209 protein-coding genes, 2 tRNA genes and 6 pseudogenes (2 of these 217 cut by a window edge) are annotated in these 228,541 nt (G+C 59.5%); 98 read left to right on the top strand and 119 right to left on the bottom strand.

What is annotated here, in order from left to right; genetic code table 11:
- The 5 genes from ACA047_RS28375 to ACA047_RS28355 all read left to right on the top strand — a co-directional run.
- Window positions 1–327: the 3' portion of an alpha/beta hydrolase gene (locus ACA047_RS28375; RefSeq protein ID WP_497355122.1), read on the top strand. The gene continues 255 nt to the left of window position 1, outside the view; only the last 327 of its 582 coding nucleotides appear in the window; its start codon lies beyond the left edge, outside the window; the stop codon is at window positions 325–327.
- A 59-nt stretch (window positions 328–386) separates the two neighbouring features.
- On the top strand, window positions 387–1,310 hold the full coding sequence (locus ACA047_RS28370) for a sigma 54-interacting transcriptional regulator (protein ID WP_497355120.1): 924 nt from the start codon (window positions 387–389) through the stop codon (window positions 1,308–1,310).
- A 260-nt stretch (window positions 1,311–1,570) separates the two neighbouring features.
- A complete protein-coding gene (locus ACA047_RS28365) occupies window positions 1,571–2,515 on the top strand; it encodes a hypothetical protein (RefSeq protein WP_497355118.1) in 945 nt (314 codons plus the stop codon).
- A 33-nt stretch (window positions 2,516–2,548) separates the two neighbouring features.
- A complete protein-coding gene (locus ACA047_RS28360) occupies window positions 2,549–7,279 on the top strand; it encodes an RHS repeat domain-containing protein (protein WP_497355116.1) in 4,731 nt (1,576 codons plus the stop codon).
- 181 nt (window positions 7,280–7,460) lie between these two features.
- Window positions 7,461–8,243, top strand: a complete 783-nt coding sequence (locus ACA047_RS28355) for a MetQ/NlpA family ABC transporter substrate-binding protein (RefSeq protein WP_497355114.1) — start codon at window positions 7,461–7,463, stop codon at window positions 8,241–8,243.
- A gap of 334 nt (window positions 8,244–8,577) precedes the next feature.
- On the opposite strand, the gene ACA047_RS28350 is transcribed toward ACA047_RS28355, so the two are convergent.
- Window positions 8,578–9,738, bottom strand: a complete 1,161-nt coding sequence (locus ACA047_RS28350; RefSeq protein WP_497355112.1) for an AAA family ATPase — start codon at window positions 9,736–9,738, stop codon at window positions 8,578–8,580.
- 141 nt (window positions 9,739–9,879) lie between these two features.
- Here ACA047_RS28350 and ACA047_RS28345 point away from each other — a divergent pair, with 141 nt between their 5' ends.
- From ACA047_RS28345 to ACA047_RS28335, 3 genes are read left to right on the top strand one after another with little or no spacing between them, the layout of a single operon-like run.
- Complete coding sequence (locus ACA047_RS28345) at window positions 9,880–10,983, top strand: efflux RND transporter periplasmic adaptor subunit (RefSeq protein WP_497355110.1); 1,104 nt, start codon at window positions 9,880–9,882, stop codon at window positions 10,981–10,983.
- Window positions 10,980–12,044 carry an efflux RND transporter periplasmic adaptor subunit gene (locus ACA047_RS28340; RefSeq protein ID WP_497355108.1) on the top strand — a complete coding sequence of 355 codons (1,065 nt, stop codon included), beginning with the start codon at window positions 10,980–10,982 and terminating at the stop codon, window positions 12,042–12,044. Before ACA047_RS28345 ends, ACA047_RS28340 begins: the two co-directional genes overlap by 4 nt.
- Window positions 12,041–15,088, top strand: coding sequence for an efflux RND transporter permease subunit (locus ACA047_RS28335; RefSeq protein ID WP_497355106.1), 3,048 nt, complete (start codon window positions 12,041–12,043; stop codon window positions 15,086–15,088). The genes ACA047_RS28340 and ACA047_RS28335 overlap by 4 nt, the downstream gene beginning before the upstream one ends.
- Window positions 15,089–15,240: 152 nt before the next feature.
- Here the strand turns inward: ACA047_RS28335 and ACA047_RS28330 are convergent, their stop codons facing one another.
- A complete protein-coding gene (locus tag ACA047_RS28330; RefSeq protein WP_497355104.1) occupies window positions 15,241–17,460 on the bottom strand; it encodes a heavy metal translocating P-type ATPase in 2,220 nt (739 codons plus the stop codon).
- A gap of 85 nt (window positions 17,461–17,545) precedes the next feature.
- Here ACA047_RS28330 and cadR point away from each other — a divergent pair, with 85 nt between their 5' ends.
- Complete coding sequence (gene cadR / locus ACA047_RS28325; RefSeq protein WP_497355102.1) at window positions 17,546–17,992, top strand: Cd(II)/Pb(II)-responsive transcriptional regulator; 447 nt, start codon at window positions 17,546–17,548, stop codon at window positions 17,990–17,992.
- A gap of 148 nt (window positions 17,993–18,140) precedes the next feature.
- On the opposite strand, the gene ACA047_RS28320 is transcribed toward cadR, so the two are convergent.
- The 3 genes from ACA047_RS28320 to ACA047_RS28310 form a co-directional block, all read right to left on the bottom strand.
- Entirely contained in the window at window positions 18,141–19,112 is a 972-nt protein-coding gene (locus ACA047_RS28320) for a thymidylate synthase (RefSeq protein WP_497355100.1), read from the bottom strand.
- 48 nt (window positions 19,113–19,160) lie between these two features.
- A complete protein-coding gene (gene lgt, locus ACA047_RS28315; protein ID WP_497355098.1) occupies window positions 19,161–19,970 on the bottom strand; it encodes a prolipoprotein diacylglyceryl transferase in 810 nt (269 codons plus the stop codon).
- Window positions 19,971–20,038: 68 nt separating this feature from the next.
- Window positions 20,039–20,821 (bottom strand): sulfite exporter TauE/SafE family protein, encoded by a 783-nt coding sequence (locus tag ACA047_RS28310; RefSeq protein WP_497355096.1) that lies wholly within the window; start codon window positions 20,819–20,821, stop codon window positions 20,039–20,041.
- A gap of 184 nt (window positions 20,822–21,005) precedes the next feature.
- Between ACA047_RS28310 and ACA047_RS28305 the strand changes: the two genes are divergently transcribed.
- Window positions 21,006–21,752 (top strand): NRDE family protein, encoded by a 747-nt coding sequence (locus tag ACA047_RS28305; protein WP_497355094.1) that lies wholly within the window; start codon window positions 21,006–21,008, stop codon window positions 21,750–21,752.
- Window positions 21,753–21,905: 153 nt separating this feature from the next.
- On the opposite strand, the gene ptsP is transcribed toward ACA047_RS28305, so the two are convergent.
- Window positions 21,906–24,185: a phosphoenolpyruvate--protein phosphotransferase gene (ptsP, locus tag ACA047_RS28300; protein WP_497355092.1), complete on the bottom strand. Its 2,280-nt coding sequence runs from the start codon at window positions 24,183–24,185 to the stop codon at window positions 21,906–21,908.
- Between the two features lie 22 nt (window positions 24,186–24,207).
- Window positions 24,208–24,687, bottom strand: coding sequence for an RNA pyrophosphohydrolase (locus tag ACA047_RS28295; protein WP_003186867.1), 480 nt, complete (start codon window positions 24,685–24,687; stop codon window positions 24,208–24,210).
- A gap of 143 nt (window positions 24,688–24,830) precedes the next feature.
- Between ACA047_RS28295 and ACA047_RS28290 the strand changes: the two genes are divergently transcribed.
- Window positions 24,831–25,487, top strand: a complete 657-nt coding sequence (locus ACA047_RS28290; RefSeq protein WP_497355090.1) for a histidinol-phosphatase — start codon at window positions 24,831–24,833, stop codon at window positions 25,485–25,487.
- Between the two features lie 114 nt (window positions 25,488–25,601).
- Here the strand turns inward: ACA047_RS28290 and ACA047_RS28285 are convergent, their stop codons facing one another.
- Both ACA047_RS28285 and ilvA read right to left on the bottom strand, forming a co-directional pair.
- Window positions 25,602–26,030 carry a DUF2269 family protein gene (locus ACA047_RS28285; RefSeq protein ID WP_497355088.1) on the bottom strand — a complete coding sequence of 143 codons (429 nt, stop codon included), beginning with the start codon at window positions 26,028–26,030 and terminating at the stop codon, window positions 25,602–25,604.
- Window positions 26,031–26,082: 52 nt separating this feature from the next.
- On the bottom strand, window positions 26,083–27,597 hold the full coding sequence (gene ilvA, locus ACA047_RS28280) for a threonine ammonia-lyase, biosynthetic (RefSeq protein ID WP_497355086.1): 1,515 nt from the start codon (window positions 27,595–27,597) through the stop codon (window positions 26,083–26,085).
- A gap of 137 nt (window positions 27,598–27,734) precedes the next feature.
- On the opposite strand from ilvA, the gene rpiA reads away from it, so the two are divergent.
- Window positions 27,735–28,409, top strand: a complete 675-nt coding sequence (gene rpiA, locus ACA047_RS28275; protein WP_497355084.1) for a ribose-5-phosphate isomerase RpiA — start codon at window positions 27,735–27,737, stop codon at window positions 28,407–28,409.
- Window positions 28,410–28,540: 131 nt separating this feature from the next.
- Here rpiA and ACA047_RS28270 read toward each other — a convergent pair whose 3' ends face one another.
- The 4 genes from ACA047_RS28270 to ACA047_RS28255 form a co-directional block, all read right to left on the bottom strand.
- Window positions 28,541–29,455 (bottom strand): SdiA-regulated domain-containing protein, encoded by a 915-nt coding sequence (locus ACA047_RS28270; RefSeq protein ID WP_497355082.1) that lies wholly within the window; start codon window positions 29,453–29,455, stop codon window positions 28,541–28,543.
- A gap of 119 nt (window positions 29,456–29,574) precedes the next feature.
- Window positions 29,575–30,507, bottom strand: a complete 933-nt coding sequence (locus ACA047_RS28265; RefSeq protein ID WP_497355080.1) for an SdiA-regulated domain-containing protein — start codon at window positions 30,505–30,507, stop codon at window positions 29,575–29,577.
- A gap of 76 nt (window positions 30,508–30,583) precedes the next feature.
- Window positions 30,584–31,249 (bottom strand): fumarylacetoacetate hydrolase family protein, encoded by a 666-nt coding sequence (locus tag ACA047_RS28260; protein WP_497355078.1) that lies wholly within the window; start codon window positions 31,247–31,249, stop codon window positions 30,584–30,586.
- 41 nt (window positions 31,250–31,290) lie between these two features.
- Window positions 31,291–32,685 carry a D-2-hydroxyglutarate dehydrogenase gene (locus ACA047_RS28255; RefSeq protein ID WP_497355076.1) on the bottom strand — a complete coding sequence of 465 codons (1,395 nt, stop codon included), beginning with the start codon at window positions 32,683–32,685 and terminating at the stop codon, window positions 31,291–31,293.
- Between the two features lie 205 nt (window positions 32,686–32,890).
- Here ACA047_RS28255 and serA point away from each other — a divergent pair, with 205 nt between their 5' ends.
- On the top strand, window positions 32,891–34,120 hold the full coding sequence (serA, locus tag ACA047_RS28250; RefSeq protein ID WP_497355074.1) for a phosphoglycerate dehydrogenase: 1,230 nt from the start codon (window positions 32,891–32,893) through the stop codon (window positions 34,118–34,120).
- A gap of 126 nt (window positions 34,121–34,246) precedes the next feature.
- Here the strand turns inward: serA and ACA047_RS28245 are convergent, their stop codons facing one another.
- On the bottom strand, window positions 34,247–34,672 hold the full coding sequence (locus ACA047_RS28245; RefSeq protein WP_497355072.1) for a DUF4399 domain-containing protein: 426 nt from the start codon (window positions 34,670–34,672) through the stop codon (window positions 34,247–34,249).
- A 133-nt stretch (window positions 34,673–34,805) separates the two neighbouring features.
- On the opposite strand from ACA047_RS28245, the gene ACA047_RS28240 reads away from it, so the two are divergent.
- A complete protein-coding gene (locus ACA047_RS28240; protein WP_497355070.1) occupies window positions 34,806–35,372 on the top strand; it encodes a transporter substrate-binding domain-containing protein in 567 nt (188 codons plus the stop codon).
- 110 nt (window positions 35,373–35,482) lie between these two features.
- On the opposite strand, the gene ACA047_RS28235 is transcribed toward ACA047_RS28240, so the two are convergent.
- The 12 genes from ACA047_RS28235 to ACA047_RS28180 all read right to left on the bottom strand — a co-directional run bounded on the left by ACA047_RS28235 (window position 35,483) and on the right by ACA047_RS28180 (window position 47,745).
- Window positions 35,483–36,109 carry a class I SAM-dependent methyltransferase gene (locus ACA047_RS28235; protein WP_497355068.1) on the bottom strand — a complete coding sequence of 209 codons (627 nt, stop codon included), beginning with the start codon at window positions 36,107–36,109 and terminating at the stop codon, window positions 35,483–35,485.
- Between the two features lie 87 nt (window positions 36,110–36,196).
- On the bottom strand, window positions 36,197–36,841 hold the full coding sequence (locus ACA047_RS28230; RefSeq protein ID WP_497355066.1) for a methionine ABC transporter permease: 645 nt from the start codon (window positions 36,839–36,841) through the stop codon (window positions 36,197–36,199).
- The gene (locus tag ACA047_RS28225) at window positions 36,831–37,955 is read right to left on the bottom strand and encodes a methionine ABC transporter ATP-binding protein (protein ID WP_497355064.1); all 1,125 of its coding nucleotides are present in this window, start codon (window positions 37,953–37,955) and stop codon (window positions 36,831–36,833) included. Before ACA047_RS28225 ends, ACA047_RS28230 begins: the two co-directional genes overlap by 11 nt.
- Before the next feature lie 2 nt (window positions 37,956–37,957).
- Complete coding sequence (locus ACA047_RS28220) at window positions 37,958–38,761, bottom strand: MetQ/NlpA family ABC transporter substrate-binding protein (RefSeq protein WP_497355062.1); 804 nt, start codon at window positions 38,759–38,761, stop codon at window positions 37,958–37,960.
- A gap of 171 nt (window positions 38,762–38,932) precedes the next feature.
- The gene (locus ACA047_RS28215) at window positions 38,933–40,291 is read right to left on the bottom strand and encodes an LLM class flavin-dependent oxidoreductase (protein ID WP_497355060.1); all 1,359 of its coding nucleotides are present in this window, start codon (window positions 40,289–40,291) and stop codon (window positions 38,933–38,935) included.
- On the bottom strand, window positions 40,291–41,484 hold the full coding sequence (locus ACA047_RS28210) for an SfnB family sulfur acquisition oxidoreductase (protein WP_497355058.1): 1,194 nt from the start codon (window positions 41,482–41,484) through the stop codon (window positions 40,291–40,293). The genes ACA047_RS28215 and ACA047_RS28210 overlap by 1 nt, the downstream gene beginning before the upstream one ends.
- Window positions 41,485–41,507: 23 nt before the next feature.
- A complete protein-coding gene (locus ACA047_RS28205) occupies window positions 41,508–42,749 on the bottom strand; it encodes an SfnB family sulfur acquisition oxidoreductase (RefSeq protein ID WP_497355056.1) in 1,242 nt (413 codons plus the stop codon).
- Window positions 42,750–43,035: 286 nt separating this feature from the next.
- Window positions 43,036–43,803: a hypothetical protein gene (locus tag ACA047_RS28200; RefSeq protein ID WP_497355054.1), complete on the bottom strand. Its 768-nt coding sequence runs from the start codon at window positions 43,801–43,803 to the stop codon at window positions 43,036–43,038.
- Window positions 43,804–44,303: 500 nt separating this feature from the next.
- The gene (gene tcyN / locus ACA047_RS28195; RefSeq protein WP_497355052.1) at window positions 44,304–45,065 is read right to left on the bottom strand and encodes an L-cystine ABC transporter ATP-binding protein TcyN; all 762 of its coding nucleotides are present in this window, start codon (window positions 45,063–45,065) and stop codon (window positions 44,304–44,306) included.
- Window positions 45,066–45,068: 3 nt separating this feature from the next.
- Window positions 45,069–45,734: a cystine ABC transporter permease gene (gene tcyL, locus ACA047_RS28190; RefSeq protein WP_497355050.1), complete on the bottom strand. Its 666-nt coding sequence runs from the start codon at window positions 45,732–45,734 to the stop codon at window positions 45,069–45,071.
- The gene (gene tcyJ, locus ACA047_RS28185) at window positions 45,734–46,534 is read right to left on the bottom strand and encodes a cystine ABC transporter substrate-binding protein (protein WP_497355048.1); all 801 of its coding nucleotides are present in this window, start codon (window positions 46,532–46,534) and stop codon (window positions 45,734–45,736) included. Before tcyJ ends, tcyL begins: the two co-directional genes overlap by 1 nt.
- Window positions 46,535–46,746: 212 nt before the next feature.
- Complete coding sequence (locus ACA047_RS28180) at window positions 46,747–47,745, bottom strand: D-cysteine desulfhydrase (protein WP_497355046.1); 999 nt, start codon at window positions 47,743–47,745, stop codon at window positions 46,747–46,749.
- Window positions 47,746–48,190: 445 nt separating this feature from the next.
- On the opposite strand from ACA047_RS28180, the gene betT reads away from it, so the two are divergent.
- Window positions 48,191–50,152 (top strand): choline transporter BetT, encoded by a 1,962-nt coding sequence (gene betT / locus ACA047_RS28175; RefSeq protein WP_497360576.1) that lies wholly within the window; start codon window positions 48,191–48,193, stop codon window positions 50,150–50,152.
- A gap of 12 nt (window positions 50,153–50,164) precedes the next feature.
- Here betT and ACA047_RS28170 read toward each other — a convergent pair whose 3' ends face one another.
- Window positions 50,165–50,905 carry an SDR family oxidoreductase gene (locus ACA047_RS28170; protein ID WP_497355044.1) on the bottom strand — a complete coding sequence of 247 codons (741 nt, stop codon included), beginning with the start codon at window positions 50,903–50,905 and terminating at the stop codon, window positions 50,165–50,167.
- 213 nt (window positions 50,906–51,118) lie between these two features.
- On the opposite strand from ACA047_RS28170, the gene mgrA reads away from it, so the two are divergent.
- Entirely contained in the window at window positions 51,119–52,156 is a 1,038-nt protein-coding gene (mgrA, locus tag ACA047_RS28165) for an L-glyceraldehyde 3-phosphate reductase (protein ID WP_497355042.1), read from the top strand.
- A 76-nt stretch (window positions 52,157–52,232) separates the two neighbouring features.
- Here mgrA and gshA read toward each other — a convergent pair whose 3' ends face one another.
- The 3 genes from gshA to ACA047_RS28150 form a co-directional block, all read right to left on the bottom strand.
- Window positions 52,233–53,816, bottom strand: coding sequence for a glutamate--cysteine ligase (gshA, locus tag ACA047_RS28160; protein ID WP_497355040.1), 1,584 nt, complete (start codon window positions 53,814–53,816; stop codon window positions 52,233–52,235).
- A 271-nt stretch (window positions 53,817–54,087) separates the two neighbouring features.
- A complete protein-coding gene (locus tag ACA047_RS28155) occupies window positions 54,088–54,471 on the bottom strand; it encodes a PaaI family thioesterase (protein ID WP_497355038.1) in 384 nt (127 codons plus the stop codon).
- Window positions 54,471–56,795: a Tex family protein gene (locus tag ACA047_RS28150; RefSeq protein WP_497355036.1), complete on the bottom strand. Its 2,325-nt coding sequence runs from the start codon at window positions 56,793–56,795 to the stop codon at window positions 54,471–54,473. Before ACA047_RS28150 ends, ACA047_RS28155 begins: the two co-directional genes overlap by 1 nt.
- Window positions 56,796–57,152: 357 nt before the next feature.
- Here ACA047_RS28150 and ompR point away from each other — a divergent pair, with 357 nt between their 5' ends.
- Both ompR and ACA047_RS28140 read left to right on the top strand, forming a co-directional pair.
- Window positions 57,153–57,893 carry an osmolarity response regulator transcription factor OmpR gene (gene ompR / locus ACA047_RS28145; protein ID WP_003186825.1) on the top strand — a complete coding sequence of 247 codons (741 nt, stop codon included), beginning with the start codon at window positions 57,153–57,155 and terminating at the stop codon, window positions 57,891–57,893.
- A 113-nt stretch (window positions 57,894–58,006) separates the two neighbouring features.
- On the top strand, window positions 58,007–59,320 hold the full coding sequence (locus ACA047_RS28140; RefSeq protein WP_497355033.1) for an ATP-binding protein: 1,314 nt from the start codon (window positions 58,007–58,009) through the stop codon (window positions 59,318–59,320).
- Between the two features lie 84 nt (window positions 59,321–59,404).
- Here ACA047_RS28140 and rimK read toward each other — a convergent pair whose 3' ends face one another.
- Together rimK and rimB are read right to left on the bottom strand one after the other, a co-directional pair.
- Entirely contained in the window at window positions 59,405–60,310 is a 906-nt protein-coding gene (rimK, locus tag ACA047_RS28135; protein WP_497355031.1) for a 30S ribosomal protein S6--L-glutamate ligase, read from the bottom strand.
- Window positions 60,307–60,789, bottom strand: coding sequence for a retropepsin-like aspartic endopeptidase RimB (gene rimB / locus ACA047_RS28130; RefSeq protein WP_497355029.1), 483 nt, complete (start codon window positions 60,787–60,789; stop codon window positions 60,307–60,309). Before rimB ends, rimK begins: the two co-directional genes overlap by 4 nt.
- Window positions 60,790–61,031: 242 nt before the next feature.
- On the opposite strand from rimB, the gene ACA047_RS28125 reads away from it, so the two are divergent.
- The 3 genes from ACA047_RS28125 to ACA047_RS28115 all read left to right on the top strand — a co-directional run bounded on the left by ACA047_RS28125 (window position 61,032) and on the right by ACA047_RS28115 (window position 64,229).
- Window positions 61,032–61,436, top strand: a complete 405-nt coding sequence (locus ACA047_RS28125; RefSeq protein ID WP_497355027.1) for an RNA-binding S4 domain-containing protein — start codon at window positions 61,032–61,034, stop codon at window positions 61,434–61,436.
- 167 nt (window positions 61,437–61,603) lie between these two features.
- The gene (gene hslO, locus ACA047_RS28120) at window positions 61,604–62,506 is read left to right on the top strand and encodes an Hsp33 family molecular chaperone HslO (RefSeq protein WP_497355025.1); all 903 of its coding nucleotides are present in this window, start codon (window positions 61,604–61,606) and stop codon (window positions 62,504–62,506) included.
- A 178-nt stretch (window positions 62,507–62,684) separates the two neighbouring features.
- Complete coding sequence (locus tag ACA047_RS28115) at window positions 62,685–64,229, top strand: phosphoenolpyruvate carboxykinase (protein WP_497355023.1); 1,545 nt, start codon at window positions 62,685–62,687, stop codon at window positions 64,227–64,229.
- 56 nt (window positions 64,230–64,285) lie between these two features.
- Here the strand turns inward: ACA047_RS28115 and ACA047_RS28110 are convergent.
- From ACA047_RS28110 to ACA047_RS28100, 3 genes and pseudogenes are all read right to left on the bottom strand, one after another.
- Window positions 64,286–65,557: pseudogene (locus ACA047_RS28110) on the bottom strand (type II toxin-antitoxin system HipA family toxin).
- Window positions 65,554–66,051 (bottom strand): helix-turn-helix domain-containing protein, encoded by a 498-nt coding sequence (locus ACA047_RS28105; RefSeq protein WP_497355021.1) that lies wholly within the window; start codon window positions 66,049–66,051, stop codon window positions 65,554–65,556. Before ACA047_RS28105 ends, ACA047_RS28110 begins: the two are co-directional and overlap by 4 nt.
- Window positions 66,052–66,248: 197 nt before the next feature.
- Entirely contained in the window at window positions 66,249–66,602 is a 354-nt protein-coding gene (locus tag ACA047_RS28100; protein ID WP_497355019.1) for a DUF1493 family protein, read from the bottom strand.
- 187 nt (window positions 66,603–66,789) lie between these two features.
- Here ACA047_RS28100 and ACA047_RS28095 point away from each other — a divergent pair, with 187 nt between their 5' ends.
- The 5 genes and pseudogenes from ACA047_RS28095 (at window position 66,790) to ACA047_RS28075 (ending at window position 69,115) form a co-directional block, all read left to right on the top strand.
- Window positions 66,790–68,034 (top strand): colicin E3/pyocin S6 family cytotoxin, encoded by a 1,245-nt coding sequence (locus ACA047_RS28095; protein WP_497355017.1) that lies wholly within the window; start codon window positions 66,790–66,792, stop codon window positions 68,032–68,034.
- Window positions 68,035–68,041: 7 nt separating this feature from the next.
- Window positions 68,042–68,296, top strand: a complete 255-nt coding sequence (locus ACA047_RS28090) for a colicin E3-like toxin immunity protein (protein WP_497355015.1) — start codon at window positions 68,042–68,044, stop codon at window positions 68,294–68,296.
- A gap of 22 nt (window positions 68,297–68,318) precedes the next feature.
- A pseudogene (locus ACA047_RS28085) lies at window positions 68,319–68,591 on the top strand (colicin E3/pyocin S6 family cytotoxin); the annotation flags it as partial.
- Window positions 68,592–68,607: 16 nt separating this feature from the next.
- Window positions 68,608–68,847 (top strand): pyocin S6 family toxin immunity protein, encoded by a 240-nt coding sequence (locus tag ACA047_RS28080; protein ID WP_497355013.1) that lies wholly within the window; start codon window positions 68,608–68,610, stop codon window positions 68,845–68,847.
- 1 nt (window position 68,848) lies between these two features.
- Entirely contained in the window at window positions 68,849–69,115 is a 267-nt protein-coding gene (locus ACA047_RS28075) for a DUF7683 domain-containing protein (protein WP_497355011.1), read from the top strand.
- A gap of 16 nt (window positions 69,116–69,131) precedes the next feature.
- Here the strand turns inward: ACA047_RS28075 and ACA047_RS28070 are convergent, their stop codons facing one another.
- Together ACA047_RS28070 and ACA047_RS28065 are read right to left on the bottom strand one after the other, a co-directional pair.
- Window positions 69,132–69,398: a hypothetical protein gene (locus ACA047_RS28070; protein WP_497355009.1), complete on the bottom strand. Its 267-nt coding sequence runs from the start codon at window positions 69,396–69,398 to the stop codon at window positions 69,132–69,134.
- Window positions 69,399–69,707: 309 nt separating this feature from the next.
- Entirely contained in the window at window positions 69,708–69,851 is a 144-nt protein-coding gene (locus ACA047_RS28065) for a hypothetical protein (RefSeq protein WP_497355007.1), read from the bottom strand.
- A 254-nt stretch (window positions 69,852–70,105) separates the two neighbouring features.
- On the opposite strand from ACA047_RS28065, the gene ACA047_RS28060 reads away from it, so the two are divergent.
- Both ACA047_RS28060 and ACA047_RS28055 read left to right on the top strand, forming a co-directional pair.
- Window positions 70,106–72,034 (top strand): RecQ family ATP-dependent DNA helicase, encoded by a 1,929-nt coding sequence (locus tag ACA047_RS28060; RefSeq protein ID WP_497355005.1) that lies wholly within the window; start codon window positions 70,106–70,108, stop codon window positions 72,032–72,034.
- Window positions 72,035–72,118: 84 nt separating this feature from the next.
- Entirely contained in the window at window positions 72,119–72,538 is a 420-nt protein-coding gene (locus tag ACA047_RS28055; protein ID WP_497355003.1) for an acyl-CoA thioesterase, read from the top strand.
- 65 nt (window positions 72,539–72,603) lie between these two features.
- Here the strand turns inward: ACA047_RS28055 and ACA047_RS28050 are convergent, their stop codons facing one another.
- The 4 genes from ACA047_RS28050 to ACA047_RS28035 all read right to left on the bottom strand — a co-directional run bounded on the left by ACA047_RS28050 (window position 72,604) and on the right by ACA047_RS28035 (window position 77,478).
- A complete protein-coding gene (locus ACA047_RS28050; protein WP_497355001.1) occupies window positions 72,604–73,083 on the bottom strand; it encodes a glycine zipper domain-containing protein in 480 nt (159 codons plus the stop codon).
- Between the two features lie 230 nt (window positions 73,084–73,313).
- A complete protein-coding gene (locus ACA047_RS28045) occupies window positions 73,314–75,662 on the bottom strand; it encodes an FdhF/YdeP family oxidoreductase (protein WP_497354999.1) in 2,349 nt (782 codons plus the stop codon).
- Complete coding sequence (fdhD, locus tag ACA047_RS28040; protein ID WP_497354997.1) at window positions 75,659–76,498, bottom strand: formate dehydrogenase accessory sulfurtransferase FdhD; 840 nt, start codon at window positions 76,496–76,498, stop codon at window positions 75,659–75,661. Before fdhD ends, ACA047_RS28045 begins: the two co-directional genes overlap by 4 nt.
- 92 nt (window positions 76,499–76,590) lie before the next feature.
- Window positions 76,591–77,478, bottom strand: coding sequence for a LysR family transcriptional regulator (locus ACA047_RS28035; RefSeq protein ID WP_497354995.1), 888 nt, complete (start codon window positions 77,476–77,478; stop codon window positions 76,591–76,593).
- A 136-nt stretch (window positions 77,479–77,614) separates the two neighbouring features.
- Between ACA047_RS28035 and lysM the strand changes: the two genes are divergently transcribed.
- A complete protein-coding gene (gene lysM, locus ACA047_RS28030) occupies window positions 77,615–78,064 on the top strand; it encodes a peptidoglycan-binding protein LysM (RefSeq protein ID WP_497354993.1) in 450 nt (149 codons plus the stop codon).
- A 49-nt stretch (window positions 78,065–78,113) separates the two neighbouring features.
- On the opposite strand, the gene yrfG is transcribed toward lysM, so the two are convergent.
- Window positions 78,114–78,776 carry a GMP/IMP nucleotidase gene (gene yrfG, locus ACA047_RS28025; RefSeq protein WP_497354991.1) on the bottom strand — a complete coding sequence of 221 codons (663 nt, stop codon included), beginning with the start codon at window positions 78,774–78,776 and terminating at the stop codon, window positions 78,114–78,116.
- Between the two features lie 88 nt (window positions 78,777–78,864).
- Here yrfG and nudE point away from each other — a divergent pair, with 88 nt between their 5' ends.
- Complete coding sequence (nudE, locus tag ACA047_RS28020) at window positions 78,865–79,431, top strand: ADP compounds hydrolase NudE (protein ID WP_497354989.1); 567 nt, start codon at window positions 78,865–78,867, stop codon at window positions 79,429–79,431.
- A complete protein-coding gene (gene cysQ, locus ACA047_RS28015) occupies window positions 79,428–80,255 on the top strand; it encodes a 3'(2'),5'-bisphosphate nucleotidase CysQ (protein ID WP_497354987.1) in 828 nt (275 codons plus the stop codon). Before nudE ends, cysQ begins: the two co-directional genes overlap by 4 nt.
- Window positions 80,256–80,299: 44 nt before the next feature.
- On the opposite strand, the gene ACA047_RS28010 is transcribed toward cysQ, so the two are convergent.
- The 6 genes from ACA047_RS28010 to ACA047_RS27985 are packed head-to-tail and all read right to left on the bottom strand — an operon-like array spanning window position 80,300 to window position 85,216.
- A complete protein-coding gene (locus ACA047_RS28010) occupies window positions 80,300–80,755 on the bottom strand; it encodes a YiiD C-terminal domain-containing protein (RefSeq protein ID WP_497354985.1) in 456 nt (151 codons plus the stop codon).
- A gap of 37 nt (window positions 80,756–80,792) precedes the next feature.
- Entirely contained in the window at window positions 80,793–82,184 is a 1,392-nt protein-coding gene (locus tag ACA047_RS28005) for a sigma-54-dependent transcriptional regulator (RefSeq protein ID WP_497354983.1), read from the bottom strand.
- Complete coding sequence (locus tag ACA047_RS28000; RefSeq protein ID WP_497354981.1) at window positions 82,181–83,989, bottom strand: sensor histidine kinase; 1,809 nt, start codon at window positions 83,987–83,989, stop codon at window positions 82,181–82,183. Before ACA047_RS28000 ends, ACA047_RS28005 begins: the two co-directional genes overlap by 4 nt.
- A gap of 36 nt (window positions 83,990–84,025) precedes the next feature.
- Complete coding sequence (gene rfbD, locus ACA047_RS27995; RefSeq protein WP_497354979.1) at window positions 84,026–84,907, bottom strand: dTDP-4-dehydrorhamnose reductase; 882 nt, start codon at window positions 84,905–84,907, stop codon at window positions 84,026–84,028.
- The gene (locus ACA047_RS27990) at window positions 84,904–85,047 is read right to left on the bottom strand and encodes a hypothetical protein (protein ID WP_497354977.1); all 144 of its coding nucleotides are present in this window, start codon (window positions 85,045–85,047) and stop codon (window positions 84,904–84,906) included. Before ACA047_RS27990 ends, rfbD begins: the two co-directional genes overlap by 4 nt.
- A gap of 40 nt (window positions 85,048–85,087) precedes the next feature.
- On the bottom strand, window positions 85,088–85,216 hold the full coding sequence (locus tag ACA047_RS27985; RefSeq protein WP_497354975.1) for a hypothetical protein: 129 nt from the start codon (window positions 85,214–85,216) through the stop codon (window positions 85,088–85,090).
- A 225-nt stretch (window positions 85,217–85,441) separates the two neighbouring features.
- On the opposite strand from ACA047_RS27985, the gene ACA047_RS27980 reads away from it, so the two are divergent.
- The 9 genes from ACA047_RS27980 (at window position 85,442) to ACA047_RS27940 (ending at window position 95,089) form a co-directional block, all read left to right on the top strand.
- The gene (locus ACA047_RS27980; protein ID WP_497354973.1) at window positions 85,442–88,354 is read left to right on the top strand and encodes an aminotransferase; all 2,913 of its coding nucleotides are present in this window, start codon (window positions 85,442–85,444) and stop codon (window positions 88,352–88,354) included.
- Between the two features lie 227 nt (window positions 88,355–88,581).
- A complete protein-coding gene (gene aguA / locus ACA047_RS27975; RefSeq protein WP_497354971.1) occupies window positions 88,582–89,688 on the top strand; it encodes an agmatine deiminase in 1,107 nt (368 codons plus the stop codon).
- A gap of 243 nt (window positions 89,689–89,931) precedes the next feature.
- Window positions 89,932–90,132 (top strand): hypothetical protein, encoded by a 201-nt coding sequence (locus ACA047_RS27970; protein WP_497354969.1) that lies wholly within the window; start codon window positions 89,932–89,934, stop codon window positions 90,130–90,132.
- Window positions 90,133–90,438: 306 nt separating this feature from the next.
- Window positions 90,439–91,113 carry a DsbA family protein gene (locus ACA047_RS27965; RefSeq protein WP_497354967.1) on the top strand — a complete coding sequence of 225 codons (675 nt, stop codon included), beginning with the start codon at window positions 90,439–90,441 and terminating at the stop codon, window positions 91,111–91,113.
- Between the two features lie 249 nt (window positions 91,114–91,362).
- A complete protein-coding gene (locus ACA047_RS27960; protein ID WP_497354965.1) occupies window positions 91,363–92,649 on the top strand; it encodes an OprD family porin in 1,287 nt (428 codons plus the stop codon).
- A gap of 236 nt (window positions 92,650–92,885) precedes the next feature.
- Window positions 92,886–93,632 carry a 2OG-Fe dioxygenase family protein gene (locus ACA047_RS27955; RefSeq protein ID WP_497354963.1) on the top strand — a complete coding sequence of 249 codons (747 nt, stop codon included), beginning with the start codon at window positions 92,886–92,888 and terminating at the stop codon, window positions 93,630–93,632.
- Window positions 93,633–93,645: 13 nt separating this feature from the next.
- Window positions 93,646–94,083: a GNAT family N-acetyltransferase gene (locus tag ACA047_RS27950; protein WP_497354961.1), complete on the top strand. Its 438-nt coding sequence runs from the start codon at window positions 93,646–93,648 to the stop codon at window positions 94,081–94,083.
- Window positions 94,080–94,793, top strand: coding sequence for an AzlC family ABC transporter permease (locus ACA047_RS27945; RefSeq protein WP_497354959.1), 714 nt, complete (start codon window positions 94,080–94,082; stop codon window positions 94,791–94,793). The genes ACA047_RS27950 and ACA047_RS27945 overlap by 4 nt, the downstream gene beginning before the upstream one ends.
- On the top strand, window positions 94,772–95,089 hold the full coding sequence (locus ACA047_RS27940) for an AzlD domain-containing protein (RefSeq protein ID WP_497354957.1): 318 nt from the start codon (window positions 94,772–94,774) through the stop codon (window positions 95,087–95,089). Before ACA047_RS27945 ends, ACA047_RS27940 begins: the two co-directional genes overlap by 22 nt.
- Here ACA047_RS27940 and ACA047_RS27935 read toward each other — a convergent pair.
- Complete coding sequence (locus tag ACA047_RS27935; RefSeq protein ID WP_497354955.1) at window positions 95,006–95,932, bottom strand: LysR family transcriptional regulator; 927 nt, start codon at window positions 95,930–95,932, stop codon at window positions 95,006–95,008. The genes ACA047_RS27940 and ACA047_RS27935 overlap by 84 nt on opposite strands.
- A gap of 280 nt (window positions 95,933–96,212) precedes the next feature.
- On the opposite strand from ACA047_RS27935, the gene ACA047_RS27930 reads away from it, so the two are divergent.
- Complete coding sequence (locus tag ACA047_RS27930) at window positions 96,213–96,623, top strand: MbcA/ParS/Xre antitoxin family protein (protein ID WP_497354953.1); 411 nt, start codon at window positions 96,213–96,215, stop codon at window positions 96,621–96,623.
- Window positions 96,623–97,300, top strand: a complete 678-nt coding sequence (locus ACA047_RS27925; protein WP_497354951.1) for an RES family NAD+ phosphorylase — start codon at window positions 96,623–96,625, stop codon at window positions 97,298–97,300. The genes ACA047_RS27930 and ACA047_RS27925 overlap by 1 nt, the downstream gene beginning before the upstream one ends.
- Before the next feature lie 123 nt (window positions 97,301–97,423).
- Here the strand turns inward: ACA047_RS27925 and ACA047_RS27920 are convergent, their stop codons facing one another.
- Complete coding sequence (locus tag ACA047_RS27920) at window positions 97,424–99,031, bottom strand: methyl-accepting chemotaxis protein (RefSeq protein WP_497354949.1); 1,608 nt, start codon at window positions 99,029–99,031, stop codon at window positions 97,424–97,426.
- Between the two features lie 251 nt (window positions 99,032–99,282).
- Between ACA047_RS27920 and ACA047_RS27915 the strand changes: the two are divergent.
- Together ACA047_RS27915 and ACA047_RS27910 are read left to right on the top strand one after the other, a co-directional pair.
- Window positions 99,283–99,599: pseudogene (locus ACA047_RS27915) on the top strand (transcriptional regulator).
- A complete protein-coding gene (locus ACA047_RS27910) occupies window positions 99,589–99,873 on the top strand; it encodes a helix-turn-helix domain-containing protein (RefSeq protein WP_497354947.1) in 285 nt (94 codons plus the stop codon). The pseudogene ACA047_RS27915 and the gene ACA047_RS27910 overlap by 11 nt, the downstream one beginning before the upstream one ends.
- A gap of 72 nt (window positions 99,874–99,945) precedes the next feature.
- Here ACA047_RS27910 and ACA047_RS27905 read toward each other — a convergent pair whose 3' ends face one another.
- The 21 genes from ACA047_RS27905 to ACA047_RS27805 all read right to left on the bottom strand — a co-directional run bounded on the left by ACA047_RS27905 (window position 99,946) and on the right by ACA047_RS27805 (window position 118,075).
- Window positions 99,946–100,224: a DUF3077 domain-containing protein gene (locus tag ACA047_RS27905; protein WP_497354945.1), complete on the bottom strand. Its 279-nt coding sequence runs from the start codon at window positions 100,222–100,224 to the stop codon at window positions 99,946–99,948.
- A 614-nt stretch (window positions 100,225–100,838) separates the two neighbouring features.
- The gene (locus tag ACA047_RS27900) at window positions 100,839–101,282 is read right to left on the bottom strand and encodes an HIT family protein (RefSeq protein ID WP_497354943.1); all 444 of its coding nucleotides are present in this window, start codon (window positions 101,280–101,282) and stop codon (window positions 100,839–100,841) included.
- Between the two features lie 2 nt (window positions 101,283–101,284).
- Window positions 101,285–102,079 (bottom strand): SDR family NAD(P)-dependent oxidoreductase, encoded by a 795-nt coding sequence (locus ACA047_RS27895; RefSeq protein WP_497354941.1) that lies wholly within the window; start codon window positions 102,077–102,079, stop codon window positions 101,285–101,287.
- Between the two features lie 3 nt (window positions 102,080–102,082).
- Complete coding sequence (locus tag ACA047_RS27890) at window positions 102,083–102,904, bottom strand: sugar phosphate isomerase/epimerase family protein (RefSeq protein ID WP_497354939.1); 822 nt, start codon at window positions 102,902–102,904, stop codon at window positions 102,083–102,085.
- Window positions 102,905–102,907: 3 nt separating this feature from the next.
- Window positions 102,908–103,834, bottom strand: a complete 927-nt coding sequence (locus ACA047_RS27885; protein WP_497354937.1) for a transketolase family protein — start codon at window positions 103,832–103,834, stop codon at window positions 102,908–102,910.
- 26 nt (window positions 103,835–103,860) lie between these two features.
- A complete protein-coding gene (locus ACA047_RS27880) occupies window positions 103,861–104,640 on the bottom strand; it encodes a thiamine pyrophosphate-binding protein (RefSeq protein WP_497354936.1) in 780 nt (259 codons plus the stop codon).
- Window positions 104,641–104,660: 20 nt separating this feature from the next.
- Complete coding sequence (locus ACA047_RS27875; RefSeq protein WP_497354935.1) at window positions 104,661–105,671, bottom strand: zinc-dependent alcohol dehydrogenase; 1,011 nt, start codon at window positions 105,669–105,671, stop codon at window positions 104,661–104,663.
- Complete coding sequence (locus ACA047_RS27870) at window positions 105,652–106,695, bottom strand: Gfo/Idh/MocA family protein (protein WP_497354934.1); 1,044 nt, start codon at window positions 106,693–106,695, stop codon at window positions 105,652–105,654. Before ACA047_RS27870 ends, ACA047_RS27875 begins: the two co-directional genes overlap by 20 nt.
- A 23-nt stretch (window positions 106,696–106,718) precedes the next feature.
- A complete protein-coding gene (locus tag ACA047_RS27865) occupies window positions 106,719–107,432 on the bottom strand; it encodes an SDR family NAD(P)-dependent oxidoreductase (RefSeq protein ID WP_424083799.1) in 714 nt (237 codons plus the stop codon).
- 26 nt (window positions 107,433–107,458) lie between these two features.
- The gene (locus tag ACA047_RS27860) at window positions 107,459–108,187 is read right to left on the bottom strand and encodes an SDR family NAD(P)-dependent oxidoreductase (RefSeq protein ID WP_497354933.1); all 729 of its coding nucleotides are present in this window, start codon (window positions 108,185–108,187) and stop codon (window positions 107,459–107,461) included.
- Between the two features lie 345 nt (window positions 108,188–108,532).
- Window positions 108,533–108,841: a hypothetical protein gene (locus ACA047_RS27855; RefSeq protein WP_497354932.1), complete on the bottom strand. Its 309-nt coding sequence runs from the start codon at window positions 108,839–108,841 to the stop codon at window positions 108,533–108,535.
- Window positions 108,838–109,818: an integrase domain-containing protein gene (locus tag ACA047_RS27850; RefSeq protein ID WP_497354931.1), complete on the bottom strand. Its 981-nt coding sequence runs from the start codon at window positions 109,816–109,818 to the stop codon at window positions 108,838–108,840. The genes ACA047_RS27855 and ACA047_RS27850 overlap by 4 nt, the downstream gene beginning before the upstream one ends.
- A gap of 897 nt (window positions 109,819–110,715) precedes the next feature.
- Window positions 110,716–111,045, bottom strand: a complete 330-nt coding sequence (locus ACA047_RS27845; protein ID WP_497354930.1) for a hypothetical protein — start codon at window positions 111,043–111,045, stop codon at window positions 110,716–110,718.
- 1 nt (window position 111,046) lies between these two features.
- Complete coding sequence (locus ACA047_RS27840; RefSeq protein ID WP_497354929.1) at window positions 111,047–112,381, bottom strand: tyrosine-type recombinase/integrase; 1,335 nt, start codon at window positions 112,379–112,381, stop codon at window positions 111,047–111,049.
- A gap of 171 nt (window positions 112,382–112,552) precedes the next feature.
- A tRNA-Thr gene (locus tag ACA047_RS27835) sits at window positions 112,553–112,628 on the bottom strand.
- A gap of 75 nt (window positions 112,629–112,703) precedes the next feature.
- Window positions 112,704–113,528 (bottom strand): FkbM family methyltransferase, encoded by an 825-nt coding sequence (locus ACA047_RS27830; RefSeq protein ID WP_497354928.1) that lies wholly within the window; start codon window positions 113,526–113,528, stop codon window positions 112,704–112,706.
- 334 nt (window positions 113,529–113,862) lie between these two features.
- Window positions 113,863–115,092, bottom strand: coding sequence for a methyltransferase (locus tag ACA047_RS27825; protein WP_497354927.1), 1,230 nt, complete (start codon window positions 115,090–115,092; stop codon window positions 113,863–113,865).
- A complete protein-coding gene (locus ACA047_RS27820) occupies window positions 115,073–115,762 on the bottom strand; it encodes an ABC transporter permease (protein ID WP_497354926.1) in 690 nt (229 codons plus the stop codon). The genes ACA047_RS27825 and ACA047_RS27820 overlap by 20 nt, the downstream gene beginning before the upstream one ends.
- Window positions 115,759–116,454, bottom strand: coding sequence for an ABC transporter permease (locus ACA047_RS27815; RefSeq protein WP_497354925.1), 696 nt, complete (start codon window positions 116,452–116,454; stop codon window positions 115,759–115,761). The genes ACA047_RS27820 and ACA047_RS27815 overlap by 4 nt, the downstream gene beginning before the upstream one ends.
- 78 nt (window positions 116,455–116,532) lie before the next feature.
- The gene (locus ACA047_RS27810; protein WP_497354924.1) at window positions 116,533–117,288 is read right to left on the bottom strand and encodes an ABC transporter substrate-binding protein; all 756 of its coding nucleotides are present in this window, start codon (window positions 117,286–117,288) and stop codon (window positions 116,533–116,535) included.
- A gap of 13 nt (window positions 117,289–117,301) precedes the next feature.
- A complete protein-coding gene (locus ACA047_RS27805; protein ID WP_497354923.1) occupies window positions 117,302–118,075 on the bottom strand; it encodes an ABC transporter ATP-binding protein in 774 nt (257 codons plus the stop codon).
- 391 nt (window positions 118,076–118,466) lie between these two features.
- On the opposite strand from ACA047_RS27805, the gene ACA047_RS27800 reads away from it, so the two are divergent.
- Window positions 118,467–118,916, top strand: a complete 450-nt coding sequence (locus tag ACA047_RS27800; RefSeq protein ID WP_497354922.1) for a carboxypeptidase regulatory-like domain-containing protein — start codon at window positions 118,467–118,469, stop codon at window positions 118,914–118,916.
- Between the two features lie 9 nt (window positions 118,917–118,925).
- On the opposite strand, the gene ACA047_RS27795 is transcribed toward ACA047_RS27800, so the two are convergent.
- The gene (locus ACA047_RS27795; protein ID WP_497354921.1) at window positions 118,926–119,372 is read right to left on the bottom strand and encodes a hypothetical protein; all 447 of its coding nucleotides are present in this window, start codon (window positions 119,370–119,372) and stop codon (window positions 118,926–118,928) included.
- A gap of 40 nt (window positions 119,373–119,412) precedes the next feature.
- Window positions 119,413–119,562 (bottom strand): annotated as a pseudogene (locus ACA047_RS27790) (ATP-binding protein); the annotation flags it as partial.
- Here ACA047_RS27790 and ACA047_RS27785 point away from each other — a divergent pair.
- The gene (locus ACA047_RS27785) at window positions 119,501–119,626 is read left to right on the top strand and encodes a hypothetical protein (protein WP_497354920.1); all 126 of its coding nucleotides are present in this window, start codon (window positions 119,501–119,503) and stop codon (window positions 119,624–119,626) included. The pseudogene ACA047_RS27790 and the gene ACA047_RS27785 overlap by 62 nt on opposite strands.
- A gap of 168 nt (window positions 119,627–119,794) precedes the next feature.
- Here the strand turns inward: ACA047_RS27785 and ACA047_RS27780 are convergent, their stop codons facing one another.
- Both ACA047_RS27780 and ACA047_RS27775 read right to left on the bottom strand, forming a co-directional pair.
- Window positions 119,795–120,202, bottom strand: a complete 408-nt coding sequence (locus tag ACA047_RS27780) for a hypothetical protein (protein WP_497354919.1) — start codon at window positions 120,200–120,202, stop codon at window positions 119,795–119,797.
- A 66-nt stretch (window positions 120,203–120,268) separates the two neighbouring features.
- Complete coding sequence (locus ACA047_RS27775; RefSeq protein WP_497354917.1) at window positions 120,269–120,598, bottom strand: DHCW motif cupin fold protein; 330 nt, start codon at window positions 120,596–120,598, stop codon at window positions 120,269–120,271.
- Window positions 120,599–121,125: 527 nt separating this feature from the next.
- Between ACA047_RS27775 and ACA047_RS27770 the strand changes: the two genes are divergently transcribed.
- The 3 genes from ACA047_RS27770 (at window position 121,126) to ACA047_RS27760 (ending at window position 124,503) form a co-directional block, all read left to right on the top strand.
- On the top strand, window positions 121,126–122,100 hold the full coding sequence (locus ACA047_RS27770) for an aKG-HExxH-type peptide beta-hydroxylase (RefSeq protein WP_497354915.1): 975 nt from the start codon (window positions 121,126–121,128) through the stop codon (window positions 122,098–122,100).
- Between the two features lie 3 nt (window positions 122,101–122,103).
- A complete protein-coding gene (locus tag ACA047_RS27765; protein WP_497354913.1) occupies window positions 122,104–122,997 on the top strand; it encodes a DMT family transporter in 894 nt (297 codons plus the stop codon).
- Window positions 122,998–123,330: 333 nt separating this feature from the next.
- A complete protein-coding gene (locus ACA047_RS27760; protein WP_497354911.1) occupies window positions 123,331–124,503 on the top strand; it encodes an MFS transporter in 1,173 nt (390 codons plus the stop codon).
- 266 nt (window positions 124,504–124,769) lie between these two features.
- Here ACA047_RS27760 and ACA047_RS27755 read toward each other — a convergent pair.
- The 5 genes from ACA047_RS27755 to panM form a co-directional block, all read right to left on the bottom strand.
- Window positions 124,770–124,845 (bottom strand) — tRNA-Phe (locus ACA047_RS27755).
- Between the two features lie 103 nt (window positions 124,846–124,948).
- A complete protein-coding gene (locus ACA047_RS27750; RefSeq protein ID WP_497354909.1) occupies window positions 124,949–125,221 on the bottom strand; it encodes an oxidative damage protection protein in 273 nt (90 codons plus the stop codon).
- Window positions 125,218–126,285, bottom strand: a complete 1,068-nt coding sequence (gene mutY / locus ACA047_RS27745; protein WP_497354907.1) for an A/G-specific adenine glycosylase — start codon at window positions 126,283–126,285, stop codon at window positions 125,218–125,220. The genes ACA047_RS27750 and mutY overlap by 4 nt, the downstream gene beginning before the upstream one ends.
- The gene (locus ACA047_RS27740) at window positions 126,282–128,507 is read right to left on the bottom strand and encodes an AsmA family protein (RefSeq protein WP_497354905.1); all 2,226 of its coding nucleotides are present in this window, start codon (window positions 128,505–128,507) and stop codon (window positions 126,282–126,284) included. Before ACA047_RS27740 ends, mutY begins: the two co-directional genes overlap by 4 nt.
- A gap of 126 nt (window positions 128,508–128,633) precedes the next feature.
- Entirely contained in the window at window positions 128,634–129,032 is a 399-nt protein-coding gene (panM, locus tag ACA047_RS27735; protein WP_497354903.1) for an aspartate 1-decarboxylase autocleavage activator PanM, read from the bottom strand.
- A 260-nt stretch (window positions 129,033–129,292) separates the two neighbouring features.
- Here panM and ACA047_RS27730 point away from each other — a divergent pair, with 260 nt between their 5' ends.
- From ACA047_RS27730 to hisF, 6 genes are all read left to right on the top strand, one after another.
- Window positions 129,293–130,954 carry an OFA family MFS transporter gene (locus tag ACA047_RS27730; protein ID WP_497354901.1) on the top strand — a complete coding sequence of 554 codons (1,662 nt, stop codon included), beginning with the start codon at window positions 129,293–129,295 and terminating at the stop codon, window positions 130,952–130,954.
- Between the two features lie 289 nt (window positions 130,955–131,243).
- Complete coding sequence (gene hisB / locus ACA047_RS27725) at window positions 131,244–131,837, top strand: imidazoleglycerol-phosphate dehydratase HisB (protein ID WP_003186751.1); 594 nt, start codon at window positions 131,244–131,246, stop codon at window positions 131,835–131,837.
- Window positions 131,837–132,475, top strand: a complete 639-nt coding sequence (gene hisH, locus ACA047_RS27720) for an imidazole glycerol phosphate synthase subunit HisH (RefSeq protein WP_497354899.1) — start codon at window positions 131,837–131,839, stop codon at window positions 132,473–132,475. Before hisB ends, hisH begins: the two co-directional genes overlap by 1 nt.
- The gene (locus ACA047_RS27715) at window positions 132,475–132,729 is read left to right on the top strand and encodes a DUF2164 domain-containing protein (protein ID WP_018606317.1); all 255 of its coding nucleotides are present in this window, start codon (window positions 132,475–132,477) and stop codon (window positions 132,727–132,729) included. The genes hisH and ACA047_RS27715 overlap by 1 nt, the downstream gene beginning before the upstream one ends.
- Before the next feature lie 42 nt (window positions 132,730–132,771).
- Window positions 132,772–133,509, top strand: coding sequence for a 1-(5-phosphoribosyl)-5-[(5-phosphoribosylamino)methylideneamino]imidazole-4-carboxamide isomerase (hisA, locus tag ACA047_RS27710; protein WP_497354896.1), 738 nt, complete (start codon window positions 132,772–132,774; stop codon window positions 133,507–133,509).
- A 9-nt stretch (window positions 133,510–133,518) separates the two neighbouring features.
- Window positions 133,519–134,289, top strand: a complete 771-nt coding sequence (hisF, locus tag ACA047_RS27705) for an imidazole glycerol phosphate synthase subunit HisF (protein ID WP_497354894.1) — start codon at window positions 133,519–133,521, stop codon at window positions 134,287–134,289.
- 37 nt (window positions 134,290–134,326) lie between these two features.
- Here hisF and ACA047_RS27700 read toward each other — a convergent pair whose 3' ends face one another.
- The gene (locus tag ACA047_RS27700) at window positions 134,327–135,835 is read right to left on the bottom strand and encodes a trypsin-like serine peptidase (protein ID WP_497354892.1); all 1,509 of its coding nucleotides are present in this window, start codon (window positions 135,833–135,835) and stop codon (window positions 134,327–134,329) included.
- Window positions 135,836–136,052: 217 nt separating this feature from the next.
- Between ACA047_RS27700 and ACA047_RS27695 the strand changes: the two genes are divergently transcribed.
- On the top strand, window positions 136,053–136,808 hold the full coding sequence (locus tag ACA047_RS27695; protein WP_497354890.1) for a substrate-binding periplasmic protein: 756 nt from the start codon (window positions 136,053–136,055) through the stop codon (window positions 136,806–136,808).
- A 93-nt stretch (window positions 136,809–136,901) separates the two neighbouring features.
- Here the strand turns inward: ACA047_RS27695 and ACA047_RS27690 are convergent, their stop codons facing one another.
- The 4 genes from ACA047_RS27690 to gpmI form a co-directional block, all read right to left on the bottom strand.
- The gene (locus ACA047_RS27690; protein WP_497354888.1) at window positions 136,902–137,684 is read right to left on the bottom strand and encodes a divergent polysaccharide deacetylase family protein; all 783 of its coding nucleotides are present in this window, start codon (window positions 137,682–137,684) and stop codon (window positions 136,902–136,904) included.
- A 1-nt stretch (window position 137,685) separates the two neighbouring features.
- Entirely contained in the window at window positions 137,686–139,002 is a 1,317-nt protein-coding gene (locus ACA047_RS27685; RefSeq protein WP_497354886.1) for a S41 family peptidase, read from the bottom strand.
- Window positions 139,003–139,034: 32 nt separating this feature from the next.
- The gene (locus ACA047_RS27680) at window positions 139,035–140,327 is read right to left on the bottom strand and encodes a murein hydrolase activator EnvC family protein (RefSeq protein WP_497354884.1); all 1,293 of its coding nucleotides are present in this window, start codon (window positions 140,325–140,327) and stop codon (window positions 139,035–139,037) included.
- Window positions 140,328–140,543: 216 nt separating this feature from the next.
- Window positions 140,544–142,073: a 2,3-bisphosphoglycerate-independent phosphoglycerate mutase gene (gene gpmI, locus ACA047_RS27675; protein WP_497354882.1), complete on the bottom strand. Its 1,530-nt coding sequence runs from the start codon at window positions 142,071–142,073 to the stop codon at window positions 140,544–140,546.
- A 152-nt stretch (window positions 142,074–142,225) separates the two neighbouring features.
- Between gpmI and ACA047_RS27670 the strand changes: the two genes are divergently transcribed.
- From ACA047_RS27670 to secB, 3 genes are read left to right on the top strand one after another with little or no spacing between them, the layout of a single operon-like run.
- A complete protein-coding gene (locus tag ACA047_RS27670) occupies window positions 142,226–142,639 on the top strand; it encodes a rhodanese-like domain-containing protein (RefSeq protein WP_497354880.1) in 414 nt (137 codons plus the stop codon).
- Window position 142,640: 1 nt separating this feature from the next.
- On the top strand, window positions 142,641–142,895 hold the full coding sequence (grxC, locus tag ACA047_RS27665; RefSeq protein ID WP_497354878.1) for a glutaredoxin 3: 255 nt from the start codon (window positions 142,641–142,643) through the stop codon (window positions 142,893–142,895).
- A gap of 39 nt (window positions 142,896–142,934) precedes the next feature.
- Window positions 142,935–143,417, top strand: coding sequence for a protein-export chaperone SecB (secB, locus tag ACA047_RS27660; RefSeq protein WP_497354876.1), 483 nt, complete (start codon window positions 142,935–142,937; stop codon window positions 143,415–143,417).
- Window positions 143,418–143,548: 131 nt separating this feature from the next.
- On the opposite strand, the gene trmL is transcribed toward secB, so the two are convergent.
- The gene (trmL, locus tag ACA047_RS27655; protein WP_192307537.1) at window positions 143,549–144,004 is read right to left on the bottom strand and encodes a tRNA (uridine(34)/cytosine(34)/5-carboxymethylaminomethyluridine(34)-2'-O)-methyltransferase TrmL; all 456 of its coding nucleotides are present in this window, start codon (window positions 144,002–144,004) and stop codon (window positions 143,549–143,551) included.
- On the opposite strand from trmL, the gene ACA047_RS27650 reads away from it, so the two are divergent.
- The gene (locus ACA047_RS27650; protein ID WP_497354874.1) at window positions 144,003–144,443 is read left to right on the top strand and encodes a hypothetical protein; all 441 of its coding nucleotides are present in this window, start codon (window positions 144,003–144,005) and stop codon (window positions 144,441–144,443) included. The genes trmL and ACA047_RS27650 overlap by 2 nt on opposite strands.
- A 558-nt stretch (window positions 144,444–145,001) precedes the next feature.
- Here ACA047_RS27650 and ntrC read toward each other — a convergent pair.
- The 6 genes from ntrC to glnA all read right to left on the bottom strand — a co-directional run bounded on the left by ntrC (window position 145,002) and on the right by glnA (window position 151,202).
- Window positions 145,002–146,438: a nitrogen regulation protein NR(I) gene (gene ntrC / locus ACA047_RS27645; RefSeq protein ID WP_497354872.1), complete on the bottom strand. Its 1,437-nt coding sequence runs from the start codon at window positions 146,436–146,438 to the stop codon at window positions 145,002–145,004.
- The gene (gene glnL, locus ACA047_RS27640) at window positions 146,435–147,520 is read right to left on the bottom strand and encodes a nitrogen regulation protein NR(II) (RefSeq protein WP_497354870.1); all 1,086 of its coding nucleotides are present in this window, start codon (window positions 147,518–147,520) and stop codon (window positions 146,435–146,437) included. Before glnL ends, ntrC begins: the two co-directional genes overlap by 4 nt.
- Before the next feature lie 230 nt (window positions 147,521–147,750).
- Complete coding sequence (locus tag ACA047_RS27635) at window positions 147,751–148,374, bottom strand: DUF4124 domain-containing protein (protein ID WP_497354868.1); 624 nt, start codon at window positions 148,372–148,374, stop codon at window positions 147,751–147,753.
- Window positions 148,371–148,889, bottom strand: coding sequence for a DUF4124 domain-containing protein (locus tag ACA047_RS27630; RefSeq protein ID WP_497354866.1), 519 nt, complete (start codon window positions 148,887–148,889; stop codon window positions 148,371–148,373). The genes ACA047_RS27635 and ACA047_RS27630 overlap by 4 nt, the downstream gene beginning before the upstream one ends.
- Window positions 148,890–149,111: 222 nt before the next feature.
- Window positions 149,112–149,675, bottom strand: a complete 564-nt coding sequence (locus ACA047_RS27625; protein ID WP_497354864.1) for a chorismate mutase — start codon at window positions 149,673–149,675, stop codon at window positions 149,112–149,114.
- Between the two features lie 120 nt (window positions 149,676–149,795).
- On the bottom strand, window positions 149,796–151,202 hold the full coding sequence (gene glnA, locus ACA047_RS27620; protein ID WP_497354862.1) for a type I glutamate--ammonia ligase: 1,407 nt from the start codon (window positions 151,200–151,202) through the stop codon (window positions 149,796–149,798).
- A gap of 328 nt (window positions 151,203–151,530) precedes the next feature.
- Between glnA and thiI the strand changes: the two genes are divergently transcribed.
- Window positions 151,531–152,985: a tRNA uracil 4-sulfurtransferase ThiI gene (gene thiI, locus ACA047_RS27615; protein WP_497354860.1), complete on the top strand. Its 1,455-nt coding sequence runs from the start codon at window positions 151,531–151,533 to the stop codon at window positions 152,983–152,985.
- A gap of 138 nt (window positions 152,986–153,123) precedes the next feature.
- The gene (gene typA, locus ACA047_RS27610) at window positions 153,124–154,944 is read left to right on the top strand and encodes a translational GTPase TypA (RefSeq protein ID WP_497354858.1); all 1,821 of its coding nucleotides are present in this window, start codon (window positions 153,124–153,126) and stop codon (window positions 154,942–154,944) included.
- Window positions 154,945–155,169: 225 nt separating this feature from the next.
- On the opposite strand, the gene ACA047_RS27605 is transcribed toward typA, so the two are convergent.
- The gene (locus ACA047_RS27605; RefSeq protein WP_003196865.1) at window positions 155,170–155,607 is read right to left on the bottom strand and encodes a YkgJ family cysteine cluster protein; all 438 of its coding nucleotides are present in this window, start codon (window positions 155,605–155,607) and stop codon (window positions 155,170–155,172) included.
- A gap of 253 nt (window positions 155,608–155,860) precedes the next feature.
- On the opposite strand from ACA047_RS27605, the gene ACA047_RS27600 reads away from it, so the two are divergent.
- From ACA047_RS27600 to ACA047_RS27580, 5 genes are all read left to right on the top strand, one after another.
- The gene (locus tag ACA047_RS27600) at window positions 155,861–158,311 is read left to right on the top strand and encodes a glycogen/starch/alpha-glucan phosphorylase (protein WP_497354856.1); all 2,451 of its coding nucleotides are present in this window, start codon (window positions 155,861–155,863) and stop codon (window positions 158,309–158,311) included.
- A gap of 277 nt (window positions 158,312–158,588) precedes the next feature.
- On the top strand, window positions 158,589–162,203 hold the full coding sequence (locus ACA047_RS27595; RefSeq protein WP_497354854.1) for a DUF2339 domain-containing protein: 3,615 nt from the start codon (window positions 158,589–158,591) through the stop codon (window positions 162,201–162,203).
- On the top strand, window positions 162,200–163,576 hold the full coding sequence (locus tag ACA047_RS27590; RefSeq protein WP_497354852.1) for a DUF3999 domain-containing protein: 1,377 nt from the start codon (window positions 162,200–162,202) through the stop codon (window positions 163,574–163,576). The genes ACA047_RS27595 and ACA047_RS27590 overlap by 4 nt, the downstream gene beginning before the upstream one ends.
- A 248-nt stretch (window positions 163,577–163,824) precedes the next feature.
- On the top strand, window positions 163,825–164,835 hold the full coding sequence (locus ACA047_RS27585; RefSeq protein WP_497354850.1) for a class 1 fructose-bisphosphatase: 1,011 nt from the start codon (window positions 163,825–163,827) through the stop codon (window positions 164,833–164,835).
- A gap of 3 nt (window positions 164,836–164,838) precedes the next feature.
- Window positions 164,839–165,435 (top strand): DUF924 family protein, encoded by a 597-nt coding sequence (locus ACA047_RS27580; protein ID WP_497354848.1) that lies wholly within the window; start codon window positions 164,839–164,841, stop codon window positions 165,433–165,435.
- 111 nt (window positions 165,436–165,546) lie between these two features.
- Here the strand turns inward: ACA047_RS27580 and ACA047_RS27575 are convergent, their stop codons facing one another.
- Window positions 165,547–167,439, bottom strand: coding sequence for a methyl-accepting chemotaxis protein (locus ACA047_RS27575; protein ID WP_497354846.1), 1,893 nt, complete (start codon window positions 167,437–167,439; stop codon window positions 165,547–165,549).
- Between the two features lie 280 nt (window positions 167,440–167,719).
- Here ACA047_RS27575 and ACA047_RS27570 point away from each other — a divergent pair, with 280 nt between their 5' ends.
- Both ACA047_RS27570 and ACA047_RS27565 read left to right on the top strand, forming a co-directional pair.
- A complete protein-coding gene (locus ACA047_RS27570) occupies window positions 167,720–167,974 on the top strand; it encodes a hypothetical protein (RefSeq protein WP_025211369.1) in 255 nt (84 codons plus the stop codon).
- Window positions 167,975–168,005: 31 nt separating this feature from the next.
- A complete protein-coding gene (locus ACA047_RS27565; RefSeq protein ID WP_497354843.1) occupies window positions 168,006–168,575 on the top strand; it encodes a lipocalin family protein in 570 nt (189 codons plus the stop codon).
- A 121-nt stretch (window positions 168,576–168,696) separates the two neighbouring features.
- Here ACA047_RS27565 and ACA047_RS27560 read toward each other — a convergent pair whose 3' ends face one another.
- Window positions 168,697–170,061, bottom strand: coding sequence for a formimidoylglutamate deiminase (locus ACA047_RS27560; RefSeq protein ID WP_497354841.1), 1,365 nt, complete (start codon window positions 170,059–170,061; stop codon window positions 168,697–168,699).
- 144 nt (window positions 170,062–170,205) lie between these two features.
- On the opposite strand from ACA047_RS27560, the gene hutC reads away from it, so the two are divergent.
- The 17 genes from hutC (at window position 170,206) to mdoH (ending at window position 191,902) form a co-directional block, all read left to right on the top strand.
- The gene (gene hutC / locus ACA047_RS27555) at window positions 170,206–170,916 is read left to right on the top strand and encodes a histidine utilization transcriptional repressor HutC (protein WP_497360574.1); all 711 of its coding nucleotides are present in this window, start codon (window positions 170,206–170,208) and stop codon (window positions 170,914–170,916) included.
- Between the two features lie 10 nt (window positions 170,917–170,926).
- Entirely contained in the window at window positions 170,927–171,496 is a 570-nt protein-coding gene (locus ACA047_RS27550) for a HutD/Ves family protein (RefSeq protein WP_497354839.1), read from the top strand.
- Between the two features lie 334 nt (window positions 171,497–171,830).
- Window positions 171,831–173,519, top strand: coding sequence for a urocanate hydratase (gene hutU / locus ACA047_RS27545; protein ID WP_497354837.1), 1,689 nt, complete (start codon window positions 171,831–171,833; stop codon window positions 173,517–173,519).
- A gap of 147 nt (window positions 173,520–173,666) precedes the next feature.
- Entirely contained in the window at window positions 173,667–175,139 is a 1,473-nt protein-coding gene (locus ACA047_RS27540) for a purine-cytosine permease family protein (protein ID WP_497354835.1), read from the top strand.
- A 69-nt stretch (window positions 175,140–175,208) separates the two neighbouring features.
- A complete protein-coding gene (locus tag ACA047_RS27535) occupies window positions 175,209–176,177 on the top strand; it encodes an ABC transporter substrate-binding protein (RefSeq protein WP_497354833.1) in 969 nt (322 codons plus the stop codon).
- A 70-nt stretch (window positions 176,178–176,247) separates the two neighbouring features.
- On the top strand, window positions 176,248–177,099 hold the full coding sequence (locus ACA047_RS27530; RefSeq protein ID WP_497354831.1) for an ABC transporter permease: 852 nt from the start codon (window positions 176,248–176,250) through the stop codon (window positions 177,097–177,099).
- On the top strand, window positions 177,096–177,926 hold the full coding sequence (locus ACA047_RS27525) for a quaternary amine ABC transporter ATP-binding protein (protein ID WP_497354829.1): 831 nt from the start codon (window positions 177,096–177,098) through the stop codon (window positions 177,924–177,926). Before ACA047_RS27530 ends, ACA047_RS27525 begins: the two co-directional genes overlap by 4 nt.
- Before the next feature lie 157 nt (window positions 177,927–178,083).
- Entirely contained in the window at window positions 178,084–179,607 is a 1,524-nt protein-coding gene (gene hutH / locus ACA047_RS27520) for a histidine ammonia-lyase (RefSeq protein WP_497354827.1), read from the top strand.
- A gap of 130 nt (window positions 179,608–179,737) precedes the next feature.
- On the top strand, window positions 179,738–181,270 hold the full coding sequence (hutH, locus tag ACA047_RS27515) for a histidine ammonia-lyase (RefSeq protein WP_497354825.1): 1,533 nt from the start codon (window positions 179,738–179,740) through the stop codon (window positions 181,268–181,270).
- A 166-nt stretch (window positions 181,271–181,436) separates the two neighbouring features.
- On the top strand, window positions 181,437–182,639 hold the full coding sequence (gene hutI, locus ACA047_RS27510; protein ID WP_497354823.1) for an imidazolonepropionase: 1,203 nt from the start codon (window positions 181,437–181,439) through the stop codon (window positions 182,637–182,639).
- 11 nt (window positions 182,640–182,650) lie between these two features.
- Window positions 182,651–183,454 carry an N-formylglutamate deformylase gene (gene hutG, locus ACA047_RS27505; RefSeq protein ID WP_497354821.1) on the top strand — a complete coding sequence of 268 codons (804 nt, stop codon included), beginning with the start codon at window positions 182,651–182,653 and terminating at the stop codon, window positions 183,452–183,454.
- A 300-nt stretch (window positions 183,455–183,754) separates the two neighbouring features.
- Complete coding sequence (locus tag ACA047_RS27500) at window positions 183,755–184,702, top strand: choline ABC transporter substrate-binding protein (protein ID WP_497354819.1); 948 nt, start codon at window positions 183,755–183,757, stop codon at window positions 184,700–184,702.
- 114 nt (window positions 184,703–184,816) lie between these two features.
- Entirely contained in the window at window positions 184,817–185,731 is a 915-nt protein-coding gene (locus tag ACA047_RS27495; protein ID WP_497354817.1) for an alpha/beta hydrolase, read from the top strand.
- A gap of 105 nt (window positions 185,732–185,836) precedes the next feature.
- Window positions 185,837–186,808, top strand: a complete 972-nt coding sequence (gene pip, locus ACA047_RS27490; protein WP_497354815.1) for a prolyl aminopeptidase — start codon at window positions 185,837–185,839, stop codon at window positions 186,806–186,808.
- Window positions 186,805–187,242, top strand: coding sequence for a D-aminoacyl-tRNA deacylase (gene dtd / locus ACA047_RS27485; protein WP_497354813.1), 438 nt, complete (start codon window positions 186,805–186,807; stop codon window positions 187,240–187,242). Before pip ends, dtd begins: the two co-directional genes overlap by 4 nt.
- A 351-nt stretch (window positions 187,243–187,593) precedes the next feature.
- Window positions 187,594–189,339 carry a glucan biosynthesis protein G gene (locus ACA047_RS27480; RefSeq protein WP_497354811.1) on the top strand — a complete coding sequence of 582 codons (1,746 nt, stop codon included), beginning with the start codon at window positions 187,594–187,596 and terminating at the stop codon, window positions 189,337–189,339.
- The gene (mdoH, locus tag ACA047_RS27475) at window positions 189,332–191,902 is read left to right on the top strand and encodes a glucans biosynthesis glucosyltransferase MdoH (RefSeq protein WP_497354809.1); all 2,571 of its coding nucleotides are present in this window, start codon (window positions 189,332–189,334) and stop codon (window positions 191,900–191,902) included. Before ACA047_RS27480 ends, mdoH begins: the two co-directional genes overlap by 8 nt.
- A gap of 83 nt (window positions 191,903–191,985) precedes the next feature.
- Here mdoH and ACA047_RS27470 read toward each other — a convergent pair whose 3' ends face one another.
- The 13 genes and pseudogenes from ACA047_RS27470 to ubiE form a co-directional block, all read right to left on the bottom strand.
- Entirely contained in the window at window positions 191,986–192,327 is a 342-nt protein-coding gene (locus ACA047_RS27470) for a DUF6124 family protein (RefSeq protein WP_497354807.1), read from the bottom strand.
- Between the two features lie 411 nt (window positions 192,328–192,738).
- Window positions 192,739–194,643, bottom strand: coding sequence for a methyl-accepting chemotaxis protein (locus ACA047_RS27465; protein ID WP_497354805.1), 1,905 nt, complete (start codon window positions 194,641–194,643; stop codon window positions 192,739–192,741).
- A gap of 193 nt (window positions 194,644–194,836) precedes the next feature.
- A complete protein-coding gene (locus ACA047_RS27460; RefSeq protein WP_497360572.1) occupies window positions 194,837–195,700 on the bottom strand; it encodes a methyl-accepting chemotaxis protein in 864 nt (287 codons plus the stop codon).
- A pseudogene (locus tag ACA047_RS27455) lies at window positions 195,692–196,672 on the bottom strand (methyl-accepting chemotaxis protein); the annotation flags it as partial. The gene ACA047_RS27460 and the pseudogene ACA047_RS27455, both read right to left, overlap by 9 nt.
- Before the next feature lie 189 nt (window positions 196,673–196,861).
- Complete coding sequence (locus tag ACA047_RS27450; protein ID WP_497354803.1) at window positions 196,862–197,569, bottom strand: 16S rRNA (uracil(1498)-N(3))-methyltransferase; 708 nt, start codon at window positions 197,567–197,569, stop codon at window positions 196,862–196,864.
- Window positions 197,566–198,360: a twin-arginine translocase subunit TatC gene (gene tatC / locus ACA047_RS27445; RefSeq protein ID WP_497354801.1), complete on the bottom strand. Its 795-nt coding sequence runs from the start codon at window positions 198,358–198,360 to the stop codon at window positions 197,566–197,568. Before tatC ends, ACA047_RS27450 begins: the two co-directional genes overlap by 4 nt.
- Complete coding sequence (gene tatB / locus ACA047_RS27440) at window positions 198,357–198,776, bottom strand: Sec-independent protein translocase protein TatB (RefSeq protein ID WP_497354799.1); 420 nt, start codon at window positions 198,774–198,776, stop codon at window positions 198,357–198,359. Before tatB ends, tatC begins: the two co-directional genes overlap by 4 nt.
- Before the next feature lie 10 nt (window positions 198,777–198,786).
- Window positions 198,787–199,074, bottom strand: coding sequence for a twin-arginine translocase TatA/TatE family subunit (locus tag ACA047_RS27435; RefSeq protein WP_497354797.1), 288 nt, complete (start codon window positions 199,072–199,074; stop codon window positions 198,787–198,789).
- Window positions 199,075–199,098: 24 nt separating this feature from the next.
- Window positions 199,099–199,431, bottom strand: coding sequence for a phosphoribosyl-ATP diphosphatase (locus ACA047_RS27430; RefSeq protein WP_497354795.1), 333 nt, complete (start codon window positions 199,429–199,431; stop codon window positions 199,099–199,101).
- A complete protein-coding gene (hisI, locus tag ACA047_RS27425; RefSeq protein ID WP_497354793.1) occupies window positions 199,424–199,822 on the bottom strand; it encodes a phosphoribosyl-AMP cyclohydrolase in 399 nt (132 codons plus the stop codon). Before hisI ends, ACA047_RS27430 begins: the two co-directional genes overlap by 8 nt.
- 81 nt (window positions 199,823–199,903) lie before the next feature.
- The gene (ubiB, locus tag ACA047_RS27420; RefSeq protein ID WP_497354791.1) at window positions 199,904–201,508 is read right to left on the bottom strand and encodes a ubiquinone biosynthesis regulatory protein kinase UbiB; all 1,605 of its coding nucleotides are present in this window, start codon (window positions 201,506–201,508) and stop codon (window positions 199,904–199,906) included.
- Window positions 201,505–202,129, bottom strand: a pseudogene (locus ACA047_RS27415) (ubiquinone biosynthesis accessory factor UbiJ). The gene ubiB and the pseudogene ACA047_RS27415 overlap by 4 nt, the downstream one beginning before the upstream one ends.
- Entirely contained in the window at window positions 202,129–202,899 is a 771-nt protein-coding gene (ubiE, locus tag ACA047_RS27410) for a bifunctional demethylmenaquinone methyltransferase/2-methoxy-6-polyprenyl-1,4-benzoquinol methylase UbiE (protein ID WP_003196937.1), read from the bottom strand. Before ubiE ends, ACA047_RS27415 begins: the two are co-directional and overlap by 1 nt.
- 155 nt (window positions 202,900–203,054) lie before the next feature.
- Here ubiE and ACA047_RS27405 point away from each other — a divergent pair, with 155 nt between their 5' ends.
- The 3 genes from ACA047_RS27405 to ACA047_RS27395 all read left to right on the top strand — a co-directional run bounded on the left by ACA047_RS27405 (window position 203,055) and on the right by ACA047_RS27395 (window position 204,805).
- Window positions 203,055–203,330, top strand: coding sequence for a polyhydroxyalkanoic acid system family protein (locus ACA047_RS27405; protein ID WP_497354789.1), 276 nt, complete (start codon window positions 203,055–203,057; stop codon window positions 203,328–203,330).
- A gap of 199 nt (window positions 203,331–203,529) precedes the next feature.
- Window positions 203,530–203,952, top strand: a complete 423-nt coding sequence (locus ACA047_RS27400) for a phasin family protein (RefSeq protein ID WP_497354787.1) — start codon at window positions 203,530–203,532, stop codon at window positions 203,950–203,952.
- A gap of 10 nt (window positions 203,953–203,962) precedes the next feature.
- Window positions 203,963–204,805, top strand: a complete 843-nt coding sequence (locus ACA047_RS27395; RefSeq protein WP_497354785.1) for a phasin family protein — start codon at window positions 203,963–203,965, stop codon at window positions 204,803–204,805.
- A 187-nt stretch (window positions 204,806–204,992) separates the two neighbouring features.
- Here ACA047_RS27395 and ACA047_RS27390 read toward each other — a convergent pair whose 3' ends face one another.
- The 10 genes from ACA047_RS27390 to ACA047_RS27345 form a co-directional block, all read right to left on the bottom strand.
- Window positions 204,993–205,613: a TetR/AcrR family transcriptional regulator gene (locus ACA047_RS27390; protein WP_497354783.1), complete on the bottom strand. Its 621-nt coding sequence runs from the start codon at window positions 205,611–205,613 to the stop codon at window positions 204,993–204,995.
- A gap of 60 nt (window positions 205,614–205,673) precedes the next feature.
- On the bottom strand, window positions 205,674–207,356 hold the full coding sequence (gene phaC, locus ACA047_RS27385) for a class II poly(R)-hydroxyalkanoic acid synthase (protein ID WP_497354781.1): 1,683 nt from the start codon (window positions 207,354–207,356) through the stop codon (window positions 205,674–205,676).
- 112 nt (window positions 207,357–207,468) lie between these two features.
- On the bottom strand, window positions 207,469–208,323 hold the full coding sequence (phaZ, locus tag ACA047_RS27380; protein ID WP_497354779.1) for a poly(3-hydroxyalkanoate) depolymerase: 855 nt from the start codon (window positions 208,321–208,323) through the stop codon (window positions 207,469–207,471).
- 258 nt (window positions 208,324–208,581) lie between these two features.
- On the bottom strand, window positions 208,582–210,261 hold the full coding sequence (phaC, locus tag ACA047_RS27375; RefSeq protein ID WP_497354777.1) for a class II poly(R)-hydroxyalkanoic acid synthase: 1,680 nt from the start codon (window positions 210,259–210,261) through the stop codon (window positions 208,582–208,584).
- Window positions 210,262–210,535: 274 nt separating this feature from the next.
- Window positions 210,536–210,913 (bottom strand): gamma-butyrobetaine hydroxylase family protein, encoded by a 378-nt coding sequence (locus ACA047_RS27370; RefSeq protein WP_497354775.1) that lies wholly within the window; start codon window positions 210,911–210,913, stop codon window positions 210,536–210,538.
- A gap of 80 nt (window positions 210,914–210,993) precedes the next feature.
- Window positions 210,994–212,331 carry an ATP-dependent protease ATPase subunit HslU gene (hslU, locus tag ACA047_RS27365; protein ID WP_497354773.1) on the bottom strand — a complete coding sequence of 446 codons (1,338 nt, stop codon included), beginning with the start codon at window positions 212,329–212,331 and terminating at the stop codon, window positions 210,994–210,996.
- A gap of 37 nt (window positions 212,332–212,368) precedes the next feature.
- Window positions 212,369–212,899: an ATP-dependent protease subunit HslV gene (hslV, locus tag ACA047_RS27360; RefSeq protein WP_003186641.1), complete on the bottom strand. Its 531-nt coding sequence runs from the start codon at window positions 212,897–212,899 to the stop codon at window positions 212,369–212,371.
- Window positions 212,900–213,180: 281 nt separating this feature from the next.
- A complete protein-coding gene (locus tag ACA047_RS27355; protein WP_003196959.1) occupies window positions 213,181–213,876 on the bottom strand; it encodes an SPOR domain-containing protein in 696 nt (231 codons plus the stop codon).
- Between the two features lies 1 nt (window position 213,877).
- Entirely contained in the window at window positions 213,878–215,614 is a 1,737-nt protein-coding gene (argS, locus tag ACA047_RS27350; protein ID WP_497360570.1) for an arginine--tRNA ligase, read from the bottom strand.
- Window positions 215,615–215,904: 290 nt separating this feature from the next.
- On the bottom strand, window positions 215,905–218,124 hold the full coding sequence (locus ACA047_RS27345) for a primosomal protein N' (protein WP_497354770.1): 2,220 nt from the start codon (window positions 218,122–218,124) through the stop codon (window positions 215,905–215,907).
- 169 nt (window positions 218,125–218,293) lie between these two features.
- Here ACA047_RS27345 and rpmE point away from each other — a divergent pair, with 169 nt between their 5' ends.
- From rpmE to ACA047_RS27330, 3 genes are all read left to right on the top strand, one after another.
- The gene (rpmE, locus tag ACA047_RS27340; protein WP_497354768.1) at window positions 218,294–218,518 is read left to right on the top strand and encodes a 50S ribosomal protein L31; all 225 of its coding nucleotides are present in this window, start codon (window positions 218,294–218,296) and stop codon (window positions 218,516–218,518) included.
- A gap of 41 nt (window positions 218,519–218,559) precedes the next feature.
- A complete protein-coding gene (locus ACA047_RS27335; RefSeq protein WP_497354766.1) occupies window positions 218,560–219,345 on the top strand; it encodes a thermonuclease family protein in 786 nt (261 codons plus the stop codon).
- 181 nt (window positions 219,346–219,526) lie between these two features.
- Complete coding sequence (locus ACA047_RS27330; protein ID WP_497354764.1) at window positions 219,527–220,795, top strand: malic enzyme-like NAD(P)-binding protein; 1,269 nt, start codon at window positions 219,527–219,529, stop codon at window positions 220,793–220,795.
- 190 nt (window positions 220,796–220,985) lie between these two features.
- On the opposite strand, the gene ACA047_RS27325 is transcribed toward ACA047_RS27330, so the two are convergent.
- On the bottom strand, window positions 220,986–223,430 hold the full coding sequence (locus ACA047_RS27325; protein ID WP_497360568.1) for a penicillin-binding protein 1A: 2,445 nt from the start codon (window positions 223,428–223,430) through the stop codon (window positions 220,986–220,988).
- A 208-nt stretch (window positions 223,431–223,638) separates the two neighbouring features.
- Here ACA047_RS27325 and ACA047_RS27320 point away from each other — a divergent pair, with 208 nt between their 5' ends.
- The 6 genes in view from ACA047_RS27320 to aroK are tightly spaced (at most 13 nt apart) and all read left to right on the top strand, a layout consistent with a single transcriptional unit that may run on beyond the window.
- Window positions 223,639–224,703, top strand: a complete 1,065-nt coding sequence (locus ACA047_RS27320) for a pilus assembly protein PilM (RefSeq protein ID WP_497354762.1) — start codon at window positions 223,639–223,641, stop codon at window positions 224,701–224,703.
- Window positions 224,703–225,269: a PilN domain-containing protein gene (locus ACA047_RS27315; RefSeq protein ID WP_497354760.1), complete on the top strand. Its 567-nt coding sequence runs from the start codon at window positions 224,703–224,705 to the stop codon at window positions 225,267–225,269. Before ACA047_RS27320 ends, ACA047_RS27315 begins: the two co-directional genes overlap by 1 nt.
- Complete coding sequence (pilO, locus tag ACA047_RS27310; RefSeq protein WP_497354758.1) at window positions 225,266–225,889, top strand: type 4a pilus biogenesis protein PilO; 624 nt, start codon at window positions 225,266–225,268, stop codon at window positions 225,887–225,889. The genes ACA047_RS27315 and pilO overlap by 4 nt, the downstream gene beginning before the upstream one ends.
- Window positions 225,886–226,413, top strand: coding sequence for a pilus assembly protein PilP (locus ACA047_RS27305; RefSeq protein WP_497354756.1), 528 nt, complete (start codon window positions 225,886–225,888; stop codon window positions 226,411–226,413). Before pilO ends, ACA047_RS27305 begins: the two co-directional genes overlap by 4 nt.
- A gap of 13 nt (window positions 226,414–226,426) precedes the next feature.
- The gene (locus ACA047_RS27300) at window positions 226,427–228,496 is read left to right on the top strand and encodes a type IV pilus secretin PilQ (protein WP_497354754.1); all 2,070 of its coding nucleotides are present in this window, start codon (window positions 226,427–226,429) and stop codon (window positions 228,494–228,496) included.
- 4 nt (window positions 228,497–228,500) lie between these two features.
- Window positions 228,501–228,541, top strand: partial view of a shikimate kinase AroK gene (gene aroK / locus ACA047_RS27295; protein ID WP_497354752.1) — the 5' end (the start) only. It continues 478 nt past the right edge of the window; the window shows 41 of its 519 coding nt (coding positions 1–41); the start codon lies at window positions 228,501–228,503; the stop codon falls past the right edge of the window.

Below are 228,541 nucleotides of genomic sequence, written 5' to 3'. Positions count from 1 at the left end.
CAGTTTCTGCGGCAGGTTCGCGGGGCGCTACTGGTGGCGCCGGCGGATGTCGAACGGCCGGCCTGCGTCCCGGCGCTGCGTAATTTCGCGCCGATTCCCAACGATCTGTTGCCGTTCCCAAGCCAGGTGGTCAGCTCCGACAACGACGCCGCCGTGAGTGCTCCGCGTGCCCTGGAGTTGGCGCGCAACTGGGGAGCCGAGGCCGGGATTCTGGCCGGGGCGGGGCATATCAATGTGAAGTCCGGCCACCAGCGCTGGGAGCAGGGTTTCGCTTATCTCTATCGTTTGCAAAACCGCATGGAGCACAACGCCCTGCGTCGCGCCTGAATACGCCCCTGGATAATAGTGCCCTTCCGTCTGCCGGCGGTGCAGGGCGGGAGTCTGCCATGAGCTTGCATGAAACGTTCGGTCAGCCGTTGCTGACCTTTCCCGACGCGGAAAAAAGCCCCCTGAGCATCCGCGCCAAGGCGCTGGTATTCGTCGATCCGCGTTCGCGGCAATTGCGCCAAGAGCTGGAGCAACTGGCGCCGCGCTCGATCTCGGTGCTGATACGTGGCGAAACCGGTAGCGGTAAGGAGTTGCTTGCCCGGTACATCCATCGCGAAAGTGATCGCGGTGGGCTGTTTGTATCGGTCAATTGCGGCGCCATCAGCCCGACCTACGCCGACGCCGAACTGTTCGGTTATGCCGCCGGCAGCTACAGCGGTTCGGCCAGCAGTCGGGCCGGCTGGTTCGGCTCGGCCAATGGCGGCACCCTTTACCTGGATGAGATCGGCGACTTGCCGCTGCCGATCCAGATCAAATTGCTGGCGGCCCTGGAAAACCACGAAGTCACCCGCGTTGGCGCCCACCAGCCCAGCCCCGTGGATGTGCGGTTGGTAGCAGCCACCAGCATCGACCTGGCGCAAGCGGTGGCCGCCGGGAAATTTCACGAACGGCTCTACCACTACCTCAGCGAAGGGCGACTCGAGTTGCCGGCGTTGCGTGAGCGGGTGGGCGATATTCTGTCCCTGGCTGAATACTTCCTGGGCATCTACAGCCAGCGCCTCGGCCTGAGCGTGCCGCTGATCAGCGAAGCGGCGCAGCACGCGCTGGAACGGCACAGTTGGCCCGGCAACACCCGCGAGCTGGAAAACGTCATTCATTTCGCGTTGCTGGTAAGTAATGGCGATTACATATTGCCGGAGCATCTCAATTTGCCACATCTAACGGAGCCTTCGGAAACAATCAAGCACCTGGTGCTAACGTTGATCGGGCAGGGCAAGCGCCAGCAACTTGAACAATTAAAGCAGTGGTTCGCTGGCCTCTGATTCGTACATAAAACTCGCCGAATTACTTAACCCTGATGGTCTCTATGTCGTCGGGGTTTTTGTTATGTGAATATTAAGTGTGTTCTCGTGAGGCGTGCGAATCTTCATAAGGCTTGTAAGTTGTTTCTGCAAATAATTTGTGTGGCTTTCGAACTTGATTGCCAGCTCGGTAATGGTCATTAATTGAATGGCAAAAGCAATGTGATCAAGCGAACAGGAAGACGGTCACAACTCATTTAATAAATACCGAGGATTAGAAAATGGACGACAAAAATAACAAACCTGTCATGGCGCGCGAATCGACATGGACTGGTTTAAAGCATTTTGGAATTGTTTCCGTAACGGGGGGTAATCAACTATACAGGAACGGCTATCAACAATTGCTGGTAAAAGTATTCGTCGAGGTGGAGAACTGGTGGAGCAGTGTCCCTCTGATCCAGTCTGAATTTGATTCTATTGTGTTGATTGATGGAATTACGGGAGCGGCGTTAACTAAAGACAGGCATCAGGGTGACGTCGGTTTTTGGAAATACACTGAACAGGAAGACCGCCGTTTTCGCCAACTTCCTCCTAATGGTCCTGTCCAAGGCCCAGTGCCGTCGGGGGAGTTTGTCTACACAAAGGATTTTTATGTCACGTCCAGCTCCGACAGGCCGATTGACTTGCAGTTACGTATAACGCGAGCAGACGGCGTAACGTTTCAACCCGATATGAAGCAAGACTTTAGTTCTCTCACATTGGTTCCACTTCCTCCGGCGACTTATCGACCTGAGCAGTATTCGGTTCGTCGCACCCCGGCCCCCTATACCAGCCGCGGTGATATCGAGAAGGTCGAGGTTTTCAATCTGGAGTTGATAATTGATCAGCAGCGAATGGAGTTCGTAACGGATTTCAGCATGGGGGCTCATCTTCGGATAGGAAGTTCGGACAGCCGATACACAGGTTACTACGTTGTCGGGTATGGGAATGGCGGATCCATGCGAACGGGAATGCCGGTGTATTGGGATTTGCCGGATGCGCTGGGAAGGGACCGGAGCGGGAACCGGCGTGTTGCATGGGTGCTCGCCTATGGGAAACACGGTGGACGCGTGTGGGTCCGAGAGTCTGTGAGCAAAACCTCTTTCGAATTGCGCGATATGTATGGGAATTTTCATGAGTTGCACATGGAGCTAACCGAGAACCCGCTGACGGTTCGGGTCTATTGATAAAACAAAAACAATTTTTCAAGGAAGAACCTCATGACTCTCTCGTCTTCTCTCGCCGGGCAGTTAACTTCGGCTGCCTTCAAGTTTGACAGTTTCGTCCGCTCGGGCGTGGATCCCCGTACCGGTAGCTACAGTTGCAGCGTGGCGTTGGACGCGGCGCCGGCTGACGCAGCCGGTGGGCCGAAGGTCTCAATGACCCTTTCATACGACTCCTTTAATGATCAGGATCTTGGCCTGGGAGCCGGTTGGTCCCTTCGCACCTGCAGCTACGATCAGCGCCGACGGAAATTGACGCTGACAAACGGTGAGACTTATCAACTTTTCATCAGTGGAAGTCAGGTTGCTTTCCAGGATAAGAAACTCGAGAACTTGAGCGTCACGGTGCAAGGTGACGAACTTGCCATTGAACATATCGATGGGAGAACCGAGATTCTGTCACGTCCGAGTACGGCTTATAACGAGTGGCTGTTGGCGCGTGAGTATTGCCCCGACGGCAAGGAAACACGTTATGAATATCGACTTTTATCCGGACGACGACAGCTGGTGGCCGTCTATCATCAGCATCGCCGTGTCATGCATATCGACTACGCCCAGAACAGACCGACGCCACCAACGATTACCGTGTGGCCGGATATTCCTTCCAAGAAGCGCCAGTACCTGTTTGCACTCCAGAACGGAGTGCTCGCACAAATCAGGCTGGTCACCGCGGAAGATAGTGCATCGGTCTGGTCCTTTGGTTATGAGCGAAGTAGTGGTTATTTGGTGATGAACGAAGTTCGTCAGCCCAACGGTGCTCAGGAAAGGCTTACCTACAAAGCTCAGGGCCATAAGCTCCCCACTGGGGCGCCGGCAACCTACTTGCCCGTTGTCGTCCAATCGGTTCTGTCTCCTGGCGGGGGGCAGCCGGCGGTTATTAACGTTTACGAGTATTCCGGCAGCAACTTCCTTGGGTATGGTTCAGGGTTTCGTTGGTCCGCTGAGCGCGATGTGCTTTATGACGTGAGCGGCAACTATGAATACTCCTGTACTCAAATCCAGATGGTCCCCGGCACAAGCGGCGCACGTCAGGCCTCTCGAATCATTCGCACCTACAATCGCTTCCATTCGATGATTTCGCAAAGGACCATCCGCGGCAGCACGATGCACCTGCGGGAAATCGAATATTACGATGAGCCCAATCTGGCTTTCCGTTATCAGCCCCCACGGTTCCAGTTGCCGCGCGTCGTGCGTGACAGTTTTTTTGACACCCGCGAGGCTGAGGGGGCGGGCCGCAGCAATACCAGAAGTGAGGTTACCCGCACTTCTTATGATGAATATGGGAATCTGCTGGAAAAAACCAGCCCGTGCGGGGCGCGGGAGGTCTATGAATATTTCCCGGCACAAGGGAGTGCGGATTGTCCTGCCAGCCCCATAGGCGTGCCGTGTTTTCTCAGACAGAAGTCGATCATCGCCTCCCCTGATTTCGCCGTCGCGCCTACGACGGTGGTTCGTTATACCTATACGCAACTGCCCTCATTGCGTCCCGGTGGTGGCCGCTGTATCCGGCTCGCCAGCGAAACGCTGTACGAAGACGGGGTCAGCGAGCCACGGGTGGATTGTCGTTTACGGTACGTCAACAACAGCAAGGATTTCTTTCATGGACGGCTGCAAAGCAAGGTTGAAACCGTAGGCGGCGTGCGCAGTGAACACCGTTATGCGTACCAGCGTGAAAACGATAACGTTCGCACCGATCTGACCTTTAGCGCTCAGGGGCTGAGCCATCTGCGGCAGGAATGGCATGACGAATGCGGCTGGCTGATCAGAACCTGTGAATCTGGCGGCAGTACCGTCAGCATCGAATACGATTCTCTGGGGCAACTGACCCGTGAAACGGTGATGCCCGACACTGACAGCTCAGCGTCCCGTCAATTCACCTATCGGGCAGCCACGTCCAGCGATCCGTTTGTCACCGTCACCGTCAAGGATGCCCGTGGCGGACTGACAGCTACCCACAGCGACGGACTTGGTCGCACCATAAGGCTCGAGAAACAGGACGTCGATGAGCCCGGCGCGCCCATGCGCGTGATCTATGAGGCCCAATACGACGGGCTCGCTCGCCTGCAGTCGGATAAACACACCGATTGGTTCAACGGCAAGCCGAAAACACTGGAGAGCCTGTATGAGTACGATCAGTGGGGGCACCAGAACCGGACCATTCGCCGTGGGCAAGTGACCGTTCATGATGAGATTGATCCTGTAGCACGCACCCGTACCGAGTGGGTGGAGGGCGGCAGCAAGACTCGTACATTCATTAATGCTTTGGAGAAACCGTCGCGCGTCGAACGTGTGGACCTGTCAGGCGTTGTGCGAGAGGTTACCGCCTACGAATACGATGGTCTGGGACGGTGTATCAGGCAAACGGCTTCCGATGGGGCGGTTACCTGCTACGCATACGACTTGGCCGGTCGCGTGCTGAGTACGATTTTGCCCGACGGCACCGTGATCGGAAAAAGGTACGCGGCACAGAGCCAGGGTGACTATCCCACGCAAATCAGCGCAAACGGCTATGTAGTGGGTAGTCGCACCTACGATGGACTGATGCGTATTACTGGCAACCAGTCAGGTGGTCGCACCGAACGGATGGTCTATGAAGGTTCCAGCAGGAGCGCTTCGCAGAAGATCACACCGGCCGGCAAAGTCCTGCGGTTCACCCTTGATCCCATGCTTGATGATTGCGTCACTGAGCGCTCAGGCAGCCAGGCGTCCGTTTTGACCAGGCACCGATTCGATCCGCACACCGGCCTGCTCCAGGAGTCGGCCAACTCGCTGGTTCAGCGACGCATGAAGTATTGTGCTTCCGGCCGGCTCAGCCGGGAGTCATGGATAACCGCACTCGACCGGTTCGAAAGTTTGCAAACCTATTCCATGATGGGGAAGCCGATCGGTCATACGGACGTCAACGGCACGGACCGCACCTGCCTTTATGACGAGACGGGACGGTTGTCGGGAATCACTCAAGGCCCAGTCGCTGTCACCTACTCGTACGACTCTCAAGGGCAGGTCAGTTGTATTGCCGTCGCCGACTCTCAAACGGGCCTTTCGATGGTCACCGATCTGGCGTACGACGAATTTGGTCGCGAGACTCTTCGCCGTTCTTCCTCTCGGGGAAATGACGTCATCGAGGTGGCCCAGTCGTTCGGCCCTGGCGATAAGCTCAGTCGGCGCACGCTCACATCCAACAATGAGGTTCTGCGTCTTGAGTCGTTCATCTATGACTTACGGGGCCGCTTGACGCGTTACGCCTGTGACGGCAAGCAGGCGCCCGTGGATACCCAGGGCAAAGTCATTGTTTCCCAGGACTACACCTACGATTATCTCGACAACATTTGTCAGGTGGTGACACGCTTCGTAGGCGGCGAAAACATTGCAAACTATCGATATGACCTGCCTGACAAAACCCAACTGAGTGCTGTCATCCACAGTCATCCCGACTACGTGGCTGCCAACTTGACCTTCAATTACGACGTCGACGGCAATATGCTCACTGATTCACAAGGGCGCGGGTTTTTTTACGACGAACTGGGTCGCCTGGAAAGCGTGACGTCGACAGACTCGAGGTCGACGTTGGCCTGCTATCGATATGATGCCTCGGACCGGCTCCATGCCTTTGAGTTGATGAATGAAAAGCCGTGTCGGCGCTTCTACCGTGAAGAGCAGTTGTGCGGCGAGGTTACAGGTGATGAGAACCGCAGCGTCGTGCGCGAGGGGCAGCAGTTGTTGGCGTTGCTACAAGGTCCGCAGACGGCACTATTCAGCACCGATGCCTATGGCAATGTCTTGCAGGTACTGTCTGGCGGCGACAACACCAGGCATGCCTATTCGCCCTATGGGCAGCGCCCGGTGTCGGATGGATTGGGAAGCCTGTTCGGCTTCAGCGGCGAACCGCTTGACCCTGCCACCGGTTGTTACCTGCTTGGCAACGGCTATCGGGCCTACGATCCGGTATTGATGAGATTCCACCGGCCCGACAGTTGGAGCCCTTTCGATGGCGGCGGCCTCAATCCTTATGCCTACTGCCTCGGGGACCCGATCAATCTGAGCGATCCGACCGGCCATATTTCTGCCTGGGGCTGGGTCAAGATAGGGCTCACCGCGGCTTTCGCGATTGCTTCTGTTGCATTCACCATTGCAACCCTTGGCGCATCCGCGCCCTTGGTCGGGATGTCGTTTTCGGCCGCAACGGCGTTGACGCTGGAGGTGGTGTCAGGTGCGGTATCCATTGCATCGATGGTGTTAGAGGAAACTGCTCCGGACGCCGTGGCCACTCAGATCCTGAGTTACGCCAGCATTGCCTTGGGGGTTGCGTCCGGTGGGGCTTCCCTCGCGGGCAAAGTGCTAGGTAAAGGCACCTCTGTCGCGCTGCAGAAAACCGTCGATGCGCTCGGTGATGTCGTGACAGTGAGTCGCCACAATGCCTTGCGCGCGACACGCATCGGAGGACATGCCAGGGCGGCGGGCCCTTTGATTCGTGGAGGCGGGCAGCGCAACCTCATCGCGCTTCAAAAAGAGCTGGGAAATGTGCTGACAGCCAAGGATGTGGTCGGCTATGTCAAGTACCCGGTCGACGGCCTCAGGTATACGATCGATAGGGATCGGTACATCGAAAAAGCCAAAGGGTATTTCCAGCAGGAGGACGAATGGTCCAGTAAGGATAGGAGCGGCCAGGCGTTCGACGACATCTATGGCGACGTCAGGGAGCGAGGCTCGGACATTCGATTTGCATGATGACGGGCAGGTGCACCTTTCTCTTCTATATAAGTTATCGATCTAACCATCTTAATAAAAGATATTTTTAAGGCATAAAAAATATCGGTATGGTCCGCATCACGCCAGCGATAGCACTTCGCTGGCACCCCACTGGTTGACCGTTGCCCATGGCGACAGCGATTTTCGATAAGGACACTGCATGAAAAAGGTTCTGTTATTCACCGCATTGGCGGCAGCCCTGACCTCGGGTTTGGCCCAAGCGGCGGAGAAACTGGTGGTGGCGGCCACCCCGGTGCCTCACGCTGAAATCCTTGAGCTGATCAAGCCGGCCCTGGCCAAAGAAGGCGTGGACCTGGAAATCAAGGTGTTCACTGACTACGTTCAGCCCAACGTACAGGTTGATCAGAAGCGTCTGGACGCGAACTACTTCCAGACCCTGCCATACCTCAAGAACTTCAACGAAGGCAAAGGCACCCACCTTGTGACCGTGATCGGCGTGCACATCGAACCGTTCGGTGGCTACTCGAAGAAAGTCAAAAGCCTGGCCGAGCTCAAGGACGGCGCGACCATCGCCATCCCCAACGAGGGCAGCAACAGTGGTCGTGCTCTGATCCTGCTGCAGAAGGCTGGCCTGATCGAACTCAAGGACCCGAAAAACGCCTTGGCAACGCCAAAAGACATCGCCAAGAACCCACACAACTTCAAGTTCAAGGAACTGGAATCGGCCATGCTGCCGCGTGTGCTCGATCAGGTCGACCTGGACATGATCAACACCAACTACGCCCTGGAAGCGGGTCTTAACCCGGCCAAAGATGCGCTGGTGATCGAAGGTTCGGATTCGCCTTACGTGAACTTCCTGGTGGCTCGTCCAGACAACAAGGACAGCCCGGCCATCCAGAAACTGGCCAAGGCCCTGACCAGCCCGGAAGTGAAGGCGTTCATCGAGAAGAAATACAACGGCGCGGTGCTGCCAGCGTTCTGATCGAACAGTACAGGCTTGAAGTTACAACGCCGACGGCTTTGCCAGCGTCGGCGTTTTTTTGTGCAGGCAACATAAGGCCAGGTGCACCTGAGCGGCGTGGCTACGCAGGTTGCTTTTTCAATGCGCGGCGCAGGGCCACGAGCAGCTTGACGATATCTTGCGGGTCGAGAGGTTGCGGGGCTTTCACGTCAGCCATTTTTATCGTCCTTGTGATGGAGGGCCGTGGAGTCTGGCCATGAGCTGCGGTTCCTTGGAGAGGTCCATGGAAAAACAGATCCGTCCTACAGCGTAAGGAAAAATAGCCTTCTTACAGTGCCTCTGCAAATACCGTCGATCAATCCGGCCAGTTCCACGCCGGCGCATCCAGCATTCCCTGGCCCACTATTCCAGTCTGCCCCAGCTCTTTTTCCAGCACGATGCAATTGCAGTCGTCGTCTTGCTGCAAGGCTGCGATCAGGCGCGTGGCATGGGACACCACCCAGACCTGACAATTGACTGAAGCCCGGATGATCAACCGCGCCAAGGCCGGCAACAGATCCGGGTGCAGGCTGGTTTCCGGTTCGTTGAGCACCATCAGCGAGGGCGGTCGCGGGGTGAGCAAGGCGGCCACCAGCAACAGATAGCGCAGGGTCCCGTCCGACAGTTCGGCGGCGGACAGCGGACGCAGCAAGCCATGCTGCTGAAACGCGATGGCGAAACGTCCGCCTTGCAGTTTCTCGATGTGCAGGTGGGCCCCCGGGAACGCATCGCCGATGGCGGTATGCAACGCTTCGTGGTCACCGATTTCAAGGATGGTTTGCAGGGCTGCGGCCAGGTCACGCCCGTCGTGGTGCAGGACCTGCGTGCGGGTGCCCAGTTGCGGCTGGCGCACCGGGGCGTCGGCGTCGCTGCGAAAATGATCATAGAAGCGCCAGCGACGGATGAATTCGCGCATCTGCAGCACCTCCGGCGAAGTGCGCAGGCTGCCAACCTGGTCGAACAGGCTGTCGAAGGTGGGTGTGTGCTGGGCCAAAACATCCCATGAACGGCCTTCGCGGGCACGGATCATCGCCCCGTTGCGGTCCACCAGCAGGCTGGCAGGACGAAAGACCGGGCCGGCCCAGATGCATTCGTGCTTGATTTCAGGGTCCAGTGAAAACGCTGAGCGACTAGGCTCCGGCAGACCGAGGGCGATGCAATAGCTGAAATCTTCACCGGCGAATCCCAGGCGCAGGCGTTTGGTACCCTGACGCACAATACCCTGGACAGGCACCTCGCCGTTGCGCATACGCCGGCTGATTTTTTCCGGTCCGGCCCAGAAGGTCGAGTCCAGTCCGCCTTCACGGGCCAGGGCGTTGACCACACCGCCCTGGGCCGTCTCCGCCAGCAGGCGCAGGGCACGATACAGATTGGACTTGCCGCTGCCGTTGGGGCCGGTGATCAGGTTCAGCCGGCCCAGGGGAATCACCAGTTTGTTGATGGAGCGATAATTGGCCACCGCGAGGGTTTTGAGCATGAGCGTTTTCCTGCGCCTACCGCAAAGGCGTTAGTCTGCCTGATTGCTGCATACATTGTGGTTATATGCATCCGTTGAACCCTGTTCTAAGCTCACAGTCGTATCGTCACCGACACGTCCTTACAACGCCAAGGAGTCTGCATGGCTGGTCCCCGAATCAAACTGGTTGTTGGCCTGGGCCTGTGTGCGTTGTTGATGGGATGTGGTGATAAAAAGCCCGAGGAAAAAGCCCTTCCGCGGGTTTTCGTGCAGCAAGCGATGCCTAGCGAATACGCGGCTTCGGTGACCCTCACCGGTGATGTCCAGGCACGGGTGCAGACCGATCTGTCGTTTCGCGTAGGCGGCAAGATCATCGAGCGCAAAGTCAATGTCGGTGACCGGGTCTCGGCCCGGCAAGTGCTGGCTCGCCTCGACCCCCGGGACTTGCAGACCAACGTCGACTCCGCCGAGGCCCAGGTGGTCGCCGAACAGGCGCGGGTCAAGCAGAGTGCGGCGGCCTTCGTGCGCCAGCAGAAACTCTTGCCCAAGGGTTACACCAGCCAGAGCGAATACGACGCGGCCCAGGCGCAACTGCGCGGCAGCCAGAGTGCGCTGAGCGCCGCCCAGGCCCAATTGGCCAGCGCCCGCGAACAACTGAGCTATACCTCGCTGATCGCCGAGGCGCCGGGCATCATCACGGCGCGCCAGGCTGAGGTTGGCCAAGTGGTGCAGGCCACGGTGCCGATCTTCAGCCTGGCGCGGGACGGCGAGCGCGATGCGGTGTTCAACATCTACGAGTCCCTGTTGCACGAACCGCCGTCGGACCCAGCGATCGTCATCAGCCTGCTGGACAACCCGGCCATCAAGACCACTGGCACGGTGCGCGAGATTACCCCGGCGGTGTCTGCCCAGACCGGCACCGTGCAAGTCAAGGTCACCCTCAACGATTTGCCTGAAGGCATGCGCCTGGGTTCGGTGGTCAGCGCCACCGCCAAGTCGGCGGGCAAGGCTGCCGTCGAGCTGCCATGGTCGGCGCTGACCAAGAACCTCAGTGACCCGGCCGTGTGGCTGGTGGACGACGAAGGCAAGGCGCAATTGCATACTGTCACCGTCGGCCGGTACCTGACGGGCAAGGTCATCATCAGTGACGGGCTCAAGGGCGGCGAGAAAGTCATCACGGCGGGTGGGCAACTGCTGCACCCCGGCGTGCGTGTCGAGATCGCTGAAAACACCCACGATAAATCCCCGGCAGGAGCCCAGCCATGAAGCGTTTGTGGATGGTCTCGGCCGGCCTGCTACTGGCCGCCTGTTCGAAGGAAGAGGCTCCCCCGGCGCCGGTGAGACCGGTGTTGTCCGTTGAAGTCCAGGCGCTGGATCAACAGGCTCTTGGACGGTTCGCCGGGAATATCCAGGCGCGTTACGAGAGCAACGTGGGTTTTCGTGTGCCAGGGCGGATCGCCAGCCGCAACGTCGACGTCGGCGCCGAGGTGAAGAAGGGCGATTTGCTCGCCACCCTCGATCCCACCAATCAGCAGAACCAGGTGCGCGCTGTCCAGGGCGATCTGGCGCGGATCGAGGCGCAGTACATCAACGCCCAGGCCAATGCCCGTCGCCAGCAGCAATTGTTCGACCGTGGCGTCGGTGCCCAGGCGCAGTTGGACATCGCCCAGACCGACCTGAAAACCACCGGTGCTTCCCTCGAGCAAGCCCGCGCCTCGGTGGCGCAAGCCCGCGACCAGCTCAACTACAGTGAACTGCGCACCGACCATGACGCGGTCGTCACGGCCTGGAATGCCGAAGCCGGGCAGGTGGTCACCGCCGGCCAGCAAGTGGTGACCCTGGCCCGCCCGGACATCAAGGAGGCGGTGATCGACCTGCCGGCCGGGCTGGCCGAGCGCTTGCCCGCAGACGTGGTGTTTGACGTTGCCGCGCAACTGGATCCGGCCATCCACACCACCGCCACCGTGCGCGAGATCGAACCCCAGGCCCAGAGTGCCACCCGCACTCGTCGCGCGCGCCTGACGCTGGTCGATACGCCGCCAGGCTTTCGCCTGGGCACGGCCATCGGCGTGACCCTGAGTTCGACCATCGAGCCCCGCATCGAGCTGCCGCTCAGTGCGCTGCAAGAGGTCGATGGCAAGGCGCGCATCTGGCTCATCGACCCGCAGACGCAGACCGTCTCCCCCCGCGAAGTGCGGATTCTCGAGCGTTCGGCAGACTCGGTGCTGGTGGCCAACGGCATCAAGGCCGGCGACCGCGTGGTCAGCGCCGGTGTGAACAGCCTCCAGCCGGGGCAGAAAGTAAAACTGGATGAGGACGTACGATGAAAGGGCCTTTCAACCTCTCCGAATGGGCTCTGCGACATCAGTCGTTCGTCTGGTACCTGATGTTTGTGGCGTTGCTGATGGGCGTGTTTTCGTACATGAACCTGGGGCGTGAAGAAGACCCTTCGTTCACCATTAAGACCATGATCATCCAGACCCGCTGGCCCGGCGCGACCCAGGAAGAAACCCTCAGGCAGGTCACTGACCGCATCGAGAAAAAACTCGAAGAGCTCGATTCCCTCGACTACGTCAAAAGCTACACCCGACCGGGGGAATCGACGGTATTCGTGTACTTGCGCGATACCACCGGGGCCAAGGAAATCCCCGAGATCTGGTACCAGGTGCGCAAGAAGATCAACGACATTCGCGGCGATTTCCCTGACGGCCTGCAAGGCCCGGGGTTCAACGACGAGTTCGGCGATGTGTACGGTTCGATCTATGCGTTCACCGGGGATGGCTTGTCGATGCGCCAGCTGCGCGACTACGTGGAGCAGGTACGCGCCGAGATCCGCGACGTGCCCGGCCTGGGCAAGGTGGAAATGATCGGCGAGCAGGACGAAGTGCTGTACCTGAACTTTTCCACGCGCAAACTCGCCGCCTTGGGCATCGACCAGCGTCAGGTGGTGCAGAGCCTGCAAACCCAGAACGCCGTCACCCCGGCCGGGGTGATCGACGCCGGGCCGGAGCGGATTTCCGTGCGAACCTCCGGGCAGTTCCAGTCGGAAAAGGACCTGGCCAACGTCAACCTGCGGCTCAATGATCGTTTTTATCGACTGGCCGACATCGCGGACATCAGCCGCGGTTATGTCGACCCCGCCACACCGATGTTCCGCTTCAACGGCACGCCCGCCATCGGCCTTGCCATCGCCATGAAGAAGGGCGGCAACATCCAGGACTTCGGCAAGGCGCTGCATGCCCGCATGAGCGAACTGACTGCCGACCTGCCGGTGGGGGTTGGCGTTCACACCGTATCGGATCAGGCCGAAGTGGTGGAGGAGGCGGTCGGCGGCTTCACCAGTGCCTTGTTCGAGGCGGTGATTATCGTGCTGGTCGTGAGCTTCATCAGCCTTGGCATACGGGCCGGGCTGGTGGTGGCCTTTTCGATTCCGCTGGTGTTGGCGATGGTCTTTGTGTTCATGGAATACAGCGGCATCACCATGCAGCGGATCTCCCTCGGTGCGCTGATCATCGCCCTCGGCCTGCTGGTGGACGACGCAATGATCACCGTGGAGATGATGGTCACGCGCCTGGAAAAAGGCGAAACCAAGGAGCAGGCCGCGACCTTCGCCTACACCTCGACGGCGTTCCCGATGCTCACCGGGACCCTCGTCACCGTGGCCGGTTTCGTGCCCATTGGCCTGAACGCCAGTTCCGCCGGTGAGTACACCTTTACCCTGTTTGCGGTGATTGCCGTGGCGATGCTGGTGTCATGGATCGTCGCGGTGCTGTTCGCCCCGGTCATTGGCGTGCACATCCTCAGCACCAACGTGAAACCTCATAGCGCCGAGCCCGGGCGGATCGGTCGGGTGTTCAACGGTGGCCTGCTCTGGGCGATGCGCAATCGCTGGTGGGCCATCGGCATCACCGTGTTGCTGTTTGTGCTGTCGGTGTTTTGCATGGGTTTTGTGCAGAACCAGTTCTTCCCGTCTTCGGACCGGCCGGAGATCCTGGTAGACCTCAACCTGCCGCAGAACGCCTCCATGGACGAGACGCGAAAAGCCGTCGACCGCCTGGAAGCGACCCTCAAGGACGACCCGGACATCGAGCGCTGGAGCACTTACATCGGCGAAGGCGCGATTCGTTTCTACCTGCCGCTGGACCAGCAACTGCAGAACCCTTACTACGCGCAACTGGTGATCGTCAGCAAAGACCTGGAGTCGCGCACGGCCCTCACCGAGCGCCTGCAAAAGCGTTTGCGCGAGGACTTCGTCGGCATTGGCAGCTACGTGCAGGCCCTGGAAATGGGCCCGCCGGTAGGCCGGCCGATCCAGTACCGGGTCAGCGGCAAGGACGTCGACCAGGTGCGCAAGCACGCCATAGAACTGGCCACCGAGCTGGACAAGAACTCGCACATCGGCGAAATCATTTACGACTGGAACGAGCCGGGCAAGGTGTTGCGCATCGATATTGCCCAAGACAAGGCGCGGCAACTGGGGCTGTCTTCCGACGACGTGGCCAAGCTGATGAACGGTATCGTCAGCGGTTCGCCGGTGACTCAGGTCAACGACGATATTTACCTGATTGACGTGATCGGCCGTGCCGAAGACGTCGAGCGCGGTTCGCCGGAAACCCTGCAGAACCTGCAGATTGTCACACCGGGCGGCACTTCGATTCCGCTGCTGGCGTTTGCCACGGTGCGTTATGAACTGGAGCAGCCGCTGGTATGGCGTCGCGACCGTAAGCCGACCATCACCATCAAGGCTGCGGTGCGCGATGAAATCCAACCCACGGACCTTGTGAGGCAACTGCAACCGGACATCGACAAATTCGCCGCCAGCCTGCCGGCGGGCTACAAGGTCGCCACCGGCGGTACGGTGGAAGAGAGCAGCAAGGCCCAAGGGCCTATCGCCAGCGTCGTGCCGCTGATGCTGTTTTTGATGGCGACCTTCCTGATGATCCAGCTGCACAGCGTGCAGAAACTGTTCCTGGTGGCCAGCGTCGCGCCCCTGGGGCTGATTGGCGTGGTGCTGGCGCTGGTGCCGTCGGGCACGCCCATGGGCTTCGTGGCGATCCTCGGGATCCTCGCGTTGATCGGCATCATCATCCGCAACTCGGTGATCCTGGTAACCCAGATCGATGAATATGAACGTGACGGGTACGAGCCTTGGGATGCGGTGGTGCAAGCCACCGAACACCGGCGTCGGCCGATCTTGCTCACGGCGGCTGCGGCGAGCCTGGGGATGATCCCGATTGCCCGGGAAGTGTTCTGGGGGCCGATGGCCTACGCGATGATCGGCGGGATCATCATTGCGACACTGCTGACGTTGCTATTCCTACCGGCGCTGTATGTGGCCTGGTACAAGATTCGCGAGCCCAAACGTGATTGAATGGGCGGTAAATCATTAGGGCTGCTGCGCAGCCCATCGCGAGCAAGCTTTGCTCCCACAGCAGATCTGCGGTGAATTCAAATTCTGTATTCACAAAGATCCAACTGTGGGAGTAAAGCTTGCTCGCGAAGCGTCCTTTCACCCTAAACTCTTCATTTACGCAACAACCGCAACCCATTGAACACCACCAACAAGCTCACCCCCATGTCGGCAAACACCGCCATCCACATGGTGGCGAACCCGGCAAAGGTCACCCCAAGAAAGATCGCCTTGATGACCAGCGCCAGGGCGATGTTCTGTTTCAGGATGCTTGAGGTCTGGCGCGACAGGCGAATAAATGCCGGAATCTTGCGCAGATCATCGTCCATCAGGGCGACATCGGCGGTCTCAATGGCCGTGTCGGTACCGGCCGCCGCCATGGCGAAGCCGATTTCCGATCGGGCCAGGGCAGGGGCGTCGTTGATGCCGTCGCCGACCATGCCGACCCGGTGCCCTTGGGCGTACAACGCTTCGATGGCTTGCAGCTTGTCGTTTGGCAACAGGTCGCCCCGGGCCTGATCCATGCCTACCTGCGCAGCAATCGCTTCGGCGGTGTGTGCGTTGTCGCCGGTGAGCATCAGGGTCTTGATGCCCAGCTCGTGCAGTTGCCGAATAGCTTCGCGGCTGGAGTCCTTCACAGTGTCGGCCACGGCAAATAGCGCCAAGGGCCCCTTGCCATCGAGCAACAACACCACGGATTTACCCTGTTTCTCCAGGGCGAAGAGTTTCGCTTCCAGCTCGGGAGAGCACAGGCCCAAGTCTTCCACCAGACGATGATTGCCCAGGTGATAGGTTTGGCCGTTGATATCGCCGCGTACCCCGCGCCCCGGGAGAGCTTCGAAGTTATCCACAACCTGCGCGGCCAGGTGCTTATCCACAGCGGCATTGGCGATTGCCTGGGACACCGGGTGGTCGGAGCGCGCCGCGAGGCTGGCGGCCAGGGTCGGGGCGGTCGTTGCCACTGTTGGGTCCAGCACCACATAGTCGGTTTGCACCGGTTTGCCGTGGGTGATCGTGCCGGTCTTGTCCAGGGCCAGGTAGTCGAGCTTGTAGCCGCCCTCCAGGTACACGCCGCCCTTGACCAGAATACCTTTGCGCGCCGCCGCGGCGAGGCCGCTGACGATGGTCACCGGGGTGGAAATCACCAGTGCACAAGGGCAGGCCACCACCAGTAGCACCAGCGCCCGGTAAATCCAGTCGAACCACGCCGCACCCATGAGCAGCGGTGGGATGACGGCCACCGCCAGCGCCAGGACGAACACCGCCGGTGTGTAGATTGTGGAAAATTGATCAACGAAGCGCTGTGTCGGTGCGCGAGAACCCTGGGCTTGCTCCACCGCGTGGATGATCCGCGCCAGGGTGGATTGGTCGGCTGGCGCGGTCACGGTGTATTGCAGCTCGCCGGCCTGGTTGATGGTGCCGGCAAAGACCTTGTCACCCACGGTTTTTTCCACCGGCAGGCTTTCACCCGTGATCGGCGCCTGGTCAATGGTCGAACGGCCGGCGACCACGTCACCGTCCAGGCCAACCCGCTCGCCGGGGCGAACCCGCACCCGTGCACCGAGGGCGATGGCTTTGACCGCCTGCACCTGCCAAGTGCCATCGGCCTGTTGCACGGTGGCCTGTTCCGGGGCCATTTGCATCAGACCGCTGATGGCGTTGCGCGCCCGGTCCAGGGATTTGGCTTCGATCAATTCGGCCACGGTGAACAGGAACATCACCATCGCCGCTTCCGGCCATTGGCCGATCAACACCGCGCCGGTCACGGCAATGCTCATCAGCGCATTGATGTTCAGGTTGCGGTTTTTCAGGGCGATCCAGCCCTTTTTGTACGTACCGAGGCCACCGCTGAGGATCGACACCAGCGCCACCAGGGCGACCACCCAGTTTGGCGCGGCGCTGGTGAAGTGGATCACCTCGGCACCCAGGGCGGTGACACCGGACAGCGCCAACGGCCACCAAGGCTTGGCCGGGGTGGGCAGGTTGTTGGTTTCTTGCTCCTGGCCCGGCGTCAACGGTTCGGCCTGCATGCCCAGGGACTGGATCGCATCGATGATCGGTGTGTCGTTGGGCAAGTCGTGGGTCACGCCGAGCACGCGGTTGATCAGGTTGAATTCCAGTTGCTGCACGCCTTTGAGCTTGCCGAGCTTGTTCTGGATCAGCGTCTGCTCGGTGGGGCAGTCCATGGCCTCGATGCGAAAGCTGCTCAGCCGTGCACCGTCCGTCGGCGCCTTGCCGAGGTTGACCACCGACGGTGCGGCTTTCGAAGAGCAGCAGGAGTGCCCGTGATCGTGGCCGTGGTCGGGCTTGTGGATGTGGATCGAATCGCTCATCGGGTTACGTCCGTGAAAAGTGCCTGTTGCACAGTAAAGACCCTGTAGCCACTATAGGGTCAAGCACCTATTGGGAGGCAACACCGTGAAGATCGGAGAACTGGCGAAAATCACCGACTGCCAAGTCGAAACTATCCGCTATTACGAGCGCGAAGGCCTGTTGCCGGAACCGGCCCGCAGCGACGGCAATTATCGCGTCTACACCCAGGCCCACGCCGAACGGCTGACATTCATCCGCAACTGCCGCACCCTGGACATGACCCTGGAGGAAATCCGCAGCCTCCTGGCCCTGCGCGACAGCCCCCAGGACCAATGCGAAAGCGTCAACGCGCTGATCGACGAACACATCCACCACGTCAAGGCGCGCATCGACGGCCTGCTGGCTTTGCAGGCGCAACTGATCGACCTGCGCCATCGCTGCAGCGAAGGACCGGACCTGGATCAGTGCGGGATCTTGCAACGCCTGGAAGTGAGTGGCGCGGTGGCGCCGGAGGTGGAGCATTCACATGTGGGGAGGAGTCATGGGCATTGAGGGCCCTTGCCGCCGATCTTGTAGGTTGTGGAGGTCATCTGTGGGAGCGGGCTTGCTCGCGAAAGCAGTGTGTCAGACATAGTGATGCTGCCTGACACTCCCTCTTCGCGAGCAAGCCCGCTCCCACAGGAACGATGACCGGTGTGCCTCAGACCGCCATCGGCGCGGTCATCGGCGCGTGGTGCTGGTAGCCCTCGAGGGAGAAGTCGCCCGGTTCGACCAGCTCCAGCCATTCAGGCTGGTACACACCGGTCTTGGCAAACGCCGGCACGCGCTCGGAAATCACCAGTTTGGGCATTGGGAACGGCTCGCGCTTGAGCTGCTCCTTGAGCATGTCCAAGTGGTTCTCGTAGACGTGGGCATCACCGATGAAATAGGTGAACCAGCGCGGCGTGTACCCGGTCAGGCGGCCGATCAGGCTCAGCAGCGCGGCGCCTTCGGTCAGGTTGAACGGTGTGCCCAGGCCCAGGTCGTTGGAGCGGATATAGAGGGTCAGGGAGATTTCCTTCGTCTCGACATTCGGGTGGAACTGGTAGAGCAAATGGCACGGCGGCAGGGCCATTTCATCGAGCTGGGCGCAGTTCCAGCCGTGGAACAGGATACGGCGGCTGCCCGGGTCCTTGATGATGGTGTCGACGCACTGGCGCACCTGGTCGATGGCTTTGTACAGCACCACGTAGGCCTGGCCGTTTTCCTCGCCTTCGGCGATCTGCCGATAGCCCTGGGCCAGGGTCTGCTCGATGGCCGCCGGGTTGCTCAGGAGGATCTGCTTGTAGGCCGGCCACTTGCGCCATTGCACGCCGTAGATCTCGCCCAGGTCGTCTTCGCCCTGGCGGAACGGATTGGCCAGCCACTGGGCATTCTCGTTGGCGTTCTGGTCCCAGACCTTGCAGCCCAGGGCGCGGAATTCGGCGGCGTTGTTGACCCCACGCAGAAAACCGCACATCTCGCCGATGGCCGATTTGAAGGCCATTTTGCGGGTGGTGATGGCCGGGAAGCCATCCTTGAGGTCATAGCGCAGCATGGCGCCGGGAAAACTGATGGTGTTCACGCCGGTGCGGTTGGCTTGCTTGGTGCCGTGCTTGATGACGTGGGCCACCAGATCGAGGTATTGCTTCATGGGTTACCTGTGTCCTTGAACCCGAGGCCAGCGCCCCGGGGTTCGAATTTAAACCTTGGCCGCCGCAGCCGGCGCACGATGATAAGCCAGCCAGAGCAGCGCCAGACCACCGACGATCATCGGCAGGCACAACACCTGGCCCATGGTCAGCCAGTTCCACGCCAGATAACCGAGCTGGGCATCCGGTACGCGGACGAATTCAACGATGAAGCGGAAGATCCCGTAGAACAGCGCGAACATGCCTGACACCGCCATGGTTGGCCGCGGCTTGCGCGAGAACAGCCAGAGGATCAGGAAGAGTGCCACGCCTTCAAGGGCGAACTGGTACAGCTGCGACGGGTGGCGCGGCAATTGCGCCGGGTCGCTGAACGGCGGGAAGATCATCGCCCACGGCACGTCGGTCGGCTTGCCCCACAACTCGGCGTTGATGAAGTTGCCGATGCGCCCGGCGCCCAGGCCGATCGGCACCATTGGCGCGACGAAGTCCATCAGCTCGAAAAACGACTTGTTGTTGCGCTTGCCGAACCACAGTGCTGCCAGCATCACGCCGATGAACCCACCGTGGAACGACATGCCGCCCTTCCAGACCTCGAAGATCAGCGTCGGGTTGGCCAGGTAGGCGCTCAGGTCGTAGAACAGCACATAGCCCAGGCGTCCGCCGACGATTACGCCCATGGACAGCCAGAACACCAGGTCGGAGAGTTTTTCCTTGTTCCAGGTCGGATCGAAACGGTTGAGCCGGCGCGATGCCAGCAGCCAGGCACCGCCGATGCCGATCAGGTACATAAGGCCGTACCAGTGGATTTTCAGCGGGCCGATGGCCAGGGCTACCGGATCGATCTGCGGGTAAGGCAGCATTGATATTCCTCGTAAACGTCAAAAATACCCGGGCGACGCTGCCACCTCGGGATTAAGCCAGGATTGCGTCAGAACAGAAAACTTAAGCCAACGCAGAACAGCAAAGCGGCGAACAGCCGTTTGAGCAAGCGCGGTGACAAGCGATGGGCCAGCCGCGCACCGAAGCGGGCGAAGACCATGCTGGTCAGGGCGATGCCCAGCAACGCCGGCAAATAAACAAAACCGAGACTATGGGTCGGCAACAGCGGATCGTGCCAGCCCAGAATCATGAAACTTAACGCACCGGCCAGGGCGATCGGCAAACCGCAGGCCGACGAGGTTGCCACCGCTTGCTGCATTGGTACGCTGCGCCAGGTCAGGAACGGCACGGTCAGCGAACCTCCGCCGATGCCAAAGATCGCCGAGGCCCAGCCGATCACGGTGCCCGTCAAGGTCAACCCCACCTTGCCCGGTACCGTACGGCTGGCCTTGGGCTTGAAGTCCAGGGCCAGTTGCGCGGCGACGATCATGGCGAACACGCCGATGATCCTTTGCAGGTGCGGGCCGGAAATCGCTTCGGCGGTGATTGCGCCGAAACCGGCACCGATCAGGATCCCGACGGTCATCCAGGCGAAAATCGGCCAACGCACCGCGCCTCTGCGATGATGCTCGCGCACGGCATTGACCGAGGTAAAGATGATCGACGCCAGGGACGTGCCAACGGCCAGGTGCGTCAACACCTGCGGGTCGAAACCCTGCAAGGTGAAACTGAACACCAGCACCGGGACGATGATCATCCCGCCACCCACACCGAACAACCCGGCCAGCACGCCGGCGCAGGCGCCGAGTAGCAGATAGAGCACAAATTCCACCAGCGTCCCCCGACCCTTCCCCGAAACAAGAGCGGCATGGTACCGGATCCTGGGTCCCGGGCTCCACTGAAGGTGATGGATGCGAGTGCGATGTGTGGGTAGAGTGATCGAGAATTGCCAAACCGCCACAGAGCAGTGGTCGGCTTTATTTTTAACTGACTGGCATTGTTAACGGGACTACCTGATGTGCCTGATCGTATTTGCCTGGCGCCCCGGCCACGCCCAGCCGCTGATCGTGGCGGCCAACCGTGACGAGTTCTACGCGCGCCCGACCTTGCCCCTGACCCAGTGGCCTGACGCGCCCCACGTCTACGCCGGTCGGGATCTGGAGGCCGGTGGCACCTGGCTCGGCATCGGCGCCGACGGTCGCTTTGCCGCCCTGACGAACATCCGCGCCCCGGGCCAGCTACCGGCGTTCAAGTCGCGAGGCGAACTGGTGGCGCGGTTTCTGAGCGCGAATCTGCCGATTGCCGAGTACTTGAGCGAAGTTGTCCCCCGGGCCAGCGAGTACGGTGGGTTCAACCTGCTGCTTGGCGATGGCACGGAGCTGTGGCACTTCAACGCCCGCGATGCCCAGCCACAGCGGCTGGCTGAAGGCGTGTATGGCTTGTCGAACGCAGGGCTGAATACGCCTTGGCCGAAATTGCTCAAGGCCCGGGCAGCGCTGGGGGAGGTGCTGGAGGATCCGCAACCCCAGGCACTGTTGGCGCTACTGAACGACCCGCAACCCGCCCCGGTGGCCGAACTGCCGGACACTGGCGTGGGGCTGGCGACCGAGACGCTGTTGTCGAGTGTATTCATTGCCAGCCCGGCTTATGGGACGCGGGCGAGTACAGCGCTGGTTGTCCATGCCGATGGGACACGGCATATGGTCGAGCGCAGTTTCGGGCCGCATGGGGGGCATTTGGGGGAGGTGGAGCTACACATTTGAATGCCAGCGATGACTCGTGGCGAGGGAGCTTGCTCCCGCTCGGCTGCGAAGCAGTCGCAAACCTGCTGACGCAGTCCTATGGAAGACTGCAACGGGAGTGCTTCGCACTCCAGCGGGAGCAAGCTCCCTCGCCACAGATGCTCGTTGGACAGTCTAGAGGGTCTTGTTCGACGCCGGATTGATCATCCGCGCCAATCCAAGGTTCTTCAGCGCCAGTTGCAAGGAGCTGTGGATCACTTGCGGGTTGTCGATGGTCATCACTTCCGCCAGCAACTCCTGGGCCCTGCTGAGGTTGATCTGTCGCAGCATCCACTTCACTTTCGGCAGGTTGGTGGCGTTCATCGACAGGCTGTCAAAGCCCATTGCCATGAGCAGCACCGCCGCTGCCGGGTCGCCGGCCATTTCACCGCAGATGCTCACCGGCTTGCCTTCGGCATGGGCGTCACGCACCACGTTCTGCAGGGCTTGCAGCACGGCGGGGTGCAGGTAATCGTACAGATCGGCCACTCGCGGGTTGTTGCGGTCCACGGCCAGCAGGTACTGGGTCAGGTCGTTGGAGCCGACCGACAGGAAGTCCACCTGCCGCGCCAATTCCTTGGTCTGGTACACCGCTGCCGGAATCTCGATCATCACGCCTATGGGTGGCATCGGCACGTCGGTGCCTTCGTCGCGCACTTCGCCCCAGGCCCGGTGGATCAGGTGCAGGGCTTCCTCCAGTTCATGGGTGCCAGAGATCATCGGCAACAGGATGCGCAGGTTATTCAGGCCTTCGCTGGCCTTGAGCATGGCACGGGCCTGGACCAGGAAAATTTCCGGGTGGTCGAGCGTCACGCGAATCCCGCGCCAGCCGAGGAACGGGTTGTCTTCCTTGATCGGGAAGTAGGACAGGGATTTATCGCCGCCGATGTCCAGGCTGCGCATGGTGACCGGTTGCGGATGGAACGCGGCCAGTTGTTCGCGGTAGATCGCCAGCTGTTCCTTCTCACTGGGGAAGCGCTGGTTGATCATGAACGGTACTTCGGTGCGATACAGGCCCACACCCTCGGCGCCACGCTTCTGCGCCCGGGCAACGTCGGCCAGCAGGCCGGTGTTGACCCACAGCGGCATGCGGTGGCCGTCGAGCGTCACGCAAGGCAAGTCCCGCAGCGCATCGAGCCCCAAAGACAGCTGCTTCTCTTCCTCCACCACATCGGCAAACTGCTTGCGCAGTACGTCGCTGGGGTTGGTGTAGACCTCGCCGTGGTAGCCATCGACGATCATCTGGATGCCGTCGACCTTGGAATACGGCAGGTCCACCAGGCCCATCACTGTCGGGATGCCCATGGCCCGGGCCAGGATCGCCACGTGGGAGTTGCCCGAACCCAATACCGAGACCAGACCCGCCAGCTTGCCTTCGGGGACCTCGCCGAGCATGGCCGGCGTCAGTTCTTCGCTGACCAGGATGGTGTTGTCGGGGTAGACCAGGGTCTGTTGACGCTCCTGCTGCAAGTAGGCCAGCAGACGGCGGCCGAGGTCCTTGACGTCGGAGGCGCGCTCGCGCAGGTAGGCGTCGTCCATCAGTTCGAAACGGTTGACGTGGTCGGTCACCACTTGGCGCAACGCGCCCTGGGCCCACTGGCCGGTCTTGATGACCGTGGTCACTTCGCTGCCCAGGGAGGCGTCGTCGAGCATCATCAGGTAGACGTCGAACAGCGCGCGCTCTTCAGGGCGCAGTTGTGTCGCCAGCTTGGCCGACAGGGCGCGCATGTCAGCCCGTACGCCTTCGATGGCCGTCTTGAACAGCCCCAGCTCGGCGTCGATGTCGGCGACGGCCTTGTCCGGTACCACGTCGAGGTCGGCGGGCGGCAACATGACCACCGCCGTACCCACTGCCGCACCCGGTGAGCCTGGCACGCCGACGAACTTGGCTTCCTGGATGCCCTTGCCCTGGCGGCCCAGGCCGCTGATCGAGCCAGTGGCCTCGGCGTGGGCGATAACCCCGGCCAGTTGCGCGCTCATCGTCACGAGGAAGGCTTCTTCACCCTCGTCGAACTGGCGGCGCTCTTTTTGCTGGATGACCAGTACGCCGACGACGCGGCGGTGGTGGATGATCGGCGCCCCGAGGAACGAGGCGTAGCGTTCTTCGCCCGTTTCGGCAAAGTAGCGGTAGCGCGGGTGATCCGCGGCGTTCTCAAGGTTCAGGGGTTCTTCGCGCGTGCCGACCAGGCCGACCAGACCTTCATTGGGCGCCATGCTGACCTTGCCGATCGAACGCTTGTTCAAGCCCTCGGTGGCCATCAGCACGAAACGGTTGGTCTCGGGGTCCAGCAGGTAGACCGAGCAGACCTGGCTGCCCATGGCCTCTTTGACGCGCAGTACAATAATCCCCAACGCCGCCTTGAGATCCTTGGCGGAGTTAACTTCCTGGACGATCTTGCGCAGCGTATTGAGCATGGCTCGGGGTCGAACTCCGTCGTCAGTCGCGCGTCAGCAGGCGCGGGGCAAGCTCTTTGAGAGCGCGTCGATACACCTCGCGCTTGAATGTCACCACCTGGCCCAACGGATACCAATAGCTGACCCAGCGCCAGCCATCGAACTCCGGTTTACCGGTCAAATCCATCCGCACCCGCTGCTCGTTGGAGATCAGGCGCAGGAGAAACCATTTCTGCTTCTGGCCGATGCACAGCGGTTGGCTGTGCGTTCTGACCAGGCGTTGCGGCAAACGATAGCGCAACCAGCCTCGGGTGCAGGCGAGTATTTCGACATCCTCTCGCTCAAGCCCCACTTCTTCATTTAACTCGCGGTACAAGGCCTCTTCCGGCGTCTCCTGGGGGTTGATCCCGCCTTGAGGAAACTGCCAGGCGTCTTGATTGATACGGCGAGCCCATAGCACCTGCCCTGCATCATTCGTAAGAATGATCCCCACATTGGGGCGGAAACCATCGGGATCGATCACGGCAACAACCTCGCAAACGCATGTCGCCGCATTGTTCCACAAAGGTTGTGAAAGCAGCAACGAGCCTTCCTACCTTATGTGCACTCTTGTGAAAAGTCCGTATTCTGGACGCCTTTCTTCAGAATTTTCAGCGAGTAACTGCAATGCGGCTGGCTTTATTCGACTTGGACAACACACTGCTGGGCGGCGACAGCGATCACGCCTGGGGCGATTACCTGTGTGAGCGCGGTTTCCTGGATGCCGTCACGTACAAAGCGCGCAACGACGAGTTCTATCAAGATTACCTGGCCGGCAAGCTCGACAACGCCGAGTACCTGAATTTTTGCCTGGAAATTCTCGGCCGCACCGAGATGCAGGTACTGACCCAATGGCACCTGGACTATATGCGCGACTGCATCGAGCCGATTGTACTGCCCCAGGCCATCGAACTGCTGAAGAAACACCGTGACGCCGGCGACAAGCTGGTGATCATCACCGCCACCAACCGTTTCGTCACCGCGCCGATTGCCGAGCGCCTGGGTGTTGAAACCCTGATCGCCACCGAATGTGAAATGATCGACGGGCGCTACAGCGGGCGCAGCACCGATATTCCGTGTTTTCGCGAAGGCAAGGTAACCCGGCTGAACCGTTGGCTGGAAGAGACCGGGCATTCGCTGGACGGCAGCTATTTCTACAGTGATTCGATGAATGACCTGTCGCTGCTGGAAGTGGTGACGCATCCGGTGGCCGTGGACCCTGATCCGAATCTGCGGGCCGAGGCCCTGAAGCGTGGGTGGCCGGTGATCAGTCTGCGCGGCTGAAATCGTCATCGTGAGCAGGCTCGCTCCCACATTGGATCTCTATGTGTTCACAAAATAGGTGTCCACTGAAGATCTACTGTGGGAGCGAGCCTGCTCGCGATGGGGGCGACTCGGTTAAACCGGCTTGGCGCCCATCAGCCCCGCAATAGCGATAAAGCAGACAAAGCTGAACAGCGCTAAAGCCAACGTAAACTTCCCATTTCCCCCGGTCGGCGCTTTACGCAACCGATTGAGCCGCACCAACAGCCAGAACCCTGCCAGCGCCGCCAAGGTGTACAGCACGCTAGAGGCCAGCAACCAAGTTTGCCCCAGCGGCCAGCCGACCTGATGCACCATCCACCAGCCCGTAAATGGCAGGGTCACCAGCGCAAGGGTCATCAGCAGCCAGACAAACACCCGCGGACGTTGCAAGGTGCGGCCGGCGGCCGTGGCATCACCGTTGCGGCGTGTCCGCCAGACCCAGATCGCCAGCCCCAGGGCGCCCGCCAACAGCAACACAGTGGCTACGACGTGAGCGATTTTCAGCGCGGTTAACGTTTCCATCGTTCGATTTCCTTAAGTCTTGCTCAATAGCCTAGCTCTGATCCGGGCTTTATTAACCCAAGAACAGCTGATACGCCGGGTTATCGCTTTCATCCCAGTACGGGTAGCCGATTTCTTCCAGGGCCGCCGGTACCAGGTGACGTTCATCGTGAGGCACTTGCAACCCCGCGACCACACGGCCATCTGCCGCGCCGTGGTTGCGGTAGTGAAACATCGAGATATTCCAGCGCCCGCCCAGTTTCTTGAGGAAATTGAACAGTGCCCCCGGGCGCTCCGGGAATTCGAAACGCAGCACCACTTCATCGATGACGTGAGCCGCATGCCCGCCGACCATGTGGCGAATGTGCAACTTGGCCAGTTCGTTGTCGGTCAGGTCCAGCACCGGGAAGCCTTGCTTGATCAGGCTGGCAATCAGCGCGCTGCGCGGGTCGTTTTCCGGATGCGTCTGCACGCCAACGAAGATGTGCGCCTCGCTGCCGGTGTTGTAGCGATAGTTGAATTCAGTGATCTGGCGCTTGCCGATGGCCTCGCAGAACGCCTTGAAGCTACCCGGTTTCTCGGGAATGGTCACCGCGATGATCGCTTCGCGACCCTCGCCCAGTTCGGCGCGCTCGGCCACGTGGCGCAAGCGGTCGAAGTTGACGTTGGCACCGGAGTCGATGGCCACCAGGGTCTGCCCGCTGACACCGCGTGATTCGACGTATTTCTTGATCCCGGCCACGCCCAGGGCGCCGGCAGGTTCGGTGATCGAGCGGGTATCGTCGTAGATATCCTTGATGGCGGCGCAGATCTCGTCGGTGCTGACGGTGATCACTTCATCCACGTAGTGCTTGCAGATTTCAAAAGTATGCTGGCCGATTTGCGCCACGGCGACGCCGTCGGCAAACAGTCCCACGGTCGGCAGCACCACTCGCTCACCAGCGGCCATGGCGGCTTGCAGGCAGTTGGAATCGTCCGGCTCGACGCCAATGACCTTGATGTCTGGGCGCAGGTATTTCACGTAGGCTGCGATCCCGGCGATCAACCCGCCGCCGCCCACCGGGACGAAAATCGCATCCAGGCGCCCCGGGTGCTGACGCAGAATTTCCATCGCCACCGTGCCCTGCCCGGCAATGGTGTGGGGATCGTCATAGGGGTGAATGTAGACGTAGCCTTTTTCGTCGACCAGTTTCAGCGAGTAGGCCAGGGCTTCAGGGAACGAATCGCCATGCAGCACCACTTTGCCGCCACGGGAACGTACGCCTTCGACCTTGATTTCCGGGGTGGTCTTGGGCATCACGATGGTGGCTTTCACACCCAGCACTTTGGCCGCCAGGGCCAGGCCCTGGGCATGGTTGCCCGCTGAAGCCGTGACCACACCGCGTGCGCGCTCTTCGTCGCTGAGCTGGGTCAGTTTGTTGTAGGCCCCGCGAATCTTGAACGAGAACACCGGCTGCAAGTCTTCGCGCTTGAGCCAGATGTTGTTGCCCAGCCGCTCGGAAAGCTGGCGAGCGGTCTGTAGCGGAGTTTCTATGGCAACGTCGTAAACGCGCGAGGTGAGGATCTTTTTGACGTACTGTTCAAGCATCGGAAAGCATCACTGAGCGGGTTGGGCAGGGCCAGGGAGTCTAACCCGGCTTTTGGCTGGGCGACCACACGAATCCCAAGGTTTTGTTGGGTTATACTCGCAGCCCTCTTTACTCCCTGCCCGCTTTCGGAGCCCGCATGACCCAGGATCAACTCAAACAGGCCGTGGCCCAGGCCGCTGTCGACCTCATCCTTGCGAAACTGGATGACAAGAGCGTCGTCGGGGTCGGCACCGGCTCTACGGCCAACTGCTTCATCGACGCGCTGGCACAACACAAGGGTGCGTTCGATGGCGCGGTCGCCAGCTCCGAAGCCACTGCCGCGCGCCTGAAAGGCCACGGGATCCCGGTGTATGAGCTCAACACCGTGAGCGACCTGGAGTTCTACATCGATGGTGCTGACGAAAGCGATGCGCACCTGAACCTGATCAAGGGCGGTGGCGCGGCCCTGACTCGCGAGAAGATCGTCGCGGCCGTGGCCAAGACCTTCATCTGCATTGCCGACGCCAGCAAACTGGTGCCAGTGCTCGGTGCGTTCCCGTTGCCGGTGGAAGTCATCCCGATGGCCCGCAGCCACGTTGCCCGCCAACTGGTAAAACTGGGCGGCGACCCGGTGTATCGCGAAGGCGTACTGACCGATAACGGCAACATCATTCTGGATGTTCACAACCTGCAGATCACCAACCCGGTGGAGCTGGAAAGCCAGATCAACGCCATTGTTGGCGTGGTCACCAATGGCCTGTTCGCGGCTCGTCCGGCGGATGTACTGTTGCTGGGGACCGCTGAAGGGGTGAAGACCCTGCGCGCTGAGTAAGCACGTAATCCTGTGGGAGCGAGCCTGCTCGCGAAAGCGGTAGGCCAGCTTGTGAAAATGTTGAATGTGCCGCCGTCATCGCGAGCAGGCTCGCTCCCACATTGGCTCTGCGCCGGGTTGTGATCAGTGGTTCAGGGCTGCGGTTTCTTGAACACGTAGAACAGATTCGGCTCGCTCACCACATAGAGGTTGCCGTCGTCGTCCATGGCGAGGCCTTCGGCCTGGGGCACGGTTTTCTGCAAGCCCTGGCGGCCCTTGCTCAACGACAGCGTGCTCAGGGGTCGGCCGTCGATATCCAGCTCGATAACCAGTCGAGACTCATCGGACAGGGCCAGTAAGTGGCCGCTGCGCTCGTCATATTGCAGGCTCGAGAGGTCACGCACGAACAGCCCGGCATCGCGTTTTGGGTTGTTGATTACATGGACAGCGTAGGACTTTTCCGGGTTGTGATGGGGAAACCCATGCACTTCATAAATCAGCATCGGGTCGCGCTCTTTGGCCACGAACAGCCGCTTGCCCACCGAATCGTAAGCCAGCCCTTCGAATCCCTTATTGCCGCTCATGTGCACGCCGAGGGTCATTTGCTCGGCGTCGGCGGCATCCAGGAATTGTGTGTCGTGTTCCAGGCGAATCTTGATCAGCCGCTGTTGGCGCTCATCAGTGATGACGTAAATGTCTTCGCTGATAAATTCCACCGCCTCCGGGTCACCGAAGCCGAGCAGGGCGATACGCCGCAGGATCTTGCCGTCGAGCGACAACTCGATCAGCTCGGCATTCTTGTTGGTGACGGTGAACAGGCTCTTGCGGATTGGATCGTACGTCAGTGCTGAAACGTCGTCGTCCAGGCCTTCGATCACCTGCGCCTCCACCGTGACGCGGTATTGGTCCAAGGCAATGGCCTGCTCGCGGGTGGGTTGCCAGAGGGTGTTGAGATTGAACCAGGCGCGCTCGAACAGGCGCAGGTGCTGACCCGCTGCGATCAAAACGATCAGCGCGAGGGTTAACAGCATCAGAATCAAGGGTTTGGGGCGGGCGAGTCGACGCATGCGGGTGGGCTCGGATAAGAACAGGTGGTTGGAAATACCACGGCTGCCTGAACTGAAACTTAATGGCCGGATGCCACACCCTACAACGAAGGAGGAATGACCTTACAGAGTTAGCGCTATCAGTGGTGTTTTTCGAGACGATAGAACAGATTCGGTTCGCTGACTATGTATAGGTTGCCAGCCTCATCGACGGTCACGCCTTCGGCTCGGGGGATGGTGTCTTTCAGGCCGTTGAAACCGCCCAGCAACGTCATGAAGCTGACCTGCTCGCCTTTTTCGTCCAGCTCCAGCAACAGATGGGAGTCGGCCGAAAGCACCAGCATGTGTCCGGTACGAGGGTCGATGGCCAGGGCTGAAAGGTTGCGCAGGTCCAGCTCACTGCTGGCATGGATCTGCTTGTCGCCCTTGAGCAGTTGGCTGCCATCGCTTTTCCAGGTGAACAGCGCCGGCGGACGTTCTTCCCCGAGCACCAGTTGCTGGTTGCGCGGGTCCCAGACGATGGCTTCGAACCCCTTGTTCTGGTTCTTTGACGCGCCAAGCTCGTAGTGGGGGAAGTCCTTGCTGTTCAGTTCGCGGGTATTGGCATCGACCTGAACGATCGACAGCGTGTGGCTTCGCTCATCGGTAATGGCCAGCAAGCCATTCTCCATAAAGGCCACGCCTTCGGGATTGCTCCAGCCTACCAATGGCATCTTGCGCAGCACATCGCCCTGCAGGGTCAGCTCCACCAGGAACGGGTTTTTGCCCATGACGGCGAACAGCGTTTTGGTCTGCGGGTTGTAGGTCACGTCAGACGCTTCGTCCTTCTCCATGCCCGGCAGCGGCTTGGCGTCGATCACGGCGTGGTAGTCCGGCAGCCAGATGCTTTCCTGGCGCTGGGCTGGGCTCTCAAAGCGTTCCGATAGCCAAAGCAGGCCCCGGTCATCCCAGTGCATCGCGAACGCCACGCCATAAGCAGCGGCCACCACCAGTAGCGACCAGGCATACCAGGGCAGGGCGAAGCGAGAGCGACGGGCGTATTTGGCGGGGGACAGTGTTTGGGTTTTGGCCATCGGGGAATGCGTTCCAGAGAATGGGGGCTAGGGCGATGATCGTTCCCACGCAGAGCGTGGGAACGATCAGTTGAAATCAGCGAACGCTGCTTTCGAAGCGGCTCGCCCCTGGCAGTTCCACGACCAGTTCATCACCCACATTCAACGGCCCGACGCCCGCCGGGGTGCCGGTGAGGATCACGTCGCCGGCCTGCAGCGAGAAGCAGCCGGCAATGTGCTGGATCATCGGCACGATGGGATTGAGCATCAGGCTGCTGTTGCCGTCCTGGCGCACTTCACCGTTGATGGTCAGGCGAACGGGGATGTTGGCCAAGTCGGCAAAGGTGTCGCTCGACACAAACGGGGCGATCACCGCCGCGCCGTCGAAGGATTTGGCGATCTCCCACGGCAGGCCCTGGGCCTTGAGCTCGGATTGTTTGTCCCGAAGGGTCAGGTCCAGGGCTGGGGCGAAGCCGGAGATGGCGTCCAGCACTTCTTCCACGCTTGGCCGGGTCGACAGTGGCTTGCCGATCAGCACGGCGATTTCTGTCTCGTAATGCACCGAGCCCCGTTCAGTAGGAATGCTGAAGCCGCCTTCCAGCGGCACCACGCAGCTGCCGGGCTTGATGAACAGCAAGGGTTCGGTGGGCACCGGGTTATCCAGTTCCTTGGCATGCTCGGCGTAGTTACGGCCAATGCACACCACTTTCCCGAGCGGAAAATGAATACGGGTACCGTCGACATACTGGTGCTGATAGCTCATTACCGACTCCTGCTTCTGGGATTCATCAGGTGTTTTAGACGTCAAACCGCGAAAATCTTGCCCGGGTTCATGATGCCGTTCGGGTCGAAAACCGCCTTCACGGCTTTCATGTATTCGATTTCCACCGGCGAGCGACTATAGGTCAGATAGTCGCGTTTGGTCATGCCCACGCCGTGTTCGGCAGAAATCGAGCCGTTGTACTTCTCGACGGTTTCAAAGACCCATTTGTTCACGGTCGCGCACTTGGCGAAGAACTCATCCTTGCTCAGGTTTTCCGGCTTGAGGATGTTCAAGTGCAGGTTGCCGTCGCCAATGTGGCCAAACCAGACGATTTCGAAATCTGGGTAGTGTTCGCCGACGATCGCGTCGATTTCCCGCAAGAAGCTCGGTACTTTCGAGACGGTCACCGAGATGTCGTTCTTGTACGGCGTCCAGTGGGAGATGGTTTCCGAGATGTACTCGCGCAGCTTCCACAGGTTCTGCAGTTGGGTTTCGCTCTGGCTCATCACGCCGTCCAACACCCAGCCCTGTTCCACGCAGTGCTCGAAGGTTTCCAGGGCGTGGTTGGCGACTTCCTCGGTGGTGGCTTCAAATTCCAGCAGGGCGTAGAACGGGCACTCGGTTTCGAACGGTGCTGGCACGTCACCACGGCCCAGGACCTTGGCCAGGGCCTTGTCGGAGAAGAATTCGAACGCGGTCAGGTCGAGCTTGCCCTGGAAGGCGTGCAGCACCGGCATGATCGAGTCGAAGTCCGCTGTGCCAAGCACCATCGCTGTGAGGTTTTTCGGAGCTCGGTCCAGGCGCATGGTGGCCTCGACCACGAAGCCGAGGGTGCCCTCGGCGCCGATGAACAGCTGCCGCAAGTCGTAGCCGGTGGCGTTCTTGATCAGGTCCTTGTTCAGTTCCAGCAGGTCACCCTTGCCGGTGACAACCTTCATGCCGGCGACCCAGTTGCGGGTCATGCCGTAGCGAATGACCTTGATCCCGCCGGCATTGGTGCCGATATTGCCGCCAATCTGGCTCGAACCGGCCGAAGCGAAGTCCACCGGGTAGTACAGGCCGTGTTCTTCAGCCCTGTTCTGCAATTGCTCGGTGACCACGCCTGGCTGGCAGACTGCGGTGCGGTCCGTGAGGTTCACGTCGAGAATCTGGTTCATGTAGTCGAATGACACGACCACTTCGCCGTTGGCCGCCACGGCCGCGGCGGAAAGCCCGGTGCGCCCGCCGGAGGGCACCAGCGCGACCTTGTGCGTGTTGGCCCAGCGCACAATGGCCTGGACTTGCTCGGTGGTCTTGGGGAAAACGATGGCAGTCGGCGCCGGGGCGAAGTGCTTGGTCCAATCCTTGCCGTAAGCGTTCAGGGAGTCGGCATCGGTCAGGACCTTGCCAGGCTCAACCAGGGTCTTCAGCTCATCTATCAGGGCAGGATTGGTCATCGGCAGAACTCTCGAACAATTCATGGTCATCCTGAGAACGCTTCACGTCGCAGGAATGAGTGTTTAGCGGGGTGCATATGCTAGCATACCGACCCCGCAGCGTAGTGCCCAACGGCTGTTCTGCGGCGACGGCTGTCACGCCGGTCGGGCCAGCATGCGCTGTCCGATTCCCTGCCATTTTTCTCCGGGACACAGGTTTACGCAGATGAGCAAGACTTCTCTCGATAAGAGCAAGATCAAGTTCCTTCTTCTCGAAGGCGTCCACCAATCGGCTGTCGACGTCCTCAAGTCGGCGGGCTACACCAGCATCGAGTACATCACCAGTTCTCTGCCGGAAGCCCAGCTCAAGGAAAAGATCTCCGATGCTCACTTCATCGGCATTCGCTCCCGCACTCAATTGACCGAAGAGGTCTTCGACCACGCCAAGAAACTGGTCGCGGTCGGCTGCTTCTGCATCGGCACCAACCAGGTTGACCTCAACGCGGCTCGCGAGCGCGGTATTGCGGTGTTCAACGCGCCGTACTCCAACACCCGTTCCGTTGCTGAACTGGTGCTGGCCGAAGCGATCCTGCTGCTGCGCGGCATCCCTGAGAAAAACGCTTCCTGCCACCGTGGTGGCTGGATCAAAAGCGCGGCCAACTCCTTCGAAATCCGCGGTAAAAAGCTGGGTATCGTCGGTTACGGTTCGATCGGCACGCAGTTGTCGGTACTGGCTGAAGGCCTTGGCATGCAGGTGTTTTTCTACGACACCGTGACCAAGCTGCCGCTGGGCAACGCGACCCAGGTCAACAACCTGCCCGAGTTGCTGGGCATGTCCGACATCGTGACCCTGCACGTTCCGGAAACCGCTGCCACCCAGTGGATGATCGGCGAGAAGGAAATCCGTGCGATCAAGAAGGGCGGGATCCTGATCAACGCCGCCCGCGGCACCGTGGTCAAGCTCGACGCCCTGGCCGAAGCGATCAAGGACAAACACCTGATCGGCGCCGCTATCGACGTGTTCCCGGTGGAGCCACGCTCCAACGACGATATCTTCGAAAGCCCGCTGCGTGGCCTGGACAACGTGATCCTGACCCCGCACATCGGTGGTTCCACTGCTGAAGCCCAGGCCAACATCGGCCTGGAAGTGGCGGAAAAACTGGTCAAGTACAGCGATAACGGTACTTCGGTATCGTCCGTGAACTTCCCGGAAGTGGCCTTGCCGGCGCACCCTGGCAAGCACCGTCTGCTGCACATCCACGAGAACATCCCGGGTGTGATGAGCGAGATCAACAAGGTCTTCGCGGAAAACGGCATCAACATTTCCGGTCAGTTCCTGCAGACCAACGAGAAAGTCGGCTACGTCGTGATCGACGTCGACGCCGAATACTCGGACCTGGCGCAAGAAAAGCTGCAGCACATCAACGGCACCATTCGTTGCCGCGTGTTGTTCTAAGGCAGTGACGAGCTGCAAGCTGAGGTTTGGCTTGCAATAAAAAACGGGAGCCCGCAAGGCTCCCGTTTTTTTTGCCTGACACAACTCACAACCTGTGGGGCCGATGTTGTGTCAGCCAGTGCTGGGTTATTTCACGTTAACGGTGATTTTCTTGGAAACGATCGGTGGATCGAACGGCATATGGCCGCTGTCGCCCAGTTCCAGCTGCAAGGTGTGTTTGCCCGGGGCCAGTTTGATCTCGGCCTGGGTTTGCGCCTTGCCGAAGTGCATGTGGTTGGCGTCGTTTGGAATAGGCGCGCCTGCGGCAGGCAGTTTGTCGACATCAATCAGCAAATGGTGATGCCCTGTGTTTTTTGTCACATCACCCGCCGGGGCCAGGGCGATGTCCTTGACGCCGAACTTGACCGTCAATGTCTGGCCGACGGTGGCGCCGTCTTGCGGGGAAACGATGAATACTTCTGCGCCTTTGGGGGCCGGGGTCGCGGCTGTTGCCAGCATCGAAGTCCCCAGCAACAGGCTGGCTAACACCGCACGTGACATAAAACTTTTCATTTTTTTCTCCGAGTTTTCCATGAAATTCGCAGGGCCATGACAACTTCATGACCATTCGTTGTCGAAGCCTGCGACAACCATAGCAAAGCGAGCCTGAACGAGCGTCGCTTGTATAAATTACAAAGGAGTGACCATGCGTTTTCTGCCTGGCCTGATGTGCCTGCTACCCCTTTTGAGCCCCCTGGCCCATGCCGAACTGATTGACGACATCAATGACCGTGGCGAACTGCGCATCGCCCTGGAAGCAAACACTGCCCCTTTCAACTTTAAGGAAGACGGCAAACTCACTGGCTTCGAAGTGGAACTGGGCCAAATGCTGGCCCGTGAGCTCGATGTCCGCGCCGACTTTGTGGTCACCGATGCCGGGGACTTGCTGAGCGGTGTGGAGACCGGCAAGTACGATGTCGCCATCAACCACATAGCAATGACCCCGGAACTGGCGGAACGTTTCGACACCAGTGCCGCTTACAGCCAACCAGATGCACAACTGCTGGCGAGCAAGGACGAGTCGCAACGTCCGCTGGTCATGGCGCAGTCGTTCCAGCCGCAAGAAAAGCGCGGACCGGCGCCGAGCCTGGTGATTCCGTTCCAGAAGGGCAACCCGGCGTTCAAGGCCAGCCTGGACAACGCCCTGACGCGTATCAAGGATGACGGGCGCCTGGAGCAGTTGTCGCAGAAGTGGTTGGGCAAGCAGGAATGACAGATAACTGAAAACCTAAGGTCACGCGCGGTCCTTTGTGGCTAAAGGTGTTTTGTGGCGAGGGAGCAAGCTCCCTCGACACATAAATCCCCTCACCACGGGGCTCGACCTCAAGGTTTACGCCAGACACTCGCCAGCCAAGGCTGCTGTTCCCGCGGCAGCCCCGCCGGTCGGTAGTAGTGCTCCAGTTCCATAAATCCTGCGTCGGTGAGCAGCGTGTGCCAGGCCGCGAGGTCGTGATAAGCACCGAAGCGCTGGCCGTTCCAGCCTTCCTGGTTTTCACCCCGAGGGTTGGAGCTGAACAGCACGCCGCCCGGCTTGAGCGTGGCGTGCAATTGCTTGAGTGCCCGAGGCAATTCCTGCACAGGAATATGAAACAGCACGGCGTTGGCGAAGATCCCGTCGAAGCGTTCAGCCGGCAGGTCGAGTTTCAAAAAATCCTGTTGCCACACTTCGCACCCGCTGTCCTGGCGAGCCATTCGGGCAAATGCCTCTGAACCGTCGAGGCCGACCGCCACATGGCCCATGGCGGTGAATGTCCGCAGGTCTCGCCCCGGGCCGCAGCCGAAGTCCAGGATGTGCAACGGTGGCTGGGCCTGAATATGGCGCAGCAACGCGTCGATGTTCTGGCTGACATCGTGATCACGGGTGCCTTGGCGAAAGCTCTCGGCAACCGCGTTGTAATGGCCCAGGGTCGTGGCGGTGATGGCGTGCAGATCGTCGGGGGTGTGTTTCATGATCGGTGGCTTGGGTGGGGAGCGTGAGCCGACTATACCGCAAGATCATTGGTCTACCTGTGGGGAGCAAGCTTTGCTCCCCGCAGGTCAGCGCTTGTTCAACCCCCGCGCCAACCGGTCTCCGCCCAGTTGAATCACGGCCACCAGCGCCACCAGCAACACGATCACCGTGAGCATGATCTGGCTGTCGAAACGCTGGTAACCATAACGGTACGCGATGTCGCCCAAGCCGCCGGCACCGATCGCTCCGGCCATGGCCGAGGAGTTGATCATGGTCACCAGCGTGATGGTAAAGCCGCCGACGATTCCCGGCAGTGCTTCGGGCAGCAGCACGTGCCAGACGATGTGCCAGCGTCGGCAGCCCATGGCCTGGGCGGCTTCGATCAGGCCATGGTCGACCTCTCGCAGGCTGACTTCGGCGATGCGGGCGAAAAACGGTGTGGCGGCGATGGCCAGGGGCACCACGGCGGCCCACACGCCATACGTGGTGCCGACGATCAACCGGGTGAAAGGGATCAGCGCCACCATCAGTATCAGGAACGGTATCGAACGAAACAGATTCACGAACGCGCCCAGGGCGCGGTTCAGGGTTGGCGCTGCATAGATCCCGCCCTTACCGCTGGTGACCAGAATCACCGCGAGCGGGATGCCCGCCAGCAAAGCGATCAAAGACGACACGCCAACCATCAGGAACGTGTCGATGAAACCCTGCAACAACCGATCAAACCACATAACCCAGCACCTCCACCCGTTGCGCCCAATTGCCGGCACGTTGACGCAATTGCTCAGCGCCCCATGACGAGCCGCTCACCGCCAGCAGCAATTGCCCCAGCCCGTGGCCTTGAATGCGCTCGATACCGCCATGGAGCAGCCGGACCTGCCCACCGAGGGCACTGAACAGGGCGGCCAGATCCGGTTCATCACGCCCCGTACCGGTGAATTGCAGGCGTAGCACGGTGGCTGCGTCCGTCGATGCCGGTTGCGGCTGCAAGCGGTTTTGCAGTTCGTCTGGCAAGGCGTGCTGCAACGGCGCCAGCAATGTCCGGCTGACCTCATGTTGCGGGTTGCCGAACACCTCCCAGACCGGCCCTTGCTCGACGATCCGTCCTTGCTCGAGCACCACCACGCGGTCGCAGACTTCGCGAATCACCGCCATCTCATGGGTGATCAACACGATGGTCAGGCCCAGGCGTTGATTGATCTGGCGCAGCAAACCGAGAATCGATTGGGTGGTCTGCGGGTCCAGGGCCGACGTGGCCTCGTCGCACAGCAGAATCTGCGGGTCATGGACCAGCGCCCGGGCAATCCCGACCCGCTGCTTCTGCCCACCCGAAAGCTGCGCCGGATAGGCCTTGTGCTTGCCTTGCAGGCCCACCAGCTCCAGCAGCTCGCGGACTTTGTGCTGGCGCTGCTCCTTGGGCACGCCGGCGACTTTCAGGGGCAGTTCGACGTTCTGCCACACGGTCTTGGCCGACATCAGGTTGAAGTGCTGGAAAATCATGCCGATGCGCCGGCGCAGTTCCACCAGTCGGTCTTCATCGAACTCGCCGATGTCCACCTGGTCGATCAGCACCCGACCACTGGTGGGTTGCTCGAGGCGGTTGATGGTGCGGATCAGCGACGACTTGCCGGCGCCGCTGCGACCGATGATGCCGAATACCTCGCCGTGCTGGATCGCCAGGTCGATGCCGTGCAACGCGGCCACCGGGCCTTGGGCGCCGTTGTAAGTCTTGCCCAGGCCGATGAAGCGCACGTGGGCACGGTTGAGCTGCGGGTGCAGTTCGGTGTGCTCGGCGCTGTGGGGCGTGGGCGCTTGCAGTTTGAGTCGGGCGTTGACGGCATTCATGATCAGCTTTCCCAACCGGCCTGGTAGAGCTTGCCGTGGGCTTTGTCCAGGGCCGCGCGTACGGCAGGCGAGTGCTGATAGATATCGACGAACTTGATCAGCCGCGGGTCGTTCTTGCTCTTGGGCTGGATCACGAACTGAATCACGTATTCCTTGTGATCAAGGCCGTCGAACAGCAAGGCAGACGTGGCATCGAAGGTGTTCGCCAGGCGGATGTAGGCGGGGTAGCCCTGCACCAGGTCGGCGTCTTCATAGGCGCGCACCAGTTGCACGGCTTCAACCTGCAGGATCTTGAGTTTCTTGGGGTTGGCAACGATGTCGTCTTCGGTGGCCTTGTAGCCCACGCCCGGCTTGAGGGTGATCAGCCCGGCCTTGGCCAGCAATTGCAGACCGCGACCGCTGTTGATCGGGTCGTTGGCAATGGCAACGCTGGCGCCCTCGGGCAATTCATCGAAGCTTTTGTATTTTTTCGAGTAGAGACCGACGTTGTTGATAATCCCCGGGGCGAACGGCACCAGATCGAACCCGGCGGCGGCCTTGGCGTTTTCCAGGAACGGGATGTGCTGGAAATAATTCACGTCGATATCGCCGGAGGCGAGGCTGACATTGGGCGCGATCCAGTCGCTGAATTCCACCAGCTCGACCTTCAGGCCCTGTTTGCCTGCTTCTTCCACCGCGGCCTCCAGAGGAATGGCGAACGCGGCGGTGGTGCCGATTTTCAGCGGCGCATCGGCAGCAAACAGTGCCGTGCTGAACAGGCCGAGGGCCAGTGCGATGACTGGCAAAGAAAGGGAGTGCTTGGTCATGAGGTTTTTCCAGTCATTGATTAAATGAGTTCATATGCCTTTGTGGCGGGGGATTTAGCGAAACATCGCACCGCCCCGCTGTGTGGGAGCAAAGCTTGCTCGCGAAACAGGCACCTCGATCTCTGATAGACCGTATCGTCTTCATCGCGGGCAAGCCTTGCTCCCACAGGTTCAGTGTCGGTAGGTGGAGCCAGTGTGTTGCTCGGGCAAATGGGCCTCTGCGCGAAACAGTTTTTCGCGCAGCGTGCCGCTGTCGTATTCGGTCTTGTATGAGCCGCGTCGCTGCAGTTCGGGGATCACCAGGTCAATGAAGTCCACATAGCTTTGTGGCGTGACGATGCGGGTCAGGTTGAAGCCATCGAGGCCGGTTTCGGCGATCCACGACTCCAGCTCATCGGCCACCTGTGCGGGCGAACCGACCACGGTGATGTAGCGCCCACCCAAGGCGTGTTGCTCCAGTAATTTGCGACGGGTCCAGTCGTTGTTTTGCAGGGTTTTGGTGGCGGACTGGATGGCGTTGCTTTTCACGTACTGGATCGGTTCGTCCAGTTCGTACTCGGAGAAATCGATGCCCGTCGACGCGGAGAAATGCGCGACGCCGGCCTCGGCGCTGGCGTAGCTCAGGTATTGAGCGTGCTTGGCCCAGGCAGCCGCTTCGGTCTCACCGACGATCACGTTCAGGCCCATGAATACCTTGATGTCCTCGGCGTTGCGTCCGGCCTGGACGGCGCTGGCGCGGACCTTGTCCACCTGGACTTTGGTCGCCGGTTTGTTCTGGCCGCTGATGAACACGCACTCGGCATGCCGCCCGGCGAACAGCAAGCCACGCTCCGAACTGCCGGCCTGGAACAGCACGGGTGTGCGCTGGGGCGACGGTTCGCAAAGGTGATAGCCCTCGACTTGATAGAACTCGCCCTGATGCCGGACCTTGTGCACTTTCTCTGGCTGCGCATAGATCCGCTGCTGGCGGTCGTTGAGCACCGCGTCGTTTTCCCAACTGCCTTCCCAGAGTTTGTAGAGCACTTGCAGGTACTCGTCGGCCTGGTCGTAACGGCGGTCATGCTCGACTTGCGCAGTCAGGCCCATGGCTTTGGCGGCGCTGTCCAGGTAGCCAGTGACGATGTTCCAGCCGACCCGGCCGCGGCTCAGATGGTCGAGGGTGCTCATGCGTCGCGCGAACAGGTATGGCGGCTCATAGGTCAGGTTGGCGGTGAGGCCGAAGCCGAGGTTTCTCGTGACGGCGGCCATGGCCGAAACCAGCAGCAACGGGTCGTTGACCGGCAGTTGGATCGACTCTTTGAGCGTGACGTCCACCGACTGCTGGTACACGTCGTAGACCCCGACGATATCGGCGATAAACAGCCCGTCGAACAGCCCACGCTCAAGCAGCTGCGCCAGCCCGGTCCAGTATTCAATCGTGTTGTACTGAGTCGAAGTGTCCTGTGGATGGGTCCACAAGCCGTGATTGATGTGTCCGATGCAGTTCATGTTGAACGCGTTGAGGAGGATTTTTTTCTTGCCGTGGGCCATCAGAGGGTCCCCCGCAGCGGCGGCTTTTCATCGTTGAGGTAGAAGTTGCCCACCGCGTGATATTTCCAGCGCACCGGGTCGTGCAGGGTGTGCACCCGGGCGTTGCGCCAGTGGCGATCCAGCCCATGTTCGGCCAGGGTTGCCTGGCTGCCGGCCAGTTCGAACAGCGTGCTACCGGCGGCCAGGGAGATTTCGGTGCTGATGGCGCGGGCTTCGGCTACGGCAATCGAGGCGGCTGCGACCGTTTCGGCATTGGTATCGGCCTGGGCCCGATCGAGAAATTCGCCGGCGCGCTCCAGCAGGGCTTCGGCGGCGTGCAGGCGGATGCTCAAGTGGCCGAAACTCTTGAGGGTGTGCGGGTCTTCGGTGGCGACGTCGCTGGTGGCGTCGATCCATGGCCGGGTTTTGCTACGGACAAAGTGCAGGGCATCTTCATAGGCGGCGCGGGCGATGCCGGTGTCGATCGCGGCATGGAGGATCTGCGCCAATGGCCCCACCGGGGTCGGGCGCTCGAAGGCACTCTGGAATGGCACGATGTCTTCGGCAGCGACATAGACATCCTCGAACACCACCGAACCGCTGCCCGTGGTGCGTTGGCCGAAGCCGCTCCAGTCGTCGATCACCGTCAGGCCTTTGCTGTTGCGGGGCACGAACGCCAGTTGCTGCACACCATTTTCATCCACCACCGAGGTGGGAATGCGCTGGGCGTAGATCGCGCCAGTGGCGTAGAACTTGCGGCCGTTGATGCGATAACCCTCACCGTCGCGGCGTAGTTGGGTAATGCGGTCGTGGGCGGTCTTGGTGCCAAGCTCCGCCAGGGCGTTGCCAAAGCGCTGGCCGGCCAGCACTTCGGCGTACAGGCGCTGTTTTTGTGCTTCAGTGCCGTTTACCCGCAGCACTTGCAGGGCGTAAAAATGGTTTTGCGGAATCTGCCCGAGCGAGCTGTCGGCCTGTGCAATCAGCGCGATTACTTTGGCCAGCGTGACGTTGGAAACGCCCGCACCGCCATAGGCCTTGGGTACGCTGATGCCCCACAGGCCGGAGCGGGAAAAAACTTCCAGTTCCGGGTGCGGCAGGCGACGCTCGCGGTCGCGCAGGGCGCTGTCGCGTTTGAAGTCATCGGCCAGGTCGCTGGCCACGATCAGGGCTTGTTCATCGCTGGTGATCACCGCGACGTGTTGAGAAAGCGTCATGTGCTGCTCCAGAGGTCGGGTTGTCAGATCCAGGAATGCCGGGCCGGCAATGTGCCGTTCAGGTGGTAGGCGCCTACCGCGTGATACTTCCAGCGCACCGGGTCGTGCAGGGTGTGGACCCGCGCGTTGCGCCAATGGCGATCGAGGTTGAATTCGGCGAGGGTGGCGCGGCTGCCGGCCAGCTCGAACAGCTTTTCGCTGGCTTGCAGGGCGATCTCGGTGGTCAGCACCTTGGCCTCGGCCACGGCAATCGAGGCGCGGGCGGCAGACTGTGCGGTGATCGGTGCGGCACTGACTTGGTCCAGCACCTGCCCGGCTTTGCGCAGCAGCGCTTCGGCGGCGTGCAGTTCGATTTTCAGCTTGCCGATGTCGGCGATCACGTACAGGTCATCACTGGCTCGGTCGACCTTGGCGTCGATCCAGGGACGGGCCCGTTCGCGAACAAATGTGATGGCATCGTCGATGGCGCCACGGGCAATGCCCGCATCAATGGCCGCCTGGATCAGTTGCGAAATCGCGCCTTGTACGTTTGGCGTTTCGTTGATGCGCCAGTTGTCCAGCACCAGTTCGGCGTCGACCTGCACATTGTTCAGCAGCACGGTGCCGCTGGCCGTGGTGCGCTGGCCAAAGCCCGACCAGTCGTCGACGATCCGCAGGCCTGGCGTGCCGCGCCGCACGAACGCCAACACCTGCTGGCCCTCGTCATTCAGCGCCTTGACCGCGACCCAGTGGGCGAACAGTGCACCGGTGGAATAGAACTTCTGACCGCTGATGACAAAACCGTCACTGCCGGCGCTAATCCGGGCCTTGAGTTCAAGGGTGTTGCGGGTGCCGCGTTCCGGCCCGGCATTGCCGATGCGCCAGCCTTCGAGCACGCTCTGCAGAAGGATTTCTTTCTGCCGTTTGGTGCCCGTACCGAGAATCAGCTGGAGCACGCCGAACTGGTTCTGCGGGATCTGCCCGAGGGCTGGGTCGGCTGCGGAAATGATCGCGAACACGTCAGCGATGGTGACAAATGAAACTTGCGGGCCGCCGTATTCCCGGGGGACGGCGATGCTACCCAGTCCGCTGCGAGTGAATTGCTCGATCTCCACCCAAGGCAGCTTGCGCTGTTGATCGCGCCGGGCGGCCTGCTGACGGGCGGCCTGTGCCAGTTCCCGGGCGGCTTGAATGGCCTCGGTATCGTTGCGCAGCACCTGTGCGGGTAGCAACGGCGGTGCGATGTCCAGGTCGCTCTGGACCTTTGCTTGTGCCAAATCCGACATCACAGCCACTCCGTGGCTGCAGGCAGTGCCTTGGCGTTCTGCACTGGGGTGATTGTGTTCCGTACCATACCCACCTCACATTTCTGGAAAACGCCGCGATGAATGCGGCGAACGAAAATCAAGAATGTCCGGTGGTCCGGTTCATATACCCTAAACGCGTATAAATTATTTTTGAACTAACTTTTAGGAATATTAATAGAGATCTTTTGCCGAATGATGTTGTGGCGAGAGGATAAATCCCCTCGCCACAAAAGCTCCTTTGCCACAAAAGCTCGTGCCCAAGTGCTCACTCACGGCGGCGCGGCTCGGCGGCCATGAGCGTCTCTTTCGTCGGGTTTTTCAGATAAGGGTTGGCGCACCCTATTTTCAACGTCCGCGGCGGTGCCCAGTGAGAGTTGTTGCCCACGCGATCAAGGATGCAGTAGGTCACTTCCAGGCGCAGGTCTTCCCCGGCTTCCAGAATAATTTGCGGCGGGACCCAGATATTGATCGGTTGGCCTACCTCACAAGGTTTGACCTGGGGCAGGTCCATGCGCACATCGCCCCAGCGCAAGGTAATGGCATCGTCGGCGGCCATGTTCAGGTAGGGCTCAATCGTCAGCGGTACACCACGTTTGATCTGGTTGGGGTTCACACCCTGGCGACGGATGGTGTCAGGAATACGTACCGGCGCCAGGCCCTGGTTTTCATCGCCGCTCAGGGCCGACGGCTGGCCGCCGGGGCAATCGAGCTTGACCTGTACATGTTGTGTGGCCGAGACCGCCGGCCCGCGTCCGACCTGCATCACGCGATAATGGATGCGCGAGGTGCCGTTGACGATAAAGCTCTCTGGCACCCGCACCGTCACGCTGCTTTGCACATCGGCTTGTGACAGCAGACGGGAACCCACATAGCAGTTATCCCAGAACAGTTCGATCAGGTCGCCCGCGTCCATGCCCGGGTAAGGTGCAATGGCCACTTCCAGGCGAGCAGCGCTGGTGATGTTGATGCCGGTACGGGGGGCATTGGCCAGGGTGGGTGCGGCCAGTTCAGGACTATTCGACGTACTTGTCATGGTGTTCTCCTTGATGCTTGAAAACGAAGTTCGTTTCGGAAAGATCAAAGGCGCTTAATCATCGCGACATTAATTTATTCGCCCTGTCAAAACCCCTGTCAGTGGTTAATAACTACGCGAACTAAAATAATGTGCATCGCCTGTTGGCCACTAGATAAGGGGTCAATAGTTTCAGTGTCAATAGAGGCGCTGGCTTAATAATTAACTGTGCAAGTCTTCAGAAACTTCCTACGTGTTCGGGTTAGAAATACACAGCGCCGAACGACCTTTGCCTCGGCTGGACCGTCCCGGCAAGCGGCATACGGCAAGTCGGACGACGAAAGGAGAGCGGAGCCTAACCCAAGGGGAAGTGTTGCGAGAGGTATGTATATACCGCACATAAATGATCAGATGTGTTAAGTGTTCTGGACGTTGCAAGTTGTTTCGTTGCCCGTGAGCGGGAGGGGCGTTTGATTAGTTGTCGCACTTCCATCCTTGGAAGTGACGACAGTGCAAATAACTTACTGAACGCCGTGTCCGGCCGAAAGGAACTTGCTGAGAAACTGCCGAGTGCGTTCTTCCTTGGGGGCTGCAAACAAGGCTTTGGCTTCGCCTTGTTCGACAATCACGCCTTTGTCGAAAAACACCACGCGGTTTGCCACGTCCCGGGCGAAGCCCATTTCGTGGGTCACGATGACCATGGTGCGTTTCTCTTCGGCCAGGCCGCGAATGGTCGCCAGGACTTCGCCCACCAGTTCCGGGTCGAGGGCCGAGGTCGGCTCGTCGAACAGGATCACCGCAGGCTCCATCGCCAGCGCCCGGGCAATCGCCACGCGCTGTTGCTGGCCGCCGGAAAGGCGTCGTGGATAAGCGTCTTCCTTACCCGCCAGGCCCACCTTGGCCAACAGCTTGCGGCCCAGGGCTTCGGCGTCGGCACGCGGGGTCTTTTTCACCACCAGCGGGCCTTCGATGACGTTTTCCAGCGCAGTGCGGTGGGGAAACAGATTGAAGTTCTGGAACACGAAGCCCACCTGCTGGCGCAAACGGCGCACCAGGCTCTGCTGCTGGCTCAACGGGCGACTGCCATCGATTTCGATGTCGCCGACCTTGATTCGGCCGCTGCTGGGTTCTTCGAGGAAGTTCAGGCAGCGCAGGAAGGTGGTCTTGCCCGAGCCGCTGGGGCCGATGATTGCAACCACTTCGCCTTCTTCGATCTTCAGGTCGATGCCGTTGAGCACCACCTGACCCTTGAATTGCTTGGTCAGTTTTTCCACGACAATCATGGGTCAGGACTCCTGGTCATGCCGATTGACCCGTGCTTCCAGGACGTTCTGCAAGTGCGCGAGCATGCTCGCCAGAATCCAGTAGATCAGCGCGGCGGCAAGATACATGGTGAAGATTTCGAAGGTACGGGCGGTGATCAACTGCGCCTGGCGGAACAGCTCCGGCACCTGGATAGTCGCCGCCAACGCGGTGTCCTTGACCAGGGAAATGAAGCTGTTGCCCAGCGGAGGCAGGGCCGTGCGTGCGGCTTGCGGCAGGATGGCCCGGCGCAGGGTCTGGGCCCGCGTCATGCCGATACTTGCCGCCGCTTCCCATTGGCCGCGCTCGATGGAACTGATGGCGGCCCGCAGAATTTCACACGCATAGGCGGCCATGTTCAGCGAGAAGCCGATTAGGGCCGCCGGCAGCGGATCCAGCTCGATACCCAGTTGCGGCAACCCGTAATAGATCACGAACAACTGCACCAGCAGCGGCGTGCCGCGAAAGAACGACACGTAGATACGGGCGATCCAGCTCACCAGCTTGAAGCGCGACAAACGCATCAACGCCAGGCCGAACCCCAGCAGCAAGCCGAAGAACATACCACCCAGGCTGAGGATGACCGTGTAATACGCGCCCTTGAGCAGGAAGGGCGCGGAGTCCAGCGCGAGTTGAAAAGCCTCTTCCATTATTTCGTGACGTCAGCGTTGAAGTACTTCTGCGAGATCTTGGCCAGGGTGCCGTCGGCGCGCAGTTTGTCGATGGCCTTGTTTACCGCGTCCAGCAGCTCGGGCTCGCCTTTGCGCAGGGCGATACCGGCTTCCTGGCGGGAGAAGGCTTCGCCGGTGACGGTGGTGTCCTTGGCTTTCTCGGCGTATTCCAGCGCGGCCAGGCGGTCGATCAGAATGGCGTCGATGCGGCCCACGCGCAGGTCCTGAAACTTGGTCGGGTCATCTTCGTAGGTTCTGATGTCCGCGCCCGGCACTTCAGCTTTTACCCATTGTTCGTAGTTGGTACCCAGGCCGACGCCGACTTTCTTGCCAGCCAGGTCGGCGGCAGTCTTGATCTTCAGTTCGTCGACCTTCTTCTTCAGAACCAGCGCCTGGATACCGGAAACGGTATAAGGCTGGGAGAAGTCATACTTCTTCTTGCGCTCTTCGGAGATGGTCACCTGGTTGATCACGGCGTCCAGACGCTTGGATTCCAGCGCTGCGAGGATGCCGTCCCATTTGGTCGGCTGCAGCTTGACCTTCACACCCAGTTCTTTGGCCAGGGCTTCGGAAAACTCGACTTCGAAACCGGCCAGCTTGCCGTCGGCGTCGACGAAACTGAACGGTGGGTAAGTGCCTTCCAGGCCGACGTTGATCACGCCCGCGTCCTTGATTTTTTGCAGCTGCTCACCGGCAACCGCTTGCCCCAACGGACCGGCGCTCAAGGCCAGGCCCAGCGAACCTACTAACAGGTTGCGACGTAATGCAGAAAAATTCATGACAAGCCCCTGTGTTTTCTTATGAAGATATTTTTGGATAAGAAAGGCATAGCCGCGATCGAAAAGATTGCCACATCCTGCCTTAAAGCGACCTGTGCGTCTCGCGGCAAATGCGCCTGTGGCGAGACTATAAGATGGCTTTTATAGATTGGAAAATAATATTAAATCTTCCACATATTCCAATATGGAATTGGGTCCCACAAGAGCACTCACTAAGCCGAGAACGCCGCGTTATAGGCAAACAGCGCCGGCGCACCACCGGTGTGCAGGAAGATGATCGGGCCCTCGTCGAAGCGGTCGCGACCGATGCCATCGAGCAGGCCGGACATGGCCTTGCCGGTGTAAACCGGATCCAGCAGCAGGCCTTCGAGGCTTGCCAGCAGCTTGACCGCCGCCAGCGTACCGGCGTTCGGCTCGCCGTAGCGGGGGGCGAAATATTCGTCCCACAGGTTCACTTTGAAGGCCTCTGGAAGGGATACATCGAGCAACTGGGCGGTGCGTTCGGCCAGGCCCTGGACCTTAGGACACTGGTCTTCCTCGCTGCGCGAAACCGTTACGCCAATGACCGGAAGCTGCGCCAAGGTCTCGCTCAGCGCCAGCGCCAGGCCGCTGTGGGTTCCGGCACTGCCCGAGGCCAGCACTACGGCGGCGAAATCAAGCCCGGTGTCCTTGATCTGTTCGGCCAGTTCCAGGCCGGCACGCACATACCCCAATGCACCCAGGGCGTTTGATCCACCGATAGGCACCAGGTACGGTTTTTTCCCATTGCTGCGCAGGCGCCCGGCAAGTGCCTGCAATTGGTCGTCGGCGTTGTCCAGGTTTTCAACCAGTTCGACCTTGGCATCGAACAGCTCCAGCAGCAGTCGGTTGCCGTTGCCCAGGTAGTTGCTGTCCTCGGTACCGATGGGGTTTTCCAGCAAGGCCACGCAACCCAGGCCCAGCTTTGCGGCCAGGGCAGCGGTCTGGCGTACATGGTTGGACTGGATCGCGCCAGCGGTGATGAGGGTGTCGGCGCCTTGAGCCAGGGCGTCGGCGGCAAGGTATTCGAGCTTGCGCAGTTTGTTGCCGCCCAAGGCCAGAGGCGTCAGGTCATCGCGCTTGATATAGACATCGCGACCGAGCCAGGTGGAGAGGCGGTCGAGCTTTTCCAGCGGTGTCGGATGGCCGAGCAGGTCGAGACGATTAAAGCGGGCCAGCTGTTGTTTGATCATGGGTCCGTACTGATTGCAGGAGATGTCTGGACTATAGGCACGCGGATAATCATGGGCAACCGGCGATCGTTTATCCGGGAGTAAACCGGCGGTCGATCTGGCTGGCGCCTGATTTATACGCACTGAGAAAACTTGTGGGAGCGAGCAGGCTCGCTCCCACAGGGTCTGTATTTGGAAGGGACCACAACTGAACGAATGCTCTCCAAGCAACGTCATACCCTCCCGTAGGCTAGTGTAGGAAACGTACCGTCGAGCCCTGCGATTAGTCCTTAGCTGCCTATTCATGTTTAACTTGAACGTTCATTCAAGTTAAACCGTCGGTTTGCTGCCCGCTCACAACAGGAGGCTTGCCTTTGCCGAGTCCGTTTTCGACCGTCCCTCTTTCGCTTCCCGAGGTGCCTCGCTCATGAGTGCCTCGTCCCTTCCACCCAGCGGCCTGGTCCGCATGAATCCGCCGGTGTTTTACTTCGCGGCGACCTTCATCCTGCTGTTCGGCCTGGCGGTGATCGCCATGCCCGAGCAGGCCGGAGCCTGGCTGCTGACGGCGCAGAACTGGGCGGCCAATACGGTCGGCTGGTATTACATGCTGGCGATGACCCTGTATCTGATCTTCGTGGTGGCCACTGCCTTGTCCGGCTACGGCAAGATCAAGCTGGGGGCTGACCACGACGAGCCTGAGTTCAGCTACCTGTCCTGGGCCGGCATGCTGTTCGCTGCCGGAATCAGCATTACGTTGTTTTTCTTCTGCGTCTCCGAGCCGCTGACCCACATGGTGCAGCCGCCCCAGGGTGAGGCCGGTACCGCTGATGCGGCGCGCCAGGCGATGCAGATCCTGTTTCTGCACTGGGGCCTGCACGGCTGGGGTGTGTTCGCTTTCGTCGGCATGGCCTTGGCGTACTTTGCCTATCGGCACAATTTGCCGCTGGCCTTGCGTTCGGCGCTGTACCCGCTGATCGGCAAACGCATCAATGGCCCCATCGGTTACGCGGTGGACGGCTTCGGCATCATTGCGACTGTGTTCGGTCTCGGCGCGGACATGGGCTTTGGTGTGTTGCACCTCAACTCTGGCCTCGATTACCTGTTCGGCATCGCTCACACCCAATGGATTCAAGTCGGCCTGATCGTGCTGATGATGGGGGCGGCGATCCTCGTGGCGGTGGCCGGCGTCGACAAGGGTGTGCGGGTCATGTCCGACATCAACATGCTGCTGGCCTGCGCGTTGCTGTTGTTTGTGCTGTTCGCCGGGCCCACCCAGCATTTGCTCAACACCTTGATCCAGAACCTGGGCGATTACCTCGGCGCTCTGCCGATGAAGAGTTTCGACCTGTACGCCTACAACAAACCCAGCGACTGGCTGGGCGGTTGGACAGTGTTTTACTGGGCCTGGTGGATCGCGTGGTCACCGTTCGTAGGGTTGTTCATCGCACGGATTTCCCGTGGCCGCACCATCCGCGAATTCGTCTTTGGCGTGCTGCTGATTCCCCTGGGGTTCACCCTGGCGTGGATGTCGATTTTCGGCAACAGCGCCATCGACCAGGTGTTGAACCATGGCATGAGTGCCCTGGGCATGTCCGCCGTGGAAAACCCGTCGATGAGCCTTTATCTGCTGCTGGAAACCTATCCGTGGAGCAAGACCGTCATTGCGGTCACCGTGTTCATCAGTTTCGTGTTCTTCGTCACCTCCGCCGATTCCGGCACTGTGGTGCTTTCGACGCTGTCGGCCAAGGGCGGTAACCCTGATGAAGACGGGCCCAAATGGCTGCGGGTGTTCTGGGGCGCGATGACCGCCCTGGTGACCAGCGCGTTGCTGTTCTCCGGCAGCATCGATGCCTTGAAGTCGGCCGTGGTGCTGACGTCCCTGCCGTTCTCGCTGATTCTGTTGCTGATGATGTGGGGCCTGCACAAGGCGTTCCACCTGGAGTCCCAGAAGCAGATCGCGCAATTGCATTCATTGGCGCCAGTGTCGGCTTCACGTCGGGGCACGGGCGGCTGGCGCCAGCGCTTGAGCCAGGCGGTGCATTTTCCGTCGCGCGACGAGGTGTACCGTTTCCTCGACACTACGGTGCGCCCGGCCATCGAAGAAGTGAAGGCGGTGTTCGTCGAGAAGGGCCTGACGGTGGTGACTCAGCCAGACCCGGCCAACGACAGCGTCAGCCTGGAAATCGGTCACGGTGAGCAGCATCCGTTCATCTACCAGGTGCAGATGCGCGGCTACTTCACCCCCTCCTTCGCCCGAGGCGGCATGGGTTCCAAGGAACTCAACAACCGTCGTTACTACCGTGCCGAAGTGCACTTGAGCGAAGGCAGCCAGGATTACGACCTGGTGGGCTATACCAAGGAGCAGGTCATCAACGACATCCTCGACCAGTACGAGCGGCACATGCAGTTTCTGCATTTGGTGCGCTGATCGGATTATCCCTCAGACAAGGCCGCCGTTGGCTCGCAGGATTTGCCCGTTCACCCAACCGGCGGCCGGGCTCACCAGGAAAGAGATGATGCTGGCGATGTCCTCCGGTTGGCCGAGGCGTTCCAGGGGCGGCATCTTGGCGTAGTTCTGGATCTGTTCCTCGCTTTTGCCGTGCCGGAACAGTTCGGTCTCGACCGGGCCGGGAGCGACGGCATTCACGGTGATCTGGCGGCCACGCAGCTCCTTGGCGAACACTTGGGTCAGGGATTCCACAGCGGCCTTGCTGGCGATGTACACCGAGTAGCCGGGCAGGTTCAGGCCAACGGTGCTGCTGGAAAAGTTCACGATCCGGCCACCATCGTTCAGCCGAGTTGCGGCCTCACGCAAGGTGTTGAAAGTGCCGCGGGTGTTGATGGCGAACGTCTGGTCGAACAGCTCGTCGCTGTGCTGCGCCAGGGGCATCACCTGGAGGATGCCGGCGTTGTTAATCAACACATCGGCCTTGCCCAACTGCGCTTCGGTCTCATCGAACATCCGGCGTACATCAGCAGCAGAGGAAACATCAGCCTTGACCGCTATGGCCTGGTGGCCGTCCTGGTGCAACTGGGCCACCAGCTTCGAGGCTTCGGTGGCACTGCTTGCGTAGTTGATGGCGACGGCAAAACCTTCGCTGGCCAATTGCTTGGCGATTTGGGCACCAATACCGCGAGAGGCGCCGGTCACGATGGCAACTTTGGATGCTTGAGTAGGCATGGTCGTGGTCCTTTGAAGTGGGTGTGTCATTGAGGCGTGACACCAGATTTACATGTTTACTCCCGGCGATAAATGCACGCGGCGTATCCTGCACCACCCATCGCGAGCACGCTTGCTCCCACAGTTACCATGCGAACTTTCGGCCGGATAGACGCGTCTGTGAGATGTTAGCTTCTGCCATCCGCATCTGCCGCCCGAACAGAGAGCCTTTCGATGACTTATACCGCTGCCGAAAACCGCTACGAGTCCATACCTTACCGCCGTGTCGGCCGTAGCGGGCTGGTGCTGCCCGCGCTGTCGCTGGGGTTGTGGCACAACTTTGGCGACAGCACGCCGATCAGCACTCAACGCGCGTTGCTGCGTACAGCGTTTGACCTGGGCATCAACCACTTTGACCTGGCGAACAACTATGGCCCGCCCTATGGCAGCGCCGAGATCAATTTTGGCCGGTTGCTGCGCGAAGATTTCAAGCAGTACCGCGACGAGTTGATCATTTCCAGCAAGGCCGGTTGGGACATGTGGCCCGGCCCTTACGGTCAGGGCGGCGGCTCGCGCAAGTATGTGCTGGCCAGCCTTGACCAGAGCCTGCAACGCCTGGGGCTGGACTATGTGGATATTTTCTATTCCCACCGCTTCGACCCCGACACCCCGCTGGAAGAAACCGCCAGCGCGCTGGCCACTGCCGTGCAACAAGGCAAGGCTTTGTACATCGGCATTTCTTCGTATTCCGGTGTGAAGACCCGGGAAATGGCCGCCTTGCTCAAAGAGTGGAAAATCCCGCTGCTGATCCACCAGCCGGCCTACAACCTGCTCAACCGGTGGGTGGAAAAAGACCTGCTGGAGGCCACCGACGAACTGGGTGCCGGCGTGATCGCCTTTACCCCGCTGGCCCAAGGCCTGTTGACCGACAAGTACCTCAAGGGCATTCCGGCCGATGCACGGGTCAACCGTCCGGGCGGTGGCTCGTTGCAAGCTTCGCACCTGTCGCAAGACAACCTCGCCCATGTACGCGCCCTCAATGACATCGCCCAGCGTCGCGGCCAAAGCCTGGCGCAAATGGCCCTGGCCTGGACCCTGCGCGATCCACGGGTAACCTCCGCCCTGATCGGCGCCAGCCGGCCGGAACAGATTATCGAAAACGTCGGGGCGCTGGAGAATCTGAGTTTCAGCGCTGAAGAACTGGCGGAAATCGATCGGTTTGCCCAAGAGGGTGGTATCAATCTTTGGGAGAAGCCTTCGTCGGCGCAGTAACGCCTTTTTGTGAATCAGCCGGCTGCAAGTGATGGCCGGCTGAACACAAATGGGCTCTCTCGTCAGAGGCGGGCGCCTAGTTACTGATCGCCAGAATGCTCGCCTGATACGAACCCACAAACACGTCGAAATCCCCCACTTCGCTCTGCTCCAGCTCAGCTTGCTGAACCAACGATTGGCGGGCGGTTTCTTCGAGCGTGGCCTGTTCCCGGGCAGGTAAAGGCTCGCTGCGGAAGAATTCGGCGTGGGCCTTGCTCTGGCGCAGGGAGAATTGAGCGAAGCTTTCCTGATGCTCGGCCATGGCGGCCAGCACTTGGGCGGATGGGGTCAGGGATGGGTCCCGAACCTTGGCCAGTTGCGCGTCCAATGCCTGGCGGTGAGCGTCGCTACCCTGGCTCTGGTCGAGCAGCGATGCCAACGGCGCGATCTTTTCCAGCAGTTCGACGGCCCACGCCTGCATGTCCACCGGCTGGCCCCGGCGCTGCAATTGCAGGCCCGGTCGTCGGCCTTCCTTGACTACAGTCAGGAAGTTGCTCGTGGCGTTGCCGCACTCGTTGTTTTCGAGCAGCGGGCTGTCGTTGAGGCCGCAATACAGCAGGAACGCATCGAGAAACCGCGACTCGGTGAGGTCGATGCCCATCGGCAGGAACGGGTTGATGTCCAGGCAGCGCACTTCAACGTACTGGATGCCCCGGGCCATCAGTGCCTGGATCGGGCGCTCGCCGGTGTAGGTCACGCGTTTGGGGCGGATGTTGGAGTAGTACTCGTTTTCGATCTGCAAAATGTTGGTGTTGAGCTGCACCCAGTCACCGTTCTGATGCGTGCCGACTTCAACGTAGGGCGCGTAGGGCGTTGCCACCGCTTTGCGCAGGCTGTCGGTGTAGCTCGCCAGGTCGTTGTAGCAAGGCGTCAGGCCAGCCTGGGCGTTGCTCTGGTAACCCAGGTCGCTCATGCGCAGGCTGGTGGCATACGGCAGGTACAAGGTGTCCGGGTCCAGTTGTTCCAACTGGTGCGGGCGGCCGCGCAGGAAGCCGGCGTCCAGGGCCGGCGAGGCGCCGAACAGGTACATCAGCAACCAACTGTAGCGACGGAAATTACGGATCAGCGCGATGTAGGCCGACGACTGGAAGTCACGGTCGCTCACTTCGGCGGCTTCGGCCTGGCGGAGCAGGGGCCAGAGCTTTTCCGGCAGGGAAAAGTTGTAGTGAATCCCGGCGATGCATTGCATGGTCTTGCCGTAGCGCAGGGCCAGGCCCTTGCGGTAGACGTACTTGAGCCGGCCGATGTTAGAAGTGCCGTAATACGCGATCGGAATGTTTTCTTCGGCCGGCAGCGGGCACGGCATCGAAGGACTCCACAGGTACTCGTCGCCGAGTTTGCTGTAGGCAAACCGGTGGATCTTGTCGAGGCTGCTCAGGGTGTCGGCGGGGTTGGCCAGGGCCGGAGTGATGAACTCCAGCAGCGACTCGGAATAGTCCGTAGTGATCTGTTCGTTGGTCAGCGCCGAACCCAGGGCCTTGGGATGCGGGGTCTGCGCCAGGCGCCCATTGTCCGTGACACGCAGGCATTCACGTTCGATGCCGTGCAGGCACTGCTCGAGCAGGGAGAGGTTGGCGCGCTCGCCGAGCAGGGCCAGGCGGCGGTTTAAAAGGTCGCTCAAGTTGAATTCCTTCACGCGTCAGTCGCCCCAATATGGGGGTGGGCAGGACGGTCTACAAGGGTGAAGTTAAAACTGGCGTTATCGCCTGGTTTTTGTGCTGCCAAGGGCAAGTCACCGCATCCCTCTGTGGGAGCGAGCCTGCTCGCGATAGCGGTGGAGCAGTCAATATCAAGTTAACTGACATACCGCTATCGCGAGCAGGCTCGCTCCCTCAAGGGGTTTGGACATCATATTCGCAGCGCCGAAATTAACTCAAATTGATGGCAGGGAGCTATAGGACAGCGAAGGTGCCTTGTGCTTTTGCGACCAGTTTGTCGCCTTGCATCACCTCGGCCTCAACCACCAGCGTGCGCCGGCCCGGGTGGATGACCCGGGCCGTGCACAGCACTTCACCATCGGATACGGCGCGAATGTAGTTGATCTTGCATTCGATGGTCGCGCTCTGTTGGTCAAAGCCGTGGACACTGGAACAGGCCAGTCCCATGGCGATGTCCACCAGGCTGAACAGCGCTCCGCCGTGCAGCTTGCCGCCACGATTGCGCAACGGCGGCTCAAGGCTCAGGGCGACTTGCGCCACCCCATCCTCGATGCTGTGCAAGCGGCAGCCGAGCAGCTTGAAAAACGCACTTTCCACCAACCCGGCTGGCGCGTCCATCAGCGTTTCTTCAACTGCTTGGCGTTGGCGAACAACGAGGCCATGGCATTGTTAGCCGGGGCTGCGGTAGCGGTTTCCTTGCGCGGCGCGGTGTTCTGCGTCTGGCGCGGTGTCGAGCCCGGACGAGCGCCACGAGCACCGTCGACTTTCTCGCCCGGCGTGTCGCTCATGCGCATCGACAGGCCGACGCGTTTGCGCGGGATGTCGACTTCCATGACCTTCACTTTCACCACATCACCGGCCTTCACGGCTTCGCGCGGGTCCTTGATGAACTTCTCCGACAGCGCCGAGATGTGCACCAGACCGTCCTGGTGCACACCGATGTCGACGAAGGCGCCGAAATTGGTGACGTTGGTCACCACGCCTTCGAGGATCATGCCGGGTTGCAGATCCTTGAGGTCTTCGACGCCGTCCTGGAATTCGGCGGTCTTGAACTCAGGACGCGGGTCGCGGCCGGGTTTCTCCAGTTCCTGGAGGATGTCGGTCACGGTGGGCAGGCCGAAGGTTTCGTCGGTGAATTTTTTCGGGTCCAGGCGCTTGAGGAACGCGGCGTCGCCGATCAGCGAACGGATGTCGCGGTCGGTCTGGGCGGCGATGCGTTGCACCAGCGGGTAGGCTTCGGGGTGGACGGCTGACGAATCCAGCGGATTCTCACCGTTCATGACGCGCAGGAAGCCGGCGGCCTGTTCGAAGGTTTTTTCACCCAGGCGCGGGACTTTTTTCAGCGCGGCGCGGGTCTTGAACGCACCGTGTTCGTCGCGGTGGGTGACGATATTCTGCGCCAGCGTGGCGTTGAGGCCCGAAATACGCGCCAACAGCGCCACCGAAGCGGTATTCACGTCCACCCCCACGGCGTTCACGCAATCCTCGACCACGGCGTCCAGGCCACGGGCCAGTTTCAACTGGGAAACGTCGTGCTGGTACTGGCCGACACCGATGGATTTCGGGTCGATCTTCACCAGTTCCGCCAGCGGATCCTGCAGGCGACGGGCAATGGACACCGCGCCACGGATCGACACGTCCAGGTCCGGGAATTCCTTGGAGGCCAGTTCAGAGGCCGAATATACGGAAGCGCCGGCTTCGGAAACCATGACCTTGGTCATCTTCATGGCTGGATATTTTTTGATCAGCTCGGCGGCCAGTTTGTCGGTCTCCCGGCTGGCGGTGCCGTTGCCGATGGCGATCAAGTCCACCGAATGCTTGGCACACAGGGCGGCGAGCACAGCGAGGGTCTGGTCCCACTTATTGTGCGGTACGTGAGGGTAGACCGTGGCGTGGTCCAGCAACTTGCCGGTGGAGTCCACCACCGCCACCTTGCAACCGGTGCGCAGGCCCGGGTCCAGGCCCAGGGTGGCGCGCGGGCCGGCCGGTGCGGCCAGCAGCAGGTCGTGCAGGTTGTGGGCGAACACGTTGATCGCCTCGGTCTCGGCGTTGTCGCGCAACTCGCCCAGCAGGTCGGTTTCCAGATGGGTGTACAGCTTGACCTTCCAGGTCCAGCGCACCACTTCGGCCAGCCATTTGTCGGCGGCGCGGTTCTGGTTCTGGATGCCGAACTGCTGGCCGATCATGCCTTCGCACGGGTGCATGGTGCCGGGCAGCTCATCGCCGACCTTCAGCGCGGAGCTGAGAATGCCTTCGTTGCGACCACGGAAAATCGCCAGGGCGCGGTGGGACGGCATGCTCTTGAGCGGTTCGTCGTGTTCGAAGTAGTCACGGAATTTCGCGCCTTCCTCTTCTTTGCCGGCAATCACGCGGGCACTGAGGGTGGCTTCCTGCTTGAGGTAATTGCGCAGTTTTTCCAGCAAGTTCGCGTCTTCGGCGAAGCGCTCCATGAGGATGTACTTGGCGCCTTCCAGTGCAGCCTTCACGTCGGCCACGCCTTTTTCGGCATCGACGAAACGCGCGGCTTCGGTTTCCGGGGCCAGGGTCGGGTCGTTGAACAGGCCGTCGGCCAGCTCGCCGAGGCCGGCTTCCAGGGCGATCTGGCCCTTAGTGCGGCGTTTTTGCTTGTAAGGCAGGTACAAGTCTTCGAGGCGGGTCTTGGTGTCGGCCAGCTTGATGTCGCGCTCAAGTTGCGGGGTCAGCTTGCCCTGCTCCTGGATGCTGGCCAGGATGCTGATGCGCCGTTCGTCGAGTTCTCGCAGGTAGCGCAGGCGCTCTTCCAGATGACGCAATTGAATGTCATCGAGGCTGCCGGTCACTTCTTTCCGGTAACGGGCGATGAAAGGCACCGTGGAGCCTTCATCGAGTAGCGCGACGGCCGCTTCGACCTGTTGTGGGCGTACGCCGAGTTCCTCGGCGATGCGGCTGTTGATGCTGTCCATAAAACCACCTGACAAATTGTGAAATCAGGCTCGCCGCCGCACAAGCAGGGTTCGGCGAGACTGGTTGAGCGGCCTGGCGTGCGCCGCTGCCTGGGTCAAAAGGCTGCCTGTTGACCCGCGAAATTCAAAAAGTGCTGCCTGCCCAAGGGAAAAAATGGGTGCGCCGGGGAGTACGATCCGACAACTCCTGGCACAAAAGGCCGCGCATTATAACCAGCGTTCTGTCCTTAGGGGGGTCGTGGTCTGTAGGCTCGATACCCGGATTTGTGGAGATAGAGGAAAAATCTGCTAACAATGCACACGGTGCGTATAACGGCAGCTAGGCCATAATGCGCGCCGAGATCAAAGGAGCTTCCTATGAGCAGCACTGCACAAACTGCTGAAGGCGAAAAAATTCTTATTGTTGACGACGATCCGGGGCTGAGCAGCCTGCTGGAGCGTTTTTTCGTCAGCAAGGGCTACCGCGCCCGTACCGTACCGAACACCGAGCAAATGGATCGGCTGCTGGCCCGTGAAGTCTTCAACCTGGTGGTACTCGACCTGATGTTGCCTGGCGAAGACGGCCTGACGGCCTGCCGCCGCCTGCGTGGCGCCAACAATCAGATCCCGATCATCATGCTGACCGCCAAGGGCGACGAGCTGAGCCGTATCAAGGGCCTCGAACTGGGCGCCGACGATTACCTGGCCAAGCCGTTCAACCCGGACGAGCTGATGGCCCGGGTCAAGGCGGTACTGCGTCGTCAGTCGGCCCCGGTGCCTGGCGCGCCGGGTAGCGAAGATGAAAGCGTGACCTTCGGCGACTACGAACTGTCCCTGGCCACTCGCGAGCTCAAGCGCGGCAATGAGATCCACATGCTCACCACCGGTGAGTTTGCCGTGCTCAAGGCCCTGGTGATGAACGCTCGCCAGCCGCTGACTCGCGACAAGCTTATGAACCTGGCCCGTGGCCGTGAATGGGATGCGCTGGAGCGCTCCATCGACGTGCAGATTTCCCGTCTGCGCCGGATGATCGAACCCGATCCTTCCAAGCCGCGTTATATCCAGACCGTCTGGGGCGTGGGGTATGTATTCGTGCCGGATGGCGCCGCCAGCAAGTGATCGGCGATTTGTAGGAGCGGGTGGCCTGGTGGGGTGAATGTTTTCTTCCAGGCGACTCGCGGTCCGTCATTGTGCGAGCATCGCTCGCTCCTGCAAGTATTTAGCGGTTATTCATGAAAACCCCCGTTTGGTTTCCCCAGAGTTTCTTCTCCCGCACCCTCTGGCTGGTGCTGATCGTCGTGCTCTTTTCCAAGGCACTGACGCTGGTTTACCTGCTGATGAACGAAGACGTGCTGGTGGATCGGCAGTACAGTCACGGCGTGGCCTTGACCCTGCGCGCCTATTGGGCTGCCGACGAAACCAATCGAACGAAAATCGCTGAAGCGGCGACGCTGATCCGGGTTGTCGGTGCCGGTGTGCCGGAAGGCGAGCAGCACTGGCCTTACAGCGAGATTTATCAACGGCAGATGCAGGCTGAACTTGGCGCTGACACCGAGGTGCGATTGCGCATGCACTCGCCTCCGGCGTTGTGGGTGCGTGCTCCGAGTTTGGGGGATGGTTGGCTGAAAGTGCCGTTGTACCCTCATCCGCTGCGCGGCCAGAAAATCTGGAATGTGCTCGGCTGGTTCCTGGCCATTGGCCTGTTATCGACGGCTTCGGCGTGGATCTTCGTCAGCCAGCTCAACCAGCCGTTGAAACGCCTGGTCTACGCTGCCCGGGAACTGGGCCAGGGCCGCAGCGTGCGGCTACCCATCAGCGACACGCCCAGCGAGATGACCGAGGTCTACCGCGCCTTCAACCAGATGGCCGAGGACGTCGAGCAGGCCGGGCGCGAGCGTGAACTGATGCTCGCTGGCGTCTCCCATGACCTGCGCACACCGCTGACCCGGCTGCGGCTGTCACTGGAGTTGATGGGTGAGCACACCGACCTGACCGACGATATGGTCCGCGACATCGAGGACATGGACGCGATTCTCGACCAGTTCCTGGCGTTCATTCGCGACGGTCGTGACGAGTCTGTGGAGGAAGTGGACCTCAGCGAGCTGGTACGGGAAGTGGCGGCACCCTATAACCAGAATGACGAAAAAGTGCACCTGCGCCTGGAACCGATCCAGCCGTTCCCGCTGCGCCGGGTGTCGATGAAGCGTTTGCTGAATAACCTGATCGGCAATGCCCTGAACCACGCAGGCACCGGCGTCGAGGTGGCGGCCTATGTCTCCGGTGACACTAGCGCACCCTATGTCGTGTTGAGCGTCATGGACCGTGGCGCTGGCATCGATCCGTCCGAACTGGAGGCTATTTTCAACCCCTTCACCCGGGGCGATCGCGCCCGGGGCGGAAAGGGTACCGGGCTGGGCTTGGCCATTGTCAAACGCATCGCCTCCATGCACGGCGGCAACGTCGAACTGCGCAATCGCGTTGGTGGTGGGCTGGAAGCACGGGTGCGGTTGCCACTGGGGTTGATGCTGCCCAGGGATGCGGTGTAGGGGCAGCTACAAGCCGCAAGCTTCAAGCTGCAAGTTAGAAGCGGCTTGGCTTGCAGCTTAAAACTTGCGGCTTGCAGCTGCTTCTCAGCCTTTGCCTTTGGTCCGGGTCATGTTCGGCCCGCCATTCTTTTCCAGGTGTTCGATGATGATCCCCGCCACGTTCTTGCTGGTGGTGGTCTCGATCCCTTCCAGGCCCGGCGAGGAGTTGACTTCCATCACCAGCGGCCCGTGATTGGAGCGCAGGATGTCCACGCCGGCCACGGCCAGCCCCATGACTTTTGCGGCGCGCAGGGCGGTCATGCGTTCTTCCGGGGTGATCTTGATCAGGCTGGCGCTGCCGCCGCGATGCAGGTTGGAACGAAATTCCCCGGGTTTGGCCTGGCGCTTCATCGAGGCGATCACCTTGTCGCCGACCACAAAGCAACGAATGTCTGCGCCGCCGGCTTCCTTGATGTATTCCTGAACCATGATGTTCTGCTTCAGGCCCATGAATGCCTCGATCACCGACTCCGCCGCCGTCGCGGTTTCACACAAGACCACGCCGATGCCCTGGGTACCTTCCAGCACTTTGATCACCAGCGGCGCGCCGTTGACCATCGCGATCAGGTCGGGGATGTCGTCGGGCGAGTGAGCAAAGCCGGTCACCGGCAGGCCGATGCCGCGACGTGACAGCAACTGCAGCGAGCGCAGCTTGTCCCGGGAGCGGGCGATGGCCACGGATTCGTTGAGGGGAAAGACCCCCATCATTTCAAACTGACGCAACACCGCGCAGCCATAGAACGTCACCGATGCGCCGATGCGCGGGATCACCGCATCGAAGCCTTCCAGCGGTTGGCCACGGTAGTGGATCTGCGGCTTGTGGCTGGCAATGTTCATGTAGGCGCGCAGGGTGTCGATCACCACCATTTCATGGCCACGTTCGATGCCGGCTTCAACCAGGCGACGAGTGGAATACAGACGCGGATTACGCGACAGCACAGCGATCTTCATGCAACACCTGTGGCAGAGGTAGTGGACACCGGGAACGCCGGTTTGTCTTGAACGTATTTGATACCTGGATTGACCACCAACTGGCCGTCGATCAAGGCTTTGGAACCCAATAGCAGGCGATATCGCATGGATTTGCGGCAGGCAAGAGTGAACTCGACCCGCCAGATCCGATCACCCAGTGCCAGCGTGGTGCTGATCACGTAACGGATTTGAGCGTGGCCGTTGGAGCTCTTTATCGTCTTGCGCGCCACCAGGGGGGCCTCGCAGCGGCGATGGCGCAACTGCACCACCGTGCCCAGGTGCGCGGTGAAACGCACCCACTTTTCGCCATCGCGCTCGAACGGCTCGATGTCGGTGGCGTGCAGGCTGGAGGTGCTGGCACCGGTGTCAATTTTTGCCCGCAGGCCCGCGACTCCCAGATCCGGGAGCGCCACCCACTCGCGCAGACCGACAACGGTCAAATGGTCAAAAGTCTTCAATAAAAAAACCTGCGATCAGTACATCGGATCGTGGACTCCGCGAATCGCGGTATTCACGCAGAATAATCACAAAATGGCGACAGTTATCTACACACCTGTTTGTGTTTGTAACTTTCGATACCGCCAACCCCATGCCATGCCGGTGAGGTCGGTCCGGCGGGCATTCTATCTGTCGGACCGGATTCGTGCGCCCGACAAAAACGGTAGTACAGTTCTGACTATTGGCAGAAAGAGGAATTGCAGTGGCACAAAAAAAGGAAGAGGACGACAAGATCCGTCTCGATAAATGGTTGTGGGCGGCGCGATTTTATAAGACGCGCGCCCTTGCCAAGACCGCCATCGAAAGCGGCAAAGTCCATCACCGAGGTGAACGTTGCAAACCGGGCAAGGAGCCACGTATCGGCGATGAATTTGTCATCCGAGCGGGGTTCGATGAAAAGACCGTGGTTGTCGAAGCGCTGTCGATCGTGCGTCGCGGCGCGCCAGAGGCGCAGACGTTGTATCGTGAAAGCGAAGCCAGCATCGCCAAGCGCGAAGCCGCAGCCGCCCAACGCAAGGCCGGCGCCCTGGGTGTAAGCACCGATGGCAAGCCGAGCAAGAAGCAGCGCCGGGATCTGTTCAAGTTTCATGGCAGTAATAGCGAATAAAGGATTGCCGGCCTGAAGTTCGGGGGCCTGTGGCGGGGGAGCAAGCTCCCTTGCCACGATGTATCCCGAACCTTCTGGGCAGACAATCCCTCGCCTTGCTTGGAACCGACCCTGAATGTCCATAAAATGCCCGCCATCAATTGTCATCACCTCAGATACCAGACCCTATGACTGATTTACCGGATACCGACTACACCCAGCGTTTCATCTTCGATGACAGCGACGCCCGTGGCGAGCTGGTAGCGTTGGAGCGTAGCTACGCCGAAGTCCTCGCCAAGCACCCCTATCCGGAGCCGGTCGCGCAACTGCTCGGCGAACTGATGGCGGCGGCGGCCCTGCTGGTCGGCACTCTGAAGTTCGATGGCTTGCTGATTCTCCAGGCCCGTTCCGAAGGCCCGGTGCCGCTGCTGATGATCGAGTGCTCCAGCGAGCGCGAGATCCGTGGCCTGGCCCGCTATCACGCCGAGCAGATCGCGCCCGACGCGACCTTGGCTGACATGATGCCAAGCGGCGTGCTGGCCCTGACGGTCGACCCAACCCAAGGCAATCGCTACCAGGGCATTGTCGATCTCGACGGCGCGACCCTGGCCGAATGTTTCACCAACTACTTCGTCATGTCCCAGCAGACCAACACCCGCTTCTGGCTCTACGCCGACGGGCGGCGTGCCCGTGGTCTACTGCTGCAACAATTGCCGGCCGATCGCATTCGCGACTTGGAAGAGCGTGACGCCAGCTGGCAGCACGTCACCGCCCTGGCCAGCACCCTGAGCGCCGATGAACTGCTGAGCCTGGACAACGAAACCGTGCTGCATCGCCTCTACCACGAAGAGCAGGTACGCCTGTTCGACGGCCAGATGTTGCGCTTCCAATGCAGTTGCTCTCGTGAACGATCCGGCAATGCGCTTGTCAGTCTGGGTCTGGAAGATGCGCAGCAATTGGTGATCGAGCATGGCGGTGCCATCGAGGTCGATTGTCAGTTTTGCAACGAACGCTACCTGTTCGACGCGGCGGATATTGCGCAATTGTTCGCCGGTGCGGGTGTCGACACACCGTCAGATACTCGTCACTAAAACGATTCAGCGCAGGTAAATTACCTGGCAAACGCCGGATTTACGCCGTACTGACGGGAGGGCCCTACTTTTTTTGGGCTTTTCTGGCATAATCCGGCCCACTTTTTTCGGGTAGTAGTGCGCGACTTTCTACTACAAAACGTTTGGAGCACTCGGCCACGGGCCGACGGGGAATCTCATGACGCAAGCCAATAACGCCGTGTACACCGATCTGAGTGTCGATGATCTGGTCAAAGAAGCCCTGAGTCGCGGTGAAGGCGAGCTTGCCGATACCGGTGCGCTGGTTGTTCGTACCGGTCATCGTACCGGCCGCTCGCCAGTCGACCGTTTCATTGTAGAAGAGCCGACCACCCAGAACGCAGTTGCCTGGGGTCCGGTCAACCGCAAATTCCCGGCCGACAAGTTCGATGCCTTGTGGAACCGCGTTGAAGCCTACCTGGGCGAGCGCGAGCGTTTTGTGTCCCACGTGCATGTAGGTTCCGACCCTGCGCACTACCTGCCGGTCAAGATGACCACCGAGACTGCCTGGCACAACCTGTTCGGCCGTTGCCTGTTCATCAACCCCGAGCAGTACAACGACGGCGGCAAGGATGAATGGCAGGTCCTCAACGCGCCGAACTTCGTTTGCGAGCCAGCACGCGATGGGACTAATTCCGACGGCACTGTGATCCTCAACTTCGCGGCCAAAAAAGTGCTGATCGCCGGCATGCGTTACGCCGGTGAAATGAAGAAAGCCCTGTTTTCCGTCCAGAACTTCCTGCTGCCAGCCGTTGACGTGCTGCCGATGCATTGCGCTGCCAACATGGGCGAAGAGGGCGATGTGACCCTGTTCTTCGGCCTGTCGGGCACCGGTAAAACCACCCTGTCCGCCGATGAAAGCCGTTACCTGATCGGCGACGACGAACACGGCTGGGGCGTGGGCGTGGTTTTCAACATCGAAGGCGGTTGCTATGCCAAGTGCATCGACCTGTCCGAGAAGAACGAGCCGGTCATCTGGAAAGCCATCCAGCACGGCGCCGTACTGGAAAACGTCGTCCTGGATCCGGTCACCAAGAAAGCCGACTACGCCGATGACAGCCTGACCCAGAACAGCCGCGCCGCTTACCCGCGTGAGTTGATCGAAAAACGCGCACCGAAAAACCTCGGTGGCGAGCCAAACGCCGTGATCTTCCTGACTTGCGACCTGACCGGCGTGCTGCCGCCCGTGTCGATCCTCAGCGAAGAGCAAGCTGCCTACCACTTCCTGTCCGGCTACACCGCTTTGGTGGGCTCGACTGAAATGGGGTCGGGCAGCGGCATCAAGTCGACCTTCTCCACCTGCTTCGGCGCTCCGTTCTTCCCGCGCCCTGCCGGCGAATACGCTGAACTGCTGATCAAGCGTATCCGTGGCTTCGGTTCCAAGGTTTACCTGGTCAACACCGGTTGGACCGGTGGCGGCTACGGTGTCGGCAAGCGCTTCAACATCCCGACCACCCGTGCGTTGATCGCTGCAATCCAGAGCGGCGCGCTGATCGGCGCTGAAACCGAACACCTGGACATCATCAACCTGGACGTGCCACTGGTTGTTCCGGGCGTTGAGACTGGCCTGTTGAACCCACGCAACACCTGGGCCGACAAAGCTGCATACGACGAAGCTGCCAAGGCATTGGCCGGCTTGTTCACCGAGAACTTCAAGAAGTTCGAAGTGAGCGACGCGATCAAGGCCGCTGGGCCGCAGCTGTAAGGCTCGGTTAGGAAATAAAAAAGCCGCCCTTTTTAGGGCGGTTTTTTTATGAGTTACTATTTGTGTGAAAGCTGAAATGCGGACGCCATATTGTCCTGCTCACGCCTCGATAGCCCCAATGCTCCAGCCAGTACAGGCCATTGGCTAACCACCTCTTGGAATTGCGCAATGGTCTCCTGCGCATCCGTTTGACTGACCCGAAAATACTCAGCCACCTCCAGTGCGAGTTCCAGATCCAGGGCATTGTCAGCATCGGTGATGTTGAGTTTCAGTCCATCGGCGTGTGGCACCGGGTTCATGTCGTAGGCGGCGGACAGGCGCCATCCTCGACCTGGGTCAAGGATAAAACCGTGGTTGCGCAGATGGTCGTCGGTATTGGAGATCAGGATGTTGAACACAATCCGAGACCACAACTCACGTAGGTCCGCTTTGGCTTGCGAGCCATGTCTTATCAGGACCTCCGCCAGCTCTAGATAACTGGCGCCCGTCGAAGCATCGTCACCGTCGATTCTGTCGGTCATGGTCATGGCTCAGGCGAAGTGCAGCCGGCCGCCCCGTTCTGTGCGGTCAAAGCGCTTGACCATGAAGCAGTGATGATCGCTCGCATAACGTCGAGCTAGACCGTTAGCGACCCGTAATCCACAGTGATTGGCCAGGGCGTTTACCACCATTTCCCAGCCGCCGACATCGTAGTCATCGCGAGTGCTTGGGAACTTGGCTATCCACAGATGCCCATGTTCATCTGCGACGCTGGCCTTCGGTCTGGATCCCCCGAGTGAACCACCAGGCGCGATCAGCATTCTCAGCCACTCTCGGCCATTGAGCGATGTGTTGTCTGGATCATTCTCCAGGGCTCGACTCGCCTGCTCCAAAGCGCGCAACTCGAAAAAAGGGGGAGCTGCCACACCGTCGAGGTCATCGAGAAAGTTGCCTTCATCGTTGAGCTTGTATCGGATCGCGCCGACTCGATAGAGGTCATGTACCCCTAAAAGATAGTCGGACTCGTACAGCTTGCTGTCTCTGGGAAGCAATCCGTCCCGAATGTCTCGCTCCAATCGCCGCTTCATCAGCAGTTGCCCCCAGCGATCAGGGCTCGAATCGGCGAACACGCCAAAGCGGGTCTGGCGTTGGCCAGGAAACTGACGACCTTCAAAGAGCCTGATGCGAGGATCCAGGGGGGTGAAGCTCAACTCCGGATCGGACAGCGCGGCTGCGTCATACTCAAACTCGAACACATTGCTGGAGCGAGTTTTCCTCGCATGCAGGAAGCCAAGGCGTCTCGGACCACCCAGCGACTCCCAGTCGGCATACACAGCAATCAACGTCATTGTTCACCCGTCGAAGGTTTGGGATTTTTTTTCTTGCTCAACAAATTGGAAAGGGAGTGGGTATTGAAAGGAAAGTCAGCAGAAACCTCAGACATTTGACTGTTGCTCTCAATCACGTCTATTTTCTGGTCTTGGTCTCCAGGGGCGCTTTTTAAGGAGGTTGCCCTGCGGACTCGCGGACCTCTGCCGGTTACTGTGCTTGCTGAAGGGAGCAGTTGAGCATCCTGCAGCTGCCTTCCGATTTCATCGGCTGCTGCGAGTTTGTTCAAATCTCGCTCCAGACCCAACACCTGCATGACCGACAGGTAAGCGCCGATGGTGACTCCCGCGCCGCCTGACTCCAAGGAGCGCAAGGTTGTCAGGGACATGCCTGATCTCTCTGCGACTTGCTTGGCCGTCAGCTTGCGGCGTAGCCGGGCAAGCTTCAGCCGCTCGCCGAACGTGGACAGTAGCTTGGATGAGGCGGGTAAGAGAGGCGCTGTTTTCTTGGCCATATGCCAATATTCCTTCATTTTTCAGCATTAACTGCCAAAATATTAGCACTTATGTTGAGGCGCGACGCTCTGATTTGAGAATTCAAGGGCTGTGATTTTTACGATATGCCGCTTGTGTTAAATAACTGGACTGCCATTATTTCATCTGAAATCGATGTAAACAGCCAGAATAATGCCACTTAAGGCGTCCCGGTCGGCTAAGCCCCTTCCACCTCCAGCGTGTTCCATCGCTGTGCCTTGATTGCCTTGTAGAGCATGCCGATGGTCAGCGGAACCTTGTTGCCACGGCCCTTGGCCCTGCGCTTTTGAAACACATCAAATCCTTCCGGCTGAAAATAGCGGTAAGCGTCGTAGTCGACGAGGTTGATGGCGAACCGCTCCTCCAGCGTCTCCATCAGATGCCGGGCATCCGAGCCATCGCAGCCCAGGTCGAGATTGATCGCGGTGCTCAGGCGGATCGTCTTGCGATCAGGCAGGCCGATTTCTTCGTGGAGCAGTTCCATGAGTTGGCGCATGGCGTGGTCGTCGGGAAAATCTGAGGCGAGGTGCATGGCGAAGTGTCCGGGATGATGGGGCGCGTCTGTACGGGGAAAGTTTAGGGTGAAATCGTTGCCCATAGGAAAAAGAAGAAAGGTCTCACGACAGTTTCGGAACCGTCTGGTAAGCGCTCCTTTGGTTGCTCGGTAAGGTTCGCCACGCCCTTTCAGCAGGGTAATGGCGACCGAGTAAGGACGAAGCATGACCAAAGGAAAAGCCGGGGCTCCGCAGGTCTGGGAGCACCATGGTGGCGATTGGGGCTACAAGGTTCTGCGGGACATGACCCCCAGCGAGCTAGCGAAGAGAGACGCCAATCAACAGGCCTATGACGACATGCTCGCCAGGCAAGAGGCGTACATGCAAAAGCGCCTGGCCCAAATATGCGAAGAGCAACTTCCCGTTATGAAGGGCTGCGTATTTGCCAAGTCCTGCAAGCTGCCCAATGCGGCCATCGACTATCGCAACCCAACCAGCTACATCCCGACGGAACTCCTGAAAGAGTACGGCGCGTTTACCCTATTGGGCGGGCGTCAGGTCGATGAGTCGGGACGCGTACCGCTGAAGAAAATCAGCGGCGCGCTGCCGGCAAGCTTCGGTACGTTTGCCTTGGGCGGGGCGGCACTGTCCGCCATCGACGTCGGTGCCGCCGTTGGCGCGGTCACCGCCCCTGTGGCCGCGGGTGCACTGATTGGCCTGGTGGGGTTACTGGCGCCCACGAACCTGGATGACGGTTCGCTGTACACCGAAGAGCAACTGCGTTCTCTGGAACAGGCTCGCACCCGGGTTCGGTTGCGTGTCGAAACCCAGGCCGATGGAACGCTCAAGGGGTACGGCTACAACACTCAGACGCGACGTGACTGGGAAATGATCCCGGTGGTGACGTTCCAGGTTCGCGGCGAGCAGCAAGTGGCGGACTTCAGCGATGGGATCGAGTTGATCTGGACGCCGGCAGTGGACCCCAGCGCGACGTTGGGCATCCCGGCTTTGGAGGCCGCGCCACAGGCTCCGCACATCTGGATTTTCCCCCCGACACCTGCGGCGGATAGCATTATCGTTAACCCGGTTTATCCGCCGGAGTATAAGGATTTCATTCTTGTTTTTCCGGCGGATTCTGGGGTTTCGCCGTTGTATGTTGTTTTCAGCATTCGGCGCAAAGGTCTGCCAGAGGCAGGACATGATTATCATCGGGCACCGAAGACAGAGGAAATTACTGGGTTTTCTGACTTAAAGATCGCCAAACAAAAGACGCCTCGCCAGGGCGGCGGTGGTTTTCGAGAGCGCTGGACCGATAAAAAAGGGAGAACTATTTATGAATGGGATTTCATGCACGGTGAGCTAGAGGCATACCGTGCAAGCGATGGGAGCCATCTAGGTTCTTATGACCATTTAACGGGCGAGCAAATTGATCGCCCTAAACCAAATCGTAATATAAAAAAATATTTGTGAGGGAAGTATGGGGTTGAAGCTAAAGTTGAGTTGGTATGACAAAAAAACTGAGCTCGGTGAGGGGCGTGAGTATTCGAAGGATTTCGGCGACGATCCTTGGGTGCTTGATGCTCTTGGGGTTCCCGTAGAAAATAATATTAATGTGGGTGGTTTTGACGTAAATAATGAGTGGGCCGGGATACTACAGCCACATTTCGAGCATGCTTTGGATTTATCGATGTATGACTACCAAGTGTCTTTTGATTATCGGGATGTGTGGTAACCATCAAACTTAAATCCAACCCCAGGCGCGCGGCGAACAGCAAGTGGCGGACTTTGGCAACGGAGTCGAGTTGATCTGGACGCAGGCAGTCGACCCTTCTGTGACGTTGGGCATCCCGGCGTTGGAGGCCGCGCCACAGGCTCCGCACATCTGGATCTTTGGATTTATGAGTGGGATTTTTCAGCACGGAGCAGTTGAGGTTTATGACAGGCAAGGTAAACACTTAGGGGAGTTCAACGCCGAAACGGGCGAGCAAACCAAACCAGCGAAAGCCGGTAGAACTACACCAAAATGAATTGGGGAGATAAGCGATGTATTTACGTGTAACTGGTTTTTTTCCAGAGCCAGATGAGGATGACTCTTTACAATATAAATATATTATTCAGAAAGGTTTAGAGTTGTCGGTATTGGAAATAATGGGTTGGTCTTCACTTGATGATGGTTTGGGCGGTGAAACTGAGCTAACGTCCGAACAAACCAGCTTAATTGCTGAGCTTCTTGGTGAGTCGGCCATAGAAAGATTGAGCCTCTTCATAGGAGTTCATTCGTAGAGTGGACGGTGAATTGAGTTTGCAGGCAAAACCAGAAGCGTCGAATTTTCTGGTGATGGGTTTCCATCCGGGTAAGGATGAACTGGTATTGGAGCAAAGCATCAGCATATCAGTGGAAGACTTGACGCCCGTAATGCCATGGTTAAGCAAGGATGATCACATTGGTGTGGATTTCAGACTTTCCGCAACGCAGGTGAATGAACTTGAACGGTTGGCATCGTTAACGTTTCCCCAAGGGCTGGATCTTTATCTAACGTCTTATGGTTGACCACCATAACCAACCATCAACGCAACCGCTGCCGCACAACCTCCAGCAGCTCGCTGCCATCCTGAACCAGCAGATAAAGCGCGTGGACAATGCTATGTATGTCTTTCACATCGGCATGCTTGAAGGATAGACAATGAAGGGTTTCGAGCAGATCGCTGGAAGCGCGAACTCGTTGGGCGGCGGCGTCGCAGAGGTCGTGGATATCGGCCTCGGTGTCGATGGCCAGGATCGGTGTGCTGTTGAGCCGTCGGTATCGCTCGACAGGCGGATTGTATGTTTGCATTTGAGCCTCTTCAGTACGATTTTCGAACCGCACCGCGGACTATAGAGAGCTCTGCCCAGGCGCCGCAATATGGCTTTGAGGGACAGATTGCGTAGGGCGTTTACCGACGTCTGACGCCTGGATGGGTGGCTACTCTCAGGCTCGGCAGCTTTTCTTCATTTTTCGCTCAAATATCAGGTGGATCTTACAAACACGCTGTAGGGGCTGCTTCAGAGGCTGTAGGCCGCTTCCGGCAAGCCCGTAACCCGATCAGCCCCAGGTATACAGTTTGTCCAGAGCAGAGTGGGAGCAGCGTGTTGGACTGGAGGGTCAAGCAGGCGATGAATAAACCGCCGACATCTCGACCTGAGCTTTAGAACTGGCGAGCAACGGCGGTTCTTCGGGAAGTTTCATGCATCCACCCAGCAGCAGGGAGGCGATAAGAGCGGCGGGTATGGTCAGTTTTTGCAGCATGGCTATTCCCTTTTTGAAAGTCCGCACGCATCGGGCGTCCTGCCCTTTACGGGTTTTGCGGCGTGAAGGCGCAAATTACCGTGAATCCGAGCATCTCGCGATGAACAAAGTGTTTGGTTTGTTTCATCCTGTGGCGAGGATCATCGGCGCAACGCAGTATCATCCGGTATCGTTTTTACCCCCAACCTTTTCTCGACTCGCTGCGCCGTCTGGCTAGGCTTTTGGCATCGCAGCAGTCAAAGGAGCGACCGCTTATGCACAGCACCCTGGAACAGGTTTTCGGTTATCCACAGTTTCGCCCCGGTCAGGAAGCTGCCGTCAGTGCAATACTTGCCGGGCGGTCGGCGGCGGCCATTTTCCCCACAGGGTCCGGCAAGTCCCTGTGTTATCAGTTGCCGGCCCTGCTATTACCGCACCTGACCCTGGTGGTCTCGCCGCTGTTGGCGCTGATGCAGGACCAGTTGGCGTTCCTGCAGCGCCACGGTATCGCGGCGGCCAGTATCGATTCAGCCCAGAGTCGTGACGAAGCCAACGACGCCATGGCACGGGCCCGTTCGGGCGAGTTGAAGATTCTGATGATTTCGGTGGAGCGGCTGAAGAACGAGCGTTTTCGTAACTTCTTGCAGCAGGTGCCGATCTCTTTGCTGGTGGTGGACGAGGCCCACTGCATCTCCGAGTGGGGGCATAACTTCCGCCCCGACTATCTCAAGCTCCCCGATTATCAGCGTCAGTTCAACATTCCCCAGGTGTTGCTGCTGACGGCCACCGCAACCCCCAAGGTCATCGCCGACATGCAGGCGAAGTTCGCCATCGCCGCCGAGGATGTGGTGACCACCGGTTTCTACCGGCCCAACCTCAACCTGCTGGTCGAGCCCGTGCGCGGTGCGGACAAGCGTCGGCGTCTGGTGCAATGGCTGGGCGAGCGTGCCGGGCAGCCGAGCATTGTCTACGTTACCTTGCAGCGAACCGCCGAGCAGATTGCCGAGCACCTGAGCCAGCATGGGATCGGGGCCGAGGCCTATCACGCCGGTTTGCCTCATGAGCAACGCGAAGCCATCCAGCGGCGGTTCATGGGCGGGCAGTCCAATTGCATTGTCGCGACCATCGCCTTCGGCATGGGCATCGACAAGAGCGATATCCGCAACGTGGTGCATTTCGACCTGCCCAAATCCATCGAAAACTACAGCCAGGAGATCGGCCGGGCAGGGCGTGATGGGGCGCCGTCCGATTGTCTGGTACTGGCCAACCGCGACAGCCTCAACGTGCTGGAAAACTTTGTTTATGGCGATACGCCGGAGCTTGACGGCATTCGTTGCGTGCTTGATGAGCTGAAGGCCGCGGCCCCCGACGGGCAATGGGAGTTTTTGCTGGGGCCGCTGGCGGATCAGAGCAACATCCGGCAGCTACCGCTCAAGACGCTGCTGGTTCAGCTGGAGCTGCGCCGGTTGATCGCGCCGCGTTATGCCTATTTCGCGGAGTACCGTTTCAAGTTCCTGGTCGAGCCACAGGCGCTGCTGGAGCGCTTCGAGGGTGAACGAAGGGACTTCGTCTCGGCCATCATCCAGACCTCCAGCCGCGCCCGTACCTGGGCCACGGTGAATTTCGACGGGATGTACCAGCAGTATCACGCTGAGCGTAATCGCGTGGTCAAGGCGCTGGATTATTTTCAGGAAAAGGGTTGGATTGAGCTGGAAAGCAAGCAGATGACCGAGGTGTACAGCGTGTTGGAAACGGACCTCGATCCACGGGCCCTGAGTACCGAATTACACGCCTATTTCACCCGGCACGAGCGCGGTGAAATCGTGCGGATCCACGCCATGCTTGAGTTGTTCGCCACCGACCGTTGCCTCGGTTATCGGCTGGCGCAGTATTTCGGTGATGAAAATGCGCCACAGCAGTGTGGTCATTGTTCGGTGTGCCACGGACAGGTTGCCCGTCTGCCGGAGCCGCCGTCGTTGCCGGCGCTTGTGGATAAAAGCTTCGAGGCACTGTGTGGCGCTTTTATCCACAGGCACGAGCAACACACCGGCAGCGCTCCGTCCGCAGAGCGGCTGACCCGGTTTCTGTGCGGGATCAGCGTGCCGCTGTTCACCAAGCTGAAGGCGCGGACGATTCCGGGCTATGGGGCGCTGGAAGAATATCCGTACGCCGAAGTTCGTCATTGGACTCAAGCGCACCTGTGAGTTGCGCCCATCCGATGAGTGCCCGCCGTCACACGAATAAATTTCAAAAATATTCGACCATTGAACAGCCGTAAAGGACACCTGATGCCCCAACGTACCGAATACCCACACTTGCAACCCATCACTACGCGCTGGCATGACAACGACGTGTACGGTCACGTCAACAACGTCACCTACTACAGTTTTTTCGATTCTGCAGTGAACACCTACCTGATCGAGGTCGGCGGCTTGGATATCCATGATGGAGAGGTGGTGGGGTTTGTGGTGAGTTCGGCCTGCGACTACTTTGCGTCGATTGCCTTTCCTGACCGCATTGAAATCGGTCTGCGCGTCGGCAAGCTGGGTAGCAGTTCCGTGCAATACGAACTGGCGGTATTCAAGGCGGGCGAGGAGGAGGCCTGCGCAGCGGGGCGCTTTGTGCACGTATTTGTGGACCGGGCGTCGAATCGGCCCGTGGCGATTCCGGATCGACTACGTGGGGCTTTGGAGCGGTTGGTGGTCTGAAACGAAAAAACGCAGCCTCCGGTTGCCGGAGGCTGCGTTTTTCAACGGCTGGTATTGGTCAGCCGTTAGTCGCGGTAATAGCGATGGTGTTTCTTGCGATGCCCGTAAGCATGGCCGCGGCCCGGGTGGCCGTCGCGGTAGTCGCGGCGGTCGTCGCGGCGACGGTCATAATGACGGCCGTCGTCATCGTCCTTGCCCATGTAGTTACCCAGCGCGCCGCCGGCGCCACCGCCCGCTGCCGCACCGATCAGGCTGCCGGTGGTGCCGCCCACGCTACGACCGACCACGTTACCGCCGGCTGCGCCCAGCGCGCCGCCGATCGCCGCTTCGCCGCGACTGTGTTTATCTGCACCGACCGCACTGCCACCTGCGCCGCCCAGTGCCGCGCCGATGGTGGAACCGGTATTGCCGCCCAGAGACTGGCCGACGACCGAACCCAAAACCCCGCCCAATGCGCCGCCCACGCCTGCTTCGGCGGTGCCACCGGCAGAAGCGACACCACTGACCAGGCCAAGGGACAACAAGAGAATGGAGGAGAACTTCATAGAGGAGCCTCAAAGGGATGACGGCGCGATCCTGAGGCTGGCTTCGCTTGGTTACAATCGAAATCCGACGAGTAACACGACCGATACACAAATCTCTAAGTTATTGTTTTGTGGGAGGAACTTAAGATATTTTTGTCAGTCTTTAGTTACTTCGGACAGGCCGTTTTTTATGATAAACGGCCTTTTTTGTGGGCGTTTGAAAAGTAAGTTGTGGCGAGGACCGCAGACGGTCAGGCCGACTTGGCCAAGATCAACCCATTCTCGCTCGCCGCTTCCAGGCGGATCGCGACGAATTTCGAGGTCGGGGTGTGGCTGCCGTCGCCGGTGCTTTCCAGCGGCACCAACGGGTTCACTTCAGGGTAGTAAGCGGCAGCCTGCCCGGCGGGGATGTCGAACGCCAGCAGGGTAAAACCCTTGACCCGCCGCTCGCGCCCGTCATCCCAGATCGAGACGATGTCGGCCTTCTGTCCGGGTTTGAAGCCCAGGCGGATGATGTCCGCTTCGTTGACGAACAACACGTCTCGCTGGCCTTTTACACCGCGATAACGGTCATCGAGGCCATAGATGGTGGTGTTGTACTGATCGTGGGAACGCATGGACTGCATGATCAGGTCTGGTAGCTGGCCGGTGGCGCGGGTACGTTCATGCACCAGGTCGGTCGGCAACAGGTTGGGCTTGAAGTTGGCGCGGCCCGAAGCAGTGTTCCAGCGACGCGCGCCGGCGCTGTTGCCCAGGTAGAAACCACCGGGGTTCTGGAGTTTCTCGTTGAAGTCCTTGAAGCCAGGAACGGTGTCGGCGATCAGGGCGCGGATGCGGCTGTAGTCAGCCACCAGCCAGTTCCAGTCCACCGGACGGCTGCCCAGCGTAGCGGCGGCGATACCGGCAATGATCCATGGTTCGGAGCGCATCTGGTTCGACAGCGGCTGCAACTGGCCCTTGGAGGCGTGGACCATGCTGAAAGAGTCTTCCACGGTCACTGCTTGCGAGCCTTCGGTTTGCAGGTCGATGTCGGTACGGCCCAGGCACGGCAGAATCAGCGCCTCCTTGCCGTGGGCCAAGTGGCTGCGGTTGAGCTTGGTGCTGATCTGCACGGTCAGGTCGCAATTGGCCAGGGCCTGGAAGGTCCGATGGCTGTCTGGCGTGGCTTGGGCGAAGTTGCCGCCCAAACCGATGAACACCTTCGCCCGGCCGTCGGCCATGGCATGGATCGCCTCGACCACGTTGTGGCCGTTTTCGCGTGGTACTTTGAACTGGAAGCGCCGCTCCAGCGCGTCGAGGAACGCCACCGGTGGACGTTCGTTGATGCCCATGGTCCGGTCGCCCTGGACGTTGCTATGGCCGCGTACGGGGCACAGCCCTGCACCTGGCCGGCCGATGTTGCCGCGCAGCATCATCAGGTTGGCGATTTCCTGGATGGTCGCCACCGAGTGGCGATGCTGAGTGATGCCCATGGCCCAGCACATGATCACGCTCTTGCTTTTGGCGTACATGCGCGCCGCTTGCTCGATCTCGGCCAGGGCCATGCCCGATTGCTCGACGATCTGCTCCCACGACGTGTCGTCGACCACCGCCAGGTAATCCAGCACGTTGATGCTGTGTTCGTTGAGAAACCCATGGTCGAACACCGACGGAGCGCCGGTGTTCTGCGCCTCGCGTTCCCATTGCAGCAGGAACTTCGCCATGCCCCGCAATATCGCCATGTCACCACCCAAGGCCGGGCGGAAATAGGCGGTGTTGGTCGGTTTATTACCGTTGGTGAGCATTTCGAGCGGGTGCTGTGGATGCTGGAAACGTTCCAGGCCACGCTCTTTGAGCGGGTTGATGCACACCACCTGGGCGCCACGTTTTACCGCCTCGCGCAGCGGTTCAAGCATCCGTGGATGGTTGGTGCCGGGGTTCTGGCCCCAGACGAAGATCGCGTCGGCGTGTTCGAAATCGTCGAAGGTCACCGTGCCCTTGCCCACGCCGACACTCTGGGACAGCGCCACGCCGCTGGCCTCATGGCACATGTTCGAGCAGTCGGGGAAGTTGTTGGTGCCGTAGGCGCGCACGAACAGTTGATACAGGTAGGCCGCTTCGTTGCTGGCCCGGCCCGAGGTGTAGAACTCGGCCTGGTTCGGGCTGCAAAGCCCTTGCAGGTGTTTGCCGATCAGGGCAAAGGCCCCTTCCCAACTGATGGGTTTGTAACGGTCGGTTTCGGCGTCGTAGCGCATAGGTTCGGTCAGGCGGCCCTGATATTCGAGCCAGTAGTCGCTCTGCTCCAGCAGCGAAGCCACGCTGTGCTTGGCGAAAAAAGCACCATCGACACGGCGCTTGGTCGCTTCCCAGTTCACGGCTTTGGCGCCGTTCTCGCAGAACTTGACCATGCCGCTTTCCGGCGAGTCGCCCCAGGCACAGCCTGGGCAGTCGAAACCACCGTTCTGATTGGTCTTGAGCATCATGCGGATGTTCTTCAGCGCATTGTCGCTGGTCAGCCAGGCCTGGGCGACGCTGATCAACGCACCCCAACCACCGGCCGGGCCCTTGTAGGGCTTGTAGCGCGGTACGGGTTTCTGGTCGGCTTGTTGATGATTGCTCACGCTTGATTCTCCATCGCAGGGCTGTAGACCCGCGGCGCACTTTTTTGCGGCAGGTGGATGAGATTGAGGTTGTGTTGACGGGCCCACTGGACGGCGAGGCCGGTGGGCGATGACAGGCTGACCAAGGTCTGGATCCCGGCGCGCAACACTTTTTGGATCAGTTCGAGGCTGCAACGGCTGGTGACGATCGCAGCGCCACCGGCTACCGGGATCTGTTGCCGGATCAACGCACCGATCAGCTTGTCGAGGGCGTTGTGCCGGCCGATGTCTTCGCGGCCCAGCAACAGTTCACCCTGGGCGTTCATGAACAGTGCCGCGTGTACCGCGCCGCAGTGCTGGCCCAGTGGCTGGAACAGACCGATGCGTTGACGCAGGCCATCGAGCCATTGCGCTGGCGGCAATGGTGCGCCGGGCAGCGCCTTGAGGTTTGGCAGCGCCTGCTCCACCGCTTCCACGCCGCACAGCCCGCAGCCGCTGGTGCCGGTCAGCTGTCGGCGTTGCTGCTTGAGGTTCCAGAAGGCACGGTTGGCGATGGTCACCTGGGCATATTGCGCAGAACCTGCGCCGCTCAGTTGCAGGTCATAGATGTCTGCTGGGTCTTCGATGATGCCGCTGCCGAGGCTGAAGCCGACGACGAAGTCTTCAAGGTCCGTGGGCGTGACCAGCATGACGGCCTGGCTGATGCCGTTATAGGCAATCGCCAGCGCCACTTCCTCAGCCAGCGCGGTGCTGTCTGATTGGGAGCGGTCCAGGTTGCAGTAGCGATAGCTCTGGCTGGCGGTGGGCACGGGTGTTTCCACCGCGGGCACCGGACGGGCCGGAGGCTTGACGTTCATGGCATCACCGACGGTTTGAATAGTGACAAGACTAAATGCGGCAATCTGCCACGTCTAATCGCTATTACTGATCTATCAATAGATGACGTCGATCAAGTTGTCGTCGCTGATTTCTGATAAAGGGCGAAACACGCCTCCGCCAGTGCCGAGCGTGGAGCGCCGCGCCGCATGATCAGGCCCAGCGGGACTAACGTCTGCGCGCTTTCGATGGGCTGAATGCACAAGTCTTCGGTCAACACATCCAGACCGCTGTCCAGAGGCATCACCGCGCAACACAACCCGCCGTGCACGGCTTGTAGCAATTGATGCACCGCGTCGGTTTGCAACAGGGGTTGAGGTGTGAGGCCCCGACTGTGGAAATTGTGGTCGATGGACTGGCGAAAATGCATGCCGCTGGTAAGCATGCCCAGAGGCAATTCCATCAGTGATTCCCAGCTCAGCGGTTGTTCGCCGAAATGGAAAAAGCGCTGGTCGTAAAGCAGTCCCATGCGGGTATGGCTGAAAGGCAGGGAGTCGAAGCGTTCGTTGTCCAGGCGCTCCAAGTAGGAAATGCCCAGGTCGATGCGGTTGTTCGCCAGCTGTTCGAGGACGCGCTCGGAACTCAAGGATGACAATTCGAAACGCAGATTAGGGTGTTCGGTGTGCAAGCGCTGCATCATCGACAACGGGTCGAAGTCCGACAATGGCACCACCCCCAGGCGCAGCGTACCCACCAGATTGCCGCGACAGGCCGCCGCTTCGGCCTGTAGACCGTCATAAGCCGCCAGCACCGTGCGCGCCCAAGCCAGTACCCGTTCCCCCGGCGCGGTGAAACCTTCAAAGCGCTGGCCTCGATTGACCAGCGGCAGGTCGAGTTCTTCTTCGAGGCTGCGCAGGCGCATCGACAAGGTTGGCTGGGTGATGTGGCAGCGTGCGGCGGCCTGTCCGAAGTGGCGGGTTTCGTCGAGCGCGATGAGAAATTTCAGCTGCTTGATGTCCATCTTCGCTCCAGGGCGCGGGAAGGTTCGGATTCTAGCGCTTTGCAGGTGGCGGGGTCATTGGTCGGCTCGGAACCGGGTTCGTCTGGCCTGGTCTAGTCTTTTACGTCTGGACACATGAACCCATGGAGAGAACACGATGAGCCTTTTCAGTTTTTTGAAAGATGCGGGCGAAAAAATCCTTGATGCGCTGACGCCCGACAAGGCACAGGCCAACAGCGAAGCGCTGACCAGGCACGTGCAGGATGCGCTGACGGGCATTGATACTTCAAAGATCCAGGTGAAGGTCGAGGGCGAAAAAGTCATTGCCACCGGTGAGGCCGCGAGTCAGGAAGAGAAAGAAAAAATCCTCCTGGCGTTGGGCAATGTGGCCGGTATCAGTGGTGTCGATGACCAGATTACCGTGACGGGCCCGGCGGCTCCACCGGCCAAATTCGTCACTGTTGAGAAAGGTGACACCTTGAGCGCCATCTCCAAGCGTGTTTATGGCGATGCGAACAAGTACCAGAAAATTTTCGATGCCAACAAGCCGATGCTCAAGGATGTGAACAAGATTTATCCGGGGCAGGTGCTGCGTATCCCCGAGTAACTCGGTCCCCTGTGGCGAGGGAGCAAGCCCCCTCGCCACATTGGTCGTTTCAGAGCCCTTCGATCAGTGCTCGGTAATCCCCCAACGCTTTAAACTCTCCCGTGTCCTTCGGCCCTTTGCGGCTGTCTGGCTCGCTGACGGCCAGCAGGTGTGCCACGCCAAAATCCCGGGCGCTGCGCAATACCGGCAGGGTGTCGTCGATAAACAGGCTGCGGGCCGGGTCGAAGTTCAGGTCTGCTTGCAGCGCATCCCAGAATTGCGGGTTTTCCTTGGGAAAACCGTAGTCGTGGGAGCTGATCAAACGCTCGAAGTAGGGGGCCAGTTCAATGCGTTCCAGCTTCAGGGATAACGAATCGCGGTGAGCATTGGTGATCATCACCACCCGTTTGCCGGCCCGCTGGATCGCCGCCAGGAATGTATCGGCGTCCGGGCGCAAGGCGATCAGGTGCGCGGTTTCCAGTTTCAGTTCGCGCACTGGCAGCTTCAGCTCTGTGCTCCAGAAGTCCAGGCAATACCACTGCAACTGGCCGGCGTTGCGTTCGAACAGTGGCTGCAACTCCATCTCGGCCATGGCCCGGCTCACGCCATGCAGTTCGGCGTAGCGCTGGGGCAGGTGTTCCATCCAAAAATGGTTGTCGTAATGCAGATCCAGCAAAGTGCCGTCCATGTCCAACAGAACCGTATCGATCTCATGCCACGGCAGCAAGGCCATAAAACTTCTCCAGCGGTAATCGGATATCCGACACAAACAATCAGAATAGGCCGGGTATAGTAGCCCGCTATCGCCCAGGGAGCCGTTTATGCGCCAGAAACCCACCGTACTCGATCGACGGATCGTCGCCACCAGCCGCCTGTTTTGCGTGGAAGAACTGAAACTGCGTTTTTCCAACGGTGTGGAGCGCACCTATGAGCGTTTGGCGAACAATGGCGCAGGTTATGGCGCGGTGATGATCGTGGCGATGCTCGACGCTGACCACGCGGTGCTGGTGGAAGAGTATTGCGGCGGCACCGATGCCTACGAGTTATCCCTGCCAAAGGGCTTGGTCGAGCCGGGTGAAGACGTGCTGGCGGCGGCCGAACGGGAGCTCAAGGAAGAGGCCGGTTTTGGTGCGCGTCAGTTGGAACACCTGACCGAGTTGTCGCTGTCCCCCGGCTACATGAGCCAGAAAATCCAGGTGGTATTGGCGACCGATCTGTACGAAGAACGGCTGGAGGGTGACGAGCCCGAGCCGATGCGCGTGGATAAGGTCAATCTGCGTGAGCTGTCGGCCCTGGCGCAAAACCCTCAGTTTACGGAGGGCCGAGCCTTGGCGGCGCTGTACCTGGCCCGTGACTTGCTGACCCAACGCGGAGCGTTCCTGTCATGAAATTCCCCCATCCCCTGATGGCCCCTGTGGTCGAACTGGCGCTCAAGGCCGGTGAGGCGATTCTGCCGTTCTGGCGAGCCAACGTGCAGGTCAACCACAAGGCCGACGAATCGCCGGTGACCGCCGCGGACATGGCCGCTCACCATGTGATTGTGGCCGGGCTGACGGCGCTGGCTCCGGATATCCCGATCCTCTCCGAAGAGGACGCCAATATTGCGCAAAGCGTGCGCGCCGGCTGGCAGCGCTGGTGGCTGGTGGACCCGCTGGACGGGACCAAGGAGTTCATTTCTGGCAGCGAGGAGTTCACCGTCAACATCGCATTGGTGGAGCAGGGCCGGGTGGTGTTTGGCGTGGTGTCGATGCCCACCAACGACCGCTTTTACGTAGGAGGAGCAGCGCTGGGCGCCTGGCGTGGCGACAAGGGCGCGGAGCCTTTACCTGTTGGGGTTCGTCACGTACTGGCGCCCGGTGAAACGTTCACCGTGGTGGCCAGCCGTCGTCATACCAGCCCGGAGCAGGAACGCCTTTTGGCCGGTTTGAGCGAGAGCCTGGGTGAGTTGCAACTGACCAGTATCGGCAGTTCGTTGAAGTTTTGCCTGGTGGCCGAAGGCGCGGCCGATTGCTACCCGCGGCTGGCGCCGACCTCCCAGTGGGACACCGCCGCCGCCCAGGGCGTGCTGGAAGGGGCGGGTGGCGAGGTACTGGATCTGAGCGGCGAGCCGTTCTGTTATCCGGCGCGTGAGTCGCTGTTGAATGCGTCCTTCCTGGCGTTGCCGGCGAAAGCGGCGTGGCGTGGCAAGCTGTTGGAACTTGCCCGCTCTTAAGCCTTGTCTGTCCTCTCGCCACAGGGTTTTTGGTGTTTTCAAGGTCAGCGGTGTAGCACGTACTGCCCCACAAACTGCACCGCCGCTTCCTCGCTGTCGGCATTCAACACCCGTGTTTGCAGGGTCAGCCGCGCTCGCCCGTAACGTCGGTAGGTGGCCAGGAAGCGTTTCCATACCTTTTCCTCAGGCGCGTCGCAGATGACTGCCGCGTCGCGGGTGACCGGCAGCGGATAGCTGATCTGTCCTTGCTGAATCACGATATGCCCGTCTTCAATGCCTTCTTCGCGCAGGGCCAGGTGCAGCCAGCCCCAGCCACCGAGCACCGCGCCGCAATACAGGCTGCCGCCGAACATGGTGCTCTTGTGGTTGACGTTGGCTTCCAGCGGCAAAAATAGGCGCAATTGCCGGGCCTGCCAATCGAGCACCTTGAGGCCCATGTCCCGCGTCAAGGGGATGTCGTGGTGCAGGATCGATTCCAGGTAACGGCTGTCACGGTTCATGCAGGGGCCTTTTGCTTGAAAGGAGGATGACAATAACTCAATCGGGCTCATCGGCATGGCCGTGGCTGCTGTCGCCGAAGGTCAGCCCATGTTTGCGCAACTTGTCGTGCAAGGTCTTGCGCGGAATGCCCAAGGCTTCGGCGAGGCTGCGTACCGAGCTGTGGGGGCGGGTCAGTTCGGCGGCGATCAGGGTTTTCTCGAAGTTTTCCACCTGTTCGCTCAGGCCGCCGCTGACCACTTGCACCGGTGCGCCATGGCTGCGGTCCGGCGCGCTGTTGTCCAAAGCCAGTTCCAGGCCCAGGGCAAAGCGTTCGGCGGCGTTCTGCAATTCCCGCACGTTGCCCGGCCAGGTATGGCGCAGCAGCAGCGCCCGTTGCGCCGGCTGCAACTCGTGGGGCGGCAGGCCATGGCGAGCGCTGGCTTCGTCGGCGAAGTGCTGGAACAGCATCAGCGCATCCTCACCCCGTTCGCGCAACGGTGGTATGCGCAGGGGCGCGACGTTCAGGCGGTAATACAGGTCGGCGCGAAAGCGCCCCTGGTCGGCGGCCTGACGCAGGTCTTCCTTGGTGGCGGCGATGACGCGGATGTCCAGCGGGATCTGTTGATTGCCCCCCAGCCGCTCCACCACGCGCTCTTGCAGCAGGCGTAGCAGCTTGACCTGTACATCCAGGCTCATGCTTTCGATTTCATCGAGAAACAAGGTGCCGCCATTGGCGAACTCGAATTTGCCGATGCGACGTTTCTGCGCGCCGGTGAATGCGCCTGGCTCGTGGCCGAACAGCTCGCTCTCCACCACCGACTCGGCCAGCGCCCCGGCATTGATCGCCACGAACGGCCCGTTGCGCCGGCCCGAAAGGTCGTGCAGCGCACGGGCGACCACTTCCTTGCCGGCGCCGGTTTCACCCAGGATCAGCACGTCGGCGCGGGTTGCCGCCAATGCACCGATCTGCTCGCGCAGGCGCAGTATTTGCGTCGACTGACCGACCAGCCGGGCGCTGAGTTCGTGACGGTCGCTGAGGGCCAGGCGCAGGCTGCGGTTGTCCAGCACCAGGCGGCGCAAGGCCAGGGCCCGGCGCACGCTGTCGAGCAGATGATCGCTGGCGAAAGGTTTCTCCAGAAAGTCATAGGCCCCGGCGCGCATTGCCTGGACCGCCAGCGGCACGTCGCCGTGGCCAGTGATCAGCAGCACCGGTAGCTCGGGATCCTGGGCATGAAGTTCGTTCAACAGTTCGAGACCGTCCATGCCGGGCATGCGAATGTCGCTGACCACCACGCCCGGCCAGTCACGCGACAGTTGCCCGGCCAGGCCCTTGGCCTCGGCCAGCGGCAGGATTTTCAAACCGGCCAGGTCGAGGGTCTGGCTCAAGGCCTGACGCAAGTGGGGATCGTCGTCGATCAGCACCACCTCAATCCGGTTATCGATGGTCATACACTACGGTCCTCGGACGGTTGCAGGCTCACCCCGGGCGCGCCGGCGCGTAGCTTCAGGGTGATCAGGGCGCCGCCTTCCTTGTGGTTGGCGAACGACAGTTCGCCGCCGAAGGCGCGCATCAGGGTGTCGCAGATCGCCAGCCCCAGGCCAAGGCCTTGGGTGCGGGTCTTGGTGGTGTAGAAGGGTTCGCCGGCACGGCCAAGGGCTTCCATGCAAAACCCTGGGCCGTTATCGCGGATGTACAGGTTGACGCCGGTTTCGGTGGCCTGGGCACTGAGCCAGAGTTTGCGCGGCGGTCCTTTTTCAGTCAGGGCGTCGAGGGCGTTGGCCAGCAGGTTACCGAGTACCTGGCGCAAGCGGGTCTCCCCGGCCTCGACCCACAGAGTGGCCGCTGGCAGGTCGCGGATCAGTTCCACTTCCATGCTGCGTCGGCGCTTGGCGAGCAGCGCCAGGGCATCATCCAGCGCCGGTTGCAGGGCGACGCTTTCCGGGGCGTGGCGGTCGCGCCGGGCGAAGGCGCGCAAGTGGGCGATGATCGAGGCCATGCGCCCGGTCAGCTCGCTGATCAGCTTGAGGTTGCCGCGGGCGTCGTCGGTGCGTTGGTGGTCGAGCAGTATCTCGGCGTTTTCCGCATAACTTCGAATCGCCGCCAGCGGCTGGTTGAGTTCGTGACTGATGCTGGCCGACATGGTGCCCAGGGCCGACAGCTTGCCAGCCTGTACCAGGTCATCCTGGGCGCGGACCAGTTCCTGCTGGGCCTGCTCGCGCTCCAGCACTTCTTGTCGCAGCCGCCGGTTCAAGCCTTCCAGGTCGCTGGTGCGCTCGGCCACCCGGCCCTCCAGCTCGTGGCGGGCCTTGGCTTCGAAGGCGATCCGGTCCAGGTAATGCCGCCTGCGCTGCATCATCAACCCGAGCAACAGCATCAAGACCAGCAAGGCCGCGCCGCCGATGGCGACCACGGTGCGTACCGGACGGGCAATCTGGGTGCGCGGGGCGAGAATGCTCACGCTCCAGCCCGTCTCCTCGATGGACTGGGTCTGGGTCAGCCAAGCGTTGGCATCCAGGTTCAACGGCTTGGGATCGCGGGTTGGGTAGGGTTGCACGGCGCTGATGGCCTTGCTTTCTTCGTCACTTAAGGGGCGGGTCGCGCGAAATCGCCATTCCTGCCGTGAAGTGAGGATGACCACGCCGTTGTGATCGGTCACCAGCAGTTGCTCCGGGGTTTTGCCCCACAGGCTTTCGGTGTGATCCAGGTCGACCTTGACCACCAGCACGCCGATGACTTTCTCGCGGTCGTGCACGGCGGCGGCGAAGAAATAACCGCGTTTAGCCGACGTAGTACCCAGGCCGAAGAAGCGCCCCAGGCGTCCGGCCATGGCCTCGATGTAGTAAGGCCTGAAGGCGAAATTACGCCCGACGAAACTGTCGTGTTTATCCCAGTTCGACGCCGCCAGGGTCTTGCCGGTGGCGTCCATCAGGTACATGACCTCGGCGCCGGTCTGGGCGCTGATGTTTTTCAACAAGCGGTTGGCATTGCCTTGGGTGACGCCATCGTCCGGGGCCGATAACGCGGCGCGCAAGGCCGGCAGGTCGCCGAGAATCTGCGGCAGCACCTCATAGCGATGCAAGGTGCCCAACAGGTTGGCGACATAGAGATCAAGGGTTTGGCGATTCTGCCCGACCAGTTCGCTGCGGTAATAACGCTCGGCCAGGTGCTCCAGTGGCCACAGTAACGGCGCCAGGCACAGCGCTAGCAAAGCCAGGCTGCGCCAACGGGGTCTGCGGGGAAGGGTGGCATTCATGAGCATCAGGCGCCTGTGGGGACAGGCGCATTATGCCTAGGCTTGTCCGGCAAGACACTCGTGCATCGCGCTTCGCCAGTCTGGCTGGCTCACACCCCATTCCTGGAGCAGGCGCGTGCAATCCAGGCGCGAGTTCATCGGACGCGGGGCCGGTGTTGGGTAGTCGCTGGAAGGTATGGGCTCAAGCACTGCACAAGGTTTGTGCTGCTCGATCAGGTTTTCACCGATGGCCTGGGCGAAGCCGAACCAGGACGTCTCGCCCTGGTTCGTCAGGTGATAGGTGCCCCAGGCGCCACATTCACCGTCCTGCCAGCGGTCAATGAGCTTCGCGGTGCTTTCGGCGATGCTGCCAGCCCAGGTTGGCGCACCGATCTGATCGGCCACCACCCGCATGTGCGGTTTTTCCTGGAGCAGGCGTTGCATGGTCAGCAGAAAATTGCGGCCTACGGTGGAGTACACCCAGCTGGTGCGCAAAATCAGATGCTGTCCGGCGACATGGCGAATGGCGTCCTCGCCAGCCAGTTTGCTGCGGCCATAGACACTCAGCGGGTTGGGCGTGTCGTCCTCGGTGTAGCGTCCGGCCTTGCGGCCATCGAAGACGTAGTCGGTGGAGTAATGGATCAGCGGAACGCCCAGCTCGGCGGCCGCCTGAGCCAGGACGCCCGGTGCGGTGGCGTTGATGGCGAACGCCAGCTCCGATTCGCTCTCGGCCTGGTCGACGGCCGTGTGGGCGGCGGGGTTGATGATCAAGTCGGGGCGTATGGCGTTGATAGACGAGCGGATCTGTTGCGGTTGCGCCAAGTCGAGTCGACCGCGTCCGCTGACGATCACTTCAGCCATGCCGGCAAGGCGCGACTGGAGGGCTCGGGATACCTGGCCGTTCTGGCCGATTATCAATATGCGCAAGGAAGCACTCATAGGTTGGCCCCGTGCAGGGCTTTGCTGTACCGGTCCTTCGGCTTGATGGTCAGGGCTTGCGAGATGACCCAGCCCTGTTTGTAGATGATTTCTTTCCGGCACGCTGCTTTCAAGCCTTGGCGATATTCGATGGTCAGCACGTTTGTGAAGTCTCCAGCAGGCTGTCGTGATCGAGGCCGCTCAGTGTTCGAGATTGCCGGCGTCCAGCGGCTTGTCGAGGTTCCGGACCTGGCGTCCGGTATCAAGGATCAAATGCCACCTGAGAGCCGGGCCGATGCAATCGGCACAGCCAGTAATGAGAGTGCGCATCCGGTTAAGTTCCGTGAGACACATAAAGCAGACACATAAAGCATAGGCGCATAGCTTGTCGGTGCGGTAGGGGCGGTGCAAGTGAAGATATTTCCATAAATGTGGTCCTCACCCCGCGGCAAGGAAGCTTGCTGTTGTGCAGAGGCCTTTAATAAAGAGGGGTTGCTTATCCCCAGACTCAGTGGCGAGATAGGCATTCAATAAAACCACCTCAGGGGTCGTTGTATGCCGCTCGCCACGTTGGTTCACCGTGCCAGTTTGCCAAGCCCACAGGTCAGCGCCGAACAGGCGTTGGTGCTGCTGCGCTCGAATTACGGACTCAGTGGTGACCTGCGACCCCTTGGCAGCCAGCAAGACCTCAACTACCGCGTCGACAGCGACCGCGGGCGGTTTGTGCTGAAAATTTGCCATGGCGACTACGCGGTCCAGGAGCTCCAGGCCCAGCACGCCGCCCTCAAGCAACTGGCCGAGCACCGCGCGGTTAAAGTGCCGCGCGTAGTGCCTGCCAGCAACGGTCAGGACCTGCTGACGCTGGATGTCGACGGGCAAGCGGTCCATGTGCGGCTGTTGGAGTACATCGACGGCCAGTCCCTCACCCAACTCAAACACCTGGCGCCCGAGCTGGTAACCGGCCTGGGGCGTTTGTGCGCGGAAATTGACCTGGCCCTGGCCACGTTCGACCATCCGGGCCTGGAGCGCACCCTGCAATGGGACGCCCGCCACGCCAATGCCTTGATCGGCCACCTGCTGCCAGTCATTCAGGACGATCAACGGCGCAATTTGATCGCCGAGGCCGCGCAACAGGCCGAACGGCGTCTGCAGCCGCTCAAGGCCAGCCTGCCGGTACAGGCCATCCACATGGATATCACCGATGACAACGTGGTGTGGCAGCGCGATGCCCAGCGTCAGTGGCAATTGCAGGGCGTCATTGATTTTGGCGATCTGATCCGCACCTGGCGCATCACCGACCTGTCGGTGACCTGTGCGGCGCTGTTGCACCATGCCGACGGCGATCCGTTCTTCATCCTGCCGGCGATCCAGGCCTATCACGCGGCCAATCCGCTGCTGCGTGAAGAACTGCTGGCGCTCTGGCCGCTGGTTGTGGCCCGCGCCGCGGTACTGGTGCTCAGCGGTGAACAGCAGGTTTCTATCGATCCGGATAACCAATACAGCCGCGACAACCTGGACCATGAATGGGAAATTTTCCGGGTTGCCCACTCGGTGCCGCTTGAACTGATGGAGGCGGCGATCCTCACCGCCGTCGGCCACAGCTTGCCACCCATTGCCGGCGAAGGTTTCGCGCCGCTGTTGCCGACCCTGGTGGGCCGAGAGTTTGCGCTGATTGATCTGGGTGTGCTGAGCCCACATTTCGAGGCTGGCAACTGGGAGCAGGCGGGGATCGATCAGCGCCTGCTGGGCGAAGCTGCCGCTGTTCATGGGTTGGCCGCCAGCCGTTACGGGCAGTACCGGTTGTCTCGCACCCGGCCGGACAGCGCCGTCGAACCCGACACTTGTCCGCTGCACGTGGAGTTGCAGGTACCTCACGGCACGCCGCTGGAGTCACCGTTCGCCGGGGTGGTGCACAAGACCGCCGACGGTTTGCTGCAACTGGACAGTGTGCAACTGAGCGTGCGGTTGTGGGGCGTGACATCGCCGCTGCATTCCGGGGCGGCGCTGGTCAAGGGGCAGGTGCTGGGCGAAGTGGTTGGCCCGTTGCGGGTTCAGTTGTGCCGAGGCGCGCAGCTCAATCCGCCGTTGTTCTGCACGCCGTCCAGCGCCCCTGCCTGGCAGGCGCTTTGCCCTTCGCCGGCGGTGCTGCTGGGGCTGGCGTGTGATGCCGAGCCGCAAATCGATTCCGAGGCGCTGCTGGCCCGGCGTGATGCAAGCTTTGCCCGTTCGCAAAAGCACTATTACGTCGACCCGCCGCGCATCGAGCGCGGCTGGCGCAACCACTTGATCGACATGCAGGGCCGTTCCTACCTGGACATGCTCAACAATGTCGCGGTGCTTGGGCACGGCCATCCACGCATGGCGGCGGTGGCGGCCCGGCAATGGTCATTGCTCAATACCAACTCACGTTTTCACTATGCGGCGATTGCCGAGTTTTCCGAGCGCCTGCTGTCGCTGGCGCCGTCCAACATGGACCGGGTGTTCCTGGTCAACAGCGGCACCGAGGCCAACGACCTGGCAATCCGCCTGGCCTGGGCCTACAGCGGCGGGCGGGACATGCTCAGTGTGTTGGAGGCCTATCACGGCTGGTCGGTGGCGGCCGATGCGGTGTCGACGTCCATTGCCGATAACCCCCAGGCCCTGAGCAGCCGCCCGGACTGGGTGCACCCGGTGACCGCACCGAACACCTACCGTGGCGAATTCCGCGGCCCCGACAGCGCGCCGGACTACGTGCGCAGCGTCGAGCACAACCTGGCGAAAATCGCCGAACACAAGCGCCAACTCGCCGGTTTCATCTGCGAACCGGTGTACGGCAATGCCGGCGGGATCGCGCTGCCGCCCGGTTATTTGAAGCAGGTCTACGCGTTGGTGCGCGAGCGCGGCGGCGTGTGCATCGCCGATGAGGTGCAAGTCGGTTACGGACGCATGGGAGAGTTTTTCTGGGGCTTCGAAGAGCAAGGCGTGGTGCCGGACATCATCACCATGGCCAAGGGCATGGGCAACGGCCAGCCGCTGGGGGCGGTCATCACCCGGCGGGAAATTGCCGAAGCGCTGGAAGCCGAGGGGTATTTCTTCTCGTCGGCCGGCGGCAGCCCGGTCAGTTGCCAGATCGGCATGGCCGTTCTGGAGGTCATGGAAGAAGAGAAACTCTGGGAAAACGCCCAAGTGGTGGGTGGGTATTTCAAGGCACGGCTGCAAGCCTTGATTGACCGGCATCCATTGGTCGGGGCGGTGCATGGTTCCGGGTTCTATCTGGGCGTGGAGCTGATCCGCAACCGCGACACCCTGGAGCCGGCCACCGAAGAAACCACGGCGCTGTGCAACCGCCTGCGAGAGCTGGGCATCTTCATGCAACCAACCGGCGACTACCTGAACATCCTCAAGATCAAACCGCCGATGGTGACTACTCGCCAGAGCGTGGATTTCTTCGTCGATATGCTATCGAAGGTGTTGGACGAAGGGCTGTAAATGAGCAAGAGCTGACGCTTTACCCTGTGGGAGCGAGCCAGCTCGCTCCCACAGGAAAGCGGCAACGCAAAATCGATTTTTGTCGGTGTTTTTCGCTATTCTTCTATCGCTATGAATTTTTTAGACTTTAAAAGCCGATTTTTATCGCTTATAAAGTCCGCATTGCACGACGTGGCCCACCTCGCGCGCTGTTACTCTTTTTGCATCGCTCACTGGAGTCCTGATTCATGACAACGTTGCACAGCACTCCCCGTGCGGATGGTTTCCACATGCCTGCCGAGTGGGCGACCCAGACCCAGGTCTGGATGGTCTGGCCCGAGCGCCCGGACAACTGGCGCCTCGGCGGCAAGCCCGTGCAAGCCGCTCATGTGGCGGTGGCCAAGGCCATCGCCCGTTTCGAGCCGGTGACCGTAGCGGTGTCCGCGGCCCAGTACGAAAACGCCCGGGCACGCCTCGACGTGCCGAATATCCGCGTGGTGGAAATGTCCAGCGACGACGCCTGGGTCCGCGATACCGGCCCGACGTTCGTCATCAATGACCACGGCGAAGTGCGTGGCGTCGACTGGGATTTCAACGCTTGGGGCGGTTTCGACGGTGGCCTGTATGCGCCGTGGAACCGTGATTCGCAAGTGGCCAGCAAGATCCTCGAGATCGAGCGCAGCCCGCGTTACTGCACCGAAGGTTTTGTGCTCGAAGGGGGTTCGATCCACGTTGATGGCGAAGGCACCCTGATCACCACCGAGGAATGCCTGCTCAACCGCAATCGCAACCCGCACCTGAGCCGCGAAGAAATCGAGGCGGTGCTCAGCGCGCAACTGGCGGTGGATAAGATCATTTGGCTGCCGGACGGTCTGTTCAATGACGAAACCGACGGCCATGTGGATAACTTCTGCTGCTATGTACGTCCTGGCGAGGTATTGCTGGCTTGGACCGATGACCCGCAGGACCCGAACTACGTCCGCTGCCACGCCGCGATGGACGTACTGCAAAACAGCACCGACGCCAAGGGGCGCCCGTTCATAGTGCACAAGATGCCCATTCCGGGGCCGTTGTATGCCACCGAAGAGGAATGCGCTGGCGTGGATGCGGTGCAGGGTTCCCAGGAACGCAATCCGACCGTGCGGCTGGCCGGTTCCTACGTGAACTTCCTGATCGTCAACGGCGGCATCATCGCGCCGAGTTTTGACGATCCGCTGGATGGCCCGGCCAGAGTGATTCTGCAGAACCTGTTTCCACAGCACGAAGTGGTCATGGTGCCGGGTCGTGAACTGTTACTGGGGGGTGGCAATATTCACTGCCTTACCCAACAGCAACCTGCGCCGCGCACAAAATGAGTGGCTATGTAACAGCCTGGTGACGTCGATTGCGCGGGCTCTACGCCGGCGTTTTTGGATCCATCGCGATGAGCCCGCAGCCCGATTGGGGTGCGGGCTTTTTTGTGTCCGTTTATTGGGTAAACAGATACATTGGCATAGCTCTTGTATCTGTAACCTTGCAGTTCTGGGGAGCGGAGCTGAGTTGTTTTGTCATAAACCTTGGATAAATTGGCCGCTCATCAACCAGGAGAGGGCGCTGGAATGAATATGACAAGCGAGCGCACATGCCATCCCTTGGCCGTTAATGGTGAGTCGCTTCAAGCCTTGGCACAGTGGTTGAAATCCAACGGAACGCGTCAGATCAGAGAACCCGATCCGCGCCGGATGATCACTGAGCGTTACCCTGCTGGCCTGTTCAGCGAGGCGGAGCTGGAAGCATTGTGGGATGTGATGCAAGGATAGAATTCGACGGATTGATAAAAAGCGCTGGCCGGGATGGCAGCGCTTTTTTTATGGGCGAATGATTTGAAATTTTACGCCAAGCCCCTGTGGGAGCGGGCTTGCTCGCGAAGAGGTCGTCACATTCCAAACATGCGTTGACGGACAGACCGCTTTCGCGAGCAAGCCCGCTCCCACAGTTCGGGGGGACAACCTCAATTGGGTATTCGACCGATCCACGAAACAAACTGAGAACCATCCCAGCCTTTTTCCGCAATGCCTGCGAGACTACCCTGCTGCCATTGAATCTTCACGGCTAGCGGAGCCACCATGACCACTGTTCATTATATCTACGACCCGCTGTGCGGCTGGTGCTACGGCGCCAAACCGCTGGTGCAGGCCGCCCGGGCTGTGCTGCCGGTAATCGCCCATGGCGGCGGCATGATGACGGGCGCCAATCGCCAAAATGTATCGCCGCAGTTACGCAATTACGTGATGCCTCACGACCAGCGCATCGCCGAATACACCGGTCAGCCGTTTGGCCAGGCCTATTTCGAAGGCCTGCTGCGCGACGACAGCGCGGTGTTCGACTCGGCGCCACCGACTGCGGCCATCCTCGCTGCCGAACAACTCGGTGGCCGAGGCCTGGAACTGCTGGGGCGCCTGCAAACCGCACACTACGTCGAAGGTCGGCGCATTGCTGACGAAACCGTGCTGCTGGAACTCGCCCAATCCATCGGCCTCCAAACCCAGCCGTTCCAGTCGGCGTTCAATGCAGCCGACGTGCAAGGGCATATCAAGGCCAGCCGCGCCTTGCTGGCCAGGGTCGGCGGCCAGGGTTTCCCGACCTTTGCCCTGGAGCAAGAGGGCCGGTTAACGCTAATCGACATCGGCCCCTGGTTCGGCAAACCCGAGGCATTTGCCGACTGGTTGAGGGGTGCCCTGCCGGCGCAGACATCTACCCCAGCGCCTGCGGCTTGCGGGCTGGACGGCTGTTCTGTTTGAGCGGTTCTTAGACGTTTTTCGCCTAATTACAGACGATTAACGAAATTGACACAATGTTGAGGGGGCGACTAGGATTCGTCCACGCCTGTGGCAAACAGCCATGACTCTTAAATAATAAAAAGGCCCGACACGATCACTCGTGGCCGGGCCTTTTCATTATTTCAGGAGCAAGAGTCCGAAAAAGAGTGCAACAAGCGCCGTTTCGGCTGCCAGTCGCAGTGCGTATCAACCCGTACAAGGAAAATAAACATGTTGAACAAACGCATTGGTCTGATCGCACTGGGGATTTTGAGCACAACACAAGCCATGGCTAACGACCAGGCTGAGTCCAAGGGCTTCGTTGAAGACAGCAGCTTGAAAGTGCTGCTGCGCAACGCTTACATCAACCGCGACTATAAAGACGGCAACAAAGACAAGGCCGAATGGGGCCAGGCGGCCATCGGTACGTTCTCGTCCGGTTTCACCCAGGGCACCGTGGGGGTGGGGGTGGACGCCTTCGGCCTGTACGCGCTGCGTCTGGACGGCGGCAAGGGTCGCAGCGGTGCCGGCGGCATCGACTTCTTCAAGCAAGGCGACAGTGGCAACGCGGCCGATGACCTGTCCAAGTTTGGCGCAGCGATCAAATTCCGCGTCTCCAATACCGTACTGGCCTACGGCGACCAGATGCCGGCCCTGCCGGTGCTGAGCTATGACAACTCGCGCCTGCTGCCGGAAAGCTACACCGGCACGCTGATCACTTCCAAAGAGATCAAGGGCCTGGAACTGAACGCCGGTCGTTTCACCGCCGAGTCGCGCAAGAGCGCCGAAGGCCGGGACAGCGGTGGCCTGAAGTCGATCAACGTATTGGGCGGCAGCTATCAGTTCACCGAGCAGTTCAAGGCTTCGCTCTACGCTTCGGACGTCGAAGACGTATTAAAGAAGCAATACGTGAACGCCAACTACGTGTTCCCGCTGGCCAAGGATCAATCCCTGACCCTGGACTTCAACGGCTATCGCACCAAGCTGGATAACAGCTACGTTCGCGAAAACAACGTCACCGGCGACGACAACAAGATCTGGAGCCTGGCCGCCACCTTCGCCACAGGTGCGCACAGCTTCACGCTCGCTCATCAGCGCAGCACCGGCGACAGCAACCTGGGTTACGCCTATGGCGGCTATCAGCGTGAGCAGAATCGTGTGGGTGACGGCGGTAACACGATCTACCTGGCCAACTCCTACTGGTCCGACTTCAACGCTGAAGACGAACGCAGCTGGCAGCTGGGTTATGGCCTGGATTTCACCACTTTCGGTGTACCGGGCCTGACCTACAACGTCGCTTACGTGCGTGGCGATAACATCACCACGTCCACCAGCGAAGGCGGCACTGAGCGCGAGATCTTCAACCAGTTCAAGTACGTGGTCCAGAACGGCCCGGCCAAGGACCTGAGCGTAAGGTTGCGCAGCTCGGTGCTGCGTGTGTCGCAAAAATCCAGCGAGTACAACGTCAGCGGTAATGAGCTGCGGGTGTTCGTGGACTACCCGATCAACGTCTTCTGACGCCTGGTCGCGTTACGAGCGCCGGATAAAAACCTCGAGCTTCGGCTCGGGGTTTTTTTATGGCCGTTGGCGCAAAAAATCCATTGGAATGACCTGTTAACCCAAGAAGAAGTCGCACTCATTAAACTTTAAACGCCGTTTCAAGTACGGCTTTAAATGCCTCAAATACTTTCTCATGGACGTAAATCCTGCACCCACTAGATTAGGCCGCTCAATGCAGCGGAGACTTATACAAAATGATCGTTCTGAACAGGGAAGTGGGCGAAGCGCTAAGGCGTGACAAATACGTCAACGTCCGCGGTGGAGACTTCAACCTCTACGGTCATTTCGGCGACTTTGTCCGGCTGACCAAAAGCTGGGAAAACATGGAGCCCGACAGTTACTACGGCCAGTCCGAGTCAGGCATGCGTTTTCGCCGCTACAGCGACTTCGAATACAACCCCATGACCCGTGAGCTCAAGCAGCTTGAGCACCGGGCCTACATGCAGTCCAAGGCCAACAACAGCTACGTCGGCGGACTGGAACGGCATTTCCAGGATTTCTCCAACGAAGTGATCAACTCGCCCGTGATGCGAAGCCTGATCGACACGGACTTCGAGGTGTACAAGAACGTCCTGCCGCAAGATCTGCACGATGAAATCTGGCAGTGCCAGATCCATCAGATCCGCATCGAGATCAAACCGGGCAAGCAGCTGGAAATCACGCCTGAAGGTATCCATTGCGACGGCTATCCGTTCAGCGGCGTGCACTTCTGGGGCCGCCATAACGTGGCTGGCGCAGAAAGCCGCCTGTACTCTGCCCAGGAAGAGCAATTGGCGGCGATTACCTACGAGGACATCCTCGACACCACGTTCTTCCTCGACCGCGACATGCGCCATTACGTCACCCCGGCTCGAAACGTCCACAGCCATGAAATGGCGTACCGGCAGATCCTGGCCATTTCCTTCTCGCGGCCGGGGACCGCTTTCGACATTGTTCGCTGAACGGCTCGAGCCCATGGACGACTCGGCGCAGCAGGTTCTGTTGCGTCGGGCCATGGTCAGGGACGCCGAACGACTGGAGCAGTTTTTTCGCGGTTTCGACGAAGTGTCGTTCTGCGAATGGCAGGATGCCCGATTCTTGCGCAGCGTATTGTTACAGGACACCACCACCGCGTACCTGGCCGTCGATGCCAACGGCGAAGTGGTGGGCGCGGTGATGGGTGGCATACTTGGCACCCGCGGCACGATCAATCACCTGGCGGTCAGCCCGAGGCATCGCACCCGAGGCCTGGGCCAGCGCCTGGTGGAAGCGGCATCGGCCGACATGAAACGGGTCGGCGTGCTGCGCATGTTCCTTTTTGTCGACGATGCTAATCTGGCCGGCAAGCGTTTCTGGGCTGCCCAGGGGTTCTGTGAGCCTCGAGGTGAAATCACTTTCGAGAGGGATTTATGAACAAGACTTCCAGCCAACCGCTGGTGGTCGAACCACAAGCCTCGCGTACCTTTGCTGAAGCCAGTCCGGTGGTAGCGGGTTATTTCACGGTTTCGTTTGTGTTCGGTCTGATGGCGGTCAACGCCGGCCTGCCCCTGTGGCTGCCGGTGGCGATGTGCCTGTTCGTCTACGCGGGCGCTTCGCAATTCGCGGCGCTGGCGTTGATCTCCAGCGGGGCTTCGCTGACCACCATCGTGCTCACCACGTTCTTGATCAATGCGCGGCACATGCTGATGTCGGTCTACATGGCCAAGGCCCTGCGTGCGCTGGGGCTCAGTCGTTTCGAGCGCTGGTGCTACGCGTCGGGGCTCACGGACGAATCGTTCGCCTTCCACAGCGTCAAGCTCGGCAGCGGGGCGCCGGTGAGTGTGCGCTACCTGATCGGCTTCAACCTTTTCTGCCACACGTCCTGGGTGCTCGGCGGCTTGTTGGGCGCCGTATGCGCGCAATACGCGGCGCACCTGATCAAGTATCAACTCGACTACGCCCTGACCGCGATGATGCTCTACGTGCTGGTTTCGCTGTGCAACACCCGTAACAAACTGATCGCTGCCTTGGCGGCTGTCGTCTGCATGGGCGGGCTGAGCCTGCTGGGCAGCTCGCCGTTCAACGTTTTCATTGCCACGTTCGTTGGCTGCGGGGTGGGCGTATGCCTGACCAAACGTTCCTGATCCTGGTCGTTGCGCTGATGATGGCCGTGACCTTCCTGCCTCGCGCCTTACCGCTGCAGGTCAACACGGAAAACTGGCCGCCCTTTGTCGCCCGAGCCTTGGAATACCTGCCGGTGGCGATCGTGGCTGCCATCAGCCTCACCCCGCTGCTGATCAAGGATCAGCACATACAACTCGACCGCCCGGAATTTTATGCCGCGATTCCGACGCTGTTATGTGCGTACTTCAGCCGCAACCTGTTTCTCAGTGTGGCGGTGGGTACGGCGGCGTACATCGCGCTCGGTTCGTTCCTGTAGCGTCAGGTCCACCACATCGTGCAGCGCCTGCTGGGACAATTCCGAATTGTTTACCGCCAGGCGCACTTCGAGAAAGTCCTCGAAGTCCGGGAAAATTGCCAGACCGTTGCGCAGCGCCGCCTCCCGAGACACCAGCCCCAAGCCATCGAGCTGAGTGATCAACGACAACGTCAGTGTTTCACTGCAGGAATACACCATCCGCTGGCTCGACCCGTACTCACCCAGGCCTGCATCGAGAAAACGAAGGAAGCTGTGGGAATACGGACATTCTTCTGCCGGGCGCACCTGAAACTTGTGGCCGAGCAAGCCGAGGGAGTCGTCCTCGTCGCCACAATGGGCACCGACCACCTGCACCTGTACATCCGGCATCGTAATGCTGGAAAAACCGTTCTGCTGCTGGCCGATCAGGATCGCCAGGTCAAAGTCTTCGTTCTTGAGCTTGCTCAGGTTCTCCATCGACTCGGCGTAACTGAACTCCAACTGATACTGGGGGAAAACCGCGATCAACCGATCGATCATCCGCCGGTTGAATTCCGCCGGCAGAGTGGTATTGAGCGCCACTTTCAGTGTGAGCTGGCGAGGCGTCTTGAGCGCCGCGACTTTCTCTTCCAACTGCTGGGTGGCCACCAGCACCTGATCCATGAAAGGGGTGAGCTCCGAGCCTTGGTTCGTCAACGTCAGGCCCTTGTTCGAACGTCGGAACAACCGGAAACCGAACTGCTCTTCGACCTTGTTCAACTGCGCCGCCAATGCCTGCACTGTGAGGCACGAATGCTCGGCCGCCGCCGACAACGAGCCGGTCTGCACAATGCGCATGAGGTTGCGTAAGGTTCTGCTATCCATGGGGTAATGCCCTCTGCTTAAGTGGGCTCGCTATTGGTGTGCACCTGGCCGGGCCAGGCAATGCATGCTGGCTATCATCATGCACCTTTTTATGATTGTCGCGATTTTGTAGTGAAAAGCTCCGGGGAGCTGATGGTTGGAGCTTATGCGGGATTTGGTTTTTTTGCCCGGTCTATGGTGCAGCAACTTCTAAAAATACGTTTGCGAATAAAAAATTATAAATTATCCGTATCTGTATTATCCTCTAGGCATCATCCAGTAACAAAGGAGCCCAAACCTAATGGCTACTTCCTCCATCACCCTCAACGCCCAGCAACAATTGGATTCCCCGGACGCGGGTCGAGTCGCGTTGAAGTTTTTCTTCAACCTCATGGCGCTGTGGGGCTGCACGGTCGAACAGCAGCGCACGCTATTGGGTAAAGTCGGCAACACGACGTTCTACAAGTACAAACAATTACCTGAAAACGTAAAGCTGCCTCGCGATACGTTGGAGCGTATTTCCTACCTGATGGGCATTCACAAGGCGCTGAGCATCATTTTCAGCAACAGCCGGGATCGCGCGTATCAATGGGTTAGCAGCCCCAACACCGCTGCGCCGTTCAACGGCCAGTCGGCGCTGTCCTATATGTTGGCCGGGCGGGTGGTGGACATTGCCGATGTACGGCGATACCTCGACGGAGTGCGCGGCTGATGACGCCACCACTGGCGGACCCGCGATGGAAACACGCCTATCGAATCGTCAACAGCAGCTTCCCGCCGATCACGCTGTTCGAAGACGTGCTCGACCCCGACGACCTGCCCACCGCCTATGCCCTGGAAGCGCTGACCAATGACCGGCTCATGGCCGAGGCCGGCGTATTGACCCGGGTGCGTCCCGAAGACCGCGTTTCCGGGCCCGGGTCCTCGCCCGTGATGGCGGCGTTTACCCACATCGGCAAAAGCAGCCGCTTCAGCGACGGCACCTTCGGCGTCTACTACGCCGCCAGCAGCCAGGAAGCCGCCATTGCCGAGACCTGCTACCACCAGGCGCGATTCCTCGGGGCTACCAACGAACCGGACCTGGAGTTGACCATGCGCACCTACGTCAACAAGGTCATCCAACCCCTGCACGACATCCGCCAAGACTACCCCCATCTGCACAATCCGGACCCCGCCGCTTACGGCCCGTCCCAGGTGTTCGCCCGGCAACTGCGCGAAACACTGTCGTGGGGGCTGCTCTACAACAGCGTGCGCCTGCCCGGCCATGAATGCGTCGCCGCGTTTCGCCCGCCGGCGGTTTCGATTCCGGTGCAGGGCAAGCATATTCGGTATGTCTGGAGTGCGCAGAAGCGGGAGATTTCGTTCGTGTTTGAGGTGAGTCAGGTGTGAGGCTGGGCTTTATTGAGTTTTATGGCTGGGCAATAATTTTCAATAATCCGCGATTGTTGGAAGAGGGCTGCTGCGCAGCCCAGCGGGGATAAATCCCCTCGCCACAAAAAGTGCCCTGATTGATCAGATCTTGAACTGTTGCACCGAAGCCTGCATTGAGCCCGCCGCGTCGTTCAGTTGATCCGCCGTTTGTGTCAGGTTGTGAATAGAGCGGGTGTTCTCTCGGGATTGCTCGGCAATCGACTCCACCCGCTGAGCCATTTCATCGCTGGCCTTGGACTGCTCGGCAATCGTTTGAGAAATTTCCTCCACCACTTCGGCGGCATGCCGGGCACCGGTGCGGATTTCGCTGATGGACACCCCAGCTTGCTGGGCCAGGTTCACACCTTCATCCACGCGGCTGACGCAAGCCTGCATATTCGCCACCGCATCCCGTGCGCTGGTCTGGATGCGCTCGATCATCGCGGTGATTTCCTGGGTGGACTGAGTTGTGCGTGCCGCCAGGTTGCGCACTTCATCGGCCACCACCGCAAAGCCGCGGCCCGCCTCGCCGGCGCGAGCGGCTTCGATGGCGGCGTTGAGGGCCAGCAGGTTGGTTTGCTCGGCGATGCTCTTGATCACCTGGATGATGGAATGAATGTCTTCGGACGAAGCGTCCAGCGCCGTGATCTTGCTGGACGACTGATTAACCACTTCGGCGATCCGGTTCATGCCTTCCACCACCCCGAGAATCACTTGCCCACCGCTGCTCGCCAGGTGCTCGGACTGCGCCGAAATCGTCCGCGCGCTGTCGGCGTGTTGGTTGATCTGGCTGATGTTCGCAATCATCTGCTCCATGCTCGCCGCCATGCTGGTAGCGCTGTGGGCCTGCTGATCGGCGCTGGACACAATCTGCCGCGCCGTGTCGCCCAAGGTCCTGGACGTACCATGCAACTCATCGCTTTGGCCGCGAATCGTGGCGATCATCTGCCGCAGATTGGCCTGCATTTGCTCGATCACGCCCTGCAACTGGCCCAGCTCATCTTTGCTATGAGTACCCATCGAACGCTGCAAATCCCCTTCGGAAATCGCCTGGGTGTTGATGAGGATTTTATTCAGCGGCGTGAGCACAGCCTTGACAAGGCTCCACGACAACAGCGCCAGCGCCACGCACGTGGCCAGCAGCGTCGCGATCAGCCAGCGCCCGGAGGTTTGAATACTACGGTCCTGAAACTCACGGGAGGCCTGCGCCTGGTTTTCGATCAACTCGCTTACTGCTTCATTGCGCTCCTCCAGCGCTGAAAACGCCCCATCGAACTCTGCCCGCAACGCATGACCATCCTGGTCGCCGCTCAGTGCCTTACCGATTACCTGCTTCGCCTTATCGATGTAGGTGTCGGCTTGGGGTTTCAACTCGGTAATGGCCTTGGCGACAGTCTGCGGCAACTTCGCCTCGGCGTTCTCGGCAATCACCTTACGCATCCGCTGCGAATGCTCGTCAAAAGCCTCCGTCACCTCCTTGGCCCCTTGAGCATCCCCAGGTGCCACGAGCAACGCGGCCAACACATCGCCACGAATGGCGTCGTGCATCATGTCCGCCTCCATGTGCTTGCGCATGGCCGAAATACTGGTCTCATTCTGCGCCAGGGCCTCGGTCATGGAGTGATAACCCCACAACCCGATACCGCCGAGCAATAGCGCAAAAAACATACTGACCAATCCCGAACCTATGATCTTGGTGCGGATCTTCATCGCTTACTGCTCCTGGGGCGGGGTTTTCTGGGGCAAGTGTAGTTGAGCGCCAGCGGAGCCTTGTGACAGGCGGGGCTGTTATGAGTGGGTATCGGCGGAAAAACGATTAGATTAAGTAAAAGTTCCGCAGAGCTGTTGTGGCGAGTGAGCTTGCTCGCGCTGGGGGGGCGAAGCAGCCCTCCTTAACCGAAGGACTCCCATCAGACAAACGCGCCTTGCCCGTTTATACGTCGACGCCGTATAGCCTCCTCATGAACACGATTATCGAAACCGAAATTTTCAAGCGTTATGCTGAATTCATCTGGGACGATGGCGAACGTCATGAATTTTTGTTTGGCTGGCGGCCAATCCGCTGGTCGGCGACGTAGTTCCTGGTAGTGGAGGCTTGCGAAAGGTACGTTGGTCCCGCAGCGGGATGGGCAAACGAGGTGGAACACGTGTCATTTATTACAACACGCTTGCCGAAGGCTCTATTTGGTTGCTGATCGCCTATACCAAGGCGAAATTCGACAATCTACCCGCAGCCTTCCTCAAGCAACTGAAGGAGGAAATCAGCAATGGTCAATGAACTGGAGCAGTTCCAGCAAGACTTGTTGGATTCTGTACGTCAAATGAAAGCCGGTAAAACGGCTCGTGTGACAGAAGTGCCTCTGTCAGCTGCCGCCGAAGCTCGAGCAAAAGTGGGCATTTCTCAAAATGCATTCGCCAAACTGCTTGGAGTCAGTTTGCGAACGTTGCAGGATTGGGAGCAGGGGCGCCGACAGCCAACGGGAGCCGCGCAAACATTGTTGCGAATCGCGACTCAGCATCCTGAAGCCCTGCGTGATTTGCAGGCGGTTTGACCCACCCCTGACAACTTATAACGCGTCCAATGTTGCCCCGCTCAAGTGAGCAGCATTGGACCTCCCGCCGGCCTAAGTTGGCATATTCCCCGGCGCCTCCAGCACCTTCATCACATCATCAATCACCGCTTTGCTTATGTCCTGGAGATAACACGACGCCCAGGCATACCGATCCGTACCGCGAATCATCGCCGCGTCCTCGGCCAACAGCTTGGCGACATGGAGCAGGTCGGAGGCATGGGACAGCGCTTCGCCGATGGGGACGCCGCTGTTGACGCGCAAGAGTGGACGGTCGGAGTGGATGGAGAAGGGGGTTAGGCCTGGGGTTTTGAGGTCTTGCAGGTTTGGCATTGTCTGGCTCCTTGACTGTGAGAGCCGCAACCGTCCTTTCCTACGGGATTGGGTGGCGGCCGTGCACGGGGTAGGAAAACCGGGAATCAAGGTACCCGGCACACCCGAAGGTGTCCCGCGCACAGCCGCCATAAAGCATTATCGCAGACACAAAAAAAGCGCCTGCAATAGTAAGCGGGGCGCTGCTGCTGCGCCTTGATTACTTCGGGTTTCCTACGCCCGGTCGCTGAATTTGCAGCGACCGTTGGAGAGTAGCGGTCGGGTAGGGAGGGTGCAATCGTGGCGAGGTGGTGGCTTGGTGAGATTCAGCCGGATAGGAAGAGAGCAGATATTTCGGTGATCTACTCATCGCGAGCAGGCTCGCTCCCACGGGGTCCAGTGTGTGGACAAAAAGTGGTGACCCCAAAAACAACAAAGCCCCTGCATTTCTGTAAGGGCTTTGTTTTGTATGGCACCAGGAGTCGAATAGAAAAATAACTGTCTGTTTTGCAAAAAATTATGGCTGTTTCAAAAAAAATATACCTCTACGATTATCCTAATACAGCACGTATTTTATGAGGTAGCAGGGCTCATATCGCTCCAATAATTCCCCGGTTTAGGGTGATTGCATATGATTACAAAGGCCGTGAAAAGTAAGCGTCAAGGGCTTCCGTGAGTATTGACTGAGCATCCAACATCTCTTGGCTAGGCTCGTTCACTGAACGGCTAAACCGCTTCCGAGCCCAGCTGAAAAAAGAAGGACCATCAATAGTAGGTTCATTGTGTTCCACCAAATATAATTTGGTCACAGACGCGTATCTTGGAAAAACATGGAAATGCAGTTCAGGATTTAACTCAGAAATACGCATTATGTATATCTTTTCAGGAGAGAAAGCACTTTGTAAGGCCCGTTCCGCAAACGCTAAACCATTCATCAATTCTGTACCTTCAGCCGAGCTGAGCTCCCCGAGTTTAGATACGGTCCGTTTAAACGAAATTATCATATAGCCAGGAATTTCACAGTCTCGACAGTGAGAGATTTCGATGTATTTTCCCGAGTAAATTTTTTGCGCTGACATGACTACCCTCCCATGAACCATCCATGATTAACGTGCAAGGTCTGCCCGGTCAAGCTCATGCCGGAGGTAAGCAAAAAATTGAGAGTGTTCACAATTTCTTCAGGGGTGCCAAGCTGATGACTGGGTATTTGCTCCTTCAGGTTTTTGATGAAGCTTTCGTCGAATTTGCCCATCCCACCAGAAACCGCACCGGGAGCAATAGCGTAGACCGGGACATTCGATTCGCTGAATTCTCGCGCCAATGACTTTGTCAAATTTATCACGCCAGCTTTTGATGCACTGTAGTGTGCTGCTGATACGCTATAGGGAAATATTTGGTTAGTGTCAACGCCAGAGCCAGTGACCCCCATCATGGAGGCAATATTTACAATTTTCCCTTTATCGCGTTTGAGCATATCGAAGAAATATTTACACATCAAAAAAACACTTTTTAAATTAGTTTCCATTACGAGGTCCCACTCATCATCATCGATACTCAGGGCCGGTATTCGCATGCCATTGGATAGCTTTGGAGAAATACCCGCGTTATTGATCAGTACGTCAATACCCTTAAATCTATTTTGGAGCACCCGTGACGCTTGTATCACTTCTTGGGGTGAAGTGATGTTAACGGTTAGTGCAAGGACTTGACTTTCAGGGTATTCTCTTTGGATCTTCGATTGAAGAGCATCCAGATTGTTTTTGTGAGTATCAATGATTACTAAATTATAACCCAGACCTGCCAAATGGGAGGATATGCATGTGCCAATTGTACCTCCCGCACCCGTTACCACTGCGGTAAAGTGTTCTGAATGCATGACTTATGCTCCTATCTGGTGCAATGTTGAAGTATAAGAATTAAGCACGGATTCAATGTGGTACTGTGATGCTGAGTCCTTGTTCAATACCTCCAGACTGACTGGAGCGTTTACACCCATTTCCCGAAGAGTTTTAAAAAACTGATTAAGAGGAAAGTCGCCCAGTCCAGGTGCTACTCGATAGCCGCGGGTTATTTCGATCAATGATAGCTTTGAAAAAAGATCGGTGTCTCTAAGTAGGTCATTGCCATGGATTAGAAAGATTTTTTCCGGTGGTATCCTCTTAAGCGCGTCCAAGTCCGGGTCCCCCATAAAGAAATGATAGGTATCTAAAAGGATGCCTACATTATCTCGGTCAACAACGGCAATTAACTCCTGTAACTTTGTGATTGAGGGAATCTCCGTCCAAGGTAGGAATTCGATTGCTAGGGAAAGGCCCTCCTGCTCTAGCTTTTCTGCTAACTTACTGATGTTCTCTCGGTAAAGAGACGGTTGAAGATCTTCTCCAAATGTCGCAGCCGTGAGAAAGGGCGCCCCGAATAGCTTCGCATAATAAATACCTCTCGAAATTTCATGTTGCAATTTAGGATTCTCATAGTCATGAGTAAAAAGACATCTTAAGAAGTTAATCTCAATTACGTCGACATTTTTTGTCTGCAATAGAGATTTTAGCTCCTGAGGGTCTGCATTTGCCTGATGAAACCAAAGATCAAGCTTTTCGAACCAAAAACCAATTCCAGAAAATTGCGAATTGGATATCAGGTCTATTTTTTCCAACGGCGACATATCAAATCCGAAACTACCTTCGTTAATATAAATTTTCATCGGTTAAACCTCCAATATCTCAAAACATTTTTTTATAATGCCAGGTGTATTAAGTGTGTGAAATTCTAAAGCCCGGTCATAGGTTTGATTTCGGACAATCGGATCACCAACCCCCAAGCAATGTATTCGGCTACCGGACTGTCTCGCGGCTGACAGAAAACCTATATAGGCCCCTACTCCGCAGAAAGCCAAGTGCTCTTCTACGATCAGCAGGTGTTGGTAACTGCCCAAATACGCTTGAGTTTGTGACTGCAAGCGCTTAACGTCCAAGTTGCTCAATGGATATACTGGGATATCAAGTTTTAGAGTCGAATTAATATTTTTTGAGGCTAATAAACTTCGTTTCACCGACTGGCCTGTCGCGAGTATCGCTAGCGCCTTGGAGTCGTTGAGTGTGGAATAGTCAAAGGCCATATAGTCGTCGAGATAATCGCCATCGGGGAGCGGATTCTCAATTCTTAAATATGACGGACCCATATACTCAAGCGCATCTTCAAGGCAGCGCTCCGCACTGGGAACACTGTAAGGCGAATATATGTTTAGGTTCGGTAGTGATCGGGTGACGTTAATGTCGTCTATTTGTAAGTGTGTATATCCTTGGTCGGAGTAATAGAGGCCACACCAAAGACCAACAAATATAATCTTGAGCTTGTTTTCGCAAATTATTGAGCGAAACTGTTCATACGCTCGGTACAATAAAAAGGTAGAAATTCCAAACACAAATACCGTTGCCCCTTCTCGGGCAAGTCCAGAAGCGACATCGAAGGCGTTTTGTTCAGCCACTCCTACGTCGATAAAACGATGCCCCAGTCGGCTCTTGAAAACGTGAAGATTTGAAGAGATAGCCGAGTCTACGGCCACAACGTAAATATCCGAGATTTCGGCGTTTAAAATAATATAGTTATTGATGATATCTCTCAAATCCCTCATCTGTGCGCTTCCTAAATTTATAATGTTCAGTGAAAATCCAATTCTTGTTTTACAAAATCCAATTCCAATTTGGTCGGAACTCTATAGTGCCAGCTGAGATCTTTTGCGCAAAAGCTGATGCCGTGCCCTTTAATCGTATGAGCGATCAGCACAGAAGGACCTTCAGTATTTTTTTGCTTGATGGAAGTTATAGTATCAATGATCTCTTTTGTATTATGTCCATCCACACTGAATACGTTGCATCCAAATGAAGTTAGCTTGTCAATCAAAGGCTCGATATTCATTACCGAGGCTGTAGTACCGTCAATTTGTACTTTATTGTAGTTAATAATGATGATGAGATTGCTGATCGAGAAATGGGCGGCAGCCATGATGCCCTCCCAATTACTTCCTTCATCAAGTTCGCCGTCACCTACAACCACATATAGCGTATCCCCTACGACTGCGTTAAATTTTTTGTGCAGGCCCATTCCAACAGCCATTGAAATTCCATGGCCGAGAGAGCCAGAAGTCATGTCTGAAAATGGTAGGTCTGTATTAGGGAACATTGTTAAATTTGAGCCTTCCTTTAAAAAATCAGTAAGTTTAAAATCTGGCGTTTTTAATGTGTGTTGCACGCAATATAGAGCTAACGCACCTTGGCAGGAGCTTAGTAAAAATCTATCATGTGGTGGTTTGTAGTGAGTGGAAAAGATAGACCATAAAATTTCCACCATTGATAGCGAAGAGGCAATATGTCCACCTCCCGCTTCGTGGCATAGTTTGAAAATCTGATAACGGATATCTTTTTCAATTCGGCCAAGCATATGAAATCCCTCCGCTTTTTTCAATTGAAGTTGAATGCTGATTTAACGCCTCTCTTATCCCGGGCAAAATTGAATGCTTGTTGATATTCGTTCGGGCTAAATAAGTTTGTCGTCAGTCCAGTGAGCTTATGACCACTAGTTTCTAGGTAGTTACATGCCGCTACCATATGATTGTGGTGAATGCCTTTGCTCGTCGATATTCGGCACCCGCTTTTAACGATATCAGAGGCGCTGATACCCTTCTCTGTCGAAAGATTCAGGATTCTGAGATGTCCACCAGGTTTACAGAGATTTAGTGCGAACGCTAAGCCAGAACTGGTGTCGCTAGAGTCAATGACGAGATCGTAATGGTGCAGTCCTGCCGGATTGGTGTCCGCTATGAAGGTGTTTCTCGCGCCGAGGCTGAGTGCTTTTTCGAGACGTTGATCGTCGCTGCTCAGGCCAAACACATCTACCGAGTGGCCGTTTTCCGCCAACAGAAGGGTATGCAGAAGCCCTAGGATGCCTGGACCTATGACAGCGACCGTCAATATCTCAGCTCGAAGCCCTTCAAAGATGTTGGCCATGGAATTCAGCGCAATAGAAAGCGGCTCAGTGAGAACACTGATTTCGGGAGGGATGTCTTTCGATATTTTGTGAGCCATTGACTCGTCAACGGTCAAGTACTCACAAAATGTACCGTTGGCATTTATACCGATATGCCGCCAGTTGCTACAGTAATTGGTGAGACTTTGTATACATGAATCACATTTGTGGCAGGGGAAAACTGTCTCAAACACCACATGATCTCCATTCTTGAAGAGACTATCTGGAGCAGCTTGAACAACGTGCCCACAACCTTCATGACCAAGGATCCCGTTGAGTTTTAACAAGGTTTTGTTATAGTACTTACCATCAACGATTTTCAGATCAGTCGAGCAAATACCTGCTAACTTAATTTTTATCCTAATAGGGCGCGGATAATATTCAGCATCGCACAGATCATCATCTTGGTAAATGATCCGTTCTCCATTATAAATTAGCGCTTTCATTGTTAACCTCCTGTTTTATTTTATCTACAACGACCATATTCCTCAGTGCGTCGTCTATATTGACCAAGGGCGTTTCTTTACCCTCAATTACTCTGATAAAATGATCCATTTCCAGTTTAAGCGGATCCTCGCAGAGCGCTTCGGAATTAACAAGTTTCGCCGAAAACTTAGAGTGCCAGTCCCCTGAGCCTTCATACGAGTATAAAGTTAAACTGGGAAAAGTAATGGCACCTTTGTCGCCAAAAATTTTTAGAAAATCCACATTACTCTTAGGGAATGCATGGTTTTCATTCATCGTTTTTTCGTAGCTAAACGGTGATGGAATATTGTCTCCTATTAAAAGAGTTCCGATAATCCCGTTATTTAGCTTAAAAATCGCAGTAATATTTTCTTCGATGGCTAAATGTCTGTTAGTTTGGCCTAGGATAGCCTTGGTTAGACCTATCTCACCAAAGAGGAACCTGACGGTATCTATCTCGTGTATGCCATTTATTGCTAAAGGACCACCACCTTGATTTGCATGAATTCTCCAATTGCTTTCTACATTCTTGAAATAGTCATCGTTTTTTTTAATGCACCATAGTGAATCAAAAGATATGACGTTGCCTATAACGCCTGAAGCGATTATTCGCTTGAGCTCCTGCATCTTTGGCGAGAACCTTCGGTGATGACCTATTAATGCTGTACAGTTATATTCATTAAGAATTTCCTTTATCTTTGTGATTTCTGCCGAGTCGTAAGCTACTGGTTTTTCAATTAAGAAAAATTTTATTTTTTCTGCGCTAAACTCTATGATCTCTTTAGTTAAATTGTGCGGGCCGGCCAGGATCAATGCATCTAAGTCGGCCTCGCGAATCATTTTTTTATAGCTATCGTATGTCCTAATTCCGCTTTCAATATCTGAAAATTTCGACATATTTTTGTAAGTTAGAGCTTTTACCATGGCTTTATTGGAGTGATAGCGCTGTATGTTATTCAGATGTTTCATTCCGTGATTACGACCAACGATACCGATGTTCAACATGGGTCGATTCCTCCTGGCTAGATTTATCTTCCACCGGCAACTCTGAATAGCTCACCTGTGATGTAATTAGCGTCAGAACTGGATAAAAAGAATTCGACGCCAGCGATATCTTCAGGCAGGGCAATCCTTCCTAAAGGAACTAGATTTACAAGTCGCTCTAAAGTTTCGGCAGGCAGGCCCAAGGCAGCATCTGTGAGGGTAAGGCTAGGCATGATCGCATTAACCCGGACGTTGTACGTCGCAAGCTCCTTCGCCAGGGACTTCGTCAGACCAATCAGAGCACTCTTGGAAGTCGCATAAGCGCTAGCCATTGGGTATCCGTCGGTGGCTGCCACGGACGCCATATTGATAATCACGCCTTGGCGCCTGCCTTTCATAGAGGGTATTACTGCTTTGCACAAGTGGAAGACGCCATCGAGATTGGTGGCGAGGACATTTCTCCAATCGTCCTGATCAATATATTCTAAACCCTCAGATGGCGGTTGCTGGATTCCGGCACAATTCACAAGGGCGTCAATCTTTCCTACTTCTAAAAGTATTCGATCTATACAGTCATTAACTACTCTTAAATCACGAACATCGCACTTTATTACGTGGATATTTGCATGCGTCTTGTTTTGTTTTTCAGGGTTTAAGCACAGTGAAAAAACAGTATCGCCGGCTATAGCGTGTCTCTCTGAAATTGCTAAGCCGATCCCCCTCGTTCCGCCGCTGACGACAATAACTCTGCTGGACATATATGCACCTCTTGAGGATTAATAAACTAAGTTATGATCCACCCTCCATTGCAGTCAAGTGTTGCTCCATGCACATAATCAGCATGCTTGGAGATTAAAAATAGGACGGTCCCTGCAATATCTTCTCCCTTACCAAGTCTGCCGAGAGGGACATGGTTTTTAGCCCATTCGTCGCTTAGGTCGGCGTCTGATATCATATCTGTATCTATCCGGCCGGGTGCTACAGCATTAACTGTAATGCCACACCCCCTTAATTCGTAAGCGAGCCCTTTAGTTAAACCAATAAGCCCCGCTTTTGACGAGATGTAGTCAACGGAGGCGAGTACTCCTCCAAATCTGGCAGAGGCTGAGGAGATATTTATGATTCGTCCATAGTGATTCCTTTTCATATGAGGAATCACTTGTTTGCAGGTGTAGAATGCGCCGGACAAGTTCGTGTTGATGACTTGATGCCAGGTCTCCTCTTGAATATCTTCAATCAGAAATCGCCCATCAGGCTTGATGTGAGAAATACCGGCATTGTTGACGAGTATGTCTATTTTGGAGTGCTTATCAATCACCTGCTTAATCATTGCTGTAACTGATTTTAAGCAAGATATATCGCATTGAACATATTCAACGCGCTCAGGAAGCTGAACTTTAGACTGCGCTTTGGTGCCGCAAGTGACGACTATTAAATTGTCTTCAAGTGCAAGCAGTTTGACGATGGCGAAACCGATACCTCTTGTTCCGCCCGTAATAAGGGCAACTTTCATAGCCGAACATTCCTGTAAGCATGAGAGATACTAGTTGAAGAGATAGCTAGCTATCTATTTGGCTGTATGATTTCTCGTGTGTGTTTATATTCTTGACGGTGCGAGGCTAAATTGTCAACGCCGGAATTGGATCCAATCATTGATTGATTTAACTAGGTTTTTTTGATTTTTATAAGCTCAGAGAATAAAGAGGGCGTGCTTATTGTTATATATTATTAGAAGGTGGTGTACGTTCTAGTGCGCTAGTCCGTCTGGGTAAGCATTGCGAATGCCGCGAACCTATGTCCTCGTCGCTGCCAGACCAACTGAATGAGAGCCTTAGATGTCCCGGATATTTTGTATGGCTCAGCTCTGTTTGATGTGCTTTCTCACATATTCTGACACGCTGAATTGCCAATTTTTTCCTAAGCGATGAGTGAGTAGGCGCACGGTCAGCACATAGTAATAACGCGTCAATTCAGTGCGGTGCATTAGGTGGTGATTCAAAAACCACGCAAGGTGTTTTCTCTTCCAATTCCATAAATTGTCACGCTGCCAGCGCTCAGCGATAGCTGCTTGGATTGCCTTTGCCTGGCGAAGGTGACGCTGCCGAGTAGCGTGCGATCCGGTCAGGACTCCTGCGAGGAACAGCTCCATATCGAATGCCGTTCTCATGCGCGGCCACCAATGTAAGCCGACACCACGTCGATACGACCGTGGCCCAGCTCATAGCTGATTTGTGCTCGGGCTTCCTGATCGAGGTGATGATCAAGTTGGTAGCAATTGCCACCGTTGACGGGCGCAGGATGCTGGGTGATTTGCTCATAGCGTTCGCACGCATAGGTCGCCCGCAATTCGTGGAAGCCCTTGAGGTTGTGCGTATTGAGAATTTCCCGTGCGGGCCGAACGATTAGCTGTTGGAAATCGAGGTAGCATTCATTTGCTGCAAGCAGATTGCGGCTACCATTCGGCGAGACTTGAAGGGCGAATGTCAGTGCGTCGCTGATGTGATCATCTACTGTAATCCAACGAGGGGCCGAGGCTCCCGAGCGGCCACCTTTGGTGCCGTCCTGGATGTTGATCTTGCCGTATTGTTTGGCTTCACTTTTTAGGCGTGGTAGGTCAGCCAAAATGGCCTCGCGCAAGCGCATGCCGGTGGCTCGCGCTAACTGAACGATGGCCGCAACGCGCGGCTGCTGATGTTCGCAAAGCACCTCGACCATCCGCTTCACATGTTCGCGGTCTTGGCCTTGAGGTGCCACGGTGCGAACGGATGTGCGCGGCATTCCCAGCGTCTTGCTCGGACTCGACACCTTCACATACTGATCACCGCGAAGGGCGGCCATGGTTCGGTTCACACTAGACAACCGATTTTGCGCGGTGGCGATGCCGATAGCGTCTTGTTCAACCTGCTGACGTAGATGTCCTGCGTAATCCAGTAAGGTCTGCCGATTAATCTGCCGCGCATCGTTAAAGCCCGGCCCATCATCCGAACGACACCAGCGCACGAAAGCCTGCCAGCGATCACTGTGCGCCTTGACCGTACCGTAGTGTCCGCCGCCGAACATGTTCTTCAATGCCTGCGGCCCGGCATAGCTCAGTTGCCGACCCCATCCAAAATTTCGCCCGTCTCGTCTACCGACCAATGCCATGATCGAACTCCTCTCGAAGCCAACACTTTTGAAAACTTCCCCACGTCATCCCGCCAAGAATGTTGAGTGTTATCAGGGATCAAGGCCCCTGCGACCTGTGAGGGTTGTCCACTAACGCGGGAATGACGGCTCCTTACGACCTGGAGCTTGGGCATCTCATGATCTGGCCTCCTGAACACTTCCGAGAAAGTGGGCGGGGGGAGGCTGCACTGGCTGACGAGACCAATGCCGCGAGATCCTGAGCCGGGTGAATGCAGCGATGCGATGACCGGGGCATGCCTGACTGTCAGTCAGGTGCAGTCCATTCTGTAGGCTGCGGCACCATCATCTGCATCGCTGTTGCTGGTGACTTTTTGGTGTTTGTCACGCCGATTGTCACGAGGGGAAATGCCGCAATGCCTTGTACGAGGTGGGCTGCAGCAGTGGTAGGAGCGCCCGTCTCTTTCCGGGAGAAAGAGACGGGCGCAGTTTGGCGCACGGGAATGGCCAAGCGGATAGGTTGCTGCAGGGCAGCTATGAAAGGGAATGAGTTGCCGCAGTGGGCACGCTGGTAAAAGTAGGCATCCATCACATCGCTGTGACCGTGCGAACCGCCGGACGCTAATCGCACTTTGGGAGAACCACCACGGTGTGGCGTAGCCTTAAAGGTTCTGGCTACCTGGTTGCTATCAACGACAGCGCTTTGCCCGATCTTTTCTACGCCTGTGGATAATTCGGGTCAAGCTCGAATTTTCCGGAGTTCTGCGGCGGTGGATGAAATTATCCACCGGTGGAAATCTGTGGTTTTCCACAGACGGTTGCATGGGCTTTAGATTTTTTAAGTGAGGTCCATCCAAACAGGGCGGCTTTGCAGCCCTGTTTGGATGGACCCGCGTGGCAGAGCAGATTGCGAATGTCTTACGGATGTACGCTTACTTTGCTGCGGCACTTTAAAAGCCAAAGCAGTGTTAGCACCGTCGGCCAAAACAGCGTGTTGAGAACGTCGTGAGCGCTTGCCTGCCAGCGCCAGTATCCGAAGCTTCCAATATCGTCTCGCCGATCTACCCACTCGCCTGCACACGCAATGATGAAAACAACCAGCCAGCCAAGGTATGGCCTGAATCGTCGGATGCCGATGATCAACGTTAAATAGATCGCCATGCCCAAATAGATATGCAACGCGTCTTTTGACAGTCCGGTTGCCGACACGATGGCGAGCTTGATGCTTTGTGCGGTTGAGATATCCATGTCAATTCTTCCTTTCTGCGCCAGTGCCAGACTTCGCCTTCATCCGAGTAACGTTAACCCCAATCTGGTTGGCGAATTCGTGTGGGCTAACATGCTCCTGCCGGCTGGCCTCCAGATACCGACTCCACCAGTTCATGATCAGCCTACGCTCCTCGATGAACTCGGCCTTGTGGATGTAAGCGGCACGGACGTTGTTGCGCTCCTTATGGCTCATCTGCCGTTCAATGGCGGTCTCCGACCACAAGCCTGACTCGACCAGTGCGCTGCAGGCCATCGAACGAAACCCATGTCCGCAGATATCGGTTTTGGTGTCGTATCCCATCGTCCGTAAGGCGTTGTTCACGGTATTTTCGGACATGGGCTTCCAGGGCTTGGCATCGCCTGCAAACACCAGGTCGAATTTACCGGTGAGGGCGTGGATCTGTTCAAGCAGGGCCACGGCTTGCGGCGATAAGGGTACTAAATGGATATCCCCTGTCATCTTCGTACCCCTTGTGGAAAAGGGTACTCCCTCCAACGCGGGTCGAGTGTCCGGTATTTCCCAGGTGCCGCGCTTGAGGTCGAACTCGGTCCAGCGGGCGAAACGCAGCTCGCTGGATCGTACAAACACATGCAGTGACAGCATCACCGTCAGACGAGTAAGTGCCCGGCCTTTATAGGTGTCGATTCGCTCCTGCAGTTCCGGCAGTCGCGATAAGGGTAGAGCGGGGCGATGGACCACGCGCGGGGCTTTGATCAAGCCTTCGAGGTCGTAAGCAGGGTTGGCGGTGATAAGTCGGAGGCGTTTTGCCTCGCGCATGATGCTCTGCAGGTAGTTTTGTACCCTTAAAGCTACGTCTATCGTTCCGCGCTTTTTGATCGCTTCCAAGGGCTGCATTAGGTCATGAGTGTCGAGGTCAACAATGGCGCGGGCGCCGATCAGCGGGAACACGTGGGTTTTGAGGCGACTCATCACCGTCTTGGAGTGGCCTGGTGCCCACTTGGCCGACATTTCCGTGTGCCAGTCCAGCGCAACGCTTTCAAAGGTTCTGCCTTTGATCACGGCTTCCGCCTTGGCTTGGTACTTGGTCTCTATGGGATCAATGCCATCCGCCAGCATTCGCTTGACCTCCAAGCGCTTGCGGCGCGCGTCGGCGAGGCCAATGACGGGATAGTTGCCGAACGAGGTCAGTCCTTCGCGTCCGTCAGGTTTGACGTAACGGAGCCGCCAGCCTTTGCGGCCATTGGGTTGGACTAGGAGATAGAGGCCATCGCCGTCGAAAAGCTTGTAGGCGCGGTCTGTAGGTTTTGCCAAGCGGCAAGCTGCGTCGGAGAGTGGAGCTGTGGTGCGCGACATAAGGGTACTCCCTTTTATCGAAGTGACCTGTATCCCAAACTCTACCCCTAAAACGGTTGGAATCCACCAGTTTCTGACGGAAACCGATGGAATGCCAAAACGAAAAAACCCGCCAGAAGGCGGGTTTTCGGGGGTTCTAGAGATTTTGAAAGCCTTCTCTGGAGCTTTGTATGGTGCCGGCACCAGGAGTCGAACCCGGGACCTACTGATTACAAGTCAGTTGCTCTACCAACTGAGCTATACCGGCGTGTGGGCGACGATTATAGCGATTGGGTGAGTTCTGTAAACCCCTGAATTCTGACTATTTTTGCGCGGGTCCAGCTCAGGCGCGGCGTAGGAGGTTTCGCAGTTTGTGCAGGGCTCGCCAAGTGCGGCTGTTTTGCAGGGCGTGGAGTTGGGCTTCGGCCTGTTCGGCGCGTTGCAGGGCGGCGGTGAGTTGGGGGGCGGTGTCGTCTTCGGGGTGGCTGAATCTGTGGCCTTTGCAGAACTGGAAGCCGTCGAGGTTGCACGGCGGGAGATCGAAGGCGGGTTTGAGGGCCAGGTGTTCTTCGGCGAGGTAGAAGGTGTTGAGGCCGTCGAACAGGATGGACTGGTAGCCGGCGTCGGTGACGAGGGTTTCCCAGGTCTGGTCGCGGGCCCATGGGGTTTCGATGAGGATGATCCAGGGGCGCCAGCGGGTGAAATCCATGCCGCGCAGCACGGTTTCTTCGTGGCCTTCGACGTCGATTTTCAGGAAGTGGATGGGCCGGTCTTGGGCGTATTGCTCGCAGATGGAGGCCAGGGTGCGGGATTGGACGGTCTGGTTGCGCACGTCCAAGCCGGCGTCGCGGTGCTGTTGGGCGACGCTGGCTTCGACGGTGGACAGGCCTGTGTTGGCGATGGTGTAGAAGGTCAGGCTGTCGGCGTTTTCGCCGGCTACGCATTGCAGGTTGATGTCGTTGGGGCGTTGTTGGCTGAGCGCGTCGTAGTAGGCCTGCACCGGTTCTATATTGATGCCGCGCCAGCCTTGGTCGTAGAAGGCCCGGGTGACGGAATCATCGGTCGGATGGTTGGCGCCGACGTCGAGGTAAAAGCCGTTTTCCACTGTTTGAAGGGCGCGCCACAGGCGTATGTCTTCGAAGTTTTGTGCGTAGGAAATGAACGTCACGGCCAGCCCTTGAGTGTGTCGACATTGTGTCAATAACGATACGTTTGGCTGTTGTATATCACGGGCGCGATGGATGCAATTGTTGGCACGGGGCAGCACTGAATTCGGCGGTTATGTCGTTTTGTTTACGCGCTTATGCACAACAGGTAGGTTGAGGCGGGCGGTATTTTTCGATTTTGTGACAGCTTTCTCGGTTGCTCGCAAATGTCTGTTTTAATGGTTTTTTATCCATATGAACAAAAAATGATCAGCTTTTAATGGCTCAGAAAATCGCGGATTTCTTGGACTCAGGCAAATTTCATCAACAGAGTTATCCACAGGGTGTTTCGCCTCGTTAACGCTCTGCCAGCAACATCAGATTTCGCGGCGTCAGTGGTGTTTCGCAGAAGGTGCCGAGGCGAACGTCGTAGCCTTTGTCAGTGAGAAAAAGCGCTCGATCCAATACCAGCCAAAGTTCCAGCGGCCGTCGGAACAGGCCTCGTACCAGTTCCAGGTTGCGCACCTCGGCCAGGCGTTGATAGCCCGCCGCTTCCAGCGCGACCCAATCAGGCGAGCCGACTGTGGATAAGTCTTTCAGGGCTGCCAGATCGGTGCAGTATTGGGCGAAGGTTTTTTCCAGCCAGGCGCTGGGCAACGAAGGGGTGGGCAGGTAGTCGTCGCGCCCTCGGACGTGCCGTTGCAGCAGGTCGAAACCCAGGCGCCGGGCCATGGATTGGTCCCGTTGCCTTCGCACACGTGCGCCGGCGGTGACGGTTTCGGTCAACGGCAGGCCCAGATCGTCGAGTGACAGTTGTAGGCCGGAGCTTTTAGCGGTGTCGGACAGCGGTTGATAGCGTTCAGCGCTGATGCGGTTGTAGCAGCACGGCGCGATAGCCAGTTGCGCGCAGCCTGCGGTGCTGGCCAGTTGCATCAGTCGCACATGCAGGTCGCCGCAGGCGTGCAGGGCCACCGGTGTGTGGTTAGGGTGAATCGTCTGGGCTGTGTCTGCCGCCAGCACGTCTTGTCGCAGGTGCGTGGCGGGCAGGTGATGGTGTTGGCTCAGTTGTTGGCCGCTGGCAACCAGGGCCGGGTCGTATTCCAGGCAGGTCAGGCGTTGGGCGTCGTGCAGCAGGCGTCGGCCGAGGTGGCCTTTGCCGGCGCACCAGTCGAGCCAGTGGGTCGGTTGCGTGGCGAAGTGCAGGCAACTGGCGAAGGCTTCGATCTGCTGCCATTTGCGCCCCGGAACGTCGACGTTGAGGCGATGGGCTGGCGCCTCGAGCATCCTGGCCGGCAATTGTGCGACGGCGCTCAATGCGTGGGAAACAGCCGCCAGCTCTGGAAAGGGTGCTGGCGCATTTTCAATCAGCCAGGGCTGATGATGGTCGTTCTCCGCATCTTCCAGCGAACGCTGGCGTAGCCATTGGGCCAGTTCCGGGTAGGACGTTTCCCATGGCAGTTGCAGATGGGTGAATGGACGCGGTTTCCACAACGCCTGGTGCGCCGTGAGAAAAGTATCGAGCTCTGTGAAACGGGCGAGTAACGCCTCGCCCGTCAGCACGCCGGTTTCAGCGCCCTTGGCAGGCATCGACGCGCAACCAGCGCTCCAGCTGCTTGAAGCCCTGTACCAACAGGAACGCCATCAGCAGGTAGAACATGCCGGCCGCGAAAAAGATCTCCACCGGCAGGTAGGTCCGGGCAATGATGGTCCGGGCCATGCCGGTGAGTTCCAACAGGGTCACGGTGCTCGCCAGGGCGCTGGCCTTGAGCATCAGGATGACTTCGTTGCTGTAGGCCGGCAGGCCGATGCGCGCGGCGCGGGGCAGGATGATGTAGAACAGTGCCTTGGGCCGGGACATGCCCAGGGCCCGTGCGGCTTCGACCTCGCCACGTGGAATGGCCTGGATCGCGCCGCGCAGGATCTCGGCGATGTAGGCGGCGGTGTGCAAGGTCATGGTGGCTGTGGCGCACCAGAACGGGTCCCGCAGGTACGGCCACAACGCGCTGCTGCGCACGGCATCGAACTGCGCCAGGCCGTAATAGACCAGGAACAGCTGAACCAGTAACGGCGTACCGCGGAAAAAGAAGATGTAGGCGTAGGGCACCGCCCGCACGTACCACAGGCGTGAAGAACGGGCGATGCCCAAGGGGATCGCCAGCAGCAGGCCGGCGATCACGGCGATGGCCACCAGCTCCAGGGTCAGGGTTGCGCCTTGGGCCAGTTTCGGCAGCCACTTGATGATGACTTCCCAGTTCATTGGGTGCTCCTGGTAAAGCCGCGAGCGGCGCGTCGTTCCAGCAGGTGCATGCCGGCCATGGCGAGTACCGTCAGGCCCAGGTACATGAACGCGGCCACCATATAGAAGGTGAACGGTTGCTTGGACACGGTCACACCGATTTGCGCGTGGCGCATGATTTCTTCCAGGCCGATCACCGAGACCAGCGCCGTGTCTTTCATCAGGATCATGAACAGATTGCCCAGGCCGGGCAGGGCGATGCGCCACATTTGCGGCATGATCAACTTGGTGAAGATCCGCCACTTCGACAGGCCCAGGGCTACGCCGGCTTCACGATGGCCCTTGGGGATTGCCAGGATCGCGCCGCGAAACACTTCCGTGGCGTAGGCGCCAAAGCACAGGCCCAGGGCGATGACGCCGGCGGCGAAGGCATTGAGGGCAAGGTCGGGGTTGCCGAAGTACTCGCCCAACGCCCGCATCAGGTTGACGGTGCCGAAGTAGATCAGCAGCACCCAAAGCAATTCCGGGATGCCGCGAACCAGGGTCGAATAGGTGCCGCCAAGCCATTGCAATGGCTTGTATGGGGACGTCTTGGCCAAGGCGCCGAGCAGGCCGAGCACCAGCCCCAGGCACAAGGACGAGAGCGCCAGTTTGACGGTCATCAGTGCGCCAGCGGCAAGCGCCGGGCCGAATCCGTAGAGATCGATCATCATGGGTATGTGTTCATATCGCGGCAGGCTTTGCTAAGGGCCGGTGCTGCGGGGGAGCGGCACCGGCCAGGCACGTCAGCATCAATAGATGTTGAACGGGAAGTACTTGTCGTTGATTTTTTTATAGGTGCCGTCGGCAAGGATTTCTTTCAGCGCGGCGTTCAGCTTGTCGCGCAGGTCGGTGTCACCCTTGCGTACGGCAATGCCGATTTTGTCGCTTTCCACCACGGGATCGCCCTTGAACTCGTAGCTTTTACCGGCCTCGGTTTTCAGCCAGTCGTAGTTCACGTATTTGTCCGCCAGGATCGCGTCAACGCGACCGGAGGTCAGGTCCAGGTAGGCGTTTTCCTGGGTGTCGTAGAGCTTGAGGGTGATGTCGCTGTCTTGCAGGTCTTCCAGCCAGCTGCCGGCCAGGGTGGCGCGTTGTGCACCGATGATCTTGCCTTTGAGCGAGTCTTTATCGGTTTTGAATTCGACGTTTTTCGGCGCAATGAATTGCAGCTTGTTGGAGTAGTACGGGTCAGTGAAGTCCACGGCCTCCTTACGCTCGTTGGTGATCGACAGCGAAGAGATCAGGAAGTCGAACTTCTTGGCGTTCAGGGCCGGGATGATGCCGTCCCAGTCGGAGGTGATCACTTCGCACTCGACTTTCATCTTGGCGCACAGGGCATCGCCGATGTCTTTGTCGAAGCCGACCACGTTGCCGCTGGCATCTTTATTGTTGAACGGTGGATAGGCCGCTTCGATGCCCATCTTCAGTTTGTCGGCCGCCATGGCGCTGGCCGAGAACACCAGGCTGGCGAGAGCGGCCAGGAGAAACTTCTTGTAGGTCTGCATAAGTACTGCTCCGTTAACGGTTGCTAGACATAAATTGTTTGCAGCGTGCCGAAAGCGGGTTTTCGAAGACCTGCTGTGGCGACCCTTGCTCCTCCACCAGGCCCTGATGGAGGAACACCACTTCACTGGAAACCTGACGGGCGAAACCCATTTCGTGGGTGACCAGCAGCATCGTGCGACCTTCTTCGGCCAGTGCGCGGATTACACTAAGTACTTCCTGGACCATTTCCGGGTCAAGGGCAGATGTGGGTTCGTCAAACAGAATCACTTTGGGCTGCATCGCCAGTGTGCGGGCGATGGCCGCACGTTGTTGCTGGCCGCCGGACAGTTCGGCCGGGTAGGCGTGGCGCTTGTCGGCGATGCCGACCTTGGCTAGCAGGGCTTCGGCCACTTCGACGGCTTCGGCCTTGCTCTGGCCGAGCACTCGGCGCGGGGCTTCGATGATGTTATCGAGCACGCTCATGTGCGGCCAGAGGTTAAAGTTTTGAAACACAAAACCGATCTCGCTGCGGATGCGGTTGATCTGTTTGCCGTCAGCGGCCACCAGTTCACCGTTTTTTGCGGCCTTGAGCTTGAGCTCTTCGCCGGCCACCAGGATCTGGCCCTGGTTGGGGTTTTCCAGCAGGTTGATGCAGCGCAGAAACGTAGACTTGCCGGAACCGGAGGAGCCCAGGATCGAGATCACATCGCCGTCGCGGGCGCTCAGCGAGACGCCTTTGAGCACCTCCAGCTGTCCGTAGCGTTTGTGCAAGTTGCGGATTTCAAGCGCGGGCGTGGCCTGGGCCATGTGCGGTCCTCATGGTGTGTGCTCCCTTGCTGTTGGCGGCCTTCCTTGGCGAGGCGGCCAAGCTAGCATAGCGTCCGAATGGCAGCCAACAGCGCTACGGGTGGTAAACCGGTGATGTGTGGCAGGTTGTCGCATCGGCACAGCAGACTGTCGCGCCATCAACAACCGAACGGCCGTTTGATCCCTGTTTACCGGTAAAAATCCCGGGGAGTCGCGTAAAAAAAGGCGCGATGTTGCCAGCTTTGGGCGGGGGTTGGAAGGGTTAATCGGATGAGCGTGCCTATTGCGATCCGCAGTCGCCCCAACTTCCAATCGATCTAAACCCGTACGGGTGATTGGTAATCAAAAAGAAGCCACGATAGGTTTTTTCCAGAACGCGGGAGTTTCTATCATGAAGTCCCTCCAGCAATTGTTGCTGCCTTTTATCGCCATCGGCGCACTGCTATTCCCCATTACGCTCAACGCCACCAACCTCGCCCCGATAGACAACACAGGCGTGCAGGTCCAGCCACTGCAGCAGAACGGCATCACCTATTTGTCCGGTGGTATTGGCGAAGATGAGGCCCGGGCCATCGGGCAGGCCCAAGGCTACAACCTGCACATGACCTTCGCGATTGGCCCGCAAAACAAATACGTCCCGGATGTGGATGTGATCGTCCAGAGCGCGTCGGGGCAAACGCTGCTGACGCTGAGCGAGGCCGGGCCGCTGGTTTATGTGCAACTGCCGCCGGGCAAGTACACCGTAGTGGCGACCCGCAAAGGTGAGGAGCGCCGCGACACCGCCGAGGTAGGCAGCGGGGCCGCACGCAAACTGGTGTTCCATTGGAACAGTGACGAATAACCGGCCGGCTTATTCGCTGGCGGGTTCTTCCATCGACTGGCGATAACGGTCCAGCGCTTCGCTGAAGTCCTTGATGAACTCCGGGGTGCTGAGCCAGTGCTGCGCTGTCTCGCGGTCCATCTCGTCGACCCACATGCGGTAATCCACCAGCATGTCGGCGGCCAGGTTGGTGGCTGCCATGCTTTCGTTTTCCGCGTTTTTCAGGTCCAGCAAACCTGGGCGTTCGCTGATCATCACACTCAGGGATGCGAGCAGGGTGTCGAGCATTTCGCTGCGGCTGATGGCCTCGGCCTCGCGCAGTTTGGCGAACAGCTCCAGCACGTAGACCGGCGGCTGGGCAGTGGCGTGCGCCGGGTCGCCATACATGGCAATGGATTTGCGCCCGGTCACGCGGATTTGCTTGGCTTTGTCTTTGGCACGCTTGGCGCGTTTTTGCTGTTTGTTCAGTGAGGCCATTGGGCTTGTGTTTCCAATTTGTTAGGGGACGGTGCCCGGCTTAATTGATTTTCGGCACGGTAAAGCGGAATTCGCTGCCCTTGCCTGGCTGGCATTCGGCGTGCAGTTTACCGTCATGGGCCTGGACGATGCCCCTGGAAATGTACAACCCCAGCCCGGTGCCGTTCGGGTTGCCTTCCTTGACCGTCCAGGACGACGTGCTGTTCAGCGCCTTCGGTCCGCAATGCCTGGATCAGAGAGGGGGCGGCCGGTGATATGCAGGATAGAGCTCGTTGGTTGATTGGTCGGGAGGAAAAACAACTGATTTGTGCAGGACGGGTTTGACGTCGCCCTATGTTGATTACCCTCTGTTTGTAGGAGCTATCTCAGGAGGACGTCCACCGCGAGCGCGCTCATGACAAAAGCGCTTGGCGGGGCAATGGTCAGATCGGGGCTTGCTCCAGCGCCTTCGACGCAGCGACATAATCGGCCTGGAATTGCTTACTCTCGACCCAATCCAGCGCGGTCTGCTCATCGACGCCTGTGGTCAGGCGACGATATTCGATCAAGGCGGTAATGATGAAGTCAGTGGCTTCTTCCTCGCCTTCCTGCTCCAGCACGAGCGCCAGCAGTGGATGTGCGAGGAAGACTGCGCACATGACCTGCTGGCTGATTTTCTCGGCATTACGCATCAATTCGAACAAATCCGATAAGTCCACGGTTTCCAGATCGATGCGCTCATCGTTCGGGTCCAGGAAGTCGTTCGGCGCAGCGGCACGTTGAACCCGGTTCTTCTTGGCTTTCGTCTTGGCCCGCTGGTTTCGTTTCTGTTGTTTGTTCACCGATGCCATGGGTCGGGTTCCTGACGTGAAAATAAGGCCACCTATCCTACAGCTTCAAGGCGAATGCTTCGAATCTCAATCCACCACAAACAAGGTGGCACCCTGCGAGGTTGAAGAGCGATGGGGCTCGGCCTGGTCGGCCACCTGATAGCTCATGCCAGGCTTGAGCACGAAGTGCCGCCCGTCCTCCAGTTCGGTGTTCAGCTCGCCCTTCAGGCAAAACAGAATATGGCCCTTGATGCACCAGTGATCGGCCAGGTAACCCGCCGTGTATTCCACCATCCGTACCCGGATATTCCCGAACTGCCGCGTGCGCCAATAAGCGGTTCCGGTGACGCCTTTGTGTTCGGTGGGTTCGATGGCCGACCAGTCGGTGGTGCCAAAAGGGATGCCGGTGATGTCCATGTCGACTCGTCTGCTGGGGGGAGGGAACAACGAGGGTCGAATGTAGCTGAGTCGGCGGGGCGGAGGAAGAACAGCCCATTGTCTGAAAAAAGTAAGCGTTAGATTTTGCCGCCAAAACCACCGTCATAAGAATGTGGAAGCAGCTTTATACCCACAATAGGCTTGATCTTTGTCGGTAGGCTGAGAAAAGCCATATGCCAATAAGTTCTATGCGTCATAGCAAATTATTATATAAAGGATTGAAGTAATAGTTTCATTGGTAAAAAACATTATGTTAGTTTCACTCTGCCTTGCATGAAATGCGAACGGCATAATCTTTCAGAGAAAATGGAGTTTGTTATGAAACTTGATATGTCCAAACTGATCGTGTCTCAATCTGCACTGAGCCTGACCGCAATGGTTGCGCTGTCGAGTGTAAATAAATCTATCGGTGAGTAACACTCAACGGTGATTTGTTAGAAGGACTGTCATGTCGCTATGGCGGTCCTTCTTTGCTTATGGAGAAGTCGCTTTCATGGAGGAATGACTTGAGCATTCTAATCACAAACGAAGCGTATCGCCAAGATGCAGCCGTATTGCTCAAGCAATACAAAGCGTCAATGGCGTACTTGGCAAGTGTGTTTAATGAGGACTATCAACCCTCCGACTCTTTGATCAAGCTGCCTTGGAAGGCTTTCGCCTTTTACAATAAGTGCGTCAAAAGTCTGCAGGCCAACGATGTAGAGTCTGGCTTAAGTTTTTTTCACGAAGCCAAACAAAATGAAAGACTGGCCTCGGAAAATTTCAGCATTTCGGGTTTTTCTAAACACCGTCGTAAAGAAGAAATCGATTTGATTGTCGATGAGGTGAAAGAGGAAGCATCTGGAAAAATCAGTATTGGTTTTATCGATGCGGACGTTGTTGAAATTGAAAAAGCCAAACTGATCGCAGGCATAGAGCTTCTTAGAAGCCAATCAAGAAGCTTGTACAGTGAAGCAGAGGCGCTCATAGATGAAATAGTTCTGACGGGGCCTGGCGACGAATATCACGTCAGGTCGGCCAGTAGCTATAACTTATTAGGGCTGGTTTTGATATGGGCTGATGAAGTGCACAGCCCTGTCTATTACGCACAGCAAGTCGTCCATGAGGCCGCGCATTTAAGGCTTTTTTTGAAAAGTACTGACGACGCCTTTGTATTGAATCCAGAAAGTCAATTATACGCAGCGCCGTTTAGACCTGATGCACGTCCCATGTTAGGTATTTTTCACGCATTGTTTGTACTGGCTAGAATTGCACTCGCCATGGCTGACTTGGGAAAAATAGCGTCTGGAAAACTATCAGAAGAAGCCATTGAGAAAGGGCGAGTGGCTGAGAAAAGGTTTTTCGCAACCGCCGCTCAAATCAAGAAGGACGGCGTGTTGACGCCCACGGGCCAGCAGATTTTCGATGAGTGCTTGCGGGAAATCACCAAAATATCACCTTTGCGCAACGTTTATGATGACCTACTGAAAAGTGGGTTTTGATCGATGAGTAACCTAAAAAAAATCTCCCCAACGGATTATGCATTCCTATTGCTAGTGGCGCTGATCTGGGGTGGGAATTTTGCGCTAATCAAAGTTGGGCTTGAGCAAATAAAGCCATTTGTGATGACCTTCATAAGGTTTTTTCTATGCGTCTTTCCCTTTGTTTTTTTCATACCGCGGCCTAAAATTCCAGTGCATATACTCGCCGCTTATGGAATATTGTTCGGAGGCGGGATATGGGGGTGTGCCAATATTGCTATCTATACAGGCACGTCCCCTGGTACCGTATCGCTCATCATTCAATTAAGCGCATTCATTACGTTTGTCATTGGTCTGGTCGCATTTAAAGAAAGGGCTTCGACGGTGAGTGTCATTGCTCTTTCGATATCGCTCGTTGGGCTTTTCTTGATGCTGGTTAAAAACAATCTGGGTTCAGATCCTGTGGGGATCTTCATCTGTCTTTTCGCGGCTTTTTGTTTTAGTTTGTGTACGTTCATTATTCAGAAGCACCAACCCAAAGACCTTTTACCATTCATGATTTGGAGCTTCTTATTCAGCCTTCCTGTACTGCTTATGCTTGCTTTGTACTTTGAAGGTGTTGAGTCATTTTACAGTTTGAGAGACGCGGTCAATTACAAAACCATAATTTCACTGATCTCACAGTCTTACGTGACTACACTGCTGGGGTACTGGATTTGGAATTACAATATAAGAAAGTATTCCGGGTCCACGGTGGCGCCCATTGGTCTGCTGGTTCCATTTTTCGCGATAATAATTTCGTATCTGTTTTTCAGGTACCCGGTAAACGGAACGGTTGTTCTCTCGATAAGTTTGGTTTTCTGCGGTGTTATTTTGTTCAATTTACGACATAAAATTGAGTACCTATTAAATAAGTAGCTGGTTTTTAGCGCTGTTTAAAGACGACAGGGCCTTTTTTAGGTGCAGTAGGTATCGTTGAAAAATAAATGCGCACCAACGGGGTGCCCGTGTTGAATTACTCGCCCACAAAAAGTGCGTTTGTTTTGTGGCTTGGGGTCGGGTTTTGTTCGGTGATTACTTGCTCGTCGCTTGATTTTACATGGATAGGAATGCGGAAATTATGAGCTTTTAAGACACCCCAAAACGGATCATGGACAGTCGTTATCGAGGTCCTCGCTCTAGCTCAGAGTACCCAGAGATGCCGTTGTCTTCTGCCATGTCGAAATGCTTATAAACTGGAAATAGACCTTCATGAAAAACTTTCCAAGAGAATTGGCTATTTTTTTGGCCTGTTCAACGGCTTACCGGCTATGTTCCGGAGCATTGGTGGTCTCCCTGACATGGACCATCCTCAACCAGAACGAAGGCGGCTATTTGCCTTTGGCACTGGCGATTTTTTGCTCCTTCATTCCGGCCTTCGTCACGCCCTTGATGATCAAGCGGCTGTCAGCACGAATGAACGGGCGTAAAATGAGTAGCTGGTTTACGTTGTGTCTGGCCGGGCTCAGCCTGGTAGTAGGCGCTTGCCGGGACATCACCATCGCACTGTTAGTCGCCAACCTTCTTGTCTGGCTAGTTTTTATGCTGCTCGAGGCCAGCTTGGACATGTGGTTCACTCAGGTTCAGCGCGGTATGGATGAAGCCACTGTCAGGCGAATCAGTGGTGCAACTACGGCTACCGGTCAAGCAGCTCTGATGATTGGGCCTTTGCTGGCGGCGGGCCTGATGCCGATTCTACCGGGTATGGCGTTCTTCATTTTTCTGGGCGTTGGTTTTCTTCTGGTATCAGCGATTTGTTACACCCGCAACGGCCTGTCGGTGGTGGCTCAGGAGGCCAGCGAGACCGTGGCTCCAGCGAAGCTACCGCTAGCCCTGTTTGTGCCGATGGTGCTGATTTGGCCAATTCTCGGCGCATTCAATTTCATGCTCCCGGTGTATGTGTCGAGCAACGGCTGGGCGCTATTTGAGCTTGGGGTGCTGGATGCGGTATTCGGCATGGGCATGGCGTTGATAGGGGTGCTGATCATCCTTAGCAATACCGGGCGCAATCTGTTGGTGTTTCTTTCAGGACTTATCGGGCTGGCCGTTATCTCCACGGTCGTATGGTATCTCGTGCCAAATACCCTCGTGCTCAAGGCGCTCAGCCTGCTGATTCTTGGTATGGCCTTTGGCGGTGCGAGGGTACATATTCGAGCAGCTATCGCTTACCGCTATAGCGAGGCAGCCGTTGGCATGTGTATCAGCCGGGCGAATGCCCTCGCAACGCCAGTACTGCTGTTAATCCTCAGCCTGCAACTGGCATTAATCGAGAGTGCCTGGCTGATACCGTTCCTCATGGTCACCTTGTCCCTTGTTCTATTGCTGCAGACATCGGCGACTCGTTTCGCCCAAGGGCACACGAGTCCGGCAACGGTTGACGCTTGATAATTTCAAGCAACTGTCTGGACTCCTGCGGCGCTCTGGGGGAGACAATGTAGGGACGGGGCGGAACTGTGTTGCCGACGCCTCAGCTTGTCTGAGGTGGGCTCTCAGGCTGACTATTCTATTTCGGTTACCGCGTCGAAAGCCCTCGCTCAGCGTTCAATCGCGCTGCCAAAGCGCCTCGGTCCAGAAATACTCCAGCGGCCATCAAATCGCAGGCAATAAAAAACCCCAAGGACACATTGTTCCTTGGGGTTTCTCGGTATTAGTGGTGCCCAGAGACGGAATCGAACCGCCGACACGGGGATTTTCAATCCCCTGCTCTACCGACTGAGCTATCTGGGCAACGGGGCGCATTAAACGGGTTTTTCAGGGGGGCGTCAAGCACGTTTTCAAAAAATATTTAACTATTACCGTCGCTTACGTTCAGACCCCCGATAAATCGGGATTATTCAGCCGGTGGAATGTAGCCGTCGGCTTTGGCGTATTCCTCGCCAGAGAAGTACTTGTCCATCTCGCCCTGAAGAAATTTGCGGTCTTCGGCGTTCATCATGTTCAAGCGTTTTTCGTTGATCAGCAGAGTCTGGTGTTTCTGCCAGTCGGCCCAGGCCTTGGCCGAGACGTGGTCAAAAATGTCCTGACCTTTTGCACCCGGGTACGGAGCGCGTTCCAGGGCGGGCAATTCTTCTTTGTACTTGCGGCACATCACGGTGCGGGTCATTGCAACTCTCCTGCGTTCAATACGGCGGCCGCGCGTTCGAGCAAGGTTTTGACCGGGGCGGCGAGGCCCAGGCGCGGCGGGGTGGCGAGGTTATACCAGAGCCAGTCGGCTTCGGCCACGTGATGGCCGGTTTCCCGGACCCGGACCAGCCAGGGTTCGATGGCCAACTGGAAGTGGCTGAAGGTGTGCACCAGGCTTGGCATTTGCTGTTGCTTGCCCAGCTCCAGCGAGTGTTGCAGGGCCAGATGCTGCAAGTCGTCGAGGTCATCGAGTTCCGGCAGGCTCCACAAGCCGCCCCACAGGCCGGTGGAAGGGCGACGATAAAGCAGAATCGCGCCTTCACGATTGGCCAGCATCGGCATCAAGGTGCGTTTTTTCGGCACTTCTTTGCGTGGTTTAGGAATCGGGTAGCGGGTTTCCAGCCCCAGCATGTGGGCTTCGCAGCCCTTTTCCAGCGGGCAGAGCAGGCAGCTCGGTTTGCTGCGGGTGCAGAGCGTGGCGCCCAGGTCCATCATCGCCTGGGTGTAGGCGTTGACCCGGTCCTGGGGCGTGAAGCGCTCAGCGGTGGCCCACAACTGTTTGGCCACCTTTGGTTCGCCCGGGTAGCCTTCCTGGGCCGTAAAACGCGCCAACACCCGCTTGACGTTGCCATCGAGGATCGGCGCCCGCAGGCCCATGCTGATGCTGGCAATGGCGCCGGCGGTGGACAGGCCGATCCCCGGCAGCTCAGTGAGTTTTTCCACGTCTCGGGGGAATTCACCGCCGTATTGGTCGACGACGATTTTCGCGGTTTTCTGCAGGTTGCGCGCGCGGGTGTAGTAGCCCAGCCCGGTCCACAGGTGCAGCACTTCGTCCTCCGGTGCGGCGGCCAGGGCTTGGACGGTGGGCAGCGAGGCCATGAACCGGTCGAAGTAATTGAGCACGGTGCTGACCTGGGTCTGCTGCAACATGATTTCCGAGACCCATACCCGATACGGGGTGATGCCTTGTTGCCAGGGCAAATCGTGACGCCCGTGGCGGTCGAACCAATCCAGTACGGCGGCGTAAAACTGCTCGGCTCTCATCGCTTGAACAGCCCCTTGAGCGCGTCTTTGAGTTCGGGGCTGACCTTGTCGCCGAGCTTTTCATCGATCTTGTCGCCGAGGCGGTCGCCGGCCAGTTTCGCCGCGACCTTGCCCATCTCCTCGTTGTCCAGCCGGCACGCCTTCGCGCCCAGTTCCAGCGGGCCACGGCAGCGCAACGGCCATTGGACATCGGCGTAGCGTTCGTTGACCTGGCAGGCCGGGTCGGGCATGTCGCTTTTGTCGCCTTCGACGATGATGCCGACGCGGTAATCCATGCCCAGCACCCGCAGATCGATATCGCCGTTGCCGTTGACAGTCATGCCGGGGATACGGACTTTCAGGTCTGGGTTGCTGGCCACGCCATTGTGGAAGGTGAGGCTGCCGTTGAGTTGTTGGAACGGCGTGTCCTTGCCCCGGGGTTCGCCACTGAGGGTCTTGCGGTTCAGGGTGGCGATGCCTTTGCACAACTGCTGCTCAAGGTTGGCATTGAGCAGTGCGCCATCGTTGATGACGAACCCGGCGTTGCCGTTGAGGCTGTCGATCAGGGCCTTCTGGCTGTTACCGCTGGCGGTCACGGCGCTGTTGAGCGTCACCAGCCCTTTGACCGGCGGATTCTTGCCCTGGCTTTCGATGATTTTCTCGGCCGGCACCCGGTTGATGCGGGTTTGCAAGCTCACCTGCGGCGTGGGCTGGCGTACGTCCAGCGTGCCTTTGGCTTCGAAGTTGCCGTTGTACAGATCGCCCCGCAGGTTTTCCAGGGTCAGCAGGCCGCCCTGGCCAGTGGCCTTGAGGGCGGCGTTCTCTACCGGCAATTTATCGAGGGTCAGTTGGCCGAAGGTCAGGTCGGCATCGAGGTCCAGTTTGCTCAGGCGCTCCACCGGAAACAGTCGGTCGTTACTCCAGGCGCCCTGGGTTGGAGCGCTCGGCAGCGCAGTGCTGCCAGCGCCGGCCATGGCGCTGGCTTCGGTGTTGCTGACCTCGACCTCACGGGCCGCCCGGGAGCTGTCGGCCTCGGCGGATTTTGGTGGCAGGTAGCGGTCAACGTTGAATGTGTCGGCCTTGAGCTGCGCACGCAGGGACTGCTTGGCGATGTCTTCCACAGCGATACGACCGCTGAAGTTGCTGTCGTCGACTTTCAGGTTGATGTTATTGAATTCAACGCTGTTCGGTGTGCCGGCAATGCGGCTGACCAGTTCGACTTTGCTCAGGCTGCCTTCGGCCATGGCCGGCAGTTCCTGGCCAATGCTGTCGATAAATTTCGCCAAGTCGAACTGGGCAATCGATAAGCCGCCGTTCAATTGCGGGGTCTTGTCGAGATCGTTGACCTTCAGTTCGCCCAATGCACGCAGCTGGTTGAGGGACAGCTTGATGCCAGTCCATTCGGCGACGTTCGCCGCCTTGTCCAGGAATAGCTGGCCTTGGGCGGCAAACGTCAACGTCTTGCCTTGCAGCGGATCGCCCGTGGCTTCGCCGGACAGCTTCAGGTCTTCGAACTTGTAGCGCTGCAAAGCGCGTTCGAAGCGCAGTTCGCCAGCAACTTCGGTGCGTACGCGCACAGCTGGCTGATTGCTGGACAGGAAGGCGGTGAGGGTGACGGGGATGTTCGTGGAGTCGTGGACCGGGCCGGTACTCAGTTGGATACTTTCAGCGGTGAATTGCTTGCCGGTCTGCTCGTCGTTGTATTCAACCCGAGCGTTGTTCACGGTAAGGCTGTCGATATCCAGACGGGTCGGCGGGGTCGGTTTTTCTGCCGGGGTGCTGGTGGGCGGGACCGGTTGTTCGGCCGGTGCCGGTGCGTTCGCCGTCGTTGCAGAGGCGGGCACCTTGCCAATGTCTTCCCAGTTGCCATGGCCGTTCTTGTCACGGTTGAGTCGCAGGTTCAGGCCTTCGACCCGCACATCGCTCATCTGCACTTCGCGGCGCAGCAGCGGCAACACCCGCACCGAAAGACCGAGCATCTGCAGGTCGGCGAAAGGTTGTGTCGGGTTGGCCAGGGTCGCAACGCTGGCTTCGTGCAATTCCAGACCCAGCCATGGAAACAGGCTCCAGCCGATGTCGCCATTGAGGGTCAGCTCAATGTGGGCTTTGTCGCGGGCTATCTGGCGGATCTCTTCCTTATAGTCGTTGGGATCGAAGAGGTGGGTCAGGGCAAAGCCCAGGGCCACAATGATCAGCAACAGCCCGAGAAGTACCAGACCCAGGATTTTGCCGAACGCTTTCATGGGCGAATCCTTATAGGTTGAGTTAAAAATTTAGCCTGGGAGTATAACGCCCTGAATTGGTGGCGCGTTGGGTGATCGTTTCGTGAGCCGTAACCGGGCCAGCCAGCTCCCTCGCCACGGTGGCTCCTAGGCTTCATCCAGCGGCAGTTTCAGTTTGGCTGCCAGGGCCTGGGCTTCCAGATGTCCGGCAGGAGCCAGCAGCCGCAACTCGGCGCTGTTTTGCGCGGCCATTCTCTGCGCTTCGCTCACCAGTCGTTCGGCCACGCCACGGCGACGGGTAATGTTTCGTACGCACATTTGGGACAAGTGCCAGACGTTCTGCCGCTGTTGCAGACGCGCCGCGCCGAGCAGTCGGTCGTTGAAGCGTGCGGCAATCAACGAGCCGTCTTCCAGGCACGCCTGTATAAGCTGTTCTTCGCCACTGAAGGGCTCGAACAGCCAGGCCGGGGCATCTTGGTAGATTTTGTGCAGATCCTGCTGGTCCTGGCAGGTGGCTTCGCTCAGGTGCTCGACAACGATGGGCATATAAATTCCTGAAAAATAGACGATTGACGCCCTACAGAAAGCGAACAATGGCGCGATAAGACAGAGGACATAAAAAAGGTGATATCACTTTGGTTTATCTGTCACGAGCAAATGGTAACCTTTGCCAGTTCGCCCGTCCTTCTGCGACTTGATGTCGCACCAATATGGAGTTTCACCAGAAAATACAGCCATGCCTGCGTGCAATAAGGCTGAGGGTGAAGCGTGGCTGGCGAATCATTCTAATAACTGGGGGATCTACAATGAGCACGAGTACCATGGCGGGCGGCATCGCCGACCAGCCTGCGTTCCTCTCCAAGGAGCGCATTATCGCCAAGCCCGGTTTCAACCGGTGGTTGGTTCCACCGGCCGCATTGGCCATTCATCTCTGCATCGGTATGGCCTACGGCTTTTCGGTGTTCTGGTTGCCACTGTCCAAAGCCTTGGGTGTCACCAAGCCTGTGGCCTGCGCACCGGACATGAGCTTCATCTCGCAAGTCTTTTCGTCCCAATGTGACTGGCCGATTTCGATGCTCGGCTGGATCTATACCCTGTTCTTCATCTTCCTGGGTTGCTCGGCAGCCATCTGGGGCGGCTGGCTGGAACACGCCGGGCCGCGCAAGGCTGGCGTTGTATCGGCATTGTGCTGGTGCGGCGGTCTGCTGATTTCCGCGCTGGGTATCTATACCCACCAGATCTGGCTCATGTGGGTCGGTTCCGGGGTGATCGGTGGTATTGGTCTGGGCCTGGGCTATATCTCCCCGGTTTCGACGCTGATCAAGTGGTTCCCGGACAAGCGCGGCATGGCGACCGGCATGGCGATCATGGGCTTTGGTGGCGGTGCGATGGTAGGTGCTCCGTTGGCTGCAGCACTGATGAGCCATTTTGCTTCGCCGACTGGCGTGGGCGTGTGGCAAAGCTTCCTGGTCATGGCCGCGATCTACTTCGTGTTCATGATCGGTGGCGCCCTGTCGTACCGCGTCCCGCCGACTGGCTGGAAGCCTGAGGGCTGGACCCCGGCACCGAAGAAAGCCGCGAACGCGATGATCACTCATCGCCACGTGCACGTGAACGTGGCCTGGAAAACCCCGCAGTTCCGTCTGGTATGGCTGGTGCTGTGCCTGAACGTATCTGCCGGTATCGGCATCCTGGGCATGGCATCGCCACTGTTGCAGGAAGTGTTCGGCGGTAAATTGCTTGGCAACGATCTGCCTTTCGGTCAACTGGACGCCGTACAACTCGGTCAAATCGCTGCCATCGCGGCCGGTTTCACCGGTCTGCTGAGCCTGTTCAACATCGGCGGACGGTTTTTCTGGGCATCCTTCTCGGATTACCTGGGCCGTAAAAACACCTATTTCGTGTTCTTCGCCCTGGGCTTTGCCCTGTACGGGTTGATCCCGAACCTCGGTCACCTGGGCAGCGTCGCGCTGTTCGTGGCGGCGTTCTGCATCATCCTGTCGATGTACGGCGGCGGGTTCGCCACCGTGCCAGCCTACCTGGCAGACCTGTTCGGTACGCAAATGGTTGGCGCAATCCACGGTCGTCTGCTGACCGCTTGGGCGGCGGCGGGCGTGCTGGGTCCGGTACTGGTGAACTACCTGCGTGAATATCAGTTGAGCATCGGCGTTGAACGCGCCGCAGCCTATGACATCACCTTGTACATCCTCGCCGGTCTGCTGGTGCTGGGCTTCCTGTGCAACCTGCTGGTTCGCCCGGTCGCCGACAAGTACTTCATGACCGACGCCGAACTGGCCGCCGAACAGGCGCTGGGCCATGACAAGGGTGCCGACAGCACCACTTCGCTGGAGTGGACAGCCGCGCCGGGCAGCAAGCCTATGGCGATTGCCGCCTGGCTGGTGGTGGGCATTCCGTTGGCGTGGGGTGTTTGGGTGACCCTGCAGAAGACCGCAGTGTTGTTCCGCTAAGCAATAAACGAGGCTAGCCCGCAACCATGGGTTGCGGGTAAACCCTGTGGGAGCAAGCCTGCTCGCGATGAGGGAGTGTCAGTCGACTTCATTGTCTGCTGACCCACCGCTATCGCGAGCAGGCTCGCTCCCACATTTGTTTTATGTGTGGCGAATACTTGTATGGACATGTCTATCGCCGACAGCCCAGGATTCAGCCCGTCAGGGATATCACCTCTCGTGTTTCTGTTTGTCGCTCGCGCCCCTATAATGGCTGCCTTTTTCGCCCAATGATTTTGCGGAGCTGGTGATGGCCGAACGTAAGGCGTCTGTCGAGCGCGACACTCTGGAAACCCAGATCAAAGCCTCGATCAACCTGGATGGCACCGGAAAGGCCCGGTTTGATATCGGCGTGCCTTTTCTTGAGCACATGCTGGACCAGATCGCCCGTCACGGGCTGATCGACCTGGACATCGTCAGCAAGGGCGACCTGCATATCGACGACCACCACACGGTGGAAGACGTTGGTATCACTTTGGGACAGGCATTTACCAAAGCCATCGGCGACAAAAAAGGCATCCGTCGTTACGGCCACGCCTACGTGCCGCTCGATGAAGCGCTGTCGCGCGTGGTCATCGACTTTTCCGGTCGTCCGGGCCTGCAGATGCATGTGCCGTACACCCGTGCCACCGTTGGCGGCTTCGACGTTGACCTGTTCCAGGAATTCTTCCAGGGCTTCGTCAACCACGCCAACGTGACCCTGCACATCGACAACCTGCGCGGGCACAACACTCACCACCAGATCGAAACCGTGTTCAAGGCTTTCGGCCGCGCGCTGCGCATGGCCGTGGAGCTCGACGACCGCATGGCTGGGCAGATGCCTTCCACCAAGGGCGTCCTGTAATGCAGACGGTCGCGGTTATCGATTACGGCATGGGCAACCTGCACTCGGTGGCCAAGGCCCTCGAGCACGTGGGTGCCGGCAAGGTGCTGATCACCAGCGATGCCGACGTGATTCGCGAAGCTGACCGGGTGGTATTCCCCGGCGTCGGTGCGATTCGCGACTGCATGGCCGAAATTCGTCGCCTGGGCTTCGACTCGCTGGTGCATGAAGTCAGCCAGGACCGTCCGTTCCTCGGTATCTGCGTGGGCATGCAGGCCTTGCTCGAACGCAGCGAAGAGAACGACGGTGTCGATTGCATCTCCATGTTTCCTGGCCAGGTGAAGTTTTTCGGCAAGGGCCTGCATGAAGACGGCGAGCACCTGAAAGTCCCGCACATGGGCTGGAACGAAGTGAAGCAGACGGTGGATCACCCGTTGTGGCACAACATTCCGGACTTGGCGCGCTTCTACTTCGTACACAGCTACTACATCGCGGCCGGCAATGCGCGGCAGGTGGTGGGCGGCGGTCACTATGGCGTCGATTTCGCCGCGGCCCTGGCCGACGGTTCGCGATTCGCCGTGCAGTTCCACCCCGAGAAGAGCCATACCCATGGCCTGCAATTGTTGCAGAACTTCGCTGCGTGGGACGGTCGCTGGTAATGGCGCGCAAGAAACCGCCGATCCTCACCCTCACGCCCGAGCAGGAGAGTGAGGCGAACCGCAAGATCCAGCGGTTCATGGAGGATCGTTTCGAGCTGGACCTGGGGTCGTTCGAAGCGGCAGAAATTCTTGACCTGTTTACCCGCGAAATTGCTCCGCACTATTACAACAGGGCGATTTTCGATGTGCAGACGCACCTTAAAGAAAGGTTCGAAAGCATTGAAAGCGACCTGTGGGCGCTCGAGAAAAATTGATTTTCGAGCCAAGCTGAATATTCGTCTTTGAAGGTTTGCCAGATGCTGATTATCCCCGCTATCGATCTCAAGGACGGCGCTTGCGTACGTCTGCGTCAGGGCCGGATGGAAGATTCCACGGTGTTCTCCGATGACCCGGTGAGCATGGCCGCCAAGTGGGTGGAGGGCGGCTGCCGTCGCCTGCATCTGGTTGACCTGAACGGTGCCTTCGAAGGCCAGCCGGTGAACGGTGAAGTGGTCACGGCCATTGCCAAGCGCTATCCGAACCTGCCGATCCAGATCGGCGGCGGCATTCGCTCGCTGGAAACCATCGAACACTACGTCAAGGCTGGCGTGAGCTACGTGATCATCGGCACCAAGGCGGTGAAAGACCCGGGCTTTGTCGCCGAAGCCTGCCGTGCCTTCCCGGGCAAGGTCATCGTTGGCCTGGACGCCAAGGACGGTTTCGTCGCCACCGACGGCTGGGCTGAAGTCAGCACCGTGCAAGTGATCGACCTGGCCAAGCGCTTCGAAGCCGACGGCGTGTCTGCCATTGTCTACACCGACATCGCCAAAGACGGCATGATGCAGGGCTGCAACGTCCCGTTCACCGCCGCCCTGGCTGCCGCCACGAAGATCCCGGTCATCGCTTCCGGCGGTATCCACAACCTGGGCGACATCAAGGCGCTGCTCGACGCCAAGGCGCCGGGCATCATCGGTGCGATCACCGGTCGCGCGATTTACGAAGGCACGCTGGATGTCACTGAGGCTCAGGCCTTCTGCGATTCCTACAAAGGCTGAGGACTCACCATGGCGCTGGCCAAACGCATCATCCCTTGCCTGGACGTGGACAACGGCCGGGTGGTCAAGGGCGTCAAGTTCGAGAATATCCGTGACGCCGGTGACCCGGTGGAAATCGCCCGCCGCTACGACGAACAGGGTGCGGACGAGATTACCTTCCTCGACATCACGGCCAGCGTCGACGGCCGCGACACCACGTTGCATACCGTCGAGCGCATGGCCAGCCAGGTGTTCATCCCGCTGACCGTGGGCGGTGGCGTGCGCACCGTGCAGGACATCCGCAACCTGCTCAACGCTGGTGCCGACAAGGTGTCCATCAACACCGCGGCGGTGTTCAACCCGGAATTCGTTGGCGAGGCGGCCCAGCACTTTGGCTCGCAGTGCATTGTCGTGGCCATCGATGCGAAGAAGGTTTCCGGCCCGGGCGAAACCCCGCGCTGGGAAATTTTCACCCATGGCGGCCGCAAGCCGACGGGCCTTGACGCGGTTGAATGGGCGAAGAAGATGGAAGGCCTGGGCGCCGGTGAAATCCTGCTGACCAGCATGGACCAGGACGGCATGAAAAACGGCTTCGACCTGGGCGTCACCCGCGCCATCAGCGATGCGCTGGGCATTCCGGTCATCGCTTCCGGCGGCGTCGGCAACCTGCAGCACTTGGCCGACGGCATTCTTGAAGGCCATGCCAGCGCGGTACTGGCGGCGAGTATTTTCCACTTCGGCGAATACACCGTGCCTGAAGCCAAGGCCTACATGGCGCATCGCGGGATTGTCATTCGTTAAGCGCTCAACGTTTCACAAACAAGACCGGTTGGCCCAGTCAAGGGACAACCGGGGTTGCGTCAAGTGTGCCTTTGGTGGGGTTTAGCACATAGGCCCTCGGCTCGGATGCCTGCCCTGCTTTGTCGTAGGCGATAGAGCAGAGCTTCCCTGGTAGTTGATCGTCTCCAGCCACGAAGTCCATGTAGACGTTATGCTCGTATTGGTCACCTTTTGAACAGTCTGTTGTGTCCACTGGGCCGAACTTGAAAGCGTAGGTTCGATACGCGTCTGCGGTGCTTGCCAGTTCCACGTGCACGCCGACGCTGAACGACAAATCGGGCTTCTCTATTGGCGTGTCGTCCAGAATCTCAATCGGAAGTGAAAGGGCGTTCTTGAGAAGCCCGACTTCAGCATGTTGAGCCGCAGAGTCTACGCCGAGAATGCACAGGAAATAGAAGCCTGGAACGGTACCAATCTTGGAGTTGATAAAAGCATCGGTGGCACTTATTGGATCGCTATAGTGCCGGGCACTTTCGCAGTCCTTCGCGGTGCGGACGGTTTTATGGCGATAAAAAGCAGTGCTGATGAAAAAATGGTAATTCCAGGTTGGGGTGTCTATCGTCCCGTCAGCCTGTTTTTTGAGTTTTTTGTACCGTGCCGGCTCGTCCGGAGGCGCACTCACTGTAAACGCCGGGTAGAGTGGGCAGGACGAAGTCGAACTATTGGCTAGATAGCCGTCTATGAAGCACCTGTGGAGAAATGTTGTCGGGTTCCCGTACACATCCCCTTGAATCGCTTTATAGGCATCTCCAACCGGTGTGCAGGCGGTACTTTGGCACGGGATGCCTTCATACAGATTAGCTGTGCCTATTACGCCGATGATCTCGTTGGAATGACGATCAAGGACCGGACTTCCCGAGCTGCCGCCTGCTATGTCCTGGCAGCGCGTCATTAAAGTGTTTCGCCATACCCACGAACCTTCAACAAGCTCTTGGGCGGGTTGCAAAGTGCAGGCAGCCATGCGCAACGTTTCTTTATCGAAGCCTTTCGGGGCACCCACGATCAAGACATCAATGCCGTCAGCAGGTTTTGTCCGCGCCAGTTTTAAAGGCTGTATACCGTCGTTGATGAGTTTTTGAAGACTGACGTCCAGTTCAACGAGGGCCAGATCAACGCCTTGTATGCTTCGCCAAGCTACTTTTTTCAGTGGGTAGCTTTTGAACGGTACGGTGTCAGTGAAGTAGTCAAACTGCATGGTTCCACTGACTGCTCTGTCCGTCACAATGTTTCCGTTGCTTTTTTCGATACAGTGCCCTGCGGTGAGCACGTAGGCAGGTGTTGGCCCGGTGACGGTAGGAGCCTGGGTATCGAGCAGCGTCGCGGTACACGAGTTGTTGATATTCAACTGACCGATACTCCGCCAGTGGTTGTGTGAGCCATCAGCATTTTCAAGGACTTTTGAGGGCGTGAAGTTTTGCATGCTTTCGCCATAGTCCTTGCTCTGTGCAATGCTCTGCGAACCCTGTGCGCAAAGCGCGCCGAGCAGCAGAAAGGAGATCGATTTCATCGAGTGACACCTTTTATTAATTGAATGAAAACCGGCAGGTGCCGGTGTTCTCCAATTAATCAGGTGGGGGCTGGCGGTTGGCGGTAATTAATTACCTCAGTCGCAATCACGTTAGCCCATATTCTGAGCGGTTGAGCGGGAGAGGTAGCAAGGGCCGGTAGACATGATCGCGGGCCCAAGGCACTCTTGGGCACGCCATGGATTTCGGTAGCCAGACATGTTCAGACGCATTTTTTTCGTCCTTGCCAGCGCCCTTTTGTTGTTCATCAGCGGGGTACACGCTCAAGACCGCCGCGATGTTGACCTGGTGTTGCTGACGGAGAACTTTCCGCCGTACAACATGGCCAGGAACGGCAAGAACTTCGCCCAGGACGAGAACATCAATGGCATTGCCGTTGACATCGTCCGTGAGATATTCAAACGCGCCAATATTACTTACAGCCTGACGCTGCGTTTCCCTTGGGAGCGGATCTACAAACTCGCCCTGGAAAATCCCGGTTACGGCGTGTTTGTCATGGCGCGGTTGCCAGAGCGCGAAAAGCTCTTCAAATGGGTCGGCCCTATCGGCCCGGACGACTGGATCATGCTCGCCAAGGGTGACAGCAAGATTTCCCTCGACTCGTTGGAGCAGGCGCGCAAATACAGGATTGGTGCCTACAAAGGCGATGCGATTGCCGAGACCTTGGCCAAGCAAGGGATGAACCTGATTGTGGTATTGCGCGACCAGGACAACGCCAGAAAACTGGTCAACGGTCAAATCGACCTATGGGCGACCGGGGACCCGGCCGGGCGTTATCTGGCGCGTCAGGAAGGGGTGAGCGACCTCAAGACCGTGTTGCGATTCAACAGCGCCGAGTTGTACCTGGCGTTGAACAACGACGTACCCGACGACGTGGTCGCCCGGCTTCAAGCGGCCCTGGATGAGTTGCGCAAGGAAGGTGCGGTGGACGCGATCATGGCGAGTTATCTCTAGGCGCCCGCAAACCTGTGGGAGCGAGTCTGCTCGCGATGGCGGCGGCGCGGTTTGAGATAAAGCCAAGACAGCAAGCCCCGAAATGGCTGGTGACTACCGATAAACCCCGTCTTTCCCATGCCCAGCCATCGCCTGATTGCTGCGCAGGCTGATCATCGACTTGATGTCGATCCATTCGATGCCCTGGGCCTTGAGTCGCGGCAGTTCGCGCTCAAGCACCGCCAAGGTCTGCGGATAGGGATGGCCGATCACCACAGCCGTGCCCTGCCGGCGGGCCAGGTCGATGGCGGTCTGGAGCTGATGGGCGATGGCCGCTTCGGTGCGCTCGTCGTCCAGGAATACATCCCGCGACACACTCGCAAGGCCGATCTTCTGCGCTTCGGCGGCGGCGACGGTCTGGGCGCTGGTGCGGCTGTCGACGAAAAACTTGTGGCGCTGCTGCAAGTTCGCCATCAGCCACGCCATGGCTACGGGCTGGGCGGTCATGCGGCTGCCCATGTGGTTGTTGATCCCGCTGGTGTAGGGCACGGCAGCGAACGCGGCGTCGAGGCGCTTTCCCAATTCTTCAAGGGGCAGCTCAGGATGCCAGGCGAACGGCCCGGTGGCCGGGTCCATGGGCATGTGCAGCATGACAATCTTGCCGGCGCGATGGGCTTCGCGGGCGAATTCGGCAGCGTGGGGCGTGTCGGGCATGATCGCCGTGGTGACCGGGCCGGGGAGGGCCAGTACACGGCGATCCCGGGGCAGGTTTTGCCCCAGGTCGTCGATGATCAGGCTCAGGTAAGCCTTGTGCGATGTCGGTGGCGGTGTGGCGGGTGCAGCAAAGGCTGAGCCCGCCAGAAAGCACAACAGGGCGAGGATGAAGCGCCGGCCCATCTCAGCGGCCGGAGGTGATGTTCAGTCCTTTGAGCAGGCTCAGGGCCTGGGCCAACTGATAATCGTCATCCTGCGGCATTGGCTTGGCCTTGGCACCGGAACCGGTCGGTTTGTCGGCGCCGCCGTTGCCATTACCCAGGTGACCTTGCAGGTCAGCTTCCTTGAAGTATTCGCTGTCCTGCTCGTTGGTGATCTTGGCCTTGCGCACCTCGATGTCCGGGACGATGCCTTGGGCCTGGATGGAGCGGCCGTTGGGCGTGAAGTACAGCGCGGTGGTGATCTTCAGGGCGCGGTCGTTATTGAGCGGCAATACGGTCTGCACCGAACCCTTGCCGAAACTGGTGGTGCCCATGACGACACCGCGTTTCTGGTCCTGCAGGGCGCCGGCGACGATTTCCGATGCCGAAGCGCTGCCGCCGTTGATCAGCACCACCAGCGGCACAGCTTCGCTCAGGTCGTTGCCGGTGGCCGAGAAGCGCAGTTCGGAATTGGCGATACGGCCCTTGGTGTAGACGATCAGGCCCTTCTTGATGAAATGATCCACCACTTCCACTGCCGATTGCAGCACGCCGCCGGGGTTGTTGCGCAGATCCAGGACGAGGCCGTTAAGCTTCTTGCCGTTGTCCTTACGCAGCTTGGCCAAGGCCTTGGCGACTTCTTCGCCGGTCTTGACCTGGAATTGGGTGATGCGGATGTACCCGTAGCCCGACTCCAGCAGTTGGCTCTTCACGCTTTTGACCTGGATGACCGCCCGGGTCAGGGTCACGTCGAACGGCGTGCCACCATCGCGTACCAGGGTCAGGGTGATCTTCTGGCCGATCTTGCCGCGCATCTTGTCCACGGCTTCGGTCATGCTCTGGCCGCGAGTGGGCTGGCCGTTGATCTTGACGATGAAATCGCCGGCCTGGATGCCGGCCTTGGAGGCAGGCGTGTCGTCGATCGGCGACACCACTTTGATGAAACCGTCTTCGCTGCCGACCTCGATGCCCAGGCCGCCAAACTCGCCGCTGGTGCTTTCCTGCAGCTCGGTGAAATCCTCCGGCCCCAGGTAGGCCGAGTGTGGGTCGAGGTTGCTGAGCATGCCCTTGATGGCGTTCTCCAGCAGCATCTTGTCATCCACCGGTTCGACGTAGGCGGCCTTGATCCGGTCCATGACTTCGGCAAAGGTGCGCAGTTCGTCCAGCGGCAGCGGGGCCTTGGTGGTCGCGGCCGTAGCGGCTGAGGATAACGGGGCCGGTTCAGCGGCGAATGCCAGGGGCGCACCGATCACAAGGGCGATCGTCAGAGCCAGCGAGGTAAGGCGGGACAAGTGCAGCATGTCGAACGAACTCCTTAATAGGATGGGCGCGCTTATCCTTGCGCACGACACCATTGGGCCGGGTCGCTGGGGCGACCCTGCTGACGAATAGCGAAATACAGCGCTGGCGTGTCCTGCCCGCCACTGTTACCGACCGTGGAGATGGACTCGCCGGCCTTGACCACATCGCCCGCAGCCTTGAGCAGCGTCTGATTGTGGCCGTACAGACTCAAATAACCGTTGCCGTGATCCAGGATCACCAGCAGGCCGGCACCGCGCAGCCAGTCGGCGAACACCACGCGCCCGCCATGAACGGCATGCACCTGGCTGCCGGCGGAGGCGCTGATCATCACGCCGTCCCACTTGGTGCGGGTGTCGTCGCCGCGGGTTTCACCGAAGCGCGCAAGCAATCGACCATTGACCGGCCATGGAAGTTTGCCCCGGGCAGAAGCAAAAGCACCGCCGAAGGTTTCGCCATCACTGGAAACCAGCGCGCCTGGGCTCGATTTCACCGGTTTGCGCGGCGCATCGCCGACATCGGCGTCGGCCTGTGCCTCACGCAAACGCTTTTTTTCGGCTTCCTGCTGGGCGATCAGCGCTTTCTGACGCGCTTCTTCTGCCTCTCGAGCCTGGCGGGCCAGGGTTTCCTCGATGGTCTTCAATACTTTTCCCAGTTCGGCCTGGTCCTGCTCGCGGGCCTTGAGCTTGCTGTCGCGGGCTTTCACGTCGTCATTGAGCTTGGCCAAGGCCACCTGGCGTTCCTTGCGAACCTTGTCGAGCTCTTCGCGCTGGGTGTCGAGGCTGCTTTTCTGCACCAGCAACTGGGCTTGCTGCAGCTGGATGTCTTTTTCGACGTTAGCCAGTTGGCGCAGGGTCTCGTTGAAATTCTTGAGTTGCTCCAGGCGGGCCTGGCTCAGGTAATCGTAATACGTGAGGGTGCGGGCGAATTTCTCGGGGTTCTGCTGGTTGAGCAGCAGCTTGAGATACTCCTGGCGACCGCTCTGGTAGGCCGCCCGGGCCTGAATGGCGATCAGGTGTTGCTGTTCAGTGCGCGCGCTCTGGAGTTTTTTTTTCTCTCCATCGAGCCGCTGTAACTCGGATTCGCTTTTCTTCAGCTCTTTTTGCAGGGCGTCGACCTGTTTCTCCAGGTTGCCCATCTCGGTCTCGGTGCCGCGCAGGTCTTTCTGGACGCTGGATTTCTCTTCCTGCAACTTGCCCAGCAGTTTTTTCAGCTCGGCAATGTCCTGACGCGTGGCGTCCAACTGCTGTTGGGTTTGCGCGCGCTCGTCAGCGAGGGCCGGTTGGAGCAGGCAGATCAGAGCGAGGGCTATCAGAACGCGAAGCATAGAGGCGGGCGACACCAGGGAAAGGGACGGCCTAGTATGCCCGCCCCACGCCGCAAAAAAAACGCCCATTTGGGGCTGTGTGATAACTGGCCCAAAAAACACCCCAAAGCCAATATGGGAGCGAGCCTGCTCGCGATGAGGCCATAACATCCAACGGGTGTTGTCTGTTATACCGCTATCGCGAGCAGGCTCGCTCCCACAAGGGATATGCGTTGATCAGACGAGGATCGAAGTCCCGGTCATTTCCTTCGGCTTTTCCATTCCCAGCAACATCAACATGGTAGGTGCCACGTCAGCCAGCACGCCGCCGTCGCGGACGTTGAAATTGCGCTTGCCGACATAGATGAACGGCACCGGCTCGGTGGTGTGGGCGGTGTGGGCCTGGCCGGTGGATTCGTCGGACATTTGCTCGACGTTGCCGTGGTCGGCCGTGATCAGTGCTTCACCGCCGACCTTTTCCAAGGCTTCAACGATGCGGCCAACGCAGGCGTCCAGGCATTCCACGGCCTTGACCGCTGCGTCGAACACACCGCTGTGCCCTACCATGTCGCCGTTGGCGTAGTTGACCACGATCACGTCGTAGCGCTGATTCTCGATGGCCTCGACGATGCGATCGGTCACTTCTGGTGCGCTCATCTCGGGCTGCAGGTCGTAGGTGGCGACTTTCGGCGACGGGATCAGGATGCGCTCTTCACCCGGGAAGGGTTCTTCACGGCCGCCCGAGAAGAAGAACGTTACGTGGGCGTACTTCTCGGTTTCGGCGATGCGCAGTTGGGTCTTGCCGTTTTTCGCCAGGTAGTCGCCCAGCACGTTTTCCAGGCTACCGGCGGCGAAGGCCGACGGTGCGGGGATGCTGGCGGCGTATTGGGTCAGCATCACGAAACCGGCCAGTTTCGGCTGGCGGGCGCGTTCGAACTCCTTGAAATCGTCTTCGACAAATACGCGGGTCAGCTCGCGGGCGCGGTCGGCGCGAAAGTTCATGAACACCACGGCGTCGCCGTCTTCGACTTTGACCGGTTCGCCGATGGTGGTGGCCTTGACGAATTCGTCGCTTTCACCGCGCTCGTAGGCAGCCTGCAGACCTTCCTGGGCGGTGGCGGCGCTGAACTCGGCGCTACCGTCGACGATCAGGTTGTAGGCCTGGGAGACGCGATCCCAACGGTTATCGCGGTCCATGGCAAAGTAGCGGCCGACGATGCTGGCGATGCGGCCCCTACCCAAGGCCTGGAAGGTTGCATCCAGCAGTTCGATCGACGAGGTGGCGCTTTTGGGCGGGGTGTCGCGGCCGTCGAGGAAGGCGTGCAGGTAGATTTTTTCGGCGCCGCGCTTGAAGGCCAGTTCGGCCATGGCGATCAGGTGATCCTGGTGGCTGTGCACGCCGCCGTCGGACAGCAGCCCCATGAAGTGCACGGCCTTGCCGGCAGCCACGGCTTTGTCCACGGCGGCGCAGATGGTCGGGTTCTCGAAGAATTCGCCGTCGCGGATCGATTTGGTCACGCGGGTGAAGTCCTGATACACCACCCGGCCTGCGCCGAGGTTCATGTGGCCGACTTCGGAGTTGCCCATCTGCCCGTCCGGCAGGCCGACATCCATGCCACTGCCGGAGATCAGGCCGTTCGGCACGGTGGCCCACAAGCGGTCAAGAACAGGCTTCTTGGCCGAATACACGGCATTGGATTCGTGGCTGTCACTGTGACCGAAGCCGTCGAGAATCATCAGGACCAAAGGTTTAGGCGTGGTAGTCATGGAATCCACTCGTGGCTGATTAAAAGAAGACGATGGAAAAGGGACGGGCAGTTTAAAGGTAAGTTCCGGTGGCGTCACCGCCGGGCGGGGTTTGGCCGGCCTTGTGTGCTGTGTATACTGGCCGACATTTTAACGCCCTGGAACCTCCTTCGATGGTTGCTCACCTGATTCAATTTGCCACTAACCACTACATTCTCGTCGGTATCTTCGTCGTGCTGCTGGCGTTGCTGGTTGCTCACACGATGCAGGGCGGCGGTCGCAGCCTGAGCACCGGCGAGCTGACCGCGCTGGTCAACAAGGATGCCGGCGTGGTGGTGGACATCCGCCCGAGCAAGGATTTCGCCGCTGGTCACATTGTTGGCGCGGTGAATATTCCCCAGGACAAACTGATCGCTCGCATCGGCGAACTGGAAAAGTACAAGGCCAAGACACTGATTCTGGTGGATGCCCAAGGCCAGCACGCCGGTACCCACGCCCGCGAGCTGATGAAGTCCGGCTTCACCGCCGCCAAACTGTCCGGTGGCGTTGCGAGCTGGAAAGCTGACAATCTGCCCCTGGTGAAGTGAGATGACCCACGTCGTTGTCTATTCCAGCGATTACTGCCCTTATTGCTCCAGAGCCAAGTTCCTGCTCCAGAACAAAGGCGTGGTTTTCGAAGAGATCAAGGTCGACGGCAAGCCGCAGTTGCGTGCCGAAATGACCCAAAAGGCCGGACGTACGTCCGTGCCGCAGATCTGGATCGGCAGCACCCACGTGGGCGGTTGCGATGATCTGTTCGCCTTGGAGCGCGCCGGCAAGCTCGACGCAATGCTCAAGGCCTGAATTCCCTACTAAAGAACCTGAAAGTAAGAAGGATCTGCGATGACTGACCAACAGAACACAGCTGCCCGCGAAGAAGAAGCACCGCAATTCTCCTTGCAGCGCATTTATGTACGTGACCTGTCCTTCGAAGCCCCGAAAAGCCCGGCGATCTTTCGCCAGCAGTGGGAGCCGAGCGTAGGCCTGGACCTGAACACCCGTCAGAAAGCCCTGGAAGAAGACTTCCACGAAGTGGTGCTGACCCTATCGGTGACCGTGAAGAACGGTGACGAAGTGGCGTTCATCGCCGAAGTGCAGCAGGCCGGGATCTTCCTGATCAAGAACCTGGATGCCGATTCGATGAGCCACACCCTGGGTGCATTCTGCCCGAACATCCTGTTCCCATACGCCCGTGAAACCCTGGACAGCCTGGTGACCCGCGGTTCGTTCCCGGCCCTGATGCTGGCCCCGGTGAACTTCGACGCCCTGTACGCGCAAGAGCTGCAGCGCATCCAGGAAGAAGGCAAGGCGTCGACCGTCCAATAAGGCGGTCTGAGCGTCGACGCAAGTCCAATGTGGGAGCGGGCTTGCTCGCGAATGCGGTGTGTCAGTTGACATCAATGTCTCTGAAACACCGCATTCGCGAGCAAGCCCGCTCCCACATTTGTTATGCGGTGTTACTTGAAGCCGTTCTGTCGCCAGGCCTCGTAGACGGCCACCGCCACGGTGTTGGACAGATTCAGGCTGCGACAGCCTTCGCGCATAGGCAACCGCAGGCGCTGGTCGGCTGGCAGGGCGTCCAGCACTTCGGCTGGCAGGCCACGGCTTTCCGGGCCGAACAGGAACGCGTCACCCTCAACGAAGCTGGCGTCATGGAACGGCCGCGAACCCTTGGTGGTGAAGGCGAACAGGCGCGGGTGGCCGAGGCTTTCCAGACAACTGGCGAGGTCGGCGTGACGTTGCAAGGTGGCATACTCGTGGTAGTCGAGGCCAGCACGGCGCAGGCGCTTGTCGTCCATCTCGAAGCCCAGCGGTTCGATCAAATGCAGGTGGCAGCCGCTGTTGGCGCACAGCCTGATGACGTTGCCGGTATTCGGCGGAATTTCCGGTTGAAAAAGGATGACGTGAAACATGCACGGCTCCGCAGATAAAGATGAGCGGCATTCTACGCCGCAAACCGACCGACGTTCGAAGCTAATGCCTCGGGTGATTGGCTCTTTGGCAATCGTCGGCGTGATGATCGGCTTGATGATCGGCCGCCTGACCACGCCCGACCCGAGCGTGTTGCAGCGGATCGAGGTTAGCGATGGGGCGCTGGTGGCCTGGTTCAGCAGCGAACCCAAGCTGCACGGGGAAGTCATCGACGGCTCCGTGGCGCTGTTGTTCGAAGCCGAAGGCCGGCCACAGAAGGGCCAGCTCAAGCTCAATGGCAAAGACGTGAACTGGCGGGTGCGGTTGAGTGATAAGGGGCTGTTGCTGACGCTGGTGGCGGCGCGTCCATTGCGAGGGGAGTGGACCGGCAGCGAGGTCGATGACCGCTGGCGGCTGGAGGTCCGTCTCCAGGAGCAATAAAAGAGGGAATCCCCGGCCTGCCTGTACCAAGGTCCCCAAAACGGGAGGGCTCACCGCGAAGGTGCAGCCCTGGATGTAAAGAAGGGAAACCTTGACCTGCCTGTATCAAGGCCCCCAAAACAGTGGGCTCGATGAGCCCGGTATAAAGAGGGGAATCCCCGGCCTGCCTGTACCAAGGTCCCCGAAACTGGGTAGTGATTGAGCTATTGCAGGGCGCGTGCCAGTTTTAAATTATTTGTCACAAAAACACTTCGATGATGCGAAAGCCCCGTATTCCGGGGCTTTCGCGTATTTTGAACTGGTTTTGTTACGGCTTGCCGGTTGGTTTTCGGCTCGCGGGATGTGCGCAATTGCGGTTCACGGTGCATTGGGGCGGTGCACGAAGCTTATGCCGGGGTACTCACTGGTGCGGCTAACGCAGTTCTATTGTGGGAGCGGGCTTGCTCGCGAAAGCGGTGTGCCAGTCGACAGTTATGTGTCTGATACGCCGCATTCGCGAGCAAGCCCGCTCCCACCGTCAGGAAAAATCCATGCATTGAGCGAAGAGCTAAAGGCTACTCAGGCCTCATCCCCGTCGTCATCATCCCCACCATCGACCTTCATCCCCAATTCCTTGATCTTGCGGGTCAAGGTATTGCGGCCCCAGCCCAGCAGCACGGCGGCGTCGCGGCGGCGGCCGGCGGTGTGCTTGAGGGCGGTTTCGATCATGATCCGTTCGAAACTCGGCACTGCGCTGTCCAGCAGGCTCGATTGGCCGCGGGCCAGGGCCTGGTCGGCCCATTGGCGCAGGGCCTGTTCCCAGTTGGTCACTGGGGCCGAGTCTTGCGGCAGGCTCAACAGTTCCGGCGGCAGATCGCTGATGTGCACTTCGCGACCCGAAGCCATCACCGTGATCCAGCGGCAGGTGTTCTCCAGCTGGCGCACGTTGCCGGGCCATGGCAGGTTCTTGAGGTATTCCTCGGTTTCGCCCTTGAGCAGCTTGGGTTCCACCGCCAGTTCCTGAGCCGCGCGGCTGAGGAAGTGCCTGGCCAGGGTCGGGATGTCTTCGCGACGATCGGCCAGGCGTGGGATGTGAATGCGGATCACGTTCAGGCGATGGAACAAGTCTTCCCGGAATTTTCCGGCGTGAACCAGGGTTTCCAGGTTCTGGTGAGTCGCGGCGATGATTCGCACATCAACCTTGACCGGCGTATGGCCGCCCACCCGGTAGAACTCACCATCCGCCAGTACGCGCAGCAGGCGGGTCTGGGTGTCGGCCGGCATGTCGCCGATTTCATCGAGGAACAACGTACCGCCGTCGGCTTGCTCGAAGCGTCCGCGTCGCAGGTTGGCCGCACCGGTGAACGCACCTTTTTCGTGGCCGAACAGCTCGGACTCCATCAGGTCCTTGGGAATCGCCGCCATGTTCAGCGCGATGAACGGCGAAGCCGCCCGCGGGCTGTGACGGTGCAGGGCGTGGGCGACCAGTTCTTTACCGGTGCCCGACTCGCCGTTGATCAGCACGGTGATGTTGGAGTGGCTCAGGCGTCCGATGGCGCGAAACACTTCCTGCATCGCCGGCGCTTCGCCGATGATTTCCGGGGTGCGGGCCAGGGCCGGCACCTCTTCCAGGCCCTGTTGTTCCTGGGCGTGCTGGTTGGCTCGCTTGACCAGCGACACCGCTTCATCAACGTCGAACGGCTTGGGCAGGTATTCGAAGGCGCCGCCCTGGTAGGACGCCACCGCGCTGTCCAGGTCTGAATGGGCGGTCATGATGATCACCGGCAGCCGCGGGTGCTGCTCGCGAATCCGGGCCAGCAGGTCCAGGCCGCTGGCGCCGGGCATGCGGATGTCGGAAATGATGACGTCCGGTTGCTGACGGGCGAGGCGACTCATCACCCCGTCGGCGCTGTCGAAGCTCTGGGTGGTCATGCCTTCCTGTTGCAAGGCTTTTTCCAGGACCCAACGGATAGAACGGTCGTCATCGACGATCCACACGGTTTCACTACGGCTCATGTCGGTGTGGCTCCTTGTTCCAGTGGCAGGAAGATCGAGAAGGTGGTGTGGCCGGGGTGGCTTTCACACTCGATCAAGCCCTGATGCTGACTGATGATGTTCTGGGTAATGGCCAGGCCCAGCCCGGTACCGTCCGGACGGCCGCTGACCATGGGAAAGAAAATTGTTTCCTGCAGTTCCACAGGAATGCCCGGGCCGTTGTCGATGATCTCGATCTTGGTCACCAGGCGATGGCGTACGTGGCCAATGGTGAATTGGCGCATGGCGCGGGTGCGCAGGCTGATGCGGCCCAGGCGCAGCTCGTTCTGGCTGCTGATGGCCTGCATCGCGTTGCGCACGATGTTCAGCACTGCCTGGATCATTTGCTCGCGGTCGATCAAAACGTCGGGAATGCTCGGGTCATAGTCGCGCACCAATGTGATGCAGCCCTGGCTTTCGGCTTCCACGAGGCTGCTGACGCGCTCCAGCACTTCATGGACATTGCACGTCGCCAGGGACGGCAGCTTGTTCGAACCGAGCATGCGGTCTACCAGGTTTCGCAGGCGGTCGGCTTCTTCGATGATGACGTTGGTGTAGTCCTTGAGGCTTTCTTCCGGCAGCTCCCGGGCGAGCAATTGCGCGGCGCCGCGAATTCCGCCGAGGGGGTTCTTGATCTCATGGGCCAGGCCGCGCACCAGCATCTTGCTGGTTTCCTGTTTGGACAGTTGGGCCTCTTCCTTGGTGATGCGCAAAAGGCGATCACGGGGATGGACCTCCAGCAGCAACAAGGTGTCGCCGTTGCTCAGGATCGGCGTTACCGCGTAATCCACGGTCAAGGTCTGGCCAGTCAGGGCGGTGAGCATCGCTTCGCGCTTGGTGAACGGATGCGCCTGTTCCACAGCCTGGCGCAAGGAGTTGAGCGCTTCGGTGGATTCGGTGAACAACTCGCTGATGAACTGCCCGTGGCTGCGCTGGCCGCTGACGGCCAGCAGCATCTCTGCCGCCGGGTTCATGTACTCGAGGCGCAATTCGGCGTCGAGCAAGATAGTCGCGGTGGTGAGGTTGTCGAGTAGCAAGCGGTGTAGTGCGTCGCTAATGGTCATCAGGACCTCTTTTGGAGCGTAGCAAGCACGCGTATGACGCGCTGATGAAAGGAAACTGCAAAAACCAAACCAAGGCTCCGAAAAGAAGCGTTTAGAGCCTGAAATGAGCGTTTTTCGCCCGATTGCGTGGCGTTCTGCCAGTTTTTACGGGTATTTTCGAACCAAAATGGGTTGAAAACTGGGTAGGTCGCAAGAGTTTGCACCAATATAGTGCGCCAACCTGAACGGCGTCAGAAGAACGGCAGGATGCTGCTTTCTTCTTCTGCGGGCTTTTCGGCGAGGGGGCATTCAGGGCGCTGGCCGTAGTCGGCCGGGGCGCAGGGTTTTATCCGGCGCTTCTGTGCAAGGGACATACGCTGCATGTGAAACGGCTGGTTCGGAGTGCGCTCAACGATGCGGTCCTGCTCATCAAGGATTTCCGCCGCCAGATGATGGCTGCCCCGATCAATATTGCTCAGCGCAAACACCGGGCTGGTCCCCGGTGCGCCCGTGGGTTGGCCGTCGAGCAGCAGGCGGTAGCGGTGGCCTTTTTGTAGCCCGGGCTCGCTGGTGACACTGACGATCAGTTCTCCCGCGGTACTGCGTATCGTGGCGTCCGGCTCGGGGATCAATAGCCGGAGCATCTCGTAATGAAACAGTGGCTTGGGTTTGTTTTCGGGCGCGGGCGCCGAGGTTGTGCCAAAGGGTTGTGTCGGCATCCGGTTGCCGGGCGGCAGTTGGACTTTCTTCGCATTACCGGGGCGCGGCTGATCGGTGAAGACGCGATTGCCTTGGGCGTCGATGTAGGTATAGACCTGCGCCACTCCCGGTAGCGCGGCCAGGGACAGGCTCATTGCGAGCAGCCAACGGATCACGGACGGTGCACCCGCTGCACGGTGAAGGTCGAGGTGTCGCTCTGTTGCACAAGATCTTCTCCGTTGATGACTTGAACCGCCAGGCTGTGCTCGCCCCGGTCGATATTGACCAATTGCAGGCGCGGTACATTGGTCGGCTGGCCGTAGGGCTGGCCGTCCAGCAGCAGCCTGAACAGGTGGGGACTTTGCAGGCGCGGTTGAGCCCGAACGCCAACGGTGAAAGTACCGTTGTTGGCGCGCAGGGCCTCTTCGGTGGGGATGTCCGTCAGTTCCAGCACCTCGTAGGCATTACGCGGCTCGTCCCTGGCCGCAGGGGGCGGGGGCGCTTCCGGGCTGGCTGGGGTCTGGCGTTCGACGCTGTTGAGCGGCGGCAACTCCACCGCCTGAGCCGGTACGCCGTCGGGCGGCTGGTTGCTATAGGCGGTGTTGCCGTCGGCGTCGGTGTACTTGTAGATCTGCGCGACGGCAGGCAGCGCCAATAGCAGCAACAACATTCCTGGAAAACCACGACCCATAAAATCAACCGCAAACTGAAAGTGTTGGGTTGCAGCATAGGCCAGGGAGGGTGGTTGGCCCAGGTTGTTGTGTGTTGGGCCATGACCTGCCCGACCCCGAAGACGCCCCAGGCCCCTGTGGGAGCGAGCCTGCTCGCGATGGCGGTGTGTCGGTCACCGAGATATTGAATGTGCTGGCCTCATCGCGAGCAGGCTCGCTCCCACAAGGAGAGGTAGGGGGCCTCAGGATTTTGTGAAGATGCACAGCTCTGCGGTCGCCCGGATCAGGGCGAGCCGGTGCACCGGGTGCTGCTTGTTGTGGTGGGTGGCCTGGGCCAGCCATTGCGGGCACTGCGGGTCGGTGCGGTAGGGGGCGAAGTCGGCCAGTTGTTGCAGCAGGCGTTTTTGCAGTCGGTCGAGTTGCGGGCGGATCTGTCCCACCAGGTCAGGGCGTGGAAGGTCCGGGGCCTTGCCTGCCAGGGTCCAGTCGGACAAGTTGATGTATTGCACCATTTTGTTGGCTTCTATCTGAGCGGCGAAAAACGCTTCCACGGTTTCGCCAGGCAGCTTGTAGGCCGGCGCCTGGGCGACGGCGGCGGCAATGACTTCACGCTCGCGCTGACGGTCTTCTACCGGTTTATGACTGTCCCATTTGCTCAACGCCACTTGGTCGGCGAGGGCCAGGCGTTCGCCAATGGCGTTAAGCAGCGGGGTAAGGGCGTCAGGGGCGGGAGCAGAGGCAGCCTCGGCGGTGGTAGTCAGCAGCGCGGCAGACAGGGCAAGGCAGAGTTTGAAGCGGGAAGTCATGGGCAGTCTCGTCTTCTATGGGGGAGCGGCGAGCCATCATGCACGCAACCTGCGCCCATAAAAAAGGCCTCCCGAAGGAGGCCTCTCTTTATTCACGCCGCGTGTTGCAGCGCTACCGGATCAGCAGCTGTAGTACAGCTCATATTCCAGTGGGTGTACGAAGGTGCGAACCTTGATTTCTTCTTCGCTTTTCAGTGCGATGTAAGCGTCGATGAAGTCATCGCTGAATACGCCGCCCTTGGTCAGGAACGCACGGCCCTTGTCCAGCTCTTCCAGGGCTTCTTTCAGGCTGCCACAAACCTGTGGGATTTCCTTGGCCTCTTCAGGCGGCAGGTCATACAGGTTTTTGTCAGCGGCATCGCCAGGGTGGATCTTGTTCTGGATACCGTCCAGACCGGCCATCATCAGTGCAGCGAAGGCCAGGTACGGGTTGGCAGCCGGATCCGGGAAGCGAGCTTCGATACGGCGGGCTTTAGGGCTGTTCACGTAAGGGATACGGATCGAGGCGGAGCGGTTGCGAGCCGAGTAGGCCAGCATCACCGGCGCTTCGAAGCCTGGTACCAGACGCTTGTAGGAGTTGGTCGACGGGTTGGTGAAGCCGTTCAGGGCCTTACCGTGCTTGATGATACCGCCGATGAAGTACAGGGCGGTGTCCGACAGACCGGAATAGCCTTCGCCTGCGAAAGTGTTCTTGCCGTCTTTGGAGATCGACATGTGAACGTGCATGCCCGAACCATTGTCGCCGTACAGAGGCTTAGGCATGAAGGTCGCGGTGCGACCGTATGCATCAGCAACGTTGTGTACGCAGTACTTCAGGGTCTGGACTTCGTCAGCCTTCTTGACCAGCGTGTTGAATTTCACGCCGATTTCGTTCTGGCCGGCAGTTGCCACTTCGTGGTGGTGAACTTCGACGGTCTGGCCCATCTCTTCCAGTGCGTTGCACATGGAGGTACGGATTTCGTGGTCGTGGTCGAACGGAGGAACCGGGAAGTAACCGCCTTTGATACCTGGGCGGTGGCCTTTGTTACCGCCTTCCACGTCCTGGTCGGACATCCACGAACCCTGTTCGGAGAAGATCTTGAACATGGAGCCGGAGATATCGGACTTGAATTTGACCGAGTCGAAGATGAAGAACTCAGGCTCTGGACCGAAGAAAGCGGTGTCGCCGATACCGGTGGACTTCAGGTATTCCTCGGCGCGGTGAGCGATGGCGCGTGGGTCGCGGTCATAGCCTTGCATGGTGGACGGTTCGATGATGTCGCAGACCAGGATCAGGGTCGGCTCTTCGGTGAACGGGTCCAGGACGGCAGTTTCGTCGTCCGGCATCAGGATCATGTCGGAGGCTTCGATGCCTTTCCAGCCAGAGATGGAGGAACCGTCGAACATTTTTCCGATTTCAAAGAATTCGTCGTCCAGCGCATCACGGGCCGGCATGGTCACGTGATGTTGAGTACCTTTGGTGTCAGTGAAGCGCAGATCAATCCACTTGACGTCATGATCTTTGATGAGTTGAACCGACTTCGACATATGTCCTCCGGGTGGCTTCGGGCGGGTATTGGAATGCCCTTAGATATGGGTGATGCCGGCGCGAATACTCTGCCAAGGCAACCTGCCTCACAAGGGAGCAATTTGCATGCCAGTGCCCCAGCATGGGTTTTTTGCACCAAACCCACGCTTTTAAAGGCGTAAAAAGCAGATTAGCGGACATTTGCGCACTGCAATGTGGCGCGCCAGAAGGCGAACGACCTTTTTTGGTGCATGAAAAACCAGCTGCACATTAACTGGTTAAACCTTGAGCAATTTCCGCTATAATCCGCGCCCCCCTTTTTCGGCTGGCCGTTCGCGCGCTGTTTTCATGAAACTAATCGTAAAAGTCTTCCCCGAGATCACCATCAAGAGCCGCCCGGTACGGATGCGTTTCATCCGCCAGTTGGCCAAGAACATCCGTGCCGTGCTCCGTGATCTGGACCCGGCGGTGGTGGTGAACGGCGTGTGGGACAACCTCGAACTGGAAACCCGCGTCAGCGAACCCAAAGTCCTGAAGGAAATGACCGAGCGCCTGAGCTGCATGCCCGGCATCGCGCATTTTCTGCAGGTCGATGAATACCCCCTGGGGGATTTCGACGACATCCTTGCCAAGTGCAAGCTTCATTATGGCGATGCCCTGGCCGGCAAGATCTTTTCGGTGCGTTGCAAGCGTGCCGGCAAGCACCCGTTCAGCTCGATGGACGTGGAAAAATACGTCGGCAGCCAACTGCGCCAGCAGTGCGGCGCCGCCGGTATTTCGTTGAAAGACCCGCAAATCGAAGTGCGCATCGAAATTCGCGACCAGCGACTGTTCGTGATCCACAGCCAGCACAACAGCATCGGCGGTTATCCGCTGGGTTCGCTGGAGCAGACGTTGGTGCTGATGTCCGGCGGCTTCGACTCCACGGTCGCCGCCTACCAGATCATGCGTCGCGGGCTGATGAGCCATTTCTGCTTTTTCAACCTCGGCGGGCGTGCCCATGAATTGGGCGTGATGGAAGTGGCGCACTTCATCTGGAAGAAGTACGGCAGCTCCCAGCGCGTGTTATTTGTGAGTGTGCCGTTCGAAGAAGTCCTGGGCGAGATTCTCGGCAAAGTCGATAACAGTCATATGGGCGTCATTTTGAAGCGTATGATGTTGCGCGCTGCTTCGCGAATTGCCGATCGCCTGCAAATCGACGCGCTGGTGACCGGTGAGGCGATCTCCCAGGTGTCGAGCCAGACGCTGCCGAACCTGTCAGTGATCGATTGCGTGACCGAGAAGCTGGTCTTGCGTCCACTGATCGCCAGCCACAAGCAGGACATCATCGACCAGGCCAACGAAATCGGCACCGCCGACTTCGCCAAGCACATGCCCGAATACTGCGGGGTCATCTCGGTGAACCCCAAGACCCACGCCAAGCGCGGGCGCGTGGAGCATGAAGAGAAAGAATTCGACATGGCGGTGCTCGAGCGTGCGCTCGAAAACGCCAGGCTGGTGCCAATCGATCGCGTAATCGACGAGTTGGGCCAGGACATACAAATTGAAGAAGTCGGCGAAGCGCTGGCCGGTCAGATCATCATCGACATCCGTCACCCGGACGACGCTGAAGACGACCCGCTGAGTGTTGCCGGCATCGAGGTACAAACGATGCCGTTCTATGCAGTGAACGCGCGTTTCAAGGAACTGGAGCCTACTCGCCAGTACCTGCTGTATTGCGACAAAGGCGTGATGAGTCGCCTGCATGCCCACCATTTGCTCAGTGAGGGGCATGCCAATGTGCGCGTTTATCGACCGAGCTAAGTGCCCGGGGCTGTTTGCCTGTGGCCTGCGTCACCGGCCCCCCGACGCCGTCGACAAGCTGTAACGGCTTGCCGGACTCTACTGTAAATCGCTGCCACGACCTGTCAGCACACCGAATCCTCTGATCGAGATACACAAGTGATCGAAAATCTACGCAACATCGCCATCATTGCTCACGTTGACCATGGTAAGACCACCCTGGTAGACAAACTCTTGCGTCAATCCGGCACCCTGGAGCGCAACGAGCTCAACGACGAGCGCGTGATGGACTCCAACGACCAGGAGAAAGAGCGCGGTATTACCATCCTGGCGAAAAACACCGCCATCAACTGGAACGGCTACCACATCAACATCGTGGACACCCCGGGCCACGCCGACTTCGGTGGTGAAGTAGAGCGCGTGATGTCGATGGTTGACTCCGTACTGCTGCTGGTTGATGCCCAGGACGGCCCTATGCCGCAAACCCGTTTCGTGACCAAGAAGGCTTTCGAAGCCGGCCTGCGTCCGATCGTGGTCATCAACAAGGTTGACCGTCCAGGCGCGCGTCCGGACTGGGTTCTGGACCAGATCTTCGACCTGTTCGACAACCTGGGTGCTACCGAAGAACAGCTGGACTTCAAAGTCGTCTACGCCTCGGCCCTGAACGGTATTGCCGGTCTGGACCACACTGACATGGCCGAAGACATGACCCCGCTGTACCAGTCGATCGTCGACGACGTACCTGCGCCGAAAGTTGACCGTGACGGTCCGTTCCAGATGCAAATCTCGGCACTGGACTACAACAGCTTCCTGGGTGTAATCGGTGTTGGCCGTATCGCCCGTGGTCGTATCAAGCCGAACACCCCGGTCGTGGCTATCGACGCCGACGGCAAGAAGCGCAACGGTCGTATCCTGAAGCTGATGGGTCACCACGGCCTGCACCGTATCGACGTTGAAGAAGCAGCGGCCGGCGACATCGTCTGCATCAGCGGCTTCGACCAGCTGTTCATCTCCGACACCCTGTGCGACCCACTGAACGTCGAAGCAATGAAGCCGCTGACCGTTGATGAACCGACCGTTTCGATGACCTTCCAGGTTAACGACTCGCCGTTCTGCGGCCGTGAAGGCAAGTTCGTCACCAGCCGTAACATCAAGGAACGTCTGGACAAAGAGCTGCTCTACAACGTGGCACTGCGCGTTGAAGAAGGCGACTCGGCCGACAAGTTCAAGGTTTCCGGCCGTGGTGAGCTGCACCTCTCGGTTCTGATCGAAACCATGCGTCGCGAAGGCTTTGAAATGGGCGTGGGTCGTCCAGAAGTGATCATCCGTATGGTTGACGGCGTCAAGCACGAACCGTACGAAAACGTGACCATCGACCTGCCGGAAGAATCCCAGGGCGCGATCATGGAGCAAATGGGCCTGCGTAAGGGCGACCTGACCAACATGGTTCCGGATGGCAAGGGCCGTGTGCGCCTTGAGTACAACATCCCGGCCCGTGGCCTGATCGGTTTCCGTAACGAGTTCCTGACCCTGACCTCCGGTGGCGGCATCCTGACTTCGATCTTCGATCGTTACGACGTGATGAAGTCCGGCGACATGTCCGGCCGTCAGAACGGTGTTCTGGTATCGGTTGCGACCGGTAAGGCACTGACCTACTCGCTGGAAACCCTGCAAGCGCGTGGCAAACTGTTCGTTGAACACGGCCAGGATATCTACGAAGGTCAAATCGTCGGCCTGAACAGCCGCGACAACGACCTGGGTGTGAACCCGACTAAAGGCAAGAAGCTCGACAACATGCGTGCTTCGGGCAAAGACGAAACCATCGCACTGGTTCCGCCTGTCAAGTTCAGCCTGGAGCAAGCTCTGGAGTTCGTACAAGAAGACGAACTGTGTGAAGTGACGCCGAAGTCGATTCGCCTGCGTAAGAAAATCCTTGGCGAAAGCGAGCGTACCCGCGCTGCCAAGAAAAGCGGCAACTGAGTTTCGACTTAGTTAGCGGCTGAAAAAAACGCCCCTGATTGTGAGATCAGGGGCGTTTTTTTATGCCTTGAATGTGTGTGTCGCCTGTTAGGGCCTCATCGCGAGCAGGCTCGCTCCCACAGTTGATCTTCAGTGGCCACCGATTTTGTGTCCGACATAAATCCAGTGTGGGAGCGAGCCTGCTCGCGATGGCGATGGTCCAGGCGCCGCTGAACCATCAATAGATCAGAACTTGTCCAGTGTCCGCGGATTGCGCTCGCGCTCCACTTCCTTGGGCTTGTAGGCGCAATACCCCGGCCGTGGCCCGACCCGCGGATGGTTGCGGCAGGTGTCGGGGCGTTTCTCATAAATGGTGCACAAGCGGCTCTTGCGGTCCAGATACAGGCAATCATTGTTGCTCATGCGCTGAAGCGTGAAGATTTCCGACTTCTGGTTATAGCGTTCGACGATCCCTTCCTTTTGCAGGCGCTTGGCGATGTTCTTCGGCGGGTCGCCGAGTTCGAATTCATCGACGATGCCGATCCGGATCAGGTCCTTGATCTTGACCTCCACTGGGAGCGTGCAACAGCTCGACACGCAGGAACCGCACATCGGGGCGGAGTACTTGGCCCAGGTATCGAGTCGGTCGATCTCCGCGGCGGCGATCAGGTTGGGCTTCATCATCAAGGTTTACCAGCATGCATCAGGGCGCGCGATCATACCGGGACTGGTGAAATTTTGAACGACCATCTGCCGGTTTTTTTTCCATCGCGGCAAAACCCTCCCGGAGCGGCACGGCCCCTGCATTCATTCGCTCATACGGCACTTCACTGGCGGCGATTCTCCGACACCGTGGAAAAACCACCGAACCAGAGCCTGTACCGTCTGTCAGACCGACTAGGCTCAGACAATTCCATGCTCGCTCGAGGTCTCATCAATGACTCAAGAACCACTTGTTCGCGAAGCTGAAGTTGCTGCATTTCGCGACGCCGTGTTGACCAAACTCACTTACGCCGTCGGCAAGGACCCGGATCATGCGTTTGATCACGATTGGTTCGAAGCCATTGCCCTTGCCGCCCGCGACCACATGGTCGAGCACTGGATGGACCACACGCGGCAGATCTACCGAAAGGGCCAGAAGCGCGTCTACTACCTCTCCCTGGAGTTCCTCATCGGTCGTTTGCTCTATGACAGCCTGAGCAACCTCGGCCTGCTGGACACCGCGCGCGAAGCCCTGACCGAACTGGGTGTGGACCTGGAGCGCATCCGCCTGCTCGAGCCCGACGCGGCGTTGGGCAACGGCGGCCTCGGTCGGTTGGCGGCGTGTTTCATGGAAAGCATGTCCACCCTGGGCATTGCTGGTCATGGCTATGGCATTCGTTATGAACACGGGCTGTTTCGCCAGGCGATCGTCGACGGCTGGCAGCAGGAACAGACTGAGCACTGGCTGGATTTCGGCAACCCATGGGAGTTCGAACGGCCGGAGGTGGTTTACCCGATTGGCTTTGGCGGCAGCGTCGAGACCGTGACCGATGACGCCGGCAAGACCCGGCAGGTCTGGTCCCCGGCTGAAACCGTGCGAGCCATCGCCTATGACACCCCAGTAGTGGGTTGGCGCGGTGCCAGCGTCAACACCCTGCGCCTGTGGCGTGCCCGGGCCGTGGAAGACCTGCACCTGGAGCGCTTCAATGCCGGCGACCACCTGGGCGCGGTAGCAGAAGTGGCCCGAGCCGAAAGTATTTCTCGCGTGCTGTACCCGGCCGACAGCACCGAGGCCGGCCAGGAACTGCGTCTGCGCCAGGAGTATTTCTTCGTCGCCGCCTCGTTGCAGGATTTGTTGCGCCGCCATCGCAACATGCACACTTCGGTGCTGACCCTGGGCGATCACGCGGCGATCCAGCTCAATGACACCCACCCCTCGATTGCCGTGGCCGAGCTGATGCGTCAATTGGTGGACGTCTACGACGTGGCCTGGGATGCGGCCTGGCAGATCACCCAGGACACGTTGTCCTACACCAACCACACGCTGCTGCCCGAGGCCCTGGAAACCTGGCCGGTAGGGCTGATGGAGCGCATGTTGCCCCGGCACATGCAGATCATTTACCTGATCAACGCCCAGCACATCGATTCGCTGCGGGCCAAGGGCGTGCACGATTTCGATGTCCTGCGCTCGGTTTCGCTGATCGAAGAAGACAACGGTCGCCGGGTACGCATGGGCAACCTGGCGTTCCTCGGCTCCCATAGCGTCAACGGTGTATCCGCGCTACACACGCAGCTGATGCGCAGCACGGTGTTCTCCGAGATGCACAAGCTCTATCCGGATCGGATCAACAACAAGACCAACGGCATCACCTTCCGCCGCTGGCTGTTCCAGGCCAACTCCGAGCTGACATCGATGATGATCGATGCCCTCGGCCCGAGCGTGCTCGACAACCCTGAGGAGCGCCTGATCGAACTGGAGCCGTTTGCCGACAAGCCGGCGTTCCGCAAACAATTCGCCGAGCAGCGCCTGCACAGCAAGAAGGCCTTGGCTTATCTGATCCATGAGCGGCTGGGCATCGCCGTGAACCCAGCGGCGATGTTTGACGTGCAGGTCAAGCGGATCCATGAATACAAACGCCAGTTGCTCAACCTTATGCACACCGTGGCGCTGTACCAGGCGATCCGCGCCGAACCGGAAGTAGACTGGGTGCCGCGGGTGAAAATCTTCGCCGGCAAGGCCGCTGCCAGTTACCACCAGGCCAAGCTGATCATCAAGTTGACCAACGACATCGCCCGGGTGGTGAACAACGACCCGACCGTGCGCGGCTTGCTCAAAGTGGTGTTCCTGCCCAACTACAACGTCAGCCTGGCCGAAAGCATTATCCCGGCGGCGGACTTGTCGGAGCAGATCTCCACGGCCGGTTTCGAAGCGTCGGGCACCAGTAACATGAAGTTCGGCCTCAACGGTGCGCTGACCATCGGCACCATGGACGGCGCCAACGTGGAGATGCATGAGCGTGTGGGCGGTGAGCACATGTTCATCTTCGGCCTGACATCCGAGCAGGTGGAAGCGCGCAAACGCAATGGCGAATTCAGCGCTGCGCCGGACATCGCCGCGTCCCATCGCCTCAACGATGTGTTGCAGGCTATTCGCGGCGGGGTGTTCTCGCCGGATGATCCGATGCGTTATGCCGGGCTTGTGGATTCGTTGGTGGACTACGACCGTTTCCTGGTCTGCGCCGATTTCGACGCCTACTGGAACGCCCAGGCCAAGGTCGAAGAGCGTTGGCACGACTCCAAGCAGTGGTGGCGTTCGGCGGTGCTCAACACCGCACGCATGGGTTGGTTCTCCTCGGACCGGACCATTCGTGAATACGCCACCGACATTTGGAAAGCCCTGGAGTAGCTGTTGCAAGAAATGTGAGCGAAGCCCAACGGTGGTTGGGCTTCGTCGATATACTAGGCGCCAGTTTCACCGGGTTGTGGTGTTGTGGCTCAGTCAAAAGTATCCAATGTGGGAGCGAGCCTGCTCGCGATAGCGGTCCGTCAGTTAACAAAAATTTTGGCTGACGGACCGCTATCGCGAGCAGGCTCGCTCCCACAGGATTTTGGGTGGTTTCCACTAGACTGAGTCAGGCTCCACCCCGGTTACGCCCGCAACGGGCCGCTTAGGGATATCGACCATGCAATGGATTTTGACGCTGTTGGGCCTGGCACTCGGCTGGGTGGTGGATGAGTCGTTCGCCGATGCGCTGATAGGTGCGTTGGTGGGGCTTGGCATCGCTCAGGGCTTTGGGCTGAGCCGCCTCGGTGCCCAGGCGGCCAAGCAGCAGAGCCTGTTGCAAACGGCCCAGCGCAGCTTGGACGCGTTGGAACAGCGTCTGGCGGTGCTTGAGCGCAGCACCGTTTCAGTGCCGAGCGAGCCAGCGCTGTCCCCCGAGATCGTCGTGGCCCAGGCACCGGAGCCCGAATCTCAAACCGAGCCTGCGTTGTTATGGGAGTTGCCGCCTGACCTTGAACCCATCTCTGGGATGGTCACGCAAGCCAGCGAGCCCTTGCCCGACGACATCTGGAGTCCTGCGCCAGTTGCTCCTCAACCCACCGTCCGCAAACCGATTGCTTCAGAGCCCGTTGTTTCGAAACCGGCTGCCCCCCGTGGTCCGAATCTTATCGAACGCGTCCTGGCTGGCGCGCGCAACTGGCTGTTTGGCGGCAACACCGTGCTGCGGGTTGGCGTGGTGCTGTTGTTTCTCGGCCTGGCATTTCTGCTGCGCTATGCCACTGAAGGCATGGTGGTGCCGATCGAGCTGCGTTACGCCGGCGTCGCGGCCAGCGCCTTGGGCCTGCTGGGCCTGGGCTGGTGGCTGCGCCAACGCAACAGCAACTATGCGCTGATGCTCCAGGGCACCGGGATCGCGGTGTTGTACCTGACAGTGTTCGCCGCCATGCGCCTGCATCCATTGCTCGACTCGAAAGCAGCTCTGGGCCTGCTGGTGGCGGTCACGGTGTTCTCGGCGATCCTGGCGGTAACCCAGAATGCCCTGGGCTTGGCCGCCGCTGCGGCGTTGGGCGGGTTTGCCGCGCCGATCCTCACGTCCACCGGCAGCGGAAATCACGTCGCGCTGTTCAGTTATTTCATCCTGCTCAATGCCGGCATCCTCGCTATTGCCTGGTTCAAGGCCTGGCGCCTGCTCAACCTGATTGGTTTTGTCGGCACCTTCGGCATCGGTTTCGCCTGGGGCTTGCGCTCTTATGCGCCGGAGCTATTGTGGAGCACCGAGCCGTTCCTGATCCTTTTCTTCCTGATGTACTTGGCGATTGGTTTGCTGTTCACCCGCCGCAACCTGTTGGAAATGAGCGACGCGCCCGAGGACGACACCCGGGGCGCGATGCTGCGCTGGTCGGCCCGCAAGGGCGACTACGTGGACGGCACAATGCTGTTCGGCCCGCCGCTGGTGGGGTTCGGCCTGCAGTTCGCGCTGGTGCAGCACCTGGAGTTCGCCGCCGCGTTCAGCGCCTTGGCCCTGGGCATGATCTACATGGGGCTGGCCCGTGTGCTGATGGGCGGTCGTGCCGTGCTGCTGGCCGAAACCTGCCTCGCCCTGGGGGTGATTTTTGCCAGCCTGGCGATTCCGCTGGGGCTCGATGCCCGTTGGACCGCGGCGGCATGGGCCGTGGAAGGGGCGGGGATCTTCTGGCTGGGGCTGCGTCAGCAACGACCCTTTGCACGAGCCTTTGCCTTGTTGCTGCAATTGGGCTCGGCACTGGCCTTCATCAGCGAGTTGCGGCTCGGCGACAGCAGCCTGCTCGATGGGGCGCCGTTGGGGGCGTTGATGCTTGGCGGCGCCTTGCTGTTCAGCTTCTACCAATTGCGCAAGGCTACGCCTGAACTCACCTCCAACTGGGAGCGCCAAGGCTTGCCGGTGCTGGCCGTCCTGGGGCTAGGTTTCCTGTACCTGCTGGCGCCACTGTTCCTGTTTACCCACGGCACCGCTATCGCCTGGGCCCTGGCCGGGTTGGCGACGCTGTTCGCCGGCCTGCGCCTGCAATCGCGTAGCTTCCTGTTTACCGCGTTCGCGGTGCAACTGCTGGGGGGCGCGCTGTTTCTGTTGCGCCTGCAAGGCGCCGAGGGCGATTCGGCTGCTGTGTTCAGCGCCGGCTGGAGCGGTTTGCTCAGCGCTTCGCTGATCGGCCTGGCATTGATTGGCGGTATGTTGCTGGCGGCTCGCGACGACATGGTGCGCAACGATGTCCGATTGCTGCGCGGGTTGTCGGTGGTGTTGCTGGTGGGGCTTGTGCTGATCAACCTCGCGGTGCTGTTCGTCCTGCCTTGGCAAACGGCGAGCGGTGTGTGGGCTGCCAGTGGTCTGTTGATCATCTGGCTGAGCCTGTATCTGAAGCAACGCGTGAGCTTTGTGTTCGGCCTGCTGTTGCAACTGCTGGGCGGTGCGGCGTTCCTGGTGGCGGGGCCGGCACTGCTCGGGCCGCTCAATGCCGAGGATCTGCGGCCCCTGGCCCACAGTGGGTTCTGGACGCCCTTGGTGCTGGGGCTGGCAGCGTTGGTCGGGGCGTGGCGACTGCAGCGGGGTCAGCCGTCGGCGGTATTCGAAGCCTTGAGTGTGCAGCGTCTGTCCGAACTGCTGCTGATCTGGGGTGCCGGTTGGTGGGCCTTGGCATGGGTCAGCGAAGTGCTGCGCTTTGCCCCGGCGAACCTGCAGGGCAGCCTGCTGCTGATCGTCGCGGCGATCAGTGTGGCGGTGTGGACCGGCTTGGCGCTGCGTTTGAAATGGCCGGCGCTGGGGCTGCTGTGCACCTTATTGATTCCGGCGGCGGGCTGTGTGCTCGTCGCGGCGGGCCACAGCCGCTATCACCCGGCGGCGGATTTCGGCTGGTTGGCCTGGGTGGCCGTGTTCGGCGTGCATTTGCTTTCGCTCAAGCGCTTGGCAACGATGCTGCCGGCCCAGGCGCGCAGCACCGCCCATGTGCTCGGTTGTTGGTTGCTGATCGGCGTGCTGGCGCTGGAGCTGCGTTACGGCCTGCTGTTGTTGTCCGAGCAATACAACGCCTGGCGCTGGCTGGGCTGGGCAATCCTTCCGAGCCTGTACCTGGTGCTGATGGCCGCGCCGCGTGCCTGGCCGTGGCCAGTATCGGCCCAGCCGCGCGAGTATCGTGTGTACGCGGCGGCGCCCTTGGCGCTGTTGATGCTGGGCTGGTTCTGGTTAGCCAACACTTTCAGCGATGGCACCGCCGATCCGTTGCCCTATGTACCGCTGCTCAACCCGCTGGAACTGGGCCTGTTGTTTGCATTGTTCGGCGTCTACGTGTGGGCCCGCAGCGCGGTGGCGCAATTGGCGATCCGTTGGGTTCATGCCGAGCACGTCGCCCAGTTGATTGCCGGCGTGTCACTGTTCGCGTTCTTTACCGCCCTGGTGATGCGCAGTGCTCATCATTGGATCGGGGTGCCGTTCGAGCTGGATGCGTTGCTTGAATCCATGTTCGTGCAGGCCGGGCTGTCCATCGTCTGGACCCTGATTGCCCTGGGCCTGATGATCGGCGGGCATTTGCGGCACCGGCGTGAAGTGTGGCTGATCGGCGCGGCGTTGATTGCCGTGGTGGTGGCCAAGCTGTTCTTTGTTGAATTGAGTAACCGTGGCGGTCTGGCGCGGATTGTGTCGTTTATCGGCGTGGGTGTATTGCTGCTGGTGGTGGGCTACTTCGCGCCGCTACCGCCAAAACGCCCGGAAACGGTCTCGCAGGACGAGCCGCCGATGCCTGTCAGTGAGGGAGTGTCGTCTTGAGTCGCAAGTTGAGTCGGATCGGGCTGGGCGTGGTCGGTTTGTGGGTGGCATTGTCGGCTTCGGCCCAGGAGCAACCGGCAGACTTCGCCCATCAGGTGCCATTGGCCGTGAGCGGCGAGGGGCCGTGGTATCGCCTCCCGTTGCCACTGGACGTTCAGTTGCAAGCGCGGCAGACCGACCTGAGCGACCTGCGGGTCTTCAACGCGGCCGGGCAGGCCCAGGCCTACGCGCTGGTTCGCGAGACGGCCCAGAGCCGGGAAAACCGCACCCTCACCGACGTAAAGTGGTTCCCTCTGTACAACGCCGCCGACGACAGCGAGCGCGCGCCCAGCGTGCGAGTGCAATCGAACGCCAACGGCACGCTGGTGCAAGTCCAACCGTCCAGCCGGCTCGAGGCGGGAGAAGAAGTGTTGCGCGGCTGGCTGCTGGACGCCAGCGCGATCAAGGCGCCATTGCAGCAGTTAGTCCTCGACTGGACCAGCGAACGCGACGGCTTCCAGCGCTTCACCATCGAAGCCAGTGACGACTTGCAGCATTGGCAGGCGTGGGGCGAAGGCCAGGTGGCGCGCTTGACCTTCGCCGATGAACGGGTCGAGCAGCATGAGGTGAGCCTGCCGGGACAACCGGCGCGCTATCTGCGGCTGCTGTGGGATTCGCCGTCATCCGCTCCGGTACTGACCTCGGCCCAGCTGCAAAGCGCCAGCCGCGAAAGCCTGCCGCTGCCGCTGGCCTGGTCGCAGCCTTTGGCCGGCAGCACCACAAAGGCCGGCGAATACACCTGGCAGTTGCCCATGGGGCTGAATATCGAGCAGGTGCAGGTCGACCTGAGCCAGGCCAACAGCCTGGCACCAGTGACCCTGGCCGGGCGACGTGAAAGCAGCCAGCCGTGGCAATCGCTGGGCAGTGGCTTGCTGTATCGCCTGACCCAGAACGGCCAGGATGTGCTGCAAAACCAGTTGCAACTGTCCGGCCAGACCGTCCAGCAATTGAAGCTGACGGTGGACGAGCGTGGCGGTGGCCTGGGCGCCGAAGCCCCGGCCCTGCGCTTTGCCGTGCGCCCGACCCAAGTGGTGTTCCTGGCGCGCGGCGAAGGCCCCTACAGCCTGGCGCTGGGCAGCGCGACGGTGAAGGCGGCCAGCCTGCCTTTGACGACGCTGGTGCCCGATTACCGTCCGTCGCGTCTGGCGACGTTGGGTACGGCGACCGTGAGCGGTACGGCCACCTCAACGCCGACAGTGGCAACTGCAACTCCGCCAGCGTCCGTCGAGACCAACTGGAAGAAAATCGGCTTGTGGGCGGTGTTGCTGGTCAGCGTGCTGTTCCTCGCGGCGATGGCGTTCAGTCTGCTGCGCAAACCGCCGGTAAAGAATTGAGGTGCTTTCATCGCGAGCAAGCTCGCTCCCACAATTGACCTCTGCCGGTCATAAAATCCAGGTACAACACAGTAGATCCAAGGTGGGAGCGAGCTTGCTCGCGATTGGATCTGCCAGCCACCCAAAATTCGCAAGCGGCCGCCACCCGGTGAACTCAATCCTCCATATCCCGTCTCATAGGAGGAATTAAGTCCCGACTCGCGCTAAACTGCGCAGGTTTTTCCGCCCCCTATTTTTCGGAGCCGTCCATGTCCCGCGTTACCTTGAGTCGCTATTTGATTGAGCAGACCCGCAGCAACAATACCCCTGCCGATCTGCGCTTTTTGATCGAAGTGGTGGCGCGTGCGTGCAAAGAGATCAGCCACGCCGTATCCAAAGGCGCTCTGGGTGGTGTCCTGGGCAGCATGGGCACCGAAAACGTGCAGGGCGAAGTGCAGAAGAAACTCGACGTGATTTCCAACGAAATCCTGCTCGAAGCCAACGAATGGGGCGGTCACCTGGCCGGCATGGCGTCCGAAGAAATGGACAATGCCTACCAGATCCCGGGTAAATACCCCAAGGGCGCCTACCTGCTGGTGTTCGACCCACTGGACGGTTCGTCGAACATCGATATCAACGCGCCGGTCGGTACTATCTTCTCGGTGCTGCGTTGCCCGAACGAATACCTGAGCCAGAACGAAGCCTTGAATGAAAAGGCTTTCCTGCAGCCTGGCACCGAGCAGGTAGCCGCCGGTTACGCCATCTACGGTCCTCAGACCATGCTGGTGCTGACCCTGGGCGACGGCGTCAAAGGCTTCACCCTGGATCGCGAGATGGGCAGCTTCGTACTGACCCACGAAGACATCACCATTCCTGAAACCACCCAGGAATTCGCCGTCAACATGTCCAACCAGCGTCACTGGGAAGCTCCGGTACAACGCTATGTCGACGAATTGCTGGCTGGCGAAGACGGCCCGCTGAAAAAGAACTACAACATGCGTTGGGTCGCCGCGATGGTGGCCGACGTGCACCGTATCCTGACCCGTGGCGGTCTGTTCATGTACCCGCGCGACAGCCGCGAACCGTCCAAACCGGGCAAACTGCGCTTGATGTACGAAGCCAACCCGATGTCGTTCCTGGTGGAACAGGCTGGCGGCGCGTCCACCGACGGCCACCAGCGCATCCTCGACATCCAGCCTGATGGCCTGCACCAGCGCGTGGCGGTGTTCCTCGGTTCGAAAGAAGAAGTCGCACGCGCCACGGCCTACCACAAGGAATAAATCATGGCCGAGCCCTGGCAGCCGTTGCTCGATTGGTGGTTTGGTTCAGCCCAGACACCGGACGAAATAGCGGCTGACAAGGGCAAGCTGTGGTTCGGCAAAGGCCATGATCGCCAGGCGCGCGAGCGCTTCGGCGATCAGGTTGAGCAGGCACTGGCCGGCGAATTGACCGACTGGGCGCAACGCCCCGAAGGTTGGCTGGCCCTGGTGCTGCTGCTCGATCAGCTCCCGCGGATGATTTTTCGCGACACGTCCAAAGCTTTTTCCGGTGACCTGCGTGCCCAAGCCCTGGTGGCCCAAGGCATGGCAGCGGGTTTCGACCGGCAACTCAAACCCATCCAGCGTGTGTTCATTTATCTGGTGCTCGAGCATTGCGAAAACCTGGCGGTGCAGAACGAGGCCGTGTCGCGGTTTCTCGACCTGACCCGAGAGCAGCCCGAGGCGGATCGGGCGGTGTTTGAAGACAACCTCGATTATGCCGAACGGCATCAGAAGATCATTGCGCGGTTTGGGCGGTTTCCCCATCGCAATGCGGTGTTGGGGCGAGAGTCTACGGCTGAGGAGATGGAGTTCTTGGAGAGGCCCAGGTCCAGGTTTTGAACTTGCTGCGAGGCTAATGCCGTCTTCGCGAGCAAGCCCGCTCCCACAATCTGCGTTCAACGAAAATCCAGTGTGGGAGCGGGCTTGCTCGCGAAAGGGCCCTTTAGCGCGCTAGATTCGGAAGCTTCCTACCAACTGCTTCAACCGCGCCGCCTGCTGCCCAAGGTCGGCACAGGCCCGCAATGTGGCTTGCAGGTTTTCCACACCTTCCTGGTTCAACGTGTTGATCTCGGTGATGTCGACGTTGATCGACTCCACCACGGCGGTCTGTTCTTCGGTGGCAGTCGCCACGGACTGGTTCATGCCGTCGATTTCACCGATGCGCTGGGTCACGCTGCCCAACCGTTCGCCGGCCTGGTTGGCGATGCCGACGCTGCTTTCGCTCTGGCGCTGGCTGTCGGTCATGGTCAGCACCGCTTCCCGTGCGCCCACTTGCAGCTCTTCGATCATCTTCTGCACTTGCTGGGCCGAATCCTGGGTGCGATGGGCTAGGTTGCGCACTTCATCGGCCACCACCGCGAAGCCGCGGCCGGCGTCACCGGCCCGGGCAGCTTCGATGGCGGCGTTCAGGGCGAGCAGGTTGGTCTGCTGAGAAATACTGGTGATCACCTCAAGGATCTGGCCGATGTTCACGGTGTTGCTGTTCAGGGTTTCAATGTTGCCGCAAGAGTCGCTGATCTTGGCCGACAGCTGCTGCATGGCGGCGATGGTTTTATCCACTACGTGCTGACCGTCTTCGGCCAGGCTGCGAGCTTCGCTGGAATGTTGCGAGGCGAGGGCGGCGTTCTGGGCGATTTCCTGGGCGGCGGCGCCGAGCTGGTTGATGGCTGCAGCTACGCTGCTGGTGCGCGAAGCTTGCTGGTCGCAGTTGTGCATCGACGAGTTGGACGCACTGACCACTCGCAGGGCGACTTCGTTGACCTGCCCGGTGGCTGAGGCCACTTCGCGTATCGACGTGTGGATGCGCTCCACGAAGCGGTTGAACGAAGTGCCCAGCGCGCCGAATTCATCCTGGCCGTGAATGGTCAGGCGTCGGGTCAGGTCGCCTTCGCCTTCGGCGATGTCATGCATGGCGCGGCCCATGGTCAGCAGCGGCTGCATCAGCACGCGGATCAGCATGCCCAACAGGGTGATGATGAACACCACGGCGATGACCATGGCGATCAGCGCCGAGGTACGGAATTCGCTGAGCATCGCCAGCGCGGTGTCTTTGTCGAGCACCAGCGCCACATACCAGTCTGCCCCTGGCACGCCGTTGACGCGCGTGAAGGAGATGAATTGGGTCTTGCCGTCGAGTTCGACTTCCTTCATGCCCGGGCTGACTTGCAGCGCGCCGTTGGGGTAGGCCTCGGCGAGGGTCTTGAGCACACGCTTGCTGTCGGGGTGGATCAGGATCTTGCCGTCGGCGCTGACAATGAACGCATGGCCATGACCGCCGAAGTTCAGCGAGTTGATGATGGCGCTGATGCTCGACAGGTCGATGTCCGCACCGGCCACGCCGATCATTTGGTTCTGATGCTGTACCGGGGTGGCGACGGTGATCACCAGTTTGCCCGACGAGGCGGCGATGTAGGGTTCAGTGACGATGGTTTGTTGTGCACTGTTGGCGGCCTTGTACCAGCCGCGAGCGCGGGGATCGTAATCGGCGGGGCGATTGCCGGCCGGTACCGAGAACATCACGCCGTCGGTGCCGCCGAAATAGCTGAGCTGGAAGTTGCCGGTGTAGGCCGGAAGGTCAACGGCGCGTTTGAGGTTGGCGGTGCTGTTGCCGTCCACCGCGATCTGCTGGGCCAACGATTGCAGCAACTGGATACGGCCTTCGACCCACGTTTGAATGTTACGGCTGGTCAGGCTGCCGAGGTCCTGCATGGAGGTCTCGGTGCTGGCGTTCAGGCTCTGACGCTGACGATAGTCGTTGAACAGAATGAAACAGGCGAATGCAATGGCCACCACGAGGGCAGCGGCCAACAGGATTTTGTGGCTGAATTTCATATTTCTGGTCATTAAGAACGCTACCGCACAGGGGCTGGTCAGGAAGGGGGGCAAGCCATAACCCACGGCATTGCACTGTTCTTTTTATCGGCCCGAAAGCGTCAAGGATCAGGCTTTGGCAGACCAATCCCGACGAAATGCACGACTGCGTCACACGCTGAGTGACTCACGGATGAAACACCTGCTCGGGGCCCAACAAATACTGGGCCTGTCGGGGAACCAGATAGGGGTTTTCTCTTCTAAGGTTCTGGTTGGCACCCAGCCAACCCCCTTCCGCTCCAGGAGTTACACCATGTCGCTGCGATCTATCGCCTTGTTGTCGTTGTGCGTCTTGTTGACCGCATGCAGCAAGGTCAACCAGGAAAACTATTCGAAGCTGTCAGCCGGCATGCCCAAGGCCGAAGTCGAAACGTTACTGGGGAAACCGACCGATTGTTCGGGCGCGCTTGGCATGTCCAGTTGCACCTGGGGCGACCAGAAAAGCTTTATCAGCGTGCAGTACGCCGGTGACAAAGTGTTGATGTTTTCCGGCCAAGGCCTGAAGTAAACCGGGGCCAAGTGCCCGCGGGAGAAAAATAATGATGCGGTTATTGTTAGTGCTTTTTGCTGGCCTGGTATTGGCCGGCTGTGCCACTTCTGGCGAAGACCCGTTGGCGCCCAAGACTGTCAACAGCGTCAACCTCAAGCGTTACCAGGGAACCTGGTACGAGTTGGCCCGCCTGCCAATGTATTTCCAGCGCAACTGCGCGCAATCCGAAGCTCATTACACGCTCAAGCCTGACGGCAACGTGGGTGTGCTCAACCGCTGCCTGACCTCGGACTGGCAGTGGGAAGAAGCCAAGGGCGCTGCCACGCCACAGGTGCCGGGCAAGACCGACAAGCTCTGGGTCGAGTTCGACAATTGGTTTTCGCGGATCGTGCCAGGCGTGGCGAAAGGGCAATACTGGGTGCTGTACGTCAGCGACGACTACAAGACCGCGATTGTCGGCGACCCGAGCCGCCGCTACATGTGGCTGCTGTCCCGTACACCGACCGTCAATAGTGTCGTGCGCGAAGAACTGCTGAGCAAGGCGCGTCAGCAGGGCTATGACACGACGCGATTGATCTGGCGAGCGTCGGACCGACAGATGGCCAAGACTTCGAACTGACTGCCTGCAAATATCTAATGTGGGAGCGGGCTTGCTCGCGAAGACGGTTTGTCAGTTAACGATTATGTCGACTGATACACCGCATTCGCGAGCAAGCCCGCTCCCACATTTTATATGGGTGTCAGCCTAAGAGTTCGCGCAGGACTTGGGTAAACGCCCGGGCGCTTTCTTCTTCCCCGGCATGACGCCTGTCGCGCACAACCCACTGCCCGCCGACCATCACATCGCGCACCTGGCGATCCCCGCCGGCAAACAGCCAGCGGTTGAGAATCCCATCGCCGTTGGCCGTGGCCAGGTATGGGTCGTTGCCGTCGAGCACCAGCCAATCGGCGCGCTTACCGATTTCGAGAGCGCCGACAGGTTGGCCCAAGGCTTGGGCGCCACCTTCCAGCGCAGCATCAAACAAGGTGCGGCCGACCATCGGCTGATCCGCCCGATACAGCCGATTGCGTCGTTGATCCCGCAGGCGCTGGCCGTATTCCAGCCAACGCAATTCTTCGACCACGCTCAACGATACGTGGCTGTCGGAACCGATCCCCAGGCGCCCGCCCTGGGCGAGGAAGTCCACGGCCGGGAAAATGCCGTCGCCCAGGTTGGCTTCGGTGGTCAGGCACAGACCGGCAATCGCCCGGCTCCTGGCCATGAGGCTGACTTCCTGTGGGTTGGCGTGGGTAGCGTGGACCAAGCACCAGCGCTGATCCACTTCGGTGTTTTCGTACAGCCATTGCAGGGGGCGAGCGCCACTCCAACTCAGGCAGTCGTCGACTTCCTTCTGTTGCTCGGCGATGTGGATATGCACCGGACAATGCGGGTCACTGGCGGCCAGCACTTCTTGAATTTGCCCGGGCGTCACGGCGCGCAGAGAGTGGAAACACAAACCCAGTGCCTGAGCCGGTTGCCCGGCCAGGATCGGCTGCAAGCGTGACTGAAGCTTCAGGTAGTTTTCGCTGCTGTTGATGAACCGACGTTGCCCTTCATTGGGCGCCTGGCCGCCGAAGCCGGAATGGCTGTAGAGCACCGGCAGCAGCGTCAGGCCGATGCCGGCGGCGCTGGCGGCCTGGCTGATGCGCAAGGCCAGCTCTGCCGGATCGGCGTAAGGCGCGCCGTCGATGTCGTGGTGCACATAGTGGAATTCGGCGACCGAGGTGTAGCCGGCCTTGAGCATTTCGATGTACAGCTGTCGGGCGATGATGCCGAGCTGATCGGGGCTGATTTTCCCGACGAGGCGGTACATCAAGTCGCGCCATGTCCAGAAACTGTCGTTGGGGTTGCCCGCCACTTCCGCCAGCCCGGCCATGGCCCGCTGGAAGGCGTGCGAGTGCAGGTTCGGCATGCCCGGCAACAGTGGACCGCCCAGCCGTTCGGCGTCGTCTGCGTGGGAATCGGCCTGTATATGAGTCAGAACGCCCTCGGCGTTGACCTCAAGACGTACATCATTGGCCCATCCACTAGGCAGCAGCGCGCGTTCGGCAAAGAAGGCGGACATGGTTCAACCTCATCGTGCGTAATTTGTATATACATATACAGACGTTTGCCTGCTCGGTAAACTCCGGCAAGCTAGCATTCTAAATTTGCAGAACAAGGAACCGCCGTGCCGACTCCACCTGCCAAACCGCCGTTTGCTGCAAACATGGGTGACAGTCCTGCGCCCTTGTACGCCCGCGTCAAACAGATGATTACCCAGCAGATCGACAGTGGAAACTGGCCGCCGCATTACCGCGTGCCGTCGGAAAGCGAATTGGTCAGCCAGTTGGGCTTCAGCCGCATGACCATCAACCGCGCCCTGCGGGAAATGACCGCCGATGGCCTATTGGTGCGCATGCAGGGCGTCGGCACGTTCGTGGCCGAACCCAAGAGCCAGTCTGCATTGTTCGAAGTGCATAACATCGCTGATGAGATCGCCTCCCGTGGCCACCGCCACTCATGCAAGGTCATCACCCTGGAAGAAGAGGCGGCCGGTTCCGAGCGCGCCCTGGCCTTGGACATGCGCGAAGGCCAGAAGGTGTTCCACTCGTTGATCGTGCACTTTGAAAACGACATTCCGGTGCAAATCGAGGACCGTTTCGTCAACGCGCTGGTGGCGCCCGAATACCTCAAGCAGGACTTCACCCTGCAAACGCCCTACGCTTATCTGAACCAGGTTGCGCCGTTGACCGAAGGTGAGCATGTGGTTGAAGCCATCCTCGCCGAGCCGAGCGAATGCAAGCTGTTGCAGATTGAACGGGGCGAGCCGTGCCTACTGATCCGCCGCCGCACCTGGTCCGGGCGCCAGCCGGTGACTGCGGCGCGCCTGATCCACCCCGGTTCCCGGCATAGTCTTGAAGGGCGGTTTCATAAATAAAGGGGCGTCAATGAGTCACTTGAAGGTTCTCCGCGCCGCAGATTATCCACGCATGCCTTGGAAAAATGGCGGCGGCAGCACCGAGGAAATCACTCGCGATGCGGGTACCGGCCTGGAAGGTTTCGGCTGGCGCCTGTCGATTGCCGATATCGGTGAGTCGGGCGATTTTTCCACATTCGCAGGTTACGAGCGAATCATCAGCGTCCTGCAGGGCGTGGGCATGACACTCACCGTCGACGGCGAGGTTACGCGGCCTTTGCATCCCCAGGCCCCCTTTGCATTCAGTGGTGAGAGCCATGTGCATTGCACGTTGCTGGGCGGGCCGATTCGCGACTTCAACCTGATCTATGCGCCGCAGCGTTACCGCGCACGGTTGCAATGGATGGCGGGTGAGCAGCGTTTTTTCAGTGAGGCGGCAACGGTGCTGGTGTTCAGTGCGGCCCCGGCGTTAAGTGTCAAGGTAGGCGAGCCTGCCGCCGTGCTGGGCCTCTACGATTGTTTGCAGCTGGGCGGTAACACCGGCCTGCTGGACATCTCCACCTGCGGCCAGTGCTGCGTGATTGAGCTGACTGCCCACTAAACCATAGGCCGCTCGTTGTCCCTTCTGTGCGCACCAATTTGTTACCGAATGCCCCAGCGTGGCGCAAAGCGACGTATTCATAGCCGCCCCTCCACGCTCTAAAAATCCCCTTCAGAAATTTCATGCCCCTCGCTAACCCTTGATTTAAGGGCTTTTCAGCTATTTCTAAAATCGTTCTTGAACAAACCCTCAGCAAGTTGGCCGCTTGATTGCATATGCTTGTACATACAAGTAAAGACGTATGCGTATGAGTCACTGACATTCAACGCAACGTTCGCTAAATCGCTGCCCACTGCCAGGGCTGGTCTGGATTGATCGCTGAGGAGTTTTTGCTGTGACCGACGCTACCCGCAAACCCGAAAAATACCGTGACGTTGAAATCCGCGCCCCTCGCGGTAACACCCTGACCGCCAAGAGCTGGCTGACCGAAGCGCCGCTGCGCATGTTGATGAACAACCTCGACCCGGAAGTTGCTGAGAACCCCAAGGAACTGGTGGTTTACGGTGGCATCGGTCGCGCGGCGCGTAACTGGGAGTGCTACGACAAGATCGTTGAGAGCCTCACTAATCTGAATGACGACGAAACCCTGCTGGTGCAATCCGGCAAGCCGGTGGGCGTATTCAAGACTCACTCCAATGCCCCCCGAGTATTGATCGCCAACTCCAACCTGGTACCGCACTGGGCCAGTTGGGAGCACTTCAACGAACTCGATGCCAAGGGCTTGGCCATGTACGGCCAGATGACCGCCGGCAGCTGGATCTACATCGGCAGTCAGGGCATCGTCCAAGGCACCTATGAAACCTTCGTCGAGGCCGGTCGCCAGCATTACGATTCCAACCTCAAGGGCCGTTGGGTGCTGACCGCCGGCCTGGGCGGCATGGGTGGTGCGCAACCGTTGGCCGCAACCCTGGCCGGTGCCTGCTCGTTGAACATCGAATGCCAACAGGTGAGCATCGACTTCCGCCTCAAGACCCGCTACGTCGACGAACAGGCCACTGACCTGGACGACGCCCTGGCCCGTATTGAGAAATACACTGCAGAAGGCAAGGCGATTTCCATCGCGCTCTGTGGGAACGCCGCTGAAATCCTGCCGCAAATGGTGCGTCGCGGTGTGCGCCCGGACATGGTCACCGACCAGACCAGCGCCCACGACCCGCTCAACGGTTACCTGCCGGCGGGTTGGACCTGGGACGAATACCGCGCCCGCGCCAAGACCGAACCCGCCGCTGTGGTGAAAGCCGCCAAGCAATCGATGGCCGTCCATGTGAAAGCCATGTTGGACTTCCAGAAAATGGGCGTGCCGACCTTCGACTACGGCAACAACATTCGCCAGATGGCCCAGGAAGAGGGCGTCGAGAATGCCTTCGACTTCCCGGGATTCGTGCCGGCCTATATCCGTCCGCTGTTCTGCCGTGGCATTGGCCCGTTCCGCTGGGCCGCGCTGTCGGGTGACCCGCAGGACATCTACAAGACCGATGCCAAGGTCAAGGAACTGATCCCCGACGACGCCCACCTGCACAACTGGCTGGACATGGCCCGCGAGCGCATCAGCTTCCAGGGCCTGCCGGCGCGTATCTGCTGGGTCGGCCTGGGCCAGCGCGCCAAGCTGGGCCTGGCGTTCAACGAAATGGTGCGCAGCGGCGAGTTGTCGGCCCCTATCGTGATCGGTCGCGACCATCTGGACTCCGGTTCCGTGGCCAGCCCCAACCGTGAAACCGAATCCATGCAGGACGGTTCCGATGCCGTTTCCGACTGGCCGCTGCTCAATGCCTTGCTCAATACCGCCAGCGGCGCGACATGGGTTTCGCTGCACCACGGTGGCGGCGTCGGCATGGGCTTTTCCCAGCACTCGGGCATGGTGATTGTCTGCGACGGCACCGATGAGGCGGCCGAGCGTATTGCTCGCGTACTGCACAACGATCCGGGCACCGGCGTGATGCGCCATGCCGATGCGGGTTACCAGATCGCGATTGATTGCGCCAAGGAGCAGGGGCTGAACCTGCCGATGATCACTGGCAAGTAATGCTTGCCCAGTAGGAGCTGGCAAAGCTTGCGATCTTTTCTTCCAATGACCGTTGAGTCTCAAGTGGAAGATCAAAAGATCGCAGCCTGCGCCAGCTCCTACAAGGACGTTATCCAACACCCAGAACAATCCACCAGAGGTTGAACCATGGCCGTCACCCGCACAGGCGCAAGCAGCAAGCCGTTGATCGAGAAACGTTCGATCGACTACATCCCGGAAGCGGAGAGACACGGCCGATTGTTGAGCCAGTTCACCCTCTGGATGGGTGCCAACCTACAAATCACTGCAATTGTCACCGGTGCATTGGCGGTGGTGCTTGGCGGTGATGTGTTCTGGTCGTTGATCGGTTTGCTGATCGGCCAACTGCTCGGCGGTGGCGTCATGGCGTTGCATGCCGCGCAAGGACCCAAGCTTGGCCTGCCGCAGATGATCTCCAGCCGGGTGCAGTTTGGTGTTTATGGCGCGGCCATCCCGATCGTGCTGGTGTGCCTGATGTATCTGGGTTTCACCGCAACGGGAACGGTGCTTTCCGGCCAGGCGCTGGGCCAGTTGTTTGGCGTCAGCGACAGTGTCGGCATCCTCATTTTCGCCAGTGTCATCGTGCTGGTCACGGTGCTCGGTTATCGGGTGATTCACTTCATTGGGCGTGTCGCCAGCATTATTGGTGTAATTGCCTTTGTTTACCTGTTCGCTCGCCTGATTAGCCAGACGGACGTCGGCGCACTCCTGCAAATCCGCCATTTCAGCTGGAGCAGCTTCCTGCTTGCTGTGTCGCTCGCGGCATCCTGGCAGATCGCCTTCGGCCCCTATGTGGCTGACTATTCGCGTTACCTGCCGAGCAAGACTTCCTCGGTGAAAACCTTTTTTGCCGCAGGCGCAGGTTCAGTCATCGGCGCACAGGTGGCGATGATCCTCGGCGTGTTTGCCGCCGCCTCGGCCAATGGGCAGTTTGCTGGTCACGAAGTGGCCTACATCGTTGGCTTGGGTGGTACCGGTGCCACCGCTGCGCTGCTGTACTTCAGCATCGCGTTTGGCAAGGTCACCATCTCCACGCTGAACTCCTACGGCAGCTTCATGTGCATTGCGACCATCATCAGCGGTTTGCGTGGTCACCTGAACGTAACGCGCTTGCAGCGTCTGGTCTTCGTACTGGTCATCGTTGGCGCTGCGACCCTGATCGCGCTGCTCGGCCAGCACTCGTTCCTCGGTGCGTTCAAGTCCTTCATCCTGTTCTTGCTGGCGTTCTTTACGCCTTGGAGCGCGATCAACCTGGTGGACTACTACTGCATCACTCGCGAGCGCTATGACGTGCCGGCACTGGCCGACCCGAACGGTCGCTACGGTCGTTGGAACGCCCTCGGTATCAGCGTCTATGTCTTCGGTGTACTGGTTCAACTGCCGTTCATCGCCACCAAGTTCTATACCGGTCCGCTGGTGGAAGCCATGGGGGGTGTGGATATTTCCTGGATCATCGGTCTGGTGCTTCCCGCAGCCCTGTATTACGTGTGCGCGAAAAAATGGCACGGCGCAGTACCCGATCAACTGATTCTGCCGGTCGAGCAGACCTGCGTCGTACAACCTAAAACAAGTGGGGCTGGTCGCGCTGCGGCGCAGGCCTGATGGGACGTTGACAGGGCTGGATGCCTCTTGACTGCCGTAAGCCAATTCAATGATTAGGAGCGTCACACAATGAAATCGAACAAGACCCTGCTGACCACATTGCTTTCCCTGGGCCTGCTGGCCAGCGCCGGCGCCACGCAAGCGGCGGGTTGGTGCGAGTCGGGCAAACCGGTGAAGTTCGCCGGCCTGAACTGGGAAAGCGGCATGCTGCTGACCGACGTCCTGCAAGTGGTGCTGGAAAAAGGCTACGGCTGCAAGACCGACAGCCTGCCAGGCAATTCCATCACCATGGAAAACGCCCTGAGCAGCAACGACATCCAAGTGTTTGCCGAGGAATGGGTCGGGCGCAGTGAAGTCTGGAACAAGGCCGAAAAGGCCGGCAAAGTGGTCGGCGTCGGTGCCCCGATCGTGGGCGCCATCGAAGGCTGGTACGTGCCGCGCTACGTGGTCGAAGGCGATGCCAAGCGCAAGCTCGAAGCCAAGGCGCCGGGCCTGAAGAATATCGCTGATTTGGGCCAGTACGCTGCCGTGTTCAAGGACCCGGAAGAACCGTCCAAGGGCCGTTTCTACAACTGCCCGGCCGGTTGGACCTGCGAGCTGGATAACAGCGAAATGCTGAAGAGCTATGGCCTGGAAAAAACCTACACCAACTTCCGCCCAGGCACCGGCCCGGCGCTGGATGCAGCGGTGCTGTCGAGCTACAAACGTGGCGAGCCGATCCTGTTCTACTACTGGTCGCCAACGCCGCTGATGGGCCAGGTAGACCTGGTGAAACTGGAAGAAAAACCGGGCGTGGATAAAAGCGTGAGCATCAAGGTCGGTCTGTCCAAGGCGTTCCACGACGAGGCTCCGGAACTGGTGACGGTGCTGGAAAAGGTCAACCTGCCTATCGATATCCTGAACCAGAACCTGGGGCGCATGGCCAAGGAGCGAATCGAGTCGCCGAAACTGGCGAAGATCTTCCTGAAGGAACATCCTGAAGTCTGGCATGCCTGGGTCAGTGAAGACGCGGCCAAGAAAATCGACGCGGCTCTGTAGGTCGAATACCCCCGGCCAACCGTAGGGCTGGCCGGGACGTTCACTGCATCCACTTGATCGAGAGTCTCTTATGTTTCCCGAAAGCTTTACCTTCTCCATCGCCGATTGGGTCAACGGTTGGGTCGACTCCTTGGTGACCAACTATGGCGATGTGTTCCGGCACATCTCCGATACGTTGCTGTGGGCCATCGTCAACCTCGAAGGCCTGCTGCGCATGGCGCCCTGGTGGCTGATGCTGGCCATCGTCGGCGGCATTGCCTGGCACGCCACCCGCAAAGTCGTGGCCACGGCGGTGATCGTCGGGCTGCTGTTTCTGGTGGGTGCGGTAGGCCTGTGGGACAAGCTGATGCAGACCCTCGCCCTGATGCTGGTGGCGACGCTGATCTCGGTGTTGATCGGCATTCCGCTGGGCATCCTCTCGGCGCGCAGCAATCGCCTGCGTTCGGTGCTGATGCCGTTGCTGGACATCATGCAGACCATGCCGAGCTTCGTGTACCTGATTCCGGTGTTGATGCTGTTTGGCCTGGGCAAGGTCCCGGCGATTTTCGCCACGGTGATCTATGCCGCGCCGCCGTTGATTCGCCTGACCGACCTGGGCATCCGCCAGGTGGATGGCGAAGTGATGGAAGCCATCAACGCCTTCGGCGCCAACCGCTGGCAACAGCTGTTCGGCGTGCAACTGCCCCTGGCCCTGCCGAGCATCATGGCCGGGATCAACCAGACCACCATGATGGCCCTGTCGATGGTCGTCATCGCTTCGATGATCGGCGCTCGTGGCCTGGGTGAAGACGTGCTGGTGGGCATCCAGACCCTCAACGTCGGCCGTGGCCTGGAAGCCGGGCTTGCGATTGTGATTCTCGCCGTGGTCATCGACCGCATTACCCAGGCCTACGGTCGCCCTCGGCATGAGGTGAACACATGAACAACGCAGCCGTCAGCAAAATCGAAGTCAAAAACGTCTTCAAGATTTTCGGCAACCGCTCCAAGGAAGCCCTGGAGCTGATCCGCCAGGACAAAACCAAGGACCAGGTGCTGGCCGAAACCGGGTGCGTGGTCGGCGTGAACGACCTGTCGTTGAGCATCGGCACCGGCGAGATCTTCGTGATCATGGGCCTATCCGGCTCTGGCAAGTCCACCCTGGTGCGGCACTTCAACCGGCTGATCGACCCGACCAGCGGCGCGATCCTGGTGGACGGCGAAGACATCCTGAAACTGGACATGGATGCCCTGCGCGAATTTCGCCGGCACAAGATCAGCATGGTGTTCCAGAGTTTCGGCCTGCTGCCCCACAAGAGCGTGCTGGACAACGTCGCCTACGGCTTGAAAGTGCGCGGCGAGAGCAAACAGGTGTGCGCCGAGCGGGCACTGCACTGGATCAACACCGTGGGCCTCAAGGGTTACGAGAACAAATACCCGCACCAGCTCTCCGGCGGCATGCGCCAGCGCGTGGGCCTGGCCCGTGCCTTGGCGGCGGACACGGACATCATCCTGATGGACGAAGCCTTCAGCGCCCTCGACCCACTGATCCGCGCTGAAATGCAGGACCAGTTGCTGGAGCTGCAAAAGACCCTGCACAAAACCATCGTGTTCATCACCCACGACCTCGACGAGGCCGTGCGCATCGGCAACCGCATCGCGATCCTCAAGGATGGCAAGCTGATCCAGGTCGGCACGCCCCGGGAAATCCTGCACTCGCCGGCGGATGAGTATGTTGATCGGTTTGTGCAGCGCCGGGCTGCGGTGGTTTGAGGCCGAGCGCAGTTGTGGCAGGGCGCATGCTGTTGTGGCGAGGGAGCTTGCTCCCGCTGTGCGCAGCGGCCCCAGGATTTTGCGAGCGCTACGCACTCGAGCGGGAGCAAGCTCCCTCGCCACAAATGCACCTGATGAATTTTGGATGAGGTTGGAAATGTCCCAGGCTGAAAAAATCATAATCGCCGATGCCCCGCTGCGTTGGCAGGACGTGGTCGCCGTCGCCCGCTTCGGCGCAGCGCTTGAGCTGTCGGCCCAGGCCTGGGCGCGGATCGATAATGCCCAGGCCATCGTGCAGCGCATTGTCGAAAGCGGCGAGCGCGCCTATGGCGTCAACACCGGCCTGGGCGCCTTGTGCAATGTCTCGCTCAAGGACGAACAACTCAGCCAACTGTCACGCAACACCCTGCTCAGCCATGCCTGTGGCGTAGGCGCGCCGCTGACCGATGAACAGACCCGGGCGATTCTCTGCGCGGCCATCCTCAATTACAGCCAGGGAAAATCCGGTATTCATCGCCGGGTGGTCGAGGCCTTGCTGGCGCTGCTCAATTGCGGCATCACGCCGCAAGTGCCGTCCCAGGGGTCGGTGGGTTACCTGACCCACATGGCCCACATCAGCATCGCGCTGCTGGGCGTCGGCCAGGTCAGCTATCGCGGGCAAATCGTTTCGGCGCAACAGGCCTTGGCCGCAGAAGGCCTGCAGCCGGTGCAACTGGGGGCCAAGGACGGTTTGTGCCTGGTCAACGGCACGCCCTGCATGACCGGCCTCAGCTGCCTGGCCCTGGCCGATGCGACGCGGCTGGTGCAATGGGCCGACGTGATCGGCGCCATGAGTTTCGAGGCCCAGCGTGGGCAGATTGCTGCGTTCGATGCCGAGATCATCGCCCTTAAGCCGCACCCTGGCATGCAGCAGGTCGGCATCAACTTGCGGGCAATGCTCCAGGGCAGCGAAGTGATTGCTTCAAGCCTGGGCATCCGCACCCAGGATGCGTTGAGCATCCGTTCGATTCCCCAGGTGCACGGTGCCGCTCGCGATCAGTTGGCGCACGCCCGGCAACAGATCGAAACCGAACTCAACGCCGCTACCGATAACCCGTTGTTGTTGGGTACGCCGCAAAACTATCGGGTCATGTCCCAGGCTAACCCCCACGGCCAATCCGTGGCCTTGGCGGCGGACCTGCTGGCCATCGCCATGGCGGAAATCGGCTCCATCGCCGAGCGGCGTCTGGACCGCTTGATCAACCCCCACGTCAGCGGCTTGCCGGCTTTTCTGGTGGCCAACCCCGGGGTGAACTCGGGGATGATGATCGTGCAATACGTCGCCGCGTCCCTGTGTGCGGAAAATCGCCAACTGGCGCAACCGGCGGTGCTCGACAACTTCGTCACCTCGGGTCTTCAAGAGGATCACTTGAGCATGGGCACCAACGCTGCCCTGAAACTGCACCGAGCGCTGGAAAACTGCACACAGATCCTCGCCATCGAATACCTGTTGGCGGCCCAGGCCTTTGAGTTCCTCAAGGCGCAGCGCTTTGGTGTCGGCACCGACGTTGCCTGGAAACTGCTGCGCGAGCGTGTTCCGGCTTATGACCAGGACCGCTGGCTGGCGCCGGACATCGCCAGCGCCGCTGCGCTGCTCAAAGACCCAAACGTGCTGCACGACGCTTTACCGAATTTGAATTGATCAAAAAAACGCCAGCGTGCCAAGGCACCTATTGCCCATAAAGCATCGCCCAAAAAAGCGAGGGTGACGGATAACGGAACATTCCGGAGCGACTGGCGGGTAAATAACAAACGCTCAAAAGGAGCATTAAATGACAGCTTTGAACTTGATCCCCGGCCAACTGAGCCTGGCTCAATTGCGTGATATCTATCAGCAACCGGTGACCCTGAGCCTCGATGCCAGTGCTTCGGCGCAGATCGAAGCCAGCGTCGCGTGCGTGGAGCAGATCCTCGCCGAGAACCGCACCGCCTACGGCATCAACACCGGTTTCGGCCTGCTGGCCTCGACCCGCATCGCCAGTGAAGACCTGGAAAACCTGCAGCGCTCCCTGGTGTTGTCCCATGCCGCCGGTGTGGGCGAGCCGATCAGCGATGCACTGGTTCGGTTGGTCATGGTGCTCAAGGTCAACAGCCTGAGCCGGGGCTTTTCCGGCATCCGTCGGCAAGTGATCGATGCGCTGATTGCGCTGATCAATGCCGAGGTCTATCCGCATATTCCGCTCAAAGGTTCGGTCGGTGCTTCCGGCGACCTGGCGCCGCTGGCCCATATGTCCTTGGTGTTGCTGGGTGAGGGCAAGGCCCGCTACAAAGGCGAATGGCTGCCGGCCGTCGAGGCGCTGAAAGTGGCTGGCCTCGCGCCGCTGACCCTGGCTGCGAAAGAAGGCCTGGCGCTGCTCAACGGCACTCAGGTGTCCACCGCGTTTGCCCTGCGCGGCCTGTTCGAAGGCGAAGACCTGTTCGCCGGTGCCCTGGCCCTGGGCAGCTTGACGGTAGAAGCCGTTCTCGGTTCCCGCTCACCCTTCGACGCGCGCATCCACGCCGCCCGCGGCCAGAAGGGCCAAATCGACGCCGCTGCCGCCTATCGCGATCTGCTGGGCGAGCGCAGCGAAGTCTCCGATTCCCACCAGAACTGCGACAAGGTCCAGGACCCGTACTCCCTGCGCTGCCAACCGCAAGTGATGGGCGCCTGCCTGACCCAGTTCCGCCAGGCCGCCGAAGTGCTGGTGATCGAGGCTAACGCGGTGTCGGATAACCCGTTGGTGTTCGCCGCCGAGAGCGACGTGATTTCCGGCGGCAATTTCCACGCTGAACCGGTGGCGATGGCTGCCGACAACATGGCCCTGGCGATTGCCGAAATCGGTTCGCTGAGCGAGCGGCGCATTTCGCTGATGATGGACAAGCACATGTCGCAACTGCCGCCATTTCTGGTGGCCAATGGCGGGGTGAACTCCGGCTTCATGATCGCCCAGGTCACAGCCGCTGCCCTGGCCAGTGAAAACAAGGCGCTGTCCCATCCCCATTCGGTGGACAGCCTGCCGACCTCCGCCAACCAGGAAGACCACGTGTCCATGGCCCCCGCCGCTGGCAAACGCTTGTGGGAAATGGCCGAGAACACCCGTGGCATTCTGGCGGTGGAATGGCTGGCGGCTTGTCAGGGGCTGGATCTGCGGGGTGGTTTGAAGACCTCCGCGAAACTGGAGCGAGCTCGGGCCTTCTTGCGTGCAGACGTGCCGTTTTATGAGAAGGACCGGTTCTTTGCGCCGGACATCAACGCGGCCAGCGAGTTGTTGGCGAGCCGTTGCTTGAATGAGCTAGTCACGGCGAAGTTGCTGCCGAGCCTTTAACTCCTGAAGAGCATGCACCCTGTAGGAGCTGCCGAAGGCTGCGATCTTTTGATCTTGATCTGTTGTGCGTTCGCTCACGACTCAATTGTCTGGGGAAAGATCGCAGCCTCGTTGCACTCGGCAGCTCCTACGTGCGCGCTTGTCATTAATCACACGGAGACTCGGGATGAAAACCCTCTGGCAAAACTGCCACGCCGCCACCATGGCCCAGGGCGTCTACTCGATCATCGAAGACGCCGCCATCGTCACCCAAGACGAGCACATTCAATGGATCGGCCCGCGTGCCGAGCTGCCGGCGGGTGACTATCCGGCGGTTAACGACCTCAAGGGTGCCTGGGTTACCCCCGGGCTGATCGACTGCCACACTCACACGGTGTTCGGCGGCAACCGCAGCGGCGAATTCGAACAGCGTCTGCAGGGCGTCAGCTACGCCGAGATCGCAGCGGCCGGTGGCGGTATCGCCAGCACCGTACGCGCCACCCGGGCGGCCAGCGAAGACGAGCTGTTCGCCAGCGCCGCCAAACGCCTGAAAAGCCTGATGCGCGATGGCGTGACCACGGTGGAAATCAAGTCCGGCTACGGCCTGGACCTGGCCAGCGAGCGCAAGATTCTGCGGGTTATCCGCCGTCTCGGCGCCGAGTTGCCGGTCAGCGTGCGCAGCACCTGCCTGGCGGCTCACGCCCTGCCGCCGGAATACGCTGACCGCGCCGATGACTACATCGAACACATCTGCACTGAAATGCTCCCGGCCCTGGCGGCCGAAGGGCTGGTGGACGCGGTGGATGCATTTTGCGAGTACTTGGCGTTTTCCCCGGCGCAGGTCGAGCGGGTGTTTATCACTGCGCAACAGCTGGGCTTGCCGGTCAAGCTCCACGCCGAGCAATTGTCGTCGCTGCACGGCTCAAGCCTGGCGGCCCGTTATCAGGCGTTGTCGGCCGATCACCTGGAGTTCATGACCGAGGATGACGCCAAGGCCATGGCCGAATCCGGCACGGTGGCGGTGCTGCTGCCGGGGGCGTTTTATTTCCTGCGCGAAACCCAACTGCCGCCCATGGACGCCCTGCGCAAGCATGGTGTGAAGATCGCCGTGGCCAGCGACCTCAACCCCGGCACCTCGCCGGCGCTGTCGTTGCGCTTGATGTTGAACATGGCATGCACCTGTTTGCGCATGACCCCTGAAGAAGCCCTGGCCGGGGCGACGATTCATGCGGCCCAGGCCTTGGGCATGGCCCAGACCCACGGTTCGCTGGAAGCCGGCAAAGTGGCGGATTTTGTCGCCTGGCACATTGACCGCCCGGCCGACCTGTCGTACTGGCTCGGTGGTGATCTGGAAAAACGCGTCGTGCGTCACGGCGTTGAAATCGATTAAGGAGAACGGTTGTGGAGAAGGTCCTGAATTTCAAGCAAGGGCGCGTGCCGCTTTTGATCAGCATGCCCCACGCCGGCCTGCGCCTGACCCCGGCGGTGAAGGCCGGGCTGATCCCCGAGGCTCAGAGCCTGCCAGACACCGACTGGCACATCCCCCGGCTCTACGAGTTTGCCGCCGAGCTGGGGGCCAGCACCCTGGCCGCTGAGTATTCACGGTTTGTCGTCGACCTGAATCGCCCCTCCGATGACACGCCCATGTACGTCGGTGCCACCACCGGGTTGTATCCGGCGACCCTGTTCGATGGCGTGCCGCTGTTTCGCGAAGGCCAGGAGCCGTCCTTTGATGAACGGGCGACTTATCTGCAACAGGTCTGGACGCCGTACCACCAAACCTTGCAGCACGAACTGGCGCGGCTCAAGGCCGAGTTCGGCTATGCCTTGCTGTTCGATGCCCATTCGATCCGCTCGGTGATCCCGCACCTGTTCGACGGCAAGCTGCCGGATTTCAACCTCGGCACGTTCAACGGTGCCAGTTGCGCCCCGACACTGGCCAGCCAGCTCGAAGCCATCTGCGCCCGCCACGGCGAGTTCACCCATGTGCTCAACGGGCGGTTCAAGGGCGGGCACATCACCCGGCACTACGGCAGCCCGGCCGAGAACATCCATGCGGTGCAACTGGAGCTGTGCCAGAGCACTTATATGGAAGAGTTCGAACCGTTCAACTACCGCGCGGACCTGGCGGCACCGACCCAGGTGGTGCTCAGGGAGTTGCTGGAGGGCTTGTTGGCGTGGGGCCGGCAGACTTACAAGAAATAAAGACCTACCCAGTACTCCTGTGGCGAGGGGACTTATCTGTGGGAGCAAAGCTTGCTCGCGATACAGGCGCCTCTGTTTCAGAGCAACTGCGTCGTCTTCATCGCGGGCAAGCCCCTTGCTCCCACAGAACCATTCGCCACAGGTTTGTTTTGTCCTTGCGCCTCGGACGGGAACTGTCGCCACCGTGCAAAACCGAGTCGCCACAGGTCACCTTCCTCCCCTCGGCGCTGCGTAATGTTTCGGGCACGGTGCACCAAGACACCGACCCACAATAATCCGCTGCCGCACGAGACCTTCCCGATGAAAAGACTGTTCAAGCGCTGTCTGTCGATCCTCTGCGGTACCGCACTATTGAGCACCGGAGCGATGGCCGGTGAGCCGGCGTCCTGCCAGACCGTGCGCATGGGCGTGGTCAACTGGACCGACGTAATCGCCACCAGTGGCATGGCCGACGTCTTGCTCACCGGCCTGGGCTACGACAGCAAACAGACCAGCGCCGTGCAGCAGATCATCTTCGCCGGCATCCGCGACAAGCGGCTCGATATTTTCCTGGGCTACTGGAAACCGGCGATGGACAAGAACATCGCCCCGTTCCTGGCGGCCAACCAGGTGCGGGTGCTGGACAAGCCGAGCCTGGCCGACGCCCAGGCGACCCTGGCCGTTCCGGACTACGTGGCTGCGGCGGGGCTCAAGACCTTCGCCGACATCGCCCGCTTCAAGGATCAGCTCGGCGCCAAGATCTACGGCATCGAGCCGGGCAGCGGTGCCAACACCACCATCAAGACCATGATTGAAACCAACCACTTCGGCCTCAAGGACTTCAAGCTGATCGAATCCGGTGAAGCTGGAATGCTGGCCGCGGTGCAGCGAGCGGTAAATCGCAAGGAGTTCGTGGTGTTCGTTGGCTGGACCCCGCACCCGATGAACATCAACATGAACATCGCCTACCTGACCGGCAGCGAAGACGTCTACGGCCCGAACGAAGGCGCCGCGACCGTCTCCATCGTGACCGCGCCGGACTACGCTCAGCGTTGCCCGAACGTGAACCGGTTGCTGGAGAACCTCACCTTCACCGCCGCCCAGGAAAGTCAGTTGATGGTGCCGATCATGGAGCGCAAGACGCCCCAGGACGTCGCCCGGCAATGGCTGCGTGAGCATCCTGACGACCTTCAGCGCTGGCTGACCGGCGTGACCAGTTTCGACGGCAAGGATGGCGTGGCGGTGGTGCAGGCCAGCCTCAAAAATTGACCTGCCTATTTGTGGCGGGGTGATTTATCTGTGGGAGCAAGGCTTGCTCCCACATGGATTCTGCGCCCCAATGGTCAGTGTTCGTCCTGCTTTTTTTATCGGGTGGTGTTCTTCATGGCCTCATATCCACTCTCTGAACAGATGTCTGCCTTCATCGACAAAACCCTGGGCTTCAACGCCACGGACGACAGCATCACCAGCTCGCGCCAGGCCTACAGCCAAATGTGCCGGGCGTTCACCCCGCCATGCCCGGAGGCGCTGGCGGTCGAGGATTTCGAACTGGCCGGCGTGGCGGTTCGGGCTTATCACCCCCGGGTTGCACCGCCGCCCGACGGCTGGCCGTGCATGCTGTATCTGCATGGAGGCGGTTGGGTGGTGGGGAACCTGGACTCCCATGACTTCATCTGCATGGAGCTGGCCGCTACCCTCGACGTGCTGGTGGTGGCGGTGGATTATCGGCTGGCGCCGGAGCATCCGTTTCCGGCGGGTTTCGAAGATTGCCTCACGGTGTGGCGTCATCTGGCGGCCACCCCCTTTGCCATCGACCCACGTCGCCGGCTGGTGATCGGTGACAGCGCCGGAGGCAACCTTGCCGCCGCGTTATGCCTGGCCTTGCGCGATGCCGGGCAACCGTTGCCCCGGGCCCAGGTGCTGATTTATCCGGCGCTCGGTGGCCCGGCGCATCTGCCGTCGCGCCGCGAATGTGCCGACGCCCCGCTGCTGAGCAGCAGCGATCTGGATAGCTATCAAGCCCTCTACCTGGGTGACGCTCAACCGTCTTCCTTTGCCATGCCGTTGCTCGCCAATGACCTGAGCGACCTGCCACCGGCATTGATCGTCGTGGCGCAGTGGGACCCGCTGCGCGACGACGGCGTCCTTTATAGCAAGCGGCTGAACGCCGCAGGGGTGACTGCTACGTTGTATGTGGGCGAAGGGCTGGTGCACGGTTGCCTGCGTGGCCGTGGCCTGGTGCCGGAGGTCGATCAGATGTATCGCACACTGCGGGCGTACCTGGCTGACATGCTTTGACTGCGTAGGGGACATGCTCATTAAGGTGATTCGGGTTTATGATGCCGGACGGCAGACTAAATAGAAGTCCCTACAGGGATGACTCGACCCCTTACGGAGCGCTCAATGCAGACTTTGTACCCGCAGATCAAACCCCATGCCCGGCACGATCTGGCTGTCGATGACACCCACACGCTCTATGTCGATGAAAGCGGTTCCCCGGAAGGCCTGCCGGTGGTGTTCATTCACGGCGGCCCGGGTGCCGGTTGCGATGCGCAGAGTCGTCGCTACTTCGATCCGAACCTGTACCGCATTGTCACCTTCGACCAGCGCGGTTGTGGTCGTTCCACGCCCCACGCCAGCCTTGAAAACAACACCACCTGGGATCTGGTCGAAGACCTGGAGCGCATCCGCAAACACCTGGGCATCGAAAAATGGGTGCTGTTTGGCGGCTCCTGGGGCTCGACCCTGGCCCTGGCCTACGCTCAGAGCCATCCGGAGCGGGTACACGGCCTGATTCTGCGTGGGATCTTTCTCTGCCGTGCGCAGGAAATCGAGTGGTTTTATCAGGCCGGCGCCAGTCGCCTGTTTCCCGATTACTGGCAGGACTACATCGCGCCGATCCCGCTGGACGAACGCGACGACTTGCTCAGCGCTTTCCACAAACGCCTGACCGGCAACGACCAGATCGCCCAGATGCACGCGGCCAAGGCCTGGTCCACCTGGGAAGGCCGCACCGCTACCCTGCGCCCGAACCCGTTGGTGGTCGATCGCTTCTCCGAGCCGCAGCGCGCCTTGTCGATTGCCCGGATCGAATGCCACTACTTCACCAACAATGCATTCCTTGAACCTAACCAGTTGATTCGCGACATGGGCAAGATCGCCCATTTGCCGGGGGTCATCGTGCACGGTCGCTACGATGTGATCTGCCCGTTGGATAACGCCTGGGAGTTGCATCAGAACTGGCCCAACAGCGAACTGCAGGTGATCCGCGACGCCGGTCACGCTGCCTCAGAACCCGGCATCACCGATGCACTGGTGCGCGCCGCTGCGCAAATGGCCCAGCGCCTGCTCGACCTGCCGCCCGAAGAAGCATGAAGGGTTTGTTGCAACGGGTTCGCGGTGCCCGGGTCGAGGTTGCAGGTGAAGTCGTCGGGGCCGTGGATCAGGGCTTGCTGGTGCTGGTCGCCATCGAGCCCGAGGATACCCGGGCCAGCGCCGACAAACTCCTGCATAAGCTGCTTAACTATCGGGTATTCAGTGACGCCGCCGGCAAGATGAACCTGTCCTTGGCAGACGTCGGCGGCGGTTTGCTGCTGGTGTCACAGTTCACCCTGGCGGCGGACACCCAAAGCGGTTTGCGCCCGAGTTTTTCGACGGCCGCGCCTCCAGCGTTGGGAGAAGAGTTATTTAACTATTTGGTAAGCCGGGCGAAACAGATGCATAGCACTGTGGCATCAGGTAGATTCGGCGCGGACATGCAGGTGCATCTGGTCAACGATGGCCCGGTAACCTTCCTGTTACAGGTCTGAAAGCGTTTGAAACATCTTTTCGGTCCCGTTTCGAGGCAAAACAGGGAGTTTTCTCGATAAATACTTTGTTACCCCTGATGCGTTGTCACGCGGCCTACTAGATAATCGCGCGCTACGGGGGATCAGCGTTCGCTGGTCCATTTGACTTAGGTAGAGACTTGTCTCTGGGCCGTTTGGGGAATCATTTTGTCCCATCGGAGTCGGAACAATGCTCGCCAACTTGGCAAGAGTGGTCCGCAGGGTCGGTTTTTCAACACCGATACCATGCAGATACTTTATCTGGCCGTTGGTTTTTTGATCTGTTTTCGGCGAGGGTTGCTCGTGATTGTTAGTCCCTGTAATGCACCAAAAATGTCTGCCAAACGGTTTAAAAACGCTCTGGTAGCGGGCTCGGCTCTGTTGTGCCTGTTCGGCGCGGGTCAACTGTGGGCATTCAGCCTGGATGATGTATCGGCGAAGGCTCAAGAGCTGGCCGGGCAAAAATACGAAGCCCCGCGCAGCAATCTGCCGAACGAATTCCGCGAAATGAAATTCGCTGACTATCAAAAAATTCGTTTCCGCACCGAAAAATCCGAATGGGCCGATCAGAAGACTCCGTTCAGGCTGTCCTTCTATCACCAGGGCATGCATTTCGACACACCGGTGAAAATCAACGAAATCACCGCGACGACCGTCGAAGAGATCAAGTACGACCCGGCGCGCTTTGATTTCGGCGATGTGAAGTTCGATCCCAAGGCCACTGAACAGCTGGGTTACGCGGGTTTTCGCGTGTTGTACCCAATCAATAAGGCTGACAAGCAAGACGAAATCATGACCATGCTGGGCGCGAGCTATTTCCGCGTTATCGGCAAGGGCCAGACTTACGGTTTGTCTGCTCGTGGCATGGCCATCGACACGGCGTTGCCGTCCGGTGAAGAATTCCCGCGTTTTCGCGAGTTCTGGATCCAGCGTCCGAAACCAACCGACAAGCACCTGGTGATCTTCGCCCTGCTGGATTCGCCACGGGCCACCGGCGCCTATCGCCTGACCCTGCGTCCGGGCACCGACACCGTTGTCGATGTGAAGTCGCGCATGTTCCTGCGTGACCGGGTGACCAAGCTGGGCATCGCCCCGCTGACCAGCATGTACCTGTTCGGCGCCAACCAGCCGTCCAAAGTGCTGAACTACCGTCGCGAACTGCACGACTCCAGTGGTCTGTCGATCCATGCCGGCAACGGCGAGTGGATCTGGCGTCCACTGAACAACCCGAAACACCTGGCCGTGAGCAACTTCTCGGTAGAAAACCCGCGCGGTTTCGGCCTGCTGCAACGTGGTCGTGACTTCAGCCACTACGAAGACCTGGACGACCGTTACGACAAGCGTCCAAGCGCCTGGATCGAACCGAAAGGCGATTGGGGCAAGGGCTCCGTTGACCTGGTAGAAATTCCGACCGCCGACGAAACCAACGACAACATCGTTGCGTTCTGGAGCCCGGAAAAACTGCCAGAGCCAGGCCAGCCGCTGGACTTCAGCTACCGCCTGCACTGGACCCTCGACGAAGCCAGCCTGCACTCGCCGGACAGCGCGTGGGTCAAGCAGACCCTGCGTTCCACCGGTGACGTGAAACAGTCCAACCTGATCCGTCAGCCGGACGGCAGCGTGGCCTACCTAGTGGATTTCGAAGGTCCTTCTTTGCAAGACCTGCCGGAAGACGCCGATGTGCGTAGCCAGGTAAGCGTCGGCGACAACGCCGAGATCGTCGAGAATAGCGTGCGCTACAACCCTGAAACCAAGGGCTGGCGCCTGACGCTGCGGTTGAAAATCAAGGACTCTAAACAGGCCACCGAAATGCGTGCGGCGCTGATCCGTCCATTGACTGCTGTCGAAGCTCCAGCCGCATCGCATGTCGTGACCACTACCCTTGCCAAGGCCGACAAGGTCGCCAAGCAACAGAGCGAAAAAGAAACAGAAAAAGAAAAAGAAAAAGCGAAAGAAGAAGCCAAGGCCGTCAAGGCGGCGCAAGCCGCTGTTGAAGCGACCCCAACCCCGCAGGAACCGGAATCGACTGATCGAGTCCTGACCGAGACCTGGAGCTACCAGTTGCCAGCCGATGAGTAATACTCCCGTACAGCCAGAGACGCTCAGCGAGTACCTGGCCCATCTGCCAATGACCGACGAGCAGCGCGCCGAACTGGCGGGCTGCAAGTCCTTCAGCGAGTTGCACGAACGTCTTTCGTCTTCGACTTTCGACGCACCCACCGAGGCGGCACAAGCCTCGGTGGGCCGTCGCCTGACCTTGAGCACCACCGAAGAACTCGAAGACGCCGAAATGCTGGCGCTCGATTCCAGCGGTCGTGTGTGCCTGAAAGCCACACCGCCGATTCGTCGGACCAAGGTCGTGCCGGAGCCATGGCGCACCAATATTCTGGTGCGCGGCTGGCGGCGGCTGACAGGCCGTACCAACCCGCCCAAGCCTCCCAAGGATGAGCGTGTGCTGCCGCATGCACGCTGGCGCACCGTGGGCTCGATCCGCCGTTATATCCTGCTGATATTGATGCTTGGGCAGACCATCGTCGCCGGTTGGTACATGAAAGGCATCATGCCGTACCAGGGCTGGTCGTTCGTGGACCTGGAAGAGGTCCTCCACCAGCCGCTGATGCAGACTGCCACGCAAGTGCTGCCATATGCGCTGCAAACCAGCATCCTGATTCTGTTCGGGATCCTGTTCTGCTGGGTGTCGGCCGGTTTCTGGACCGCGCTGATGGGTTTCCTCGAATTGCTCACCGGCCACGATAAATACCGTATCTCCGGTGCCAGTGCCGGCAACGAGCCGATTCCCAAGGACGCCCGCACCGCGTTGGTGATGCCGATCTGCAACGAAGATGTGCCGCGGGTATTCGCCGGTTTGCGCGCGACCTTCGAGTCGGTGGCAGCCACCGGTGACCTGGATCGTTTCGATTTCTTCGTGCTCAGCGACAGTAACGAAACCGATATCTGCGTTGCCGAACAGCAGGCCTGGCTGGATGTCTGCCGTGAAGCCGGGGGCTTTGGCAAGATCTTCTATCGTCGCCGTCGCCGTCGCGTGAAGCGCAAGAGCGGCAACCTCGACGACTTCTGCCGTCGCTGGGGCAGTGACTACAAGTACATGGTCGTGCTCGACGCCGACAGCGTCATGAGCGGCGAGTGCCTGACCAGCCTGGTGCGGCTGATGGAAGCCACGCCGGACGCTGGCATCATCCAGACTGCGCCACGTGCCTCAGGCATGGACACGCTGTATGCGCGCATGCAGCAGTTCGCCACCCGGGTATACGGTCCGCTGTTCACCGCCGGCCTGCACTTCTGGCAGTTGGGGGAATCCCACTACTGGGGTCACAACGCGATCATCCGCATGAAGCCGTTCATCGATCACTGCGCCTTGGCGCCGTTGCCCGGTAAAGGCGCGTTCTCGGGTACGATCCTGTCCCACGACTTCGTCGAAGCTGCGCTGATGCGTCGTGCCGGCTGGGGCGTGTGGATTGCCTATGATCTGCCGGGCAGCTATGAAGAATTGCCGCCGAACCTACTGGACGAACTCAAGCGTGACCGTCGCTGGTGCCACGGCAACCTGATGAACTTCCGGCTGTTCCTGGTCAAGGGCATGCACCCGGTGCACCGTGCGGTGTTCCTGACCGGCGTGATGTCCTACCTGTCGGCGCCGCTGTGGTTCTTCTTCCTGGTGCTGTCCACTGCGCTGCTGGCCGTGAACACGCTGATGGAGCCGCAGTACTTCCTTGAGCCACGCCAACTTTATCCGCTGTGGCCGCAATGGCATCCGGACAAGGCGATCGCCCTGTTCTCGACGACCATCGTGCTGCTGTTCCTGCCCAAGCTGCTGAGTATCGTGTTGATCTGGGCCAAAGGTGCGAAAGCGTTCGGTGGCAAGTTCAAGGTGACGCTGTCGATGCTGCTGGAGATGCTGTTCTCCATGCTGCTGGCGCCGGTGCGGATGATTTTCCACACCCGTTTCGTCCTCGCCGCATTCCTGGGCTGGGCCGCGACCTGGAACTCGCCGCAACGTGACGACGACTCCACGCCCTGGAGCGAAGCGGTCAAGCGCCACGGTCCGCAAACCCTGCTGGGCTTCTTCTGGGCCTTGCTGGTGATCTGGCTGAACCCGAGCTTCCTGTGGTGGCTGGTGCCGATCGTCGGGTCGCTGATGCTGTCGATCCCGGTATCGGTGATCTCCAGCCGCGTGGGCCTGGGCTTGAAGTCCCGTGATGAAAGCCTGTTCCTGATCCCTGAGGAATACGCACCGCCACAGGAACTGCTGTCGACTGACCAATACACCCATGAAAACCGTTGGCATGCGCTGAACGACGGTTTCATCCGGGCGGTGGTCGATCCACAACAGAATGCCTTGGCGTATGCGTTGGCGACATCGCGTCACGGCCAGGCCGAGCCGATTGAATGGCTGCGGGTCGAACGTGTTCGTCATGCCCTGAAGGCTGGCCCTGCCGGGCTCAGCAACGGCGAGCGACTGGCGCTGTTGAGCGATCCGGTGGCCTTGTCCCGCCTGCATGAACAGGTCTGGAGCGAGGCTCACCCCGAGTGGCTGGCGGCATGGCGCGCATCGGTCAAGGCCGATCCCCATGCACCGCTGCTACCGCTTCAGCCGATAAGCGCACAGCCTCAACTGGCCTGATAAACAAAAAGCCCCGCTTCTGAAAGGAAGCGGGGCTTTTTGTTGGGGGCTATTTCAGTTTGTGAGCACCGCCCGTGGCGAGGTCAGGGTTGTGTATTGACGTTGTCCAGCACCCGATTCGCCAACAAACCATTCAGCTCGATCAGTTGCTGAATGCCAAGGGCAACATGGCGCCGTGAGCCTTCCAGGTCGAACGCAAGGTTGCTGACCATGGCATCGGCTGAAGCCAGGGTTTCGCTGAGATTGGCCAACAGGCTTTCGGTGTCGATGCCGGCGACGACAGTAAAGAGCTGGCCCGGCGGCTGTTCGTCCTCGGGTTTGGTCTGTTTGGGGTTCAGGTAGAAATCGAGCGCGCGATCAGTGGCTTCTTGGAGTTTTTTGGGGTCGGTTTCTGGTTCTGGTGGGTTGGGTGTGACCTTGAACATAGTGATGCTCCTTGATTAGTGGAGCCGCCACGATTCGCTGCGAAACGAAGGGAGGTGGCAGCTGTACGCAGGTTCGCAGACCGGGAATCAAGGAACCCGGCATACCCGAAGGTATCCCGCGCACAGCCGCCATGACGATCCAGTGGACGAAGAAGCGCCGACTGAAAAGAAACGGTGGCGCAATGCGCCTTGATAATTCCAGGCTGCGAAACCTGATCGCTGCATGATGCAACGACCGGAAAACAATAGGACCCAGCCCCAAGGCGCACAAGCCGGCGGATTTTGGCGTAGTTGTAGGTAATGGCGCAAGGCTGTGTAGCCTTGTGCTGGCTGTTTGTGGGCGTAGATGTTTTTGTGTGTATATCCGTTACCGCAGCAATGGATATACACACGACAATCCGAGTCAAGGCATCAAACCCTGAACCTACCCACCAACGTCTGCAAATGAACCCCCAACCGCGCCAGTTCAGCACTGGAGGCGGCGGTTTCTTCGCTGGCTGCCGAGGTTTGTTCGGACACATCGCGTACGTTCAGCACGCTGCGGTTGATCTCTTCGGCCACGGCGCTCTGCTGCTCGGCGGCGGCGGCGATCTGTTGGTTCATCGACTGGATCGCCGAGACCGTGCGGGTGATGTTTTCCAGTGAGTCACCGGCGCGGCGGGTCAGTTCGACGGTGCTGTCGGTCAGGCTGCGGCTGTTGTCCATAATGGTCGCGACCTTTTCGGTACCGTTTTGCAGGCCAATGATCAGTTCTTCGATTTCTTCGGTGGACTTTTGGGTACGCTGGGCCAAGCTGCGGACTTCGTCGGCCACCACCGCGAAACCACGCCCGGCTTCACCGGCACGGGCCGCCTCGATGGCCGCGTTGAGGGCCAGCAGGTTGGTTTGCTGGGCCACGGATTTGATCACGTCCAGGACGCTGCCGATCTTGTCGCTTTCTCGCTTCAAATCGCCCATGGCGGCGGTGGAGTTACCGACTTCGAGTGCCAGATGCTCGATCTGGGCAATGGCTTCACCGACGACTTTATCGCCTTCACGCGCCTGGGCATTGGCGGCGACGGCCGCCTCGGAGGCCTCTTCGGCATTACGCGCCACCTCCTGCACCGTGGCGGTCATTTCATGCATGGCGGTGGCGACCTGGTCGGTTTCCACTTTCTGGCTGTTGACGCCGGCGCTGGTCTGTTCGGTGACGGCCGAGAGCTGTTCAGCGGCGCTGGCGATTTGCGTGACGCCTTCGCTGATGCCTCCGATCAATTGCCGCAGGCTCACGGTCATGCTCTGCATGGCGCGTTGTAGCTGGCCCAGTTCGTCGCGGCGTTCGGCGGTGAGGTTGTGGGTCAAGTCGCCTGCGGCCACGCGTTCGGCGATCTTGAGGGTCTGGCTCAAGGGAGCGACTATCTGCCGGGTGATGACCAGGGCGGCGATCACGCCGAACAGCAAAGCCAGTACGGCAGCCGAGATCAGGAAGGTTTTGGCCTTGGCTGCGTCGCGGTCTCGTACTGCCGTCTGGGACACAGTCAGCTTTTGGCTGGCGTCGAGCAACACATCGCCTTGATCTGTCATGCGCTTGAGTGCGGCGGCGTTGTCGATCTGGGAGTCGCGGAACTGGCTGACCGCTGTACGGTAGGCGTTGATCGAGTCGCTGGCCTGTTGCAGGTTGGCAGCGTGCTCCTCGGGCACCTGCTCCGGCAAGCGTGCGAGAAGTTTGAGGACCGCGTCGATGGCCTCAAGGGCGGGTTGCTGGGCTTCGTTCTTGCCACTGTAGGTGTAGCCGCGAACTTGATAACGCGCTTGCTGGAGCGCCTTGCTCAGGGTTACCACGCTGTTGAACTGGGCGACGTTGTCGCCTTGCAGCAGCGATTTCTCCACTTCAGCCACGCGGGCCACGGCGTTGTCGGCACTGGCGCCGAGTTTGCTGCGGGCATCTTCGCGGCTGACGGTGGCGCGGGTCATTTCGGCGAAGGCGCTTTTGTACTCGGCGACGGCGGCCAATTGTTTATCGATCAGCGCTACATCGGCCGGTTGCTCGATCAGTTGGCGGGCGGTCTTCAGCCCGGCTTCGAGTTTGCCAAGCATGTCGTTGACTTGCTGCGGGCCATTCTCGCCCCTCGAGGTGTAGTAGTCCATGCGCGCCAGGCGCAAGTCCTTGCTCACGTCGTTCAGGCTGGCAATGAATCCCAGCTTGTCGCCACGGCTGATCACATTACCCAGACCGGTCCAGCCGGTGAAGGCGATCATCAAGGTTAAGAACAGCACCAGACCGAAGCCGAAACCTAGTTTTCGATTAACGCTGATGTTACCTAGCCATTGGAACATGCTGTTACTCCCCGCAGCGCTGGATTTACTTGCTGGGAGCTATATCGACCGTTTGGAAGGGATCTGTAGAAAATAGGGTTGGTGTGGTTTCAATCGCTCTGATGGCGTCAGTTGAAACACCAGTTTCCTGAGTGGCCGCAGCGTCGAAGACGCGGCGGCCACTCAGGAAGTCCAGGCCTGTGCGATTGGGTGGTTAGACGCGGAAGCGTCCCACCAACGTCTGCAAATGAACCCCCAACCGCGCCAGTTCGGCGCTGGAGGCGGCGGTTTCTTCGCTGGCTTCCGAGGTTTGTTCGGACACATCGCGTACGCTCAGCACGCTGCGGTTGATCTCTTCGGCCACGGCGCTCTGCTGCTCGGCGGCGGCGGCGATCTGCTGGTTCATCGCCTGGATCGCCGAGACCGTGCGGGTGATGTTTTCCAGCGAACCACCGGCGCGGCGGGTCAGCTCGACACTGCTGTCGGTCAGGCCGCGGCTGTTTTCCAGGCTGCTGGCGACCTTTTCGGTACCGCTTTGCAGGCCAATGATCAATTCTTCGATTTCTTCGGTGGACTTCTGAGTGCGCTGGGCCAGGCTGCGGACCTCGTCGGCCACCACCGCGAAACCACGCCCGGCTTCCCCGGCACGGGCCGCCTCGATGGCCGCGTTGAGGGCCAGCAAGTTGGTTTGCTGGGCCACGGATTTGATCACGTCCAGCACGCTGCCGATCTTGTCGCTCTCGCGCTTGAGGTGGCCCATCGCTTCGGTGGAGTGGCCCACTTCTTTGGAGAGCCGCTCGATCTGGGCGATGGCTTCGCCGACGACCCTGTCGCCTTCACGGGCCTGTTGGTCGGCTGCGGCGGCGGCTTCGGACGCTTCCTCGGCGTTGCGCGCGACTTCCTGCACCGTGGCGGTCATTTCGTGCATGGCGGTGGCGACCTGATCGGTTTCGATCTTCTGGCTGTTGACGCCGACGCTGGTCTGTTCGGTGATGGCCGAGAGCTGTTCGGCGGCGCTGGCAATTTGTGTGACGCCTTCGCTGATGCCGCCGATCAGCTGCCGCAGGCTGACGACCATCCGTTGCAGGCTACTTTGCAATTGGCCCATCTCGTCACGGCGAGTAATCACAAGGTTATGACTCAGGTCGCCTGAGGCGACACGTTCGACGGCAACCAGCGTCTGTTGCAGTGGAACAACGATCTGCCGCGTAATCAGCCACGCGGCAAGCAGGCCAAACACCAGCGCCACGACGGCTACGATAATCAGCGTGCTTTTCGCCTCAACCGTCTCAAGGTCGCGTTTCTCAGTCTGTGAGTGGGTCAATTGTGTGCTCAGGTCATTGAAGCGGATGTCTTGCTCTACCATTTTCTTGAGGGCGACGGCACTGGCCACCTGCGAATCGCGGAACAGGCTGACGGCCGCGCGATAGCTCTTCAGCGAGTTGGTGGCTTGTTGCAGGTTGGCGATGTGCTCTTGCGGCAGTTTGCCCGGCAGGCTTTCAAGGTTTTTCAGGGCGTTATCGATGGCATCCAGTGCCGGTTGTTCGGCTTCGGCCTTGCCGCTATAGGTGTAACCGCGAACCTGGAAGCGCGCCTGCTGGATCAGTTTGCTCAGCTCGATCACGCTGTTGAATTGAGCAACGCTGTCTCCCTGGAGCAAGGGTTTTTCGACTTCTGCCACGTTGGCCACGGCGCTGTCGGCGGTGGCTCCGAGCTTGGATCGGGCCGATTCGCGGTTCTGCGTCGCTTGCGTCATGTCGGCAAAGGCGCGTTTGTACTCATCGAGAACTGACAGTTGCTGATTGACCAGTTCCTGGTCTGAGGGCTGCACAAGTTTTTTGAGGGCGACTTGTAAGCCATCCTGGAGCTTGCCAAAAAGCTCGTTGACGGCGGCCGGACCTTGTTTGCCACGGCGCATTTCGTAGTCGAGGCGGGCACCTTGCAACTCCTTGTCTAACTCGTTGAGACTGGCGATATAAGCCTGTTTGTCGGCGCGACTGATCACACTGCTCAGGCTATGCCAGCCAGCGAAGGTGCTCAGGAGGGTCATAAGCAGCACCAGGCCAAAGCCGGCACCCAGTTTGCGATTGACGCTTACGTTTCCCAGCTTTTCGGTCAACCAACTGAACATGCCGATACTCCTCGAACCCTTTATAGGTTTTATGAAAACAGTATCGGCTATTTGGCGGGGTTCTGTAGAAAATAGGGTCGTGTGATTGCTGTGGCGAGTCGTAGAAGGTCAGAACAGCCGTGCGAGCAGCGCCGTCACCGCGGTTTCGACCCGCAGGATGCGTTCGCCAAGCTGCACCGGTTGCAGTCCGGCCTTGGCCAGCAGGTCAATTTCATAGGGAATCCAGCCGCCCTCAGGGCCGATGGCCAACGTCACTGGCTCCGTCAGTGCCCGGGGGCAGGGCGGGTAATTACCGGGATGACCGACCAGGCCCAAGGTGCCGTCCGTCATGGCCGGCAGTCGGTCTTCCACGAAGGGCTTGAAGCGTTTTTCGATGACGATTTCTGGCAGCACGCTGTCTCGGGCCTGTTCAAGGCCAAGGATCAATTGCTCGCGAATGGCTTCGGGCTCCAGGAATGGGGTCTGCCAAAAGCTCTTTTCCACGCGATAGCTGTTGACCAGCACCACGCGCGGCACGCCCATGGTGGCGATGGTCTGGAACACCCGCCGGAGCATTTTCGGGCGGGGCAGGGCCAGCACCAGTGTCAGCGGCAGTTTGGCCGGTGGCGGCTGGTCGAGGGTCACTTGCAGTTCGGCCTCGCGCGCTTCCAGGCGCAGCACTTGGGCCGTGCCCATCAGCCCACCGATGCGCCCGACCCGCAGGCTGTCGCCGACGGCACTGCGGTGGACTTCCTGCATGTGAGTCAATCGGCGATCGCTCAGGACGACCCGGTCGGGCCCGATGAAGTCGGCCTCTTCAAGCAGCAGCAGGTTCACGCTTGGGTCGCTGGCGGCTGATCGTTGTGGTCGTCGGCCGGCTGGTCGTCCGGGTCTTCGCTGCGTTTGCGCACCAGGCCACCGAACAGGATGCCGATCTCGAACAGCAGCCACATCGGCACGGCCAGCAGGGTCTGGGAGAAGATGTCTGGCGGGGTCAGGATCATGCCGACCACGAAGCAGCCGATGATCACGTACGGACGGATCTTCTTCAGGTACTTGACATCTACCACGCCGATCCACACCAGCAGCACCACTGCCACGGGGATTTCGAACGCCACGCCGAAGGCGAAGAACAGCGTCATGACGAAATCCAGGTAACTGGTGATGTCGGTCATCATCTCGACACCGGCCGGGGTGGCGGCGGCGAAGAACTTGAAGATCAGCGGGAACACGAAGAAATAGGCGAAGGCCATGCCGGTGTAAAACAGCAGGATGCTGGACACCAGCAGCGGCACGGCGACGCGTTTTTCATGCTTGTACAGACCCGGTGCGATGAAACCCCAGATCTGGTGCAGGATCACCGGGATCGCCAGGAACAGCGAAACCATCATCGTCAGCTTCAGCGGCGTCAGGAACGGCGACGACACGTCGGTGGCGATCATCGTCGCGCCCGCCGGCAGGTACTGGCGCAGCGGTGTGGAGACGAAGGTGTAGATCTGCTGGGTGAAGGCAAACAGCCCAGCGAAGATGATGAAAACCGCCGCGACGCAACGCAGCAGACGGGTGCGCAACTCGGTGAGGTGCGATACCAGCGGCATCGGCTGGTCGTTCTCTGGGATATCGCTCATGGGGCTCGCGGCGGCAAAGTAGGGTCGTTAGGCGCTGCTGGTGTCGCTGCCGTAGGGGCAGGCTCCAACGGTTTTGCGGGCTCAGGCACCCCAGGCGCCGTGTCATCCACGGGCACCTGGGGAACGATCGTCGGTTCGACTGCAGGCAGAACCGGCGTTGGTTCCTGCTGGGTCGGCGTGAAGATCTTTCGCGCTTCCTGCTCCAGGGACAGAATGTGCTCGTTGTGAAGTTGCCGACGGATTTCGTCGGCACCGATTTCACGTTCAACTTCCTGTTTGATTGCATTGAAGCTGCGCTTCAGACGCCCGATCCACAGACCGGCGGTGCGCGCAGCACCCGGCAGACGCTCGGGGCCCAGCACCAGCAGGGCGACGAGGCCGACGAGCAGCAGTTCAGTGAAGCTGATCCCAAACATTAGTCAGTGCTCACGAGTCTTTGCGGGCCGGCTCTTCGACTTTCTGTGCCTGCACGTCGATGGTGTGCGGCGCATTCACAGGCGCTGTGGCCTGGGGGTGTACCGGTTGGGTCGGCTGCGCGGGTTGAGCAGGCGCTGCCGTCGGGTCGGCACCTTTTTCGTCATCGTTCATGGCCTTGCGAAAGCCCTTGATCGACTCGCCGACATCGGTGCCGAGGTTCTTCAGTTTCTTGGTACCAAACACCAGCACCACGACCACCAGAATGACGATCCAGTGTTTCCAGTCAAAAATACCCATGTGGCGGTTCCTCTTAACAGTTGATCAGGCGGACGGACGCGAGGCTTTCTCGACGTGCCCGGACAGACCGAAGCGACGGTCCAATTCATCCAGCACAGCCTGCGGGTGCTGCCCCAGTTGGGCAAGCATGACCAGGCTGTGGAACCACAGGTCGGCAGTCTCGTAGATCACTTCGCTGCAGTCGCCGCTGATGGCGGCGTCCTTGGCGGCGAGGATGGTCTCGATCGACTCTTCGCCGACTTTTTCCAGAATCTTGTTCAAGCCCTTGTGGTACAGGCTGGCGACATAGGAACTGTCGGCCGCTGCGCCTTTGCGCTCTTCCAGCACCTGGGCCAGGCGGATCAGGGTGTCACTCATGGGTATGTCCTGAATAAATGGCATGCGGGTCCTTGAGCACCGGGTCGACGGTTTTCCAGTCGCCGTTCTCGAAGACGCGATAGAAGCAGCTTTGACGGCCGGTGTGGCAGGCAATCTCACCGACTTGTTCGACCATCAGGATGATGACGTCGCCGTCGCAGTCCAGGCGCATCTCATGCAGGTGCTGCACATGCCCGGACTCTTCACCCTTGCGCCACAGCTTGGCGCGCGAACGTGACCAATAGATGGCGCGGTTCTCGGCGGCGGTGAGGGCCAGTGCTTCGCGGTTCATCCAGGCCATCATCAGCACGCGCCCGGTTTTGTGATCCTGGGCGATGGCCGGCACCAGGCCGTCAGCGTCCCATTTGATCTCGTCCTGCCAGTTTTTCATCTTTGACTCCGACAATGGACCTCGCACCTCAAGTCGGCGGGCCCAGCGTTGAAACAGTGTGCCAGCGCGAACCTGTGCTGGCTATCGGCGAACGACCAGATACAAACCAACGGCCACCATGATACCGGCGGGCCAATGGCCCATTTGGCTCAACGGCCCGCCGGTGGCCAGTACCGCACCGCCGCCCAGGTGCGCGGCACCAAGCAGGCGCAGGAACCAGTCGTCCCGGCGTTTTTGCCAGGGTGGCGCCGGGTCGTGGGCGTGGGGTTGGGACATGCGTTCGAGCAGGTCGCGGGTCATGTTGGCCAGGTGCGGGATCTGCTCGAACTGGCTTTGCACGTTGCCCAGCAAGGTCCGGGGACTGACGCGCTCGCGCATCCAGCGTTCGAGGAAGGGCTGGGCGGTGTTCCACAGGTCCAGGTCCGGGTACAACTGGCGGCCGAGGCCTTCGATGTTCAGCAGGGTCTTCTGCAACAGCACCAGCTGCGGCTGAACCTCCATGTTGAAGCGACGCGCGGTCTGGAACAGGCGCATCAGCACCTGGCCGAAGGAAATATCCTTTAACGGTTTTTCGAAGATCGGTTCGCAGACGGTGCGGATCGCCGCTTCGAATTCGTTGAGCTTGGTCTCGGCTGGCACCCAGCCGGAGTCGATGTGCAGCTGTGCGACGCGACGGTAGTCACGCTTGAAAAAGGCGAACAGGTTGCGGGCCAGGTAATCCTGGTCTTCGGGGGTCAGGCTGCCGACAATGCCGCAGTCAATGGCAATGTACTGCGGACTCCACGGCTGCACGGTGCTGACGAAGATGTTGCCGGGGTGCATGTCGGCGTGGAAGAAACTGTCGCGAAATACCTGGGTGAAGAAAATTTCCACACCGCGCTCGGCCAGCATTTTCATGTCGGTGCGCTGGTCGGCCAGGGTCGCGAGGTCGGTGACCTGGATGCCGTAGATGCGCTCCATCACCAGCACCTTCGGACGGCACCAGTCCCAATAGACTTGCGGCACGTAGAGCAGCGGAGAGCCTTCGAAGTTGCGACGCAGCTGGCTGGCGTTGGCGGCCTCGCGCAGCAGGTCGAGTTCGTCGTAGATGGTTTTCTCGTAGTCCAGCACCACGTCCACCGGGTGCAGCAGACGCGCATCGGCCGACAACCGTTCGGCGGCGCGGGCGAGGATGAACAGCCATGCCAGGTCCTGGGCAATGATCGGCTTGAGACCCGGGCGGATAACCTTGACCACCACTTCTTCGCCGCTTTTGAGTTGTGCGGCATGAACCTGAGCCACGGATGCCGAGGCGAGTGGCTCGACGTCGAAGCGGCTGAAGACTTCGCTGATCTTCTTGCCCAGTTGTTCCTCGATCAGGGCCACCGACAGCTTGGAATCGAATGGCGGCACGCGGTCTTGCAGCCGCATCAGTTCATCGGCGATGTCCTCGGGCAACAGGTCGCGACGGGTCGAGAGGATCTGTCCGAACTTGATGAAGATCGGCCCCAGATCCTGCAAGGCCAGGCGCAGGCGCGCGCCGCGAGTCAAGTCCAGCGTTCGCCGGGGAAACCAGCGCCACGGCAGCACGAAGCGCAGTGCCAATAGAAACCAGGGCAGCGGCAGGGCGAACAGCAGGTCATCGAGGCGGTAACGGATCACGACGCGCTGGATGCGCAACAGACGGCGGACGGCAAGCAGCTTCATGCGTTATCGCTTGGTTTCAAGGGATCGGGAAAGGCGCTCGAAACGCGCCTCGAGACGTTCCAGATCAAGTTTGATCTGGTCCAGTTCACTAAAACGGGCTTCGGCTTCGCGTTGGCCTACGAGAGTACGCGATTCTTCGGCCAGGTATTCACTCAGATTCTGCCCCAGGCTGGCGAACCCCTGGCGATACCAGCGGGTGCGGCTGCGCAAGTGGCCGCTGAGCAATTGGGTGGCCACCGGCCCAAGCCAGCGGGACACTTCATATTCCCAGTCCAGAGCCAGGTCCTGGAGAATCGCCGCCAGCTCCAGCAGCACGCCGCTGTCGCCGTCGAGTTCGACTTCCGGCCCGTGCAGCACCGCCGTCTTGTCCTTGCTCAAGGCCAGGTTCAGCAGGCTCGCCGCCGGGGCGCGCAGGGTACAGTCCGCCTCGGCCTCCCAGTGCGCGGCGAGCATCAGGCCTTCGTCGCTGGGCAGAATAAACAGCTGCAACGCCGGGCTGCGGCAATCGACGGCAATCACCTTGCCGCTCAAGTGCGCCAGGCGCGCAAGCGCCGTGCTGTCCAGGCGCAGGACCCGGTTGATACCGAGTTCGACGCTGGCGAGCAGGCCCGTGAGCAGCATCAGGGTTTGATACCGCGGTGCAGGGCCACGATGCCTGCGGTCATGTTGTGGTAGGTCACGCGGTCGAAACCGGCCTCGACCATCATCGACTTCAGGGTTTCCTGGTTCGGGTGCATGCGGATCGATTCGGCCAGGTAGCGATAGCTTTCCGAGTCGTTGGTGATCAGCTTGCCCATCAGCGGCATGAAGGCGAACGAGTAAGCGTCGTAGGCCTTGGACATCAGCGCGTTGGTCGGCTTGGAGAACTCCAGCACCAGCAGGCGGCCACCGGGCTTGAGCACCCGCAGCATCGAGCGCAGGGCGTCTTCCTTGTGGGTGACGTTGCGCAGGCCGAAGGCGATGGTCACGCAGTCGAAATGGTTGTCGGGGAACGGCAGCTTCTCAGCGTCGGCCTGAACGAACTCGACATTGCCGGCCACACCCAGGTCCAGCAGGCGGTCGCGGCCGACCTTGAGCATGGACTCGTTGATGTCGGCGAGCACCACCTGACCGGTCGGCCCGACGATGTGGGAGAATTTCTTTGTCAGGTCGCCCGTGCCGCCGGCGATGTCCAGCACACGATTGCCGCTGCGTACGCCCGACAGTTCGATCGCGAAACGCTTCCACAGCCGGTGCATGCCGCCCGAGAGCAAGTCGTTCATCAAGTCATATTTGGCGGCTACCGAGTGGAAAACCTCAGCGACTTTTTCCGCCTTCTGGCTTTCCGGCACGTTCTTGAAGCCGAAGTGAGTGGTGGGTTCGGCATCGCTGCCTTTGCGCTGATCAGTCATATCGCGGTCACCAAAAAAGAATGCGGGACATTCTAATCCCGGTAGCGGGCTTTGTCTTGGCAAGGCTGAAGGTAAGATGGGCCACCGCCGGGACGTTTTGACGCAGCCAGGGTCTGAAACGTACAGGCAAGTCCCGATAAAACAGGAGTCATCAGATGGCCCGTATAAGTGTTGAGCGTGCCCATGGCCTGGGTAAGGAAGCGGCCCGCGCAAAGGCCGACCAGTTGGCGCAGAAGTTGTCCGATAGCTATGGCCTGGAGCCGCAGTGGGCGGGCGACACCCTGAAACTCAAGCGTTCCGGGGTCAAGGGCGAAGTGCATGTGGGCGAGGACTCGATCCGCGTCGATGTGGAACTGGGCATGTTGATGTCGGCCATGAGCGGCACGATCAAGACCGAAATTGAAAAGGCACTGGATAAAGCGTTGGCCTGATTGATCGAAGGTGCAATGCAGAACTCACATTCAACAGCCACCCTGTGGGAGCGGACAGGCCCGCTCCCACATAAAGTTCGACTCCCATAGGTTTTGTGTCAGTTGTTAGGGTGCTGTTTCTAATTATTGTCACTACTTTGTGCTTGAGCCCGACCCTGTACGGGCAGTTCCTCAAACCTGTTTGCGAGTGAGGTGCACCATGGCCAAAGTTATTCTGAAGAAAAAAACCGACGTTGAATCTTCCACGCTCAGCGACGTGAAAACGTACGCGCGCAAGATCTGGCTGGCTGGCCTGGGCGCCTACACCAAGGTTGGCCAGGAAGGCAGCGATTACTTCCAGGAGTTGGTCAAGGCCGGTGAAGTTATTGAAACCAAAGGCAAAAAGAACATTGCCGGAAAACTGGAAGCGGCCAACAGCGAACTGATTGAAGCCAAGGCGGACGTCACTACGTTCAAGACCAGGGTTGAAGGACAACTCGATAAAGTCGAGAAGGTATTTGACGCTCGTGTTGCAAGTGCCTTGAATCGTATCGGCATTCCGTCTAAACATGACGTTGAGACACTCTCTGCTAAGCTCGATGAGCTGACGGCATTGCTCGAACGTGTCGCGCGTAAACATTAAGGAGAACGGGATGGCTGGCAAAAAAAACACCGAAAAAGAAGGCAGCTCGTGGGTCGGGAAGATAGAAACGTACTCCCGCAAAATCTGGCTTGCTGGTTTAGGCGTGTACTCGAAGATCGACACTGACGGCAGCAAACTCTTCGAGTCCCTGGTTAAGGACGGCGAAAAGGCCGAAAAACTCACCAAGACGGCCGTCGTCAAACAAGTCGATGCGGCCAAGGACTCTGCCGAGTCCGCCAAGTCGCGAATCGGCGGCGTGAAGGATCGGGCACTGGGCAAATGGGACGAGCTGGAAGGGGCTTTCGACAAGCGCCTGAATAGTGCGATCTCTCGCCTGGGCGTGCCGAGCCGCAATGAAGTGAAAGCGCTGCACAGCAAGGTCGACACCCTGACCAAGCAGATCGAAAAACTCACCGGGGCCAAGGTTGCGCCGGTTGCGGCCAAGACTGCAGCGGCCAAGCCGGCAGCCAAACCGGCAGCCAAGCCACTGGTCAAGGCAGCGGCAAAAGCCGTCGCCAAACCTGTGGCAAAAGCAGCGGCCAAGCCAGCGGCTAAAACCGCTGCGGCCAAACCTGCCGCCAAGGCAGTGGCCAAACCCGCAGCCAAGCCTGCCGCAAAAACTGCGGCGGCCAAACCTGCAGCGAAACCGGCAGCCAAGCCCGCGGTAAAAGCAGCCGCCAAACCCGCCGCGGCGAAAAAACCTGCGGTGAAAAAACCTGCCGCACCCAAGGCGCCGGCCGCGGCCGCCAAACCGGCTACCCCGACGAGCACAGCGAACTCCGCCGCCGCTCCGACTCCGGTCGCCACCCTGACTCCAGCGCCGACTCCGTCGACGTCTACCAGTCAGTCCTGATCTTCAGGGCACACAAAAACGCCCGGCCTGTAAAGGTCGGGCGTTTTTGTTTGCATGCGTACTTTTGCTGCAATTCCAAATGTGGGAGCGAGCCTGCTCGCGATAGCGTTGGATCAGCAACATAGCATTGGCTGATACACCGCCATCGCGAGCAGGCTCGCTCCCACAGTTTGTGATCACAGGGACTTTATTCGTGCTCTTCCAGGTACCGCAACGCCAACTGTTCGGTCGCCACCTTGGTCGCGGGCGGCAGGTGCGGGGCCACCAGCATCATGATCTGGTAGACCACCAGTCGAACCTCGCCCTCGCGATCCAGGATCCGCTGATAGTCCAGCGAGAACAGCAATGTCATGGTGATCTGCTCCACCAATTGCCCCAGTGCCTGGGTGTCGCTGACCAGCAACCCCTGGGCCTTGAGATGCGCGAGCAGGGATGCCAGGGTTCGCTTCAGGGCATTGAGCAACTGCCGGATGCCCTTGGCCAGTTTCGGCAAACGCCCGGCCAGGTTTGACAGGTCCTGGAACAGAAACCGGTATTGGGCCAGGCGCTCGACGATCAGGTGCAGAAACAGCCAGTAGTCTTCCGGCGCCAATTGCACGTCTGCGGGTGGGTCCAGTAGCGGTGCCAGTTCGCCCTGGAATCGCTCGAACAGCCCGAGAATCAGCGGTTCCTTGCCATGAAAGTGGTAGTAGAGGTTGCCGGGGCTGATGCCCATTTCATTGGCTACCTCCAGGGTGGAAACGTTCGGTTCGCCCTTTTCATTGAATAACTGCAGGGCACATTCAAGGATACGGTCGCGGGTTTTCATCCGATCTTCTTAATGATGGAGTCGCGCCAGGCCAACAGCCTGGCCGTGGAGTGAAGCCGTTCAGCGCACGCGTACATAGGTTCCGGGAGCCGCCTCCAAGGGCGGGTAGTTCGCGTTGCCCACGGTCATCAGGGTTTCGCGCTGGGCACCGGAGCGCTCCTGGATCCAGCCCAGCCATTGGGTCCACCAGCTGCCGTCGACGTGCTTGGCGTCGTAGTACCAGGCCCGCGGGTCGCTGCTCAGTTTCGGGTTTTCGACATAATTGGCCTTGGGGTTGCCCGGCGGGTTGAGAATGCTTTGTACATGGCCGCTGTTGGACAGCACGAAGCGTCGTTCGCCACCCAGCAGCAGCGTCGAGCGATACACCGCATCCCACGGCGTGATGTGGTCGTTGATGCCGGCCACGCTGAAGCTGTCCACCGTCACTTTCTCCAGGTCGATCGGCGTGCCGCACACTTCCAGGCCGCCGGGGTGGGTCAAAGGGTTGTGCTTGAAGAAGTCCAGGAGGTCGCCGTGGAAGGCCGCCGGCAGCCGGGTGCTGTCGTTGTTCCAGTAGAGAATGTCGAAGGCCGGCGGTTCCTTGCCCAGCAGGTAGTTATTGATGAAGTACGTCCAGATCAGATCATTGGGGCGCATCCAGGCGAACACCCGGGCCAGGTCCCGGCCATCGAGGATGCCTTTCTGGTAGGAGCGGCGCTTGGCGGCTTCGAGGGCCTGTTCGTCGATGAACAGCGTGGCCGGGCTGTCCATCTGGCTGTCCATCAGGCTCACCAGGTAAGTGGCGCTGGCGACCCGGCGCAGCTGGCGCTTGGCTTGCAGGTGGCCCTGCAGGGCGGCGATGGTCATGCCGCCGGCGCAGGCGCCCATCAAGTTGACATCGCGTGCGCCGGTGATCGCCCGGCAGACATTCATGGCTTCTTCCGTCGCCTCGACATAGCTGGACAGACCCCATTCGCGATGGCGCACATCAGGGTTGCGCCAGCTGATGATGAACACCTGCAAACCGTTTTTCAGGGCGTATTGGACGAAGCTGTTGGACGGGCTCAGGTCGAATATGTAGAACTTGTTGATCTGCGGCGGCACGATCAGCAATGGCTTGGCGTATTGCTTTTCGCTCATGGATTTGTACTGGATCAGCTCCAGCAATTCGTTACGAAACACCACCGCGCCGGCCGTGGTCGCTACGGTCTTGCCGACTTCGAAGGCTTGGGGCGTGACTTGTCGCGGCAACCCGTTGTTGTGCAGCAGGTCGTCCATCAGGTGGCTGACGCCACGAATCAGGCTGGTGCCGCCGGAGTTGAACAGCTCCTTGATTGCCAGCGGGTTGAGCAAGGTATTGGAAGGCGATACAGCGTCATTGAGCAAGGTGAAGACGAAGTGAGCGCGGGCACGATCATCCGGGTTCATGCCGCTTTCGTCGATCCAGCTCTTTACCTGTTTCTGCCAGCTCAGGTAGGCCTGCAGGCTACGGCGGTAGAACGGATTGAGCTGCCAGGTAGGGTCGGCGAAGCGCTGGTCGTTGGGGTTGGTGGGGTGCAGGGTTTCCCCCAGCAGCACGCGGCCCAATTGACCGCCCAGCCTCAATGCATGCCGGGCACTGTGTACCGGGTTGCGCAAACCGTGTGCGGCAACGCTGCGCAACGTGGAAAGTAGATCCCTACCGCGCAGACCGGTAACCGCACTTTGTGCGTTGATGAAACTGGCAGGGGCGGGCATGGAGCCCGTCGCCGGTTTGTCGCGCATGAGTCGTCTCCTTTGTCATCAAGCTAAAAACAAACACACCGAACCAGACAACATAGTCGCTGTTTCAGGTTGCTGCGCGCTCCGGCGTCCTGCCGGGTGCTATGAGGCGGTGTCATCCGCCCAACGGCGCGGGATGCGGATGCATGACCGCGCGCTGACGTTCTTCCTCCAGGAATTTCATGATGATCGGCGCTACCGCCTCGGCCCGGGTAATTAGGAACAGATGGCCATCATCGATGATGTGTAATTGAGCGTTTGGGATGCGCCAGGCCAGCATGCGCATGTTGATCAGTGGGATCAGCGGGTCGTCATCACCGGCCAGCACCAGGGTCGGCTGGTGGATCTTGTGCAGCCAATGGATGCTGGTCCAACCAAGGCCGGCGAACAGTTGCCAGTAATAACCGAGCTTGCCCGCCGAACGAACCTTGGCCGCGTGACTGGCCGCCAGGCTCGGGTCGCGGCGGAACGAGCCGCCGTAGATCAGCGGAGCGATACGCATCACATGGGACGGCTGAATGTAGCGCCGAGGGCTGGCCATCATCCACAGCACTTTCGGCTTGCCCGGCACCATCACCGCTCCGGCGGCGGTGGCCGCCAGTACCAGCTTCTTGCAGCGCTCCGGGTAGTCATAGGCGAACTGCTGTGCCAAGGCGCCGCCCCAGGACACGCCGATCACGTTGACCTGCCCGTAATCGAGGTAATCGAGCATTCGCGCGGTGAGTTTTGCCAGGCCAGGAAAGCGATACGGCCGGCTGGGCGTCGACGAACCGCCGACGCCGGGCACATCGAAGGCGATGACTTCCAGGTCCGGATCCAGGGCCTGGATGAACGGGAACACCAGCTCAAGGTTGGCGCCGATGCCGTTGAAAATCAGCAGGGGCGTCAAGTGAGGCTTGCCGGGACGTACCGCGGTGCGCAAGGTCTGGCCATCCAGGTCGACGGTACGGAAGATGTACGGCTGCGGCATACTTCAAGCCCTGTGGGTTGGGTCGCTGTCTTTCATTTTTCCCGATCCCTTGTGGGAGCGAGCCTGCTCGCGATGACGGGGCCATATTCAACATCACTGTTGCCTGACACACCGCTATCGCGAGCAGGCTCGCTCCCACATTGGATCTGCTGTGAACATAAATTTTGCGTTCGTCAGTGTGCGGGTCTTGCATTTAATATCGGCTGTTGGAGTGCTTTCGTGAGCAAGCCCACTCCCGCAGCAGACGAGTTGCATCCGTTACCGCTCATGCACATAAGTGCCGGGCGCCGCTTCACCCGCCACGTAGGTCTTGTTGCCCAATACGGTGGGTGCTTTTTTCAGTTTGCCCGAGCGCTCGGCTTGCCAGGTTTGCCAGTGCAGCCACCAGGAATCGGTGTGCTTGGTGGAATTCTCCTGCCAGTCCTCGGCCTTGGCCGGCATGTCTTCACCGGTCATGTAGCGCGACTTGGGGTTGCCCGGCGGGTTGAGAATGCTCTGGATATGACCGCTGCTCGACAGCACGAATTCAACTTTTCCGCCAAACAGCTGCGCCGACTTGTAGCAGGACTTCCACGGTGTGATGTGGTCGTTGGTACCGGCCAGGGAAAAGATGTCGGCGGTGACCTGCTTGAGGTCGATCGGCGTACCGCACACTTCCAGTGCGTTGGGTCGGATCAACGGGTTGTTTTTGAACATTTCGATGAGGTCGCCGTGGAAGGCCGCCGGCAGCCTCGTGGTGTCGTTGTTCCAGAACAGGATGTCGAACACCGGCGGCTCGTTGCCCAGCAAGTAGTTGTTGACCCAGTAGTTCCAGATCAGGTCGTTGGGGCGCATCCAGGCGAAGACCTTGGCCATATCGCGGCCTTCGAGTACGCCGGCCTGGTAGGAGTGGCGCTTGGCCGCTTCCAGGGTCTGCTCGTCGACGAACAGCGCCACGTCGGTGTCCAGGGTGGTATCGAGCACGCTTACCAGCAAGGTCAGGGCATTGACCTTTTTCTCGCCGAGGGCGGCGTAGTGACCCAGCAGCGCGGTGCACGTGATGCCGCCCGAGCAAGCGCCGAGCATGTTCACGTCCTTGCTGCCGGTGATGGCCGTGACCACGTCCACCGCTTCCTTGAGCGCCTCGATGTAGGTCGACAGGCCCCACTCACGCTGTTCCTTGGTGGGGTTGCGCCAACTGACGATGAAGGTCTGCACGTTGCTGCGCAGGCAGAAGCGCGCCAGACTCTTCTCCGGGCTCAGGTCGAATACATAGAACTTGTTGATCTGCGGCGGCACCACCAGCAGCGGTCGCTCATGGACCTGTTCGGTGATGGGCCGGTACTGGATCAACTCCAGCACGTCGTTGCGAAACACCACGGCACCTTCGGTCACGCCCAGGCTCTTGCCGACTTCGAACGCGCCCATGTTGACCTGGCTCGGCATCCCGCCGTTGTTTACCAGATCCTTGGCCAGGTGCGACAAACCGTCCAGCAGGCTCTTGCCGCCGGTTTCAAAGAAGCGCTTGACCGCCGCCGGGTTGGCCGCCGAATTGGTCGGGGCCATGGCTTCGGTCATCAGGTTGATCACGAAATGCCCGCGGCTGATGTCCTGGGGCGAGAGGCTGCTGTCGTCGATCCACTCGTGCAGCTCCTTGCGCCACGCCAGGTAGGTTTGCAGATACCGTTTGTAGAGCGGGTTCTGGCTCCACGCCGGGTCGGCGAAGCGTCGGTCATCGCTCGAAGGTTGCAGCCCGGATTTGCCGAGCAGGACGTTCTTGAGCTCAACGCCGAAATGGGCGACGTGCTTGACGCTGTGCAGCGGTTGTTTGATGGCCTGGGTCAGCACCATGCGGGCAGAGGCCAGCAGATCTTTTCTGCGCAAGCCGACGACAGGATTCAACCCCAGGGTATTTTCCGAGGCTTGGTACTTCAGGTCATCGTTGTTCTTGTTGCTCATCTACGACGCTCCATTGTCCTTCAGACGAGTACCTGGACCGTGCCGTTAAGCCCAGCCAATACCAGGTACGCTGCTCGGGTGACCGTTAATTCCGCATCGAGGCCAATGAGGAAACTTGTGCAAGGAACTCGCCGGTTCCTTTGCAGGGAACTTGCCAGCTCCATTGGTTACCCGAGTTTAATTTTTTTCGCAAGCAGGCCAGTCATTGACGTTGCTGCGCGGGCATTCAAGCAGATGACTCTAGAAAATTCGCCCTAAAGTGCCAGCCCTTGAGTTAGAGCATCAGCTTGACGACGGACTCGTTCGGGTCGCGGGTTTTTCCGGCTGCTTTGAGTTCAGCAAGATAATCGTTCCACAAGTCATCCTGACGTACCGCCAACTGGTAGAGATAGTCCCAGGTGAACAGTCCGCTGTCATGGCCGTCGTCGAAGGTCAGTTTCAGTGCGTATTGGCCGGCCGGTTCAACCTTGGTCAGGCCGACGCCGAGCTTGCCGTGTTGCAGGATGGGGTTGCCGTGACCCTGAACCTCGGCCGAAGGCGAGTGCACCCGCAAGAACTCCGCGGGAAGGTGATACTCCTCGCCCGGCGCATAGTTGAGCGTCAGGGTTTTGGAGGCTTTGTGCAGGTTGATGGCGGTGGGGAGTTTGGTCATGAAAGCAGCTTACAAGCTACAAGCCACAAGCCACAAGCTGGAGGTAACCGGCTTGCCGCTTGTAGCTTGAGGCTTGCCGCTTAGAGGATATACCGCGACAGGTCTTCGTTCTGCGCCAATTCGCCCAGGTGGCTGTTGACGTACTCGGCGTCGATGAGGATCGGCGCTTCGTTGTGGGCGCTGGCCAGGTCGCCGGCGCTGAACGACACTTCTTCGAGCAGGCGTTCGAGCAGCGTGTGCAGGCGACGGGCCCCGATGTTCTCGGTCTTCTCGTTGACCTGCCAGGCGATCTGCGCCAGGCGCTTGATGCCTTCTGGCGTGAACTCGATCGCCAGGCCTTCGGTCTTGAGCAGCGCGCAATACTGTTCGGTCAGGGACGCATGAGGCTCGCTCAGGATGCGTTCGAAGTCTTCAGGTGTCAGTGCCTTGAGCTCGACACGGATCGGCAGGCGACCCTGCAGCTCCGGCACCAGGTCACTCGGCTTGCTCAGGTGGAACGCACCGGAGGCGATGAACAGGATGTGGTCGGTCTTGACCATGCCCAGCTTGGTGTTGACGGTGCAGCCTTCGATCAGCGGCAGCAAGTCGCGCTGTACGCCTTCACGGGACACATCAGCGCCGCCGACGTTACCGCGCTTGGCGACCTTGTCGATTTCGTCGATGAACACGATGCCGTGCTGCTCGACGGCTTCCAGGGCCTTGGCCTTCAACTCTTCTTCGTTGACCAGTCGGCTGGCTTCTTCATCACGCACCAGTTTCAGCGCTTCCTTGACCTTGAGCTTGCGGTTCTTGCGCTTGCCCTTGCCCATGTTGGCGAACAGGCTTTGCAGCTGGTTGGTCATTTCTTCCATGCCCGGTGGAGCAGAAATGTCGACGCCGGCGGCTTCCGCCACTTCGATCTCGATTTCCTTGTCGTCCAACTGACCTTCGCGCAAGCGCTTGCGGAACAGTTGGCGGGTGTTGGAATCCTGAGTGGCCGCGGACTCGGCGTTGAAGCCCATGCGTGCTGGCGGCAGCAGGGCGTCAAGGATGCGCTCTTCGGCGGCGTCTTCGGCGCGGTGGCGAACCTTGGTGATTTCCTGTTCGCGCAGCAGCTTGATGGCCGCATCGGCGAGATCACGGATGATCGACTCGACGTCGCGGCCGACGTAGCCGACTTCGGTGAACTTGGTGGCTTCGACCTTGATGAACGGCGCGTTGGCGAGTTTGGCCAGGCGACGGGCGATCTCGGTTTTACCGACACCGGTCGGGCCGATCATCAGGATGTTCTTGGGGGTCACTTCGACGCGCAATTCTTCGGGCAGCTGCATCCGGCGCCAGCGGTTACGCAGGGCGATGGCGACGGCGCGCTTGGCATCGTCCTGGCCGATGATATGGCGGTTGAGTTCGTGGACGATTTCGCGGGGAGTCATGGACATAATAGTTGGCGGTCCTCAAGCAAGAATGAGCCGTGGCTTATTCCGCGAGATCCTGCTCCTCAATGGTTTGGGTGTGGTTGGTGAAGACGCAGATGTCGCCGGCAATGCCCAGGGCCGTCTCGACGATCTCGCGGGCCGACAGGTCAGTCTTTTTCAGCAGGGCGCTGGCCGCCGCCTGGGCGTAGGCGCCGCCCGAACCCATGGCGATCAGGCCATCTTCAGGCTCAACGACGTCGCCGTTGCCGGTAATGATCAGCGATGCGTCTTTGTTGGCGACCGCGAGCATGGCTTCGAGGCGGCTCAGGGAGCGGTCGGTGCGCCATTCCTTGGCCAGTTCCACGGCGGCACGCACCAGATGGCCCTGGTGTTTTTCAAGCTGGCCTTCGAAACGTTCGAACAGGGTGAAGGCGTCGGCAGTGGCCCCGGCGAACCCGGCGATGACCTGGCCGTGATAGAGGCGGCGGACTTTCTTCGCGTTGCCTTTCATCACGGTGTTGCCCAGTGAAACCTGGCCGTCGCCGCCCATGACGACTTTGCCATGACGGCGGACTGAAACGATGGTGGTCAAGGGAGAGTCTCCACGCAGCGGGGCGAAAATGCCCGGATGGAACTCATATGGGGGTGGCGCGGGGTTTTTCAACCGTGGCGCGGGGGAGGGGACGAGTGGTGCGAGGCGCGTAGGAGCTGTCGAGCGGAGCGAGGCTGCGATCTTTCCCTTATCACTTAAGTATCAAGCAGAAGATCAAGATCAAAAGATCGCAGCCTCGCTCCGCTCGACAGCTCCTACGGGGCGCAGCCCAGCGGGAGCAAGCACCCTCGCCACAACAGGTCATCGCCGCAAGGGTGAGATCAGCGACTCTGGCGTTGTTGTAACAGCAGGTTGCTGAAACCGCTGCCGGCCAGTTGTTTTTGTGCCTTGGTCAGTTCTTCGCGGTTGCTGAACGGGCCGACCAGTACCCGGTACCAGGTTTCATCCTTCACGGTTCCGGATTCCACCGACACGGACTGGCCCAGCAAAATGATCTGCGCCCGCACCTTGTCGGCATCGGCTTCCTTGCGGAACGAGCCGGCTTGCAGGAAGAACTTCGTCACCGGTGCCGCCTTCTGCACGGGTGGGGCTGGTGGCGGTGTGATGCCCGCCAGTGCCGCCTGGGCACGGGCGGTGTCGATCTTCGCCGCTTCGGCCGGGGTCACCGGGGTGGTGGGCACCTGTGGCGTCGGCAGGGTTTTCTCCGGCACCGCATCGGGCGGCACGATGACTTCCGATTCTGGCAACAGAGTGTAGAAGTCGTATTTGGGCTTCACCGGTTGCGTCGGGCTCGGCGGGGTCTTGTTGGCCTCGGCGATGCGCGTGGCTTTCTGTTGCTCTTGCCGGACGCGCTTGACGTCATCGCCCTGGCCTGGTTCGAGCTTCATCAGAAACACAATGAAAGCGCCAACGGTCAGGCCGATGGCCATCCACAACCAACCTGGAATCGGCTTTTTGGCCGGAGGCTGGTAACGACTGGCGCCGCGTTTGGGTGCAGGTTTTTTCTTGGCTGCCAACTTACATGCGCTCCAGGGTTTCCAGGCCCAGCAGTTCCAGGCCTTGCTTGAGCGTACGCCCGGTCAGCGCGGCGAGGCGCAGGCGGCTCTGCATTTGCTCTGGGGTATCGGCGCTGAGGATCGGGCAGTTCTCGTAGAAGCTGGAGAACAGACCGGCCACATCGTACAGGTAAGCGCACAGGGTGTGTGGCGTGCCTTTGTCGGCAACGTTGTTCAGTACTTCACCGAACTGCGCCAGTTTTGCCGCCAGCTCCTGTTCATGGGCCGCTTCAAGCACAATCTGGCCGTCCACTTCGCTGAAGCTTTTGCCTAGCTTGCGGAACACCCCCGCCACGCGGGTGTAGGCGTACAGTAGATACGGCGCGGTGTTGCCTTCGAAATTGAGCATCAGGTCGAAGTTGAAGCTGTAATCGCTGGTGCGGTGCTTGGACAGGTCGGCGTATTTCACCGCGTCGATGCCCACGACCTTGGCGATCTTGCGCAGTTCGTCTTCGGCCAGGTCCGGGTTCTTGCCCTTGACCAGCGTGTAGGCGCGGTCCTGGGCTTCGGTCAACAGGTCGATCAGCTTCACCGTGCCGCCATCGCGGGTCTTGAACGGGCGGCCGTCGGCGCCGTTCATGGTGCCGAAGCCCATGTGCTCCATTTCCATCGGATGGGACACGAAACCGGCCAGGCGCGCCACTTCGAACACCTGCTGGAAGTGCAGGGCCTGACGCTGGTCGACGAAGTACAGGACCCGATCGGCCTTGAGCACGCCGTTGCGATAGCGCACGGCCGCCAGGTCAGTGGTGGCGTAGAGGTAGCCGCCGTCGGCCTTGACGATGATCACCGGCAATGGCTCGCCGTCGGCGGTCTTGAACTGGTCGAGGAACACGCACTGGGCGCCGTTGCTTTCGACCAGCATGCCCTTGGCCCTGAGGTCGTTGACCACGTTGATCAGGTCGTCGTTGTAGGCGCTTTCGCCCATCACGTCGGCCATGGTCAGTTTGACGTTCAGCAGTTCGTAGATTTTCTGGCAGTGGGACAGGGAAATGTCCTTGAACTTGGCCCACAGCGCCAGGCACTCGGCATCGCCGGCCTGCAGCTTGACCACCAGGCCGCGGGCACGGTCGGCGAACTCGGGCGACTCGTCGAAGCGTTGCTTGGCGGCGCGGTAGAAGTTCTCCAGGTCCGACAGCTCGTCGCTGGTGACTGGGTTTTCCTGCAAATAGGCCATCAGCATGCCGAACTGGGTGCCCCAGTCGCCGACGTGGTTCTGGCGGATCACGGTGTCGCCGAGAAATTCCAGTACCCGGGCCACGCCGTCGCCGATGATGGTCGAGCGCAGGTGGCCGACGTGCATTTCCTTGGCGAGGTTGGGCGCCGAGAGATCGACCACGGTACGCTGCAACGGGCCGGCCTTGCGTACGCCGATACGCGCATCGGCCAGGGCCGCATCCAGGCGCGAGGCCAGGGCCTGGGTGTTCTGGAAGAAGTTGATGAACCCGGGGCCGGCAATGTCAGCCTTGCTGACGTTTTCGTCGGCCGGCAGCGCGGCGATGATTTTTTCCGCCAGATCCCGTGGTTTCAGACCGGCCGGTTTGGCCAGCATCATCGCGATGTTGCTGGCGAAGTCGCCGTGGGCCTTGTCGCGGGTGTTTTCGACCTGAATCGCCGGCGACAGGCCTTCTGGCAGCACACCGTCAGTGACGAGTTGGGTGATGGCTTGCTGGATGAGCTGGCGAATGGTGTCTTTCATGGTCTTCTCTTTCAACCGCAGGCGCGGCGGCGCTTCGATGCGCTGGTGGAAAAACTGGGCATTATCCGTGGCGAAGGCGGGCTTGCCAACTGTAGCGGGTCGGTTGGGGTCTTTATGCATGTTTGCGAGGCGGCCTGACTTTCCCATTTACACCAATCCCCTGTGGGAGCGGGCTTGCTCGCGAAGGCGGTGGGTCAGCCGGCATCTAGGTCAACTGACACTCCCTCTTCGCGAGCAAGCCCGCTCCCACAAGGGGTATTGGGGGTGAATAAGTTCTGCGGTCACCCCAATCAATACAAATCCACCGGATCCACGTCCAGCGACCAGCGCACCGCCCGCCCACTGGGCATTTGTTCCAGCGCCAACAGCCAGGCACTTAATAGCCGATGCAACGGCGCCCGGGCATTGGCCTGTAATAAAAGTTGGGCCCGATAGCGCCCCGCTCGGCGCTCCATCGGCGCCGGTACCGGGCCCAGCAGTTCGATGCCGGTGAGGTTCTGCTCGGCCAGCAAGCGCTCTGCCTCGCTGCAGGCTTCGTCGAGGAAGGCTTCTGCCTGTCCCGGCTTGTGGGCTTCGGCCCGCAACAGCGCCAGGTGTGCAAAGGGCGGCAGACCGGCGCTGCGACGTTCGCTCAACGCCTGTTCCGCGAAGGCGAAGTAGCCCTGCTCGGTCAGTTGTATCAGCAGCGGGTGGTCCGCCAGGTGGGTCTGGATAATCACTTTGCCCGGCTCCTCGGCGCGTCCGGCGCGGCCTGCGACCTGGACGATCAACTGCGCCATGCGCTCGCTGGCGCGAAAGTCGCCGGAGAACAGCCCGCCGTCGGCGTCCAGGATCGACACCAGTGTTACCCGGGGGAAGTGATGTCCTTTGGCAAGCATCTGCGTGCCCACCAGGATGCATGGCTGACCCTTCTGGATTGTGGCGAACAATTGATTCATCGCGTCCTTGCGCGAAGTGCTGTCGCGATCCACCCGCAGTACCGGGTAATCGGGAAACAGGATGCCCAGACGTTCTTCGGCCCGTTCGGTGCCGGCACCCACTGGGCGCAGGTCCACTTTGCCGCATTGCGGGCAATGCCTCGGTACTCGCTCGGCGTGGCCGCAATGGTGGCAGCGCAGTTCGCCATGGCGCTGATGCACGGTCATGCGCGCGTCGCAGCGTTCGCAGCCAGACATCCAGCCGCAGTCATGACACAACAGGGTCGGAGCAAAACCTCGGCGATTGAGGAATACCAGGACCTGTTGACCGGCGGCGAGGGTCTGGCCGATGGCTTGCTGCATCGGCCCGGAAATACCGCTGTCCAGCGGGCGACTTTTCACATCCAGACGCAGGAAGCGCGGCTGCTTGGCGCCACCGGCTCGCTCATTCAGGCGTAGGAGCCCATAGCGGCCAGTGTAGGCATTGTGCAGGCTTTCCAGGGACGGTGTGGCCGAGCCGAGGACGATGGGGATATTTTCCTGGCGAGCGCGCACCAGCGCCAGGTCGCGGGCGTGGTAGCGCAGGCCTTCCTGCTGTTTATAGGAGCCGTCGTGTTCTTCATCGATGATGATCAGGCCGGGATTTTTCATCGGCGTGAACAGGGCCGAACGGGTGCCGATGATGATGTCGGCCTCGCCGTCCCGCGCGGCGAGCCAGGCTTCCAGGCGGTCGCGGTCGTTGACCGCCGAGTGCACCAGGGCAATCCGGGCGTTGAGGCGCTGTTCGAAGCGCGCCAGGGTTTGTGGGCCGAGATTGATTTCCGGGATCAGCACCAAGGCCTGCTTACCGGCTTCCAGAGTCTGGCGGATCAGCTGTAAATAGACTTCGGTCTTGCCGCTGCCGGTGACGCCCGCCAGCAGAAAGGCGTGATAACTGTCGAAACCTGCCCGGATTGCCTCGCAAGCGGCCCGCTGTTCGGCATTGAGTGGCAGTTCCGGCTGGGCCAGCCAATGTTCATGACGGGCGCCAGGGGCGTGCCTGCGCACCTCCACCTGGACCAGGTCCTTGGCCAGCAGCAGGTCGAGGCTGTCCTTGCTGAGCATCAGTTTGCTTAACAGTTGATGGGCCACCCCGTGGGGATGCTGGGCCAGGGTCGCCAGGGCCTCGCGCTGGCGCGGGGCGCGGGCGATGCGCGGGTCGTCCATCGAGGCGCCGGGCATCACCGACCAGAACCGCTCCTGCCGCGCCTCGGCCGGTTCGCCCTGGCGCAGCAGCACCGGCAGCGCCCAACTCAGGGTGTCGCCGAGGCTGTGCTGATAATACTGAGAGGTCCACAGGCACAGCTTGAACAGCGACGCGGGCAGCGGTGGCGTGGTGTCGAGCAGGGCCAGGGCCGGCTTGAGCTTATCGGCCGGGACCTCGCTGTGGTCGGCAATCTCCACCAGAATCCCGATCATTTCCCGCCGGCCAAACGGCACCCGCAGACGCATGCCCGGATGCAACTGGGCGCGCAGGACCCCGGCCGGGGCGCGGTAGTCGAACAGGCGGCGCAGGGGCGAAGGCAAGGCGAGGCGCAGAATGGCGTCGGGCACGCGGGGAGATCTCGATTGAACGGACGGTGAAGAAGGCCGGGAGCCTAGCAGACGGTTGGTACAAGTCATAGCTTGCGCGATTGATGTTGTCTGGTAGAATCCGCGGCCTAATTACGTGCGGTATTCAACAATAGTGTTGGGTGGCGGCACGCTAGCCTGAGGAAACACCATGAAAACCGATATCCATCCGGACTACCCACAAATTGCCGTAACTTGCAGCTGCGGCAACAAGTTCGAAACTCGTTCGACCTACGGCAAAGCCCTGTCGATCGACGTTTGCAACGAATGCCACCCGTTCTACACCGGTAAGCAAAAGACTCTGGATACCGGCGGCCGCGTTCAGAAGTTCGCCGATCGTTTCGGTGCTTTCGGCAAAGTTGCTCCAAAAGCCTGAGGCTGATCATTTTGGATGGTCGTCTCGACGGCTCCAGACTGATGAAAAAGGCGTCCCTTGCGGGCGCCTTTTTTGTGTCTGCGATTTGGCTGACCGGCGCCCAGGCCTTCTGTCCGGCACCGACGGGCCTTGCCCCAGTGACGGTCCAGCGGGTGGTGGATGGCGATACCCTGCGCCTGAGCGATGGCCGCAGCGTGCGCATGATTGGCCTCAACAGCCCTGAGCTGGGCCGGCAGGGGCGTTCCGACGAACCCTTTGCCGTTGCCGCCCGCCGCCGCCTCGATGCACTGGTGACCGCCAGCGAGGGGCGTGTGGGGTTGTTGCCTGGCAGGGAAGCCAAAGATCGCTACGGGCGCACTTTGGCTCATGTCTACAGCGCCGATGGCAAGAATCTGGAAGCGCAATTGCTCGCCGAAGGCCTGGGTTTTCACGTGGCGGTGGCCCCGAATGTCGATCTGGTGGACTGCCAGCGCGCCGCCGAGCGTCAGGCGCGCGAAGCGGGCCTCGGGCTGTGGAAGCGTTCGCCCGTGCTCAAGGCGCAGCAAATCAAGGCCTCGGGCTTCGTTGTACTCAGCGGTCGCGTGAGCGAAGTCAGGCGCAATCGTGGCGGCGTTTGGCTCGAATTGCAGGATTCGGTTGTATTGCGCGTTGCACCCAATCTTGTGAGCCGTTTCGGTATGGCTTCGCTTGAGAAACTCAAGGGCCAGAAAATCGAGGCGCGTGGTTGGGTGGTCGATCGTTCGCGGCGTGATGGGCTCAAGCAAGGTCAGGCGCGCTGGTTGCTGCCGTTGACCGATCCGACCATGTTGAGCGCGGCGTCTCAATAAAAAAATTGTAGACATTTTTCGTCAATATTGTATGCATATAACCCTTGTGTTTCGTGGCTCTTGGCCCAAAGTCGTAGGGCTGGGCGCTTGACAGGGGTGACTGGTCAGTCTTGTAGGGACTTTGCGAGGCGCGTATCCTCGGCGGTCCGTCTGTCCAACACAGTAAAAGCGGAATGCCCACATGTCTGATCTGAAAACTGCCGCTCTCGAATATCACGCTAATCCTCGTCCAGGAAAGCTGAGTGTCGAGCTCACCAAGGCCACCGCTACTGCCCGCGATCTGTCGCTGGCCTACAGTCCCGGCGTAGCCGAACCAGTACGCGAAATTGCTCGCGACCCTGAACTGGCCTACAAATACACCGGTAAGGGCAACCTGGTTGCAGTCATTTCCGATGGCACCGCGATTCTCGGTCTGGGTAACCTCGGCCCATTGGCCTCCAAGCCGGTCATGGAAGGCAAGGGCGTGCTGTTCAAGCGCTTCGCCGGTATCGACGTGTTCGACATCGAAGTCGACTCCGAAAGCCCGCAAGCCTTCATCGACACCGTCAAGCGTATCTCCATCACGTTCGGTGGCATCAACCTGGAAGACATCAAGGCACCTGAGTGCTTTGAGATCGAGCGCGCCCTGATCGAACAGTGCGACATCCCGGTGTTCCACGATGACCAGCACGGCACCGCAATCGTGACTGCGGCCGGCATGATCAACGCCCTGGAAATCGCTGGCAAAACCCTGCCGGAAGCCAAAATCGTCTGCCTGGGTGCCGGCGCTGCGGCCATCTCCTGCATGAAGTTGCTGGTGAGCATGGGTGCCAGGATCGAAAACATCTTCATGGTTGACCGTACCGGCGTGATCCATTCCGGCCGTGACGACCTGAACCAGTACAAGGCCGTGTTTGCCCACGCTACCGACAAGCGCTCCCTGGCGGACGCGCTGGACGGCGCCGACGTATTCGTCGGCCTGTCGGGTCCAAACCTGCTGAGCGCGGAAAACCTGCTGCGCATGGCGCCGACCCCGATCGTGTTCGCCTGCTCGAACCCAGACCCGGAAATCGCCCCGGAACTGGCTCACGCGACCCGCAACGACGTGATCATGGCTACCGGTCGTTCGGACTACCCGAACCAGGTCAACAACGTACTGGGCTTCCCGTTCATCTTCCGCGGTGCCCTGGACGTTCGCGCCAAGCGCATCAACGAAGAAATGAAAGTCGCGGCTGCCAATGCCCTGCGCGAACTGGCCAAGCTGCCGGTGCCTCAGGAAGTGTGCGACGCCTACGGCGGCATCAAGCTGGAATTCGGTCGTGAGTACATCATCCCGAAACCAATGGATGCTCGTCTGATCACCCTGATCTCCGACGCCGTGGCCAAGGCTGCGATCGAGACTGGCGTGGCGACCCTGCCGTATCCGAAGAACTACCCGCTCAAAAGCGTGGATGACGTGTTCAACGGTTAAGAGCAGTCGCCCATAAAAAACCCTGGCCTAATCAGCCAGGGTTTTTTTATGGGCTTGAAGCGGCAAGTTGATCGTTCCCAGGAATGCCGCCCGGGACGCTCCGCGTTCCAGAAACCGAACGCAGAGCGTCCGTAGAGGCATTCCCACGCCGGAGCGTGGGAACGATCATCTCAAGTGTCTCAGGGGCTGATCAGAACAAATCAATCGGCGCCGCTTCGTCCGCTGGCAGCGGGCTGCCTGGCGCGGTGCCGTTGCCCAGCTCGTTGACCGACGGTGGGGTGTCTTCGCTCTTGAACAGTTCGAAGTACGCGCCTGGCGTGCCCGGTGTGGCTGCACGGCCGCTGACAGGGTCGACTCGCAGGCTGAGGATGCCTTCCGGTTCCGGCTGGGTGTGGGCCGGTTTGTCCTTGAGGGCTGCGCCCATGTAACTCATCCAGATCGGCAGCGCCACGGTGCCGCCGAATTCGCGACGACCAAGGCTTTCGGGCTGGTCAAAGCCGGTCCAGACGGTGGTGACGTAATCGCCGTTGTAGCCCGAGAACCAGGCGTCCTTGGATTCGTTGGTGGTGCCGGTCTTGCCCGCCAGGTCTGTACGGCCCAGGGCCAGTGCGCGGCGGCCGGTACCGAGCTTGATCACGTCCTCCAGCATGCTGTTGAGGATGTAGGTGGTACGGCCGTCAACGATGCGTTCGGCGATGGCCGGTGCTTGCGGTACAGCTGGGGCCGTCGTGGCTTCGCCCGGTGTCGCGTTCACCGTGAAGGTCTCGGTGGCCGGTGCAGCGACGCCGTTGCTGGCCTGCTCGCCCGTGGGCACCCGTGGCGGGTTGGCGACGAACAGTGTGTCGCCGTTACGGCTTTCGATCTTGTCGATGATGTACGGGGTGATCTTGTATCCGCCGTTGGCGAACGTGCTCCAGCCCGTGGCAATTTCCATCGGGGTCAGGGTCGCGGTGCCCAGGGCCAGGGACAGGTTGCGCGGCAGGTCCTGCTTGTTGAAGCCGAACTTGCTGATGTAGTCGATGGTGCGGTCCACTCCCAGTGCCTGAAGCAGGCGGATCGACACCAGGTTGCGGGATTTGTACAGCGCTTCGCGCAGGCGGATCGGGCCCAGGAACGTATTGGTGTCGTTCTTCGGGCGCCAGACCTTGTCCAGGTATTCATCGACAAACACGATCGGTGCGTCGTTCACCAGGCTGGCGGCGGTGTAGCCGTTATCCAGGGCGGCGCTGTAGACGAACGGCTTGAAGCTTGACCCCGGCTGGCGCTTGGCCTGCAATGCGCGGTTGTAGTTGCTCTGCTCGAAGGCGAAGCCGCCCACCAGCGAACGGATGGCACCGTTCTGTGGGTCGAGGGACACCAGTGCGCCTTGGGCTGCCGGGATCTGACTGAATTTGAGGCTGTTGTCCGGCTGGCGCTGTACCCGGATCAAGTCGCCGACCTGGGCAACGTCTGACGGCTGCCGAGGGTTGGCACCCATGCTGTTGGTATTGAGGAACGGGCGGGCCCATTTCATGGTGTCCCAGCTCACGTGCTCTTCCAGCTCGCCATTGCGGGTCAGCACCTTGATGCCGTCCTTGTCCACCGACGTGACGATCGCAGGTTCCAGGCTGCTGATGGTGCGCTGCTTGGTCAGTTCCAGGGCCCAGGCTTCCTTGGTCTTGCCCGGCAGGCGCGATTCAGGCCCACGGTAACCATGGCGCTGATCGTAGGTCATCAGGCCTTCGTGCAGCGCGGTGTTGGCCATTTCCTGCAAATTGCTTGGCACCGTGGTGGTCACACGGAAACCTTCGGTGTAGGCGTCGCTGCCATAGCGGCCAACCATCTCGGCACGGGCCATCTCGGCGATGTACGGGGCGTTCACTTCCGGCGTCGGCACGTGATAGCTGGCGTTCAATGGCTCGTTGATTGCGGTGGTGTAGTCGGCTTCGCTGATCTTGCCGAGTTTGTACATGCGCCCCAGGATCCAGTCGCGACGCTCCTTGCTGCGCGCCGGGTTGGCCAGCGGGTTGAAGCGTGACGGCGCCTTGGGCAGGCCGGCGATCATCGCCATCTGCGCCAGGCTCACATCGCGGATCGACTTGCCGTAATACACCTGCGCCGCCGCCTCAATACCGTAGGCGCGGTTGCCCAGGTAAATCTTGTTCACGTACAGCTCGAGGATTTCATCCTTGGTCAGCTGCCGCTCGATTTGCAGGGCCAGGAGGATCTCGGTGGTCTTGCGCGAGAAGCTGCGTTCACTGCTCAGGAAGAAGTTCTTGGCCACCTGCATGGTGATGGTGCTGCCGCCGGACTGGATGTGACCACTCTTGATCAACTGGCTCGCGGCCCGCATCAGGCTGCCCGGATCGACACCATAGTGGTTGGCGAAGTTATCGTCTTCAGCACTTAGTAACGCATTGATGAAATTGGGGGGAATGTCGGCGAAACGGATCGGTGTACGGCGCATTTCACCAAATTCTGCGATCAACTTGTTGTCGCTGCTGTACACCCGCAGGGGAATCTGCAACTGAATGCTTCTCAGCGCCTCCACGGACGGTAATCCCGGACTAAGGTAAAGAAACGCGCCGCTCAGACCCAAGAGCAGTCCGCAGAAAACGGCGATGATGGACCATCCGAAAAATTTCAGCAGACGAATCAAGGCTTTTGGATATCCAGGCAAAGAATGGAAAAGGCGCCAGGTGCAGGGAGGAACCCGTGCTTGCAACAAAGCGAAAAAAAACGCTGGGCATTATAAGCATTTTTTTTCGTCGGTAACGCCATCCGGACGTCCGTCGGGCGGCGGTGATTGAACGCAACGCATATTAGAGAGTCCGTAACTCACGGATAGTCATAGGGAATTGGTAGTGCTACGACTCTTCAATAAAAAAGCCCATGCGCTTTTGGGGATAGACATCAGTTCCACGTCGGTGAAGCTGCTCGAGTTGAGCCGCCAGGGTGACCGATACCGTGTCGAGTCCTACGCGGTCGAACCGTTGCCGGCCAACGCCGTGGTCGAGAAGAACATTGCCGAGCTCGAAGGAGTGGGGCAGGCATTGTCTCGTCTGCTGGCCAAGGCCAGGACGTCCTCGCGAGGCGTGGCAGTGGCTGTGGCGGGTTCTGCGGTGATCACCAAGATCATCGAGATGGACGCCGGGATGTCCGACGACGACATGGAAAACCAGCTCAAGATCGAGGCCGATCAATACATTCCTTATCCGCTGGATGAGGTGGCCATCGATTTCGAAGTGCTGGGCGTATCGCCACGCAGCACCGAGCGGGTCGAGGTGCTGCTGGCCGCCTGTCGCAAGGAAAACGTCGAGGTTCGCGAGGCCGCGCTGGCCCTGGCCGGGCTGACGGCCCGGGTGGTCGATGTCGAGGCTTATGCGTTGGAGCGCGCCTTTGGCCTGCTCGCCACGCAACTGGCCGCGTCCCAGGAGCGGCTGACCGTGGCGGTGATCGACATCGGTGCCACCATGACCACCCTCAGCGTGCTGCACAACGGGCGCATCATCTATACCCGCGAACAATTGTTCGGCGGCCGCCAGCTCACCGAGGAAATCCAGCGCCGCTATGGCCTGACGCCCGAGCAGGCCGGCTTGGCCAAGAAACAGGGAGGCCTGCCGGACGATTACCTCAGCGAGGTACTGCAGCCCTTTCGTGAGGCCCTGGTACAACAGGTATCGCGGTCCTTGCAGTTTTTCTTCGCTTCGGGCCAGTACAGCGCGGTAGACCACATCCTATTGGCCGGAGGCACGGCCTCGATCGCCGGCCTGGATCGGTTGATCGAGCAGCGCCTGGGGACGCCGACCCAGGTGGCCAACCCGTTTACCAACATGGCCCTGAGCAGCAAGGTCAATGCCGGAGCCCTGGCCAGTGACGCGCCAGCGCTGATGATTGCCTGCGGGCTGGCCCTCAGGAGTTTCGACTGATGGCACGGATCAACCTGCTTCCCTGGCGTGAAGCGCTGCGCGAAGAGCGCCGCAAGCGCTTTTTGCTGGCATTGGTGGGCGCGCTGGTCGGTGCGGTGGGCCTGACGTTGATCGCGGTCCAGTACCTCCACAGTGCGATCGATCATCAACTGGCTCGCAACATTCATGTCTCAGAGCAGATCGCCGTGCTGGATGAGCGCATCAAGCAAATCAGCGAACTGAAAGCCCGTCGCCAGCAGTTGCTGGAGCGCATGCGCATCATCCAGGACTTGCAGGGTAACCGGCCGGTCAGCGGGCGCATCTTCGATCAACTGGCGCGGACCTTGCCGGACGGGGTGTATTTCACCGAAGTGAAAATGCAAGACAAGACCCTCTCCATCAAAGGTGCCGCGGAGTCGAACAACCGGGTCTCGGACCTGATGCGCAACCTGGACGCATCGGACCTGTTCGATGCACCCAGCCTGACGGAGGTCAAGGCCACCACGGCCGGTCAGGTCGATCAGGCCAACGTTTTCCAGCTGACGGTTCGCCAGACCCATCCGGCCGATGTGGAGGACGCCCAATGAAGCCAGGGGAGTGGTTCGACGCGTTGCGCAAGATCGATATCAGTGACCTGGACACCAACAACGTGGGTTCCTGGCCGGTGCCAATCAAGTGGCTAGCCGGCAGCCTGTTGGTCGTCCTGGTGCTGGGGTTGGGCTATAACTTTGCCTTGAGCGACCTGGAGGACCAGTTGCAGCAGGTGCGCGGGGAAGAAAACACCCTCAAGGCGCAATTCGCTGGCAAGGCCCACATGGCGGCGAACCTGGAGCGCTACACCGAGCAGATGAAACAGATGGAAACGTCTTTCGGTGTGCTGTTGCGGCAATTGCCCAGCGACACCGAGGTGCCGGGCCTGCTGGAAGACATCACCCGTACCGGCCTGGGCAGCGGCCTGGAGTTCGAGGAAATCAAACTGCTGCCGGAAGTCACTCAGCCGTTCTACATCGAGCTGCCGATCCAGATCACCGTGACCGGCGGCTACCATGACCTGGCGACATTCGTCAGCGGAGTTGCCGGGCTACCCCGGATCGTAACGCTGCACGATTTCGAGATCGCGCCGATGGAGTCGGATGCCGGGGCGAAGCTGCGCATGAGCATCCAGGCCAAGACCTACCGGTACAACGAGCAGGAGGCGCAGCCATGAGGCCGTTCTGCCGCATTTGCCTGCTGGCAGGGCTGGTTGCGCTGGCTGGCTGCAACGACAACAACGGTTTCAGCGACCTGGACGCCTACATGAATGAAATGCGCCTGCGCCCACCCGGCAAGATCGAGCCAACGCCGACGTTCAGGCCCTACGAAACCTTTACCTATAGCGCTGCCAACCTGCGCAGCCCGTTTTCTCGGCAAGCCCGGGTCGATCAGGCCGGTCGCCAGAAGGGCTCGCGTAACGTCCGGCCCGACCCCAGCCGGGTCAAGCAATACCTGGAAGGCTTCAACATCGAGCAGTTCGAAATGGTCGGTACGATCTCCAACGTCAGTGGCTCCTTCGCGCTGTTACGCGGCGCGGGCGGGGTGCACCGGCTCAAGGTCGGTGACTATCTGGGGCGCAATGACGGGCGGATCGTCGCCATCAGCGCCACCCAGGTCGATGTGGTCGAAATCGTTCCCGATGGCGACGGTGCCTGGCTGGAGCGACCACGGACCATTCCTTTGAAAGAGCACTCATAGTGGAACTCGAACAATGAACAGGTTTTTTTCAGCCCTCGGTATTTCGCTATGGATAGCGCTGTTATCGCCGATGGTTCATGCGGCCAGTCTGAAGACGCTGGATGTCGCGGCGTTGCCGGGGGACCGTATCGAGTTGAAGCTCACCTTCGACGGGCCGCCCCCGCCGCCCCGAGGGTATACCACTGAGCAACCGGCCCGGATCGCACTGGATCTGCCAGGGGTGACCAGCCAACTGGCCAGCAAGAGTCGCGATCTTGGCGGTGGCAATGCGCGCAGCGCCACCGTGGTCGAGGCGGGGGACCGTACCCGGTTGATCATCGGCCTTACCCAACTGGCGCCGTATAACACTCGGGTCGAGGGCAATAACCTGTTCGTGGTGGTTGGCAAGGGTGTGGTCCCCAAAACCGCTGCCCAGGCTTCGCGTCCTGCGGTTTCCAGTGCTGCGCCTGCCAGGGTCAACGCGCCGGTGGGCAAGGCCATCCGGGGGGTGGATTTCCAGCGTGGGACCCAGGGCGAAGGCAATGTGGTGATCGACCTGTCGGACCCTTCCATCGCTCCGGACATCCAGGAGCGCGAAGGTAAAATCATCCTCAATTTCGCCAGGACCCAGCTCCCCGAACCTCTGCGGGTGCGCCTGGACGTCAAGGACTTCGCCACCCCGGTGCAGTTCGTCAATGCCAGCGCCGGCACCGACCGGGCGACTATCAGCATCGAACCCAGTGGCACCTTCGATTACTCGACCTATCAGACTGACAACAAGCTGACCGTCAGCGTCCGGCCGATAACCGTCGAGGACCTGCAAAAGCGCAATAACGATCGTGACACCTACAGCGGTGAAAAACTGTCCCTGAACTTCCAGGACATCGAAGTGCGCTCGGTCCTGCAACTGATTGCCGATTTCACCAACCTGAACCTGGTGGCCAGCGACACGGTTCAGGGCGGCATCACCCTGCGGTTGCAGAATGTGCCGTGGGACCAGGCGCTGGACCTGGTGCTGAAGACCAAAGGGCTGGACAAACGTAAGATCGGTAATGTGCTGCTGGTGGCCCCAGCCGATGAAATTGCCGCGCGCGAGCGCCAGGAGCTGGAGTCCCAGAAGCAGATTGCCGACCTGGCGCCACTGCGGCGTGAGCTATTGCAGGTCAACTATGCGAAAGCGGCGGACATCGCCAAGCTGTTTCAGTCGGTGACCAGCGCCGAAGCGAAAGCCAATGAGCGGGGCTCGATCACGGTCGATGAACGAACCAACAACATCATTGCCTACCAGACCCAGGACCGGCTCGACGAACTGCGCCGGATCGTGGCGCAGCTGGACATTCCGGTGCGCCAGGTGATGATCGAGGCGCGGATTGTCGAGGCCAACGTCGATTACGACAAAAGCCTGGGCGTGCGTTGGGGCGGTTCGGTACAGAAGGGCAACTGGAACACCTCCGGGGTCACCACCGGCGACTCCACCACCACTGGCACGTCGGGCAGCACCAGTAGCAACCAGTCGTTCGTTGACTTGGGCGCGTCGGACAATACCTCCGGGATCGGCATTGCGTTCATCACCGACAACATACTGCTGGATCTGGAACTCACCGCCATGGAGAAAACCGGCAATGGGGAAATCGTCTCCCAGCCCAAGGTGGTGACGTCCGACAAAGAGACGGCAAAGATCCTCAAGGGCACGGAAATCCCTTATCAGGAAGCCAGCTCCAGCGGTGCCACCTCGGTGTCGTTCAAGGAAGCCTCGTTGTCGCTGGAGGTGACCCCGCAGATCACCCCGGACAACCGCATCATCATGGAGGTCAAGGTCACCAAGGATGAGCCGGACTACCTGAACAAGGTCAATGATGTGCCGCCGATCAAGAAAAACGAGGTCAACGCCAAGGTCCTGGTCAATGACGGCGAGACCATTGTGATTGGTGGGGTTTTCTCAAATACTCAGAACAAGGTTGTAGATAAGGTGCCATTTCTTGGCGATGTGCCGTATCTTGGCCGCCTTTTCCGGCGTGATGTGGTTTCGGAGGAAAAATCCGAGCTGCTGGTATTCCTCACTCCGCGTATCATGAACAACCAGGCGATTGCTGTGAGTCGTTGATTCTGTGCGAAATTTGATTCTTGTTGGGCCGATGGGGGCTGGAAA

The organism is Pseudomonas sp. LBUM1664 (assembly GCF_059695895.1).
This window is presented reverse-complemented; position numbering and strand designations above follow the sequence as displayed.

Bases quoted from the DNA above. Each gene is read 5' to 3' on its own strand.
- ACA047_RS28370 (WP_497355120.1), top strand. From the start codon at position 387: ATGAGCTTGCATGAAACGTTCGGTCAGCCGTTGCTGACCTTTCCCGAC.
- ACA047_RS28365 (WP_497355118.1), top strand. From the start codon at position 1,571: ATGGACGACAAAAATAACAAACCTGTCATGGCGCGCGAATCGACATGG.
- ACA047_RS28360 (WP_497355116.1), top strand. From the start codon at position 2,549: ATGACTCTCTCGTCTTCTCTCGCCGGGCAGTTAACTTCGGCTGCCTTC.
- ACA047_RS28355 (WP_497355114.1), top strand. From the start codon at position 7,461: ATGAAAAAGGTTCTGTTATTCACCGCATTGGCGGCAGCCCTGACCTCG.
- ACA047_RS28350 (WP_497355112.1), bottom strand. From the start codon at position 9,738: ATGCTCAAAACCCTCGCGGTGGCCAATTATCGCTCCATCAACAAACTG.
- ACA047_RS28345 (WP_497355110.1), top strand. From the start codon at position 9,880: ATGGCTGGTCCCCGAATCAAACTGGTTGTTGGCCTGGGCCTGTGTGCG.
- ACA047_RS28340 (WP_497355108.1), top strand. From the start codon at position 10,980: ATGAAGCGTTTGTGGATGGTCTCGGCCGGCCTGCTACTGGCCGCCTGT.
- ACA047_RS28335 (WP_497355106.1), top strand. From the start codon at position 12,041: ATGAAAGGGCCTTTCAACCTCTCCGAATGGGCTCTGCGACATCAGTCG.
- ACA047_RS28330 (WP_497355104.1), bottom strand. From the start codon at position 17,460: ATGAGCGATTCGATCCACATCCACAAGCCCGACCACGGCCACGATCAC.
- ACA047_RS28320 (WP_497355100.1), bottom strand. From the start codon at position 19,112: ATGAAGCAATACCTCGATCTGGTGGCCCACGTCATCAAGCACGGCACC.
- lgt (WP_497355098.1), bottom strand. From the start codon at position 19,970: ATGCTGCCTTACCCGCAGATCGATCCGGTAGCCCTGGCCATCGGCCCG.
- ACA047_RS28305 (WP_497355094.1), top strand. From the start codon at position 21,006: ATGTGCCTGATCGTATTTGCCTGGCGCCCCGGCCACGCCCAGCCGCTG.
- ptsP (WP_497355092.1), bottom strand. From the start codon at position 24,185: ATGCTCAATACGCTGCGCAAGATCGTCCAGGAAGTTAACTCCGCCAAG.
- ACA047_RS28290 (WP_497355090.1), top strand. From the start codon at position 24,831: ATGCGGCTGGCTTTATTCGACTTGGACAACACACTGCTGGGCGGCGAC.
- ACA047_RS28285 (WP_497355088.1), bottom strand. From the start codon at position 26,030: ATGGAAACGTTAACCGCGCTGAAAATCGCTCACGTCGTAGCCACTGTG.
- ilvA (WP_497355086.1), bottom strand. From the start codon at position 27,597: ATGCTTGAACAGTACGTCAAAAAGATCCTCACCTCGCGCGTTTACGAC.
- rpiA (WP_497355084.1), top strand. From the start codon at position 27,735: ATGACCCAGGATCAACTCAAACAGGCCGTGGCCCAGGCCGCTGTCGAC.
- ACA047_RS28270 (WP_497355082.1), bottom strand. From the start codon at position 29,455: ATGCGTCGACTCGCCCGCCCCAAACCCTTGATTCTGATGCTGTTAACC.
- ACA047_RS28265 (WP_497355080.1), bottom strand. From the start codon at position 30,507: ATGGCCAAAACCCAAACACTGTCCCCCGCCAAATACGCCCGTCGCTCT.
- ACA047_RS28260 (WP_497355078.1), bottom strand. From the start codon at position 31,249: ATGAGCTATCAGCACCAGTATGTCGACGGTACCCGTATTCATTTTCCG.
- ACA047_RS28255 (WP_497355076.1), bottom strand. From the start codon at position 32,685: ATGACCAATCCTGCCCTGATAGATGAGCTGAAGACCCTGGTTGAGCCT.
- serA (WP_497355074.1), top strand. From the start codon at position 32,891: ATGAGCAAGACTTCTCTCGATAAGAGCAAGATCAAGTTCCTTCTTCTC.
- ACA047_RS28245 (WP_497355072.1), bottom strand. From the start codon at position 34,672: ATGAAAAGTTTTATGTCACGTGCGGTGTTAGCCAGCCTGTTGCTGGGG.
- ACA047_RS28240 (WP_497355070.1), top strand. From the start codon at position 34,806: ATGCGTTTTCTGCCTGGCCTGATGTGCCTGCTACCCCTTTTGAGCCCC.
- ACA047_RS28235 (WP_497355068.1), bottom strand. From the start codon at position 36,109: ATGAAACACACCCCCGACGATCTGCACGCCATCACCGCCACGACCCTG.
- ACA047_RS28230 (WP_497355066.1), bottom strand. From the start codon at position 36,841: ATGTGGTTTGATCGGTTGTTGCAGGGTTTCATCGACACGTTCCTGATG.
- ACA047_RS28225 (WP_497355064.1), bottom strand. From the start codon at position 37,955: ATGAATGCCGTCAACGCCCGACTCAAACTGCAAGCGCCCACGCCCCAC.
- ACA047_RS28220 (WP_497355062.1), bottom strand. From the start codon at position 38,761: ATGACCAAGCACTCCCTTTCTTTGCCAGTCATCGCACTGGCCCTCGGC.
- ACA047_RS28215 (WP_497355060.1), bottom strand. From the start codon at position 40,291: ATGGCCCACGGCAAGAAAAAAATCCTCCTCAACGCGTTCAACATGAAC.
- ACA047_RS28210 (WP_497355058.1), bottom strand. From the start codon at position 41,484: ATGACGCTTTCTCAACACGTCGCGGTGATCACCAGCGATGAACAAGCC.
- ACA047_RS28205 (WP_497355056.1), bottom strand. From the start codon at position 42,749: ATGTCGGATTTGGCACAAGCAAAGGTCCAGAGCGACCTGGACATCGCA.
- ACA047_RS28200 (WP_497355054.1), bottom strand. From the start codon at position 43,803: ATGACAAGTACGTCGAATAGTCCTGAACTGGCCGCACCCACCCTGGCC.
- tcyN (WP_497355052.1), bottom strand. From the start codon at position 45,065: ATGATTGTCGTGGAAAAACTGACCAAGCAATTCAAGGGTCAGGTGGTG.
- tcyL (WP_497355050.1), bottom strand. From the start codon at position 45,734: ATGGAAGAGGCTTTTCAACTCGCGCTGGACTCCGCGCCCTTCCTGCTC.
- tcyJ (WP_497355048.1), bottom strand. From the start codon at position 46,534: ATGAATTTTTCTGCATTACGTCGCAACCTGTTAGTAGGTTCGCTGGGC.
- ACA047_RS28180 (WP_497355046.1), bottom strand. From the start codon at position 47,745: ATGATCAAACAACAGCTGGCCCGCTTTAATCGTCTCGACCTGCTCGGC.
- betT (WP_497360576.1), top strand. From the start codon at position 48,191: ATGAATCCGCCGGTGTTTTACTTCGCGGCGACCTTCATCCTGCTGTTC.
- ACA047_RS28170 (WP_497355044.1), bottom strand. From the start codon at position 50,905: ATGCCTACTCAAGCATCCAAAGTTGCCATCGTGACCGGCGCCTCTCGC.
- mgrA (WP_497355042.1), top strand. From the start codon at position 51,119: ATGACTTATACCGCTGCCGAAAACCGCTACGAGTCCATACCTTACCGC.
- ACA047_RS28155 (WP_497355038.1), bottom strand. From the start codon at position 54,471: ATGGACGCGCCAGCCGGGTTGGTGGAAAGTGCGTTTTTCAAGCTGCTC.
- ACA047_RS28150 (WP_497355036.1), bottom strand. From the start codon at position 56,795: ATGGACAGCATCAACAGCCGCATCGCCGAGGAACTCGGCGTACGCCCA.
- ompR (WP_003186825.1), top strand. From the start codon at position 57,153: ATGAGCAGCACTGCACAAACTGCTGAAGGCGAAAAAATTCTTATTGTT.
- ACA047_RS28140 (WP_497355033.1), top strand. From the start codon at position 58,007: ATGAAAACCCCCGTTTGGTTTCCCCAGAGTTTCTTCTCCCGCACCCTC.
- rimK (WP_497355031.1), bottom strand. From the start codon at position 60,310: ATGAAGATCGCTGTGCTGTCGCGTAATCCGCGTCTGTATTCCACTCGT.
- hslO (WP_497355025.1), top strand. From the start codon at position 61,604: ATGACTGATTTACCGGATACCGACTACACCCAGCGTTTCATCTTCGAT.
- ACA047_RS28115 (WP_497355023.1), top strand. From the start codon at position 62,685: ATGACGCAAGCCAATAACGCCGTGTACACCGATCTGAGTGTCGATGAT.
- ACA047_RS28105 (WP_497355021.1), bottom strand. From the start codon at position 66,051: ATGGCCAAGAAAACAGCGCCTCTCTTACCCGCCTCATCCAAGCTACTG.
- ACA047_RS28100 (WP_497355019.1), bottom strand. From the start codon at position 66,602: ATGCACCTCGCCTCAGATTTTCCCGACGACCACGCCATGCGCCAACTC.
- ACA047_RS28095 (WP_497355017.1), top strand. From the start codon at position 66,790: ATGACCAAAGGAAAAGCCGGGGCTCCGCAGGTCTGGGAGCACCATGGT.
- ACA047_RS28090 (WP_497355015.1), top strand. From the start codon at position 68,042: ATGGGGTTGAAGCTAAAGTTGAGTTGGTATGACAAAAAAACTGAGCTC.
- ACA047_RS28080 (WP_497355013.1), top strand. From the start codon at position 68,608: ATGTATTTACGTGTAACTGGTTTTTTTCCAGAGCCAGATGAGGATGAC.
- ACA047_RS28070 (WP_497355009.1), bottom strand. From the start codon at position 69,398: ATGCAAACATACAATCCGCCTGTCGAGCGATACCGACGGCTCAACAGC.
- ACA047_RS28065 (WP_497355007.1), bottom strand. From the start codon at position 69,851: ATGCTGCAAAAACTGACCATACCCGCCGCTCTTATCGCCTCCCTGCTG.
- ACA047_RS28060 (WP_497355005.1), top strand. From the start codon at position 70,106: ATGCACAGCACCCTGGAACAGGTTTTCGGTTATCCACAGTTTCGCCCC.
- ACA047_RS28055 (WP_497355003.1), top strand. From the start codon at position 72,119: ATGCCCCAACGTACCGAATACCCACACTTGCAACCCATCACTACGCGC.
- ACA047_RS28050 (WP_497355001.1), bottom strand. From the start codon at position 73,083: ATGAAGTTCTCCTCCATTCTCTTGTTGTCCCTTGGCCTGGTCAGTGGT.
- fdhD (WP_497354997.1), bottom strand. From the start codon at position 76,498: ATGAACGTCAAGCCTCCGGCCCGTCCGGTGCCCGCGGTGGAAACACCC.
- ACA047_RS28035 (WP_497354995.1), bottom strand. From the start codon at position 77,478: ATGGACATCAAGCAGCTGAAATTTCTCATCGCGCTCGACGAAACCCGC.
- lysM (WP_497354993.1), top strand. From the start codon at position 77,615: ATGAGCCTTTTCAGTTTTTTGAAAGATGCGGGCGAAAAAATCCTTGAT.
- yrfG (WP_497354991.1), bottom strand. From the start codon at position 78,776: ATGGCCTTGCTGCCGTGGCATGAGATCGATACGGTTCTGTTGGACATG.
- nudE (WP_497354989.1), top strand. From the start codon at position 78,865: ATGCGCCAGAAACCCACCGTACTCGATCGACGGATCGTCGCCACCAGC.
- cysQ (WP_497354987.1), top strand. From the start codon at position 79,428: ATGAAATTCCCCCATCCCCTGATGGCCCCTGTGGTCGAACTGGCGCTC.
- ACA047_RS28010 (WP_497354985.1), bottom strand. From the start codon at position 80,755: ATGAACCGTGACAGCCGTTACCTGGAATCGATCCTGCACCACGACATC.
- ACA047_RS28005 (WP_497354983.1), bottom strand. From the start codon at position 82,184: ATGACCATCGATAACCGGATTGAGGTGGTGCTGATCGACGACGATCCC.
- ACA047_RS28000 (WP_497354981.1), bottom strand. From the start codon at position 83,989: ATGAATGCCACCCTTCCCCGCAGACCCCGTTGGCGCAGCCTGGCTTTG.
- rfbD (WP_497354979.1), bottom strand. From the start codon at position 84,907: ATGAGTGCTTCCTTGCGCATATTGATAATCGGCCAGAACGGCCAGGTA.
- ACA047_RS27985 (WP_497354975.1), bottom strand. From the start codon at position 85,216: ATGCGCACTCTCATTACTGGCTGTGCCGATTGCATCGGCCCGGCTCTC.
- ACA047_RS27980 (WP_497354973.1), top strand. From the start codon at position 85,442: ATGCCGCTCGCCACGTTGGTTCACCGTGCCAGTTTGCCAAGCCCACAG.
- aguA (WP_497354971.1), top strand. From the start codon at position 88,582: ATGACAACGTTGCACAGCACTCCCCGTGCGGATGGTTTCCACATGCCT.
- ACA047_RS27970 (WP_497354969.1), top strand. From the start codon at position 89,932: ATGAATATGACAAGCGAGCGCACATGCCATCCCTTGGCCGTTAATGGT.
- ACA047_RS27965 (WP_497354967.1), top strand. From the start codon at position 90,439: ATGACCACTGTTCATTATATCTACGACCCGCTGTGCGGCTGGTGCTAC.
- ACA047_RS27960 (WP_497354965.1), top strand. From the start codon at position 91,363: ATGTTGAACAAACGCATTGGTCTGATCGCACTGGGGATTTTGAGCACA.
- ACA047_RS27955 (WP_497354963.1), top strand. From the start codon at position 92,886: ATGATCGTTCTGAACAGGGAAGTGGGCGAAGCGCTAAGGCGTGACAAA.
- ACA047_RS27950 (WP_497354961.1), top strand. From the start codon at position 93,646: ATGGACGACTCGGCGCAGCAGGTTCTGTTGCGTCGGGCCATGGTCAGG.
- ACA047_RS27945 (WP_497354959.1), top strand. From the start codon at position 94,080: ATGAACAAGACTTCCAGCCAACCGCTGGTGGTCGAACCACAAGCCTCG.
- ACA047_RS27940 (WP_497354957.1), top strand. From the start codon at position 94,772: ATGCCTGACCAAACGTTCCTGATCCTGGTCGTTGCGCTGATGATGGCC.
- ACA047_RS27935 (WP_497354955.1), bottom strand. From the start codon at position 95,932: ATGGATAGCAGAACCTTACGCAACCTCATGCGCATTGTGCAGACCGGC.
- ACA047_RS27930 (WP_497354953.1), top strand. From the start codon at position 96,213: ATGGCTACTTCCTCCATCACCCTCAACGCCCAGCAACAATTGGATTCC.
- ACA047_RS27925 (WP_497354951.1), top strand. From the start codon at position 96,623: ATGACGCCACCACTGGCGGACCCGCGATGGAAACACGCCTATCGAATC.
- ACA047_RS27920 (WP_497354949.1), bottom strand. From the start codon at position 99,031: ATGAAGATCCGCACCAAGATCATAGGTTCGGGATTGGTCAGTATGTTT.
- ACA047_RS27910 (WP_497354947.1), top strand. From the start codon at position 99,589: ATGGTCAATGAACTGGAGCAGTTCCAGCAAGACTTGTTGGATTCTGTA.
- ACA047_RS27905 (WP_497354945.1), bottom strand. From the start codon at position 100,224: ATGCCAAACCTGCAAGACCTCAAAACCCCAGGCCTAACCCCCTTCTCC.
- ACA047_RS27900 (WP_497354943.1), bottom strand. From the start codon at position 101,282: ATGTCAGCGCAAAAAATTTACTCGGGAAAATACATCGAAATCTCTCAC.
- ACA047_RS27895 (WP_497354941.1), bottom strand. From the start codon at position 102,079: ATGCATTCAGAACACTTTACCGCAGTGGTAACGGGTGCGGGAGGTACA.
- ACA047_RS27890 (WP_497354939.1), bottom strand. From the start codon at position 102,904: ATGAAAATTTATATTAACGAAGGTAGTTTCGGATTTGATATGTCGCCG.
- ACA047_RS27885 (WP_497354937.1), bottom strand. From the start codon at position 103,834: ATGAGGGATTTGAGAGATATCATCAATAACTATATTATTTTAAACGCC.
- ACA047_RS27880 (WP_497354936.1), bottom strand. From the start codon at position 104,640: ATGCTTGGCCGAATTGAAAAAGATATCCGTTATCAGATTTTCAAACTA.
- ACA047_RS27875 (WP_497354935.1), bottom strand. From the start codon at position 105,671: ATGAAAGCGCTAATTTATAATGGAGAACGGATCATTTACCAAGATGAT.
- ACA047_RS27870 (WP_497354934.1), bottom strand. From the start codon at position 106,695: ATGTTGAACATCGGTATCGTTGGTCGTAATCACGGAATGAAACATCTG.
- ACA047_RS27865 (WP_424083799.1), bottom strand. From the start codon at position 107,432: ATGTCCAGCAGAGTTATTGTCGTCAGCGGCGGAACGAGGGGGATCGGC.
- ACA047_RS27860 (WP_497354933.1), bottom strand. From the start codon at position 108,187: ATGAAAGTTGCCCTTATTACGGGCGGAACAAGAGGTATCGGTTTCGCC.
- ACA047_RS27855 (WP_497354932.1), bottom strand. From the start codon at position 108,841: ATGAGAACGGCATTCGATATGGAGCTGTTCCTCGCAGGAGTCCTGACC.
- ACA047_RS27850 (WP_497354931.1), bottom strand. From the start codon at position 109,818: ATGGCATTGGTCGGTAGACGAGACGGGCGAAATTTTGGATGGGGTCGG.
- ACA047_RS27845 (WP_497354930.1), bottom strand. From the start codon at position 111,045: ATGGATATCTCAACCGCACAAAGCATCAAGCTCGCCATCGTGTCGGCA.
- ACA047_RS27840 (WP_497354929.1), bottom strand. From the start codon at position 112,381: ATGTCGCGCACCACAGCTCCACTCTCCGACGCAGCTTGCCGCTTGGCA.
- ACA047_RS27825 (WP_497354927.1), bottom strand. From the start codon at position 115,092: ATGCCTGCCAAGGGCGCTGAAACCGGCGTGCTGACGGGCGAGGCGTTA.
- ACA047_RS27820 (WP_497354926.1), bottom strand. From the start codon at position 115,762: ATGAACTGGGAAGTCATCATCAAGTGGCTGCCGAAACTGGCCCAAGGC.
- ACA047_RS27815 (WP_497354925.1), bottom strand. From the start codon at position 116,454: ATGATGATCGATCTCTACGGATTCGGCCCGGCGCTTGCCGCTGGCGCA.
- ACA047_RS27810 (WP_497354924.1), bottom strand. From the start codon at position 117,288: ATGCAGACCTACAAGAAGTTTCTCCTGGCCGCTCTCGCCAGCCTGGTG.
- ACA047_RS27805 (WP_497354923.1), bottom strand. From the start codon at position 118,075: ATGGCCCAGGCCACGCCCGCGCTTGAAATCCGCAACTTGCACAAACGC.
- ACA047_RS27800 (WP_497354922.1), top strand. From the start codon at position 118,467: ATGAAGTCCCTCCAGCAATTGTTGCTGCCTTTTATCGCCATCGGCGCA.
- ACA047_RS27795 (WP_497354921.1), bottom strand. From the start codon at position 119,372: ATGGCCTCACTGAACAAACAGCAAAAACGCGCCAAGCGTGCCAAAGAC.
- ACA047_RS27785 (WP_497354920.1), top strand. From the start codon at position 119,501: ATGCCCCTGGAAATGTACAACCCCAGCCCGGTGCCGTTCGGGTTGCCT.
- ACA047_RS27780 (WP_497354919.1), bottom strand. From the start codon at position 120,202: ATGGCATCGGTGAACAAACAACAGAAACGAAACCAGCGGGCCAAGACG.
- ACA047_RS27775 (WP_497354917.1), bottom strand. From the start codon at position 120,598: ATGGACATCACCGGCATCCCTTTTGGCACCACCGACTGGTCGGCCATC.
- ACA047_RS27765 (WP_497354913.1), top strand. From the start codon at position 122,104: ATGAGTAACCTAAAAAAAATCTCCCCAACGGATTATGCATTCCTATTG.
- ACA047_RS27760 (WP_497354911.1), top strand. From the start codon at position 123,331: ATGAAAAACTTTCCAAGAGAATTGGCTATTTTTTTGGCCTGTTCAACG.
- ACA047_RS27750 (WP_497354909.1), bottom strand. From the start codon at position 125,221: ATGACCCGCACCGTGATGTGCCGCAAGTACAAAGAAGAATTGCCCGCC.
- mutY (WP_497354907.1), bottom strand. From the start codon at position 126,285: ATGAGAGCCGAGCAGTTTTACGCCGCCGTACTGGATTGGTTCGACCGC.
- ACA047_RS27740 (WP_497354905.1), bottom strand. From the start codon at position 128,507: ATGAAAGCGTTCGGCAAAATCCTGGGTCTGGTACTTCTCGGGCTGTTG.
- panM (WP_497354903.1), bottom strand. From the start codon at position 129,032: ATGCCCATCGTTGTCGAGCACCTGAGCGAAGCCACCTGCCAGGACCAG.
- ACA047_RS27730 (WP_497354901.1), top strand. From the start codon at position 129,293: ATGAGCACGAGTACCATGGCGGGCGGCATCGCCGACCAGCCTGCGTTC.
- hisB (WP_003186751.1), top strand. From the start codon at position 131,244: ATGGCCGAACGTAAGGCGTCTGTCGAGCGCGACACTCTGGAAACCCAG.
- hisH (WP_497354899.1), top strand. From the start codon at position 131,837: ATGCAGACGGTCGCGGTTATCGATTACGGCATGGGCAACCTGCACTCG.
- ACA047_RS27715 (WP_018606317.1), top strand. From the start codon at position 132,475: ATGGCGCGCAAGAAACCGCCGATCCTCACCCTCACGCCCGAGCAGGAG.
- hisA (WP_497354896.1), top strand. From the start codon at position 132,772: ATGCTGATTATCCCCGCTATCGATCTCAAGGACGGCGCTTGCGTACGT.
- hisF (WP_497354894.1), top strand. From the start codon at position 133,519: ATGGCGCTGGCCAAACGCATCATCCCTTGCCTGGACGTGGACAACGGC.
- ACA047_RS27700 (WP_497354892.1), bottom strand. From the start codon at position 135,835: ATGAAATCGATCTCCTTTCTGCTGCTCGGCGCGCTTTGCGCACAGGGT.
- ACA047_RS27695 (WP_497354890.1), top strand. From the start codon at position 136,053: ATGTTCAGACGCATTTTTTTCGTCCTTGCCAGCGCCCTTTTGTTGTTC.
- ACA047_RS27690 (WP_497354888.1), bottom strand. From the start codon at position 137,684: ATGGGCCGGCGCTTCATCCTCGCCCTGTTGTGCTTTCTGGCGGGCTCA.
- ACA047_RS27685 (WP_497354886.1), bottom strand. From the start codon at position 139,002: ATGCTGCACTTGTCCCGCCTTACCTCGCTGGCTCTGACGATCGCCCTT.
- ACA047_RS27680 (WP_497354884.1), bottom strand. From the start codon at position 140,327: ATGCTTCGCGTTCTGATAGCCCTCGCTCTGATCTGCCTGCTCCAACCG.
- gpmI (WP_497354882.1), bottom strand. From the start codon at position 142,073: ATGACTACCACGCCTAAACCTTTGGTCCTGATGATTCTCGACGGCTTC.
- ACA047_RS27670 (WP_497354880.1), top strand. From the start codon at position 142,226: ATGGTTGCTCACCTGATTCAATTTGCCACTAACCACTACATTCTCGTC.
- grxC (WP_497354878.1), top strand. From the start codon at position 142,641: ATGACCCACGTCGTTGTCTATTCCAGCGATTACTGCCCTTATTGCTCC.
- secB (WP_497354876.1), top strand. From the start codon at position 142,935: ATGACTGACCAACAGAACACAGCTGCCCGCGAAGAAGAAGCACCGCAA.
- ACA047_RS27650 (WP_497354874.1), top strand. From the start codon at position 144,003: ATGCACGGCTCCGCAGATAAAGATGAGCGGCATTCTACGCCGCAAACC.
- trmL (WP_192307537.1), bottom strand. From the start codon at position 144,004: ATGTTTCACGTCATCCTTTTTCAACCGGAAATTCCGCCGAATACCGGC.
- ntrC (WP_497354872.1), bottom strand. From the start codon at position 146,438: ATGAGCCGTAGTGAAACCGTGTGGATCGTCGATGACGACCGTTCTATC.
- glnL (WP_497354870.1), bottom strand. From the start codon at position 147,520: ATGACCATTAGCGACGCACTACACCGCTTGCTACTCGACAACCTCACC.
- ACA047_RS27630 (WP_497354866.1), bottom strand. From the start codon at position 148,889: ATGGGTCGTGGTTTTCCAGGAATGTTGTTGCTGCTATTGGCGCTGCCT.
- ACA047_RS27625 (WP_497354864.1), bottom strand. From the start codon at position 149,675: ATGACTTCCCGCTTCAAACTCTGCCTTGCCCTGTCTGCCGCGCTGCTG.
- glnA (WP_497354862.1), bottom strand. From the start codon at position 151,202: ATGTCGAAGTCGGTTCAACTCATCAAAGATCATGACGTCAAGTGGATT.
- thiI (WP_497354860.1), top strand. From the start codon at position 151,531: ATGAAACTAATCGTAAAAGTCTTCCCCGAGATCACCATCAAGAGCCGC.
- ACA047_RS27605 (WP_003196865.1), bottom strand. From the start codon at position 155,607: ATGATGAAGCCCAACCTGATCGCCGCCGCGGAGATCGACCGACTCGAT.
- ACA047_RS27600 (WP_497354856.1), top strand. From the start codon at position 155,861: ATGACTCAAGAACCACTTGTTCGCGAAGCTGAAGTTGCTGCATTTCGC.
- ACA047_RS27595 (WP_497354854.1), top strand. From the start codon at position 158,589: ATGCAATGGATTTTGACGCTGTTGGGCCTGGCACTCGGCTGGGTGGTG.
- ACA047_RS27585 (WP_497354850.1), top strand. From the start codon at position 163,825: ATGTCCCGCGTTACCTTGAGTCGCTATTTGATTGAGCAGACCCGCAGC.
- ACA047_RS27580 (WP_497354848.1), top strand. From the start codon at position 164,839: ATGGCCGAGCCCTGGCAGCCGTTGCTCGATTGGTGGTTTGGTTCAGCC.
- ACA047_RS27575 (WP_497354846.1), bottom strand. From the start codon at position 167,439: ATGACCAGAAATATGAAATTCAGCCACAAAATCCTGTTGGCCGCTGCC.
- ACA047_RS27570 (WP_025211369.1), top strand. From the start codon at position 167,720: ATGTCGCTGCGATCTATCGCCTTGTTGTCGTTGTGCGTCTTGTTGACC.
- ACA047_RS27565 (WP_497354843.1), top strand. From the start codon at position 168,006: ATGATGCGGTTATTGTTAGTGCTTTTTGCTGGCCTGGTATTGGCCGGC.
- ACA047_RS27560 (WP_497354841.1), bottom strand. From the start codon at position 170,061: ATGTCCGCCTTCTTTGCCGAACGCGCGCTGCTGCCTAGTGGATGGGCC.
- hutC (WP_497360574.1), top strand. From the start codon at position 170,206: ATGGGTGACAGTCCTGCGCCCTTGTACGCCCGCGTCAAACAGATGATT.
- ACA047_RS27550 (WP_497354839.1), top strand. From the start codon at position 170,927: ATGAGTCACTTGAAGGTTCTCCGCGCCGCAGATTATCCACGCATGCCT.
- ACA047_RS27540 (WP_497354835.1), top strand. From the start codon at position 173,667: ATGGCCGTCACCCGCACAGGCGCAAGCAGCAAGCCGTTGATCGAGAAA.
- ACA047_RS27535 (WP_497354833.1), top strand. From the start codon at position 175,209: ATGAAATCGAACAAGACCCTGCTGACCACATTGCTTTCCCTGGGCCTG.
- ACA047_RS27530 (WP_497354831.1), top strand. From the start codon at position 176,248: ATGTTTCCCGAAAGCTTTACCTTCTCCATCGCCGATTGGGTCAACGGT.
- ACA047_RS27525 (WP_497354829.1), top strand. From the start codon at position 177,096: ATGAACAACGCAGCCGTCAGCAAAATCGAAGTCAAAAACGTCTTCAAG.
- hutH (WP_497354827.1), top strand. From the start codon at position 178,084: ATGTCCCAGGCTGAAAAAATCATAATCGCCGATGCCCCGCTGCGTTGG.
- hutH (WP_497354825.1), top strand. From the start codon at position 179,738: ATGACAGCTTTGAACTTGATCCCCGGCCAACTGAGCCTGGCTCAATTG.
- hutI (WP_497354823.1), top strand. From the start codon at position 181,437: ATGAAAACCCTCTGGCAAAACTGCCACGCCGCCACCATGGCCCAGGGC.
- ACA047_RS27500 (WP_497354819.1), top strand. From the start codon at position 183,755: ATGAAAAGACTGTTCAAGCGCTGTCTGTCGATCCTCTGCGGTACCGCA.
- ACA047_RS27495 (WP_497354817.1), top strand. From the start codon at position 184,817: ATGGCCTCATATCCACTCTCTGAACAGATGTCTGCCTTCATCGACAAA.
- pip (WP_497354815.1), top strand. From the start codon at position 185,837: ATGCAGACTTTGTACCCGCAGATCAAACCCCATGCCCGGCACGATCTG.
- dtd (WP_497354813.1), top strand. From the start codon at position 186,805: ATGAAGGGTTTGTTGCAACGGGTTCGCGGTGCCCGGGTCGAGGTTGCA.
- ACA047_RS27480 (WP_497354811.1), top strand. From the start codon at position 187,594: ATGTCTGCCAAACGGTTTAAAAACGCTCTGGTAGCGGGCTCGGCTCTG.
- mdoH (WP_497354809.1), top strand. From the start codon at position 189,332: ATGAGTAATACTCCCGTACAGCCAGAGACGCTCAGCGAGTACCTGGCC.
- ACA047_RS27470 (WP_497354807.1), bottom strand. From the start codon at position 192,327: ATGTTCAAGGTCACACCCAACCCACCAGAACCAGAAACCGACCCCAAA.
- ACA047_RS27465 (WP_497354805.1), bottom strand. From the start codon at position 194,643: ATGTTCCAATGGCTAGGTAACATCAGCGTTAATCGAAAACTAGGTTTC.
- ACA047_RS27460 (WP_497360572.1), bottom strand. From the start codon at position 195,700: ATGGTCGTCAGCCTGCGGCAGCTGATCGGCGGCATCAGCGAAGGCGTC.
- tatC (WP_497354801.1), bottom strand. From the start codon at position 198,360: ATGAGCGATATCCCAGAGAACGACCAGCCGATGCCGCTGGTATCGCAC.
- tatB (WP_497354799.1), bottom strand. From the start codon at position 198,776: ATGTTTGGGATCAGCTTCACTGAACTGCTGCTCGTCGGCCTCGTCGCC.
- ACA047_RS27435 (WP_497354797.1), bottom strand. From the start codon at position 199,074: ATGGGTATTTTTGACTGGAAACACTGGATCGTCATTCTGGTGGTCGTG.
- ACA047_RS27430 (WP_497354795.1), bottom strand. From the start codon at position 199,431: ATGAGTGACACCCTGATCCGCCTGGCCCAGGTGCTGGAAGAGCGCAAA.
- hisI (WP_497354793.1), bottom strand. From the start codon at position 199,822: ATGAAAAACTGGCAGGACGAGATCAAATGGGACGCTGACGGCCTGGTG.
- ubiB (WP_497354791.1), bottom strand. From the start codon at position 201,508: ATGAAGCTGCTTGCCGTCCGCCGTCTGTTGCGCATCCAGCGCGTCGTG.
- ubiE (WP_003196937.1), bottom strand. From the start codon at position 202,899: ATGACTGATCAGCGCAAAGGCAGCGATGCCGAACCCACCACTCACTTC.
- ACA047_RS27405 (WP_497354789.1), top strand. From the start codon at position 203,055: ATGGCCCGTATAAGTGTTGAGCGTGCCCATGGCCTGGGTAAGGAAGCG.
- ACA047_RS27400 (WP_497354787.1), top strand. From the start codon at position 203,530: ATGGCCAAAGTTATTCTGAAGAAAAAAACCGACGTTGAATCTTCCACG.
- ACA047_RS27395 (WP_497354785.1), top strand. From the start codon at position 203,963: ATGGCTGGCAAAAAAAACACCGAAAAAGAAGGCAGCTCGTGGGTCGGG.
- ACA047_RS27390 (WP_497354783.1), bottom strand. From the start codon at position 205,613: ATGAAAACCCGCGACCGTATCCTTGAATGTGCCCTGCAGTTATTCAAT.
- phaC (WP_497354781.1), bottom strand. From the start codon at position 207,356: ATGCGCGACAAACCGGCGACGGGCTCCATGCCCGCCCCTGCCAGTTTC.
- phaZ (WP_497354779.1), bottom strand. From the start codon at position 208,323: ATGCCGCAGCCGTACATCTTCCGTACCGTCGACCTGGATGGCCAGACC.
- phaC (WP_497354777.1), bottom strand. From the start codon at position 210,261: ATGAGCAACAAGAACAACGATGACCTGAAGTACCAAGCCTCGGAAAAT.
- ACA047_RS27370 (WP_497354775.1), bottom strand. From the start codon at position 210,913: ATGACCAAACTCCCCACCGCCATCAACCTGCACAAAGCCTCCAAAACC.
- hslU (WP_497354773.1), bottom strand. From the start codon at position 212,331: ATGTCCATGACTCCCCGCGAAATCGTCCACGAACTCAACCGCCATATC.
- argS (WP_497360570.1), bottom strand. From the start codon at position 215,614: ATGAAAGACACCATTCGCCAGCTCATCCAGCAAGCCATCACCCAACTC.
- rpmE (WP_497354768.1), top strand. From the start codon at position 218,294: ATGAAAACCGATATCCATCCGGACTACCCACAAATTGCCGTAACTTGC.
- ACA047_RS27335 (WP_497354766.1), top strand. From the start codon at position 218,560: ATGAAAAAGGCGTCCCTTGCGGGCGCCTTTTTTGTGTCTGCGATTTGG.
- ACA047_RS27330 (WP_497354764.1), top strand. From the start codon at position 219,527: ATGTCTGATCTGAAAACTGCCGCTCTCGAATATCACGCTAATCCTCGT.
- ACA047_RS27315 (WP_497354760.1), top strand. From the start codon at position 224,703: ATGGCACGGATCAACCTGCTTCCCTGGCGTGAAGCGCTGCGCGAAGAG.
- pilO (WP_497354758.1), top strand. From the start codon at position 225,266: ATGAAGCCAGGGGAGTGGTTCGACGCGTTGCGCAAGATCGATATCAGT.
- ACA047_RS27305 (WP_497354756.1), top strand. From the start codon at position 225,886: ATGAGGCCGTTCTGCCGCATTTGCCTGCTGGCAGGGCTGGTTGCGCTG.
- ACA047_RS27300 (WP_497354754.1), top strand. From the start codon at position 226,427: ATGAACAGGTTTTTTTCAGCCCTCGGTATTTCGCTATGGATAGCGCTG.